Below are 182500 nucleotides of genomic sequence, written 5' to 3'. Positions count from 1 at the left end.
CAGTGGTAGAGCACCACCTTGCCAAGGTGGGGGTCGCGGGTTCGAACCCCGTTTTCCGCTTTGCCAAAGTAATAACGCCGGGGTGGCGGAACTGGCAGACGCACAGGACTTAAAATCCTGCGGTGAGTGATCACCGTACCGGTTCGATTCCGGTCCTCGGCATTACAAATATGCGCCCATAGCTCAACTGGATAGAGTGTTTGACTACGGATCAAAAGGTTAGGGGTTCGACTCCTCTTGGGCGCGTAGTCTTTTTTATATTTTCGGGAAGTAGCTCAGCTTGGTAGAGCACTTGGTTTGGGACCAAGGGGTCGCAGGTTCGAATCCTGTCTTCCCGATTTTTTATTTTTATTGATTTTTCTAGAAATGTATTTTATAATTTGAATGAACTGAATATGCGCCCATAGCTCAACTGGATAGAGTGTTTGACTACGGATCAAAAGGTTAGGGGTTCGACTCCTCTTGGGCGCGTTAATACGGAATCCTGCATTCCGTATTTTTTTATATTTTTAATGATTTCTAAGGGAAAAGTCTTTCTTCTTTCTTTCTGATATTAAATTCGCTATAATTAAGGTCAATATTAGTCAAAGGAATGAGTAAGATGGCGCATCAGAATACCTCGGATTTAATTGAATCATATATAAAAAAGTTTTTAGAAAAGAATGAAATGATTGAGATTCGCAGGATTGAACTGGCCGACCTCTTTAATTGTGTACCTTCTCAAATTAATTATGTGATTAATACTCGTTTTACGATTCAGCGAGGTTATTTAGTTGAGAGTAAACGTGGCGGTGGTGGCTACATACGGATTGCCAAAGTAAGAATTTCTGATAAAAGGCATATGTTGGAACAAGTGAATCAGCTATTCAATGAAACGATTAGTGAAAAAAATGCTTTTGCAATCATCCAAAAATTATATGAGGATCAAATTGTTACTAAAAAAGAAGGCAATTTAATGCTGAGCGCAATTGCCAAAAATACACTGAATGTAGATGGTGGGCTAGAAGATTATGTTCGTGCTCGAATTCTTCGAGCATTTCTTGAACGATTAAGCTATGAAGATGGGAAGTGAAGATGAATGGAAGAACTTTTTACGCAAAAAGCACAATTAGTATTAGAAATTGCACAAGATGAAGCAAAAAAGTTTAAGCATCAGTCTGTTAGTTCTGAGCATATTTTGTTGTCATTGGTTATTGAACCGAATGGAATTGCTGGGAAAGTACTACGTGAAGTTGGATTAACTGAAACAGACATCTACGAAGAGATTGAGCATTTGATTGGCTACGGTACAATGACTTCATATCCTCAAGGAACCTTTTTACCTTATTCGCCACGCATGAAACAAATTTTTGCATTGGCAAATAGTGAAGTAAGAAAAATGGGTGCTCAAAAAGTGGGAACGGAACATATCTTATTGAGTATGCTAAGAGATGAAAGTATCATGGCTACTCGGATGATGATCAATTTGGGAATCAGTTTAACGAAAGTCCGACAATCTTTGAAACAAAAAATGGGCATAAAAAATGATAGTCGTAATAATAGTATCCGTCGTAAAAACCCACAAGAAAAGCGTCAAATGGTAAAAGGTACTCCAACGTTAGATTCTTTAGCAAGAGATTTGACGAAGTTAGCGAGAGACGGAAAACTTGACCCAGTTGTTGGGCGTTCAAGAGAAGTAAAACGCTTGATTCAAATACTTAGTCGCCGAACTAAAAACAATCCTGTATTAGTAGGGGAACCTGGTGTTGGTAAGACAGCGATTGCTGAAGGTTTAGCCCAAAAAATCGTGATGGGTGAAGTTCCTGATGAGATGCAAGAAAAACGCTTGATGATGTTAGACATGGGGTCTTTAGTAGCGGGAACAAAATACCGTGGAGAATTTGAAGACCGTATGAAAAAGGTGATTGACGAAATCTATAACGACGGTCAAGTCATTTTATTTATTGATGAGTTGCATACCTTGATCGGTGCCGGTGGTGCAGAAGGGGCAATTGATGCATCTAATATTTTGAAACCTGCTTTAGCTCGTGGAGAATTACAGACAATTGGTGCTACAACGTTAGATGAATATCAAAAGTATATTGAAAAAGATTCTGCCCTTGAACGACGCTTTGCTCGAATTCAAGTAGATGAACCGACACCTGAAGAAGCAGAAGAGATTTTACGTGGTCTTCGTTCAAGATATGAAGAGCATCATGGTGTAGAAATCACTGATGATGCGATAAGAGCTGCGGTTCATCTTTCTGTACGCTATATCACTTCTCGTCAATTACCTGACAAAGCAATCGATTTGATTGATGAGTCAGCTGCTAAGGTACGCTTAGATCAAACAGATGATCTTTCGGAATCTACAGTAATTAAGTTGGAAATCGAACAATTAGTCAAAGAAAAAGAACGAGCAATCCAAAAACAAGACTTTGAAATAGCAGCACAATTGCGAAGACAAGAAAAAGCATTACACAAAAAATTAGTAAAACTATTGATACTAGAAGAAAAGCAGGAAAATGGTTATGCTGATCGTGTGACTGAAGAAGATGTAGCCACAGTCGTTTCTGAATGGACAGGTGTTCCATTACAACAACTGGAAAAGAAAGAAAGTCAGCGTTTATTGGAATTAGAAGCACTTTTACATGAACGTGTTGTTGGACAAGATGAAGCAGTCAAAGCAGTATCAAGAGCAATTCGTCGGGCTCGTAGTGGGTTAAAAGATCCAAATCGACCAATTGGCTCCTTTATGTTCTTAGGACCTACAGGAGTTGGTAAAACGGAACTTGCCAAAGCTTTATCGGAAGTGATGTTTAGGGACGAGAATTCCTTGATTCGGGTTGATATGTCTGAATTTATGGAAAAATACAGCACGAGTCGGTTGATTGGGTCACCTCCGGGCTATGTTGGGTATGATGAAGGTGGACAATTAACAGAAAAAATTCGACAAAAGCCCTACTCTGTCATCTTATTAGATGAAGTAGAAAAAGCCCATCCAGATGTATTTAATCTGTTATTACAAGTACTAGACGATGGCCATTTAACAGACTCTAAAGGTCGGAAAGTTGATTTTAGAAATACGATCATGATCATGACTTCCAATATTGGTGCAACCCAAATTCGAGAAGAAAAAAACGTTGGCTTCAATGTCCAAGACATTACCAAAGATCATAAAGCCATGCAAAAGCGTATTTTAGAAGAATTAAAGAAAACATTCCGTCCAGAGTTCTTGAACCGGATAGATGAAACAGTTGTCTTCCATTCATTAAGCAAGGATGAAATCCACTCCATTGTTCAAATTATGAGTCGAGCAATCGTCAAACGTTTGAAAGAACAGGATATCCAAGTGAAGATCACTCCGGCAGCAATAGATGTGATCGGAAAAGCTGGTTTTGATCCTGAATATGGCGCTCGTCCAATACGAAGGGCGTTGCAAAAAGAAATAGAAGATCGCTTAAGTGAAGCATTATTAGGTGGAGAAATCCATTTAGGCGATCAAGTGACAGTGGGAGCCTCCAAAGGAAAAATCACTTTGAATGTACGTCTTCCAAAAAAGTATGTAGTTGAATCATAGGAGTTAAAAAAGAAGTGAGAGAATTTTGTTCCACATAACGATTGAAGGTTATGGGCAAAAGGCTCTCACTTTTTTATTTTTTTTACTTTTTTTCTTGTGAATTTAAATTCAAAAATCCACCAATAAATGTAAGAAGTGTTGGCAACTTTTTTAAGCTATGCTACTATTATGGAGTTGTAGGAGGAGGAAATGATGATCGAAATCATAACTACGGTAGAAACTTTTGAACAAGCAAAAGAATTACTTGAAGCAGGAACAGATACTTTGTATTTTGGCGAGGAACTATTTGGTTTGCGATTACCTGCGTCGTTTACAAGAGAAGAACAACGTCAATTAGTTGAATTGGCGCACACATATGGTAAAAAAGTAAATATTGCGATGAATGGGATTATTCATCCTGAAAAAATGAAAAAAGTACCTGAATATCTACAATTCCTGAAAGAAATTGAGGTAGATCAACTGACAGTAGGTGATACAGGTATCATATACACCATGAAGAAACATCCAGAATGGCGTATTCCCTACATTTTTGATGCAGAAACGTTAGTTACTAGTGCTAGACAAATCAATTTTTGGGCGAAAAGAGGAGCTGTTGGAGCTGTTTTAGCTAGAGAAGTTCCTTTTGAAGAAATGAAAGCCATGGAAGAAAAACTAAATGTTCCGGTAGAAATTCTAGTGTATGGTGCTACTTGCATTCATCAATCAAAACGTCCTTTATTGCAAAATTATTATCATTTTACCAAACAAGAAGAGCGAGTAGATCGTGATCGGGGATTGTTTATTTCAGAACCTAAGAAAGACGACACACATTATTCCATCTATGAAGACACTCATGGGACCCATATTTTTGCCAGCAATGACATCAACCTGACAAAAGAATTAGGGTTATTGTATCAACATCAGTTCCGTACATGGAAACTTGATGGTTTATTTACCCCAGGAGAAAATTTTGTAAAAATTACCAAAGCATTTGTGGAAGCGAAAGAACAAATCCTTGCAGGTACTTGGAATGAGGAAAGTGCTGAAATATTAAGCAAAAAGATAAGTGAATTACATCCTCAAAATCGTGAATTAGATACTGGCTTCTTCTATATTGATCCTGAAGCCATCAAGTAAGGAGTATGACGAGAAAAAATGACAACAAAAAGAAAATTGAAACGACCCGAAGTCTTAGCTCCAGCTGGGACACTTGAAAAATTAAAGACAGCGATTCATTATGGCGCAGATGCAGTCTATATTGGCGGAAATGCTTATGGACTAAGAAGTCGCGCAGGTAACTTTACCTATGAAGAAATGGCTGAAGGCGTAGCTTTTGCAAAAGCACATAATGCAAAAGTATATGTTGCTGCAAATATGGTGACACATGAAGGAAATGAAGAAGGTGCTGGGGAATTTTTCCGTCAATTACGTGATGTCGGAATTTCTGCCGTAATTGTTTCAGATCCAGCGCTGATTGAAATATGTGCGACAGAAGCACCGGGCTTACCGATCCATTTATCGACACAAGCATCTGCCACTAACTTTGAAACTCTTGAATTTTGGAAAGAAGAAGGATTAGAGCGTGTCGTTTTAGCTCGTGAAGTTTCTATGGAAGAAGTGGCTGAGATTCGTAAAAATACGGATGTGGAAATTGAAGCCTTTATCCATGGTGCGATGTGTATTTCTTATTCTGGCCGTTGTACCTTATCTAATCACATGTCAATGCGTGATGCTAATCGTGGGGGCTGTTCACAATCTTGTCGTTGGAAATATGGATTATTTGATATGCCTTTTGGCCAAGAAAGAAATCATCTGACAGAAAACGGCGAAATAGAAGAAGAATTTTCAATGAGTGCAGTAGATATGTCGATGATCGAGCATATCCCGGAATTGATTGAAAATGGGGTAGATAGCTTTAAGATTGAAGGAAGAATGAAATCAATTCACTATGTATCTACAGTTTCTAATGTTTATAAAGCTGCGGTCGACAGTTATATGGAAGACCCTGAAAATTATGTCTGCAAGCAAGAGTGGATTGATGAGTTATGGAAAGTGGCACAACGGGAACTTGCTACAGGATTTTATTACAATACACCAACAGAAAATGAACAATTATTTGGGGAACGTCGTAAGATCCCTGTTTATAAATTTGTAGGTGAAGTAATGTCTTATGATGAAAAAACCAAAATTGCAACGATCCGTCAACGAAATCTATTCTCTGTGGGAGATGAGATCGAATTTTATGGTCCAGGATTCACTCATTTTAGCCAAACGGTTGAGGTAATGTACAATGAAGAAGATGAATCCATTGATCGGGCACCAAATCCGATGATGATTTTAACTATGCCAGTGACACAACCTGTAAAACCAGGAGATATGATTCGGAAAAGAAAATAAAAGCATACGCTAATCAATCGAATAAAAATAAAGCATCAAAGTTATATTATCTGTTTAAACGTGTTAAACTTATTTTTTGTAAGGACAAAAAGAGTAGAGAAGAAATTTTTCTTGAAAATTTATCCAAAGTAAGAAGAAAAGCAAGCATCTTCTTAAATTAGGAGGCATAGCATGAAAACGTATGATTATATAGTTGTCGGTGGTGGTTCTGGAGGGATCGCCTCTGCGAATCGTGCCGGAATGCACGGTGCAAAAGTTTTATTAATTGAAGGAAATGAACTTGGTGGGACTTGTGTGAATGTTGGTTGTGTACCCAAAAAGGTGATGTGGCAAGCCAGCACGATTTTAGAAACAATGGAACGAGATGCTTCAAGTTATGGGATTCAAGCAGATGTAAAAAAAGTAGATTTTAAAGAGTTAGTTGAAAAGCGTGAGAAATATATTGACTTTTTACATGGTGCGTATCAACGTGGCTTGGATAGTAATCAAGTGGATGCAATTAAAGGATATGCTACCTTTATAGACAGTCAAACCGTGGAAGTAAATGGGGAAACCTATCAAGCAACAAAAATTCTGATTGCAACTGGTGGTAAGCCTAGCAAAATGACGATCCCTGGTGGCGAATATGCAATTGATTCAAATGGCTTCTTTGAGATGACAGAATTGCCAAAACGGACAATTGTTTTAGGAGCAGGTTATATTGCCGCAGAACTTTCTGGTGTTTTACACGGGCTAGGTAGTGAGGTAATGTGGGCGTATCGAAAAGAACGTCCATTACGAACTTTTGATAAAATGCTATCTGATAACTTAGTTGAGATGTATCAAGAAGCTGGGATCAAAACTTACGCTGGACATATAGCTGAAGAAATCATCAAAAACGACAATGAGTATACAGTTGTATTTGAAAATGGTGAACGACTCTCTGGTGATTGTGTATTGTTTGCAGGTGGTCGAGTGCCTAATACCGATCAATTAGGATTAGAAAATACCCAAGTAAAATTAGATGAACGTGGTTTTATAAAAGTTGATAAATATCAAAATACCACAGATCCACATATTTTTGCGGTGGGAGATGTGATCGGTAAAATTGATTTGACACCAGTGGCAATTGCTGCAGGTCGACGTTTATCTGAACGGCTATTTAATGGGAAAGAAAATTCTTATCTAGACTATCACTTAGTACCAACAGTTGTATTTACCCATCCACCGATTGCAACGATCGGTGTAACAGAAGATGAAGCATTGGCTACCTATGGAAGTGATCAGATCAAAGTTTATCGTTCACGATTTACACCTATGTATTTTGCATTGAATGACTATCGACAAAAATGTGAGATGAAATTGATTTGCGTAGGAGAAGAAGAAAAAATCATTGGCTTACATGCAATTGGTATTGGTGTCGATGAAATGTTACAAGGCTTTGCTGTTGCAATTAAAATGGGCGCGACAAAAGCAGATTTTGATGATACGGTCGCTATCCATCCAACTGGTGCAGAAGAGTTTGTTACTATGCGATAGAAAGTATAACTATAGTGCGAGTCCAAAGTTAGTTTTTAGACTAACTTCAGGTCGCACTATAGTTTTATGCTGTGATACCGATAGACAGTTGAACGAGCAATGATGTAACTCCCTTATGCATAAAGAAGTTCTTTTAGGTTGCTCCAAAAAGCAGAAGTGGGAATTTTTGATATTTTTAACATATTAGTCGAGATCTTCGTTTGATTTAGCTCGATATCAGTTAAAATTAGGTCATATTGATTGATTTTCACATAATCAACAGAGAAAATATTTTCTTGATACATATCAATTTTATATAACGACGGAAATTTTTTTAACAGCAGTTGTTTATAGAAAGATAAAATCCGTTCTTCCTGATAAGAAACAATGACGATGGATAAATGTTTTTTATAAGGAAGGAGTGTTGATAATAATTGTGGAGATAATGTAATCAGTTCTAAAAATAATTCTTCATAAAGCAATTGGTTTTCTTTGATTTCAGTCAAACCGGCTTGTTCGATTGAATTTTCATAAGCTGATAATAGTTTTTCTGATTCTTTGATAAATGTTTGTGATAAAAGATCTATGTATGTCGTCTTAAAGGATTGCAATCGTTCATTAAAATGGATAAAGTCATTTAGTCTTTGTATGTCATTAGGAGATAAGGTAATATCTATGCCCATATAATGATAAAAACTATGAACTAAATTTTGTAATTTCTTTTGCTCCATTAATTCATCATTTTTTGAATTAAAAAAATATAAATGACTATATGAACTTAATAGGTTATGGACATTTGACTTTGTAATACTAAAATTATATTTCTTTTCAATGATCGAACAAAGAACGGTACTTTTTGTCAATAAGTCAAAAAATAATCGTTCACTTTCGGTTTCTTTTTTTAAAGGGTAATCAATTATGTGTCGTTGTCCGATACGAATAATGGACGTATAAAAATAATAACTATTTAAAATTAACTTATATGTACTTACTGAAGAAAACGTATGGTTTTTATTATGATAACGTTGTAACAAGTCAAATATATAGTCAAAATGTGGTAGTTGCTGCGGGGTATAAATTTCACGAAACATGCTACAAAAAAAATGCCGTATAAAACTTTCGTCACCTGTAATTTGTAACTGAGAAGCAACTTTGATCATGATTGGCCAGTTTCTTTCAGAAAAATATTCATTGATTTTAAAAATAATTCGCCGAATACTGGTTTCACTTAAAAATAATGTTTCAGCGAGTTTTGACAAAACAGGTTCATTGATAAAAATCGTTTTTAAGATTTGAACGTTCGTAGAATGATTTAGTATTTTTTTGATTAAGTCTTCCAGATTCATATCATTAGGCATTTTTAATGTTATGTTTTGATATTGATCAATTTTAACGACAACAGGTGAATAGGTGTGGTTAAAAAAAACAATGTCACTTAATAATGTTTTTTTTGTCACATTTAATTGCTTTGTTAGCGTGTTGCACTCAATTGATGACATACCCAGAAGTAATGCTAACTTGACTTGTCTTTCTGAAGTTTTTTCCAGTATATTAAGTTCTTTCATCATCATTTTGGATTTCAAAATCTTAGAAATCGCTTCCTCCCACCTTTCTCTTATGGTATATAAATTATTTTATCATATATTTTTGTTATGTTAGTGTTTTTTTTATAAATTTCTATACTTGTTTTTTATTAACTTTATAGTAAATCGTTCATGGTTATTTGTTACATTGGTTATTATTGTATTTAGTTATTGTTATTTAAAAATGGAATAGATATATTCTATATGAGTGGATTTTTAAATTTTATATTTTAACACAATTCAAATATTTTTGAGAACTTAAATTTCTAAAACTAGAAAAAAACATACGGGAAATTAAAGGAATTGACTGTACGATACTCTTACATGATGTTTAATAGAAGGGAGTTTTGTACTTATGGGGTTACTTGAAAAGCAATTAGAAAGGCAAGTTACCTTACTTTATTTGTTAAATACTAGGTCTTCCAATCTTAACAAACTAGCAAGGAAGCTGACAATTACCGATAAAACACTAATTGCTGATATTGAACACTTCAATGATTCCTACTTTCCTGTTCATATTGAGGTAAATAATCACAAAGAAGTGAGTTTGACGATACCGAACAATGTCAATTTAGATGATATTTTTGTAAAAATACTGAATAATTCAATTAATGTCAAAATACTAAAATACATAGTCATATACGAACCAACACTAACTGAAATTTCTCAATCTTTATTTTTGAGTAAAACAAGTATTCGCAGGATTGTGTCAAAAATAAACAATTATTTTTATACAGAGACCATAAATATTCAGATCGATTTACAAGCAAAATTAATGGTAGTTGGCAATGAAACGGAAATTAGACGTTTATTTGCATGTATGTTTAAAGAGATGTATCGAATACAAGAGTTTGCTTATTTTGATTCTATCTATCAATTAATACGTAGGTGTCTCAAAGCACAAAATAAAACGGCTAGTGCTCCTAAAATTATTTATTCGGTGTATTACATTTTTCTTTCGATCATTCGTATAGGTCACAAACACTTTGTACCGGAAGATGAGTTGGAGAATAAAGAAATGGTTGTCACTGAGCTTTTAACAGTAATTCAAAAAGATACAGTCTTTACAACGTTGATGAGTCAAAAATATAAGTTTAATGTAACTAGAAATAATGTAGCAAATGTCTTAAGTTCCTATTTCGGTTTGCTCTTTACAACAGATACTAATCGCCAGACAATCATGCCTAAGAAAATTGAAACTTTTCTTACTCATTTTTATTATTTACTTAATATTGAAGGATCGGTCAGTAAAAGGACAATCGACTACTTATCTGACTTTATCAATTTTTATAAAGAATTAATGATCTTTAAAGTCAGTTATGCGGATATATTTTATCAAAAAGTGATGCAAAACAATCCTAAGATTTGGCAAGCGTATCATCATTCGCTAGAAGTTGCAGAACTGAGCTTTATTGAAAAAAGTGAATTATTACATAAAGACTTATTTTTGGAATTACTTATTTCTTCCAATCAATTAGTACATATGATCGAACCACAAGTGAAAGAAAAGTCGATTCTGGTTTTAAGTACACAGGAAATTGGTGTCGCTTTACTTTATAAAAATATTATTTTAAACAAGTATCCTTTTTTTAAGCAGATTGATATTTATGAACAAGATGTCTTTTCAATTGATTACCAGGTGTTGAATCAATATGACTTGATACTAACAGATCTCTCCCTAAATTTTGAACGAATCAATGCGGATATTTTAAAAATTTCAAAAGTGCCAACGCCAATTTTTTGGTCGAATTTTGAGGCGTGTTTATATTCTTCCTAAGGACAACTTTTACGAGTGCCATCTTTTTTTATTTTTTGGAAAAAATAGGATGGAGCCAGCTAGAAAGTCAGGTATGATTAAAATAAACAAAAAAATAAAAAAATTTAAAGGAGGAAAAAGTGATGGATTCTGAAGATCGTAGTATGTTGTTTCTTTTATGCTGTCTATTTGGGGGCTTGGGATTTTTGACTGTGAAATTATTAAAATTGACTTGGGAAGTAGCGAAGTGGACTGGGGATAAGCTTTGGATAGCAGTAAAATGGACTGGGGTTAACCTTCGAAAAGGATATAAAGTTCTTAAGAAAAAATGGAATAAACGGCAAGAAAGAAAGGCATTGGCCAAAGAAAAACAAGACCTAAGCCAAGAAACAGATAAGGTCCCATTACTTAAAGATGAACAAGTTCCAGAATTACAACCAATTGATAAACAAGTTTCAAAATTACAACCAATTTGGACAGTGGCGCAACAACAAAATCCTGTGGGAGTATCAGATAAACAAGTAGATGACAAAAAGCGTATGAAAGATGCCACTACGGGAGCAGTAAAAACCAGTATAGATATTAAAAATAGTCTAACAAATGGTTTCCAAATAAACAACGGTCGTAGTGAAATTGCACATCAGATTTAATAAATTGCGCTATTATGCAATTAGAATAGATCTAGTAGAATGATCCAAGAAGGATGGAGGAGGAATGAACTACTTGGTAAGAAAGAATATATTGGAGAACGAAACCGGTGAATGGCAAAATAAATCTAATTTAAAGTCAGAGTTTATCAAAGAAGCATCGTCGTTTTCTGTCAAAAAAGAAAATGTCTTTACTCTTTGTGAAAAGCCAATCCAAGAGAATAATGGAGAAAAGACTGCACTTTTAAAAGTGCAAGATATGTTAGATGACTTTAAATTTGAAGTACTTCGACGGATGGCTGGGGATCGTAAAGTGTTTGAATTACAAAGTGAAAAAACTGAGTATGAAGCAAGAATCGAACACGCCGAGGGAAAAATCAGCGGGGAGCAACTTCAACAAAAAATTAATGTATTAGAAAAGGAACAAGAAACGAAGATCGTAAAGCATGAAAGGTATAAGGCCACAATAGAAAAATTAGAAACAAAGGACGTTTTTTTATCTAATAATAGTCATGAAAGTAATGATTATCTTGGAGCCATCGCAATAGATGAAAAAACGAAGTACTTTGAGAATAAAGATCTGGCCGAAATATTAGCTAGTCAGATCAGTCAATCGAAACAACAACTTACTGGGCTTAAGCAGCACAAACGAAACGAAGTAGCAGATTGTAACAAAAAATTAAATGAATTAAATAATGTTAGTCAGAAAAATCAAAAAATGATGCATGAGATGTCAAATACGCCAAATACGCTAGATCTGCCAAATGCGCCAGATAAGGTTAGAGGCCAAACAATAACAGACGCTAAGATTGTTGATAAAATTAAGAAGCTTGTTAAAGAATTCATGAGAACTGAGAATTTTGAAATAATAAAAACGGATACTTTGGAAGAGATGTATGCAAAAGCTACTGCAGTTGATATTACGAAAGAGGAAGTAGAAAACAGAAAGGACAAGGCGAAAAAAGTTCTCGTAGAGACAGCCACTATAAGGAGGAAAAAAAGACAGGATAGGGGGAGTGTATTAGAACAAAATCAAGACCAAATGAATGTATCAGAAAGGGTTGTAGCGTTTGAAAAGAATGGAGAGTCAAAACCCGACCAAACAGTATCAGTAAAAACACCTAATAAAAATGGAAGTAATCTACCACAAGGAAACAAGCAACAAACGAATCATTCTCTCGATGAACCAGAAGTTGGTTTGCGAAACCAAGCTAAACTTGAAACTCAAACTACTAATAGTCTTCCAAAAGGTGCATCAGAAAAGGATTCGGCAAATAATAGACCTGTCAGTGGCGATGTGCAAAGTATAATCAAACAATTTAATAGCAACAAAGAAACCTCTCACGAGCTCCAGCCAGGTCCTAGAATAAAATTCAATCAAGGACTTAGCCAACAAGACCAACAAGAAGTGTCTAAACCAAACAGAAACAAGCAACAAACGAATAATTCTTTCAATCGATCAGAAGACGATTTACGAGAACAAGTAAAACCTGAACCTGAACCTAAATCTATCAATCGCCTAAGTAATAGTAATCTATCAAAAGAGCACGAGCAGCAAACGAATCATTCTCTCGATGAATCAGAAGTTGGTTTGCGAAAGCAAGCTAAGCCTGAAATTCAAGCTACTAATAGTCTCCCAAATGGTGCATCAGAAAAGGATTCGGCAAATAATAGACCTGTCAGTGGCGATGTGCAAAGTATAATCAATCAATTTAATAGCAACAAAGAAACCTCTCCCGAGCTCCAGAAAGGTCCTAGAATAACATTCGCTCAAGGACATAGCCAACAAGAAGTGTCTAACCCAAACGGAAATAAGCAGCAAACGAATAATTCTTTTAATCGATCAGAAGACGATTTGCGAGATCAAGTAAAACCTGAACCTATCAATCGCCTAAGTAATAGTAATCTATCAAAAGAGCACGAGCAGCAAACGAATCATTCTCTCGATGAATCAGAAGACGTTTTGCGAAAACAAGCTAAGCCTGAAATTCAAGCTACTAATAGTCTCCCAAATGGTGCATCAGAAAAGGATTCGGCAAATGCTAGACCTTACAGTGGCGATGTGCGAGGGCTAATCGATAAATTTAATAGCGAAAAAAAAGACTCTCACGAGCTTCAGAAAGGTCCTAGAATAACATTCGCTCAAGGACATAGCCAACAAGAAGTGTCTAACCCAAACGGAAATAAGCAGCAAACGAATAATTCTTTCAATCGATCAGAAGACGATTTACGAGAACAAGCAAAACCTGAACCTGAACCTATCAATCGCCTAAGTAATAGTAATCTATCAAAAGAGCACGAGCAGCAAACGAATCATTCTCTCAATGAATCAGAAGTCGATTTGCGAGATCAAGCAAAACCTGAAACTAAATCTAAATCTATCAATCGCCTAAGTAATGTATCAGAAATAGTTTCGACGTTTGAAAAGAATGGAGAGTCAAAACCCGACCAAACAGTATCAGTAAAAACACCTAATAAAAATGGAAGTAATCTACCACAAGGAAACAAGCAGCAAACGAATAATTCTTTCAATCGATCAGAAGACGATTTGCGAAAGCAAGCTAAGCCTGAAATTCAAGCTACTAATAGCCTCGCAAATAGTGTATCAGAAAAGGATTCGGCAAATGATAGACCTGGCCCTGGCCCTGGCCATGTGAAAAATCTAATCCATAAATTTAATAATATAGAAGAAAAAGACTCCCTCGTGCTCCGGAAAGGTCCTAAAGCAAATTTTATTCATGGACTTAGCCAACAAGAGGAGCGTAGACCAAATAGAATAGCAAGATCTAGATCAGTTAGTCACACATTACATGAAGTACATAGAGAACAAACAGATAAAGGTCGCCGAAATAGTGCACCAGAACTCACTACGCCATCTGACAAACGAACAACAAGTATATCTCAAAAAATTCAAGAGTTTGAATATGCCACTTCATTGCGTGAACTTTGGAAGATACCTCCTTCAAACTTAAAACGAAGCAATTCAGAACGTGTACTATCATCATTATCTACAACTCAAGATTTAAAAACTCATGACAAGTTAGTTCGTAGAGATCCGGCTCCCGGAGTAATGACGGAACAGGCTATACCAAGTCACAGTTTTGACCAATTTGACCGAATTTTTATACCAAGAGTTAAATTGCGTTACGTTAATGGTCAAAGTTATGTTAATGGTCAAGTTAGTTTACCAAGGAAATTTACAAATCAAACTGCTGAACTCAATAAATTTCCAGAATTAAGCAGTTTTACAAAACGAGTTCTAACACCAGGAGATTCCTTAGATCAATCACCTGCTTCAAACTTAAAACGAAGCAATTCAGAACGTATACTATCATCATTATCTACAACTCAAGATTTAAAAAATCATGACAAGTTAGTTCGTAGAAATTCGGCTCCCGGAGTAATGACGGAACAGGCTATACCAAGTCACAGTTTTGACCAATTTGACCGAATTCTTATACCAAGAGTTAAATTGCGTTATGTTAATGGTAAAGTTAGTTTATCAAAGGAAATTACAAATCAAACTGCTGAACTCAATAAATTTCCAGAATTAAGCAGTTTTACAAACCAAGTTTTAACACCAGGAGATTCCTTAGACCAACCGTCTACACCCAATAGCGATTCAGAAATAAATAATTTTACAAATCAAGTTCCACTACCAAAGGATTCTTCAGATTTACGTTCAGTATCAGAAGGTGACATGAACCAAACTTCTATGCCGGAAAACGTCAACAGTACATTAGATGAAACAGATAGTGTGAAAAAATCAGTTTCGGTTGAAGATCTAAAGTTAGCATACGTAGAAAGATTACGATCTCAGGTCGCGTTTGTCGAACAAAAGATAAAGCACGATGAAGAATTAAAAAAATATGGACCGTACAATAATTTTTTCCTTGATCAATCGAAGAAGTCTAAAGCAGCAAGATCTAAGATAGAAATCGATCTTACTAAAAATAAAACACTATGTGAAGGTTTAAAGACAATTCTTGGCGATGAAAAAAAATTAGCTGAATTTTTAGAAGAGATACAGCCAAAGGATCCTCAGGTGCTAGCTAAGGAACTCGAAAATGTTAAGCAAGATACGGCAGAATTGAAAGGAAAAGCCGAAGAGTTAAAAGAAATTACTTATAAAGATCTTAAAAAGAAATGGTATCAGGTGCTGACCCGCCCTTCATTTTATTTGTTTTTAGCAAGACAAGTACTGTGGGTTGCACCGATGGCGTTTTTTAGTGCGATGGCTGGCGCTCTTCCGCTAATGCCTACTGGCACACAATTATTACATGGATCCGCTGTAGTCAACTGGTTAAGAGGCGTGATTATTGGTAGTTATGTCGGTCAACGCTTAGTAAATGCCGTACCTAAAATCATTCCACGTACTTCCAAGAGAGTCCAACGATTTGCTAAGGAGAGATTTCCTAAGACAGTGGCAGCGCTAGAAAAAGGTTCAAAAACAATTGCTAGACCTTTTAAATCCATCGGAAAATCTGTGCGCTCGACAGCTAGAACAATTGGTCGACCTTTAAAACCAGTCGGTAAAGTAGTGGCTAGACCATATAAATTTGGTAAGGAAAAATTAAGTAATCTTAACGCTAAAACCTTTGTTCCAATCGGAAAGAAAATAAAAGAAACATTCGATATTGCCCATTCTGAAAAGCGTTCATCAGAAGAAAACCAAAATCTGAAAAAAGGGTTGGATGCTAACGGACAGCGGTTGCCGTTTGCTACTCGAGTAAAAAATGCGGCATTGATGACGACAACCAATTTCGCCAAACGTTTATGGAGAAATAAAGTGAAAACGTTAATTGGAGTCGCCCTATTTGTTGGGTTAGCTACTTTCGGCTTACCTTTACTGTTAACCGCAGCACTTCCAGCGATTTCTGGTACACTTATTGCTTCAGTAGCAGCTATAGCAGTTCCTGCCCTTTTTACGTTGCTAGGTGTGTGGGTTGCTGATAAATACTTATTGAAACCCCTGCAAAATCGATTAGCTAATCGAGAAAATGCGAAGCGTGAACAGTTATTTACCGAACGCTCAGCTAAAGTGCAAGAACTAGGACAGCACCACTCTCTTACCCCTGACTTTAATACGCGAGTAGCACGAGTGGCTCAGATAGACAATGAAAAGCAAACAGCTGAAAAACAGAAAACGCAGACGAGCCAAAAAACGCAAGAACAAGAATCAGCTCGGACGAGTATATCTTCCATTTCTACTTTGAATAAACAGACAGAAACTGACAAAGTAAGATTAAGGGATTCTGTTAGTAGAGTGCTGAATAATCCAACTAATGCAAAACAATCTAGTGGACGAGCATCAGTGAGCAGTAAAAATGATCACCAGCGCTCGGAGGGCTACGGACGTTAGTGATAATATCACATAAACGCTATATTCAAATTAAGTAACGAAAGGGATGAACAACCACTTGAAAAAGTCTCAATATGTTTTATGGGTAGTCCACGTAGTTGTGGTGAGTACATTAATGTATATAGGGAATCGTACATTTTTTTTATTTACGATTGATCAAAATACAACCGTAACATTTGTGGAAAAAATAGCTAGATCTTTTCTTCACGCAGTTGATGAAATAGCTAGTTTTTCCTTCCAATTCTCATTTAACGTAAAGTCATTACTGGGAGGGCTCGCTTTTGTTCTTTCTTATGGATTACTAGTATTATACAAAACGTTTGATGAAAAAAAAGTACGCCCAAATGAAGAATATGGAAGTGCAAAATGGGGGAAATTTCGAGATATCAAACCATTTTTGGCGAAGAAAAAGAGTTTTAATATCATATTGACTAAAACAGAGAGTTTATCCTTGTCAGGACGAATGAAAATTACTGGTAAAGATAATTTTAACCGTAACAAAAATGTCGTTGTGGTTGGAGGAGCCGGTAGTGGTAAGACGCGATTTTATGTAAAACCGAATCTGATGCAAATGCATTCTTCCTATGTAGTCAGTGATTCCAAAGGATTGTTATTGATGGAAACAGGAAAAATGTTTGAGGAAGCGGGTTACAATATCAAAGTCTTTGATTTGATCAATCGGCGTGACACCCATCACTACAATCCATTTAAATACATAAGAACGGAAGACGATATTCTAAAAATCGTAAATAATTTGATTAAAAACACTTCAAATCCTGATAAAAAAGGTGGCGATGATTTCTGGGAAAAGGCAGAGACTGCTTTATTGATGGCGATTTTTAGCTATTTGATCCAAGAAGTCGTTGAAGAAGATCGCACATTAGGAAATGTGATTGAATTGGTACGTCTAGCAGATATTGACGAAAATGTTCCTGGATTCGTCAGTCCTTTAGACGTGCTGTTCAATGAGTTAGAAGAGAAAGATCCAACAAACTTCGCGGTTGCGCAATATAAAATTTTCAAACTATCAGGGGATAAGACGACCAAGAGTATTTTAGTTAGTTTAGGGGTAAGGTTGTCTCCGTTTGATATTCCTAGTATCAAAGACTTGGTCTCTAAAGATACATTAGAATTGGACACCATTGGGGATCGGAAAACGATTTTGTACATCTTACTGCCAGATACAGATACCAGTTTTAACTTCTTAGCCAGTATGATGTACCAACAGCTCTTTGATATGCTGGTCTACAAAGCAGATAATATTTATAAAGGACGCTTACCATGTCATGTTCGCTGTATTCTAGATGAATTTGCCAATATTGGTCAAATTCCGGATTTTGAGAAAGTTATTTCGGTTATTCGAAGTCGAGAAATCTCAACAAATGTGATCTTACAAAATATTAGTCAGTTAAAAACGTTGTATAAAGATACTTGGGAAACCATTATTGGTACGAGTGACGTCTTTTTATATTTAGGTGGGATGGAACAAAGTACGCATGAATATATTTCTAAACTTTTAGGTAAAGAAACGATCGAACAAAGAAATATCAGTGTCACTAAAGGCTCAAATGGATCATTCAATGAAAGTTTCCAAAAGCTGGGGCGTAATTTGATGGACCCCGATGAAGTAGCCAGTTTGAAAGGGCAACAATGTATTTTAAAAATACGTGGAGCAAATCCTTTCCTATCTGAAAAATATGACATTGTCAAACATAAAAACTATAAAAAATTAGGGGATGTGACAGACTCATATATGTATGAACGTAATCTCTCTACACCTTCCACTACGTAACATACATATGTAATAGGAATTTAATCCTTGTCAATGATGCTGAGTGAAACTAGTAGAAGATGATATAAGGACTGTCTGGCACTCGGAAATCATGGTGAATCCAAAAGTGGCTTCTTGTTATTTTGAGCATTTTTGATTTTTCGACTTATTTTCAGGAATCAATTCTTAAGCGCTGTGCATTTATTTGAAAAAAATGGATAGATGTTCCAAGTTTTGTAGATGAATCAATCTATTGTGTCCAAAATAACGAATTTTAAAATTTTTTAGAGTAACTATTCTTCTCAGCTAGTCTGCTTTTTGATAAGGACCTCTTACATATATTGACTAAATTAGTCAATTATAAAATTTGAGAGAGGGAGTTTCTAAAATTTCTCAACTTAGAAATAACTGGCAAACATCGGTTGAAAAATTACCATATACTAAAAGTAGTAACAAATAATAAATAACTCAAAAAAGGGGAAATGTTTAAATGAAAGATGCAGCTTTATTAGAAAAAGTTTTTAGTTTAGTATCAAACTTCACTTTAGTAGGTGGAGGTCTTTGGCTAATTTGGGGAACGGTCATTTTAGCTGGTGCATTAAAAGATAAAAATGGTCCGCAATTACAGCAAGGAATTTGGCAAATTGTCGGTGGTGGATTGATTTTAGTTGCTGCAGGCTGGTTCGCAACTCAATTTGATTTCTCTTCACTTTTACAATAATACACTGAAAGCAGGATTTAATTTATGACATCAGCGATAATGTGGCTCTTTAATCAAATCATGTTTTATTTGAATGGAGATGATTTAAAATACACTCTGAGTAAGAATCTATCAGGATACATGTATGATGCATATAAATTAGTAGTAGATTTACAGGAACTAGTTGTTATTCCGCTTTCATTGTCTATTTTAGCCATCTTTATTCTTTTGGAATTTCAAAAAATTTCACTTAAGGTTGAGGGAGCTGGAGGAGCACCAATGCTTGGGTTTGAAATGATCATCAAATCATTTATTAAATTTGCGATTTGTTATGTGGTTATTTTAAAAATTCAAGTTTTGTTAGACGGAATCATAGTGATTACTTCTAATTTAACGTATAAAATTTTACAAGTAGGTGACGAAAAAACTGTAGCGAATGTAGCAGCAAGAGTAGAACAGGCGGTAAATGATCTAGATTTCTGGTCACAAATCGCTGTGCTATTAATTATGTTCATTCTATTTTTAGTGTCACTTGTTGTACGGACGTTGATTCAGGTAACGATTTATTTACGATTTATGGAGCTTTATATTTTTAGCGCGATGGCACCAATTCCGATGGGGGCTCTACCAAGCCAAGAATTTTCTGCTATGACCAAAGGCTTCTTTAAAAATTTTGCCGCCACGGGGTTGCAGTCAACCTTTATCGCCCTGGTTTTAGTTACATATCCAATGCTATTCATGAGAATAATGGAAGACGTTGGCACCCATATGTTTGGGATTATTTTAGGATTAACGATCTATATGATTGGAATCTTACTAGCTATCAATAAAACTAAAGGATGGGCCAAAACACTAATATCTGCATCATAAGGAGGGGAGATATGGCAATAGAAGTAAAAGTTCCAAAAGATATCAAAGAATACAAAGAAAAAGTAATAGCAGGAATGAATCTAAAACAATTATTGTGTCTTTGTATTGCTGGCGGGGTAAATGTCGCGATCGCACTGATATTCATTGCATGGTTAAAAATGCCAATCGAAATCATCAGTTGGTTGATGATCATTGCCTCTATTCCAATCGTGTCTTTTGGATGGTTCAAACGAAATGGCTTATCATTTGAAGTTTATGTTAAGCAATTTTTTAAATACCATATTTCGACAGGAACTAGAAAAAAGAAACGAAAAAAGAATGATGGTCAGCAAGACATGTCAGAAAGTAAAGAATTAGGCGGACAAGAACGATGATGAAATTAAAGTCAAAAATAAAGAATAATCATAAAAATTTAAAGAAGACTTCTAAAAATATAAAGAAACAACAGAAAAAAATCCACAAGATGTGGATTTTTTGCGCGATACTTTTTACTTTAAATCAATTTTTCCCAGCGGTGTTTGTCAACTGGATGATAATACGTACTCCATCACAGTCGAATTAGAAGATATCAACTATCAGCTTTCATCAGAAGAGAATCAGATTGAGATTTTCTCGCAATATTGTGATTTCCTTAATTCTTTAAGTAGTAAAACCCAGCTACAGTTAACTGTCTACAAAAAGAAACGACCGTTGAGTGAATTGCAATCAATTCTCTACTACCAAGAAAAGAATGATTTTTTAGATCCTTATCGCGTAGAAATGAATGATGTTATTTCCAGAAAACTGGATGAAGAAAAAAATGGCTATAAGAAACGGATTTTGTTTACCTTCATCCAGCAACATCAAACAGAAAAACTTGCTCATAAAGAGCTGGAAATGGTTGTAGATCGCTTTGCAATGTTTGCGAGTCGATTAGGTAGTAGGATCAACCGTCTTGAGAAAAAACAGATGTTGACAATTTTGTCTGATATTTTATTAACAAAAAGCGATAAGGAAGAACCAGAAATTGAGGATATCCTACCAGAAGTGATTGAACTGAAACAAAACAAAAACTACTTGAAAATGGATGATCATTATGCCAAAACCGTTTATTTGCAAGAATATCCATCGGAACTAGCAGATACCTTTATTTTTGAACTGTTAGAAATCCCTCAAGAGTTGGTGATTACATTACATATCAAGCCACTTGAGCAAGATGAAGCATTTGACTTAGTGAAGACCAAATTAGCTTTTATGGAACAACAAAAAGTGGATGAACAGAAAAAAGCCCTACAAAACGGCTACGATTTTGAAATGCTTTCCTATGATTTGACTTATTCGCTAACAGAAGCGAAAAATTTAGTTGATGATTTACAGAACAAGGGTCAAAAGCTTTATTCGATGACTGGAAGTATCCATTTCCATGCCCCAACAGTTGAAAAATTAACAGAAGTACATGACGAGGTATCTTCTATTGGTCGACAATTTGGATTTAAGATCATCGAGTTAGAATTTATGCAAGAGGCTGGGCTGAACGCAACCTTACCTTTAGGAAATAATATATTGCCATTGGATCGAACACTAACGACTGCCAGCACTGCGATATTTGTGCCGTTTACTATTTCAGATCTAATTCAAGAAAATGGGAAATATTATGGCGTAAATGCTATTTCAAAGAATATTTTATCTCTTGACCGGAAATTATTAAAAGCACCCAATGGATTTGTTCTAGGAACTCCTGGTTCTGGTAAAAGTTTCTCGGTGAAGCGTGAGATCGTAAATGTACTATTGCGTGATGCCGAAGATGAAGTCATCATTATTGATCCTGAACGTGAGTATTCCGTTATCGGTAAAAATTTTAATGGTGAGATTATCAAGATCGCTAGTGATTCCGCTACCACGATCAATCCAATGGATATCAACGAAAACTATGGAGATGATAGTGACCCGGTTGTTTTAAAGTCGGAGTTTTTGATTTCATTGTTCGACTTGATCATTGGCGGTGCATTGGGGCTAACCTCTACCCAGAAAACGTTGATCGACCGTGTATGTCGTCGAACGTATGAAACGGTTAGCGATCGGATGCCAACTTTTGTAGATTTCTACCACATCTTACAAGAGCAAGAGGAAGAAGAAGCGCACCAATTGAGGACGGACTTGGAAATTTATATCGAAGGAAGTTTGTCAGTATTCTCCTCTGAAACAAATGTCGATATTACCAAACGGCTCGTTGTTTATGATATCAAAGATTTAGGGAAACAGCTCAAAACAATGGGGATGTTGATCGTGTTGGACCAAGTCTGGAATCGGATCACTACCAACCGGGAAAGAGGCGTTCGGACCTGGTTGTATATCGACGAAATGCAATTACTGTTTACAAATGAGTATTCTGAAAATTATTTCTTTGAATTATGGAGTCGTGCCAGAAAGTGGGGGGCAATTCCAACTGGGATTACACAGAATGTGGAGACACTTTTACTTTCGGACCTTGCGCGGCGGATGCTTTCAAATAGTGATTTCGTCATGATGCTCAATCAAGCAAAATCTGACCGTTCACAATTAGTCCGGTTATTTGATATCTCAGAAGAACAAGAAAAATTTGTTGTGAATTCACCAGAAGGTTATGGACTGATGGTATTTGGCGATACAACTTTACCTTTTTATGATCATTTTCCGAAAGATACGCAGTTGTATAAGATGATGTCAACCAAACCTGGTGAAGACTAAAACGAAAATGGAATCAGAAAGGATACGTCACAGTGCCCGATTTGAATGAACCCAATAACGAACAGCAGGAATCACAAAATAGTATTATCAGCACAGGATTAGAAAAAACCAAAGGTCTCATCAAAGACCAAAAAAAAAGTTCAGAACTAACAAAAGCGATCCTTAAAAACAATCAGACAATTAAAGTAACGATAATCGTCCATAGAAATGATAAACTACCAATCATTAAAAAAAAATCTCGTTTAAAAAGAGTCATTAAACAAGGGAAACAAAAGATTAAACTGACTAAGAAACAAATTTCAAAAATAAAACGAGACGTTGAAGAATTTGGAAATAAAACCGTCGTATTAGCTAAAAATAGGTTCCGTAAAGTTTTAGGCATAAAACGCAAAAATGATCAAAAAAAAGTGCGACAGGAATTACGTGCTGATTCAAAAAGTCAGAATAATATCCAGGGAACAAAACAGTCGACAGATCAACCAAAAGTGAATGTGCAAAAGAAACAGCTAAAAAAAGAACAGTTAAAAAAAGTAGCAGAAGAAACAAAAAAAGGCAATTTGGTTGCTCGTTCTTCTAAGGATAGTACCCCTTACAGCTACACTGCTTACAAAGATCAAAAAGGATTTGCACCTCAAGATTCAGTGAAATCCACCAAAAAAAAATGGTACAATATTTTTGGTAAGGGTAAAAACACGGAAGTTGTCTATGTAAATCCTACAAAAGGCGTTGGTAAAAAGGGTGGTTTCTTCAAGAATTTTCTAGGTAAAGCAAAATCAGCGCCAAAATTTTTAGATATGGCTCAAAAGCTGTCACCAAAAGGGCAAGCAAAAGAAGCGGCTATGAAAATGCTTGGTGGGCGAGATGAAAAGGGCGATCTAACGATTATCGGGATCCTCATTACGCTGATTTTTTTAGTGATTACAATCAAGGCGCTATTGATCATCGCGATAGTTATCGTTATACTAGCGATCATTCTCGTGGTAATCTCGGTTGTTTTAGCGATTTGGACTTTTATTGTCGCCTTGTTCACATTGAAAACAGAAGATATGGCGATTGCTGAAGCATTTGAGTATATTTCCTATTTGGATGCCTCTAAAAATAGAGATGTTTATAATCGTTACAATCAATTAGTTGAAGAACATGATGAAGTTTATTTTGAAGTGAATGGAATGGTTGCCGATCCGGAACAATTTTCGTTTGCTTCAAATGGGGATAACTATATCTATTACTTAAATGCCAAATATGAAAATTATAATATTAAAAATAGTGCGCTTCCTAATTATCTGAAACGACTAAAAGACCAAACCTCCATGAGTCCTCCATTATATATGTCTTTTTATGCCCAGTTTAAAGATAAGTATTCGCCAATGGAGGAAGAGCCAGTTAAGATTGCAAAAGTAGAAGATGAACTTCGCGCAATCCATGATGGCACTTTTACATACAAAGTCGAATTTGAAGAAGATAAAGATACAGAAGAAAAAGTTAAAGACAAAGAAGAAGAAGATAAAGAAGAAAAAGACAAAGACAGCGTCACGCTGAATGTCAAAGTACAAACGATTGCTGAATTTCTTGATTTAGATCTTCAAATCGAACTCTATTCAAACAATAAAGTGATAGGAACGATCTCAGCATTCTCACAAGATGAAATCGATAAATATTATCCTGTGTTAGAAATCGATCGTTTTCAGGATAAGATTTTTATGGATAATCCTTTAGGGAAAGTTTCGTATGCTTCTGTTATTGGTAATTATGGTTATCGCGGTCGGGACGATGCCAATATGAATGATGAAATAATCATTGATGCGAAACCACAAACGCCTGTCTATGCCACATCAAACGAGAAGGTAACAGAGATCAGTACACGTACGGCTCGAGATCTAAATGGGAAAAAGCAAACGACAACAAGTATCAAAACGGAAACAGGGAAATACCAAGCTTATTATATTAATGTGACGCCGATCATACGTGAAGGAGCTTCTTTAGAAAGCGGAGATTTGATTGGTTACACAAGTGACAAATTTGACGGTAATTTATTGATGATCATGAAAGAAAAACGAATCTTCCTCTACCGCAATCCAGAAATCAATCCGACAATTTTTATTGAAAATTTGGTTTATGGAAATCGTACGAAATTAAGTCAGTATGATCGAGAACAATCGCAAGGTGAGCTTATTTATCCACCTGAAAAAGTGGTTCAATGGCGAGAAAAAGTAGTAACAGAAGCAAAAAAACAGAACATTGAATCATTTACCAATGTCATACTATCCATAATCTGGGTAGAAAGTGGTGGGGATGGTGAAACCGTTCCGGATATTATGGGAATTGCGAAAGCACAAAATTTGAATCAAACGATCAACCCAGAAAAGTCAATTGAATTAGGTGTAGCTTATTTTGCAAATTTAATAAGAAAAGCACAAATGTATCAATTAGGTAACTTAGCAGCGATCCAAGCTTACAATTATGGGGAAGACTATTTGGACGAGTTGATCCGTACAGATAGTAAATATACATTTGAGCATAGCAAAGCTTATGCGCAAGAAAGAAGTAATGGGGAAGTTGTTTCTTATAATAAGGGCGTGGCTTTAGATCTTGGCTATAACTGGCGTTACGCATTTGGTGATATGTTCTATGCACGCTTAATTTCTTACAACCTCTCAAACTCTACTGGCAAGTTGGTAGAGGTGGCAACTAAAGAAATCGGTACGTTAAATGGCAATAAATATTGGGAGTGGGCTGGCTATGAGAGCCGAATGGAATGGTCTGCGATCTTTGTTACTTGGGTAGCAGAACAAGCAGGGTATCTCAGTCAAGGTCGTGTACCGAATACTGTAAGACCGTTAGATATGTTCAATTGGTACAAAAAGAATAATAAATTCAAAGCCACTGATATAGGCTACATCCCGCAACCAGGGGATTTGATTTTCTTTGATTGGAAAGGTAATAAAACGGGGAAAGACCAGGTGGGGATCGTTGAATTTACAGGTGGAAATACGATTCAAGTAATTGAAGGTAATTCAGAAAATATGGTTCGAAGAAGAACCTATACACTCGATCATTCAGCAATCTCTGGATATGGGGTGCCTTAATCTTTCGACTAGCTAGTTAATGATTCATTAGTCAATTCGTGAAAAGTAAAGGTGGTGAGTAATTCCTAAAAATAACGAAAATCTTTATTTTTAGGAAAAAATATGATCAAAAATTTTTTAGAAACCAAAACAGGTAGAAATTTTTTAATAGGGGTAACAGTTTTTTTCGTTGTGGTCTTGGGTTTGACAAGCTATTCATTGTTCTCAAACACAGCCAATCGGGAAGAGACGACTAAAAAAGGTCAGACAGAAGAAACAGCGGAAAGTAAGGAACGATTAGGAGAATACAGTGCCACTACTTATAGTGGTAAATGGTACTCCAATCGAAGTGACGAAATGGTACTAGAATTAAAAACCGACGGGACCTATCGTGCTTCTTCTTGGCTAGCAGCTGGTAAATATTACTTAGTCGATAACGGGTATTTAGTGCTAGAAGATAAAGAAGGAACCATGAAAAAACTCAAATTACAATCACGTATGGGAAGTACAATCTTTTATTTAAAAGAAGATAAAGAAGAAATCTACTTCTATCCAAATGAAGAAGTTAAAGTCAAAATGGAAGAAGAAATCACCGAACAAGCAGAAGCAGCACAACAAGTGATTTCACAAGCTTGGTTAGACGTCTTACAACAAGGCGCATGGGAAAATACGAATACCGATCGAACATTTACATTAGAATTTAAAGACGGTAAGTTAATCCAGAAAAAAATCGAAGAAGACAAAACGGTCAATGAGCTCACTTATGATTATCGTGTTGTCACCGTCAATCCAGATCAAGACGGTGCAGTATTTGTCATCACGAAAATCGACGATAACGGTAGAAAAGAAGAAGTTTCTTTCTCTATTGGAGAAAAAGGCTCGAAATATGCCCTAAGAGGCGACCCTGGTTCATTTAATTGGATTACGATATACGAGAAAGAATACGAAGCGGTATCTCCCACTCAAGATGGGACCACACGTGAAGAAGCAACGAAAAAGAATGTCTGATTCAGATGAAAAATAAGAAGGAGGTGAAAATATATGATGGAACCGGGAACGGAAAGAGAACTAGATTATACCGAAAGACTCTTTAAAAAGATGCCAGGATGGGCTGTTACTGCGACACTTTTTATTGGAAGAATGCTAATACGCGCAGGTCGAGCTGGGAAAAAATTATGGAATAAACGGAAAGAGAATCAACAACGAGCTTTTCTTACTCAACTATGTGAAGGAAAAAACGGTAGTGAAATAGAAAAAATAATAAAAGCAGATCCTAAACTAGCTAAATTAATCGAACCGAAAAAGAGAGGGTTGATTGGGCGAATAATTGATAAAGTGAGAGGTATTACGCCAGAAGCTAGGCAAAATAAATGGAAAGATAAACTACTTCAACAACCACTTCATAAATTTGATAAGAACCTATTAAAACCACTCATGAATGAGAATGAGGTCATTCGCGATAAAGTCCTAAGTGAGAACAGATTCTTGGGTTCGATTGATCCAAATGCAAGAAAAGTTTATCAAGCCACTCTAAAAGATACAACTAATCAGAGAGCTTTCGTTACGCAACTATGTGCAGGGAATCCAGAGGTAGTAAAGGCACTAGAAAAACAAAACTCTCCATTACTTAAATTAAACGGTCCGAAAAAAAGAGGCTGGCTTGGGCGAAAGATTGATGAAGTGAGAGGTATTACGCCAGAAGCTAGGCAAAGAGAATTGCTCCAACAACCACTAAAAAAATTTAATAAGTTAGCATTAGAAGACCTCATAACTAGAGATGATACTAAGGTAATTAAAGATCGAGTCAATAGTCATATCAAATTCAAGGGTTCGATTGATCCAGTTGCAAGAGCAGAGTATAAAACTCATTTAATAGATGCAAAGATACAGGCTCAAAATGCTAAAAAGGGAGTGAGCGCACTTGACGTCGGTAATACCATGTCTCGTAAAGGAGAACTAAGTAAGCTTACTGATCTTACGAAACATGCAATACCACAGGCTAAAAGACTAACTGCACAAAACCAACGAATAATCGGCGGCAATACACTAACGAAAGGTTTACAGGGACAGCTTTTGCAAGCACCTGTAAGGTAAAAGATTAGCATTCTAAGATAACTTAAAATTAACCCATGAAGTCACAGCTTTTCATTGACTTCATGGGTCTTATTTTTATTTGAAAAATCAATGGATCTCTAAACATAAGACAACAGAATACTGCAAAGTAAGCCCAATGCATAACTACTGTTGAACAAGATCATATTTTTGATGGCATAGCTAAAACTGATGGGGTGAGGCAAGGATTGTTTGAATTGTTGCAAGTTACGATAGATCGTTGGTAATGTGAGAAAAGTCAACAAGATTGGCCACTGGTAGACATGGCTCAATAGTCCAATCAAGACGACCAGATAACAAGCATACATCAATAACTGGAACAACAATTGTCCAATGGGACGCCCAATATAAAAAACTAAAGTATAGCGATGATTTTCGATATCTCTTTCTAAGTCCCGTAGGTTATTAGCTAACATGATATTGGCAATCGTAAAAACCAAGGGGAGTGAAGCTAGGATGATCGTTAGGATACTCCAAATGTTTCCTTCTAAACGGAAGGTTCCTGTCTGAAAAGAAAGAATCAGATCAAATACTTTCGTACTGTAAGTATTGATGTAAATGACCATGGCAAAAATTCCCAACCCCATTGTTACACCGCTGAAAATTTCCCCTAAAGGCATTCGTGATAAGGGAATGGGCCCAAAGGTATAAAAAATGCCAATGAAGCAACAAGTAGCGCCCATCAATAATAATAAAATCCCAGTTCTAGCGGTTAGGATTACACCAATCAGTAAGACAAATAAAATCATTCCTAGGATCATTTTTTGGATCAGTTTTGGTGAGATGCCAGTTCGTCCAATTACGTTTTCTTGGTATTTATAAGTTTTCGAATGGGCTTTTTGGTAGTCCATATAGTTGTTGATTGCTGTAGTTGCTAAATCAAAAACCAACATACCAATAAAAAACAACCCTGTATTAAGCCAATGTATTTCATGAAAAAAAGCGATAGAGAATAAAACCCCTATCGCAAAAGGAAATACACTAGCCACCTTTGTTCGTAGTTCTACTACTTCTAAAAAGATCTTTAGTGTCATAGTTCATACTCCTTATTTCAATTCAGAACGATTGCCCATCGTATATTTAGAATCTTTGTCCAAAACGAAAGTATCTTTGATCGGATCGGTCACGTATACTTTGTTTTCTTTGGTAACAAAAATGGCTTCCGTTCCATCATTCAGTTCACTTTCGACGTATTCCAATCCTTTTTTCACACCCATTGAGAAGACAGCTGTCGACAAGCCATCACCATCAATTGATTTATCTGTGATGATTGTTACACTAGCAATATCATTGTCAAAAGGATAACCAGTATCTGGATCAAATAGATGATGATATTTTTTACCATCTACTTCTAAATAACGCTCATAGATGCCAGAAGTCACTAATGTTTTGTTCCGTTCTTTGATCGTTCCTAAAACAGAACCACGTGCTAGATTCGGATCTTGGATACCAACTGTCCAGTCTTGATCTTCACCACGTGGGCTATGACCTAAAACATAGACATTTCCACCTAAGTCAACGATAGCTGTCGTTACACCTTGCTGTTTTAACACTTTGACAACTTCATCTGTGATATAGCCTTTAGCAATGGCTCCAAGATCGATGATCATGCCTTTTTCTTTCAGATAAACAGTTTTGTCTTTATCGTTCAGCTCAATTTTATGGTAATCAACCAGCTTTAATGCTTGATCGATTTCTTCTTGGGCCGGTTTTCTCGCATCGTCAAACCCAATACGCCATAATTGAGTAACAGCCCCGATTGCCATGTCAAAACCACCTTGTGAATCTTGACTATATTCATAAGCACGTTTTAGTAACGTGTAGATATCATCAGAAACCTTTACTGGCTTGATACCCGCTTGTTGGTTCACTGCGTCGATTTCGGAACCCTCCTGATTGATCGTGATTTTATCACCTAGTTCTTTGACCCGAGCAAAGGCAGGTTTTAATGCTGCTTCTTTGCCTTCATCATAGATTCGAATCCGAACATAAGTGCCTAATAAGAACTGTTCATCAGAATAAGGTTCTTGTAAAATTTTGGTGGTCGTTTTGCTCTCAGAGGTCGTTTGTTTCGTCGCTGTGCTGCAAGCTGCTAACGTGAACAAACTTAAAAAAGCTACGAAAGAGAGTAATCGTTTCTTTAACATGTGTTTCCTCATTTCATTAGTGGAAGGGACGGTTGCTGAGAAATCAAAAAGTGTACTTTGAGAAATAAGCCGAAACATCACAAAAATTTTTCAAAGAAAAATTTTGGACATCTCGGCTTGGATCTCAAAGAAACAACTTGTGCAATCGTCTCTTCCACGGATAATTATAGAAAATTTATTTTGTTACGATATTGTCAACTTGAATTGTTTGAGTGTCGCCTTTTTCAGCAGCATTCACTAATTGTTGTGCATACATTACAAATGAATGTGAGCTGTGAGTCGCACCAGTAACAACTTCAACATCTGCAGGTGAACCATCTTCTTCGCCCATTGCTTTGACAAGTTCATCGTTCAATTCAGGGATGTAAGTCTCTGGAGACGTACCACTTTTTGCTTTCATATTTTTGTTGTAGTCAGCATCGTCTTGTTTTGAGTTGCCGTCTTTGTCGACATAGTCAAATTTAGATTCAGATACTTTACCATCAGCGACTGTCATTTCAAATTGGACACGGTAACCATTAGAATAGTTTTTCTCTTCTAATTTGTATGTGCCATCTTGAAGATCTGCACCGTTATTGATTTCAATTGTATCAGTATTACCAGCTTGAGCAGCTTGGATCAATTGTTGTGCATAGTTTTGGAAGCTTTCTGAAGAATGAGTTGCACCAGTAACAACTTCAACTCCACTTGCGCTTTGTGCTTCGACTAATTGTTCATTCAATTGTGGAATGAATTTTTCTGGGCTAGTACCAGCTTTTGCTTCCATGTTTTTGTTGTATTCTGTATCTTTGGTTTTAGACTCGCCATTTTCGTTGATGTTGTCATATTTAGATTCAGTGATTTTGCCATCTTTGACAACCATTTCGAAGACTGCACGATAACCGTTAGAGTAATTTTTTTCTTCTAATTTATAAGTACCATCTTGTAACTCGCCGCCAGCAACGATTTGTGCTGAGCTTTCAGTTGTTTTTGTTTCTGATGTCTTAGCAGTTGAAGCTTCTGTTGAGCTGTTAGAGCTTCCGTTATCATCCGCACCACAAGCACCTAACATTAAAGCTGAAAAAGCTAATACAGCAAATCCAGTAATAAAACGTTTTTTCTTCATTTTACTCCCACCGTTTCCTTTTTTAGTACACAATATTCTTTGTGATTCATTATACATTCTAATGAAAATCAGCCATAAGTCAACCGTTTTCGTCAAATAACTAGTGTAATCTTTAAACCGTTTTCTTTCTGTAAATTTCGTGAAAAAGAGCTTAACCACAAATTTTTAAAAATAATGAAAATGAGTTAGACAAAAGGGAATAACATCTATATAATGTATAAAGATTGTGTAATAGGTAGCAAACTAATACAAATGTTAATCATTTCAAATAAAGGATTACCAATAAGGAGCGGATGAACAATGACAAAGCAAAATATTGTCGTTGTGGGTGCAGGTTATGCCGGGGTATCAGCAACAAAATACTTGGCAAAAAAACTTAAAAAAGAAGATGTGACAATCACTTTGATTGATCGTCATTCGTACCACACGATGATGACAGAATTACACGAAGTTGCAGGTGGACGGGTTGAACCAGAAGCAATCCAATATGATCTACAGCACTTGTTTGCTCGACAAAAAAATGTTCAATTAGTGACAGATACGGTCACTGGTATCGATAAAGAACAAAAAGTTGTGAAAACAAAATTAGGCACTTACCCATTCGATCAGTTGATCTTGGGAATGGGGGGAGAACCAAATGACTTTGGGACTCCTGGAGTAAAAGAAAACGGCTTTACCTTATGGTCATTTGAAGATTCAGTTAAAATACGTGAACACATTGAACGTACCGTGGCAAAAGCAGCTTTAGAACCTAACGATGCGTTACGTAAAGCAATGCTGACGTTTGTGGTGTGTGGTTCAGGGTTCACCGGAATCGAAATGATTGGTGAATTGATTGATTGGAAAAACCGTTTGGCAAAAGACTACAAATTAGACCCAAGTGAAATTACACTGATGGTTGTAGAAGCAATGCCGACGATTTTAAATATGCTGGATCGTAATGATGCAGCCAAAGCAGAGCGCTATTTAAAGAAACATCAAGTAGAACTACTATTGAATGCACCAATCGTGGAAGTAGCGAAAGACCATATCAAGTTAAAAGATGGTCGCCAGATTCCTACCCACACATTGATCTGGACAGCTGGTGTCAAAGGAACTTCTGATGCTGCTGATTTCGGCTTAGAGTCCGCTCGTGGTCAACGTTTGGTAGCGAATGAATATATGCAGGCAAAAGGATATGAAGATAAAAACATCTATATTATCGGAGACTTGGTTTTCTATGAAGAATTTCCTGGAACACCAACGCCACAAATCGTTCAAGCGGCTGAACAAACAGGTCATACAGCAGCAGCCAATATCGTGGCTGCCATCAAAGGCGGCGAAAAGCATAAGTTTAAAGGAAACTATCAAGGTTTCATGGTATCGATCGGTGCCAAATGGGGCGTTGCCAATTTATTTGATAAGATCCATTTAAGTGGTTTCTTAGCAATTGTGATGAAACACATCGTCAATTTGAAATATTTCTTTGATATTCGTTCTGGCTATTATATGTTCCAATACATGATGCACGAATTCTTCCATATCAAAGACGATCGTAATGTGACACGTGGCCATTCTTCCCGTTATGGAAATGTCTTATGGAGTGTGCCTTTACGAGTGTTCTATGGTCTGGTTTGGTTTATCGAAGCTTTCAAAAAAATTGTTGGTGATGGGCAAGTGTTGAAACCAGGTACTTGGTTTGGTGAAGGTTCATGGTTTACAGGTAACAGCGTGTTCCCTTGGACTTGGGAATACAATGTGACCGATGTAGCAAGTGGGGCTTCCGCTGCTGGCGATGCAACAACAGCAGCTACTGGTGCAGCAACCAGTGGTGCAGGAGAAGCAGCGACACAAGCTACTCACTTTGGTCTAAGTTATGCTTATGGTGAACAGCCTATGGCCGTGATTGAAAAATCACCAGACTGGTTCACAAAAATGATGCAAGTGATCATGCCAAACAATGATGTAGCAATGTTTTTCCAAAAATTCATGGTATTCTTTGAAATTGCTTTAGCACTCGCTTTGATTGCTGGTTTATTTACCTGGTTATGTAGTGCAACGACCATTGTTTTAGTGATTACTTTCTGTCTATCTGGAATGTTCTACTGGGTAAACATCTGGTTTATCTTTGTTGCTTTTGCATTGATGAACGGTTCAGGTCGTGCAATTGGTCTTGATCGCTGGGTGATTCCATGGTTACAAAAAACACTAGGCAATTGGTGGTATGGGAGACCTAAATCCCGATATGGATCAAAATAAAAAATTAGCCTAGAGCTTAAACTGAACAATTTGAGAATAATGGCTGATTGAAGAAAGTTCTGGGGAAACCTAGGACTTTCTTTTGTTTCATGCTAAAATTGGAGAACAGTTCAGCAAGAGGAGGCGTGCGAAAAGATGAAAGAATTTATCAAGAAAAGTTTGCTTAAACCTTGGGATATTTTCATTATCGTTCTTTTGATTGCTCTTTCTTTTTTACCCATCATCGTATTTAGTTATCAACAAGACAATGTAGCTCCTGATAAAGAAGCTGTACTCCGCGTTGATGGTGATGAAATCAAAACCTTCCCATTAGTAGCTGGGAGTAAAAAATATACGTATACTTATGAAGATCCACATGGTGATTATAATTTAATCGAAGTTGATGGCGACAAGATACGCATAAAAGAAGCAGATTGTGGCGATCAGATTTGTGTGAGACGAGGGTGGGCTTCTAAGAATGGCGAAACGATTGTTTGCTTGCCTCATAAATTAGTGATCGAGGTTCGGTCAACAGATGGGAGTGACAAAGATGGTCTGATCTATTAGGCTATCCACACCATGACAAAATTACAAAAAATGATTTATATATCTTTACTAGTGGCGCAAGGAGTCATCATTGGATTAATTGAGAACATGATCCCATATCCTTTTTCATTTGCTCCTGGAGCAAAGTTAGGACTTGCTAATTTGATTACCATTGTAGCGATTTTTACGATGAAAAAACGGGATAGTTTTTTATTGTTATGGCTTCGCCTATTTTTAACAACTTTGTTAGGTGGGACGATCTCTACCTTTCTTTATAGTATGAGCGGCGCGTTACTCAGCTATGTAGGAATGCTGTTAGTGAAACAGTTAGGTCCTAAGCGAGTCAGCATTATTGGAATCAGTGCAACAGGTGGCTTTATGCATAATGTCGGACAACTAGTGATGGCTTCGTTCATTGCTCAATCATGGACAGTCATGTTATATCTGCCGATTCTATCTTTCTTAGGTATTCTGTCTGGAATTGCGATCGGGATTGCAGCCAATTATTTGTTGCAACATGTACGTACATTACAACTTTTTCAAAGAGACTATGAGAAAGAACAAAAAGAGAAATGGCAACCGCTTTTTTTGAAAAAATAATGGTTATACAAGGAGTTTTTTTATGAAGCTACATCCAATGTGGAGTGAGTATCCAACTTTGAAAAACGAATTAAACGAGACGTTGAAAAAGATGGAAGATGTTGTCCGCTTAAAGAACAAGCCAGTCGAACAAGCAATCAAAGAGACGATTCATGCGGGAGGTAAACTGCTAAGACCTGCCTATCAATTGCTCTTTTCTCAATTTGGTCCAGAACAAGATCGTGAAAAGGCGATTGCGCTAGCTGCTTCGATCGAAATGCTTCATACCGCTACATTGATCCATGATGATATCGTTGATGAGGCAGATGTTCGACGTGGTCAGCCTAATTTACGTGGTCGATTTGGGAATACGGTAGCCGTTTATGCAGGAGACTATTTATTTGTTTGCTGTTTCAAATTACTTTCAAATTATTCTAATTCGCTAAAGAGCTTACAATCTAATTCTCGGAGTATGGAAAAAGTATTAGATGGTGAGCTTGGACAAATGGACGACCGTTACAATTATCATTTAACTGTGCCGGAGTATTTAGAAAACATCTCAGGGAAAACGGCCGAACTCTTTCAATTAAGTTGTTCAGTCGGAGCTTATGAAAGTGGAATGAATGAACGGTTTGCTCGAAAAGCAGGTTCAATCGGTTTAGCTGTCGGGATGGCGTTTCAGATCATTGACGATATCCTGGATTACACGAAAGATGCGGTCGATATCGGTAAACCAGTATTAGAAGATATGCGTCAAGGCGTGTATTCTCTACCATTGATTTACGCATTACAAACAGATAAAAAAGCAGAATTGATTGCATACTTGGATAAAAAAACTGAGTTGACACAAGAGGAAGCAGAAAGTGTTCGTCAGATTGTCAGGGAAGTCAATGGTGTGACAAAAGCCAAAAAATTAGCGGAAGATTACACAAAAAAAGCCTTAAAGGAAATTAGTAAGCTCCCTGATACAGCCTTTGATACACGTGAGATTCTTTTGTCAGTTACTGAGTTGATTTTAGATAGGGAAAATTAAAGAAAAATACCAGAAATCAGCCGCTACAATGGCATATTCTATTTCAAGAATCAAGAAGTAAAAAGAGTAGGCATGTGATGGTTGAACTTGAGAACCTTATTGTTGAGGAATTGCTTCTTGAACGCCGTTTATTCGTTTTTAGATATACCAGAAGAGATTGAGGAAAGTTTTGGCTCAGTCTCTTTTTTATTTTAGAAAAATATTGGATCTATTTCAATCACTTTACTTCTTTTGGCTTTTTTCCAACAATTTGTATTACTTCTTTATTTGGAAGATCGGTCTAAAGTTTATTCTTTAATTTTACCAATTTTTTTTATTTTTAGAAAAAATAGTTGTCAAAGAGTATTGAGAAGAAAGTATGCTAATAATAGATGCCAGTGAAATCTGAGGACTTTGCTGTTGCAGTCTGAAATTTACTTAACTTTAGGCATGTACTTATAAGTGAGACTTTGTATACACAGAAAGTCGCTATCTGTATAAAAGGAGGGATCAGACTATAGGTTACAATCTTTAACTGACTATTCGTAGTTTTGGGGGAAACGACGAATAAATTTTAAATAACATTCAGCCGGTTTTCTATTTAGGAAATCGGTTTTTTTATAACTGGATGACAAATCCAAAAGGTAAGAGTGAAAAAAAGAAATTTTAACGTGTATTATTCATTAAAACAACTATTTTGCGAAACAATCTTTCCTAATTTTGAAAATAATTGTTCTGGACCAAGACTAAAAATATGTTATATTCACTAGTGAAGAAATACAATTAGAAAGGAAGATGTTGAGTGAAAAAACGATTAACAACGGATTTAACCAGAGTAGATGTAAATAAGATTTTAACCCGAATGATCAGTAAAAAAAATCATTTCTCATTTGAAGATATTGAAAAAGAATGTCAAAAACCGTTAACCACGGCGGATAAATTTCTAATTAGGACACTTGTTGTCAAAAAATTTAAGCTGAATGTAGAATATCTTTCATCTAATCAGTTAAAATTTTATCGTGTAAACAAAGAAGCGTGTTTGTAAGTCCTTTTTGTACATAATAAAATTAAAAATGTTGCAATACCATACAAAATAACACAGACCTTAAAGAATAAGGTAAGATAGAACCAGAAAGAGAAAAGGAGGAGAGCTAGGAAAGAAAAAGTGTTGTTGTGTATGGATCAAGAAGCAGCATGTTTGATTGAACAAGATTTTGGGGAAATCCGTTTAATGAAACATTATATATTGGGGAAGCGACAAATAGTAAGTAGAAGTCATACTTATATGACAGAATAGCATCAGAAAAACAAACCTTTTATAGGTGGAAGTTTGTCTGTGGCTTTTGATTGAAACATTCGATACATCAGATCAATGATATTGCAGTTGTATAAAAAAGCACATAGAGGTTTAAAAATTGTGTAGCATTTTTGTTATGAACAGCAATAGCACATAGAATAACAACTTCATTTTACAACTCGCTAAATGAAGGGGCTATGAAGTATTCTGCGAGATCACATAAAAAAGGAACCACCATTGATGAAGAAAGGGATGGGCATTTTTGCCCATCCCTTTCTTTTTGACTTACTCAATGGAGGTTAAACTAATTTCGCCAGAAAAAAGAGTGAGAAATTGGTCTTCTATTTGTACGATCAACTCTCCATGTTCTCCGATTTCTTTAGCAATCCCAGTATAATGCTGCCCTTTTTGGGTAAATTGTACTTTTTTTCCAAGAACGAAAGACTTTTCACGATAAAGTGTTAAGTATTCGTCTGTGGGTTCTGAAAGATAGTGAAAGAAATTTTTCCAAATTTGACTAATCAATTGATTCCGTGTGATGGATTTCTGACCATCAGGGAAAAGAGACGTTGCTTTCTGTTGAATGGTTTCAGGAAACTGTTTTTGCGGGATGGAAAAATTTAGACCAATGCCAATAATGATCGAACTGATCCCGCCAGTTTCCATGTCACTGATTGCTTCAGATAAAATCCCGCTAATTTTTTTTCCATTTAAATAAAGATCATTGACCCATTTGATCGAAGGGTCTTTTTTAGTCAATTCTTGAATGGCTTTCACGCATGCACTTGCTGCAATAACTGTATACTGAGGCAATTCATCAAATCGTTGATTGGGATGGATCAATAAGCTCATATAAATACCTTGACCAGGGGCTGCAAAAAAAGGACGTCCAAATCGGCCGTGTGCCTGTTCTTGGGTATCGGCGATAAAAAGAGCGGGTCCGATTTCTTTGGTTGCCGCAAGTTTAGCATCTTTCATCGTAGATTCTGATCGTTCTTGTACCGACACCGTCAAATCTGGTATCCAAGGTTCTAATGCTTGGCGAATTTCTTGGGCATCTAACACATCAGAAGGAAGATAACGGTATCCCTTAGCTTGATGCTCAAAATGATAACCTGTTTTTTCTAATTCTTTGATTGCTTTCCAAATACTGGTACGTGACACTTGTAATTGCTGTGCCATTTTTTCACCTGATAAAAAATCAGGAGATTCTTTTAATAGTTGGAGTACTTTATCTTTTGTCGTCATCCATTGCAACTCCTTTCATGTAGTATTGTATCAATAAGAAAGCAGAAAACAAATGAGAAATTTGTCAGTTGTTATGGAAGTGACAACAGATGATTGCTAACTTAAAAGTACTTGGTCGTCTTTCAATGCAGCGCCACTATTTTGTTTGAACATTTCTAGTAGCTGAGGGACAGTCAAATGTTGTTTTTCTGCCTGTTGAATATCCACGACGATTTGCCCTTGGTGTAGCATGATCAATCGATTTCCGTAGCGGATGGCATCTTCCATATCATGGGTGACCATGAAAGCCGTCAAGTGCTGTTCGCTAATTAATTTGTCCGTGAGTTCCATCACCGTTTTTGAAGTTGCCGGGTCGAGGGCTGCAGTATGTTCGTCTAATAAAATCAATTCAGGACGTTGTAAAGTAGCCATTAATAAAGTGATCGCTTGACGCTGTCCTCCAGAAAGCAAGCCGATTTCAGTGGTCAAACGATTTTCTAACCCAAGATTCAAACGTGCGAGATGTTCCTTGAAAAAAGAACGATCTTGTGGCTTGACGCCACGGAAAAAGCCTCGTTTTTTACCACGTTTCATTGCTAGTGCTAAATTTTCTTCCACCGTCAATCGGACAGCAGTGCCTAATTTAGGATCTTGAAAGACACGACTGATTTCTTTGGAGCGAGCAACCACTGACTTTTTGGTGATATCTTTGCCATTCAATAAAATCTTCCCTTGATCCACTGGAAAAGAACCAGCAATACTGTTCAATAGTGTCGATTTACCTGCACCATTTCCGCCAATAATTGTTACGAAATCACCTTGTTTCAACGAGAGATTAACTCCTTTTAGCACATGGTTTTCATTGATGGTTCCTTTTTCAAACGTATGGTGGATAGATTGAAGTGTTAAAACATCAGTCATTGATAGATCCTCCTTTTGCTTTCGTACGCTTAGGTAACTTTAATTTTTGTTGGATTTGTGGAAAAGATAAACAGATAACCAGAACAAGTGCAGAAGCTAATTTTGAATCGCTTGGTTGAACGTTCAACTCAAAAACTAACGCTAAGATAAAACGATAGATCACGGCGCCTAAAATAATTGTCAATAATCGAAGAAGCAATGGTTGGTTTCGAAAGAGGACTTCAGCGATGATGATTGAAGCCAAGCCAATCACGATCGTACCGATCCCAGAGTTTAAATCAGCAAAGCCATTGTTTTGTGCAAGCAACGAACCAGATAAAGCAATACAGCCATTTGAGATCATATACCCAATGATTTTCATCGTATCGGTGTTGATGCCATTTGCTTCACTCATTGCTAAATTATCGCCAGTCGCTCGAATCGCCAACCCCGTTTCTGTCCGTAAAAATAAAACAAGCAACGTGACAACGATCAATGCGACAAGTAAGCCAGCGATCAATACAGCATTTTCCTTTGAAACACCGAGTGATTCTGCCCATGTAAAGACGGTTTTTTGTCCTAATAATGAAAGATTAGGTGCGCCCATGATTCGTGAGGTAACGGAATATAAACCAGTCATCGTGATGATTCCAGCTAGAAGTGCCGGAATTTTAAGTTTGGTATGGAGCAATCCTGAAACTAAGCCAGCTACTGCGCCTCCTAAAAATCCTAAGAGGCAAGCAACGATTGGGGAAAGTCCATTAGTGATACTGACGGCAGCAATCCCAGCACCTAAAGGGAAACTGCCTTCAGCTGTTAAATCAGCGATATCCAGGATACGAAAAGTAAGGAAGACACCGATTGCCAGTAGTGCCCAAAGCACGCCTTGTGAAGCAGAAGATAAAAAGATACTTATTAAATTAGTCATGATTGTCCTCCTGTAAAATTATTCAGTCTCTTTGATTGTTGTTGGATCGATCCCAAGGGCTTTTGCCATGTCTTTATTGACATATAAGGAAAGATCATCTGCTGATTCAACCGGTAATTCACTCGGTTTTTTGCCAGCTAAGATCTTAGCAGCCATTTCGCCTGTTTGTCGCCCTAACTCTTCATAATCAATCCCAACAGTTGCTAAGCCACCTTCTTTGACTTGATCCACGGAACCAGCAACGATCGGTGTTTTTGTTTCTTTGGCTACTTCACCGATAACGCTAGCAGCACTGGCGAATGTATTATCCGTTGGGATGTAGATACCGTCGACATCTTTGGCTAAACTTTTTGTCACTTGTTGAACATCATTGGTGGAGTTTGCCGTCAATACTTTGACTTTCACTCCGGCTTTTTTCAATGTTTTCTCGGCTAAGTCTCCTTGGATTTTAGAATTTGCTTCCCCGTTGTTGTACATGATCCCGATCGTTTTTGCTTTTGGCACGATCTGTAATAATAGCTCAATTTGTTTTTCGATCGGTACCATATCCGTTGTACCAGTCACGTTTCCACCAGGTTTGTCATTAGAAGAAACTAAGTGTGCTTTTTCTAAGTCGGTAACTGCTGTCACTGTAATAGGAATCGTAGTTGTTTCATTAAGGAGTGATTGCGCAGCTGGAGTTGCAATCCCTAATAATAAGTCGGGTTGGTCTTTCACTAATTTTTCACTCATACTTTTTAGATTGTCTTGATTGTTTTGCGCATTTTGATAGTTGATTGTTAAATTGTCGCCTTCTTTATAGCCATTTTCTGCTAGCCCTTCTTTGAACCCTTTATATGTAGCATCTAATGAATTGTGTTGAACCAGTTGTAAAACACCGATTGTTTTCGAGTCATCCGATTTTGCTGAGGAACTATTTGCAGTTCCACATCCACCAAGTGCTAGTAATAATGTTGCGCCTAATCCGATCAATAGATTTTTTTTCATTTCTTTTTCCTCCTTCAATTTTGAAAACAAAAAATCCATTTAGACAAAACGTCTAAATGGATTGAGTATCGAAAGAGTATGTAAGTAAGAAATCGTGATTACTTTGTACTTTTCGCTTAGCCACTTAACGTAATGTCTACGTGGCTTTTGCGTAATACAAAGTTCTTTAGCCATCATAGATACAAACCAGTTGTTTGGTGTTTGTATCCATAATTCATGAATACAAACCTATCTAAAGTAGCTAAAGTAAAAGTTATTCAATTGTGTCGGGATAAGTTGTATATTCGGTTTTTGCATAAATAAATCCTCCACAAATAATAAATTTTCCTAAGTATAGCGGAGATGTAAGGGGATTGTCAAGACGAACATTCAGAAAATTCTCAAAATCCGTGAATGTTTATTCGATATACTATAGTAAGAAAAGTTTAAGAAAAAATGATGAAAAGAGGAGGGAAACGCCAGGAAGTGTTGACTTTTATGAAAAAAGAGTGTAATATATGAAGTTGCAAAAACTATCTGATGAAGTAAAGGCAGAAACGAAATATTGTCCGTTTCGGCTTTATAATAAGGAAACAAAAATAGAAGCGCATGAAGAAATGGTTTCAAAAGAATGCTCTATTTTTGGTTTTTTTTTGCCTAAAAGCCGCAAAAAATGTCTATTGTTATCTAAATATAATATTTTTAATATTATTGTAACAATTGATCGGGTAGTCTTTTTGAATGACATTTTAGAGGGGTGAAGAGCTTGGCTGGACACGTAGTAAAGTACGGAAAACATCGCGAACGTAGAAGTTTCGCACGAATCAGTGAAGTGTTGGAATTACCAAATTTGATCGAAATTCAAACAGACTCTTACCAATGGTTCCTAGATGAAGGACTAAGAGAAATGTTTGAAGACATTTTGCCAATTGATGACTTCAATGGCAATCTATCTTTGGAATTTGTGGATTATGAATTGAAAGAACCTAAGTATACGGTAGCAGAAGCACGCGCACATGATGCAAATTACTCTGCACCATTACATGTAACGTTACGTCTAACAAACCGTGAGACAGGTGAAATCAAAGCGCAAGAAGTCTTCTTCGGTGATTTCCCATTAATGACTGAACAAGGAACATTCATTATCAACGGAGCAGAACGGGTAATCGTTTCTCAGTTAGTGCGTTCACCTGGTGTGTACTTCCATGGAAAAGTAGACAAAAACGGAAAAGAAGGTTTCGGTTCAACTGTGATCCCGAACCGTGGTGCATGGTTAGAAATGGAAACTGATGCAAAAGATATTTCTTACGTACGTATTGATCGTACCCGTAAGATTCCTTTGACTGTGTTAGTTCGTGCCCTAGGGTTTGGATCGGATGATACGATCTTTGAAATCTTTGGTGACAGTGAAACGTTACGTAATACAGTTGAAAAAGACTTGCACAAAAATGCAAGTGATTCAAGAACAGAAGAAGGATTAAAAGACGTTTACGAACGTCTACGTCCAGGCGAGCCTAAGACAGCCGATAGTTCTCGGAACTTATTGAATGCTCGTTTCTTCGATCCAAAGCGCTACGACTTAGCCAACGTTGGTCGTTATAAAGTAAATAAAAAATTAGACTTGAAAACACGTCTATTGAACTTAACATTAGCAGAAACATTGGTTGATCCAGAAACTGGTGAAATCATCGTTGAAAAAGGAACTGTGTTGACTCACCAAGTGATGGAAACATTAGCACCTTTCATTGATAATGGATTGAATTCAGTGACTTACTATCCATCAGAAGATGGTGTTGTGACTGATCCAATGACTGTTCAAGTAATCAAAGTCTTTTCACCAAAAGACCCAGAACGTGAAGTGAATGTGATCGGTAATGGTTATCCAGAATCAGCTGTGAAAACTGTTCGTCCGGCAGACATCATCGCATCAATGAGTTATTTCTTAAACTTGATGGAAGGGATCGGCAACGTGGACGATATCGACCACTTAGGAAACCGTCGTATCCGTTCAGTCGGTGAATTACTGCAAAACCAATTCCGTATCGGTTTAGCTCGGATGGAACGTGTTGTACGTGAAAGAATGTCGATCCAAGATACAGAAACATTGACGCCACAACAATTGATCAACATCCGTCCAGTGGTTGCAAGTATCAAAGAATTCTTCGGTTCTTCTCAGTTGTCTCAGTTCATGGATCAAACGAACCCACTTGGGGAATTGACACACAAACGTCGTCTTTCAGCCTTAGGACCTGGTGGTTTGACTCGTGACCGAGCTGGTTATGAAGTTCGTGACGTTCACTATTCTCACTATGGCCGTATGTGTCCGATTGAAACGCCTGAAGGACCAAATATCGGGTTGATCAATAGTTTATCTAGCTATGCGAAAGTTAATAAATTTGGATTTATCGAAACTCCTTACCGTCGTGTTGATCGTGAAACTGGTCGTGTAACGGATCAAATCGACTATCTAACAGCTGACATCGAAGACCACTACATCGTTGCCCAAGCAAATAGCCCATTAAATGAAGATGGTACTTTTGCACAAGACGTTGTTATGGCTCGTGCGCAAAGTGAAAACTTAGAAGTTTCAATCGATAAAGTCGATTATATGGACGTATCACCTAAACAAGTAGTTGCGGTAGCGACAGCATGTATTCCTTTCTTGGAAAACGATGACTCCAACCGTGCCTTGATGGGTGCCAACATGCAGCGTCAAGCAGTGCCATTGATCAATCCACAAGCACCATGGGTTGGTACTGGTATGGAATATAAATCAGCTCATGACTCAGGAGCTGCTTTGCTATGTAAACATGATGGTGTCGTTGAATTTGTGGATGCCTCTGAGATTCGTGTTCGTCGTGACAACGGTGCATTAGATAAATACGCTGTAACAAAATTCCGTCGTTCAAACTCAGGAACAAGCTACAACCAACGCCCAATCGTTCATTTAGGCGAAAAAGTTGAAAAAGGCGATACTTTAGCAGATGGACCTTCAATGGAACAAGGTGAAATGGCGCTAGGACAAAACGTTTTAGTTGGTTTCATGACTTGGGAAGGTTACAACTATGAAGATGCGATCATCATGAGCCGTCGTCTTGTGAAAGACGATGTCTATACTTCGATCCACATCGAAGAATATGAATCAGAAGCTCGTGATACAAAATTAGGACCTGAAGAAATCACTCGTGAAATCCCTAACGTTGGGGAAGATGCTTTGAAAGATCTAGACGAGATGGGTATTATCCGTATCGGTGCGGAAGTCCAAGATGGTGACTTGCTAGTTGGTAAAGTAACACCAAAAGGGGTAACCGAATTATCAGCTGAAGAACGTCTTTTACATGCGATCTTTGGTGAAAAAGCTCGTGAAGTCCGTGATACTTCATTACGTGTACCACACGGTGGTGGCGGGATCGTCCACGACGTAAAAATCTTTACTCGTGAAGCCGGCGATGAATTATCACCAGGCGTAAACATGCTTGTACGTGTGTATATCGTTCAAAAACGTAAAATCCATGAAGGAGATAAGATGGCCGGACGTCATGGTAATAAAGGGGTTGTATCCCGTATCATGCCGGAAGAAGATATGCCATTCTTACCAGATGGAACACCAATCGATATCATGTTGAATCCTTTAGGGGTGCCATCACGGATGAATATCGGACAAGTATTGGAATTGCATTTAGGGATGGCTGCTCGTCAGTTAGGTATCCATGTTGCAACACCAGTATTTGATGGTGCAAGTGATGAGGACGTTTGGGAAACAGTTCGTGAAGCTGGTATGGCCAGCGATGCGAAAACCATCCTTTATGACGGACGTACAGGTGAACCATTTGACGGCCGAGTGTCTGTCGGTGTCATGTACATGATCAAACTTGCTCACATGGTCGATGATAAATTGCATGCTCGTTCAATCGGACCTTACTCATTGGTTACACAACAACCATTGGGTGGTAAAGCACAATTTGGTGGACAACGTTTTGGTGAAATGGAAGTTTGGGCTTTGGAAGCTTACGGTGCCGCTTATACCTTACAAGAAATCTTGACATACAAATCAGATGATGTAGTTGGTCGTGTGAAAACTTATGAAGCGATCGTCAAAGGCGAACCAATTCCAAAACCAGGTGTACCAGAATCATTCCGAGTATTAGTAAAAGAATTACAATCACTAGGATTAGACATGCGTGTCTTGGATATCAAAGATTCTGAAATCGAACTCCGTGATATGGATGACGAAGATGATGATTTGATCACTGTAGATGCTTTGACAAAATTTGCTGAACAGCAAACAGCCAAAGAATTAGAAAAGAAAGCTGCTGAACAAGTGGAAGATGAAAGACAAGATATCATCCAAAACTTTGAAACCGCAGAAGATAACTTAGACTAATCCGGTCTATGAGCTGTAAGGCGGTCGATGATCAGCCGCCTTGCGGTTTTGCCATTAAACGAAATGGAGGGAACCCCTTTTGATCGATGTAAATAAATTCGAAAGTATGCAAATAGGTTTGGCTTCTCCCGAAAAAATCAGAAGCTGGTCTTATGGTGAAGTAAAAAAACCTGAGACGATTAACTATCGTACCTTAAAACCTGAACGCGAAGGGTTGTTCTGTGAGCGGATTTTTGGTCCTACGAAAGACTGGGAATGTGCCTGCGGAAAATATAAACGTATCCGTTATAAAGGAATCGTTTGTGACCGATGCGGTGTTGAAGTGACACGTTCAAAAGTTCGTCGTGAACGTATGGGTCACATTGAATTAGCAGCACCTGTTTCACATATCTGGTACTTTAAAGGAATTCCTTCTCGTATGGGACTTGTTTTAGACATGAGTCCTCGTGCCTTAGAAGAAATCATTTATTTTGCTTCATATGTGGTTATCGAACCAGGAAACACCAACTTAGAGAAAAAACAATTGTTGACAGAACGTGAATACCGCGAAAAACGTGAACAATATGGACAAGAATTCCAAGCAGCAATGGGTGCAGAAGCAATCAAACAATTACTAGACAGTGTTGATTTAGATGCTGAAGCAGCTGAATTGAAAGAAGAATTGAAATCTGCCCAAGGGCAAAAACGGACTCGTGCGATCCGCCGTTTGGACATTTTAGAAGCTTTCCGTGCTTCAGGAAATGAACCAAGTTGGATGGTTATGGACGTTATTCCAGTTATTCCACCAGATTTACGACCAATGGTGCAATTAGAAGGTGGACGTTTTGCAACAAGTGATTTGAATGATCTTTACCGTCGAGTAATCAACCGTAATAACCGTTTGAAACGCTTGTTAGATTTGAATGCTCCAGGAATCATCGTCCAAAACGAAAAACGGATGTTACAAGAAGCTGTTGATGCGTTGATCGATAATGGTCGTCGTGGCCGTCCAGTTACTGGACCAGGTAACCGTCCATTGAAATCTCTTTCTCACATGTTGAAAGGGAAACAAGGTCGTTTCCGTCAAAACTTACTTGGTAAACGTGTTGACTATTCAGGACGTTCCGTTATCGTTGTAGGACCTTTCTTGAAAATGTATCAATGTGGATTGCCAAAAGAAATGGCGATCGAACTATTTAAACCATTCGTGATGCGTGAATTGGTTCAACGTGAACTAGCTTCTAACATCAAAAATGCGAAACGTAAAATCGAACGTCAAGAAGACGAAGTTTGGGATGTCTTGGAAGACGTAATCAAAGAACACCCAGTATTACTTAACCGGGCACCTACGCTACACAGACTTGGTATCCAAGCATTTGAACCTGTTTTAGTGCAAGGCCGTGCGATTCGTTTGCACCCACTTGTATGTGAAGCTTATAATGCCGACTTTGATGGAGACCAAATGGCCGTTCACGTACCATTGAACGAAGAAGCACAAGCGGAAGCTCGTATGTTGATGCTAGCTGCTCAAAACATCTTGAATCCAAAAGACGGTAAACCAGTTGTAACACCTTCCCAAGATATGGTTTTAGGTAACTACTACCTAACAATGGAAGAAGAAGGACGTGAAGGCGAAGGAATGGTCTTCCGTGACCAAAACGAAGCTGTGATCGCATGGCGTAACGGCTACGTTCATTTACACTCACGTATCGGTGTGAACCCTAATTCATTAGGTGAAAAACCATTTACTGACTGGCAAAAAGAACGTACGATGATTACAACTGTTGGTAAGATCATCTTTAATGAGATCATGCCTCCAGAGTTCCCTTACTTGAATGAACCAACAGACTTCAACTTAACGGTACAAACACCGGATAAATATTTTGTTGAAGCAGGTACAGATATTCCTGCGCATATCAAAGAGCAAGAATTAGTCTTACCATTCAAGAAGAAAAATCTAGGAAATATCATTGCGGAAGTCTTCAAACGTTTCAAAGTAACTGAAACTTCTAAGATGCTTGACCGAATGAAAGACTTAGGGTATAAACATTCTACACATGCTGGTATCACAGTAGGTATCGCAGATATCAGTGTACTGAATGAAAAACAAGGAATCATCGAAAATGCCCATAAACAAGTTGAAACAATTACAAAACAATTCCGTCGTGGATTGATTACTGATGACGAACGTTATGAACGAGTAATCGCTGTTTGGAATGCTGCTAAAGATAGCATCCAACAAAAACTGATGGAAGGGTTAGAAGCGAAAAACCCAATCTTCATGATGTCTGACTCTGGAGCTCGTGGTAACATCTCCAACTTTACTCAGCTTGCTGGTATGCGTGGACTGATGGCTGCTCCGAATGGTCGAATCATGGAATTACCGATCATCTCAAACTTCCGTGAAGGACTTTCTGTCTTAGAAATGTTTATCTCTACTCACGGGGCTCGTAAAGGGATGACCGATACTGCCTTGAAGACAGCCGATTCAGGTTACTTGACTCGTCGTTTGGTTGACGTTGCCCAAGACGTTATTATTCGTGAAGAAGATTGTGGAACAGACCGCGGTCTTGAAATCCAAGCGATTCGTGAAGGAAACGAAATCATTGAATCATTAGAAGATCGTTTGATTGGTCGTTACACACGTAAAGAAGTACGTGATCCAGAAACGAACGAATTGATCATCGCTGGTAACCAATTGATTTCAGAAGATATTGCAAAACAAATCGTGGATGCAGGTGTGGAAACTGTAACGATCCGTTCTGTCTTCACATGTAACACAAAACATGGTGTCTGCAAACACTGTTATGGACGTAACTTGGCAACTGGATCTGACGTTGAAGTTGGTGAAGCAGTTGGTACGATCGCCGCTCAATCAATCGGAGAACCAGGTACTCAGTTGACAATGCGTACCTTCCATACCGGTGGGGTAGCCGGAGACGATATCACTCAAGGTCTTCCTCGTGTCCAAGAAATTTTTGAAGCACGTAATCCTAAAGGGCAAGCAGTGATCACCGAAGTAACTGGTGACGTCATCGATATCTCAGAAGATGCTTCAACTCGTACAAAAGAAGTAACAATCAAAGGGAAAACCGACACACGTACGTATACTGTTCCTTATACAGCACGTATGAAAGTCGCTGAAGGCGATATGATCCACCGTGGTGCACCATTAACGGAAGGTTCAATCGATCCTAAACAATTGTTACAAGTTCGTGATGTATTATCAGTTGAAAACTACTTGCTGCGCGAAGTACAACGTGTATACCGTATGCAAGGGGTAGAAATCGGCGATAAACATATCGAAGTAATGGTTCGACAAATGTTACGTAAAGTCCGTGTAATGGATCCAGGTGATACTGATATCTTACCAGGTACATTGATGGATATTGCTGACTTCAAAGACCAAAACTACAATACATTGGTAGCTGGAGGCGTACCTGCAACATCTCGCCCAGTCCTACTAGGTATTACAAAAGCATCATTAGAAACAAACAGCTTCTTATCTGCTGCATCCTTCCAAGAAACAACTCGTGTCTTGACTGATGCTGCGATCCGAGGTAAAAAAGATCCACTTCTTGGTTTGAAAGAAAATGTTATCATCGGTAAAATCATCCCAGCTGGTACTGGTATGGCTCGTTACCGTAACATGGAACCAAAAGAAGTCGGTGTTGCAAGTGAAAATGTTTATAGCATTTCAGACATCGAAGCACAAATGGCTGCAGAAGATGCAATGAATGAACAAACAAAATAATGTGATACCAAACAGAGCTAAGATGAACATCTTAGCTCTGTTTTTTTTGTCGTGCTAAAGTTGATAGAAACAAACGAAATTGAGAATTTGTTCATTACAGACGAGCATTTTTTCTTATTTTTGTACTTCTAGAAAAATAGGTTCATGAATCATTGAATTGCTTAGCAAAACTTGCTAAAGATTGCTATGCTAGATCAGGTTTGTTCATCGTTCAGGTGAAACTGCTATGTAGGAGCGGATGGGTTGAGATTTTTTCAGGTAATAAACGATACATAATCGAGTTTGAACCAAACGTTTCAGTAAGTGATGCGAGTGCTTGTTGAGCTTGAAGTATAAAAACTTCTTCTTGTAGTTGGGAATGTGAGGACGAAGGATGTGTGGTATTGAGAATCAATTTTTCAAGTAGATTTTTTGGGTTGTCTTGATCTACTAGCGTACCAGAATTCTTTACTGACTTGCTTGGTAAAATTTGTTGAATTTTATCAGTGAAATTAGTTTTTTTGACATAACGTGTCCCCCTGAAGTTAAAAATTTTAGCGGTTGTTAATTCAAAATCTGTGGAAAAGTATAATATAAAAGAACTATCCACAAGGAAAAAGAAAAACCGTTTATTCTCTCTTGTGGAAAAAACAGTTGAGAGGAAAAAGAAAGTTATCCACAAAAGAGAATGAAAATAGGGAAAATTGATAAAAATACCGGGTGGGGGTAAAATGAGTATTTCTTTCAATAAATGTAAAAAATGTGAGAACAATAAATGGCGTTTAGGTTTAAGTCCTAGGAGTATTGTATATACTTTTAAATAGATGGATAAAAAATCAAATCAATAAAAAGATTAGTAAAAAAGAAAATGCTGCAATATTCTATCTTAATAAAGCAAGCAGGTAAGTATAGGAGTATCGATTCTTTGTTTATTCGTTTCGAAGGTAAGCAAAACAGTATCACCCTTTTATAAATCAAGGTATGATGAAAGACAAAGGGGGATTTTATATGACGAAAAAAGCAGTTTTTGCAGGTGGTTGTTTTTGGTGCATGGTCAAACCTTTTGAAACACAGCCAGGAATCATAGCAGTAACCTCTGGCTATACGGGAGGACATGTCCCAAATCCTACCTATGAACAAGTAACCACAGGAACGACAGGTCATACGGAAGCAGTAGAAATCGAGTATGATCCGTCTCTGGTTTCTTATGAACAGTTAGTCGAAATCTACTGGCAACAAACAGACCCAACGGATGCTTTCGGTCAATTTGCTGATCGCGGAGACTCTTATCGACCGGTCATTTATTATAGCAATGAAGAAGAACGTGAAATCGCTGAAGCATCAAAGAAACAACTACAAGAAAGTGGTCGATTCGATCGTCCGATTGTCACAAAAATCGAACCCCGAAGTGAGTTTTATCCCGCTGAGGAGTATCATCAAGACTATTATAAGAAGAACAAAGTCCACTATAATCTTTACCGAGAAGGCTCTGGACGAGGGAGTTTTTTACGCAAACATTGGTCTGGAAAATAAGACACATTGCATTTTGAAGAATTTCAGTTAGGGATAAAAGCTGGCTATGCTTTGGCTTGCTGTGAATTTAGTGATTTTTATAATTTTTTAGGTAAAGTTATCTAAGTGTCAATGGATCGGCCATCTGGTTGATCCATTTTTTTATAAATCAAGGTTCATTATCGTTTGTTGAATGACAGCAAGCAGAAAAGATACTAAGCTATCAAAAGCGTACGTAATGAGGCAAATAAGCAAAGTCCGTCAAATCATTAATCATCATCAGTTAAAAGGCTCGCATCGTTGATAACCAATAAATAGACAACTAAATTACTACACATGAAGGAGAAAAAGTGCGACACTCAAAAAAGGCACAAAAGGTACTCTTTTAGATTTTTTATCGTGAGAGAGAAAAATAAAGAAAAAAAGTAATCCCAATAAACTAGCAAGAAAGAGGAGTTGCATCAGTTGATTGAGAGTTAGACCGCCACTCCAGCTTAAAAGCAATAAAACATCGCCTAACCCTAAAAATTCACTCCCGTAACGAGTAAGGAAAAAACTGATCAAGAATAAAACAGCAAAACTAAGCCATTGAAACTCTCCTTTGATCAACCAAGTCATCCATAAGATAAACCAGATAAAATAAAGTGTTCTTCCCTCGATCATCAAATAAAAACTATCCATTAACGATAGTAAAAAGGCTGACAAAAACCAAAAAACAAGTAACCCGTCTGGGCGCTGTGAAAAATAAAATAGCCAAACAGATAAACAACCACCGATACATTCTGCTATAAAATAAATCGGCGAAAGCTTGCAACGACAGTTTCGACAACGAAAACGTTGGTAACAGATGGAAAGCAATGGGACCAATTCATACCAAGCCAATACATGCTGACAGTTGACACAATGAGACCGTGGGTAAATAATAGAGTGTCCTTGTGGCAGGCGTTGTGCCACTAAGCATAAGAACGAACCAATGCAACAACCAATGATAAAATAGAGAAACATAGCGAGGGCCTCCTTTTAAAGAAAGATACGCCAATAACAACCATTTTATTTATTTTTAGTAGAGGTGACAAAATGAAGATTTCGATCGGAGTCGATATCGGTACGACACAAACAAAAGCAGTGGCATTCAACGAACAAGCTGAAGTCATCGCTTCAGCTTATTTCCTTAATCCGATGATCCAAGAAGCACCAGGAATGGCAGAACAAGACCCAGAATTGATCTTCCACGGTGTATGTACAGTAATCAAAGAAGTCGTCAAACAGTTACCTAAGTCGACAACTATAGAAGTGATTGCCTTTTCATCAGCGATGCACAGTTTGATTCTGTTAGATGACAATAAACACCCTTTGACCCGCATGATCACTTGGGCAGATAATCGTGCGAAAACACAAGCTGAAAAACTAAAAAACAGCCAACTAGGGTTTCACTTTTATCAACAAACAGGCACCCCAATCCATCCAATGACGCCACTAGTTAAAATCCATTGGTTGAACGAAACCCAACCAGAACTAACGAAGCAAGTGGCATATTATATTAGCATAAAAGAATATATCTTTTACCGTTTGTTTGGGAAACTAGTCTGTGATTACAGTACAGCCTCAGGCACAGGTTATTTTGATATCCATCAATTCAAATGGGCAGAAGAAGCGTTAAATTACTTATCAATCACTCAAGAACAACTACCTGCAGTGATGCCGTCAACCACGATACTCAATGGATTATCAAAAGAAAAACAAGAAATTTTAGGATTAGAAAATGATATATCATTTGTTTTGGGCGGTGCTGATGGTCCTTTATCTAATTTGGGGCTAGGAGCTTTTGGCGAAAAGGTAGCTGCGTTAACAGTCGGAACCAGTGGGGCATTAAGATTTATTACAGATAAACCACAACTACATCCAGAGATGGAAACCTTCTGTTATGTACTGGATCGTACACACTGGGTAGTCGGTGGCGCAACAAGTAATGGTGCGGGAATTTTTGATTGGGCAAGTCAAACTTTGATGCAAGAAGTAACTCAAGCGGCTATTGACCAAGGTGAAAATCCTTACGATGCTCTTTTCTCAGCAATTACGTTTGTCCCACCAGGAGCGAACGGATTACTCTTTCAGCCCTATTTATTAGGAGAACGAGCCCCTCTATGGGAGGCAGAAGCTTCTGGGAGTTTTTTAGGTTTGCAAAGAGACCACACGGAAAAAGAAATGATGCGAGCTATTCTAGAAGGAATTTGTTTCAATTTAAAAAGGATTTTGACAGGAGTTTGTTCAGAAGATCAATTAACAGAAATCAGAGCTACAGGCGGATTCTCACAATCGCCTGTCTTTCGCCAATTAATGGCTGACGTTTTGGGGTATCCGCTCATTTTCCCGGCGGTGTCTGAAGCCTCCGCTTTAGGAGCCGTTTTCTTAGGGTGGCAAAGTATCGGGAAGATCACTGACTTAAGCGAAGCTATAGAAAAAGTACAGCTTGCTTCACAAGTACCAGTTCAACAAACGGTCAAAGAGACATATCAAAAAATCTTTCCGATTTTTGTTGAAACACAAAAACAAGTAGCGGCGACTTATCAGCCTTTAGCGCATTTACGGCAAACTTTAAGTACTATGGATGAAAAATAGGATGAAAAAGTAGAATGACGGAATAAGAGAGGAATAGTGTAAGAACTAGAAAAAACGACTAAAGCAATAGAAAGTCTTTTCTAAGAAATGATAGGATGAAAATCGTTCTCAACTAATTGGTTTTATTGTACTTTTGTCTCAAAGTTTACTATGCTTTTATTGTAGACAAAAGTTAGGAGGAGAAAAGAAAATGAAATTTCCACAAACAAAAGAAGTATTAAATCAATTAGTTGCAGACTTGAGTCAAATGTCTGTTGTTGTTCACCAAACACATTGGTATATGCGTGGACCAGGTTTCTTGACATTGCACCCAATGATGGATGAATTTATGGATGACTTGAATGAACAATTAGATGAAATCTCAGAGCGTTTGATCACACTAGATGGTTCTCCTTATTCAACCTTACGTGAATTTGCAGACAACACCAATATTCCTGACGAAGTAGGCAATTGGGATCGGACTATTCCAGAACGCTTGGAAATTCTTGTGAAAGGCTACCGCTATTTGGCAGACCTTTACCAAAAAGGAATTGAAGTAGCTGGTGAGGAAGGCGACGACCCAACACAAGATATCTTTATCGAATTCAAAACAGCGACTGAAAAACGAATCTGGATGATTCAAGCACATTTAGGAAAAGCACCAGAAATCGATGTGTAAAATGATCATCAGCTGATGATATTATATAATAGTAGAAAAACTGCGAGGGAAGTTATTTTCCTTGCAGTTTTTATTTTAGAAAGAGAAAGAAACGTTCTTCGTTCTAAAAAAGAATGAGTGCATCACAAGGATACGGGCAATAAAAACGAAAGTTTTGGATTGCTAAGAAAAAACGTTGACATTAAGGGGATTAGCAGGTAATATGTTAAATGGTATTGTTTGCCCCACAAAGAGCCCCGGAAACTCGAAGTGTATGTCAAACATCAGAACTTAAATTGGAGGAAACTAACGTGCGTACAACATATATGGCCAAACCAGGCGAAGTAGAACGTAAATGGTATGTAGTAGACGCAACTGATGTTCCATTGGGACGTCTTTCAACAGTTGTTGCATCTGTACTACGTGGTAAAAATAAACCAACTTTCACACCTCATTTGGACACTGGCGATTTCGTCATCGTAATCAATGCAGATAAAGTGAAATTAACAGGTAAAAAAGCGACTGATAAAATTTATTACCGTCACAGCAACTACCCAGGAGGATTGAAATCAATCACTGCTGGTGAATTGCGTGCTAAAAATTCTCGTCGTTTGATCGAAACTTCTGTAAAAGGAATGCTTCCTAAAAATACTTTAGGCCGCAAACAATTTACAAAATTGAATGTATACGCTGGAGCTGAGCATCCACATGCAGCACAACAACCAGAAGTTTTAGACATTACAAACTTAATCTAATAGGAGGGAATTTCATTGGCACAAGTTCAATATATCGGCACAGGCCGTCGTAAAAATGCAGTTGCTCGTGTACGTTTAGTACCAGGAACTGGTAAAATTACTGTAAACAAAAAAGATGTTGAAGAATACATTCCACATGCTGACTTGCGTGAAGTAATCAATCAACCTTTCGCTGTTACTGAAACAAAAGGCGCTTATGACGTATTTGTTAACGTAAACGGTGGAGGCTACGCTGGACAATCAGGAGCTATCCGTCATGGTATCGCTCGTGCATTGCTAGAAGTTGATCCTGACTTCCGTCTAGCTCTTAAACGTGCTGGCTTACTTACTCGTGACGCACGTATGGTTGAACGTAAAAAACCAGGTCTTAAGAAAGCTCGTAAAGCTTCACAGTTCTCAAAACGTTAAGACTACTATTATATCAACGTTTCAGACACTTTCCATTTTTGGAAGGTGTCTTTTTTTGTACTTTTGGGTACGAAAATGGGTAGGAAGATTTTAAACCTGCCATTCATTTTCCATTTTTTACTTCTTCCAAGCGTTGTTCAAATTTTCGTAAGTGGATAGATGAACGATATTTGGTGTTTTCATATAAACTTCTGTTGTTTATGTATCAGAATTGATGACTGCTCTAGAAATTTGTTCAATTGTTGCGCCACCTCTACCTGCTAGCGTGCTAAAAGTATGTCTTAACTTTTGAGAAGAAGTATTTATCAAGTGTTTGTGTCGGCGTTTCACTGATTTGATGCGGTAGTTAAGGTAGTCTATGTGTACTGGGACATTCACATTTCACTTTCTATCAATATAAGTGAAAAGAAATTGCTCTGCGTTTTGTTTAATTCCAAGTTGTTTCTCTAAATTCACAGTTTTCTTTTAGTACTTCTTCTATTTTGCTGATAATCATGTCTATATGAACAACAATTTTAAATTTTTATACTATACCATGTTTATATAGACAACACAGGGGAGGAAACACAAATGAATGAAAATGAAGGTGGTAGAGAAGTGGAAGTGCTGATTAATGATTTGTTAGCAGAACGTCAAATGTCATTAAGAGAACTCGCAAGATTATCTGGAATTGAGCCATCAAATCTAAGTAATTTGGCAAATGGAAAAAGACAGAAAATTTATTTAGAACACATTGAAAGAATCGCGGATGCATTGGAGATTGATGATATCGATAAAATTATTAAACTGAAGAAAATGAAATAAGCTTTTATAATTTGTAATTACAGATTACCAGCTCACACTTAGATAGAAATGGAGAGATAAATTTGATTTACGATAGAATTTCTTTCTTTAAGGAAATGAACTTAACAAATGAGCAGATTAGTAAGTATAAGAATTTTAAATTTACGGAGGATGAAGTAACTCAATTAGAAGAACTGAATAAGGTATATAAGATTGAAAGACATTTTAACTTTTCTGATATAAAAAAAATTTGTAATTCAGAAATTTCCTTAGGAGATAATATTATGTTGTCTTTAATAATATATTTAATAGAGAAAGGAGACTATTCGTTTCTTGATTTATTTAATGAAAAGATATCCGAAGAATCTTTTGTAGATAATGAATTTAAAAGACAAATTTTTTTATCTATGGAGCAAGTTGAATCGCTGAATTTGACATTAGAAGATGTTTTAGAATATTGTCATACGATTTTTAAAAAGACTAATGATATTACTTTTTATCGAACACTCTCTCAATATGTAAGTGATGAATTATTAGAAGATATTAAAATTGAGTTTGTAACAAACCCTAATAGAGAACTGAACTATCTTATAATATTCAGTTTAGAAAAAAGAGATATGTTATACAAGTTTATTGAAGATTATCAAGTGAAGGGTTTTGAGGAGACTCTTTTTTTGATTCAATCGTGTTTTGAGATTTCTAAAACCGACAAAAAATTTGCTTATAGAATTGCTAGAGAGAAATTAATTACAAAAGTAGAATTAGATGTAATTGGCGAGGAAAACGCTTTATTAATTGGAAACTACTCACATCTTTTATTTATGTTATTACTTAATAATAACGATGAAGCTATAGTTGATGAAATAAGTAAAATAACTGAACAACTTGGAGAATCAAATATCGAAAGGATCATTTATCTTGTATACCAAGATAAAATAGCAATTAGTAAAGAGTGTGCTGAATGTTTATATTCACTTATTATTCAATTATCAGATGAAAAAATTGAACATTTAAAGTACCCGATAAGTCACATCTACTCTTTGCTAGAAGATTCTATTTTTGTGAAATTTTTTATACCAATATTATCAATTATTGGTATCGAAGAACATGATTCAATACTTTCTAGGATAGAAAATAATTCAGGGATTTTTTTGAAAAATTTATTGCAAATAGCACTTGATATGAACAAATATTTTAATGTAGCTATTAAAGTGATCAAGCATCTCTATAAAAAGAAAAAAATGTCTTTAGGAGATTTAAAAGAAGATTACTATTTGAGGTTATTAAGAATTTTTCATTGTTATGAGATAGATGCTGATTTCATTTGTGACATTTCTATAGATTTATTTCTGAATACAAGGAATGAAAATATTCAGAAAGAATTATATGATTATATTCTTACTTCAATATATGACAATTACTTCTATTTGTTGGAAAAAAAAGTAGAATATTTTGTTTTAGATGAGCCTAAACTAAAAAGAATTAATATAGAATTGATGCAAAGACGGGAATTACACGAAAAAAGTGTAGAGAATTTTGATTTCAAACCATCTGAAAAAAATATGAATATTTATTATGAAAAGGTAGCCGAAAGAACTAGAAAAATAAATGAAGATGCTGAAAAATTATCTGTTTTAGATGAGCTTTTTTCTAAGCAAACGATCTTGTACGGAAATAAAGTTCAGTATAAACATATAGATGATGACGGTAATTTACACATGCAAGTGAGTGAAATGAAGAAAATGAGTCATAGTATGCCTATACCAGTGAGATTTCTAAATGATCCATTATTTCATAAAACTGAGACTGCGATAATCTTGGAGGACAAATTACATGATTGAATTGATACTAGAAGATTATTTAGCTTCTTTAAAGGAAAAAGATGAATTGGATATTTTATTGTCTGATTTGTTAAAATTAGATGGGTATACTGTAAAAAATCTGCCCAAGACAGGGGAAAGACAATATGGTGTCGATTTACTCGCAGAAAAAGGTGAGGAAATCTATTTATATGTTATAAAACAAGGAGATTTAACTAGACAGACATGGGACGGAGATAAGAATTCTGTCCGACAAAGTTTCTCGGAAATTGTTGATGTTTATTTAAACACAATGTTGGATTCAATTTATCAAAACAGACAAAAAAACATTGTATTTGTAACAAATGGAATAATACAGGATGCTGTTAGACCTAACTGGGAGGGGTATAAAAAAAGTAATAGTACAGAGGATATTAATATTTCTTCAATCTTGCTGCCGGATTTAGTAAACTTAGTTCTTCAAGAAGGTTTTAATGAAACGTTATTTAGTAAAAGTAAACGTTCTGAGCTAAGAAAATGCCTTTACTACTTAGATGAATCAGATTATAAATTAGATTTTTTTGAATCTATCGTAAGTAAATATTTTAAAGAACTTGAAGAAGTAACAACTGAGAAAAAGAAGAATAAAATATTTACATCATTACAAATGGTATTGAGTTTGGTAACCCACACTGCAAATGAAAAGAAGCGATATCGGATCAGTATACAGTTTACAGAATATGTACTAATATCTATGTGGTCCTATATTCAAAAAAATAATCTCTTTGAAAAGACGAATGAAATCTTATGGTTGAATAAATTCATCAAGTTGTATATAAATTCAAACGAAAAATTCATGGATAATCTGAGCGGATTTTCAACAATTAGAAATGGCTTACCCTCCTATAATCCCGTTGAATATAGAATATTATGTTTTGAGATATTGGGCTATCTCTCTGTGTATGCAGCATTTTTATCAACTGAGAATAGTTCAAAAAATTTTGATTTAAAATATTCTGTTGAAGATACTATAAATTTGTTAGTTGATTTAATGAATAATAATTATGGTTTCTATTATCCAGTGTATGATAATGATGGGATAGAGATATCTATTCTGTTTTATGTAATGCTATTGAAAAGAAATCTTGCTGATATTGAGATCTTAGTGAAAAACTATACTAGCCATATTTTTTCTAATATCAGAAATGGAAAATATCCTATTTTGGAAAGACAATATAGTTTAGCCATGGAAATTGAGTTTCAAGAGATTGATTATGTAAACCGATATTCTGCTTCATTTCTCTGGGGTATTCTTTTTGAGTGGGCGTTGTTAACAGAACAAGAAGACTTGGCTAATCAAATATTAGAATTTGATTTTCTTAGTGAAGCAACAATTCAAAATTGGAATTGTTCAAGCGAAGAAGAGTTTAATTTATATATTAAAAATGAAATTCATATGCAAGGATACACTGATATACTGAATGAACTTGAATCAAAAGAAACAAAGAAAATGATTTTAGATACATCAAAAATTGATGATTTTAATCATTTTAGTTTTATTGAGTACTCATTTCCTACAATAGGTTTGATGATTAGTAGAAAGTATAGAATACCTGTTATTCCAAGTTATTGGAGAAAAGAATTTATAAATAGAGGGTGAGAAAAGTGTATGACAAAAGAATATAGTAATTTTTTAGATGAAATAAATGGTAAGAATATCAATTTTTTAATTGGATCAGGTGCATCAGCGGGGATAATTCCTACTTTATGGATAGATGCATTTTCAAAATCATTTGAAGAATTATTGACCTCAAAAGAATATAGTGAGAATCAGAAGATAGTTCTTTATTATTTATGGTTTAACCTTTGGGTGAAAAAGACACAAATTTTAGAGATAGAGGATCAATCAAAAGAAATTGTTGAAAACTATGAGAGATTTATCTCTAACCTTATTACTTTATCTAATCATGAAGGGTTTGATAAACCCAAAAGGGTTAATATTTTTACGACAAACTATGATACTCTCTTTGAATTATCTTTTGATAAATTAGCGTCACAAAATAGACTTACATTTTTCAATGATGGAAGTAGAGGTTTTTTAAAAAAATATGTTTCCTCAGAAAATTTTTATATTACAGCTGCACATTCTGGTATTAGTGATGGGTTTCAAAGAAGTATTCCAACTATCAATTTGATTAAATTGCATGGATCGGTAACGTGGAAAAAAGATAATGAAAAAATTGAGATGAGTTTAGAGAATAAAATTTTTGAAGACCTTGTGAAAGAAGCAGAAAAAGTTAATGAACTGATTTTGGATAGTAAAGAGGATATTGATCCTATTGGGGATAATTCTGATTTAAATAAAGCAATTGATTTTTTTTGCATTGAAAGTATTGAGCAGTCAATTTTTGATAATACTCTTACAGAAGATGTATTAAAAGAGCATATTAATCAGATTTATTCTATTGCAGATGATAAATTAAAATATTTTAAAGAAAGATATGATTTATTACCAATAGTAAGTCCAACTAAACAAAAGTTTTCTGAGACTGTTTTTGAACAACACTATTACCAAATGTTAAGAATGCTAAGTTTCGAATTAGAAAAGAAAGATAGTGTTTTGGTTGTATTCGGCTTCTCTTTTGCAGATGAACATATCTTGGAGATAGTCAGAAGATCAATGGTGAATCCATTCTTAAAAATATATGTCATTGCATACAATAAAAAATCTAAGGAAACGATAGAAAAAGCTTTAGGAAAAGGGGTTCAAATTGAATTTATACCTAACTTTGATGAAAAAGTAGATGGTAGTCTTATTAATGGTAATTTTACCTTTCTAAATAACCTATTAGGGGGCAAAGAATGAATGGGCGAGTCAACTAACACCTCTTCTTTAGATTTTATTGTTGGAGCAGTTCGTGAGATTAAAGGAACTGCTGTATTAATACGATTATTTGAAAATACAAGTCAATTAGTACATTTTTTTAAAGGAGAAAAATATTCAGGAGTAATCATTGGCTCTTATGTGGGGATTATTCGTGGACAATATACAATTGTGGGAAAAGTGGAAAAAGAGTATGCATATGATCAGTTAAGAGATTCTTCAATACAGGAGTTCAGAAAAGACAGATTTGTAAGGGAAATTGAAGTCAAAATCATTGGTAGTTTTAAAAGAAATGATTACAAATCAGGTATGGTGGCTTTTCCACAAATTTTTAACGATGTAGTTTTATTATCTGAAAGACAGAAAGAAGCAATATTATTAGGCAGTGAAGGTAATGAAGGTTTTGAGAGTAAAAAAATTCCACCAGTAACAATTGGTAAAGTATGGCCAGACGGAATTAATTTCAATTTAAAATGGTATAAATTATTTAATAGTCATATTGCTATTTTTGGAAATACTGGAAGTGGAAAATCTAATACTTTAGCAAAATTGTATCATGAATTGTTTGAGTTGAGTTTTAGATATAACGTTCTTGATTTCGGAGAATCTAAGTTTGTGTTGCTAGACTTTAATGGTGAGTATGTAGGAGAACAGTCAGTTACAGAAAATAAAAAGATATATAATTTGAGTACCAATAGAAAACAAGAGACAAAAGTAGACCAACAAGATACACGTCTTAATATACCTGAGACAAGATTTTGGGACAAAGACATGCTTTCTGTTCTTTTTGGTGCAACTGAGCAGACCCAACAGCCTTTTTTAAGTAGAGTTCTAAATTACTATTTTAAAGATGAAGGAGTTTTTAAAGATAATTTGCCTAGATATATCGCTGAAGCTTTTTCTAATGTTTATATTGTTTCGAATCATAATAGTTTAGACCTATTTAAACAAGTGTTAAAACTGTTGGATTTAAAAAATGAAGATGTTTCAGAGTGGATTGGAAATTCACTGTACAATAATACAAGAGAGTGTTTTTATTCTAAAGTTTTTTTAGAAGGATGGAATGAATCTAATAATGGTAGTTACTATTGGAATCCTGATGAAGATTTATTGAAAGAAGAGAAAAGAAAAGTTTCGTTAAAATTGAATACAAAGGATTTTGATCTCGATAATCCAATGAAAAACTTACAAATTGCTTCTTATTTGAAAATGATATATGAATTAAGGCAACACACAGTTCAGTATGATCATATTGCACCTTTACTCCATAGAATTGAATCTCGTGTAAATGATTTTTCAAAAGTATTTAAAATAGCATCTGGCGATGAAGAAATTTTTGATAGTACAGTCAATGTAGTATCTTTCAAAAACGTTAATCAAGATATGAAAATGATGATTCCAATGGTTATAGCAAAGCTAACATATGAAATGAATAGGGAACAAAATAGCGGTCGAAATAGAATTTTTAATTTAATTATCGACGAAGCACATAATATTTTATCAGACTCATCAAGTAGAGAGTCTGAGAAATGGAAAGATTATAGATTAGAGGTTTTTGAAGAGATAATCAAAGAAGGAAGAAAGTTTGGATATTATTTGACAATATCTAGTCAAAGACCAGCTGATATCTCTGCTACAATAGTTTCTCAAATTCATAATTATTTTATCCATCGATTAGTTAACGACAATGATTTGCGTTTACTGGATAAAACAATGTCTTCATTAGATAGTGTTTCCAAAGAGAGTATTCCTAATTTAGCGCCAGGACAAGTTATATTGACTGGTGTATTATTTGAGCTTCCAATAATTATACAAGTTGATCAGCTAAATAGTGCATTAGCGCCAAATAGTGAAAATATCCCATTATTAGATATTTGGAAATTGAAAGGAAATAGTAAGGGATAAAATTCAATGAAATTTAGTGAATCTACTCTGTTCGTGAGCTTAAAGGCTCTTTTCAATTTTTGGGTAGTGTTTTTCTTCCAACAAGTATGTAAGGAAAGAACGTAAAGATGAGTACTAGCAAAAGTTGCCCTCTATCTCGTACAAGTTGATCCCTGTAAAACAAATTATCTATCTTTTGAGGCGTTAATAGGCTACTACTTATGGGTACTGAATCCTTTAATATAGACAATTTGATTTTTTGGATTATTCTTGATATGATGATGGTGCGAAGTGATATTAATTTTTACCAATGGAACACAAAAACCACTCTACGGCGAATAGAGTGGTTTTCTTTTACAATCGTTGCGACTTCGAATGTGTGGGTTAGAAGCAACTTGCTATTAGTCATTGTCTTTCTCATCTAACCAGTGAGAAATTAGTTGAATAACTAAACCTACAAAGATAGGTGCAATAACTAGCGATATTAATTTTTCCAATGGAATCACCCCCTTGGGGGCAAGTTGCCAAAGTGAGTATAGCATATTGTGCATTAGGAAGTGAACTTAAATTTTATGGGTGAGAAATTGTTATAAAATAGTCTTTTTGATTCACGTATATTTTTTAGGTACGTCTTTAGGTACGAAGGCTTTAAAATGTGGTGAAATCCATTAAAACCGTACTTGTTGAAGAGTTGCTCAATCTATTGCTATCCATTCCCTTCAAAATCTCTGCCACAGAACTAGCTCTTAAGAAAGCTCGTAAAGCTTCATAGTTTTCAAAATGTTAAGAATACTATTATATCAATGTTTTAGACACTTTTTATTTTTGGAGAGTGTCTTTTTTTTGTACTTTTGGGTATGGAAATGGGTACTAGCTTTTTAAGCATGCTATTCATTTAGCATTTTTTACTTCTGCTAATCGTTGTTCAAATTTTTCATAAGTGGATAGATCGATAATTTAGTAGTTATCTTAGGAATGTTTGGGGTATATAAATAATGATATTGGATATTTCTTGACTTTTCTTGCCTAAAAAATGTTGTTTTTTTTACAGTGTAGAGAAAATATAATAAATGAAATACTTTCTCCGCCAAATAGTATAAAATGGCGGAGAAAAGAGGTGGATGGCGGTGAAAGAATTTAATTATTCTACACACCTTTTGTTCGTTATCTTGTCGGAATCATTTTGCGAGCTTACGGAAACTTCTCAGATAGATTGGGCGAGTTACGATAATCACACTGGGCGAAGCTATGCTGAGCGCAGTTACCTTGAGCATGTCTTTCAAGGCACTTTCCAAATTTTGGAGAGTGTCTTTTTTCATTTTAAATCATAAAAAAGTTGTCGTGAGTCTCACCAACATCAAAAAGTATAGGGTCATAATAATCTCTTCCACTTTAATGTGGAACAGATTACGTATTTATCTTTAGGGAGAAAAACTCTATGATATAAACAAGGAAAACGTTTTCTGAGGTGATGATGGATGTTATTAAAGCGCGAGAGTCAGTTAATTGAATTACTTTTAGAGGAGGAGAATTTTCAACCAGCAAGTTTCTTTAGTGAAAAACTCAATGTTTCGAATAAAACAATTTATCAAGATATTCAGAAGCTGGGACAGTTCTTGAATCGTTTTGAGTTAAAAATTGAAAAAAAACCTCGCATTGGGATTTACCTAATTGGAACATCAACTAAAAAAAATGATGCCAAAATATTTATCACTAGTAAAGAAGCTATGTCAACAGAGGTAAAGTATAGTTCAAATTATCGGAGAGTGTACTTATTCGCCAATCTAATTTTTAAAACGGATAAAAAAAGATATGAGTATTTTGAAAAAAAGTTTTTTGTCAGTATTGCAACTTTGCGTAAGGATTATGAGGAAATCATCAAATATTGTCGGTTAGCTGGGATTAGGATTACTTCAAATCATGTAATAGACACACAAAAAACACCTGAAGAGTTGATCCAGCGGACATTTGTCAATTATTTTGAAAAAAACATCGGTGTAGGGAATGAAAAATGTCAATATCACTTTGTTTTTGATCAAGCGATGGTTCAGTTTGTGGATGATTTTGTAAAGAATTTTTACCAACAGTCTAAACAGCAACCAACAAATTATATTGTCCATTCACTCAAACTTTCGTTGTTAACTTTGATTGGTCGAGTAAAGCATGGCTACCATTCACAAACAAATAAAAATCCTTTGTTTGTCGAAATAAAGAAAATGGAATTATATATGGTGGCACTAGATTTTTCAAATGGGGTCAAAGATGAATTGAATTGTTCCTTTACGATAAATGATCTTTACTTTATTTGTTCGTTGTTTATGGGACATGGAGTGAGACCGTTTGTGAATCTGGCAACCCATAGTCAACAAATCATGGAGACCACCAAACAATTTATTCAAGATATGTCGACACTGGTTGAGAAGGATTTGGAGCAAGATAGTCAGCTGCTTCAATCTCTATTTGCCCATATTGAGCCAATGGTTTATCGGTTGCAAATGGAGATTACCATTAAAAATCCTTTAAAAGAGGATATCATTCGGCAATACAGCACAATGTATACGCTAACAACTTACTGTATTCCAAAATTGGAAAAAGCAATGGGGATCAGAGTAACGGATGATGAAATTACTTTTTTGACTATTCATTTTCAGTTAGCTTTTGAAAAAATTGTGAATACGAAGCATGTTTTTCTTATTTGTCCAACGGGGTTGGGAACTTCGCAATTATTATTTCAACGTATTCGTCATAGTTCTCCTAGCACCGTAGTCTATGAAGTGATTGATGTTCAAAAGTTGCAGGATTACAACTTAGATAGTGTCGATTTGATTATTTCAACAGTCAAATTAGAAAATGAGTATCAAACGCCGATTATTTATGTTCGACCATTACCAACGAAAGAAGAAATTGCATTGATTAATCGTCATCTTCTTACCTTGAATCAACAAGACAATACATTTTTACCATCTATTGCACCGGATAAAACGATTTTAAAGAAATATTTGAAGGATGGTTGGATGTTCTTGAATCAAGATTTTGATAGTAGAGAATCTGTACTTTCTTTCATCACTGAGAAATATAAAGAAGAACAATTAGTAAAGGATAATTTTCTTGAGGTTGTACTTCAAAGAGAAAAACTAGGAGCTACCGGACTTTCATCAGGCGTAGCCATCCCACATGCAAATCCTAAATATGTAGTCAAAACAAAAATTTCTATTATCACCCTAAAAAACAAAATTACTTGGGGAGATGTGGATATAAGGGTTGTTTTATTCTTAGCGATTGCAGAAGAAGATATGATTCAAGTGAAAAATATGATTGCACTACTTTATGATGTCTTTGTCTCACCTGAGAGAATAAAAAGTATTGCAAGTAAAGAAACAAGGAATGAGATTATTAACGAAATTATAGGAAAGAGGAAGTAAGATGACGAGTTATTTTGGAAAGAAAATTGCATTATTTCAATCTGAGGTAAAGAGTCAGAAGGAAGCTTTATCAATTATTGCAACTTATCTATATCAAACAGGTTTAGTGAAGGATTCGTTTGCAGAGAATGTACTGAAAAGAGAAGAAGTGTTTCCTACTGGCTTATTAATCAATGATGTTGGGATTGCTATACCACATACGGATGCAGAACACGTGAATGATTCTCAAATTGCATTTATGTCATTGAAAACACCAGTAACTTTTTATGAAATGGGAACTGCAGATAAGGAAATTTCAGTCAGCTTGATCTTCATGTTAGCGTTGAAAGAACCACATGCACAGTTAGAAATGTTACAGAAGTTAATTACGATGTTTCAAAAAAAAGAGGTGGTTCAAAAGCTTCGAGCTGTAAATAATACTGAGGAGTATTATCAAATTATTGAAAAAGAAGGATTCGTTTAATAACCATTTTGAGGGGGAGCATTATGTTAGATTTATTACAAAAATTTGTTGATCTCGGATCAATCGTTGTATTGCCAATCTTAATTTTTGTTTTTGGTTTGATTTTAGGAACGAAACCGAGTAAGGCTTTTATTTCAGCATTAACGGTTGGTGTTGGATTTGTCGGGTTGAATTTAGTTATCGATTTATTGACCAATAGCTTAGGACCAGCAGCACAAGCGATGGTTGAACGTTTTGGACTAAACTTAACAACCATTGATGTTGGTTGGCCGGCAGCAGCTGCGATTTCTTATGGAACCGTTTTAGGTAGTTTGGCGATTCCAGTAGCTATCGTAGTCAATGTGTTATTAATTATTGTTGGCTTAACAAAAACACTGAATGTTGATATTTGGAATATCTGGCATGCAGCATTTGTTGCTTCACTTGTCTATGCGGTAACGAATGACTTTGCAATGGGCATGTTGGCAACGGTTATTTATACAATGATGATTTTATTGTTTGGCGATATTTTAGGACCAATCATCAATAAATTCTATGGATTTCCAAATATTACCTTCCCACACGGAACAGCAGCACCTGGGTTTGTTTTTGCCTTACCTTTAAATTGGTTATTCGATAGGATTCCAGGATTGAAAGATTGGCATGCAGATCCAGAAACGATTCAAAAACGGTTTGGCATCTTTGGTGATTCAACAGTCATGGGCTTTTTAATTGGTTTGGTTATGGGGATTTTAGCTGGATATGATGTTGCGGGAATCGGTCAATTAGCGGTGAAAACTGGTGCTGTAATGGTCTTAATGCCTAAAATGGTGGCACTTTTAATGGAAGGCTTAACACCTATTTCAGAATCAGCAAATTCATTTGTTCAAAAACGTTTCCCAGGAAGAGAATTATATATCGGGATGGATGCCGCATTGTCAGTAGGACACCCAGCTGTATTGTCTTCTTCGTTAATCTTAGTCCCAATCACGATTTTATTAGCAGTGATTTTACCAGGTAACACAACCTTGCCTTTCGGTGATTTGGCAACTATTCCATTCTTAGTTTGTTTGATGGCAGCTGTCTTTGGTGGAAACATTATTCGAACAATCTTAGGTGGGACGATCTACATGGTCACCATTTTATACATCACTTCATGGGTGGCACCATTTTTAACAAAAGCAGCACAAGCGGCAAACTTTGATTTACAAGGACATTCATCAGTAACTGCGATGGCAGAAGGTGGACTGTGGACAACACTTCTATACGTGGGTGGTGCAAAACTATTTGGTTACTTTGCCCTAGTCGGAATTGGTCTGATTATTACAGGTTTACTATTCTACGTGAATCGCATTTTACCTAAAAGAGCAGCTAAACAAACTGAAGCTTAATACAAAATAGGAGAGATGACAGATGAAAAAATTATTAATTATGTGCGGAACAGGTGTGGCTACTTCAACAGTGGTAACAGGAAAAGTAAAAGAATGGTTGAAATCAAAAGGATTCGAAAATGAAGTGAAACTATATCAATCAAAAGTTGCGGATGAAATTGGCAAAATTGATGACTACGATATTGTGGTCAGTACGACCGTGGTTCCTGACAACATTAAAGATAAAGTAATTATGGGGCTTCCTTTATTAACCGGAATTGGCATTGATGGGTTGTTTGACGAAATTGAAGCGAAGATTAAAGCCTAAAAAATACTTGAAAAGAAGGTAATCAAATGTTAGTTACAACGAAAGAGATGTTTGAAAAAGCGCAAAAAGAAAACTATGCGATTCCGGCAGCAAACTTTTTTGATTTAGATTCTGCAAGAACCTTTGTAGAGGTTGCAGAAAAAATGCAAAAGCCATTAATTTTAGCCTTTGCACAAGCGCATATTGAAGAATGTCCTCTTGAAGAGGCAGCGTTAATTGCAACATATTTAGCCAAAAAAGCAAGTGTACCAGTAGCACTTCATTTGGATCATGGACAAGATGAGGAAATCATCAAGCAAGCAATCGAGCTTGGGTTCACTTCTGTGATGATAGATGCTTCGCAGGATGAGATTGAAACAAATATTCGTCGTTCAAAAGCAATTACGGAATATGCTCATGAAAGAGGCGTTGTGGTAGAGGCTGAGATTGGACACGTGGGAACGGGAAATAGTTATGAATTTAAGGAAACCACGGACACCATTTATACCGAAGTGGAGGAAGCAGCACGTTTTGCGAAAGAAACCGGCGTCGATTCATTGGCAGTTTCGATAGGTACAGCTCATGGGCAATACAAAGGAACACCGAAAATCAGCTTTGAGCGGTTGGAAGAAATTAAAAATGAAGTTTCAATTCCATTAGTGTTGCATGGGGGCTCATCATCTGGTGATGAAAATCTCCACAAATGTGCTGTTTCAGGGATCAATAAAATTAATATCTTTACTGATTTTATCACAGCAGCAATGGATGTAATTAACGAAGAAAAACCAGAGGATTATTTTACACTTAAACGATTAGCGAACCAAGCGATTGCGGATACGTTAGCGCATTATTACAAAGTATTTGCAACAAAATAGAGGAGGGTTCTCATGAGAACAGTAAGAAAACCATTTTTTGTGGTTAATCCTAAATCTTATTTGTATGGTGAACAGGCATTGGAACTAGCAAAAACAGCGGATCAATTAGCTGCAGCATACGATATTGATATCATTTTTACTTGTCAACATGTTGATGTTCGGCTAATTAAAGAACAGACAACGCAGTTGATTGTGAGTGTTCAACATATCGATGGGATAGTCCCTGGTAGAGGGATGGGACACGTTTTACCTGAAGGCGTTGTAGCGGCTGGAGCAGAAGCGACCTTCCTTAATCATGCAGAACGTCCTTTATCGGTTAGTGAGCTGTGTGATGCCGTCAAGCGAGCAAAGGAACTTGGTCTATTGACTATTGTCTGTGCGAATTCTTTAGAAGAGGCGAAGCTCGTAGCTTCATTGAAGCCGGATGTAATGGTTTGTGAGCCTACGGAATTAATAGGCACAGGTCAAGCAAGTGACATTTCTTATATGATTCAAACCAATGAAGCTGTACGTAAGATGGATCCTGAAATTTTTGTTCTGCAGGCAGCAGGGATTTCAACGGTAGCAGATGTTCGCAAAGCACTTGATTCGGGGGCTGATGCAACGGGTGGAACCAGCGGGATTGTTTGTGCCAAAGATCCTGTGGACACATTGAAAGCGATGATTGAAGAAGTAAGTAAATGGAAAAAGGAGCAATCGACAAAATGATAACTTATACTGAGCAACTTGTTTTGACTTCAAATGGACAGCGAGTGACGTATCATAATATTACCGAACAAGTAAAAGAAATTGTGGCAAAAAGTGGGATAAAAAATGGCATTTGTCTTGTTCAGTCGCCACATACTACTTGTTCAGTTATTTTTGAGGAATTCATGCACGATTTAGATTTTAATGGGGATGAATTTTTACAGGTTGATTTAAATCGGATTCTTGATCGGATCATTCCTCGAGAATTAACGGAAAATACCGATTATCGTTATCCTGGTCCGAAGCATCTTGATTTCTTGCTGTCCTTAGATGATCCAGACTATGCTGGTGATGCTGGAACGATTTTAAATGGAGATGCACATATCCGAGCATCATTCTTCGGAGCAAGTGAAAATTTCATTGTCAAAGAGGAAACACTAATGACAGGAGCTGTCGGCTCCATTTATTTCATTGATTTTGATCAAAATCGTGTTAGAAATCGGAAATGCCATATTTTAGTAATGGGCGAATAGAAAAGTAATAAGAAACAAACATTTGGGAAACTAATTGAATGATCACACCTATAAAAATTAATACGAAAGATAATAGTTAGTTCATTCCGTTTTTTTGGTTAAACTACTAAAATTCATCATAGAGAAAACTATAGGGAAACAAAAACTATTTAGTTTAGAAAAAGTATAGCCAGTTATCTGATCGGTAAATAAGATCATTGGGAAGACCTTGCTTAAGGCGTTCTTCTCAGTGATCTTAATTTGTTGTTATTTAAATCCATCCTTGCTTTATTGCAAAATTTATCGCTTCAATTCGTGAACGTGATGCTGTTTTGCTTAGAATAGCAGAGATGTAATTACGTACAGTTCCCTCACTCAAAAATAGAGTTTGGGCAATTTGTTGGGTGCTGATGCCGGTTTTTAACAACGTTAAAATTTCAAGCTCTCTTGGGGTTAAAGGGTTTTTTTGAGTAATGAATGATTGAATAACCAATTCAGGTGAAAAAATCGTATCACCCGCCATGATTGAGCGGATCGAACGAATAAGTTCTTCACTGGGACTATCTTTTAGCATATAACCGTTGACATTGTTCTGTAAAGCTTGCTGAAAATAGTGTTCTTGCGCAAAGGTAGTCAGAACCATAATTCTCACATCCTGTTTTAATAAACGAAGCTGCTTAGCAATTTCCAAGCCAGTCAACTTAGGCATTTCAATGTCTAATAAAACGATATTTGGTTTCAATTTGATGATGTCAGATAATGCCGTATCACCATCTGTTGCAGAACCAATAACTTCAAAATCTGTTTCAAGATTCAAAATCATCGTTAATGCAGTGTTCAATAATTGTTGATCCTCTGCCAAATACAATTTAATCATGCTCATTCTCCTTAGGCAACGAGATGACAATCTTTACTCCTTGTGTTCCAGTGATCGTCAACTGTCCTTTTTCAGTTTGAATCCGTTCTTTCATTCCGCTGATTCCATAGCCGGTTGATTTTAGTTGAGTGAATCCTTGTCCATTATCTTGAATGGTAATAAAATAGGTGTCTATATTCTCGGTAAAATCAATCATCGCAATACTAGCTTTGCTGTGACGAATCATATTTGTGATGGCTTCTTTAATAACTGCGGATACTGTATGTTGAATGTTCGTCGGCCATTTTTCGGCTAGTTCCTCTCCTACAGAATGAAGCTGAATATTGGTAAGGACTAAATTTTTTTCTTCTTCTAGCATCGTTTGGGCAATTGTTCGCTCTTGTAAATTTGAAACGATCCCACGAACTAATGATAAGTTTTTTCGGGAAGTCTCAGCAATATCATGTAATTCATTGGTTGCTTGGCGTGAATCAATTGCTATTAATTTCTCCGCTAATTCAGCCTTTAATGAAATGATGGAAAACGCTTGGCCTAAATGATCATGGAGATCACGAGCAATACGATCTCGTTCATTTTGGCGCACAACTGCTTCTAAACGTTTATTTTGTTGGTTGAGGCGATAGATCCGCCGATAAGATTCCCCTACCGACTTAGCTGCTAGTGGTGTAATAATAGCAGCTATGATAGTGATACCTACATTAATGTAACTGGATGAATGGGTGAAACGAGTGGTCCACAACATAGCGCCAAGACTAATCATGACGCTTACATAATAACCAGTCAAATAATGATAGAATAAACGTTTGGTTACTGGCAGGGAGCCAATCTCCCAGGCAACGAAAATAAAGAGATATCCATTTTTTTGAAAGATACCAAATAAGCAGGCAATCAATAATTGAAGGAAAACGTCCCATGTTAAAAATTTATGAACTTCATAGCCATCTCGGTAAGCTTTTAAAAAAATAACTAAAAGTAATATAAATAACCAGTCAAACCAAGAATTAAGGGGGAACAATGAATAGATCGTCGGTATTAAAAATACTAACCAGAAATAAGGTGCAATGCCGAATCGTTTTGGGAAAAATATGTGCTTTTCGAAAAAACTCATATGGTAGAAACCTCACTTTTACTTTGAAAAAAGACGACTACTTTGAACAGTACGAATAAAATAATCGTCCAAACTAAGAGTACCCCAAAACTAACAAAATTAAAACGTTGATAATTGATAAATCTTCTTAAAATTACAGCTGTTTGATAAGTTGGTAGCCAGTGTCCAACCTTTTGTACCCATGGGGGCATTATGCTAAGTGGCCACCATAGTCCGCTTAAAATTGCCATGGGAAAAACGATGAGATTACTAAGCAAATTTACTACGTTATCTGAACCTAATAGAGAGATGATCATTCCAATCAATATAAGTGGGAATGATAACAATGGAATGAGGAATAAAAGACCTATTAAATGAAACCAATTAATTGTTAGCTGATTTACTAAAAGTCCAGTCATTATTAGTGCCAAAACCGAAAGTATATTTAACGATAGAAAGACGATTAACATCGATAGATAATATTGTGATTTTGAACCTGGACGTAGTGCTACAAATAAATCGAACTTTCTAGTATGATCTTCTAACAGAGTATGTGCGACTGTCATAACAGAACTAATCAATGAGCTATACACAATCATACTAATCATATAAGCGATATTCCATGTTTTCGAAGCTACTGGTTGTGTTATTACCTGAGTAAATATAAGGTAAAAGCCTGTTGGCATGGCGATACTGAATAAGAGGAAGCGCAAGTTACGGAATACGATGCGTTTATAGTTGATTTGAACTTGAAACAAGAATTTTTTCATTTACTGCTACCTCCAATTACTTTTTGAAATAAAGAAGCCAACGAATTTTGCTGAATGGCTAATTCGTCTAATTGATTAAGATAAGGAATTAAAGCTTCCATCACTACGTTTGGCTCATCAGTTATTAATTGAATATGCTGATTAGTTTTGGAACATTCTTTAACAGCTGAAATGGATGTGAATGTTTCTTTTGGTAATGGAGTGGTAAATTGGATGGTTATATGACCACTTTTTTTCCGCAATGATTTCAAGGTACCATCGTATACTAACCTAGTATCTTTTAAAATAAGGATTCGATCTGCAATCTGATCTAGTTCCTCCAGATAATGGTTAGTGATAAAAAAAGTCTTTCCATTTTGCTTCAAACGGTCAATACTTTCCCAGAATGATTGTCGACTATTACTATCCATTCCAGCAGTCGGCTCATCTAAAAAAATTAGTTGAGGGTTTCCTGCCATAGTTGTTGCAAAAGTCAACCGACGTTTTTGTCCGCCAGACAATTGATCTAAGTAACACTTCTCCTTTTCTTTTAAGTTGGCTAAGCGAATCAAGGCTTCATAAGATAATGGGTTGTGATAGTAACTACGAGCAAGATTTAAACACTCTTTGACGGTGACTCGTTCGAGTGATAAGTTTTGTTGCAACATTACACCGACTTTGTCACGGACTTTCCTGATATCTTGGGTTCCCATCACATAAGTAGTTCCTGAATTTGGTTGAATCAATTGGTTAAGTAGATTGATCAGAGTGGATTTTCCTGCACCATTTTCTCCTAATAGTGCGACAGTCTCTCCGGGTGCAATCTGAAATGAGATATTATCTAAAACGGTTGTCCTGTTATACACCTTCGATAAGTTTTGTACATCGATTATTGGATTCATATTCTTTCCTCCTGCTGATGTTATCTTAGCTATTTTTTGAGTTGTAAAACAGTCATGGATGTCATCAGTTGGACATGACAATTGTCATGTCTAAAGAACACAGAAATGTAGACTGCTGACTGAATAGTCAAAAAGTTGTTATTATTAATTAAAGAAGTGGAGAAAAGCTAAACTACCTTGTTGATTGTTCATTATGGAAACTCTTTTCACTTATATCTACTATTAAATTTCGCTAATTTTGATGTGGGGGAGGACTTTTGTTACTTGGCAACCAACTGATTTTTTTTGGAAGTTTGTGATTCATGGGGCACGTAAATTACTTTTATCAGACGTTCTACGGTATAATAAATGACGAACATGTTTCATTCATTTTCCTCTTACAACCAATTGAAAGCGTTTGTATTTTTGATTCAAGAAAGATACTTAGATGCTTGGAGTATACTTTCGTTGATATCATTGATTGGAAAACGATACCTGATGCGCTTGTCACTAAAGTTTTTCCTGACAAGTGTGCATTTGGTGGTGTTCTAACTTCGTTTACTAAAGCAATTGAAATAAATTTGAGATGAAAAAGGAGCGGATAGGATGGCTTTTCCAGAGAATTTTTTATGGGGCGGTGCATTAGCAGCCCATCAATTTGAAGGTGGTGTAATTGGAATATCAAAAGGGCTTTCGGTGGCTGACGTGATGACGGCTGGCTCACATGGTGTACCTCGAGTGATCACGGATGGAGTTGTGGAAGGTAATTATTATCCCAACCATGTAGGGATTGATTTTTATCATCGCTATAAAGAAGATATTGCACTGTTTGCTGATCTTGGGTTCAAATGTTTTCGTACATCGATTGCTTGGTCACGTATTTTTCCAAATGGAGATGAGCTGGAACCTAATGAAGAAGGGCTTCAATTTTATGACGATGTCTTTGACGAGCTGTTGAAATATGGAATCGAACCGGTTATTACATTGTCCCATTTTGAAATGCCCTATCATATTGCCAAAGAATATGGTGGATTTATGAATCGTCAAACGATCGATTTCTTTCTTAAGTTTGCAGAAGTGGTATTTAAGCGCTATCAAAATAAGGTGAAATACTGGATGACATTCAACGAGATCAACAACCAAATGAACTATTCAAATGATATTTTTGGTTGGACCAACTCAGGTGTTCATTTTGGCGATTATGAAAATCCAGAGGAGGCGATGTACATTTGTGGCCATCATACGTTAGTTGCTTCTGCTAAGGCGGTTAAACTAGGAAAATCAATTAATCCAGATTTCGAGATTGGGAATATGATTGCGATGGTGCCTATTTATCCGTTTTCTTCTCGACCAGCGGATCAAATCTTAGCGCAACAGATGATGCATGATCGTTGGTTTTTCTGTGATGTACAAGTTCGTGGACACTATCCAAATTATGCCCTTAAAATGTTTGAGCGTAAAGGGTACCAGATCGATATAACAGAAGCAGATCGACAAGCACTCGCTGAAGGTACAGTGGATTATATCGGTTTTTCATACTACATGAGTAATACGGTCGATTCGCAAGTCCATCAAGATGTTTCAACGAATGTTAGTGGTGGAAGTACGTACTCCGTAACGAATCCATTTATTAAGGAATCTGACTGGGGGTGGGCGATCGATCCAGAAGGTCTCCGCTATTCATTGAATGCTTTTTATGAGCGTTATGAACTCCCATTATTTATTGTTGAAAATGGGTTTGGTGCCATTGATGTTCTGGAGGCGGATCACACGATTCATGATCCTTACCGTATCGAATATTTACGTAGTCATATCCAAGAGATGGAAAAGGCGATCAATGAAGATGGTGTCGTGCTTTTGGGTTACACGCCGTGGGGTTGTATTGATTGCGTGTCATTTACAACAGGGGAGATGAAAAAGCGTTACGGTTTTATCTATGTTGATCGGAACAATGATGGTTCTGGTACGCTAGAAAGGTATGAAAAAGACTCCTATGATTGGTATAAGCGGGTAACAACCTCTAATGGAACAGAGCTTTAGACGAGCAAACATGTAAATAGACCACAAAAAATCAGCTGGTTGTTTTCAAATCAGCTGATTTACTATTTATTTGTATTAAATTGAGAGAGAGTAAAAAGTTTATGAAAGTTGACCAACCTTATTTATAGAACCGTTTTTATTTTTTCCCATAAGTGATCCAGATCCATTGTTCCGTACTCTGCTTTAGAAATAGCTATCACTGGTATCTGAGGGAATTTCTTCTCAATTTCTTCTTTGGCATAGGCAAACGTTGGGGTTAGTAAAATAATATCTGCTTCCGAGGCGTGTTCGTCTATCTGACTTGCTTCATATATTTTAAGAGCCCAAGATTGATTTTTTTCTCTTAAAAACTTCGCTAATTTCATTTCTAAGAACTGGGTTTGCAAACTACCATTGGTAGAAATAAAATTAAAAGACAGATCAAAAATGACAATAGTTTTCATTTTTTGTTCCGCATGTTTTTGAGGATTGTTCATCGAAGTAGTAGCCATTTGTTTTCTTCCTTTCGTTTCACCTATTCGTTATCTCTAGTATACGACAATTATTTTGTAAGCGCTATTTTAAGTTGGTGGAAATAAGTGTGCTTTTTCTTTTAATTTCATTTCACATAGCTACATAGTGAATAAATTGAATAAATATGAATAAACAGCTATTTTATGTTGAACTTTCATTATTCAGCTCATAAAAGGGGTCAAACAATGCTATACTTTATCCAATGGAAAACAGAATAGGAGAAAAATGTATGGATCAAAAAACATTTATTGTGCTATTGATTTGTGGCGTGATCGTTTTGCTCATTGCTCTAGATTTCAATGCGCGTCGAAAATTAAAAGAAAGTGTCCATCAGAAGTGGGGAAGAGTGCCTTATCAACCTCGATTTGATAAAGAAAAAAGTTTAAAGGAAGCGTGGCTCACAGAAAAAGAATTTCGTTCATGGTCAAGTGAAGTGGATGACTTGACGTGGTACGATTTGGATATGTTTGAAGTTTTTGAAGGCATCAACCTGACATACTCTAGTATTGGTTCGGAAGCTTTATATCAACGGCTGAGGAGCTTTAACTTTGGGGAAGATCAACGATTAGAAAAGTTAATTGCTTTTTACCAAGAAAACCCTCAAACAAGAGAAAAAATCCAATATCAATTTGCACGACTAGGGAAAAAAGATGGTAATTTTACGAAGCAATATTTAGCGGATGGCCAAAGTAAACAGATCGGACATGTCGGCTTTTATACTTTTTTAGGTCTCTTACCGATCATTGGTTTAATTTTATTATTATTTGGACAAGTCTTAGGTATCTATCTAGCGATTGGTAGTTTAATTTTTAACACACTTTATTATCAAGTCAAGAAACAGACATTAGAAACTGAGATCAATAGTATGGGTTACCTAGTCTCAACGATCTCAACAGCGAATCAAGTAGCAAAGATTGCTACACCGGTTCAAGATGAATTACGGCAAAATGTTAAACCGTTAAAAGATATTCCTAAATTTGGTTTTTCTTTTCGAGTTAAGAGTGGGTCGGAAGCAGAAATTTTATTTGATTATGTCAATATGATGTTCATGTTGCCGTTTATTTCTTATCACTTTGTTATTAGCAGGTTAGAGAAAAAAACGAAAGAAGCAATGAAGGTTTGGGAATTATTGGGAGAAATGGAAGTAGCGGCTGCGGTTCTCAACTATCGTACTTACATGCCCATTACCTGTCAGCCAGAATTTACGGACAATGGCGTAGAGGCAGAAGATCTCTATCATCCTCTCTTGAAGGAAGCGGTAGTGAACCCAGTAGATTGGCACCAGAACATTTTAGTGACGGGCTCGAATGCTTCAGGTAAATCTACTTATGTGAAAAGTATTGCGATCAATTGTATCTTAGCACAGACGATCCAAACAGCCCTCGCAGAAAAATTCACCTTGCAGCATGGTCACGTACTGACTTCTATGGCGATCGAAGATGACTTGTTTGCAGGAGATAGTTACTTTGTTTCAGAAATCAAATCGATTAAAAGACTACTAGATCAAGTAGAAAAAGGGGAAAGATGTTATTGTTTTGTGGATGAGATTTTAAAGGGAACCAATACGATCGAACGGATTGCTTCTTCTGCAGCAGTAGTAAGATGGTTGTCAGACTATCCATCACTAGCTTTTGTGGCGACTCACGATATTGAATTGACTGAGATCTTGAAAAATGAATGTGAGAATGTCCATTTTGAGGAACAGGTCACAGCAGAAAAAGGAATCAGTTTTGATTTTAAATTAAAGCAAGGTCCAGCAAAAACCAGAAATGCGATTGCATTATTGAAAGTCTTAAATTATCCGGAAAAACTAGTTGCGGATGCAAAAGAAGCAGCAACATTTTTTGATCAACATCGAAAATGGGAGATTTTTGACTAAAACGTACGGACTTAATATGTCAGGCTTGAATGGTTTGTCGCAAACTCATTTATATTAAAAAAGGAAGAAAGCGTGCCTTTTCCTGATGGAGAAATCATGCTTTCTTCCTTTTTGGACATGGATAAAAGAATTCATTTATTTTAGTAGAACAACTGATCGAAAGAAGATGAAATGATTGATTTTATATTGGATGCTCGAATACATAAAATTCTATTTTTATTTTGAAAACTTTATTCATTTTCTTTCAATCATTCCATGTTACAATAGAGAATCAGATGGAAAAAAGGAGATCGTTAAAAAAATGACACAGGCTCTTGAAATAAAGAATTTAAAAAAAGTATACGCAACGGGAGTTGAAGCGTTGCGAGGGATTGATTTAACGGTGGAAGAGGGCGATTTTTATGCCTTGCTTGGTCCTAATGGTGCGGGGAAATCTACGACAATTGGGATCATCACTTCACTTGTGAATAAAACTTCTGGTGAAGTAAAAGTGTTTGGTTATGACTTGGATACTGATTTGGTTCGTGCCAAACAACAAATCGGATTAGTACCGCAAGAATTCAATTTTAATCCTTTTGAAACAGTTCAACAGATCGTAGTGAATCAAGCAGGATATTATGGTGTTTCACGACAAGAAGCAATCAAGCGTAGTGAAAAATACCTTAAGCAATCCAATCTATGGGAAAAAAGAAATGTTCGTGCACGCATGCTTTCTGGTGGGATGAAACGGCGACTGATGATTGCTAGAGCATTGATGCATGAACCGAAACTATTGATTTTAGATGAACCTACTGCAGGTGTAGATATTGAACTAAGACGTGAAATGTGGGAATTCTTGCGAGAATTAAATGAACAAGGTACCACGATTATTCTAACGACTCATTATTTGGAAGAAGCCGAAATGTTGTGTCGGAATATCGGGATTATCCAATCAGGTGAATTGATTGAAAATACAAGTATGAAATCATTACTTTCTAAATTACAATTTGAAACGTTTATTTTTGACTTAGCACCGTATGAACAAGCGCCAGTTCTACAAGGGTACACTAGTACGTTTGAAGATGAGCGGACCCTTGCTGTTGAAGTAGAACGGGATCAAGGGGTCAACGGAATCTTTGATCAATTAAGTGAACAAGGGATAAAAGTGCTTTCGATGAGAAATAAATCGAATCGCTTAGAAGAATTATTCTTGAAAATCACGGAAGAAAATGGTCATGTGGAGGAAAAAAATGTTTAGTCTTTATTTTACAGCTTTAAAAAGTTTAGCCATCAAGGAAACCAATCGCTACTTGCGGATTTGGGTCCAAACACTGGTTCCACCAGTGATTACCACCTCACTTTATTTTGTGATCTTTGGGAAAATGATTGGCGGACGTATTGGTGATATGGGTGGATTTTCCTACATGGAATTTATCGTTCCAGGGTTGATCATGATGTCCGTTATCACTAGTTCTTATTCCAATGTTTCGTCCTCATTTTTTTCTCAAAAATTCCAGAAAAATATTGAAGAAATTTTAGTTGCGCCCGTTCCCACACATGTGATTATTTGGGGATTTGTGATTGGCGGACTGGGACGTAGTATCTTGGTCGGGGCGTTGGTAACGATGATTTCGCTATTCTTCGTTCCGCTAAATGTCTTCTCTTGGGGCATCGTGATTGTTACTTTGCTGATGACATCGATTTTATTTTCACTAGCGGGTTTGATCAATGGGATTTTCGCACAGTCGTATGATGATGTGTCGATCGTGCCGACCTTTGTCCTTCAGCCATTGACATACCTCGGTGGTGTCTTTTATTCGATCTCTATGTTGCCACCGATCTGGCAGGCAATTTCTAAAGTTAATCCGATCGTTTACATGATTTCAGGATTTCGTTATGGGTTCCTTGGAACGACAGATGTACCCATCATGGTTTCGATCACGATTCTTGTGTTATTTAGTTTAGTGCTTTATTCACTATGCTGGTATTTAATCAATAAAGGTAGAGGGTTAAGAAGCTAGAGTTTGTGGAATGATCAAAAAAACTTATTCGGTTTTCTACAGAAACGGATTGATTTGATCAAATTTTTGGTAATAGACAAGAAATAGTTGAGTCTAGGATAGATGCTTATCCTAGACTTTTTTTGTTCGATTAAAGGACTTCCTCATACAAATTTAGACGATCTACTCTTAAATTAACTAAATATAATATGTTAAAATGATAACTAAACTTTAGTTTTTAGTGTTTTATCTAGTATAGAAAAATAAAAAGGGGATATGGAATGACAATTGAATTTCGCGAAACGACGTTAACTGATGTGCCAGCCGTCATGAAAATCATTAATGAAGCAAAACGGTTATTAGCTTCCGCTGATAGTCCGCAATGGCAAAATGGTTATCCAAATGAAGAAACGATCAGGCAAGATATCGATAAAACATGGTCTTATGTTTTGGTAGTCGATGGAATCATTGCTGGAACATTAGCCTTACAAAAAACACCTGATAAAAATTATCAAGAAATCTTTGAAGGAAGTTGGGAAAAAGCTGATGCGCCCTATACAACAATCCATCGCATTGCACTAGCTGATGCATTTCGCGGACAAAAGCTGGCTTACCGACTCGTTGAGTATGCAGAAGCAGAAACAAAGGCCTTAGGAATGGCACAAGTAAGAGTTGATACGCACAAAAAGAATACTAGTATGCAACGTATCATGGCTCATTGTGGGTTTGAGTTACGTGGTATCGTCTATGTCGACGATGAGATAGACAATGAACGATTGGCGTATCAAAAATTGCTTTAGTAAAGGAAGCAGTGGTTTTGCTTCTTTTGTTGATTCCTAGTATAATGACTCTGTTTTTTAGAATAGTGAACGAAGAGTATTACATGGCGAAACTACAATGAAATGGAGAGTTATCAGTGAAAGAAAATTTTTGGGCAGAATTACCGAAGCCCTTTTTTATATTAGCACCAATGGAGGATGTCACAGATGTGGTGTTTCGACATGTTGTGCAGGCGGCAGGAGCGCCCGATGTGTTTTTTACAGAATTTACAAATTCCGATAGTTTCTGCCATCCTGATGGTAAAGAAAGTGTCAGAGGTCGCTTGACATTTACCGAAGATGAACAGCCGATGGTTGCTCATATCTGGGGTGATAAACCAGAATTTTTTAGACAAATGAGTATCGAACTAGCAGAAATGGGTTTTAAAGGGATCGATTTGAATATGGGATGTCCGGTTCCTAACGTTGCTGAACGTGGGAAAGGGAGTGGCTTGATTCTTCGTCCGGAAGTTGCAGCGGAACTTATCGAAGCAGCGAAAGCAGGAGGATTACCTGTAAGCGTCAAGACAAGAATCGGCTATACAGAACAAGAAGAGTTGGAAGGTTGGTTGAGTCATTTATTGAAACAAGATATCGCCAATCTTTCTGTTCATTTACGTACGAGAAAAGAAATGAGTAAAGTAGATGCGCATTGGGAGTTGATCCCTCAAATCGTAGCATTAAGAGATCAACTTGCGCCACAAACGTTGCTTACGATCAATGGCGACATTCCTGATCGGCAAACGGGCTTGGAATTAGTTGAAAAATATGGCGTAGACGGGATTATGATCGGTCGTGGGATCTTTAAAAATCCTTTTGCTTTTGAAAAAGAACCAAGGGAACATTCAGCAACTGAATTGATTGATCTTTTACGTCTGCAATTAGATCTCCAAGACCAATATGCCAAAGAAATCCCCCGTTCAATGACTGGGCTACATCGTTTCTTTAAAATCTATGTCAAAGGATTTCCGGGCGCAAGTGACTTACGTGTTCAATTAATGAATACTAAATCGACCGACGAAGTCAGAGCGCTTTTAAATGCTTTTTCTAATCAAGAGTAACCGATGAAAATTTCAAGAATACTGTATTCTGTTTGTATTTTTGAATCTTATAAAAGAAATCAGAGGTAGATAAAACGCCGAATGATCCGAATGAATTTTCGTGATCATTGGGCTTTTTTTGTAAAAGTAGTTATTTAATGAGAAAATTGAATGGCAAATGAGACAAAACTTGTCACAGTCTCTTCTAGTATCTCTAAAAACGAATAAACGAAGTTCAAACATCAGCTCCTTGAAATAAGCCTGAATTTTTCAAAACATGAGAAGCTGTTTCAAAAAATTCTTTCTTATTGTCATCAGAGCTACCCGATGTTTTCACGACCTCTGATTCACGGTGTTCAAAGAGCTGACCTTCGGCGATAAGTCAAAAAATCTCAAAACATGGGAAGCTGTTTCGAGATTTCCATCCTTAATGCTCCTGCGATTACTCGTCGCAGTTTTTACTCGGTGAGCGCTCAGGTCAAAACACTCTTTTCACGACCTCTTGTTCACGGTGAGACAAAAGTAGCATCTTCGGAAAATTTGCTGAAATTTACCAAAAATTTGAGAAGCACCAAGTAGGTAACAATCAACATCAAAAACGAGTTTTTGTGTTTCTTGTCAATTTTCGGAAATTCCTTCTTATTTCTTGAGGCTAAACACTTTTGTCTCAACCTCTTTGAGCATATTAGTTTATCACTTGATAAATTTTGCGTTATCATTAAATTTATCAAGTGATAAAAAAGGTAAGTAGGTGATCCCATGAAAAAAATTATTGTCATTGGGGCGGGAGTAGCTGGATTAAGTGCCGCAGTTCGGTTGCAAAAGCTAGGATATGAAGTCACACTGTACGAAAAAGATCGTCAAGTTGGCGGGAAAATGAATCAAATCAAAACGGCAGGATTTACCTTTGATTTAGGACCAACGATTGTGATGATGCCAGAAATTTATCGGGAAGTATTTGAATTTTGTGGGAAAGACCCCGATGACTACATTCCAATGAAAAAAGTTGATCCAATGTTAAAACTGTATTTCAACAAAGAGGAACCAATCGAGTTTTCCAATGATTTAATTGAATTGACAAAGACGTTGGAAAACATTTCGCCAGAAGATACACAAGGTTATTTCGCATTTTTAGCAGATATCTATCAGCGATATACGATCGCAAAAGAAGCCTTTATCACGAAATCATTTCGTGGTTTTTGGGATTTTTATAATCCTAAATCATTATGGGCAGGGATCCGCTTGCGGACATTCAGCGATGCGTATACGTCTATTTCTAAATTTGTGAAGGATGACCGTTTGCGTAAATCATTGGCTTTTCAAACACTTTATATCGGGGTATCGCCTTATCAAGGACCCTCTTTATATACGATTATTCCAATGATCGAATTATTTTATGGCGTTTATTTTATTGAAGGTGGAATGTATACGTTAGCGACTTCATTGGCTCGATTGTTTGAAGAATTAGGTGGAAAGATCGTTTACGAAACATCAGTAGATGAAATCCTAATTGACAATAAGATTGCTAAAGGGATCCGAATCGGGAAAGAACAAGTGATGGCTGATGCTATTGTATGTGGCGCTGATTTTCCTTATGCGATGAAGGAATTAATTCCTGATGAAAGAAAACGGGGAAAGTATACAAATAAAAAAATCGCTAAATTTGAATATTCATGTTCTTGTTTTTTGATGTATCTTGGCTTAGACAAGAAATACCCAGAGGAACACTTGCATAGTATTTATTTTGCAGAAGACTTTAAACAAAATGTTGATGATCTCTTTGAACGAGGAAATTTACCAGATGATCCATCTTTTTATTTGTACCGACCGTCATTGATGGATGATTCGCTTGCACCTGAGGGTCAGGAAGGCTTATATGTCTTAGTACCAGTGCCAGAATTGTCAAAATATGAGAAGTGGACGGAACAAACGATGCAAGCCTATCGCCAAAAAATCATCCGATTGCTCAAAGAAAAGACGATTTTTAAGGATATCGATGAGCATATCGTATCCGAAACATTGATCACGCCCAAAGATTTTTCTGAACGTTTCAATGCTTATAATGGAGCGACTTTTGGCTTAAAACCGACATTGAAACAAAGTAATTATTACCGCCCGCATAACAAATTTTCTGCAGCAGAAAATTTATATTTTTGTGGGAGTAGTACCCATCCTGGCGCAGGGGTACCAATTGTTATGCAAAGCGCAAAATTAGCGGTAGAGGAGCTGTTGAGAGATGATAACCATTAACAATGATCCTTTTCAAGAATACCAAAAAGATTTTGCCTATTGTGAATCAATCATCAAGAAAAATTCAAAATCGTTTTACCTGGCTTTCTCACAGTTGCCTAAACGAAAAGCTCAAAGTGTCTATGCCGTGTATGCGTTTTGCCGACGTGCAGATGATTTGATTGATCGCGACAACAATCAAGCGGGATTGAGACAGTTAGAACGGCAATTGCTAGATTTTAATGAGGGAAAGGTTCCCAACGATCCAGTCTGGCGTGCGCTATCAGTGGTCTTTGACAATTTCCCCATGGTAACCGCTCCTTTTTTTGATATGCTGACTGGTCAACGAAAAGATGCTGATTTTAAGCAACCAGAAACAAGAAAAGATCTTGAAGAATATTGTTATTACGTTGCAGGTAGTGTAGGTTTGATGTTGCTTCCGCTTTTAACTGAGCGCCCAGCTGACATCGTTGTACCAGCTAAAAAATTAGGAGAAGCGATGCAGTTAACGAATATTTTACGAGATGTTGGAGAAGATTATCAAATGGGGCGAATCTACCTGACAAAAGAAGACATGACTAGATTTGGGGTAGCAACTACCATGTTAAAAGAAAAGCAAGCCCAAACACAATTAGTCGCTTTATGGGAGTCACTGGCTCAGCAGGCTGAAACCTTATATGAAGAATCTTTTGAAATGTTTCCTCTTATTACAGAAGATTGTCGTCAAGCACTTGCCAGTGCTGCGTTTATTTATCGTGAGCAATTAAATATCGTGAGAAAACAGCATTATTCTTTATTTGATAATAAGAATAAAGTTAGTCATTATCGAAAAGTACAGCTTTTAAAAGAGGTCAAAAGTTATCTCAAAAGCTATTGAACCGTCTGATTATTAAAGAACCGAATATAAATTCAATATTGTTGTTTTCAAACGATCATTAGTTGAAAAAATTGAAAGCAATGAGCCCGAGACCAAAAAGGTTGTCGGGCTTTTTATCACTGTTTTGTTACATAGGTCTTTCTATGCGAGAAAAATTTTCAGATAAAAATAAAGATTTAGCGGAATATTTTAGAACTTGTCGTATATTATTCATGACCAAGGTAATAGTTTTACCAACTAAATGCTAGGAGGATGGAAGAATGGGACCAATTGCAGTTACGCCTGATCAATTAAAATCACAAGCGAAGATCTATCAGCAATCAGCGCTCCAAATACAAGAGGCTATCCGAAAAGTAAATACGATGAACCAGCAAATTGCTCATAATTGGAAAGGACAAGCTTTTCAAGCATATCTTGATCAGTATCACCAGTTAGAAGGTAGCGTTAAACAAATGACACAATTATTTGAAAGTATTTATGAGCAACTCAACAACTATGCGAATACCGTTTCAGAACGGGATCGTCAAGATGCTCGGAATTTTGGGTTGCTATAGCGTTTATCAGTAAAAACCAATCTTCGTTTGACTTGTACCCATTAAAGCAGCAAATGTCAGTTGTTTTTTAGCTATTTTCATTTGGTTTTTGTTTTGATTCCTTGACTTTAAATGTAAAAAATAAGCCATACATGAAAAAAGGGGTAACTCAATGAAACAGGGAATAGTCATTGATATTTGTTTGCAAATCGAACAGCAAACGATCGACTTGCAAATACCTAGGGAAATAACCATTAGGCGCTTAAAGGAATTATTTGTGAACGCACTTCAGGTTTCTTCGATCGTGCTACCGGCTGCGTTCGATTTAGAAGTGACAAATAAATCAATACGATTGAATGAAGAATTTCTTTTATCAGATTATCCAATTAGTCATGGTGACCAACTGTTAATCAAGCCACGTATCCTTAATGGTGGTGACAACAAGTAATTGAAGAGCGAAAAGGATGTATTTAAAAAAGAAGGTATTAAAATAACCGATGAACGAGTGGAAATTCAGCTACAAGCGAATCAATATGCGCTGGATCAGATCGAACAATATACATTTTTTTTAAAACCTAAAAGAAATTTACTGGCAGGTGACGTTAGCCATTTATCTACAGAAAAATTAATCATTCAATACAAAAAAACAAATCAAATGAAGTGTTTCTCACAGGTTTTGATTAAATTAGATTTTTACCAACGATTATTGCTTGCCCAAAAAGTCAATCAATTGTGTGATTTTATGAATGGACCGATCCAACCATTGTTTCATCCCGATAATTTGTTTCTGTTTGGAGAAGAGATTTTTCTTGCACATCGAGGGTTTATGCAAGTTATCGCTCCATATACGGTCACTGAAAATGATTTTCTGAAGCAATATCGGGCACTGGTGTTGGCTATCTTATATCCTAATTTGAGTTATGAGAGTTTAAATGGAGGAAGTGAAGGATTAACAGATGACTTGTCGAAATTGCTCCATGGAGCAAAAAATGTAACAGAAATCAATCAGATTATTAGCGACCAAATCGAAACACAAAAGGAGATTCGAGCGACAGAATTACGTGTGGTCAGTAGGAAAAATTACTTTATTTTTAAATGGGGTAGCCTTTTATTCAGCTTGTTAACCATCCTTTTTGCTTTATTAACAGGAAATTATGCGTTTTATCAATTACCACAGATAGAACGGAGCGTGGATGCACAAGCAAAATATATAGCCAAGGATTATGCAGGTGTTTTAACGGCTTTAGCAGATGTAACCCCCAGTTTGTTTTCTCAAAGTATCAAATATATAGTGGCTGTTAGTGTCATTCAATTAGATCATTTAACTTCATTAGAAAAAACAGCTATTTTAAATCAATTATCTCAAGAGTCAAGTGAGAATCGTTTGCTTTATTGGATTTACATTGACAGAAATAATCTCCAACAGGCATTGGATATCGCTCAAAATATAGGAGATGAGCAGTATCTTTTGCATGTCTATACTAAGTTATATCTGACAGTGAAAATGAACGATCAAATGAGTGGTGAAAAAAAGCAAAAATTACTAAAAAACTATCAAGAAAAAATTAGTCAATATAGCAAAAAGCCAGGAGAGAATAAATCTGAAAATCCCACAAAATAAGACACTATGCACCGAAAATCAGATGAATATCAGTCTTTCCATCCTTTTTGATCTCTTTTATTTTGGGGAGATGTTTATTCATGAAGTATTTACTCAAAATGATAAAGAGCTGGTGATCGCCGGCAAAAAAATCTGTTATATCAAACAGCATATAAATTTTTCAGACTCTTCGATCAAAGATGATCCGAGGTTTCTGATATTAAAGCATGAAACATTGCAGAGAAAGTGGATCGATCCACCGAATCAATTGATTGATATTTCATGTGCAACGACCTCTGCTTTGATGATTGAATCAGATGCAATGATTGCGATAGATTATCAGGATAATAACTATCAATTGAGTATATATCCTAGTAAAGCACCCGTTTATTATAACCAGCAACTTGTAACAAAAGGTGTATTTACTTTCCAAGTAGGTGATCAGATCGTAGTGGATCAGTGGATTATCGAAAGGCGGGAAAAGCAGTGGCAGATCATCGGTTTAGGTCAAGCGATCCAATTAAATCCATGGGTACTTTCTGAAGTCCCTTATATACCTGAATATCCTAAGCACTTCCCCTTTTTTAGAAGAAGCCCTAGAATCTATCTGGAAGAGCCAAAAGTACAAGTGGAGGTTCGATTACCGAGACACGAAGCAGCTCAGGAGAAACAATCCTTTTTTAAATTGGTTCTCCCGTCTTTAGGTATATTTATCTTAAGCGGAATGTTTCTATTTTTTAGCAATCGAAACCTGCTTCTGATACTAGGTATGTATGGACTTAATTTATTGACGTCCAGTATCTCTACTATCAATTATTTATTAAATAAAAAGAAAATAAAACGAAAAAAAAAGTGAACAAAAAATAACTATCCAACAATATAGAATCAAAAAAGCTTTTGAATTAAACAGGTTACAGCAAAGACAAAAAGAAGTTTTACAGTACATGTATCCTTCTAATGATCAATTAGCACGAATGACAAAGGAATGTCATCCAAGAATCTATGAACGTCGACCAAAGGATAAAGATTTTTTAACTGTTTGCTTAGGAATAGGCGAACGTCCATCCAGTTTTAAAATTGTTAGTTCTCATTTGGATGAGGATCAATGGAACGATGAAGTTCTATCCGATTTTATTCGTCCTTATCAGAAATTAAAGAACGCACCTATTGCGATTTCGTTTGCAACTCAGTCAGTGGGGCTTGTCGGTCCATCGAATGTTTTGCAGGAAGCTCTTCAATCTTTACTATTTCAAATTTCTGTCTTGCACTCTTACCAAGAGGTTGAGTTTATCACTCTTCTTCAAGAAAAAGAATATGAAAAAACATGGAAAAATTGGCGTTGGTTACCACATCATACGTTGCGATCCTTTCCACTTAAACAAAGAGGGCTCCTATTCAATTTAAAAAATCGAGAGTTGGTTTTAAGTGCATTTTATAAGATCCTTTCTAAAAGGAAGCAAAAACTACAACATGCTGATTATCAGAAGATAGCTTTTAAACCAACTTATGTTTTTTCAATTATCACAGAAGAAGGCTTGTGGGAGCATGAAATCAGTGAGTTTTTAACGGAAGAATTAAATCGGTATGGTGTCGTAGTTATTTGGGCGAAGGAATCTATCGATCAGTTGCCTGAAACTGTAACGACGTTAATAGCGTATCAAAGTCAAGATATTGCTATGTTGATCAATCATAAAGAACAACACATTAATCAACCATTTACACCTAATCGTTTACCAACTAGTTATCCACTTGAACAAGCAATTTTTCGCTTAGCTAACTTATTCCATGAAGAAATTGAAAATCAAAATCTGCCAGAAAAAATCAATTTATTAGAGCAATATCAAGTTCAGACTGTTGAGGAGTTAATGATTTCTAAGCGCTGGTTGAACGCAGAGCCAAGTAAGACATTACGTTCATTGATCGGCTGGCAGAGAAAAAATCAGGGAATCTACTGGGATCTCCATGAACAGGCACATGGACCTCATGCTTTAATTGGTGGCACGACTGGTTCAGGGAAGTCAGAATTTCTGATTACTTATTTAGTGGGATTAGCCATCAATTTTTCTCCTGAAGATGTAGGGATTCTAGTGATTGATTGGAAAGGTGGCGGCCTCGCACAAACAGTAAGTAAGTTGCCACATTTTATGGGTGCGATCACTAATTTAGACCGAGTTGGTACGTCCCGTGCATTGATCAGTATCAAAGCGGAGCTGGAAAAGCGACAAAGGTTACTTGCGACCTATGAAGTAAACAACATCAATGAGTATATGCAGTTATACAAACAACGAAAACAAAGGAACGTTTCTGCGTACCCTGATCAGCCGCTGCCTCATCTTTTTCTAGTATCCGATGAGTTTGCCGAATTAAAAGTCAATGTGCCAGAATTTTTGGAGGAGCTGACTTCAGTAGCGCGGATTGGTCGTTCACTTGGCGTCCATTTAATTTTAGCTACCCAAAAACCAGCTGGAGTAGTCAACGACCAAATCGAGGCGAATAGTAAAAGTAAAGTGGCATTGAAAATGGCAAGTGTTCAAGACTCAAATGAACTTTTACAAACAACAGATGCAGCTTATGTATCAAGTCCAGGGTGGGGTTATCTTAAGGTAGGAGAAAATGACGTCTATGAATTGTTCCAAAGTGGTTATACAAAAGCACCTTACGCACCAAACCAATCTCTTGAAGATGAACGGATCGTTGTTGTGAATGAATTTGGTCAAAAGGAAGCCCTCTTTGCTCCTACAGAAAAAGATTCGAGGAAAGCAGCGGGCAGTATAGTTACGCAATATGAGGCAGTCAGAAGGTTGATTGTACAAACTTTTCAACAATCAACATTTAGCCAACCATCACAACCTTGGTTACCAGAATTACCAACGTGGTTAGTAATGCCTGTCTTTAAAGGAAATGAGCGGAATACATTAAAGGTTCCCATAGGCTTGTTAGATGTACCTCATGAGCAAAAGCAAAGTCATTATTACTATGATTGCGAGAAAAGTAGTCATACCGTTGTATTCGCTAGTTCTGGATATGGAAAATCTACGTTATTACAAACAATTGTTTTAAGTCTTGCAAGACAAAATACTCCGAATCAAGTATGGTTTCATCTAGTTGATTTTGGTACTAATGGCCTTTTACCGTTGAAGAAGTTGCCACATGTCGTTGACATCGTCACTTTAGAAGAAGAAGAAAAAAGACAAAAAATGTTTGTGAGAATCAATCGATCATTGGCGGAGAGAAAACAACTGTTTAAAGAAAAGGGTGCCACAAATCTCTACCAATACCAAGAAAAAACGAGCATCCAACTACCGATCATTTTTATTATATTAGATAGCTACGAGAGTTTGGGGATAGAGGATAAACGAAAAGATTCCATCGATGAAACAATCGTGCATTTACTAAGAGATGGTGCAAGTTTAGGGATTTATCTTATTCTATCTGCCAATCGTGTCGGGAGTATTCGCCTAAATATGATGAGTCAATTTGCAACAAAGCTATTTATGTATTTACATGATGAAAGTGAAATCAAACAAGTGCTGGGAAGAGAAGCGATTGTTGCGTTACCTATTAAAGGAAGAGGTCAAGTGATGCTTGATCGACCAACGATATTACAATTTTATTTACCCACTAATGGTCGAAATGAATCAGAAATATTCGAAAAAATGGCAGAAGAAATAACAAATATAGATCAAGACTGGGTAGGAAAACGTCCTGAAAAAATCCTGATGGTGCCCGAACGGTTAACGCCAAAAATTTTCAGTCAGTTTGTGCGCAATAAAGAAAAAGACTTGGTGTATCTAGGTTTGAATAAGCAAACAGTTGAGGTGGAATCATTTGCATTTTTTCTTGGAAAGCAGCTAGGTTTATTTTTTACTTCCAATGTACAATTGCAGAGGATGTTTTCATGGTGGCTGTCACAAATGATGGATGTGGAAGAAAATGTTATTTTAATCGATGTTTCTGGAACATTGGAGCAAATAAAAAACGAAGTGACTTCGTATTTTAGCTTGCATGATGTCGCAAAACGAAGTGAGAAATTTACTCATTTCTGGGATGAACTGTGGTTCACGCCAAAAACGAGAAAAATCGTAGTTCTTAATGGACTGGCTGATTTCGTGGAAGAAATGGAGTTACTCTCGGGAGAAGTGGGCAAGTTATTAAATAGAGGAAATTCGTGTTTTCAATTCATTTTTATTGATCTGTTAGCGAAAACTGGCAATTTTTATGGTGGAATGACTCAAATAGTAAAAGAAAATGTTTCTCAGATCCTTTTTGATGGGAGTCTCCAAACTCAAGGATTTGTTGATGATTTTACATTTACAAGAGAAAATAACCCAAATAATAAAAATAGTTTTTACAGTTTAAAGGATGGAAAGTTGGAAATCATAGTAGTTCCTGTCGAAGAAGAGTGAGGGTAAAAATGATACCGCACTAAAAATAATGTACCCGAACAAGAGGGCACGGGTGCAAGGGTTAGCTCCAACAACAGAAGGAAGAATTTTTTGTAATAGCTTCTCAAGTGTTCGAAAATTCATGCGATTTCGAGGAATTAATTCTGGAATGTCTATTTGGCAAGAAGGTATGCTCACCATTTATTCATTTTTACACCTAAAAGAGTCTGGGAAGTCCTTTTTTGTCCCAGACTCTTAACGGTAATTTTTTTGAAAACTTCTTCTTATTATTGAAGTTTAAAGCATTTTTTTCTGTCTTTGGCAAAAAACTCAGGATCACTCGTAAATAACGTTGGCATAATAAATAGTTACATTTTTTTTTCGAGTAATTTTAATTCTTGGATCATTGCTTTTTTTCGCGGGTATTTTTCTTTTAATTCTTTGATCAACAATTGAACCGAGATCATGCTGTTTGGTAAAGTAGCCATTTCTTCAATATATCTCACCAGTTTATGATAATGATTCCGAGTAGTCATAGTGTGGGCTATTTTCCGCAATTCATATTCATATTTCTGTAATAGTGCTTCGGGAGTCTGTTTTTTTAAAATATTGAAATAACGATTAGCTTCTTTGATTCCAGAGGTCTCTAACACACGATTCAATAATAGATCATAGCATTTTTCCTGTGAATAAAGTAAGCCAATGTCTTGATGATTATGTAATTCTTGGAACAAACGGTTTCGCAACGATATCCATTCGTCTTTTGAACAAGTTTTTTTCAATTGGTGAACTAGATTCATATCTAATGCATCATTCTCAATCAATAACTTAAAAACTTGATTTATGTATGCTTCTTTTTTTCCTAATTTATAATAGAGTTTTTTTAGAGAATAACGATGAAGTTGAACGAGATCAGGAGATTGACGATCCAAAAGCAGACTCTCCTGTAATACTTTTTCTGCTTCTTTGTATATTCTGTTTTTAAGTAAGTAATTAACATATTGTGTCCTGATAGTAGGGGAGTGCCAGTTTTCTTGGATAGTATGTTGAATTTTTTGCTTGGAATAGTTTAAGTACTCCATTTGTTTAACAGATAAAATTTGTTTCTTTTTTTTCAATCCTCTTTTTTTGTCTGCGGGTTCTTTCTTCAACGAGGAAGCAGATTGTTTCTCATAGTATGCTTGATATTTATTGATATCAAAAGAAGCATCTGAATAAATATATTGTTGAAAACGTTTTGCTAAGTGGTCATTTTCCTTTAAAATCATCTTTAAAAAAGGACGGATTTGTGAATCTTCCGCGTAGGAAACCAAATATGCGCTGTTATTTGCATCTTTCTTTTGTAAGTATTTATTGTATTCGAATAAAACGGCTACTAAATGGGGACAATGATCGTTCGATAAGCAGGGGCAGCTACAAACCATTTTTTCTAAATAAAAGTGGTCAACGAGGTCAATGATTGCATGATAGTTTTCATTACTAGTAATGTTGGCAGTAATCTGTTTTTGCTTAACCTTAAAGTTTTTTACCTGTTACCCAATAAAATAGGAGTATCCTAAATCTATTGTAGTTTCTAAAAAATATTCTTTCCAGTTGTTCACCTAATCTCCTCCTTTATATTAATTCTTACTTAATAAGTTTAACGGATAAATGAATGAAAAACAGTATTTTTTTGTTGATACGTAAGTTATTTAATTTTAATATAAATGGCTATTTTTAGGTATATTTTTTATAGTAAAATAATTACCAATTGTTGTTTAAAGAAATTTTTTTATTCTTTCGTGATTGTGAGGGCGTTTTTCAATTTCTAATACAGCAATTTTGTGTAGCAAAGAGTCTAACGTGATATGTGACATTTCTTCCTCTACTTTTGCTTGGAGTTGGGTATAGCTTGCCGTCAATGTTTCTTGAATATTCGCACCAACGATACAATTTGGGTTTGTTTTCGGATCCACTTGAATGAGATTAGTATTTCCTTCAATACTTTTATAAATATCTAAAAGTGAAATTTTTTCAGGAGAACGAGCTAAAGAAGGTGCAGCTTTTCCGACTTGCGTAATAATCAAATTCGCTTTTTTTAGTCGGCTCATGATTTTACGGACATTAGCTGCACTGGTTTCAATACTTTTCGCAATCATCTCACTAGATAACATATCGCTATCTTGAAAAATTGCTATGTAGGCTAAGATGTGGATCGCATCGCTCAATTGTAAAGAATATTTCATACTATCCCATTCCTTTCGACGTTTATTCTTGACTTATTTTAACATACTCTTTAAGATAATGGTGTAACTTAAAAATGTACAGGTTTTATTTAAAAAATTTATCAATGTGAAAAAAGGAGTGGTTAGAATGAATTATCTCATTACTGGAGCAACTGGTGGTTTTGGTAACTATGCTATGGAGTACTTAAAACAGCTCGTTCCTCAGGAAAATATCTATGTGTTGGCGCGGAATGAAGAAAAGGGAAAAACACTTGAAGAAAAGGGTTGGAATGTCCGTTTCGGAGATTATGCTGATTATTCTTCTATGAAAAATGCCTTACAGGGAATTGATCGCTTGTTGTTTGTGTCTGGTGCACCTGGTAATCGGCAAGCTGAGCATGAAAATGTTGTGAAGGCCGCAAAAGCAACTGGTGTTTCTTACATTGCTTATACTAGTTTTGCTGATGCCGATCACTCGACCAGTATTCTAGCGCCAGATCATCAGTTTACAGAGAAAGTAATTGCTGATTCTGGAATCGCACATACTTTTTTACGTAATAATTGGTACTTAGAAAATGAATGGCCACTCATTGAACTTGCCTTAAAGAATGGGCGCTTTATTTATTCAGCAGGTGAAGGTAAAACTGGCTGGGCATTAAAACGAGAATATGCCGAAGTTGCAGCAAAAGCACTAGCGAACTTGAACTTTCCAGAAGTTCTTGAAATATCGGGTAAACCGATTACGTATGAAGAACTAGCTAAAGAATTAAAAAAAGTGACAGGCAAACCTATTGATATTGTAGCTACCAATGACCATGAGTTCATCAAAAATTTAGAGGAGGCTGGTTATCCTGAATCTGCTGCACAAATGTTTGCAGCTATTCAAAAAGATATCAAGAATAATCAACTCGATGTTTCCTCAAAAGATTTTGAACAAGCTTTGGGACATCCACTTGTCTCTTTAAAAGATGGACTAGAAGAACTGTTGAATCAATAGTTGTAAAAAGCGGTTGAGACAACGTTATTAATTTTATGAAACAAGGGTAAATTCTCGCAAGTGACAAGAAGTATAAAAATAAGGTTTTTACGGTTGACACTTACCTGCTTACTGTTTCTTATTGAGTTTATTGCTGAAAGTTTAGTCAGTGAAAACCGTGAACAAAAGGTCGTGAAGCATCGTTTAGCTCTGATAACCATAAGAAAGATTTTTTGGAACCAGTTTTTTGGTTTTGAAAAATTCGGACTTATTTCAAAGAGTAGCTGGTTGAACACTGTTTATTCGTTTTCACACCTATTTAAAGAGTCTGGAATCAGGCTCTTTTTTTGCATTTAAGTGATAAGTAGAAGATTGACTTTTTTGAATGTAATAAAAAAAACACTTACGAGAAAATGAGAAATATGCTACGATACTTTTCGTGACAAATTTAAAGGAGTGGTATAGTTGCCTACAAACAAAAAAGAAGGAATTATTTTTACATCACTAATGTGTTTTCTCATGGTCTTAGGAATGAGTGTGTATAATCTCTGGCTTCATGGGGATTTATATTTTTCAAATCTATTGATTGGTTTAGTTCCAGGATTCATCGTGGCTTTTATTCTAGATGTCTTTATTGTTGGTGTGATTGCGAAAAAAATAGCTTTCAAGTTGCCAGTAAATTCAGAAAGTAAATTTCAAATGATCGTAACGATTTCTTGTCTGATGGTCTTAGGAATGGTTACCTGTATGTCGTTGTTTGGTGTTGTGATTGAGCAGGGAATACCTGACCAATTACTTTCAGCGTACCTTACCGCATGGAAAATGAATGTGATTGTTGCATTGCCTTTGCAATTACTAATCGTAGGTCCTATCTCTCGATTGGTATTAAGCACGATCCAAAACTAAAAAGATCTTTTAGATTATAAAAAAAGAGGATGCGACTTGTATAGCATCAAGAGATAAAAGAACTTGCCTAAAATTGCGTATACGCTTATTAGGAAGTTTCGTTTATTTTTTGAATGAGCTACTTCAGTCACATGCTCTTTTTTTTAAGAACAATTAATCAAAAAATGTTTGCATCATTTCACGAACCTGTGTACACCATTGTAGTTCTTGCTGGCAAAGTAAAATTCTTCGTTGAATAACGACATAGCGTCCAAATTCTTCTTTTTTATTTACTGAAAGATCTGCTAGTTTTGCTTGGTTTTTTTGCATGATTTTGTTTAATTGTTGTTCTCTTGTAAATAAAAGACCCGTCGCTGTTGTTTTATCTAAGGTAGAAAAAGCGTACAGTTTGGCTAAAAATTCATCTTTTTGAGTAGGAGCAGGGGTCTCTTCTTTGATCCATTCTTCTACGATCGCTTTTCCTTCATTGGTGAGGGTATAAATTTTTTTCTGCGAATGTTCTTCGATTTCCAGGACAGAAATATAACCTTTCTGGTCTAATTTAGCCAGTGTCGTGTAAATCTGACTGTGGTGAGCTTCCCAGAAAATGGTGATTAATTGTTTTAGTTCATAACCGGAACGAGGTTTAGACAAAAGAACGCATAATAAGATATAGGCTAAAGTATTCATACGATACCTCCTGACTGATTTTCTCTTATTATAGCATATTTTTTATTTTTGTTTTTACATGTGCATATTGACATGTAAAATAAATCATGTATGATGCTAGATAGAGAAAGGAATGGGGAATTTGGAGAATCAAATAGAAATCAAAGAAGAACTAACAGAGAAAGGACAGGAACAAAGTAAAGGAAAGAATTCAGCGTTAGTAGTCGCTGCGACTTGTATGTTTGCATTTATGGGAGTCGGCTTAGTAGATCCTATTTTAAAAACGATTGCTGCTCAATTAGATGCAACACCTGCCCAAACGACATTATTATTTACGAGCTACATGTTGGTAACGGGAGTAGTGATGTTGTTTACAGGTTTTTTATCGAGTCGAATTGGTTTGAAAAAAACATTGATGGCAGGTTTGGTCATTATTGTTGTATTTGCTGGCTTAGGTGGATTGTCCAATGATATTGGTACATTGATCGGATTGCGTGCTGGTTGGGGTGTAGGGAATGCTTTATTTGTTTCAACAGCACTTGCGACTATTGTAAGTATTTTAGTGGGGAACACTGAAAAAGCTATTATGATGTATGAAGCAGCACTAGGCTGTGGGATGGCTGTTGGACCATTAGTTGGCGGCATACTAGGAAGTGGCTCGTGGCGGTATCCTTTTTATGGGGTAGCTACGTTGATGTTTATTGGCTTTTTAGCATTGGCGATCCTTCTTCCAGAGGCAGGAAAACCACAAAGAAAGGTTGGTTTTTGGGAAGGGGTCAAGGCATTAAGTAATCACAAATTGCGTTCCGTTGGTCTGATTGCCTTATTATATAATTTTGGTTTCTTTACGTTACTTGCCTATGCACCATTCTTATTAGTGGGGTATAGTGAGTTAGAGGTCGGTTTTGTTTTCTTTGGTTGGGGCGTTTTATTAGCAATTGCTTCGATTTTTGTCGCACCAGTACTAGAACAAAAATTCACTACTTACCGAACGATTTTAGCAGCGTTTGTTTTCTTTATTATTTGTTTGGCGTTACTAGGTGCCGGTTCAACTATCCAAATTTTAGTGCCAATCAGCATTGTACTTTCAGGTTTTTTCCAAGGGATCATCAATACATTATTGACAACGATTGCTATGGAGATACCAGGTTTACCAAGAAATGTGGCTTCTTCAAGTTATAGCTTTGTTCGTTTCTTTGGTGGGGCATTAGCGCCATTTATTGCAGGGATCATTGGCGAAAAACTAGGTGAAAGTTATGCTTTTTATTTTGCTGCGATCATTGTCGTAATTAGTGTCTTTTGTATTATTCATCATCAAAATTATTTTGTAACAGATGAAGATCAATAAAAATGAGGTTTTGAAAGAAAGAATAAAAACCGAAAAAATAGTTAATGATGAATCAATAAAACCTTGAATTTCACATACTGTGTTTCAAGGTTTTTTTTCTGTTATTTGTGACGTTCGATCTACAGTTCTGGTAACTGGTATCGTGAGAGGATTTATTTTTAACATGTGTTTCAACGAAAAAGGTCAATGAATACACTGTTTTTGTCATAAATCATGTTATGATGAGAATAAGACACAGCCAGTAAAAAGTGAGGAAAAGCGATGATTGAAGAATATTTCAAAGAAGTAGGTATCACGTTGGTTGAACTTCCCATCGAGTTGGTGGATGATCGACCCGTTTATGGTGGTTATCTAAAAGAGCTGCCTGTAATCAATGCGACAGGAGAATCTCGAAAAATCATGCACCAGAAACTAGCGAGTATGTATCAAGCCTATCGTGAACAACTACTTACAGATATGGAAATAGAAAAAGAAAAAACAATGAATCTGTCGACAGAAGAATTGTTAAGATATTATGATGGTGAGACATTCGATGGGTTTGCTATTTTTTCTAACGATAATGAAGATCATCTTGGCTAAAATAAGCTATTATCGACTTAAAGTTACGCTAAATGCGTTTCTTTTAGTCGATAATAGCTTATTTCAATCATTGTAGTTATGAGGCATTCTAGTTAAAGCGCTTGGGTAAGTTATTTTTGTTTAATTGATATTTGAAAGACAAATGGAAAATCCCGGCAATCAATAAAGTGATCGTATAAGCAATCGAATGGTGGAACGCTAGATTGTAATTGATCACAGCTAAAATGCCTAAAGCGAGCATATAACTAACATGTAGCCTTTGAACAATGCCTTTAGGACCAATTTTTTGAAGATAAACTTGCCATTTTTCCTGAGTGGGATTAAAATTTCTTTTTTTTATTTGGAAAAAAGTGGCTAAAATCATCACTCCTATAAAGGCAGCGATGTTTAAAGAAATCAAGTATACTAAAAATATCGTGAAAATTTCGAACATAAAAGTAACCTTTCTAACTAAAAAACTTTTCAAGAATCAAAAAATAAAGAAAAATTTTGTCATATTTTTATTGTGAAGACTAAAATGTTTCGTGTGAAACATTTTAGCGGATTTGACCTTCGCCGTAAATGATATATTTCGTAGAGGTCAGTTCATTCAATCCCATCGGACCTCGAGCATGTAATTTCTGAGTAGAAATACCGATTTCAGCACCAAAACCAAAAACAGCTCCGTCAGTAAAACGAGTTGAGGCATTCACATAAACCGCAGCGGCGTCCACTTCGTTCAAGAAACGTTGGCTTGCTTGGTAACTATCCGTAACGATGGCTTCAGAATGTTTTGTATTATGGCGATTGATATGGTCGATCGCTTCATCTAAAGAATCAACGACTTTCACAGCCAGAATATAGTCTAGATATTCCGTATCCCAATCAGCTTTTTCTGCAAGGGTTGCAGTTTCTAAATATTCCATGGCACGCGTATCTGCACGTAGAGAAACCCCATGTTCTACTAATGCTTTTTCAATAACAGGTAAAAAGAAAGGGGCGATCTCTGAATGGATCAACAATGTTTCTGCAGCATTACAAACAGATGGACGAGAAGCTTTTGCATTGACGATGATATTCGTTGCCATGGTCAACTGAGCATCTTTATCGATATAAATATGATTGTTACCAGTGCCAGTCTCAATGATTGGGACTGTGGCTTGTTCCTTCACTCTTCTGATCAAATTTGCGCCGCCTCGAGGAATCAACACATCTAAGTACTCTGTTAATTTCATTAATTCAGCAGCCGTTTCATGAGATGTATCGTCCACAAATTGAACAGCGTAAGGAGACAGGCCAGCATCAGTTAACGTTTGTTGCAGAAGCTTCACTAATAATTGATTGGAAAAGAAAGCTTCCTTTCCGCCTCTAAGAATAACGGCATTTCCTGATTTAAAAGCCAAGCTGGCTGCATCAGTCGTCACATTCGGTCTAGATTCATAAATGATTCCGATGACACCAAGTGGGACACGTTTTTTTCCAATCAGTAACCCATCAGCATTCTTCCACATTTGTTCTACTTTTCCAATTGGATCCTCTAATGAAGCGATTTTACTGATTTCTTCAGCCATATCATGGATACGCTCAGGCGTTAATCGTAAGCGGTCAAGCATCGTTTCGCTCATCTGATTTTCGGTTGCTTGCTCTAAATCTTTCTGATTGGCTTCAAGTATCGCTCCTTGATTTTTTTTGAGCATCAATGCCATCTGTTTGAGAAGGTCATTTTTCTGTTCTGTGCTCATCAAGGCAAGAGTTTGGGCGCTTTGTTTTGCATTTTTTCCAAGTTGATTTAAATCAGTCATACGTGTTCCTCCTTAAATAAGGTTCCAAGTTCTTTACCGGCTAAAAGATCGAAAATAATGGTAGGATTTTTTCCGTTTGCCAGGATCATTGTACTGTTGGCTTCAAAAATACGTAATGCTGCTTGTAACTTACTAGACATTCCTCCTGTTCCAAAGGTGCTGCCAGCACCACCCGCTTGTGCCATTAAACACTCGTCAATGACCGAAACGGTTTGATACATCTTTGCATCTGGATTTTTTGAAGGATCGGCGGAATAAAATCCGTCAATATCAGATAAAACAATTAATAAATCTGCTGTGATCAATTTTGTAACGATCGCAGATAGTTGATCATTATCACCAAATTTCGTTGTATGTTCAAGTTCATCGACTGCTACAGTATCATTTTCATTAACGATCGGGATGGTTCCCATTGCTAATAACTGTTCAAGTGTGTTGATTACATTGACTCGACTTTGAGGAAAATCGATCACATCCCGAGTAACGAGGATCTGAGCTGTTTGCTGATTGTAAACACTGAAACGTTGATTATAAATGTTCATCAATTCTGCCTGCCCGATCGCAGCGATTGCTTGTTGTTCCGGGATCGTTGTGGGGCGTGTAGCTTGATTCATTTTGTGCATCCCGACACCAACAGCGCCGGATGAAACTAATACGACTTCTTTCCCTTGATTCCGAAGATCAGACAAGACAAAGGCAAGCTGATCAATCGCAGCGAGGTTGATGTTTCCATTGGGATAGATTAAAGTACTCGTTCCCACTTTAATAACAATTCGTTTGGCTTTTGTAACTTCTTTTCGCATGTGACACCTCTAACTAAATACACGTTTTGATTTCGTTCTATTCTACTTGTTTTACACCATAAAGTCATGTATAAAATTTATTTTTTTATGACAGCAGTATTTTATTCATCTTAACATAAATTAATGAAGAATTTTTTAAGTCGTCCTTTTGGTATCATGAATATGGTAAAATAAATATAGTCTATTTTGGGAGGAAATTCGGTGAGAAAAAGAGGATTTGAAGTTATTTCAACATATGCACAACAAAAGATACAATTACCTCAACGAGCAACTCATCATGCTGCTGGATATGATTTTGAGGCGGCAGAAGATATTGTTATTCCAAGTATTTGGAAAGCTGGATTAAAACAAGGGATAACAGCTCTTTCAGAGGTATTGAAAAATGAAGAAACAACAGTCGACGAGAAAAAATTAAAACCAGTTCTTGTTCCTACTGGGATCAAAGCCTATATGGGAGAAGATGAATTTTTACAATTAGCCAATCGTTCAAGTAATCCGTTGAAGCGTTTTTTAGTTTTAAGTAACGGAGTAGGTGTCATTGATAGTGATTACTATAATAATGATGCAAATGAAGGGCATATCATGTTCCAATTTACTAATTTTGGTTTGAAGGATGTTGTCATCAAAAAAGGTGAGCGAATTGGACAAGGAATTTTCTTACCATTCTTAAAAGCAGATCAAGACCAAACAGAACAGGCCCGTAAAGGTGGCTTTGGTTCATCAGATGTATAACTACTCAAGGTTTATTTAATTCAAAAATAATTATTTAAAGGAGGCGGGACAATGGCAAAAAAAGCGAAAGTCCAGTTTGTTTGCCAAAATTGTGGCTATGTTTCGCCTAAATTCTTAGGGCGTTGCCCAAATTGCGGGAAATGGAACACGATGGTCGAGGAAATCGAGCAAGATACGACTGACCGTAGAACACGAACAAGTTTGACTGGAGAAAAAGCCAAACCAACGAAAATTGCAGAAGTGATTCCTAAAAAGGAACCACGAGTCAAAACAAAATTAGATGAATTGAATCGAGTTTTGGGTGGGGGCGTAGTTCCGGGGTCAATGATTTTGATTGGTGGCGATCCAGGCATCGGCAAATCCACATTACTTTTACAAGTATCCCAACAATTAGCTGATATCGGCGGGAAAGTATTATATGTTTCTGGAGAAGAAAGTGCAGAACAAATTAAATTACGTGCCGAGCGTTTGGGCTCAATCAATACAGAATTTTACTTGTATGCTGAAACTGATATGAATGAAATTAGCCGTGCCATCGAACAGATTTCACCAGATTATGTGATCATTGATTCGATTCAAACGATGACACAACCTGATATTACGAGTGTAGCAGGGAGTGTCAGTCAAGTGAGAGAAACGACTGCTGAGTTGTTGAAAATAGCGAAAACAAATGGGATTGCGATTTTTATCGTAGGACATGTAACGAAAGAAGGATCGATTGCGGGTCCACGTATGCTTGAACATATGGTTGATACTGTTTTGTATTTTGAAGGAGAACAGCATCATAGTTTTCGTATTTTGAGAGCAGTAAAGAATCGATTTGGTTCAACAAATGAAATTGGTATATTTGAAATGCATGAACATGGATTAGAAGAAGTTGCGAATCCTTCCCAAATCTTTTTGGAAGAACGATTAGAAGGAGCAACAGGCTCAGCGATTGTTGTGGCGATGGAAGGTACCCGCCCAATTTTAGTGGAAATCCAAGCACTGGTAACACCAACAATGTATGGAAATGCTAAACGAACCACTACTGGCTTAGATTTTAACCGAGTATCATTGATCATGGCAGTTCTCGAAAAACGAGCAGGCTTACTGTTGCAGAATCAAGATGCTTACTTAAAAGCAGCAGGTGGGGTAAAATTAAATGAACCAGCCATTGATTTAGCGATTGCTGTGAGTATTGCTTCCAGTTACAAAGAAAAAGGGACACAACCGACAGAATGTTTTATTGGCGAAATCGGGTTGACGGGCGAAATTCGCCGTGTCAGTCATATTGAACAGCGTGTCAAAGAAGTACAAAAGCTGGGTTTCACAAAAGTTTATTTGCCAAAGAACAATCTAGGAGGGTGGAATCCTCCGACTGGCATTGAAGTCGTAGGTGTCGCTACCTTGGCGGAAACGTTAAAACGTGTCTTTCGTTAAAAATAGTAAAATTAAAGAAATGGAGGAAAGAGTATGCAAAAACGTGTCATCACCTTGCTGATGATTATTGTCGGTGCCAGCTTAGGTATTTCTTTTTTACCAATGGCTTGGCAGACAATTGGTCAGCAAACAAATGGATGGCTGAATAATACATTTACCAATAGCCTGTTAGGTGCACTTATTTTCTTTTTATTGTCTTTGCTATTGGCAAAACATATCTCAGCTGTTATCAAGCAAATTGAGGAAAAATTAAGTGAGGTTAGTTTAACTTACCTATTGTTTGGTGCAATTGGTGGGATTATCGGGCTAACTTTAGGTGTAATTATTTCAACGCCACTATATAATTTGAAAATTCCGTTTGTAAATAGTGTTCTTCCCATCTTATTAATGGTTATTTTAGGCTATTTAGGATTCAGGATGGGAACCACTCGAATCGATGAATGGAAAAAAATCTTTGGTTCAAGAAACAAGAAAGTGGAACAAGAAACACCTAGTCAAGTGGAGAGCCAAATACTGGAACGGAAATTAGGCGAGAACTTTCATAAATACAAGATCTTAGATACTAGCGTGATCATTGACGGACGAATCTATGACATCACCAAAACTGGTTTTTTAGAAGGCACACTGATGATTCCGAATTTTGTGCTTTATGAATTACAGTATATTGCTGATTCTGGCGATAGCCTAAAACGTGTTCGCGGACGCCGCGGGCTGGATATCCTCAATGCTTTGCAAAAAGAAGAAGGAATCTCTGTTGAAATGTATGACGGTGATTTTGAAGATATCACTGAAGTGGACAGCAAATTGATCAAATTAGCGAAACTTTTAGATGGTGTCATCGTGACAAATGATTATAACTTAAATAAAGTCTCAGAGTTTCAAAATGTACCAGTGTTGAATATCAATGCTTTAGCGAATGCAGTAAAACCGGTAGTTATTCCAGGTGAAAACATGAATGTTTTAGTCGTAAAAGCAGGAACAGAACGTCAACAAGGGGTTGCTTATCTCGATGATGGCACCATGGTGGTCGTGGAAGATGGACAGCATTATATGAACGAACATATCGAAGTGGTTGTTACAAGTGCCTTACAAACAGCTGCCGGGCGGATGATTTTTGCAAAACCAGCCCATGCAGGTCGTGGGATCGATAATAAAGACAATAAAAAAGAAACTGAAAAAAGTAAACATGCTTAACGAAAGAAAAATCGGAATATGAGTATAAAAAGTAGCCAACTGGTAAGGAAATTCAACCAGTTGGCTTTACTATTTCCCATATTAAAGGTAAAATTTGTGCTGAGTGGCTTTCATTTTAATGAAAAAGCCTTTAAGAAATATGAGGATGTAAAACAGAACATGTTTTTCGTGTTTTGTCTCATATTTTAAAGTCTAGTTTGAAAGAAGAGGAAGAAAATGACGAAAGTACGCGTACGCTATGCACCAAGTCCAACTGGGCACTTACATATTGGGAATGCTCGAACAGCATTGTTCAATTATCTATTTGCTCGCCACAACGATGGAGACTTTATTATTCGTATTGAGGACACAGACCAAAAACGAAACATTGAAGATGGTGAAAAGAGCCAATTGGAAAATTTGGCTTGGTTAGGTATCGATTGGGATGAATCTCCTGAAAATCCTGGAGAATATGGTCCTTATCGTCAATCTGAAAGAAAAGAAATTTATCAGCCTTTGATTGATCAACTTCTTGCAAGTAATCGGGCATACAAATGTTACTGTACAGAAGAAGAGTTAGAAGCAACTCGTGAAGAACAACGTGCACGTGGAGAAATGCCTCATTATGCGGGTACTTGTGCAAATCTAACACCAGAAGAACAAGCAGAAAAAGAAGCGCAAGGGATTGAACCAGTGATCCGATTCCGTGTACCACGTAATACGGAATATGCGTTCAAAGATATGGTCAAAGGGGATATCACCTTTGAATCAGATAATATCGGTGGCGACTATGTCATTCAAAAACGTGATAGTATGCCAACATATAACTTTGCTGTAGCTGTAGATGATCATATGATGAAGATTACTCATGTCTTACGTGGGGATGACCATATTGCAAATACACCTAAACAATTGATGATCTATGAAGCTTTTGGTTGGACACCACCAACATTCGGTCACATGACATTGATCATCAATACAGAAACTGGGAAAAAACTAAGTAAACGTGATGAATCGATTTTACAATTTATCGAACAGTATCGTGAATTAGGTTACTTACCAGAAGCAATGTTCAACTTTATTGCATTATTAGGTTGGTCACCAGTAGGCGAAGACGAAATTTTCAACCAAGAAGAATTGATCAACATGTTTGATCCAAATCGTTTGAGTAAATCACCTGCAGCCTTCGATGCGAAGAAATTACAATGGGTGAATAACCATTACATGAAAGAAATGGATTTAGATAAGTTAACAGACATGTGCTTGCCTTACTTGATCGCTGACGGTCGAGTACAAGAAAATCCTGATGAAAAAACGATCGAATGGGTCAAAAGAATCGTTAGTCTGTATCAACCACAAATGAGTTACGCAGCTGAAATCGTAGAAGCTTCTTCCTTATTCTTCAATGAACATCCTGTATTGAACGATGCGGCTAAAGAAGTATTAGCAGGCGAAACTGTTCCACTTGTTCTTAATGCGTTTAAAGCACAACTAGAACAAATGGAAGTCGTGGATGCCCCAACCGTAAAAGCAGCAATCAAAGCTGTCCAAAAAGAAACTGGCGTTAAAGGTAAAAATCTTTTCATGCCAATCCGAGTAGCTGTTTCAGGACAAATGCACGGACCAGAATTACCAGATACGATCGAATTGCTTGGTCGTGAAAAATCATTAGCACATTTAAATCAAGTCATCAACTAAACACGATGAACAGAAAGAAGTAAGTAATCATTGATCTCAAGAGAGGTGACGGGCGGTGGAAGTCACTGATCGATGTTTACTGAAATGCCTCTGGGAGTGGTTTCGGCGAGTGAAATAGACACATCTCTTTGTGACGAATTTCAGGTAGTCGAGAACGTATAAGCTTACGTTAACAGCTAGAGGTAATCATATCTGATTATAAATAAAAGTGGAACCACGCCAATTAGCGTCTTTTAATAAGGAAACTTGTTAAAGGCGCTTCTTTATTTGTCAGAGAACTACATAAATTATTGAGAGGAAGGAGCGATGACGATGGGGTGGTTTGCCCGAGCGGTAGAGGCAGCTAAAAAAAATGACCCGGCTGCTCGTTCAACATTAGAAATCGTTTTGACATATCCAGGGTTTCATGCCTTATTTTGGCATCGGGTGTCACATTACTTATATCAGCATAAACTTTACTTGCTGGCAAAAATCAATGCACAATTTTGGCGATTTATAACAGGAATCGAGATACATCCTGGAGCCCAGATCGGACAAGGTGTTTTTATCGATCATGGGATGGGGATCGTGATTGGAGAAACCGCAGAGGTCGCTGATGATGTAGTTCTTTTTCATGGAGTTACGTTAGGTGGTACAGGTAAAGAAACGGGCAAAAGGCATCCCACAGTGAAACAAGGGGCAATGCTTTCTGCCAATGCTCAAATATTAGGACCGGTCACGATTGGGAAACATACGAAGATTGGTGCCGGTGCAGTCGTTTTAAAAGACATTCCAGATTATGCTACAGCCGTGGGGGTTCCTGCAAAAGTAGTACGGATTAATGGAGAAAAAGTGAGGAGATCAGAATGATAAAAATTTACAATACATTGACTAGACAAAAAGAGGAATTTGTACCGATTCAAGCAGGAAAAGTCGGTATGTACGTGTGTGGTCCGACTGTTTATAACTATATTCATATTGGAAATGCCCGCAGCACGATTGCTTTTGACACGATTCGACGCTACTTTGAATATCGGGGATATCAAGTCGATTATGTTTCCAATTTCACTGATGTAGATGATAAAATCATTCGTGCTGCTAATGAATTAGGGATCACGGCGCCAGAAGTAGCCAACCGTTTTATCCAAGCATTTGAAGAAGATACCAAGGCGTTGAATGTGGAGCCAGCTACAGCGCATCCTCGTGTGATGGATCATATGTCAGATATTATTTCTTTCATCCAAGTATTGATCGAAAAAGGTTATGGATATGAATCAAATGGCGATGTCTACTACCGTACAAGAAAATTTTCAACCTATGGACAACTTAGTGATCAATCGATTGATGAGTTAGAAGTGGGCGCGAGTCAACGGACGGGAGCAGAACAAAGTCAGAAAGAAGATCCGCTTGATTTTGCACTATGGAAAAAAGCAAAACCTAATGAGATCTCTTGGGATTCTCCATGGGGACCCGGACGTCCAGGATGGCACATCGAATGTTCCGTTATGGCAACGAAACATTTAGGGGAAACAATTGATATCCATGGTGGTGGGCAAGATTTAGAGTTTCCACATCATGAAAATGAGATTGCCCAAAGCGAAGCAAAAACGGGAAAGAAATTTGCCAATTATTGGATGCACAATGGTTACGTCACGATTGGCGATGATGATCAGAAAATGAGTAAATCATTAGGTAACTTTATTACTGTCCATGAAATGATCCAAACGGTAGATCCACAAGTGTTACGCTTCTTCATGGCAACAACTCAATATCGCCGACCGATTCGTTATAGTGAGGCAACGATGAAGGAAGCAGCGACAAACTTGCAACGCTTAAGAAATACATTTGATAATCTTAAATTCCGCCTAGCAACAGCAGAAAAATCTCTGGCGGATGACACAAAGTATTTAGCTGAGCTTGAACAAATCGAACAACGTTTTATTGAAGAAATGGACGACGATTTTAATGCTGCGAATGGAATTACCGTCGTTTATGAATTGGCAAAATGGTTAAACACATATTTGGAGAAAACAACTGTTTCAGCGGATGTTCTAGCAAAAGGGGAAGCATTATTTACCCAATGGTTGGCTATTTTTGGTATTTTATTTACATCTGAGGAATTACTTGATGAAGAGATCGAGCAGTTGATCGAAGAACGTACGCAAGCAAGAAAAAATCGTGATTTTGCCCGTAGTGACGAAATCCGTGACCAATTAAAAGAAAAAGGGATCTTGCTTGATGACACACCGCAAGGAACTCGTTGGAGAAGAGAAGCATGAAAGACTATACACAATTAAACGGACTAGCTTTAGCTTATGTAGGGGATGCCATCTATGAGATCTATATCCGTGACTATTTGATCGAACAAGGGGCGACTAAACCGAATAAACTTCATAAAGCAGCCACGAATTATGTTTCAGCAAAAGCACAAGCTTATCTGATTAAAGAGATGCTAGAAGAAAAATTGATGACACCAGAAGAAGAAACTTTTTATCGTCGTGGTAGAAATGCCAAAAGTCATACAAGTGCAAAAAATGCAGATGTCACAACTTATCGAATTGCCACAGGTTTTGAAGCTTTGATGGGGTATCTGCATTTGACGAAACAAACAGAACGGTTAGAAGAATTAATTGAATGGTGTATCCAGAAAGTCGGTGAAAAAAATGGGTAGAGAACAAAAGGAACGTCATTATAACAAACGTAAAAAAGCAACGAAACAGCCAATGAACGCTTCATCACAGAAAAAATCGCAAAAAAAGCGAAACCATTATGACACTTCCTATGAACCTGTAGTTGGGGAGAAAAAAGAGGAAGCAATCGAAGATAATTTTGTCTTTGGTCATCATGCAGCAGTAGAAGCCTTACAACAAGGTAGAGGGAATAAGTTATTTTTACAAGAGGACTCACGGGGAGAAAAAACCGAAGAGTTAAAGAACATTGCTAGAGATCAAGCTGTACCAGTTAAATGGGTTCCAAAACAAAAATTAGATACCTTAAGTGATCATGGTGTACATCAAGGAGTAGTTTTAGCGATTACCCCGTATGAATATTTATCTTTAGACCAGCTTCTTCAGCAAACCAAAGAAAAAACAGAAACACCTTTCTTTGTCATTTTAGATAGTATTGAAGATCCTCACAATTTTGGTTCGATCCTACGAACAGCGGATGCAAGTGGGGTAGATGGCGTAATCATTCCTAAGCATCGGGCGGTAGGCATTACGCCAATCGTTACAAAAACCTCTACTGGAGCAGTCGAACATGTACCTGTAGCACGAGTGACCAATCTTGTTCAAGCAGTCCAACAACTAAAAGAAGCCGGTTTTTGGGTTTTTGGGACAGATATGGATGGTACAAATTTCCAAAAATGGAATACAAAAGGCGCTATTGCTTTAGTGATTGGTAACGAAGGACGAGGAATGAGTCCTGGATTGAAAAAAGAAATGGACGAACTTTTGACCATTCCAATGGTCGGTCACGTTCAAAGTTTGAATGCGAGTGTTGCTGCTGGATTGTTGATGTATCAAGCTTTTTCTCAACGTCAAGGAGAGTGATCAGATGAAAAAGCAGCTCCTAATTGTTGATGGTTATAACATGATCGGTTCTTGGCCAGAACTCGTTTTGTTGAAAAAACAAGAAAAGATGGCGGATGCTAGAGAAGCTTTGTTGCATCGTTTGTCAAATTATGCCAAATACGAAGGAATTGAAGTGATAGTTGTTTTTGATGCACAATTGGTTCCAGGTATTCAGCAAAACTACAAGAAATACCAATTAGAAGTCGTCTTTACAAAAGAAGATGAAACGGCAGATAGTTATATTGAACGTATTGCTGGCCAATTGAATGATCGTTTAACGCAAGTAACTGTTGCCACGAGTGACTTAGCCGAGCAATGGATGATCTTTTCACAAGGGGCTTTGCGGACTTCTGCCTATGAATTATATAAAACGATCCAGAAAACAGAGAAAAACATTGCACAAGATAATATAAATATGCAATTTGATAATTTTCGTCGTAATTCGCCTTGGAGTAAAGAACAATTAGAAAAATTGTCCCAAAAGTTAGACGATTTAATGCGAAAAGATAGATAACACAGTTATATGATTAGTCAATCGGATGATTGATGGTAAGATTCCTCCATAATCGAAAGAGATGGAGGAATTATTTTATGTCTGAGGAGTTATTGCGCGCCGCACGTGACGGTGATGAAGAAGCATTCGCTATCCTATATCAAAAATATTTTCCACTTTTGTTACATTTAAAAAATATGTACTACCTAAGAAATTATGTGTATGAAGATTGGGAACAAGAAGCAAGGATCGCCTTATACCAAGCTTTAAAGACTTATGAAAATAACAAAGGCGTTAGCTTTGGCAGCTATTATAAAAGCATTATCAGTAATCAAATTTATTCATTATTAAGAAAACAAAATGCCTTGAAACGCAGAGACCAAAAAGATGAATTATCGATTGATCAGAAGGTTGAAACAGAAGGTCCGGACTTTTTAGCAGAAATCACTACTCAAGAACCACTTGCGATGCAACGATTACTGTTAAATGAAGCCATTGAAGATTGTGAAATCAAATTTTCAAAAAAGGAAGCAAAAATATTTTATTATTATATGCAAGGAACCGATTTCAAGAGGATGGCAGAGGAACTTTCAATGGATGTCAAACAAGTCAAGAGTGCGTATAGCCGTGTGAAATTTAAAATAAAACAACATCTCAAAAATTATCATGAGGAATAATTTATAAAATTATTAATGTTTTTCTTATTTGTTTTTATTGCATTTCTTTTTTTTATATGGTAAACTTGAAAATTTTTAGAAAGTGTGGTATATTGGGTAATGAGGTGAACTGTATGCCAACAACTTTAGCTACAATCAAAAAAGATTTAGAAGGTCGTATCGGCAGCCCAATCATGCTGGTTGCTCAGACAGGAAGAAAGCGTCAAACAGAACGCCGAGGCGTTTTAACAGAAACCTATCCTTCAGTATTCGTTGTTGATTTGGATCCTGAAGAAAATTCTTTTGAACGAGTATCGTATAGCTATTCAGATGTACTTACTCGAACAGTCGAGATTGAATTTTTAACTGAAGCAGTTTAAAAAGCAAGCGAGCCTAGTTTTTTATAAGGTTCGTTTGCTTTTTTGTTTGGAAATAGGTATGCTGAAAAAAAGAGAATTGGAGGCACTTTCAAATGGAACATTATGTAAAAAAATTTGCGGATTTGACCACTCAAGAATTTTATGAGATTGTCAAAGAACGCATTGCTGTTTTTATCGTAGAACAAAATTGTCCCTACCAAGAAGTGGATGAAATTGATAGCCAAGCTTGGCATACGTATTTCAAAGATGAAGCAGGGAAAATTTCTGCTTATACACGTATTTTTGAAGAAGATGGAACCATTCATTTTGGTCGAGTGTTGGTCAATAGTGAACATCGTAAAGAAGGGTTGGGACGTAAGATCGTGCAACGTACGATGGAAGTAATTGAAGCCAATTACCCGCAACGACCGATCGTCATTGGGGCGCAAGTCTATCTTCAATCTTTTTATGAGTCATTTGGATTCGAGGCCATTTCAGATGTTTATTTAGAAGATGACATTCCCCATATCGATATGAAAAAATCGAGCTAAAGTGATCATGACGATAGGTAGCGCAATACAAAAAGAGGTTGAGACAAAAGTGTTCAGCATCAAGAAATAAGAAGGAATTTCCGAAAATTGCTTCTCAAATTTTTGGTAAATTTCGGCTTATTTCCGAAGATGCTACTTTTGTCTCACCGTTTATTCGTTTTTAGAGATACTAGAAGAGACTGAGACAACTTTTGATATGCTCCCCCTATATAGGACACTGAAATATAAAAGTCCTGTATAGGGGGGATTTTGTATGCCGAAAAGAAAGATGAAACTCACTCCAGAAAAACGAGTAGAACTAGTAGAAAGCTATTTGAATGGTGAAGACAGTATGACCAGCCTAGCTCGCACTGCAGGCATTAGTTGGGCTGCTTTAAGTAACTGGGTTATGCTTTATGAGAATGAGGGGCCTACTGGCTTATTAGCAAGACGAAAGAATACACACTATACGATTGAAACAAAGATTCAGGCTGTAAATGATTACCTAAATGGTTTAGGGAGTCTGTCGGAAATTACTAAGAAATACGGACTAAGACAGTCTAAACAACTACGAAATTGGATAAAGATATATAATACTCATGGAAACTTCAAAACAGAAAGCGGTGGAAGTCAAATGAGTCAATCAAGAAAAACAACCTTCAAAGAACGGGTGGAAATTGTCCACTATTGTATTGTGCATGATCATAACTATGGCAAAACGGCTATCAAGTATCAGGTATCGTACCAACAAGTACGTAATTGGGTACTAAAATATAAGGAAATGGGCGAAGCCGGCTTAAAAGATCGTCGAGGACATCGAGCTGGAACAGAACCCAGTCGGACACCAGAAGAAGAAATGCGTGATCGACTGGCTGAACAAGAACGCAAAATTAAACTGTTAGAAATGGAAAATGACCTCTTAAAAAAAGTCAGGGAGTTAGAAAGGAAGTGGGACTAGACCTCATCCGTCATATCTTTGAATACCAAGCAATTAAGGAACTCCATGATCTCAAAAATTATTCGATAAAATTAATGTGTGATTTTTTACACGTCTCCAGATCAGCGTATTACCGTTGGTTAAAGCAACCAAAATCAGCTCAAACTATCTTTAACGAGCACCTGGCAGACCTAATAAGATACATCTATGAAGCAGATAACGACAAGGGGTATCGGAGAATCCGTGACGATTTGGTTCAAAACTTTGGTTTGCACGTCAATGACAAAAGAGTCTTGCGGATTTGTCGTAGTCTTCAAATTAAATCTACCGTCAAACACCAGCCAAGCGGAATTACTAAAGCGTCCAATAATCCTTATCATATTGCCAAGAACTATCTAAATAGAAATTTCCATGCAGATAAACCAAATGAAAAATGGCTAACTGATATCAGTGAATTCAAGTACACTCTAGGAAACCAAGTAAAAAAAATTTATCTTAGTGCCATTCTAGACTTAGCAGATCGGCGTATTGTTTCTTTCGTCATTAGCGATAGAAATGATAATAAGTTGGTTTTTGATACCTTTGACGAAGCAATTCGACTTGAACCTGTGGCTCATCCGCTATTCCATAGCGATCGAGGGTTTCAGTACACCAGTAAAAACATGAGAAATAAAATCAAAAATCAAGGGATGAAACAAAGCATGTCTCGTGTAGCCCATTGTATTGATAATGGGCCAATGGAAGGGTTCTGGGGAACATTGAAACGTGAAAAATACTATCGTCGTAAATTTACAAGACGCGAAGATCTCGTATCGATGATCGAAGATTACATCAACTACTATAACAATGGCCGTTATCAACGATGCTTGAAATCCAAAACGCCATTACAAGTTCACCAACAGCTTTTAATGGCAGCGTAATAATCGTATCTCTTAGATGGGTGAAATGTCCTTTGTTTCGCACATCTGAGGGATACGCCAACCAAGCGCAGCCGAGGTTTAAACAATGAAAAACAAAAGAACTGTTTGCCACAAAATTAGCAAACAGCTCTCTAAAAATTTTATTATATTTCCGTGTCCACTTGACGGGGAGCCAACCATTTTGTCCCAGTCCCTTTTTGTATCATTTAGTTTTCTTTATTTTTCAGTTGTCTGATCAACGGTTGCTTGTGTAGTTGGTCGTCCGTTGTTTTCTGCTGTTTGTTGTGCAAGTAGATCACGAATGTCGCTCAAATAATCTTCAGCAGTTGGTTTGGCAGGTGCTTCTTCTGTTTCTTTTTCAGGACGTAATCTTTTAGCGTGGTTGGCTGCTTTCACAACTAAGAATAAGACAAACCCTGTAATAATAAATGTTATGATTGCACTAATAACATTGCCGAAAGCAAACGTAACTCCTTTAGTAGGTGACCAGTCCAAGATAGAAAGGGCGCCTTCCAAATCAGACGTGCCAGTAATCATCGCTACAACCCAGCCTACAAGAGGTGTGATCAAACCTTGAACGATCTGATTGACAATGCTAGTAAATGCACTCCCGATAACAACCCCAACGGCTAAATCTAATACGTCGCCACGCATAATAAACTCTTTAAATTCTTTAATCATTTTTCTCCTCCTTTCACTTATCCTTAGTATAACGAAGAATAAAAAAATATAAAAACGACATGCATTTATGGCTAAGGTCTGTCGTTCAAGTACTTATATGCTATACTAGAAGGTGACTCTTAAGTGATGCAAGAGAGAATTAAAGCAGTAAAAAATAGTAGCCACATATTCTTTTATCCTCCAAGATAAAATCAACCATGTCGGAGAACGAACTGCTAATAAAGGAGCATGTACTATGACATATCAACTGGCAGAAGGTGTAAACCTCCACGTCTTGCAAACAAAACAATATAAAACGGTTCGTATCTTTGTTCGCTTTACTACGCGTTTAAAAAAAGAAGTCATCACGAAACGTTCCCTTTTAAGTAGCTTGTTAGAAACGAACAGTTTAAATTATCCTGACCAGACTCAGTTAAGTGCAAAATTGGCGGATCTTTATGGTGCTAGTTTTGGAACGTCCGTGAGAAAAAAAGGCAATCTTCACTGGTTGGATGCTAGCATCAACTTTGTCAATGGCAAGTATATCAACGATACCAGCATTTTAAACCAAGCTGTTGCTTTTTTGAAAGAAGTTCTCTTTTATCCAAACATTACGGGGAAAAAATTTGATCCAGCCACTTTTGCTTTAGAAAAAAACAATTTGAAACTTTATTTAGAGAGCTTAAATGAAGACAAGCAAACGATGGCTTCACTGGCGCTTCAAGAGTTGTATTTTGATCTGTCGGAGGCGCAGAAAATACCAAGTTTTGGAACAATCGAAGATCTAGATGAACTCACAGCTGAAGTGTTAGCTGACTATTATCATCAGATGATCACAGAAGATCAGATCGATATCTTCGTAGTGGGAGATGTCTCTCCTGCAGAAGTCCAAGCAGCTTTTAGTGAATGGGCATTTCCAGAGCGAGAAAGATTACACCCGGAAATTTTTTATAGCCAACCGCAAGAAAATATCATCAAAGAGCGACAGATCGAAGAACCAGTGACTCAGGCGAAATTAAATTTGGCTTATCAAACCAATGTCTATTATGACCAACCGGATCGTTTTTCATTGATGGTCTTCAATGGATTATTTGGCGGTTTCCCACACTCTAAATTATTTATGAATGTTCGTGAAAAAGAGAGCCTAGCTTACTATGCTTCCAGCAGCATTGATACTTTTCGTGGGTTCCTAAGTGTACAAACAGGAATTGATGGACGTAAACGTAACCAAGTATTGCATCTGATCCATGAACAATTAGAAAGTCTACGAAATGGGGAAGTCACAGAACTTGAATTGACACAAACTAAGGCTATGTTACGAAACCAATATCTATTATCATTAGATGCCCCGCAAGTAGCTGTCGAGACTGCCTATTTAGAGAATTGGTTGCCAGAAACGAAATTAACAGCTGACGAATGGTTAAAACGGATGGAAAAAGTAACGGTCGAAGACATCCAAAAAATAGCTCGACAAATCGAGTTGCAGGCAATTTTCTTTTTAGACGGAGGTACAACAAATGAATAAAACAGAATATGATCAAATCAACGAAACACTGTACCATGAAGTATTACCAAATGGTTTGACTGTTTATTTATTACCTAAAAATGATTACCATAAGACATATGGTTTATTTAGTACAAATTACGGTTCGATCGATAATGAATTTATTCCATATGGTTCAGATAAAAAGATAAAAGTTCCAGATGGTATTGCCCATTTCTTGGAACATAAATTGTTTGAAAAAGAGGATGGCGATGTCTTTCAATTATTTGGACAACAAGGGGCCTCAGCTAACGCGTTTACCAGTTTTACCAAAACAAGTTATTTATTTTCAACGACAGATCAAGTTGAAAAAAATTTGACGACTTTACTTGATTTTGTCCAAGCACCTTATTTTACGGAAGAAACTGTTAATAAAGAAAAAGGGATCATTGGACAAGAAATACAAATGTATGAAGATGATCCAAATTGGCGGATGTTTTTTGGCATTTTGAATAATTTATACCCTGAACATCCTTTGCATATCGATATAGCTGGCACAGTTGAAAGTATTGAAGCAATCACTGCTGATGATTTATACACCTGCTATCGGACATTTTATCAGCCAAGTAATATGGTCTTGTTCGTAGTAGGAAAATTAGAGCCGGAAAAGTTGATGGAATTGATTCGAACCAATCAAAATGCTAAGGATTTTCCACCAGCTCAAAAAATCAAACGTTATTTCCCTGACAATAATGGTGATATTATTGCGAAAAGCTCAATGCGCTCAGCAATCACTAGAGATAAGTTTGTCTTGGGAATCAAAGGGCTAGATGTTTTACCAGCAGAAGGGAAGGAATTATTGAGATACAAGACCGCTCTCAATCTTTTATTCCAATTGTTATTAGGGAATACTTCTCAAAATTATTTGAAAATGTACAATGATGGTTTAATTGATGACAGCTTCGGTTTTGAATTTAGTTTAGATCGAGAATTTCATTTTGCTGACTTTAGCGGAGACACGGATCAGCCAGAAAAAGCAGCTGAAAAAGTGAAAGAAATTCTTCTGCATTTTGAAGAGGATCAAGAACTGTCTGAAGAAAATCTAACATTGTTGAAGAAAAAGATGTTAGGACAATATTTCCAAACATTAAATTCACTGGAATACATTGCAAACCAATTCACGCAAAGCCTATTTGGGGATCAAACATTATTTGATTTACCAGAAATTATTGAATCCATTCAATTAGCAGATGTATTAAAAGTAGGTCGTTCTTTTATCAAAGAAGAAGCGTTCAGTGAGTTTTATATGCAGCCAAATGTCTGATATAGAAGTAGAGATGACGAATGGGAAAGTAGTTAAACTCTTAAATTTCGTTATAGAGTGCATTCAATGTTACCCTAAGATAACTTCGTTTATGGTATTCTTAAGAAGATAAAGAATAAAAAATGGGCGTTGGTGTATGGCGTGTTACATTCTTAACGAAAAGGAACAATTAGACGACTAGCGTTTATACAATTGCTGGTTAGAATAAAAAGACTGGAGAAGATGAACGAGTGGCTTTTGAAACCATCGGAGAAACATTAAGGCAAGCTCGCCTAAATAAGAAAATATCTTTAGATGAATTACAGCAGATTACGAAAATTCAAAAACGTTATCTAGAAGCAATCGATAATGATGATTTTGATCAACTACCTGGAAAATTTTATGTTCGGGCATTTATTCGTCAATATGCAGAAGCTGTCGGTGAAGATGGCGATCATTTAGTTGATGTATTTGATGGGAAAAGCAAATTATCAGCTGGAGAAGTTGTCGCACGTCCTGAACCAGAAACAGTGAGTGGTTCGAGAAAAGCGATGCATCAGGAAGAAGCCAATCCAAGTAAGTTTTGGACAAGTCTACCGGTTATTTTACTTGGTTTAGTCGCTTTAGCAATTATTACTGTTGTGGGTTATATGACTTGGCAGGATCGAAAATCTGACCCGATTATTGATACAACGGCAACTTCAGTTTCGGTTGACGGTGCAATTACACAAACGACATCTAGCACTAAGAAAGAGCGTGAATCCTCTTCTTCAACAAGTACGACAACCACTTCAACAACACAAGAAGAGAAAAAGATGGCGATTACGGCTGGTGAAGACACAGGTAGTACGATCGCAGTGAATGTTACGGATGCGAAAAAACCTGTTACACTTGAATTTGCAGCGACTAACCGAATTTGGATCGGTGTATTAGTGGATAATGCCTATGTTTATCAAGGGACATTAGCAGCAAATGAAACACAAAGCACGCAATTACCGGAAACGGCAACCAATGCAACGATTCGATTAGGAGCTGCAAGTAATGCAACGGTTAAGATAAACGGGGAAGAAATCCCTGTTAATCCAGGAGCGAATAATCAAAATCCTAAAAATGTCACATTGACACTACAGTATGCAGAGTAAATCGCTTAAAATCGCTTATAAGTAGAATGATGTGAAAAAAGAAAACAAGATAAGTACCTGGGAAGGCAGATTCATCTTAGGTGCTTATCTTTTTTCACGACTGCTGATAAAAACTGATCATTATCGGTGGAAAGTTTAGAACGAGTCACGTAGAATAGGGAAGAAAGGAGTCGATAGTGTGAATTTACCAAATAAATTAACTGTACTTAGAATTTGTATGATCCCGATTTTTATTTTAGTTGTCGGATTACCCTTAGATTGGGGACAAGTAACCGTAGGAACAACATCACTTGCTGTAACACAATTAGTAGGAGCGATTATTTTTGCTTTAGCAAGTATTACCGATTGGCTCGATGGAAAAATTGCTCGTGCCAGAGGATTAGTTACCAATTTTGGAAAGTTTGCTGATCCATTAGCAGATAAAATGTTAGTGATGACCGCTTTTATCATGTTGGTGGGGCAAGGTAAGGCACCAGGATGGGTAGTTGCGATTATCGTTTGTCGAGAACTAGCTGTTACCGGTCTGCGACTATTGTTAGTCGAAGATGGGGAAGTCATGGCAGCAGCGTGGCCAGGAAAAGTAAAAACGGCTACGCAAATGGTGGCTATTATTTTATTATTCATCAATAATATTCCATTTAATCTGATCAATTTACCGATGGATCAAATCATGTTGTATGCTTGTTTGATCTTCACGATTTATTCAGGTGTTGATTATTTTATGAAAAATAGTGGTGTGTTCAAAGGTTCGATGTAAGATTCCTTACAAAGATGTACCATTTCGATAATTCGTCTTACCCCAAAATAACATTTTATATTTTGGGATAAGACGAATTTATTTATGCTGATTCACGTTTCAATCATTTATTTGATCGCCATTTTTCTAAACTAGCTAGATGCCTAGCTATCTTATGATGAAGATGAAAATGAAAATGATGAAACTCTTTATCAGAAAATGAGCAAATGATAAATGAAACGTTTAGCAAATGGCGTATACTATTAGTAGATAAAAAGAGATTGAGAAGAGACCAAAACAGGCCAACGAGAATTCGTCTGTTGTAATGAAGGAAGCGAAAAAATGAAATCAGAAATCATAGCAGTAGGGACAGAGCTTTTACTAGGACAAGTAGTCAACACGAATGCCACGTTTTTATCCGAACAGTTAGCAGACCTCGGGATTGATGTGTATTATCAAACGGTGGTTGGTGATAATCCCGACCGTTTAGAATCATTACTCCAATTAGCAGAAACTAGAAGTGACTTGATCATTTTATGTGGAGGGTTGGGACCGACAGAAGACGACCTGACGAAAGAAGTTACTGCGAAACATCTAGGGAAAGAATTGATCCAAAACACCGAAGGCTATAAAAAATTGTTAGCATTTTTTGAAACGACCAAGCGTAAAATGACTGAAAATAATTTACAACAATCACAAATCATCGATGGGGGGATTGCTTTACCTAATCGCACAGGCTTAGCATTAGGTACGTTCTATCAAACAGCGGACCATGTCTATCTCTTGTTACCTGGACCACCGAGCGAATTAAAGCCAATGTTCATTGAACAAGCTCGCCCATTATTGGAGCAAAACTTTCCATCTGAAGAAATGCTGATCTCAAAAGTTTTACGTTTTTACGGTATCGGGGAATCCCAACTAGTCACAGAATTAAAAGACTTGATTGAAACACAGATCAACCCAACGATTGCCCCTTACGCAAAAACTAACGAAGTCACTTTACGATTAACTGTGAAGACCAAAGACAAACATGCAGGAAACCAAGCTTTACTTGCTTTGGAAGAAAAAGTATTGGCGAGAGTAGGTGAGTACTTCTATGGATATGGTGATGATAATTCATTGCCTAAAGTGGTCGTAGAATTATTAAAGGAAAGAAACCAAACAATTACTGCAGCAGAAAGTTTGACTGCTGGAGCCTTTCAATCAGCTTTGGGAGAGATCTCTGGTGTTTCTCAAGTCTTCCCAGGAGGCTTCATTACCTATTCTTTAGAAACTAAAGCAGAATTTTTACACATCGATGATGCACTATTGAAGCAGCATGGAACCGTCAGCCAAGAATGTGCAGAACAAATGGCTATCCAAGCACGTAATTTAGCAAAAACAGATTATGCGATTTCGTTTACTGGAGTGGCTGGACCAGATACCTTAGAAGGACAGCCAGCTGGAACAGTTTGGATCGCGGTTGCAACAAGTGAAGGGGAGGTCATTTCGCAGAAATACCAATTTACCAGAGACCGTTCTCATATAAGGAATAGCGCAGTAATGCAAGGATTTGATCTCATTAGAAGACAACTATTAAGAAAAAAATAAATGCGAATATTTGTTCGGTTTTTTCTTGCTTTTTGTCATTAAAAACGATATGATTAGTACAATGAAATGTCGCACTGATTTGTGAATATAAGGAGGATTATCGTATTGGCAGATGATCGTAAAGCAGCCTTAGATGCTGCGTTGAAAAAAATTGAAAAGAACTATGGGAAAGGCTCGATCATGAAACTTGGCGAAAAAATCGACCAACAAGTTTCGACTATCCCAAGTGGTTCTCTTGCATTAGATGTTGCTTTAGGTGTTGGTGGTTACCCACGAGGACGTATCATTGAAGTATATGGTCCTGAAAGTTCAGGTAAGACAACCGTTGCCTTACATGCAATCGCTGAAGTACAAAAAAATGGCGGAACAGCCGCTTTTATCGATGCTGAGCACGCTTTAGACCCACAATATGCTCAAAAATTAGGGGTAAACATTGACGAATTACTTCTTTCACAACCAGATACTGGGGAACAAGGACTAGAAATCGCTGATGCGCTTGTATCAAGTGGTGCAGTAGATATCGTAGTAGTCGATTCGGTTGCCGCTTTAGTTCCACGTGCTGAAATCGATGGAGAAATGGGTGACTCTCACGTAGGGTTACAAGCTCGATTAATGTCACAAGCATTGCGTAAACTATCTGGGTCGATCAATAAAACCAAAACGATTGCTATTTTCATTAACCAAATTCGTGAAAAAGTTGGAGTGATGTTCGGTAATCCTGAAATCACACCTGGTGGACGTGCATTAAAATTCTATGCAACGATTCGTTTAGAAGTGCGCCGTGCGGAACAATTGAAACAAGGAACAGACATTGTTGGTAACCGTACGAAGATCAAAGTAGTTAAAAATAAAGTAGCGCCACCATTCAAAATTGCTGAAGTCGATGTGATGTATGGGCAAGGAATTTCTCAAGAAGGAGAATTGCTTGATATGGCGGTTGAAAAAGATATCGTTGATAAAAGTGGTGCTTGGTATTCTTACAAAGAAGATCGTATTGGACAAGGTCGTGAGAATGCAAAAAATTACATGTCCACTCATCCTGAAATGATGGCAGAAGTTTCTGCTTTAGTCCGGGCGGCTTATGGGATCGGTGAAGATGTAGAAATACCCGAAGAAACGCAAGCAGAACTTCCTTTAGAGGAATAAGACGAAGTAAGAATAGAAATAATCGAATAACTATTCAAAGGATGTTTGAGCCTCGAGAGAACTCGCATCGTTCAGAGAAAGTGTTTTCCTTTGATATGTTGTCGATTGAATCTAATAAGCCGAAATTTTTTAAAATTTCGGCTTATTTTTTGTTCTTAATTTTCATTAATGCAAAATTATTTGTTCTTAATATGTTTTGGTTATTATTTAATATTATCTTTTATTCATAAAATGACCTTTAAATGAAAATCGAGAAAGCCGTTTCTTATGTATTTAAAGTTGACACTACGGGGTACAAACATTAGAATAAACTTGTGCATGTTTTTGTACACCTATGCATAAAGCATATTAACAAGTTTAGAGTACTTTATCATAAAAGTTATATAGATGATAAAAATGAAAAAGATAGTATGGAGGTGGATTTTATGGTATTCAATATTCTCCTCGCTATCATCGGTTTAATTGTCGGTCTTGGTTTAGGGTTTATGGTTGCAAAGTCACGTCATGAAAAAGAAATTGCAGGTGCTCAATCATCAGCAGCTGGAATTATTGATAGTGCAAAGAAAGAAGCAGAAACTCTAAAAAAAGAAGCATTGTTAGAAGCTAAGGAGGAAAACCAGAAATATCGTTCTGAAGTGGAGAGTGAGTTGAGAGAAAGCAAGTTAGAATTAAAATCTCAAGAAAATCGTTTAATTCAGCGTGAACAAACGTTGAATCGTAAGGATGACTCATTGGAAAAACGTGAGACCTCACTTGAAAGCAAAGAAGAAGCACTTAGTTCAAAACAGCAATTGATTGAAGAGCGAGAAAAAGACGTTGAAAAGTTGATTGAAGAACAACAAAGAGAATTAGAAAAAATTGCTGGTTTATCTAAAGAAGATGCAAAAGATGTCATCATGAAATCAACTGAAGAAGAATTGAATCATGAATTGACGTTAATGGTCAAAGAATCGGAACAACGTGCAAAAGAAGAAGCAGATCGTAAAGCCAAAAATCTTTTATCGTTAGCGATTCAGCGCTGTGCGGCAGACCAAGTATCTGAAACAACTGTATCTGTAGTAACTTTACCAAATGATGAAATGAAAGGACGCATCATTGGTCGAGAAGGACGAAATATCCGTACACTAGAAACATTGACTGGAATTGACTTGATCATTGATGATACACCAGAAGCAGTGGTCCTTTCAGGTTTTGATCCAATTCGTAGAGAAATCGCTCGGATGACTTTAGAAAAACTGATCCAAGATGGACGGATCCATCCTGCACGAATCGAAGAAATGGTCGAAAAATCGCGTAAAGAAATGGATGAACGAATCCGTGAGTATGGGGAAGAAGCGGCGTTTGAAGTTGGTGCGCATACCCTTCATCCAGATTTGATCAAAATCATGGGTCGTCTTCATTTTAGAACTAGCTATGGACAAAATGTTTTGAAACATTCAGTAGAGGTTGCTAAATTGTCAGGTATACTAGCCGCTGAGTTAGGCGAAGATATCCAATTAGCTAAACGAGCTGGTTTGCTTCATGATATCGGGAAAGCATTAGATCATGAAATCGAAGGTTCTCACGTAGAGATCGGCGCAGAGTTAGCTGCTAAATACAAAGAAAATCCTGTAGTGATCAATGCGATTGCATCTCATCATGGAGATGTTGAAGCAACGTCAGTTATTTCTGTCTTGGTAGCTGCTGCAGATGCCTTATCCGCTGCACGACCAGGAGCTAGAAGTGAATCCTTGGAAAATTATATCCGTCGCTTAAGAAGCTTAGAAAACATTTCAAATAGCTTTGCCGGAGTAGAATCTAGTTTTGCTGTTCAAGCTGGACGAGAAGTTCGGGTTATGGTAAAACCAGAAGAGATCTCTGATTTAGATGCAGTTCGTTTAGTACGAGATATCCGTAAACGAATTGAAGAAGAATTAGATTATCCAGGGCATATCAAAGTCATCGTTATTCGTGAAACGCGTGCGACAGACTACGCTAAGTAAAAAATAAAAGAACGTTACGATTAGTTAGGATAATCGTAGCGTCTTTTTTTTTTAAACCACTATTTAATCAAGCTTGATCGTTTTAACATTATTTTGATAAGAGGTTGAGCAGCTATAAACATGGTGTGTTAACTTTGAGTTCTAAATTAGCTTCTTAATAAGAAGTAGGCATAATCTAACTAGAGACGATTATTCTATCATTAAAGTAGATCAAAATTATTCTTAATGACTACTAGAAAATCAAACTAGGATGAAGAATAGTTAGGAAATAAAATTTGTTGCATTAGTGTACATTTTGTTAACGAGAAATAAAAGTTGTATAAACTAGTAATATATTGATCTATGAGTTTGAAATCAATTTTATGTACAATTTTTTACTAGGATTTATTGGGTAGAAAGATATAGTTTTTGTTCTTGAAAACACAAGTAATTGATTCTATATGATCTAAATATAGATGAGGTGGGGTAAGCAGATGGATAATTATGAGTTGTTGGAATACAATTTAGCAGAATTTATGACTTCAGATATGCAAGAGGAATTTTTACAATTTTTTCATTTTCAGAATATTAATGAATTTAAGGAACAGTATGTTCATTCAAAAAAACTGCTAAAAGATCAGAACGAAGAGATGTTGAATGAACTAAAAGAATGGAGACAAGTTGATTCAATTGAAAAATTCTCGCAACAAGTAACAATAAAGCTAACTGAGCAATATTTTATGAAGTACCCAAATCTAATAAAATACAAAAATGTTAGCAATAACATTAATGAAAACCTTTGCAAAGATATTCATGAGATTCTTTTGCGAACGATTGTTTATGACTTTAATCTATTAAAGTCACAGTTACAAAAACTCTCTGTGAAAAGTTATATTAGAAATTATTTATCTAATGAGAAATACGTCACAGGTTTGTTTCAAAGATTTCCTGTTTTATTCAATTTAATAGATAAAAAAATCAAAGAAACAATCTGTTACATTTCTGAAGTTATCCAACATGTAGAGTATGATTCAAAGGAAATTAACGAATTGTTTGGTATTCAACTTGATCAAGAAATAGGAGTTGAATTTTCTTCGGGTGATCCGCATCTGTCAGGAAAATTTCCACTCGTGATAACAGGTAAAAAGAATAAAATTATTTATAAACCACGAAGTAATTACAATGATTTATTATTTGGAGAATGCGTTGCTTTATTTAATAAAATTAATTTTAACAAACAACTAGCACAAATAAAATTATTGAATCGTAAAACGTATTCTTGGTCAGAATTTATTGTAAGTGATCCTTGTCAATCAGAAGAAGAAGTTCAAGATTTCTATTATAAAATGGGGGCAATTATTGCAATTCTTTTCTATTTAAATGCTTCGGATATTCATCTTGAAAATCTAATTGCAAGTGGTGGTTCACCCATGCTCATTGATTTAGAATGCTTGTTTAACAATTTAGATCGTATGGAAGCATTATCTGTAAATGATAAGATACATGAAATTTTGACTAATTCTGTTCTTAATTCTGGAATTGTACCTATGTACAACGAATTTTTTAAAGATGATATTTCGGCTTTAGGAAGCCATGAAAACTTATTCCAACGTTTTTCAGTACCACAATTGATTGTTTCAGAAGATGATTTAGAAATTAAATTCACTGAAAATTCTGATGAATTTAAATATTCATATTCTAATGTTCCGATGTATCATGGACAAAATTATCGTTTTTTAGACTATAAGCAACAGATCTATCAAGGATTTACAGAAACATTTCACCTATTTTTGGATAAAAAATCAGAGCTGATTGATATTGTTGAGCGCTATAAAAATGATATTACTATCCGACATTTAATAAAACCAACAGCAACTTACAGTAAAATAGCGACTTTAAGTTATCATCCTAGGTTCTTGACAGCACCGTTTGATCGCTTGTTATTTGTCTATTCTCAAATGGCAAGATTTGGTTCTACACCATTTCTTACCTATGAAATTGAGGACATACTAGAGGGGGATATCCCTTATGTTTTTTCAAAACTTAACTCAAATACACTTAACATTTCAAAAAAAATGACATTTACGAATAACAGTCGTATAGATTTCTTAACACTATGGAAAAAAAAGATCCATTCTCTTAGTGAGAAAGATTTAAACTACCAATTAAATATTTTGCAAAAAAGCTTTGGAGATAAAAATATTACGTTAGAAGATCTTTTTATAATTGGAGAAAAAAATGATGAGATCAAGACTTTAGAATCTTACATCCATAGTAAAAGGATAGTACACAATAAGCAGGTGACGTGGCTTCATACCGGTTATGAAGATTTAACAAAAGACAAAGATTTTAAAATTCGTTTAAAACTGCAGCCAATGAATAACAGTTTGTATAATGGGAAAATTGGTGTAGCAATCACTTACTATTATTTATGGAAAACAAAAAATGATTTTGATTACAAAAACAGATTTCTATTAATATTGAATGATTTACTTGATCATTTTGATTTATCTAATCAAAAAAATTATGATATAGGGGTTTTTTCTGGATTAGGTGGTTATATCTATTTATTTAATTTGATTGCTCCATCCTTGCGAACATCAAAACTGATCGCAATTGAGCAAGATATCCTTCAATATCTGGGACAAAAAATAAAAAAAGACAAAATTCTGGATATTATGAGTGGTACGGCGGGGTTATTACTACTTTTTTGTAATATTTATAAAAAGAGCCCTAATAAAGAATTAAAAAAATTAATTGGACTTTGTGTGGAGAATTTATTAAATAATTTAATAGAATCAGAGGGAAAAGGAAGTTATTGGGAATCCTCTGTAGAAAAGAAACTTATTTTAGGTTTTTCTCACGGAACATCAGGTATTCTTTATGCTTTAGCGATTTATGAAGAGTTATTTTCGGTAACCAAAATAAAAGAAACGATTGGCGCAGTTACCTTATTTGAAAACCAACATCGTAAAAACGGTGTGTGGTTTGATACAAGAGGAGAAAAATGGATTGAGCAAAATACTTTTTATTGTAATGGTCTTGTAGGAATGCTTACTCATCGATATCTTATGGAAGGAGAAAGCCCAGAGGAGCTATTATATTTTGCTCGATTAAAAGAAGAATTAAACAAAGAACGTGTAGATAGTTGCTTATGTCATGGCTTTTTAGGAAATATGTGGCTTTACCGTCATTTCTTCATTCATCATAATATAAAGTCATATGCGTTCTTACTCGATGATTGGAATGCATACTTAGACAAACGAACAATTAATGAAAGTTGTTTAGAAGACGAGTTTCTAGATGTTGGTTTGATGACCGGTCTTTCCGGGGTGATTTTGGGATTGTTAGCGTTGGAGAACCCTAACATACCAAACATACTTTTATTCGATTTATAGATAAATCCTTCAATCGAAAATACGAATGAAGAGATAGGATCTGATTGAATAATAGATTGATAAGTGTAACAAACAGTTGATGACAATAAAAAATGATTGATCAACTTGAAAGGAGGTGAAGAAAATGGCAGTAGGACTATTAATGAAAGCAGGCAATGTTTCTGAAGAATTAGCAGTATTAAACAACGAACATAGTTTGAATGCTTCGCTAGATACCATCTGCGGAACAATGGGTAGCCTTGGTTGTGGTAGTTTTGGTTGTGGCTCTTTATCTAGCTGTTGCTAAAATATATACGGATGAAAGGTTTCAGAGGTTTTATTGTGAATATTGAAAAATAATAATTCAGAATGAAGAGTCTGAATCTGGGACATTAATCAGAAAAAATCTGATTAATGTCCTACTTTTTTTAGTAAAAAGATTCCTTCAGACTCATTCGTTTTATTTCTTATCCAGCATTTCTCGATCTTTTTCGATCGTTGTATTGATCCCTTTGATAATAGCAGGAATGAAGCCAGCTTCTTCTAAAGCCACAACACCTGCAACGGTTGTTCCGCCAGGGGAAGAAACCTGGTCAACTAGCTCCCAAGGGTTTTCATCACTTGTTAGGAATTTTTGACAAGATCCCATAATAGCTTTGGCAGCGATCTCGGTTGCCATTTTTTTAGGTAAGCCATTAAAGACACCCGCACGACCCATGGCATCGATCAACATATAAATAAATGCTGGTGAACTACCGGCTAACCCAATAAACGTACTGAAATCACCTTCTGCCAGTGGATAGACACTGCCGATCGCTTCAAAGATTTGCGTTGCTTCTTTGAATTCCTCATATGTGACATGATGATTTTTACAGATAGCAGAGACACCTGCACCCACACTAACGTTTACGTTTGGCATGACACGAATGATTTTCGCTTCGGGGTCATTTAGGGCTTTTTCCAGATCATGTAATGATTTTCCTGAAGCAATTGAAATAAAGAGACATTTCTGACTATATTTTCTTAAATCCTTCAGTACTTGGTCAATGATTTTAGGTTTGACTGCCAGTAAAATGACATCTACTTGTTTTGCGACTTCTTGATTTGTTTGACAGGCGGTTACACCAGTTGCTTCTGCAAAACGTTGTGCATTTTCGAAATGACCACTTGAGACAAAAATATCTTCTTTAGCCACTGTTTCGTGTTCAATCAAGCCGTTAATGATTGCTTGCGCCATATTACCTGTTCCAATGAATCCAATTTTCATGTTATCCTCTCCTTTTGTTTTAGCATAGCTTTCTTTTCAATGAAGGGCAAGCAAAGAATAAAGCGTGTGGATAGATACATAAACAGGTGAAACTAGTGCATAAGTGGTAAAAATAAGGTAAATAAGCTAACATTGATTTATAAATTGAAAGTTTTCAAGTAAGGATGGTAAAGTGTGAAAAATAAAAGTCATACGGCATTTCAGTGGTTGAAAAATCATAGCTTGATTTTAAAAATGATTTTTTTTGGATCTATTATAGTTTTCGTTGCCAATCAAGTCGTAAATATTGCAAATGGAATGAGTTGGCAAGATATTTGGCAAACTATGCGACAACAAAGTTATGTTACGCTGTGTTTAATGGTTTTAGTGGGGTTGATCGGTGTTTTGCCAATGTTGTTGTATGACTGGGTGACGATTCGCGTGTTGGAAAAACAAGGGAAACCTAAAATGAAGCGTCACGATTTTTTCTTAGCTGCTTTTATTACGAATACAATTAATAATTTAGCGGGCTTTGGAGGAATTGTTGGAGCTAGTCTTAGAGCAAATTTTTATGGAAAAGAAACAAATCGGAAAATGGTACTTGCTACTGTTTCTAAAGTTGCATTATTTATGTTGACTGGTTTATCATTATGGTCATTTCTAACGTTCATTGATGTTTTTTTTCTACAAACTACTAGTATTTTTAGAAGTTATTGGATTTGGTTACTTGGCGGTAGTGTGATAGCACCGGCTATTTTTTTCTTTGCTTATTTAAAAAGAAGAACATTATTTGCGGAATTCTATCCTAAGGGTCTAGTCGGGTTACTGTTAGCTTCTGTGGGGCAATGGACTGGAGCATTGGTCGTTTTTTTAGCGATTGGTTATTTGATGGATGTAGATATTTCCTTATTTTCGATTTATCCAATGTTTATTATCGCTACGTTAATCGGTATGTTGACAATGGTTCCTGGGGGTGTCGGGACATTTGATGTGTTGATGATCTTAGGTATGAGTCAGTTAGCTGTTCGACAAGATATTGCAGTGGTTTGGTTACTTTATTACCGTTTGTTTTATTATGTGGTTCCTTTTGCGGTTGGCTTATTTTTATTTCTGTCACATACTGGAGTAAAAGTGAATCGTTTTTTAGACAATATACCACGACTGCTCTTTCAAAAAATCGCGCATTTTATTTTGGTCACAGCCGTTTATTTTGCAGGGATCATGATGGTGTTACTATCTACGATTACGAATCTTTCTGCGATCAGTCGATTGTTTCAGATTTTATTACCTTTCTCGTTTAATTTTTTAGACCAAACGTTGAATCTATTGATTGGATTCTTATTGCTTGGGTTGGGAAGAGCGTTAGCAATGAAAGTGAAGAAGGCTTTTTTACCAACTATTGCTTTATTAGCTTTTGGAATCATTAACACAGTTACTCGAACATTATCTTGGCAATTGATTTTAGTGTATATCTTGATTCTTCTGGCTGTCTGGCTAGCTCGGAAAGAATTTTACCGTAAGAAATTTGTTTATTCATGGGGTGCCATTCTTTTTGATCTATGTTTGTTTGGGTTTCTATTTATCGTCTATGCAATTGCAGGGTATCATAGTGGACGTTTTTGGGTAAATCGATTGACAGCTGATCGCTTTCTCCTGTTCCCATCCGATGAAGTTTGGTTTTCAGGCTTGATTGGTCTAGGGATCTCGCTGTTGGCATTAGTAGCATTGTATCAGTACCTTGCTTCTGAAACGAATGAGTTAGGGTCAGATTTACAAATCGAAAGATTCAAACAGATGTTGACCGTCTATCAGGGGACATCTGCTAGTCATTATCTTCGTTTACCAGGATATAAATATTATTACTATCAACAAAATGGAGAGGATCAAGTCGTCTTTGGTTACCAGATCAAAGGAAATAAATGCTTTGTTTTGGGAGACCCGATTGGCAACCCACAAATGATTCGTCCTGCTATTACAGAATTTATGCAAAAAGCTGATTGCTTAGGGTATCAAATTGCTTTTTACAAGATCTCAGAAAAATATGTGGTAATGTTGCATGAATTAGGTTTTCATTTTACAAAAGTCGGCGAGGTAGGAATGGCAGATTTGACTACAGAAGAAATGCCTTGGGTCAATCAACAGCTAGAGTACCAGCGTCTAACTAATGAAGGCTATCATTTCACTTGGTACGAACAATTACCTGAGGAACTATTAGCTGCGGTGAGTGAGGTTTCGGATCAGTGGTTACATGGTGCGAGAGAAAAGCATTTTTCTGTTGGCCGTTTTGACGAATCTTATCTGTTAGCCAGTGGTGTTGGAGTGGTACGCAAAGAACAAAAAGTGGTCGGATTTATTACAGAGCAACCAATATCTGAGAGCCAAGCAGGCTATGATCTATTACGTGTATTGCCAGATGAACCTGCTGAACTATCCGATTATTTATTAGTCAATCTATTTGTTGTCTACCAAGAAAAGGGCTATCTTGAGGCAAATCTTGGTTTAGCTCCGTTAGCAAATGTAGGGGAAACAGACTTTGCATTCTTTCAAGAGCGCATCATGCATATTGTTTATAATTATGGTAGTTTCTTTTACTCCTTTCAATCGACCTATGAAGAAAAACTGCGCTATGTCACTCGCTGGGAAGGTCGCTATTTTGCTTACATGAAGGGAAGCAGTTTTACATTTGCCACATTACAGTTGTTTATACTAATTGGGAAGGGAAAAGAAAAAAGTATCAGTTTTGCAGAAGAAGTATTAACGGAATTGTAAATTGCGTAAATAGAGGAATAACTGGTGACGTGTTTTAGCTACCTATAGTTTAAAACGTGAAAAAGCGATTGACGGTAGCTAGAGAAAATGAATGTGGTCGAAGGATGGTTTGTTTTATCTGTAGACAGAAAAGGTCTGAGAAAACCGCTAAGATCGTAAACACGTCACTCGTATGAGCTATACTTTTATTTTTCTCTGTGATAGAATACTTGCGACTTAGACTTTTTGAATGGGTGAGAGGATGGAACTGATAGAAAAAGCACCAGCTAAGATCAATTTGGGATTAGATGTCTTGTACAAGCGTCCCGATGAGTATCACGAGCTGGAAATGGTAATGTCGAGTGTAGATTTAGCAGATCACTTATTCTTTGAAGAGATACCTGAGGATCGAATCATCGTAGAAACGAATAAGGCATTTTTGCCAGTAGATCAACGAAATAACGTTTATCAAGCAGCAACATTGCTTAAGAATAAGTATCATATCAAAAAAGGCGTAAAAATATTTGTGAAAAAAAATATTCCAGTTGCAGCTGGACTGGGTGGGGGCAGCACAGATTGTGCAGCTGCACTGAGAGGGATCAATCAACTATGGAATCTCGGTTGTTCTCTGGAAGAATTAGCTGAGATTGGTTTGGAAGTTGGTACGGATGTGCCTTATTGTGTTTATGGTAATACTGCGTTTGTTGGCGGCAAAGGAGAAGTGGTCCAAGTTCTCCCTTCAATGCCTCAGTGTTGGGTAATCTTGGTGAAACCTAAAATGAGTGTTTCGACTAGGACCGTCTTCAAAGAAGTAGATGCGCAAAAAATCCAGCATCAGAACATTCCTAGACTAGTGGAGGCAATCCAGCAACAAGATTACCATACGATGATTCAATACATGGGAAATAGTTTAGAAGATGTTACCGGCAAACGTCATCCAATTATCCATCAAATCAAAGAACGCATGTTAAAGTATGGGGCAGATGCCGCTTTGATGAGCGGAAGCGGACCGACAGTCTTTGCCTTATGTCAACATTATTCAAGAGCACAAAGAGTCTATAACGGGCTGAAAGGTTTCTGTGATGAAGTATATTTAGTACGCACGTTGTAAAATAGGCCAGAACTAGTTGTTGCTAAGAGATGAAGAATAAAAAATCTCAAAACAGAAGAAGCTGTTTTGAGATTTTTTTGAGTTGGTTGCAGCTTAGCTACTCTAAACGTTATTTATTCTATTTAGAAATTGGAAAAAATGGACTAGAAAGCTTGTTTTGCTCTCAGTAACATGAACAAACTATCATTCATTTTACGGTTTACATTGAATTTGTTCGTATAAATCAGAAATTGAAGGATTTCTATTGACTCTATTTTTTTATTCTGATACATTAAGTTCCGTTGATAAATCGTAATTTTACGATTTGTTCGAAAGGAGAGTCTTATGAAAAAATATATGATTGGTATAACACTAGCTGTAGGGATGTTTTTATTAGCGGCTTGTGGTGGTACGAACCAAAAGGATTCAAAGAAAAATGAGTTAACGATTGTTACGACCTTTTATCCGATGTATGAATTTACGAAAGAAGTAGTTGGAAATGAAGGAAACGTCAAGTTGTTGATCCCGTCTGGGACTGAACCGCATGATTTTGAACCTAGTGCAAAACAACAAGCAGAAATCGCTGATGCGGATGTGTTTGTTTATAATAGTCCAGATATGGAATTTTTTGTTGACTCATTGAAAGATTCTGTCGATACGAATAAAACATTGATGATTGAAGCAGCTAAAGGAATTGATCGTCTGAAATCAGCAGAAGAAGACCATGACCATGATCATGAACATGAAGAAGCTTCTTCTGAAAGTCATTCGCATGAGTATGATCCACATATTTGGTTAGATCCTGTGTTAGCAATCAAAGAGGTCAAAACAATTGCTTCAGAGCTTGGGAAAAAGTATCCTGATAAAAAGGCAACTTTTGATAAAAATGCGGATGCTTATATCAAAAAATTAGAAAACCTGAACCAAAAATATACGGATGCACTCAAAGATGCCAAAAACCGCACGTTTGTGACGCAACATGCCGCATTTGCGTATTTAGCGAATCAATATGATTTACACCAACAAGCGATTGCAGGGGTAACGCCTGATCAAGAACCCACACCAAGCCGCTTAGCTGAACTAAAAGATTTTGTGAACAAAAATAAGATTAAAGTGATTTATTTTGAAGAAAATGCGTCATCCAAAGTGGCGGAAACATTGTCGAAAGAAACGGGTGTTAAATTAGAAGTATTGAATCCATTAGAGAGTTTGACAAGTGAACAAATCAAAGCCGGCGAAAATTATATTTCGGTAATGGAAGAGAACTTAAAAGCGTTAAAAGAAAGTATTAATTAAGAACGGAGGCATTTCGCGTGCATTATATCGAAATATCCGATTTGACTTTTTATTATGATGAAGAACCTGTATTAGAAGATGTGTCTTATCACGTTGATGCAGGAGAGTTCGTTATTCTAACAGGAGAAAACGGTGCAGCAAAATCAACATTGATCAAAGCTTCCTTAGGCTTGTTAAAACCTTCTAAGGGAACAGTGAAAATCGCCCCCAAAAATCAAGAAGGACAAAAATTAAGTATTGGTTACATTCCCCAACAAGTGGCATCTTTTAATGCTGGCTTTCCAAGTACAGTCTTAGAATTGGTTCGTTCGGGTCGCTATCCGAGAGGACGTTGGTTCAAACGACTTTCTGAAAAAGATCATCAGCATGTTAAACGAGCTTTAGAATCTGTTGGAATGTGGGAGATGCGTCATCGACGGATCGGAGAATTATCCGGTGGACAGAAACAACGGATTAGCTTAGCCCGTATTTTTGCGACTGACCCAGATTTATTTATATTGGATGAACCGACAACGGGAATGGATGAAGAATCTCGTAATGAATTTTATCGACTATTGCGTCATAGTGCCCATGAACATGGCAAGGCAATTTTGATGATTACTCATGATCATGAGGATATCAAGCAATATGCAGATCGACAAATTCGTTTGGTAAGAAAGGAGGATTCTCCATGGCGTTGCTTTCATATGAATTCATGAGACGAGCTTTTTTAGCAGCCATTTTTATTGCGGGGATTGCTCCAATGTTAGGTGTCTTTTTAGTGATCCGAAGACAATCATTGATGGCAGATACACTGTCACACGTTTCACTGGCAGGGGTGGCATTGGGTTTCTTTTTGAATATCAATCCAACGTTGACTACGATGTTCGTAGTAATATTAGCTGCGGTGATTTTAGAATATTTACGTACGATTTATCGTACTTACTCAGAAATTTCAATTGCGATCTTAATGGCTGGCGGACTGGCGCTGGCATTAGTTTTGATGAATCTTAGTGGTGGAAACTCAGCCACAAGTATCCAATCGTACCTCTTTGGCTCGATTGTGACGATTACTTGGGATCAAGTTATCTTTTTGGGTGTATTATTTGTTATTATTGGTTTCTTATTCTTTTTGTTCAAGCGACCAATGTACGTGCTGACTTTTGATGAAGATACCGCCCATGTTGATGGTCTGCCTGTTCACCGTATGTCAATGCTGTTCAACGTGATCACGGGTGTTGCGATTGCTGTCATGATCCCAATTGCCGGGGCATTATTGATTTCAGCAATTATGGTCCTGCCTGCAGCGATCGGTATGCGCTTAGGCAAAAGTTTCAATGTGGTGATTGCCATTAGTATCGGTGTTGGCTTTATCGGCATGTTATCGGGACTAACAAGTTCCTTTTATCTAGATACGCCACCGGGTGCGACGATCACACTAGTCTTTATCGTGTTGTTTCTTGTGGTCAATTTGTTCAAGCGGGTGCTTGTTTCCATTAAGCGAAAAAATAAATAAAAAATCAAAAAGAAAAGCGATGAAAACGAAAAATTTTCATTGCTTTTTCTTATATTTAGATAAATACCGAACTATTTAACTTATTTTCTTACAAAATGCTCGAATTTTTAAATGAAAACTTATATAATGTAAAACGATATAATTTCTTAAAAGGAGCTGAAATATGTGAAAGTACGTCGCAGTGAACGTCTTGTTGATATGACTCAGTATTTATTAGATCATCCTCACGAATTAATTTCATTGACAAGTTTTGCCGAACGTTATGAATCTGCTAAATCTTCGATCAGTGAAGACTTGGCAATTATCAAAAAAACATTTAAGGAACGAGGGTATGGTACCCTAGAAACAATTCCAGGTGCCGCTGGTGGGGTTTTATTTATACCAGAGATTTCTTACGAAGAAGCCAAAAAATACATTGAGTCGTTAGCTGAACGATTGTCTGAACAAGATCGTTTGTTGCCTGGAGGTTATGTTTATCTATCCGATTTACTAGGTGAGCCCGAATTATTGCGCCAAGTTGGAAAAATCATTGCTTCTAAGTATTTAGGTGAAAAAATCGATGCAGTGATGACAGTTGCTACGAAAGGCGTACCGATCGCGCAAGCTGTGTCCTATTATTTAAATGCACCGTTTGTTATCGTACGCCGTGATTCAAAGATCACAGAAGGATCGACAGTTAGTGTGAATTATGTTTCTGGTTCTTCTGAACGAATCGAAAAGATGGAATTATCAAAAAGAAGTCTTAAACGTGGTTCTCGTGTCCTAGTCGTTGATGATTTTATGAAAGGCGGCGGCACGGTCAATGGAATGAAGAGCTTGATCGAAGAGTTTGAATCTGAACTTGTAGGAATCACCGTTTTTGCAGAATCCAAATTTAATGGTCATCGTGCAATTGACGATTATACTTCATTACTATACGTGAAAGATGTCGACACGAAGACCAAAAACATTACAGTTGTACCAGGAAATTATTTCAAAGATTAGAGATTGAAAATTTATCTATTTGCCGATCAATAATAGCTGGAAGAGATTGTGACAGAAGTGTCCAGCTCTGAGAAATAAGCCGGAGAATCCGAAAATAGTTTCACCTATTTTGGGAATTCTTTGGCTTATTTTCGATAGAAACACTACAGCAACCAGCAACAACAAATCAGATATCCAGCTGTTATCTGTCAGATGAGAGAAATTCGTTCTCCTTTTTCATACAACCCTATTTTTCTCTCACTATTGTTGATTGACTAATTGATTTTTGAACCCCCAAGATAAAAATGGTCTAGTTACAAATATAGTCTGCTTGGTTGAAAAATTGAGTAGAGTGGGCTAAACTTAAAACCATCAAATACAATTAGGAGTGACGCAGTTGGACGCACGTTATGCAATCATTTTGGCAGCGGGAAAAGGAACTCGCATGAAGTCAAAATTATATAAAGTTTTACATCCAGTTTCAGGACAGCCGATGGTGGAACATATTATCAATCGAGTAAGTGAAACCAACCCAGATCAAATCATCACGATCGTCGGGCATGGCGCTGAGCAAGTAAAGGCACAGTTGGGTGAACGTAGTGAATACGCTCTGCAAGCAGAACAACTTGGTACAGGTCATGCAGTATTACAAGCCGCATCTTTTTTACAAGGGAAAGAAGGCACGACACTGGTGATCAGTGGCGACACACCACTTTTAACCACTGAAACATTGAACAATTTATTTGAGTATCACCAAGGAAAAAATGCGAGTGCCACGATTCTAACCGCACAAGCCGAAGATCCAACTGGATATGGCCGTATCATTCGTGACCATATTGGGATCGTTGAAAAAATCGTTGAGCAAAAAGATACTACACCAGAAGAAGCATTGGTCCAAGAAATCAATACAGGAACTTATTGTTTTGACAATCAAGCTCTGTTTGAAGCATTGAACAAAGTAGGAACAGACAATGCACAAGGGGAGTACTACTTGACCGATATCATTGAAATCCTCAAAGATGCTGGAAAAACAGTAGCAGCTTATCAGACAGAAGACTTTGATGAATCAATGGGAGTCAATGATCGTATTGCATTAGCTAAAGCTAATGAATTGATGCGCCAAAGAATCAACAAAATGCATATGGTCAATGGTGTAAGTTTTGTTGATCCAGCAACGACTTATATTGATGCCGGGGTAGAGATTGGTTCTGATACAGTGATCGAAGCAGGCGTCCAACTTCAAGGTAAAACCGTCATTGGATCAGATTGCGTGATCGGTGCCCATTCTCGAATCGTAGATAGTGTGATTGAAGATCATGTGGTAGTTGAACATTCTGTGATCGAAAAAAGTCTTGTGAAAAGTCATGCGGACGTGGGACCATTTGCTCATTTACGACCAAAAGCAGAAATTGGTGAAGGTGTCCATATTGGTAATTTTGTGGAAGTCAAAAATGCTGAAATTGGTAAAAATACCAAAGTTGGTCATTTGACTTATGTCGGTGATGCCACATTAGGCGAAGAAATCAATGTTGGTTGTGGCGTGGTCTTTGTGAATTACGATGGGAAAAACAAGCACCGCACGACAATTGGTGATCATAGTTTTATCGGTTCTAATGCAAATATCATTGCCCCAGTGGAAATTGCTAAAAATACATCAGTAGCTGCAGGGTCAACAATCACAGAGGATATCCCTGAATATGCTATGGCAATTGCCCGTGCAAGACAGGTCAATAAAGAAGATTATGCTAAAAAACTCCCTTATTTAAACTAAGACTTTTGTAAAACCCCTTGATTTATTCAGAAAATATGACTAGTATTTAATAGGTAGAATTCTAGAGTTGTGAAAAAGAAAGTGGAGGTCCCCATGTCAAAACATTACTTTGACCCAAGATTAAAAATTTTTGCGTTAAATTCAAATCGCCCGTTAGCAGAAAAAATTGCTGCAGCTGTCGGTGTCGAATTGGGTAAATCATCGGTTACTCAATTTAGTGATGGAGAAATCCAAGTGAATATTGAAGAAAGTATTCGCGGATCACATGTTTATGTTATTCAGTCAACGAGTAGTCCTGTAAATGATAATTTAATGGAATTGCTGATCATGATTGATGCCTTGAAACGTGCCAGTGCAAAAACGATTAACGTAGTAATGCCTTACTATGGATATGCACGTCAAGATCGTAAAGCTCGTGCCAGAGAACCAATCACTGCAAAACTTGTGGCGAACATGATTCAAAAAGCTGGAGCAACTAGAATGTTGACGCTAGATTTGCATGCTGTCCAAATCCAAGGATTCTTTGATATTCCTGTTGATCACTTGATGGGTGCACCATTGATTGCAAATTATTTCTTAGAAAAAGGGATTAAAGGGGACGATGTAGTAGTTGTATCACCTGACCATGGTGGTGTAACTCGTGCGCGTAAATTGGCTGAATTTTTAAAAGCACCAATTGCGATCATTGATAAACGCCGTCCAAAAGCAAACGTAGCAGAAGTAATGAATATTATTGGGCAAGTAGAAGGAAAAACTTGTGTATTGATTGATGATATGATCGATACAGCAGGGACGATTACCTTAGCGGCTAATGCACTAAAAGAAGCAGGCGCAGTAAGTGTCTACGCATCATGTACACATCCAGTATTATCTGGACCAGCTTTACAGCGTATTGAAGATTCTGCGATTGAACGCTTAGTTGTAACAGATTCGATCTATCTGCCAGATGACCGTAAGATCGAAAAAATCGATGAAGTAAGTGTCGGTGGTTTGATGGGTGATGCAATTAAACGTATCCACGAAAACAAACCTGTTAGTCCATTGTTTGAAACAAAAAAATAAGAATTAAAAAATTGAATAGTATCACAAAGGGGAGCCTTATGAGGCTGAGATTGAAGTTTTTCTAAACCCTTCGTACCTGTATCGGTTATGCGAGCGTAGGAATTGTGACGATCAATTGACGTTAGTCATGTAACGTTAGTTGTAGAAGTATGTTGTATTTACTTCCTCCTTTGTGATTTCAAATGAACGGAGGAAGTTTTTTTATGGAGAAAAAATATAAAGTATGGATTGAGGGGACACTTGTAGCTGCACTAGCGATGGTGTTATCCTTTATTCCTCTTCAAATAGGTAGTAGCTTTGAGATTTCATTAGGACAGATTCCACTGACATTGTTTGCGTTAAGAAGAGGCTGGAAGGCAGGGATTTTATCAGGATTTATTTGGGGGATTTTACATTTTCCAACAGGACAAGTGTATTATCTCAGTGTCATTCAAGTATTGATCGAGTATCCGATTGCTTTTACCTTTGCAGGATTTACAGGAGTGTTCGCTAAAAGGCTGCAAAACAGTCTAACGATGGGCAATAAAAAAGGGATGACAACCACTATTATATTAGGAACTTTAGTTGGTGTTGGTGCTAGATATTTCTGGCATTTTGTCGCAGGCGTCGTTTTTTGGGGAAGTTATGCTTTGTGGGGAATGAATCCATGGCTCTTTTCTTTAGTCATGAATGGTGCAAGTGCCTTGGCTACAGGAATTGTTACAATGGTTGTTTTGCTTGGGATCGGTCGGACAGTTCCAGCTTTGTTCATCGGGAAAAAATAAACGAAAAGAGCCTCAGTCACTATAAAAGTGTCTAGGCTCTTTTTTTATAAGTATAAAATGATGGAACATCCAAGCATCAGCTTAAAGGAGTATAGTTGAGTTCCGCAGCTTCTCCTACAAGCTCCCAGCGTTTTTCTTCTGCATGATAAACTAAGGTGCCAATTGCTTCTTCATCAAGGTATCTTGTTCCTTTTAGCTTCCAAATATAATCTTCAATGACATAGATCGGGATATGATAATCGTTATCGATCAATCCACCTTGTTCAAAAGAAAAAATGATTCCTTCTTGCATCAAATTACGCATATTCTTCAGTAATTCCACACTAATTTTTTCGACCGGAATATCTCGTTTGAAAAACGATTTTTTCTCATTGATTTTTTTTGACAAGATGATACTTAGTTTATTGGCAAAGATCCGATAAAATTCATCTAAATAGCGATAATAGATTCGTTCTAGTTGATCGTTAAGATCGAAGTAGACGAAATTATTTTGTAATTTATAAAAAAATGGGGAGTGAAGATGGGTCTTCATGTGTCCAAAATATAACAATTCTGAAATTTCTAATGGCGTTAATTCTTTCAGCATCGTTAAGTCGTTAAAATCGATCCATTTTAAATCACTCGAATGATTACGATTACGTGCAGAAGAGAAAAAGCGTTGGATATTTTCTGTTCCACGAATCACTTTCAACCCAGTATGGGATTCGTATTCACCAGCATTTTCTGAAGGATCTAATAACAATAAATTTTGTGGGAAATGCACGATGTTGTTTGAAAAATCACTAATAGTCAGCCCCTTAGTCACAACCGCATTGCTAGTAGTATCAATATGTACATAAACTGACTCAGACATCATGCTCCTCCTCTCACTCATTATCACTTTCATTTTACAACATTTATTAAAAAAAAGCTTGTTTCTTTTATTTTAAAATTCCATTACAAAATCACTTTTTTTGTGATAAACATGGACATTTTCATTGTTTTTGTATAAATGGATGGAATGGATTTTGTTATAGCTTTTACAAGAACAATGTATTCATTTTAGTATTTCTCAAAAAAATAGTATACTTTAAAAGAATATATTTGTCTTGTTATAATAAAAAAGGAGAAGATTATGCTGATTCAACAAGTGTACGGTTCAGAAAAAACAGTCCTCTACTCTACACTTCAACGAGCCAAACAATTGCTACCCTTTTATGCTACCCATCAGGAAAGCCGTGATGCCTTTTGGTTGGCAACAAAGAAAAGGCAAGCTTGGCGGATGATCGGTAACAAACATACCCTTTATTTTATTGCCGAACGAACCAGTGAACAATGGCTGATTAAAAATGTGCTAGTGGTGGGTGACATGCCTGGTTGGACGCTCTTTTTTAAAGAGATAGAGTGGTGTTCCTGCTTTTATTTCAAAAAATATTGTTCTTTTCAATGGATTGAACCACTGTCGACATATTGGCAGACACTCCTATCTCATCATGGTTATACGCAAGACAATCAGTTGGCTCAGACAATTTGGCAAAAAAAACTGACCTATCATATTGGTTTAGTATTAGGTGGCGGTGGCGCTCATGGTGCCTATCAAATCGGTGTTTGGCAAACGTTAAAAGAACATCAGATTCATTTTGAAGTAATTACGGGAACTTCAGTTGGTGCGTTAAACGGTGTATTGATCTTGCAAGATGATTTATCGCAAGCTCTTTCTTTATGGCAATCCCTCGCAACGAATCAAGTATTACAGCTACCAGAAACTGCATTATCAGAAGATCTACGGAAAAGGTTTATCCAAGAAACACGGCAAATGACGAGAGCAGCAATTATCAAGGGGGGAGCCTCAATCACCCCTTTGGAAAAGTTACTCAAAAGTAAATTAGATGCTGAGAAGATTTTAAAAATGAAAAGTCCTCGTTTATTTACCGTTTCGACTCGACTTCCTGATTTTAAAGAAGTGGTGACACCGATCCAGCAATTGGCAAGCAATGAAATTGCTGATTGGATCCTAGCTTCGGCTTCGTTTTATCCCGCTATGAGTTATCGAAACATTGCTGGACAAAAATATATTGATGGTGGTTATCGAAATAATTTGCCTGTGGATGTAGCAATTAAAGAAGGGGCAACGGAGTGCTTAATAGTAGATGTGGATGGTCCCGGAGTGACTAAGAAGATTACGATACCAGAAGAGACTGTTCCATGGCTCTGCCGCTCTAATTGGTCATTGGGAACCTTCTTGATTTTTGATCGGCAGAGAAACCAATTCAATCTCCAATTAGGCTATCTGGAAATGAAAAAAAAGTTAGGTGATTTTGAGGGGAATTGGTATACGTTCTATTCAACGAAACTTGCAGAACAATATTGGCGTAAATTTTTAAGCTATCTAGTGAATGATCTTCAGCTAGAAACAACTTTTGTTCAACAACCAAAATTTTGGCAAACTCTGCGTAATATATATAAAGACAGGGTAGTAATTGAAACATGCGGGGTGGCGATGCTTGAACTATTAGCCAAAAAAAAGCTCGTTTTACCGAATAAAGTTTATGATGTAGATGAATTGATCGAACAGATCATTCAAAAAGAATCAAGTTCATTTTTCGATCAAATGATTCGAGAGGTCGGACAATTAAATAGTAATGAGTGGCGCAGAGTCCAAAAATACCAAAAAAAGCAAAAGAGTGAACAGGAACAAATCAATGAAATTGCTCATTTAGTTAAACAAAAAAAGAACGAGCAACTTCAATCTAAGCTTCATACGCAGTTATTTGACACCCTATTGAATTTATATTTACTTTATCTAAAGGAGGAACAACCATGGCACAAGAATTTTCCTACGAAATCATAGAAGAGATCGCTGTTTTATCCGAAAATAATAAAGGATGGCGAAAAGAGCTGAACCTAGTCAGCTGGAATGGCCGCCCACCTAAATTCGATCTTCGTGACTGGGCGCCCGAACATGAGAAAATGGGTAAAGGGCTTACTCTAACCAATGAAGAATTTGAGGCATTACAAAAAGCTATCGAAAATATGTAACAGAAAGGACCCTGTTGAATGAAAAGTATGACTGGTTTTGGTAAAGCCACCCATGAAACCGCAGAGTATCAAATAGAAGTTGAGATCAAAAGTGTCAATCAACGCTTTTTAGATATGCAAATACGTAGTCCTAAATTGTTAAATTATCTCGAAAATGATATTCGCCAATTGATGAAACAACATTTAAGTCGAGGTCGAGTCGAAGTTTTTATCAATCTGACGTATTTGGGACAAAATCAAAAACAAGTTTTTGTTGATTGGAATTTGATTGACGAGCTGATGACGAACTTAACTGAAGGAATAACCCAACGTTATGGAGAGAAACAGCAATTACAGATTGGACGTCTATTAGAGACTTTGACAACGAATGAATCTTTTGTCGTGATTGAAGAAAAAAATGAAAACAATATGGATGAACTGACAGCTTTGGTTTTAGAAACGGTCCATGAAGCACTAGCTGAAATTGAACAAAGTCGCCAAAAAGAAGGGACAGCCTTAGAGGCGATCATTCAGAAAAACAGTGATGAACTGAAACAAGTATTAAATGACTTACAACAATTTGTTGAGTTATACGAACAAGAGTATCAGGAAAAATATCAAAAGAAACTAGAAGATTACTTGGGAGCAACGGTCGATCAACAAAGATTGCTGACTGAACTCGCTATTTTATTAGAGCGAGGAGATATTCATGAAGAATTGGATCGCTTAGTGATCCATATCGGCAAATTGGATGAATTACTTCAAGTAAAACAGCCAGTTGGCAGAGAACTCGACTTTTTGATCCAAGAAATGAATCGAGAAATCAATACGATTGGTTCAAAATCAAGTGCGATTGAAATCAAAAACCAAGTGATCCAGTTAAAAACGATTTTAGAAAAAATCCGAGAACAGATCCAAAATATTGAATAGCAAGGAGACGAAAAAAATGAACTATTATGATATCACGTTTCATGAATTAAGTGGGAAAACGGTCATCAAAAGAAATGTTCCTTCTGAAAAAGCAGGATTTGAAGCTTGGCAAGATGCCTGTGCGCAAGTGACGGAGAAAGAAATCCAATTGTTAGTTAACGATGGGACTTATGTGACGATGAATCGTCAATTTATTGTGAGAATCGATGCAGAAGAAGTGAAAGACCCAACTGAAAAAGCACTCTCTCGAAAAGATGAGATCATGGGTGTTGTCAATACCTTGTCAAACATGGGTTTTTAAAAACGACGGTAATCGGCATGTTAGTGAGAAGAGCTGCAACCATATGTTGCGCTTCTCACTATTTTTTTGAAAAAGAATGCTGCTCAGTTAGAACCTGTAAAGTGAGAGGGACCTTTTTTTGAACTTTTGAATGAAGGATGAACTTGATAGTTAATCACTATCATCAAAAGCCCGAGTGAAAAGCAAAGGTTTTGCCAGTCAAAGGCGCTTTTTTTTGCTATAATCAAAGATGCCCTTGAAAGTTGTCGAAAAAAAGTGCAAAATAAACGTTAGTATAAAAAGACTAGTTGAAAGGACGTCGTCATGTCAGAGCGTGGATTATTAATCGTGTTGTCTGGACCATCAGGTGTAGGAAAAGGCACAGTGCGAAAAGCAATTTTTGAGAGTGAGGATAATGATTTCCAATATTCGATTTCAATGACTACTCGTAAGATGCGTGAAGGAGAAGTCGAAGGAGTCGATTACTACTTTAGAAGCAAAGAAGAATTCGAAGCAATGATCGAAGCCGGAGAAATGCTGGAATATGCTGAATATGTAGGGAATTATTATGGAACACCTTTGTCTTATGTCAATAAAACATTGGACGAAGGAAAAGATGTATTTTTAGAAATCGAAGTCCAAGGTGCTCAACAAGTCAAAGAAAAAGTACCAGATGGCGTATTTATCTTCCTAACTCCTCCCGATTTAGCCGAATTAAAATCAAGAATCGTTGGCCGTGGGACAGATGCAGATGAAGTAATCGAAGAACGAATGAAAGTTGCCAAAGAAGAAATTGAAATGATGGCACTATATGATTATGCCGTAGTCAATGACCAGGTACCCCTGGCGGTAGAACGAATCAAAAATATCATTGCCAGTGAACACTTTCGTGTCGACCGTGTGATCGGCAAATATATCAAAATGTTAAAGGAGATGTAGTCTTATGATGTTAAAACCTTCAATCGACTCATTGTTAGATCGCGTAAATTCAAAATATTCTCTAGTTATCTTAGCAAGCAAACGTGCACACGAGCTAGATGCAAAAGCACAACCTACGATGGATTCATTTGAATCAGTAAAAAGTGTTGGACAGGCATTAGAAGAAATCGAAGCAGGAAATGTGATCAATGATCCTCATCCTGAATTAAAACGGGAACGCTTGAGAATGGAAGATGAAGAGCGTAAAGCCAAAAAAGATCGTGAACAACAAGAGTTAGAGTCACGTATCCGTGAAGAGCAAAACCAATAAAAAGTGCTAGATTCTTTGGATAAGCCGAAATTTCCGAAATTTGTATTCTCAAATTTTTGTGGAATTTCGGCTTCTTTTTAGGATCACGTTTTAGCATATAAGAATGACTTTTCTGCGGAATGCTGCTGCGCCGTTAATTTTTTGTAAGGATTCATCAGAAAATAAGACAAACCAAGCAATCTCTAGTAAAATAGGCAAGAACGATTTTGTCTATTTGATAGAGTAACTAAAGGAGGAAGGAAACCATGCCAATCACAGCTGATGTTATCGTCGATGTACCCACTATGCAAACCGATCAGCCTTTCACCTATCTGGTTCCTTCTGAAGTAGAAACGGCGATTCAAGTCGGGATGCGAGTAGAAGTTCCTTTTGGTAACGGCAACCGTCATGTTCAAGGGTTCGTTGTAGGTTTGCGAGTACAAGATAGCATCGAACAAAAAAATTTAAAAGCGATTGTTCAAGTATTAGATTTAGCACCTGTGGTTAATCAAGAACTACTTCAATTGGCTGATTATATGAAGACGATCACTTATGCGTTTAAGATCACTTGCTTACAAACGATGCTTCCTGCTGTCATGAAAGCATCCTATGACAAACAAATCTATCCTGTAAATGAAGCGGCGGACGTCCAGGCATTCTTTAAAGGACGAACAGAAATCTCCTGGAAAGAAGCGCAAGAAGAGGGCATTTTATCCCAATTGATCCGTTGGCGTCAGGACAAGTTAGTAGATATCAGATATGAAGTACACACTAAGAACAAAGTCAAAACGATTCGTTTGATCCGCTCAAATTTGAATAGTGTCCAGCTTGAGAAAGAGTGGGGAAAGTTAAGAGCGAATGCGAAGAAACAAAAAGAACTTCTGCTTTGCTTATCTGAGCAAAAAAAGGCTGAACCAATTAGCTATTACAAAGAAAAAGGTATCAGCACGGCAACTTTGAATCAAGGAAAAGACAAAGGCTGGTTAACTTTTGAAGAAGTAGAAAGTTATCGTGATCCTTATAAAAATCGCACGTTTGAACAAACACAAGCATTCCAGCTAAATAAAGAACAACAACATGCAGTAGAACGTATCATTGAAGCAGGGCAACAAGAGAAGAGTCACACTTTTTTATTAGAAGGAATTACTGGAAGTGGAAAAACAGAAGTTTATCTACAGGCCATTGCTGAGGTATTAGCTCAAAATAAAACAGCGATTATGCTTGTTCCTGAAATTGCTTTGACACCACAAATGGTAGAGCGTTTTAAAGGGCGTTTTGGAGAGGCGGTCGCTGTCTTACATAGCGGGCTATCTCAGGGAGAAAAATACGATGAGTGGCGTAAAATCGAAAGAAATGAAGCCCAGGTTGTTGTTGGCGCCCGCTCGGCAATTTTTGCCCCTTTAGAAAATATCGGATTGATCATCATTGATGAAGAACATGAATCAAGCTATAAACAAGATGAAACGCCACGTTATCATGCCAGAGATCTAGCGATTTGGCGTGGAAATTATCATCATTGTCCAGTAGTACTAGGAAGTGCGACACCATCTCTTGAATCACGTGCTCGAGCACAAAAAGGGCTGTATGAATTACTCCATTTGAGTCAAAGAGCCAACTTGTCTGCTCAACTTCCAACAATTGAAGTTGTTGACATGCGACAAGAATTGCAACAACATAATACGTCCACATTTTCCAAACAGTTACAAGCAAAAATCCAAGACCGTTTGGCGAAAAAAGAACAGATTGTGCTGTTACTAAATCGGCGAGGATATTCTTCCTTTGTGATGTGTCGGGATTGTGGTTTTGTTTTACCTTGTCCCAATTGTGATATTTCTCTGACCCTTCATATGGACACCCACTCCATGCGTTGTCATTACTGTGGACATGAAGAACCAATCCCACACCGTTGTCCTAACTGTGGAGGGAATAAAATTCGTTACTATGGAACAGGGACCCAAAAAGTCGAAGAAGAATTAAAGACCCTTTTCCCAGAAGCTGGTGTTTTACGTATGGATGTTGATACGACCAGAAAGAAAGGTGCGCATGAACGTATCTTGCAACAATTCGGTCAAAAAAAGGCGAATATCTTACTGGGGACGCAAATGATTGCCAAAGGGTTGGATTTTCCTGATGTGACGTTGGTCGGCGTTTTGAATGCTGATACTTCCCTTAACTTGCCTGATTTTCGTTCAAGCGAGCATACGTTCCAATTGCTTACGCAAGTTTCGGGAAGGGCAGGCCGAGCCGAAAAAGCAGGCGAAGTGATTATCCAAACCTTTAATCCGCAACATTATGCAATTGAATTAGCAAAAGAACAAAATTATGAGCGATTCTATCAACAAGAAATGGCCGTCCGACATCGTAGTGGATACCCACCTTATTATTTTACTGTCAAAATCACGACCAGCCATGAGGAAGAACAAGTTGCTGCTAAGAAGATTTTTGAGGTTGCGAATCAGTTACGGCAAGTGTTAGGAAATCAAAGCTTGTTATTAGGACCGACCCCTAGTACAGTGAATCGGGTAAAAAATCGGTACTATTACCAGTTGATCATTAAATATAAACAGGAGCCTAATTTAGCGAATATCTTAAAAAATATTTTAGACCAGAGCCAAAAAGAACAACGACAAGGATTATTTGTCGCGATTGATAATGAACCATTACACTTTATTTAAGAAGGGAATTTACATGCGCTATCCTATATTGATCCACCCCAATGATAAATTGAAACGTGTCGCACAACCAATCGATGTGATCACAGATGAAACAATTACTTTACTAGATAACCTATATGAAACGATGGTTGCTAACGATGGTATTGGCATTGCCGCTCCACAAGTTGGTCAAAACAAGCGAGTTGCAATCGTAGAAGTAGATGAAGGTGAAAAGTTTGAATTAATCAATCCAGAAATTATTGATGCAAAGGGAGAAAGCATTGATGTAGAAGGTTGCTTAAGCATCCCTCATGTTTATGGGACCGTCAAACGGTTTGACGAAGTAACGGTTCGCTATTATGATCGTGAAGGCGAAGAAATCGAAGTAGTAGCCTTTGGTTACTTAGCTCGTGCCTTTCAGCATGAGATCGACCATTTAGACGGTATATTATTCGTTGAAAAAATGATTGAGCAAATTCCAGAAGCCGAATTAGAAGAGTATATGGAGGAACATCTTGATGACTAAATTAGTATTTATGGGAACGCCAGCTTTTTCAGTACCGATCCTTGAAGGCTTATTAGAAGAAGGGTATGAAGTAGTCGCAGTCGTGACACAACCTGATCGCCCTGTGGGACGTAAAAAAATCATCACCCCTACCCCAGTAAAAGAAGCAGCCGTGAAACACGGTTTATTGGTTTTACAACCTGAAAAAATCTCTGGTTCAGAAGAAATGGAAAAAATCATTGCCCTCCAACCAGATGTGATTATCACAGCTGCATTTGGTCAATTTTTACCAGAAAAATTATTACAGGCACCTGTTCACGGAGCTATAAATGTACATGCATCTTTATTGCCAAAATATCGAGGAGGGGCGCCAGTTCATTACTCGATTATCAACGGGGAAAAAGAAACCGGTGTAACGATCATGGAAATGATCAAAAAGATGGATGCAGGGGGTATTTATGCTCAAGAAAGTTTACCAATCACTAAACAAGACGATGTGGGAACCATGTTTGAAAAGTTAAGTGCATTAGGGAAACAACTATTACTTAAAACATTACCTGATATTTTGAATGGAAATTTGAGTCCACGTCCACAAGATGAATCAAAGGTAACTTTTTCGCCAAATATCACACGGGAGCAAGAAGCAATTGATTGGAACAAGACAGCAGAAGAGATCGACAACCAAGTCCGTGGGATGCGACCATGGCCGATTGCATTTACGACATACGAACAAACTCGTTGGAAACTTTTAAATGTAGAAGCGTTAGCTGAGAAAACTACGGCGGAGCCAGGGACCATCATCAAAAAAGATAAGAAAAATCTGTGGATTGCTTGTGGTAAACAAACGGTGTTGGCAATCAAAGAATTACAGCCAGCAGGTAAAGGAAAACAAGCAGTCAATGAGTTTTTGAATGGTAGTGGACAACAGGTAATGATTGGGCAGCAGGTGAAATAATGGCAAAAATACCAAAAAAAATGAAAAAATCTGTTCGTTATATGGCACTGATCACCCTTGAAAGAGTAAACAAGGGCGGTGCTTATTCTAATTTATTATTGAACGAAATGATCAATCAAGGGGATTTAAATCAAAAAGATGTTGGCTTGTTTACTGAATTAGTTTATGGAACGATCAGTCGTCAACTTTTACTGGAATTTTATGTCGCTCCATTGATAGCAAAAGCAAAAAAAGTGGATGATTGGGTTAAAACATTACTTTATTTGTCAGTTTATCAGTTGGAATTTCTAGATAAAGTTCCAGCTCATGCGATTTTAAATGAAGCGGTCGAAATTGCTAAGATCAAGGGAAATCCTGGTACTGGGAAATTTGTAAATGGTGTTTTAAGAAATTATCAACGACAAGGTAAACCAGATGTTGAACAAATCAGTGATCCGATTGAACGCTTATCCGTAAAAATCAGTTTACCGATCTGGTTAACCAAGCGATTGACTGATCAAATCGGTTATGAAGAAACGGAAAAATTAGGACTTTCACTCTACCAGCCAAGTCACGTCAGTGGTCGAGTAGATATCAGAAAATACCCTAGAGAACAAGCAATCGAGACACTCCAAGCAGAAGAAATTTCAGCGACAGCAAGTAAACTTAGTCCTTATGGGGTAATTGCTGAAAAAGGACATTTAGCATCTAGTTCCTTATTCCATGACGGGGTCATGACGATCCAAGATGAAAGTTCGATGCTGGTCGCACCCGCTATGCAAATCGAGCCAGAACATCATGTTTTAGATGCTTGTGCGGCACCAGGAGGAAAAACAACGCATATTGCCACGTTTTTAGATCCAACATGTGGTGGTGAAGTTACAGCACTGGATGTTCATGAACATAAAGTAAAACTCATCGAAGAAAATGCGGAACGCTTAGGTGTTTTTACAACTGTTTATGCACAAAAAATGGATGCACGTGAAGTGAAAGAGGAATTTTCAGCTGAAACATTTGATCGTATCTTAGTTGATGCCCCATGCTCAGGATTAGGACTATTGAGAAGAAAACCGGATATTCGTTATAAGAAAAATGCCAGCGAGTTAGCTAATTTACCAGCGATCCAATTGGCGATTTTGGAAAGTTGTGCATCTGTGTTAAAATCTTCTGGAATATTAACTTATAGTACTTGTACGATTCTTAAAGAGGAAAACCAAGAAGTCATTGAAACATTTTTACAGCGACATACTGATTTTGAAAGGATTGATGTTTTAGTTGATCCTGTGCTACAATCATCAATCGAAGATAAAATGTTGACTTTATACCCACATCAGTTCTATACAGATGGGTTTTTCATTTGTTGTTTGCGTAAAAAGTAATGAGGTGAAAGAATGCAGATTGAATATCAATCAGATGTAGGAAGACGACGTAATACAAATCAAGACTATGCGAGTGTTTTTACGAATCAAGCTGGGATTAAACTAGCAGTATTGGCAGATGGAATGGGCGGTCATCGTGCAGGTGATATCGCGAGCCAGATGGCAGTGACAAACTTAGGAACTGCTTGGGAAAATCTAAGTTTAAGTGATGACGAAAAAGTAGCGCAATGGTTCATCCAAACGATCCAAGAAGAAAATACTCGTATTTATCAACGTGGCCAAGAGCAACCAGAATACAATGGGATGGGAACGACGATCGTAGCAGCAGCTTTATCAGAAGATCAGTTTACTATTGCTCATGTGGGGGATAGCCGTGCCTACTTGATCCGTGAAGATAAAATCATTCAACTGACAGAAGATCATTCTTTAGTGAATGAACTAGTAAAATCTGGAGAAATCAGTGAAGAAATGGCAGCGAACCACCCACGAAAAAATATTTTAACTCGTTCTGTAGGAATGCCAGGATCTGTAGAAGTCGATGTATCGACTTATATTTGGCAATTAAAAGATCGTTTGTTGTTGTGTTCGGATGGGTTAACGAACATGTTATCTGAAGAAACGATTGGAACGATTATCAATCAAGAAGGGGCTTTGTTCGACAAGGTAACAGAATTAATCGAACGTGCAAATGAAGCAGGCGGAGCAGATAATATTACCGTTCTTCTGATCGAATACAAGGAGGACGTAGCATGATTGAGTTAGGCAAAAAGTTGAATGGTCGTTATCAAATCACTGGAAATATTGGTAGTGGGGGCATGGCAAATGTTTTTCTAGCCCATGACCTTATTTTAGATCGTGATGTCGCAGTCAAAGTGTTACGATTCGATTTCCAAAATGATCAAACGGCAATTAGACGATTCCAACGAGAAGCACTAGCTGCGACTGAACTAGTTCATCCTAATATTGTTAGTGTGTATGATGTTGGAGAAGAAGACAACATGCAGTATCTCGTGATGGAATATGTAAAAGGAATGGACCTGAAACGCTATATTCAAACCCATTATCCTGTTCCTTATGATACAGCAGTCAATATTATGCAACAAATTTTATCAGCTATTTCTTTAGCACATACGCACCAAATCATTCATCGTGATTTGAAACCACAAAATGTCTTGATCGATAATGAGGGCGTGGTCAAAATCACTGATTTTGGTATAGCGATCGCATTATCTGAAACATCGATCACACAAACGAATACGATGTTAGGCTCTGTCCATTACTTATCTCCTGAACAAGCTAGAGGAAGTATGGCTACGAAACAATCAGATATCTATGCCTTAGGGATCATTCTTTACGAATTATTAACTGGCAGTGTTCCTTTTGATGGTGAGTCTGCAGTGACGATTGCCTTGAAGCATTTCCAAGATGAGTTACCTTCAATCAAGGATCTAGACCCAACAACGCCGCAAGCTTTAGAAAATGTGGTATTGAAAGCTACTGCAAAAGAACCGGCAGATCGATATAAAACAGCAGAAGAAATGTCAGAAGACTTAGCAACAGCGCTGTCTCCTGCTCGGGCAAATGAAGCCAAATGGGTGCCACAAGCAATGACCAAAGAAACTCAAGTGATCACACCATTAGAAGAAGATACACCAATGCCAGAGTCATTTAAATCCATGCCATTACCTAAAGAAAAATCAGAAGAAACTCCTGTGATGGCAGAAGAGACAGTTCCTGATCCAAAGAGTAAAAAGCATAAAAAATGGTGGATTATTTTATTGGTGATCTTAGCCTTATTAGGAATCGGAACAGCCGTCTTTTTTGCTTCTGGAGGTCGTGGAGAAGTCGAAATTCCTGACGTTTCGGGATTATCAGAAGCGTCTGCCAGAGATACTTTAGCAAAAGCTAAATTAGAAGCAGCAACAAAAACCGAAGAGATCCCTGATGAACAAATCGAAGAAGGAGACGTTGTCAAAACGGACCCGGCAGCGGGAACTACAGTGAAACAAAACCGTGAAGTTACCCTTTACGTCAGCACAGGTAAGAAAAAAATCAAGTTAGATGATTATACTGGGATGAATTTTGACGAAGTAAGTAGCCGATTGAAGAAGCTTGGTTTTCCAGCTGATAGTATCGAGAAAAAAGACGAGTTCAGTGATGAAGTAGAAAATGGACGAATCATTTCCCAGTCGGATGAAGAAGGAACGGAAGTCGATCCAACGACAGATAAGATCACATTTGTTGTAAGCCAAGGCGCGCAACCAACGATGGGGGATTATACTGGTCAAAATTATGACACCGTTCGTGGGATATTGAGCTCAAATGGTTATAAAAGGATCAGTGAGACGTATGATTACAGCGATACGGTTCCAGCTGGTTCAATCATTAGCCAATTACCTAGTTACGGTGAACCATTGACTGAAAATAGCTATATCAGTTTTGTCGTTAGTCAAGGACCAAATGCGAAAACATTAAATGATATTTCAGGCTATACGAAAAGTGATGCACAAAGTTATTTATCAAGTATTGGCGCAGAATACATCGGACATGAGTCTTATGAATATTCTGATACCGTAGAAAAAGATAAAGTAATCCGAACAGCTCCTGGCGTGGGGGCATCGATCACTCCAGGAACGATCGTCAATGTCATTTATTCAAAAGGACCAGAACCAACCAAAGAATCAAAAGAATCATCAAGTTCAACCAAAGAATCGTCAAGCAGCAAAGAAAGTTCAAGTACTGCTACGTCTAAAGAAGAAAGCACGTCGTCTTCATCCAAATAGTAATAACAATAAAAAATAGCAGAGCGTTTCTAAACGTGCTCTGCTATTTTTTATTGAGTTTCGCTAAGTTTCTTGTCAGGAACGCCACATGATTTTTCTTTCCTGTGGTAAAATAAGGAAAACTGGAGGTGGCATACATCAAAGGACAAATCAGAAAAGCAATTAGTGGGTTTTATTATGTACACGCAGACGGTGAGACCTATCAAACGAGAGGACGAGGAAACTTTCGTAATCGAAAAATCACTCCGTTAGTGGGTGACCAAGTACTATTTGAAAGCGAAAACAAGACGGACGGTTATTTGTTAGAAGTGATGCCTCGTAAAAATCAACTGGTGCGTCCACCGGTAGCAAATGTCGATTTAGGTGTCGTAGTTACAAGCTTGGTAGAACCAAATTTTTCTTATAATTTATTGGATCGCTTTCTAGTGACTTTAGAATATGAATCCATTGAACCTGTCATATTTTTGACAAAAACAGATCTTGCGTCAAACGAACAGCAAATCGATGAGATCAAGCAAACGTATGAAACGATCGGTTATCCAGTGATTGTTCCGAAATATCCTGGAGATACTGCAGAATTAATTCGTTACTTCCCAGAACGATTGACCGTTTTTATGGGCCAATCTGGTGCTGGAAAATCTACACTCTTAAACCAAATTTCGCCAGATCTAAACTTAGAAACGGGGGAAATCTCTGATTCTTTAGGACGTGGGAGACATACAACGAGACATGTGGAATTACTCCCATTGTATGATGGTTTAGTAGCAGATACACCAGGATTCAGCTCGATCGATTTTTTGACGATCGAAACGACTGAATTACCAAAACAGTTTCCTGAATTTGTCAGTGCATCGAACCATTGCCGTTTTAGAGAATGCATGCATGCTAAAGAGCCTGGGTGCGAGGTGAAACGCCAGGTCGAAACAGGTGAGATTGCCCAAACACGTTATGAGAACTATTTGCAATTTTTACAGGAAGTCGAAAATCGAAAACCAATCTATTCTAAAAAAGAAGGTAAACGAAAATAGGAGGAAGCATTGATGAAAATAGCACCATCTATCTTAAGCGCAGATTTTTCTAATTTACAAAGAGACATCGAACTAGTAGAAAAAGGAGGGGCAGATTACATCCATGTAGATGTAATGGATGGACAATTTGTTCCAAATATTACATTTGGTCCCAATATCGTACAAGCCATTCGACCAATTACTAAGTTGCCACTAGACGTACATTTGATGATTGTTGACCCGGAAAAATATATTCCGGCGTTTGCGAAGGCTGGAGCAGATATCATCACGGTGCATGTGGAAGCCACTCCACACATTCATCGGGCATTGCAAATGATGAAAGATCTAGGCGTGAAATCAGGAGTCGTGATTAATCCAGGCACACCTATAACGATGATCAAACATGTTTTACCGATAGCAGATCAGGTCTTAGTGATGACTGTTAACCCAGGATTTGGCGGACAAAGTTTCATTGAAGAAACGGTAGAGAAAATTGCTGAATTATCAGAATTACGCGAGCAAAATAATTGGCATTATTCCATTGAAGTAGATGGCGGTATCGTTCCTGAAACCGCACAAATTTGTCAAAAAGCTGGAGCAGATGTTTTCGTTGCCGGTTCTTATATCTATAACTCAGAAGATCCAGTGGGACAAATCAATCAGTTAAAAGAGGCATTGAAATAAATGCAGGTTTTATTAGTGGCAGGAGGTTCTCCTGGAAATTGGCCAGAACTACAAAACAGTTATGACTGTTATATAGGCATTGATCGTGGTGCATGGTATCTTCTTCAAAACAATTTTCCCTTGGATTTAGCAATCGGTGACTTTGATTCGTTATCGGTAGATGAAAAAAAACAAGTTGAACAAGCAGCGAATGAACTGATCCAAGCACCAGCAGAAAAAGATGATACAGATACGCAGTTGGGGTTGTGTCAAGCCATTGAACGATATCCAGAAGCAACAATCACGATCATTGGCGCAACTGGTGGGCGATTGGATCACCTGCTTGCTAACCTTTGGCTACCGTTAGAACCAAGATTTAAACCACATGCTCAAAAGATCATTATTTGGGATCGTCAAAATCATGTCACCTACTATTTACCTGGCAAACATGTGATTACCAAAATGGATAAAATGCGTTATTTGGCCTATTGTTGTTTGACGCCTGTAACAGAGCTGTCCATCCAAAAGAGCAAGTATGAACTGGAAACAACTGATGTGAGCCAAGCAACTTCTTATGCAAGCAATGAATTTGTTTCAGATACGGCTGATTTTTCCTTTTCAACTGGGATGGTCGCAGTGATTCAAAGTAAAGATTAAGTTTGCTCTAACCGAGTAAATACAACAGAAATAGTTAAAAATGACAAGTCAAATTATTTACTAAAAAAAAGCTTAAGAGAGGTGTCATACCTTTTGTTTCGCCTCAATTAGTGATAAAATTGACCATAAGAGTCTAATTAATTCGAGGTGTCTTTGTGAAGAAGTTCAATCCTAATAAAAATATTATTATTACCTTAATCATTGTTATCATTGTGGTGACAATCTTAAGTGTGACTGCCGCGCAACGAGCGAATGAAGGAAAACCTAATTTCTTCCAGTCTTTTGTCAATGACAGTGTTTCATTTGTTGACCGTGCAATCTCTGCGCCCGTAAGATGGGTCGAAAATGGAGTGGATTCAGTCCATAATCTTTTCACGACTTATTCTGAAAATGAGCGATTAAAAGAGAAAATCGATAGTTATGATGAATTAGCATTAAAAAATAAAAATGACCAAAAAGAAATCGAAGCATTAAAGAAAGAACTTAACTTAAATCAAACATTGACTAACTATGAAAAAGTAACGGCGAATGTGATTACACGCTCACCAGATACTTGGCAAGATATGTTGATCGTTGATAAAGGATCAAAAGATGGCATTGAAGTGAACATGGCGGTAATGGCACAAAAAGGATTAATTGGTCGAGTAGTTGAAGTCAATCGTACTTCTTCTAAGATCGAGCTGCTGACTTCGTCAAATGAAAGTTCGAATCATTTCCCAGTTCGGGTATCTTCTTCTAGTGGAGAAGCGTTTGGATTATTGAAAAACTATGACGAAAAACTGCAAGCGTTAGTCGTGACACAATTAACTGGAGATACGAATATCAAAGAAGGCGACGTCGTTCAAACTTCTGGCTTAGGTGGGAACTCACCAGCAGATCTGCCGATCGGAACAGTCATCAAGACCAAACCAGATAGTTATGGCTTGGATCGTGAAGTATATGTGAAGCCTTACGCTGGAATGTATGATCTGCCAGTTGTGACGATCGTGCAACGACTGGTGGAGGATTAACCTATGCTGAAAAAAGATACAATGAAATATTACTTGCCAGTTGTATTGTTCTTATTGATGTTGATTGATGGGCATTTGACTAGAATGTTTGTCGAGTGGTCAAATGGGCAATACATGGCTAGTGCCCATTTTCTCATTTTGGCTTTGCTGTTTTGCAGTATGAAATTTCCTAAAAGGTATTTATTGATTACAACGGTCGTCCTTGGAGCAATCTTTGATACCTACTATATCGGTGTAATCGGGATCTATGCGGTGGCATTACCACTGATGGTCTTTATTATGTATTCGATGAGTTCTTATATCCACTTTAATATCTTTACAGAATTTTTTAGTATGATTATTTTTGTTACGGGGTATGAGTTGTTCACTTTAGCTGTACAATTGATTTTCAAATTAGTATCTGTAAATAACACTTACTTTATTACTAGATATCTTGGGCCAACTTTATTATTAACGATGATTCTATTCGCAGTTTTTGTTTTTCCATTCAAGAAATTATTCAGTGATGAATAATTTCTTTTTTTTGTACTGATTTCTGAAATAAATGTCATATTTTGTGAATAATCATTGAAACTTACATGTTTGTCATTTTAAGATTTTATTTTGAAATGTTTTTGTAACATAACTATTATATCGTTGACATACTGCTATGGTACAATTTTTATATCGTTAAGAAAGACTTAAATATATTTAGATATTTATTAAATTAAGCCAGTCGGAGGAATGAAGAGTGAAAAAGAGTTTATTATCAGCGGTAATGCTAAGTTCAATCGCTTTAACTGCCGTAGGATCACCGATCGCTGCCGCGGCGGACGATTTTGATTCTCAGATACAACAACAAGACAAAAAAATTGCAGACTTACAAAACCAACAAGCAAGTGCACAATCACAAATTGAAGCATTAGAAGGTCAAGTTTCTGCTATTAACACAAAAGCGCAAGATTTATTAACTAAACAAGATACATTGCGTAAAGAATCTGCTCAATTAAAACAAGAAATCAAAGATTTACAAGAACGTATTGAAAAACGTGAAGCAACAATCCAAAAACAAGCACGTGAAACACAAGTAAAAAATACTAGTTCAAACTATATTGACGCTGTGTTAAATGCAGATTCATTAGCAGATGCTGTTGGTCGTATCCAAGCAATGTCTACAATCGTTAAAGCAAACCAAGACTTAGTACAACAACAAAAAGAAGACAAACAAGCAGTAGAAGCGAAAAAAGCTGAAAATGAAGCAAAACAAAAAGAACTTGCTGACAACCAAGCTGCTTTAGAGTCACAAAAAGGCGATTTATTAGCAAAACAAGCTGACTTAAATGTCTTGAAAACTTCATTGGCTGCTGAACAAGCAACAGCAGAAGATAAGAAAGCTGACTTGAACCGTAAGAAAGCTGAAGCTGAAGCAGAGCAAGCACGTATCCGTGAACAAGCTCGCTTAGCAGAACAAGCTCGTCAACAAGCAGCTCAAGAAAAAGCTGAAAAAGAAGCACGTGAACAAGCTGCTGCACAAGCTGCACAAACACAAGCTTCATCATCAGCATCAACTACAACAGAAAGCTCATCAGCTGCACAATCTTCAAGTGAAGAATCAAAAGCTCCTGAGTCTTCAACAACAGAAGAATCAACATCTACTGAATCTTCTACAACAACAGAAAATTCATCAACTGGCTCTTCTTCTACTGAATCATCTTCAACAGAAGAATCAACAGTTCCTGAATCTTCTACACAAGAGTCAACACCTGCGAATACAGAAAGCAGTTCAAGCAGCTCTAATACAAATGTAAATAATAATACAAACAATAGTACTAATAACAGCACTAATAATAGCACTAATAACAGTACAACAAATAACAACAATAACAATAATACTGTAACACCAGCTCCAACACCTACACCAACGCCTGCTCCAGCACCAGCACCAAATCCTTCTGGTAGTGTGAACGGCGCTGCGATTGTAGCAGAAGCTTACAAATATATTGGTACTCCATATGTATGGGGTGGTAAAGATCCAAGTGGCTTTGACTGTTCTGGATTTACACGCTATGTATATTTACAAGTAACTGGCCGTGACATCGGTGGTTGGACAGTACCTCAAGAATCAGCTGGAACAAAAATTTCAGTTTCTCAAGCAAAAGCTGGAGACTTATTATTCTGGGGTTCTGCTGGCGGAACTTATCACGTAGCTATTTCATTAGGTGGCGGACAATATATCCATGCACCACAACCAGGTGAAAATGTTAAAGTTGGTTCAGTTCAATGGTACACACCTGATTTTGCAGTAAGTATGTAATAATAAATAGAATGAACAGGAGGAGAAATCTTCCTGTTCATTTTTTTTTGTGGCTCTATTCTTTTTGATGTTGGTGAAATTCACCAACATCTTTTTTATAGTTTAAAAAGTATAAAAATGATACCCTATGATTCTAAGGTTTCTTTTTACCAATATCCTTTGACAACGTGTCTTTTTTAGTCTGTAATGCAATCAGTGAGTAAAGAATGAAGTTTATATGTAGCTATAAAATAGTAGGGGACATTGGTGATTTTCACAAAAAATGATCATGGATGTTTGGAATGAGAGACGAAGCAACCAAAATAAATGAGCTAGAGTGAAGAAGGTTGGTGTAAACCAATCACTATTCTCTCTAGCTCATTTGGACTTATTAGTCAAAATAGGATTTCCAATGAATGAAAAAACTGCTATTTTTACTGTTTATGAATCGATCATTTTATCTAGTAATGATTTAGCTTGATCAATTAATGTACATATTCTTCAGAAAGTGTCATGAAACTATTGATATCCTCTAAAACCATATCGATGCCAGCTTGCCAGAAATCTGGTTTCGTTAAGTCAACACCTAAATGTTTTTGAGCAAGTTCTTCGGTTGTCATTGAAGCTGTATCTCTTAATAACTCAATGTATTCTTGCTCAAAACTTGTTCCTTTTTTGTTTGCATAAGCATAAATACCTAAACTAAATAAATAGCCAAACGTGTAAGGGAAGTTATAAAAAGGAACATCATCAATAAAGAAATGCAATTTAGCTGCCCAGAAGTGTGGGTGGTAAGTAGCTAAGGCATCATGATAACCTTCTTTTTGAGCTTCAACCATCATTTGAGTGATTTCTTCTTCTGAAACAAGTCCTTCTTGTCGCGCAGAATAGAAACGATTTTCGAAAATGAAACGAGAATGGATATTCATAAACATGGCCAAAGCATTTTGTAATTTAGTATCTAATAAATTGATTTTTTCTTCTTTCGTTTTGGCTGCTTTTAAGGTAGCATCAGCGACAATCAATTCAGCAAACGTGCTAGCAGTTTCTGCAACATTCATTGCGTAATCACGGTTCAATGCTGGCAGATCCCACATGACACTACTATGAAAGGCATGACCTAATTCGTGGGCTAGCGTAGCTACTTCATTGACTGAGTTACTATAGGTCATAAAAATTCTGGATTCTTGGGTTTCTGGCAGCTCAGTACAATACCCGCCAGGTCGTTTTCCCGGACGATCCTCTGCTTCAATCCAACTTTTTTCAAATGCAGATTGTGCAAAGGTTGCCATTTTGGGACTGAATTTTTGGAAATTCTCAATGATAAAAGAGGCAGCTTCGTCAAAGGTAAACGTCTTTTCCTTTAGATCTCCTAAAATAATTGGTGCATCTTGATCTTGCCACTCCATTTTTTCTTTACCGAAAAGATTGGCTTTTCTTGTTAAGTAATCAACTAACGGTTGTTTATTTTTTTGGATAGTTGCCCACATCACATCAAGTGTTTCTTTTTTCAAACGATTGTATTCTAATGGTTTTTGTAAATAGTCGTTCATACCATGTAGTTTATAGGTTGATAAACGGAAACCATCTAAGTGATTTAATGTGTCCGATAGTAAAGACGTTTTTTCTTGCCAAGCTTTTTCCCAGGCAATAAATAACTTTTCACGTACGAGTGGATCTGGATCACCCATCATTTTATTGAAGGCTTGACCTGCTGACAAGTCAGTTACCTTGCCATTTTCTTCAAATGGAATCACGATTGTTCCCACAATTGTGTCGTAATGACTGCTCCACGCGTTCAGCCCGTCTAATGAGAGTGTATTGATGATGTTTTCTTCTGCTTCGGACAATAAACGATGACCGTCTCTGCGAATCTCATTCATACGAAAAGCAATCAAAGAAAATTCATCTGTTTGGAGCAATGTTTGCCAATTATTGTCAGATATTTCTGCAAATTTTTTCGATAAAATCGTATCGGCTGATTGCCAACGTGGTAATAGTGCATATAATTTTCCTGATAAAAGCTTTGCTTGGGTATCTTTGACATTCGCAGATAACAAAGCCGTAATATAACTATTACATTGAGAAAAACCTTCTGTAATTGTTTCTTGTTGTTTGATCAGTGTCGTAAGTTCATCATTTGTACTGACTGAATGATCCCATTGATTAACGCATTGATAATAGGTATTGATTTGTTTTTCTAATTGTTCTAAGCGTTCATTTAAGGCTGGGGAATCACTTCCACCTGAAAAAATTGAATCAAGATCCCAATTTAGTGAATATGTCATGAAAAAGCTCCCTTCAATTTATAATACAATTAGTATAGCATTATTTTCTTATTTAAGTCTCTAAGAAAAGTTTGTTGTTTCGTAAAAAAAGAGCTATTATAAATGGCAGAGGTGACTTATGAATTCAATAAAAAAACAAATGAAAAATGGCAACTTTTATTTAGTTATTGCAGTACTCATCATGGCTCTCTTATTTTACAGTTCATCGCAAACTTACGGACAACAATCCCAAGTCTCCAGGATCGAAGAGTGGTTTCCCAATCATCCGTTTAAACAAGTATTTGATAATATTCGTTTTACTTATGGCGATGGTGTAGTGAGTGTAGATCATTTAGGTTATGGTAAATTCGTTGAATTTTTCTTACGAAAAGGTGCTCATTTTGGGGCTTATTTTATTTTAGGTGGTAGTTTGTTTTTAGGGGTCTTTCCTAAAATGAAAATCTGGTGGTTAACAAGTGTCTTAGCTTGGTTATCGGCGACCGGTTATGCTGGGTTAGATGAATTTCATCAGATGCTTACAGGGGATCGAACACCGTCTTTCCAAGATGTCATGCTCGATTCAATGGGGACATTGACAGCGATTGTCTTATGCTTGATCGTTGGTTTTGTGAGAAAAAAATTTTAGGTAGAAGGATCAATTAGTGTACATGAAAAAATGAGTTATAGAAGTAATTAAAATTGAGTATGAAGCCGAAAAATCCTAAAATAGTTTTCTATTTTAGGATTTTTCGGCTTCATTTCGTAGTATACTTGTGATTCATTTTTATAAAATAGAACTTGTGGATCAAAGCCAGCTGTTGTTTATTTATGGATAGATTGGATTGGAATTTATTTTAGGAGTGGTTGATTTTATCCTTGAATCATTATCTGTACCTCTCTTTGGGCACTAGTTTTTTATACGGTGACGCCTTTTGTGTATCGCTGTATAATCCTTTCATTATTTCTTCAAACAGAAGTTCATATGTATGTAATAATTTCTGGTGATTAGCCAACTCATTGGATGATGAGCGAAAAAACCTATTCCATAGCGAATTATTTTGATCTTGATTCGCGATCGTAGTATGAATATTATCCAGTTGCTGAAGGATTGAACAGAGGAGGCCCTTACCATTTAAAAATGATTGCATTTTTCTCTTGTCACTAGCTAGTTTTTTGACTAAAATCTTCTGTTCAAATTCATTATTCTCTGGTTTGACGAGTAGTTTTTGCTGGTCTGCGATACTGGCGGTTAATTCTAAGATCTGTTGCTCAGTGTAACCAAGAAACTGTTGATAATAAGTTTTTTTAGCTTGTAACTTATCGTCCATGTTATTCCCCCTTTGATAGTGATAGACGTAAAAAAACTGGTCTCTCTAAAGTTTAAGATAAACTTTGTTGAGAAACCAGTTTTTTTATGAATTCATTTTTTATTGAAGCTATCAGAAAATGATTACTGGTGTACCTTTTTCTACCATGCCAAACAATTCTTTCATGACACTTGGTGGCGTATTGACACATCCATGAGATCCACGAGTTTTCCAAAGATCGCCACCATATTCAGGTTGCCAGTCGGAATCATGGATACCAACGCCTGTCCAGTCAACTGGCATCCAGTAGTTTACAGGACTTGCATAAGGGGTTCCATCATCATTCGTTCCTTTTAATGTGGCATTTTCCTCTTTGTTCCAAACATAGAAAACACCAGCTGGAGTAGGGGTCTTAGGTTTTCCAGACACGATGTCAGTTTCTAGCGCAACTTTACCATCCTTGTAATACCACATATGCTGGTTTTTTAAATCAACTTCGATATAGGTATCTTCTATTAAAGGATGATCAGCTGTTGTGGCACCTTGAACAATTGGTGAACGGGTAAAGTCTTTACCTGCCAAAATGGCTGACTTCAAAGCTTCTGTTTCTGCATCAGTTTTGATTGACCAACTATAGGTACCAACAGGAACCGTTACTTCACCACGTTTTGTACTTTTAAATTTCGTGTCATTCGTACTCGTGTTATATTTTTCTCCTAAACCTGTTACATAGTTTTTAACTTGTGTTGTATCTAAATCAACTTTACCATCTGTATAAGTTAGCCAGTTAGCAATTTCAGAACGAGGTATCTGGAAAGTATTGCCGTTGATACTATAGGTTCCTTTGATATTAGCAATGGCATTCATTTCATCGACTTGTTTTGTTAAATTTTTATCGGTCGCTGTCACTTTTGGTTTTGTTTGAAATTTAGTTAAATCAATTTTGTTTTTGCCATCCTTCACACTGGTTTTCAGCGCGTTGATAGCTGCTGTCACATCAATCGTATCGCCAGTTACTTCTGGTTTTATTTTGAAAGAGTCACCAGATTTTTCAATCGTCGCATCTTGTGTCTGTGTCCGATCTTTATTTAATTCGGTTAGCTTATTCGTCGTGGAAGCCAGCGTTTCATCTAGTTTTTGATGATCAGTATCTTGCGGATCAATTTCTTGTTTTTCACTAGCGGAAACATAGTTCATGCCCCATGACCAAGCATTTTGTTGGTTTAACAATCGAGATAAATCTGCTGAAAAGTCATCTTTATAACCAAGCTCAGATTTTGCGATCTCTTCCCAAACTTTCCCATTTTCTTCAATCGTCAGCTTTTTATTGGAAAAGGTGTCTTTTAATTTGTCATTTGCCTGTTGCACGGTCAGGTTACTTACATTGATGGAATTAATTTCCGTGTTAGGTAAAAAATGATTGGTGTAATATGTACTGCGGTAAGCGTAAAAGCCGATTAATGCAAGGAATACGCCTAGCGTAGTTAATAGACCAATGTGTAGCGATTTCGATTTTTTATGATGAGAAGATCTTGTCATGCGGGCAGCTCCTTATTTGATAGTTTAGCGTATAACGAACTAATCATAGCATATTTTGAGAAAAAAGACGAAGGGGACAAATGATTTAGCAAAAATTTAACGATCGTTAAGTAAAAAAATCAAGCAGAATGCTGACATTCTGCTTGATTAAGTGGTTAAATTTATTCTAATTATTCAGCGTCTAATTTAGAAAAAGCTTCATCTAAGATTTCTTTTAATTGTTTAGCTGAAGCAGCCATACGATCTTGTTCGCTGTCACTTAGAGGGATTTCGATAACTTTTTGGATACCTTGACGGTTGATTACTGCAGGGGCACCAATGTAGATATCGTTCAAGCCGTATTCACCATTCATAAATACAGATAGTGGAAGTACAGCATTTTCATCATCTAAGATGGCACGAGTGATACGTGCTAAGGCTACAGCGATACCATAGAAAGTAGCGCCTTTCTTTTCAATGATTGTGTAAGCAGCATCACGTACACCAAAGAATAAGTTAACCATTGCTTCTTCATCAACGTCTGGATTGTTTTTAACCCATTCATAAATTTGTAAACCAGCAACGTTAGCATGTGACCAAACAGGAAATTCTGAGTCACCGTGTTCACCTAAGATATAAGCATGGACGTTACGTGCATCAACATCAACTAATTCTGCAAGTGCTTGACGGAAGCGAGCTGAGTCAAGTGAAGTACCTGAACCGATTACGCGTTCTTTAGGGAAGCCTGAGAATTTCCAAGTTGAGTAAGTTAAAATATCTACTGGGTTAGCAGCAACTAAGAAAATACCATTGAATCCTGATTCAACAATTTGTGTTACTACATCGCGGTTGATTTTTAAGTTTTTATTTACTAAGTCTAAGCGAGTTTCACCTGGTTTTTGTGGTGCACCAGCAGTGATAACTACTAAGTCAGCATCATGTGCATCTGCATAAGTAGCAGAGTAGATTTTTTTAGGTGAAGTAAATGCTAGAGCATGTGATAAATCAATAGCATCTCCTTCAGTTTTTGCTGTGTTGATATCTACGATACCTACTTCTTGTGCAATGTTTTGAGTAACTAGAGCAAAGGCATAGCTAGAACCTACGGCGCCATCTCCAACAAGAATTACTTTTTGATGATCTTTTTTTTCTGCAGCTGCAGTCATTATATATCAATCCTTCCATTGATTTTGTTTTTTCCCATGCCTATGCTAACATTTATCAAGCCCGCTGTCACGCTATTTGGCTATAAAATATAACAGATAACAAGGTTGTATTATATGTAAAAGCTTACATGTGCGTGATTTCACTATTTTTAAAAGGTTATTAATTTATTAGACTTTGAAGAAAATTTTAATTTCTTTATCATTTGTTAAACATTCTCTTTTTGTTGAAACAGGTACTTGTGTGTTATACTTAATAGTAGAAAGTAAAAAAATGAAAAAATGAGTCAAAGACTGGATTGCTTTAGGGCGCTCCAGCCTTTTGTGCTGCTTTTTTCAATTAGGTGGTAGAACAAATGAAAATGATCGTAGGGCTTGGAAACCCAGGAACCAAATATGCACAAACCAAACATAATATCGGCTTTATGGTCGTTGATCGCATGGCTGAAAAGCAACAAGCTGTGTTTAAAAAAAATACATTTGAAGCGGAAGTTGCAGAGTTTTTCTATCAAGGAGAAAAAATCTTATTAGTGAAGCCGCAAACTTTTATGAACGAATCTGGTCGTGCTGTAGGACCATTAATGACTTATTTCGGTATTTATCCGGAAGAATTAGTTGTTGTTTATGATGATTTAGATCTTGTAACTGGCAAGATCCGCTTGCGCCAAAAAGGGAGTGCTGGAGGGCATAATGGAATAAAAAGTATCATTTCTCACTTGAATACAAATGTATTTGACCGTATCAAAGTAGGCATTGGTCGACCAGAAGGAAACAAAACTGTTGTTCAACACGTGCTAAGCCCATTTAGTAAAGAAGTTCAACCATTGATTGAAGCAAGTATCGATCAGTCAGTGGCAGCACTCGAGTTTATGCTGGATGGTCATTCGTTTATCGATACGATGAACAAATTCAATTAGCGAAGGAGGAAAAAAATGGATATCGTTCAATTAATTGGTAAAGATCCACAGGTAAAGGAATGGCTCAACCAGATAGAAGAAAAATCACCAAGACAATTGATCACTGGTTTAGCTGGTTCAGCCAAAACTCTTCTCTTTGCTCGAGCGTTCAAAAAAACAAAGAAAAACTTAGTCGTATTAATGCCTAATCTGTATTATGCGAATCAACTAGCAGAAGATTTGCAACATGTTTTGCCAGCAGAACAAATACATTCTTTTCCAGTAGATGAAGTTCTTTCTGCGGAAATGGCTTTTTCTTCCCCAGAAGCAAGAAGAGAAAGAGTTGCTACACTAAATGCCCTGCAACAAAAACAACCAGGGGTCTATTTATTACCAGTAGCAGCATTGCATAAACGATTACCCAGTCCAAAAGTTTGGAAACAAGCCCAATTGACTTGGCGAACGGGAGAGGAAATAGCCGTTGACGATCTGCCTCGTCTATTGACTTTATTAGGCTACGAACGAGTTGAGATGGTGGCAAAAACAGGAGAGTATAGTATTCGTGGCAGCATCATTGATATCTATCCGATCAATCTCGAACATCCCGTACGTATCGAATTATTTGATGTAGAGATTGACTCCATGCGATATTTTGAAGTAGAAACTCAACGCTCGATCGAAAAAGTAACAGAAATTTGGATCGCACCGACAAGTGAACAGGTCTACGACCAAGCTGATTTACTTCATGGGATCGACCGACTGGAAAAGTTGTTAGAAAAGAAACTAGCGACGATTTCAGAAGAAACAGACCGCCAATTCGTGCAGGATTATTTTGGACAAGTGATCGCGCAATGGCAAGCAGGAAATCCGACAGAAGACGCGAAACTTTATGCTGATCTTCTTTATCAAGAAGAAACGACGATCCTTGATTATTTTCCAACAAGTAGTTTATTCATTGTGGATGATTATCAACGAATCATGGAAACAAATCGGGAGATCGAAAGAGAAGCAGCTGAATGGCAAACACAAAAAATTAGTGAATTACGTGTCTTCTCAGAGCAAGTCTTTGTCAATGATGTGCATAAATTAGTTCAAAAAGAAAAATTTGTGACGACTTTTTTTGCGCTTTTTCAAAAGGGTATGGGGAATTTACGTTTTCAAGCGATTCACAATTTTCAATATCGTACGATGCAACAATTTTTCGGTCAAATGCCATTATTGAAAACAGAAATGGACCGATGGCGTAAGCAAGAACAAACAGTAGTCATCTTTATTCCTACGAAAGAACGGATTAGAAAAGCGGAGCAGATGTTACGTGATGAAGAGATCCTAGTCGTGGAAACCGAAAAAGAAAAACTGATCAGAGGACAAGTGCAACTAGTGGAAGGGGCGCTGCAAACAGGGTTCGAACTTCCTCAAGAGAAAATAGTCGCGATTACGGAAAAAGAAATTTTCCAAAAAACGACGAAGAAACAAACACGGCGACAAACCGTAACGAATGCGGAACGTTTAAAAAGCTATAATGAACTAAAAGCAGGCGACTATGTCGTTCACGCAAATCACGGGATCGGTAAATATATTGGGATGGAAACGTTAGAAGTGGATGGTGTCCATCAAGACTACATGACGATCCTTTATCAAAATGACGATAAATTATTTATTCCGGTTACCCAGCTGAATTTGATCCAAAAATATGTTGCTTCTGAATCAAAAGCACCTCGTATCAATAAATTAGGCAGTAGTGAATGGACGAAAACCAAAAGAAAGGTTTCGTCTAAAATTGAAGATATCGCAGATGATCTGATCAAACTATATGCTGCCAGAGAATCAGAAAAAGGGTATGCGTTTGGACCGGATGATGGGTATCAAAAAGAATTTGAAAATGCCTTCCCATACTCTGAAACGGATGACCAATTACGGAGTGCCGCAGAGATCAAACGAGATATGGAAAAAGAAAAACCGATGGATCGTTTGCTCGTTGGTGATGTTGGCTACGGTAAAACGGAAGTGGCTTTACGAGCTGCTTTTAAAGCCGTCAAGGAAAGTAAACAAGTTGCCTTTTTAGTTCCTACGACCATTCTCGCCCAACAACACTATGAAACGATGTTGGAACGTTTTGAAGGATTTCCAGTAAATGTAGGTCTATTGAGTCGTTTCCGAACGAAAAAACAACAAAAAGAAACGATTGAACAATTACGTACTGGACAAATCGATATCGTAGTCGGAACGCATCGTATCTTATCTAAAGACATTGAATTTAGTGACTTAGGGTTATTGATCGTTGACGAAGAACAGCGTTTTGGTGTAAAACATAAAGAACGTTTGAAACAACTACGTGCCCAAGTGGATGTCTTGACGTTGACAGCGACACCGATCCCACGGACACTCCACATGTCAATGCTCGGGGTTCGTGATTTATCAGTGATCGAAACACCGCCTGCCAATCGTTATCCGATTCAAACTTACGTGATGGAAAAAAATCCTGGAGCGATTCGTGAAGCTATCCATCGAGAAATGGGGCGTGGCGGTCAAGTGTTCTATCTCTATAATCGAGTAGAGACGATCGAACAAAAAGTGGAAGAAATCCAAGAACTTGTACCAGAAGCACGGATCGGTTATGCGCATGGTCAAATGACTGAAGCACAATTAGAAAATACATTGTTTGATTTTATTGAAGGACAATATGATGTGTTAGTCACAACGACGATCATTGAAACGGGTGTCGATATTCCAAATGCGAATACGCTCTTCGTTGAAAATGCTGATTACATGGGGCTATCGACTCTTTATCAATTACGAGGTCGTGTGGGACGAAGCAACCGAGTGGCGTACGCCTACTTCATGTATGAACAACAAAAAATCTTGAATGAAGTCAGCGAAAAACGTCTTCAAGCCATTAAAGATTTCACCGAACTAGGCTCTGGTTTTAAAATCGCTATGCGGGATTTATCGATCCGAGGAGCAGGAAATCTGCTAGGTGCGCAGCAGCACGGCTTTATTGATGCTGTCGGATTCGACATGTATTCGCAAATGTTAAGTGATGCTGTTTTACGTAAACAAGGAAAGAACAACCAAGTGGAAAAAACAGCAGTTGAAATCGATCTTGGGGTCGATGCTTACTTGACAGAAGAATATGTTTCGGACCAAAGACAGAAAATTGAAATTTATAAACGGATCAGGGAACTTGATTCACAAGAAATGCTTGATGAATTAGAAGATGATCTTTTAGACCGTTTTGGGGAATACCCTGAAGAGGTGGCACATCTCTTAACGATTGGCCAAATCAAAATGGATGGCGATCGCGCCTTGATTGAAACAATTCGCAAGCAACAGCAGACTATCGTCTTTAACCTAAGTAAAGCAGGAACAAAACGCTATACTGTAGAACAGTTATTTGAAGCTTTGACTGCAACAAAACTAAAAGCAAGTTTAGGTGTAGAAAAAGAAAAAATGGTGATTCGACTAACGGTTCCTAACAAGACCGATGAAGCAGTTTGGTTGCAAGAAATCCAACGTTTTGTCAAAGCTTTACGTGAACAAAAATATCTGTCTGCTTAGGAAGGAGCGAATACTTTGGACCATAAAGAGATGCGTCGCGTGATGCATGGCGCATTTATATTGACGATTGCTTCTTTCATAGCAAAAGTCCTAAGTGCGCTGTACCGCATTCCGCTCCAAAACTTAGTTGGTGATGAAGGATTTTATGTATACCAACAAGTATACCCAATCTATGGGATTGCCATGACTTTAGCGTTGTCTGGTTTACCGCAATTCATTTCAAAATATGTCGCTGAACGAAAAGATCCAATTCAGCGAAAAGAAGCACTGCAACGGCTTTATCCATTAGTTTTTTGGACAGGGATTGTTCTGTGGCTGTTTACTTTTCTCTTTAGCCGTTGGATTGCTTGGATGATGGGGGATCAGCAATTACGACCGCTGATCCAAATCGTTTCATTTACTTTCTTACTGATGCCAGGACTATCTTTTTATCGAGGAAATTTCCAAGGCAGATTTTTGATGGAACCGACAGCTGTTTCACAAGTCGTTGAACAATTTGTGAGAGTGGCGATCATCGTTTTCAGTGCCTTTGCTTTTCGACTATTTGGCTGGTCAGTTTACCAAACAGGAACTGCGGCTATGAGTGGTGCAGTCATCGGGGGACTTTGTGCCTATGGTGTGTTGCGCTATTATGAACAAAAGATCCATGGTGGGGCGTTAAGTTTTCGACATTTTTCGGTCACGAAACGACCTGACAAACGATTGATCCGGCGTTTTTTAGTTGAAGGGGGCTTAGTGTCAATCTATAGTGGTCTGCTGATTTTCTTTCAGCTGATCGACTCATTTTTTGTAAAAAATGCGCTTCAAGTTTATGGATTATCTGAACAAAGTGCAAAAATTGCAAAAGGAGTCTATGATCGTGGGCAACCGTTAGTTCAATTAGGACTAGTGATTGCGACTGCATTAAGTGCGACTTTCTTACCTGCATTGACGAAGTACTTGATGACGGCTGTGCATAGTCAATTTCTAAAGACTGCCAAAATCTATTTACGGTTAACAACGACTTTAGCATTAGCTGCTTCTGTAGGACTAGCTATGCTTTTACCGTATATCAACTATGCGCTATTTAAAGATTACGCTGGGAATGCAGCGTTGGTGCTATTCGTCTTTGCAATTGCTTTAACAGCAATCATCCAAACCTATCAAAGTATTGCCCAAAGTAAAAATTCTTTTCGTCCCTCTTTGAAAGGTGCAGGCTGGGGGCTGTTAGCCAAAGCTTTGGCAACCCCGTTTCTAACTGGTTATCTAGGGACAGTAGGAGCTAGTTTGTCGACCTTGCTAGGATTGGCTGTCACTCTATGGTATTTTGTCCACACGGAGACTAGTGAAATCAATCAGTTCTGGAAAGAACGTCGCTTTGGAAGTAAATTGCTTCAATGTTTGGGATGGATGATCTTAGCCTTACTGATTTATTATGGCGGACTGACGATGATTTTTGGCCCGGTTGCTCATCGGTCTTCTGCATTCTTTGCCAGTTTAGCAGGTGTAGGAATCGGAGCGTTCGTCTTTGTGAATGCTGTGATCTGGACAAAATTATTTACGGTTAGAGAATGGTTGATGTTACCGTTTGGAAAAAAGATTTTACGATTTAATAAACTTATAAAAAATAAAAGTGAGGAATCCTAATGCGATTAGATAAATTTCTTAAAATTTCCCGAATTATCAAACGCCGCTCTGTAGCAAAAGAAGTGGCAGATAAAGGAAGAATTCAAATCAACGGAAAATTGGCTAAATCTTCTAGTGATGTCAAGGTAGGCGATCAATTGAAGATCCAATTTGGAAACAAAACAATGGAAGTAAAAGTCAATGAATTACATGAGTCGACGAAAAAAGAAGATGCTCAAAAAATGTATGAGATCATTTCGGAGATTCGCAAGCAAAACACTGACGAAATAGATTAGACAACCCTCAATGATATTGGTATAATGAAAACGACAATCAAAAAAGATTGGAGCGAAGAGAAGTGACAAAAAAAAGCAACAAAATTGCTGCTTTAGATACAGAGTATGCAAAGAAAAAATATGTCGAATTTCAAGAACAACAACGCCAGTTGATTTTTCGTAGACGTCGATTAGCAGTTATTTTTATAGGTGCTTTGGTCATTTTCGCAATTTTAGGTTTTCAAATTTTTCGTGATATGCAAAGAATGAATCAATTAAACGAATTGAAAGTTGAAGCAAATACGGAATTAAGCCAAGTCAATGCTGATGTGGATCAGCTAACACAGGATGTCTCATTATTGAAAGATGATGACTATGTGGCGAAACTTGCGAGAAGCAAATACTTTTATTCAAAAGAAGGCGAGCAGGTTTATCCAGTATTAGAATCAAATACGGATGACACAGACCAAACAACTAGTTCAACAACTGCAAAATAAGCAGTATTATAAATAGGTTAATAATTAGGAGGAACATTTTTTTTATGTCAATCGAGGTAGGAGCAAAACTGCAAGGGAAAGTATCAGGAATTACAAATTTTGGCGCGTTTATTGATTTAGGAGCTGGAAAAACTGGTCTAGTTCATATCAGTGAAGTCTCAAATGGCTATATCAAAGATATTCATGATGTTTTAAGTGTCAGTGATGAAGTAACTGTTAAAGTTATCTCAGTTAATGATGATGGTAAAATTGGATTATCAATCCGTCAAACACAACCAAAACCAGCGGAATCAACAGAATCAGATGATGATAAGCGTCCAAAAAAATACCAACAAAGAGATCCTCGCGATAATCGAGGTCGTTCAACACAGAAAAAACCTTTTTCTCGCAGTCAATCTTCTAATAACCATAAAGAAGACTTCGATTCATTAATGAGTTCATTTTTAAAGGATAGTGATGATCGATTGACTTCCTTGAAGCGCAATACAGAAGGTAAACGTGGCGGACGCGGCGGACGTCGCAGCTAACCAAAAACTTAAGAGCAGGCAATTGTCGCAGACTTTTGTCCGCTCTTTTTTTCATTGGAATCTTTGATGGTAGGTTGATCGAAGCCGAGAAGGAACAAGGAAGTGATTCGATGGAAGAAGAACAAGACGCAAGGAAGATCAGACAACGTTTTTTGACAAATTGTGAAATCAATGGTTATTTGAATGAAAAAACAAGAGCGCTACTGGCGGTTTCTGGGGGAGTAGATTCTATGGTTCTTCTGGATTTAATGATGGAAGCGCAAAAAAAATGGGGTTTCTTTTTGGCAGTGACCCATATCAATCATCAATTAAGAGAAGAATCTGTTCATGAAGTTGCGTATTTAAAGAAGTATTGTCAACAACATCAACTCCCGTTACAAGTGGAAGTTTGGGAAAAGCCAACAAAAAAGGGCATTGAAACAGCGGCTCGAGAGTTTCGTTATCAAGTGTTTGCGAAGCAGATGCAAAGCGGCAGCTATGACTGCCTAATGACGGCACATCATGGGGATGACCAAATGGAAACGGTTTTAATGAAGTTGTTGCGTGGGGGGCAACTTAGTACCTATGCTGGGATCAAAGAAGCCCAACCCTTCTCCAATGGTCGATTGATTCGTCCGTTACTAGGATTTAGTAAGGCGCAATTATATCAATATGCTTCAGAGCGAGAGCTGGTTTATTTTGAAGACCATACGAATCAAGAGTTGGATGTTCAACGTAATCGCCTTCGTCATTTGGTTCTGCCTCAACTAAAACAAGAAAATCCACAAGCAATGGTTCATTTTCAACGTTTTTCGCAGCAGATCCAATGGGCAGATCGATTGATTCAAACACACATGAAGAAAGTCTTGATGGAAAATGTCGTAGAAGAAAACGAACGGGTGCATTTTCCTTGGAAACTATTAGCGGAGATGCCAGAAGAAGAAAGCTATTATTTCTTATACGCATTCTTTGATCATTTTTTTGAAAAAACAGCGATCGTGATCAAAGAAAAACAAATCCAACTGATTTTACAACAGTGTCAACAGAAAAAAGGCCAATGGAAAATTACTCTTGAACGAGGGTGGGTTCTGCAACGTAGCTATGAAAAAATCTATCTTATCCAAGAGAAAGCTGATCCCTCAAAAACAATACAAGAACGAACAGAGGCGTATAAGTTGGAGTTGAATCAACGCATCAGGTTAGATGAAAGCTGCTGGATCGGCTTGTTTACACCTGAAGCAGCCGAAGAAGCTAGAAAAGCAGATGATTGGGACGAGTTTTCTCATGATCTTTGGCTATCTTCACATCAAGAACTGTTTGTAGGAAAGAGACAAGCAGGAGAGCGTATCCAGCTAAATAGCAAACTAAAAAAGAAAATATCCAGATATTTGATTGATAACAAAGTACCTGATTCACAAAGAAAAGAGGCATGGGTCGTGAGGGATCAAAATGAAAATATTTATAGTTTGGTCCCATTTACCTATTCCTATTTGAGTATTGGTGTAGAAACTGATAAAATACACTACATACTTCTTTACAAATATCACAAAGAAGCAATTGGAAGGAGAACCTGATGTTAGAAAAGGATATTGAAAAAGTTTTGATTACAAGAGAAGAAATACAAGTTCGTTGTGAAGAACTAGGCAAAGAATTGGCAGAAACTTATAAGCATAATAATCCACTCGTTGTTGGTGTTCTAAAAGGCGCTGTTCCATTCATGGCAGATATCATACGTTCGATTGATGCTCACTTGGAAATAGACTTTATGGATGTTTCAAGTTATGGAAATGCAACGGTTTCATCAGGAGAAGTCAAAATCGTCAAAGATTTAGATACCAATGTTGAAGGCCGTGACTTACTGATCGTTGAAGATATCATCGATAGTGGAAGAACACTCGCTTATTTGGTTGATCTATTTAAATACCGTAAAGCAAAATCAGTGAAAATTGTCACATTGCTTGATAAACCAGAAGGTAGAGTAGTTGATATTGAAGCAGACTATGTTGGATTCAATGTTCCTAATGAATTTGTAGTGGGTTACGGATTAGATTATGCAGAAGCTTACCGTAATTTACCATACATCGGTGTATTGAAGCCTAGCGTTTATCAATCAAATTAGTGCTGTATCTACTATAAATTGTGTTACAATAGAATGGTCAGGATTGATAAAAAAAATGCTAAATTAAAATAACGCATAGGGAGGGCAACTATGAACAAAAAAAACAATGGCATGATGAAAAATGCCTTGTATTATGTCCTCGTAATCTTAGCGATGGTTATGGTCGTATATTTTATCTTTGGTAATAACGGCCAACGATCGTCAGATATCGAGTACACAAAATTTACAGAACAATTACAAGCAGGTAAAATCAAAGAATTTGAAGTACAACCTGCAAATGGTGTATATAAAATTTCTGGAGAGTATAAAGAACAGCAAACCGTCTCTAACAGTGGTGGACTTGCTATCTTAGGATCGACAGATACAAAAACGACACACTTTACAACGATTATTTTGCCAAACGATACCACACTTAGCCAAGTGACTGATTTAGCGAAAGAACATAACGTAGCTACAACAGTCAAAGAAGAATCAAGCAGTGGCGTATGGGTATCCTTATTGCTAAGCTTCTTACCAATTATCATCCTTGTGTTCTTCTTCTATATGATGATGGGGCAACAAGGTGGTGGCGGAGGCGGCGGTGGCCGTGTCATGAACTTTGGTAAATCAAAAGCCAAAGAAGCCGACAAAAAAGCTAACCGTGTACGCTTCTCAGATGTCGCTGGTGCAGAAGAAGAGAAACAAGAGTTGGTTGAAGTTGTTGAATTCTTAAGAGATCCGCGACGTTTTGTTGAGTTAGGCGCACGTATCCCAGCTGGTGTTCTTTTAGAAGGACCTCCAGGAACTGGTAAAACATTGTTAGCAAAAGCTGTAGCTGGAGAAGCGGGTGTACCGTTTTACTCTATTTCAGGTTCTGACTTTGTAGAAATGTTTGTGGGTGTTGGGGCAAGTCGTGTTCGTGACTTATTTGAAACAGCGAAGAAAAATGCTCCAGCAATCATCTTCATCGATGAAATTGATGCTGTTGGTCGTCAACGTGGCGCAGGCATGGGCGGTGGACATGATGAACGTGAACAAACACTGAACCAATTGCTAGTTGAAATGGACGGATTTGATGGGAATGAAGGTGTTATCGTCATTGCTGCAACAAACCGTTCAGATGTACTTGACCCTGCACTTTTACGTCCAGGACGTTTTGACCGTCAAATTTTAGTTGGTCGTCCAGATGTAAAAGGCCGTGAAGCAATCTTACGTGTTCACGCACGAAACAAACCGATGGCAGATGACGTTGATTTGAAAGTCGTGGCACAACAAACACCAGGTTTTGCTGGTGCAGATTTAGAAAATGTCTTAAACGAAGCAGCTTTAGTTGCGGCTCGTCGTAACAAGAAGAAAATCGATGCTTCAGATATTGATGAAGCAGAAGATCGCGTGATTGCAGGTCCAGCTAAGAAAGATCGCGTAATCAGCAAAAAAGAACGAGAAATGGTGGCTTATCACGAAGCAGGTCATACGATCGTTGGTTTAGTCTTGAGTCGGGCACGTGTGGTTCATAAAGTAACCATTATTCCACGTGGACGTGCAGGTGGTTATATGATCGCCTTACCAAAAGAAGATCAATTCTTAATGACAAAAGAAGATATGTTTGAACAAATCGTTGGTTTGCTTGGTGGTCGAACAGCAGAAGAAATCATCTTCAACGTTCAATCAACTGGGGCTTCTAATGACTTTGAACAAGCAACAGCTTTAGCACGAAGCATGGTAACTGAATATGGAATGAGTGATCGTTTAGGTCCAGTTCAATATGAAGGAAATCATCAAGTATTCGTTGGTCGTGACTATGGTCAAACGAAAGCTTACTCTGAACAAGTGGCCTTTGAAATTGACCAAGAAGTGCGTAAGATTTTGATGGAAGCTCATCAAAAAGCGCATGAGATCATCGAAGCACATCGAGCACAACATAAATTGATCGCTGAAAAACTGTTAGAATTTGAAACACTCGATGCGAAAGCAATCAAATCTTTATTTGAAAAAGGTGTTATGCCTGAAGGTTCAGAATCTGCTAACTATCCTAGTGAAAAAGAAGCGCAAACTTTTGAAGAAGCAAAACGTGCTTTGGAAGAAAAAGACGCAGAAAAACAAGCGGAAGAAAAACAAGATTTTGAGCACGATAAGAAAGAATTTGAAGAAGAGAAAAAAGAATTAAATGAAGAAGAACATCAAACTTCTTCAACAGATGATTCGGATGATCAACCGAAATAATCGCTAAAAAATGAGAGCTACGACAAAAGTCGTGGCTCTTTTTTAGTAGTTGTTTTATTTTTTATTATAGAATAGGCAAATAAAAGAAAAGATAACATTCATAAGTTGAAAATTATCAGCGTAACTAGTATGATTCACTATGAATTTAAAAATCGGAAAAGAGGTACATAAATAAATGGAAGATTATTTGATCAAGGCACTGGCCTATGATGGCTATGTACGTGCTTATGCAGTTCAAGCAACAAACACTGTTGCAGAAGCCCAAAAGCGACACGACACTTGGCATACATCATCGGCTGCATTAGGTCGTACGCTTGTTGGCGGACTTTTACTAGGTTCGACGCTAAAAGGCGAAGACAAGTTAACTGTGCGGATTCAAGGGAATGGTCCGGCTAATGGGATTGTGGTAGATGCGAATGGCAAAGGAGAAGTCAAAGGCTATATCCAAAACCCTCATTTGAGCCTACCTTTGAATGAAGCAGGAAAAATTGATGTGCGTGGTGCTGTGGGAACGCAAGGGATGTTCAGTGTTACTAAAGACCTCGGTTTGAAAGAACCATTTTCGGGACAAACACCTATTGTTTCTGGAGAAATTGCGGAAGACTTTACCTATTATCTTGCAATCTCAGAACAGATTCCTTCAGCAGTTGGATTGAGCGTTTTAGTTAACACGGATGACAGTATCAAAACAGCTGGTGGATTTATGATCCAAATCATGCCTGGTGCAGATGAAGAAACTATCAGTAAAATCGAAGAACAATTAAAAACGACACCACGTATTTCTACTTTATTAGACGAAGGATTAACACCTGAAAAAATTCTTGAAGGTTTACTAGGAACTAGTGAGTTGAATATTTTAGAGAAAATGCCGGTACAATTCAAATGTGATTGCTCAAAAGAAAAATTTGGGGAAGCAATTATTGCTTTAGGGGCAGAAGAAATCCAAGCGATGATTGATGAAGATCACGGAGCAGAAGCCGTTTGTTCATTCTGCAACAACAAGTATGAATACAGTGAAGCAGAATTATCCGAGCTAAAAGCAGAAGCGCTGGGAGGAAAATAAGTGGAACATACATGGAAAATCGGACATGTTGAAATTCCCAATCGAGTAGTTGTCGCACCGATGGCTGGAATCACTAATTCAGCTTTTCGTGTGACCGTCAAAGAGTTCGGTGCTGGATTAGTCGTCTGTGAGATGATCAGTGACCAAGGAATCCATTTTAGAAACAAGAAAACATTAGAGATGCTGCATATCGAAGAAACAGAACATCCACTAAGCTTGCAAATTTTTGGTGGAAACAAAGATACTTTGGTCGAGGCTGCCCAATTCGTTCAAGAAAATACAGCGGCTGACATCATTGATATCAATATGGGTTGCCCAGTGAACAAAATCATCAAAGCAGAAGCAGGTGCTAAATGGTTATTGGATCCAGATAAAGTTTATGAGATGGTACAAGCTGTCTCTTCTGCTGTTGATGTACCAGTTACTGTGAAAATGAGAATCGGTTGGGATGAACAACATGTTTTTGCTGTGCAAAATGCTTTAGCGGCTGAAGCAGCTGGCGCCAGTGCAATCGCCATGCACGGACGTACGAGAGTACAAATGTATGAAGGTAAAGCAAACTGGGAAGTATTGAAAGAAGTTAAAAGTCAGCTCAAGATCCCATTTATGGGCAATGGAGATGTCAAAACTCCGGAAGATGCTAAAAGAATGTTAGAATACGTAGGAGCGGATGGTGTGATGATTGGGCGTGCAGCGTTAGGCAATCCTTGGATGATCCATCGCACCCAGCATTACTTAGAAACCGGCGAGTTAATCCCTGAACCAACACCAAGAGAAAAAATCGAGACCGCTAAATTACATTTGAAACGTTTAGTCGATTTAAAAGGGGAGGTTGTTGCGTGCCGAGAATTTCGGACACATGCTTCCTATTATTTAAAAGGAATCTCTCGAGCAGCAAAAGTAAAAGTTGCAATCAATCAAGCAGAAAAACAAGTAGAAATCAATGAATTGCTTGACCGCTTTTTAGAGAAAACAGAAAAAGTATCTGTGAAATAATCTAGTGATTTTCTAAGTTTTTCGTGAATTTTCAAGTCGAACTTTAAGTTCGGCTTGCTTTTTTTGTGTTTCATTGGCATTATAGGAAAGAGAATAACATGAGAATGGAGGAACTTTTGTGACACAGGAACAACAACATCAAGTAGAAGATTTAAACGATCAAATGCTTGTTCGCCGTCAAAAAATGGAGCAATTAAGAGAAAATGGGATTGATCCTTTTGGTAAACGATTTGAACGTACGCACAATTCAGAAGAATTACATGAATTGTTTGATCCAAGAACAAAAGAAGAATTAGCAGAGATGGGGCTAACTGCAAGTGTAGCCGGTCGAATGATCACTCGTCGTGGTAAAGGAAAAGCTGGATTTGCTCACTTACAAGATCGTGAAGGCCAAATCCAAATTTATGTACGTAAAGATCAAGTAGGTGATGAAGCCTATGATGTATTCAAACATGCTGATTTAGGAGACTTCTTTGGCGTAACAGGTGAAATCATGAAGACTGATACGGGCGAAGTTTCAATCAAGGCATCAGAAATCACTATTTTATCAAAAGCTTTACGTCCGCTACCAGATAAATACCATGGATTGACTAATATCGAACAACGTTATCGTCAACGTTATCTTGATTTGATCAGTAACCGTGAAAGTTTTGATCGCTTCATGAAACGTAGCCAAATTATTAGCGAAATCCGTCGTTACTTAGATGGTAATGGCTATATTGAAGTAGAAACACCAGTCTTACACAATGAAGCCGGTGGTGCTGCAGCTCGTCCATTTATTACACACCATAACGCACTAGATATTGATTTATACTTACGTATTGCGTTAGAACTTCATTTAAAACGCCTAATTGTGGGTGGAATGGAAAAAGTTTACGAAATCGGTCGCGTTTTCCGTAATGAAGGGATCGATACAACTCATAATCCAGAATTTACGATGTTAGAAGCTTACACCGCTTATACAGATTTCCAGGATGTCATGAACTTGACTGAAGGAATCATTCGTAATGCAGCCCAAAAAGTTCTTGGTACAGCAGAAATCACTTATGATGGCCAAGCAGTTGATTTGGAAAGTGACTTTAAACGTATCCATATGGTAGATGCGATCAAAGAGCAAACAGGTGTCGATTTCTGGAAAGAAATGACATTAGAAGAAGCATTAGCACTTGCTGAAGAGCATCACGTAGAAGTGACCGAAGCAATGGGCGTAGGTCATGTCATCAATGAGTTCTTTGAAACTTTTGTGGAAGAAACATTGACACAACCAACTTTTGTTTACGGACATCCAGTAGAAGTATCTCCATTGGCGAAAAAGAATCCAGAAGATCCACGCTTTACCGATCGTTTTGAATTGTTTATCGTTGGTCGGGAATTTGCGAATGCCTTTACCGAATTAAATGATCCGATTGATCAAAGAGAACGTTTTGAAGCCCAAGAAAAAGAACGTGAGCTAGGAAACGATGAAGCACACGGTGTCGATGAAGACTTCTTGGAAGCTTTAGAATATGGTATGCCACCAACTGGCGGTCTAGGTATCGGAATTGACCGTTTAGTTATGTTATTGACGGATGCACAGTCGATCCGTGATGTTTTACTATTCCCAACGATGCGTTAGATATGGTGAATATGAATAAAAAAGAAGCCAAGAACTGTTGGCTTCTTTTTTTATAATCTAGTAAAAGAGAGAAGTTAAAGGATCACTCTATTTTTAATAGATAGCGTAAAACTTACACCACTTTTTGTCAGTTTCTTTTTTGAAATAATGAGGTACGGTAAAAAAATGCAAGGCGAGGATAATCGAGAAATTTATTATGTGGAGGCATAGATAAAGGAATTGCTTGCTTGTATTTGAGTGGATTGATTAAACGATCTTCTTATTTATAACGAATATTAAAGAATAAGGGAGGAGTAATATCGCAGGAAAACTATTAAAATGCGAATGATTATTTTTAAAATTACAGAAATGATCGTCCAATGAAAAAAACTTGAAAAAATACAAAAAATTCGTTGACCGTTAAAGGTTTAGTTGGTATATTATTATTTGTTCAAAAGTTATCACTAAATAACTTCTGACAAAAATAAAAAATAACTTCAAAAAGTTCTTGACGTGTGAGAGATCACATGATAAGATAACTGAGTCGTTAAAAAACAACAGCTTACGAAGCTTGATTCTATCGAAAAAAACTTCAAAAAAGTTGTTGACAAATAACAAACGATGAGTTATGATAAATGAGTTGCTGAAACACTTCTGAAAAATGAAGTTAAAAAACTTTTAAAAAAAGAGTTGACAAACAAACGACGCTCTGATATGATATAAAAGTTGCTACGGCAATCTCAAATGATTAGCTTTTAATCAAGTAGACCTTTGAAAACTGAACAAAGCAAAGACAAACCAAATGTGTAGGGCGTCTTGATTGATTCAAGACAACAAACATTTTTAACAAGCAAGCAATATGCTAGCAAACAATTGAGCTTAACAATCGTAAGATTGTTCGAACTTTTTATGAGAGTTTGATCCTGGCTCAGGACGAACGCTGGCGGCGTGCCTAATACATGCAAGTCGAACGCTTCTTTTTCCACCGGAGCTTGCTCCACCGGAAAAAGAGGAGTGGCGAACGGGTGAGTAACACGTGGGTAACCTGCCCATCAGAAGGGGATAACACTTGGAAACAGGTGCTAATACCGTATAACAATCGAAACCGCATGGTTTTGATTTGAAAGGCGCTTTCGGGTGTCGCTGATGGATGGACCCGCGGTGCATTAGCTAGTTGGTGAGGTAACGGCTCACCAAGGCGACGATGCATAGCCGACCTGAGAGGGTGATCGGCCACATTGGGACTGAGACACGGCCCAAACTCCTACGGGAGGCAGCAGTAGGGAATCTTCGGCAATGGACGAAAGTCTGACCGAGCAACGCCGCGTGAGTGAAGAAGGTTTTCGGATCGTAAAACTCTGTTGTTAGAGAAGAACAAGGATGAGAGTAACTGTTCATCCCTTGACGGTATCTAACCAGAAAGCCACGGCTAACTACGTGCCAGCAGCCGCGGTAATACGTAGGTGGCAAGCGTTGTCCGGATTTATTGGGCGTAAAGCGAGCGCAGGCGGTTTCTTAAGTCTGATGTGAAAGCCCCCGGCTCAACCGGGGAGGGTCATTGGAAACTGGGAGACTTGAGTGCAGAAGAGGAGAGTGGAATTCCATGTGTAGCGGTGAAATGCGTAGATATATGGAGGAACACCAGTGGCGAAGGCGGCTCTCTGGTCTGTAACTGACGCTGAGGCTCGAAAGCGTGGGGAGCAAACAGGATTAGATACCCTGGTAGTCCACGCCGTAAACGATGAGTGCTAAGTGTTGGAGGGTTTCCGCCCTTCAGTGCTGCAGCTAACGCATTAAGCACTCCGCCTGGGGAGTACGACCGCAAGGTTGAAACTCAAAGGAATTGACGGGGGCCCGCACAAGCGGTGGAGCATGTGGTTTAATTCGAAGCAACGCGAAGAACCTTACCAGGTCTTGACATCCTTTGACCACTCTAGAGATAGAGCTTCCCCTTCGGGGGCAAAGTGACAGGTGGTGCATGGTTGTCGTCAGCTCGTGTCGTGAGATGTTGGGTTAAGTCCCGCAACGAGCGCAACCCTTATTGTTAGTTGCCATCATTTAGTTGGGCACTCTAGCAAGACTGCCGGTGACAAACCGGAGGAAGGTGGGGATGACGTCAAATCATCATGCCCCTTATGACCTGGGCTACACACGTGCTACAATGGGAAGTACAACGAGTCGCAAAGTCGCGAGGCTAAGCTAATCTCTTAAAGCTTCTCTCAGTTCGGATTGTAGGCTGCAACTCGCCTACATGAAGCCGGAATCGCTAGTAATCGCGGATCAGCACGCCGCGGTGAATACGTTCCCGGGCCTTGTACACACCGCCCGTCACACCACGAGAGTTTGTAACACCCGAAGTCGGTGAGGTAACCTTTTGGAGCCAGCCGCCTAAGGTGGGATAGATGATTGGGGTGAAGTCGTAACAAGGTAGCCGTATCGGAAGGTGCGGCTGGATCACCTCCTTTCTAAGGAATATTACGGAGACTACACTGTTTGTTTTATACTTTGTTCAGTTTTGAGAGGTCTACTCTCAAAAATAAATCGGGGCCTTAGCTCAGCTGGGAGAGCGCCTGCTTTGCACGCAGGAGGTCAGCGGTTCGATCCCGCTAGGCTCCATTAACAACATTAGTTGTTAAAACATTTTGTTCATTGAAAACTGGATATTTGAAGTAAATTAGT

148 protein-coding genes, 6 tRNA genes, 1 rRNA gene, 1 pseudogene, 1 riboswitch and 1 other annotated feature (1 of these 158 running past the window's edge) are annotated in these 182500 nt (G+C 37.1%); of the genes and pseudogenes, 128 read left to right on the top strand and 28 right to left on the bottom strand.

Features of this window, described 5'->3' with window-relative positions; genetic code table 11:
• The 10 genes from IGK81_RS13030 to gor form a co-directional block, all read left to right on the top strand.
• A tRNA-Gly gene (locus tag IGK81_RS13030) sits at positions 1 to 60 on the top strand (it extends 12 nt beyond the left edge of the window).
• Between the two features lie 16 nt (positions 61 to 76).
• A tRNA-Leu gene (locus IGK81_RS13025) sits at positions 77 to 162 on the top strand.
• Between the two features lie 10 nt (positions 163 to 172).
• Positions 173 to 246: transfer RNA gene (locus IGK81_RS13020), tRNA-Arg, on the top strand.
• Positions 247 to 264: 18 nt separating this feature from the next.
• A tRNA-Pro gene (locus tag IGK81_RS13015) sits at positions 265 to 338 on the top strand.
• Between the two features lie 59 nt (positions 339 to 397).
• Positions 398 to 471: transfer RNA gene (locus IGK81_RS13010), tRNA-Arg, on the top strand.
• Between the two features lie 130 nt (positions 472 to 601).
• On the top strand, positions 602 to 1072 hold the full coding sequence (locus IGK81_RS13005) for a CtsR family transcriptional regulator (protein WP_034700167.1): 471 nt from the start codon (positions 602 to 604) through the stop codon (positions 1070 to 1072).
• A 6-nt stretch (positions 1073 to 1078) separates the two neighbouring features.
• Positions 1079 to 3559, top strand: coding sequence for an ATP-dependent Clp protease ATP-binding subunit (locus IGK81_RS13000; protein ID WP_034700164.1), 2481 nt, complete (start codon positions 1079 to 1081; stop codon positions 3557 to 3559).
• Between the two features lie 192 nt (positions 3560 to 3751).
• A complete protein-coding gene (locus IGK81_RS12995) occupies positions 3752 to 4675 on the top strand; it encodes a peptidase U32 family protein (RefSeq protein ID WP_034700180.1) in 924 nt (307 codons plus the stop codon).
• 18 nt (positions 4676 to 4693) lie between these two features.
• Complete coding sequence (locus IGK81_RS12990; RefSeq protein ID WP_010720714.1) at positions 4694 to 5935, top strand: peptidase U32 family protein; 1242 nt, start codon at positions 4694 to 4696, stop codon at positions 5933 to 5935.
• 171 nt (positions 5936 to 6106) lie between these two features.
• Entirely contained in the window at positions 6107 to 7453 is a 1347-nt protein-coding gene (gene gor, locus IGK81_RS12985; RefSeq protein ID WP_034700160.1) for a glutathione-disulfide reductase, read from the top strand.
• Positions 7454 to 7566: 113 nt separating this feature from the next.
• On the opposite strand, the gene IGK81_RS12980 is transcribed toward gor, so the two are convergent.
• Complete coding sequence (locus tag IGK81_RS12980; protein WP_232622387.1) at positions 7567 to 9015, bottom strand: helix-turn-helix domain-containing protein; 1449 nt, start codon at positions 9013 to 9015, stop codon at positions 7567 to 7569.
• A 355-nt stretch (positions 9016 to 9370) separates the two neighbouring features.
• On the opposite strand from IGK81_RS12980, the gene IGK81_RS12975 reads away from it, so the two are divergent.
• The 11 genes and pseudogenes from IGK81_RS12975 (at position 9371) to IGK81_RS12925 (ending at position 27986) form a co-directional block, all read left to right on the top strand.
• Positions 9371 to 10792: a helix-turn-helix domain-containing protein gene (locus IGK81_RS12975; RefSeq protein WP_010737210.1), complete on the top strand. Its 1422-nt coding sequence runs from the start codon at positions 9371 to 9373 to the stop codon at positions 10790 to 10792.
• A 122-nt stretch (positions 10793 to 10914) separates the two neighbouring features.
• Entirely contained in the window at positions 10915 to 11421 is a 507-nt protein-coding gene (locus tag IGK81_RS12970; protein ID WP_034700156.1) for a hypothetical protein, read from the top strand.
• Positions 11422 to 11485: 64 nt separating this feature from the next.
• Entirely contained in the window at positions 11486 to 16780 is a 5295-nt protein-coding gene (locus tag IGK81_RS12965; RefSeq protein WP_412003937.1) for a hypothetical protein, read from the top strand.
• 46 nt (positions 16781 to 16826) lie between these two features.
• Complete coding sequence (locus IGK81_RS12960; RefSeq protein ID WP_370566299.1) at positions 16827 to 18572, top strand: VirD4-like conjugal transfer protein, CD1115 family; 1746 nt, start codon at positions 16827 to 16829, stop codon at positions 18570 to 18572.
• 469 nt (positions 18573 to 19041) lie between these two features.
• Entirely contained in the window at positions 19042 to 19272 is a 231-nt protein-coding gene (locus tag IGK81_RS12955; RefSeq protein ID WP_010720705.1) for a hypothetical protein, read from the top strand.
• Between the two features lie 24 nt (positions 19273 to 19296).
• Positions 19297 to 20121 carry a hypothetical protein gene (locus IGK81_RS12950; protein ID WP_010737215.1) on the top strand — a complete coding sequence of 275 codons (825 nt, stop codon included), beginning with the start codon at positions 19297 to 19299 and terminating at the stop codon, positions 20119 to 20121.
• An 11-nt stretch (positions 20122 to 20132) separates the two neighbouring features.
• Entirely contained in the window at positions 20133 to 20495 is a 363-nt protein-coding gene (locus tag IGK81_RS12945) for a PrgI family protein (RefSeq protein WP_010737216.1), read from the top strand.
• Positions 20492 to 22827, top strand: a pseudogene (locus IGK81_RS12940) (VirB4-like conjugal transfer ATPase, CD1110 family). The gene IGK81_RS12945 and the pseudogene IGK81_RS12940 overlap by 4 nt, the downstream one beginning before the upstream one ends.
• 32 nt (positions 22828 to 22859) lie before the next feature.
• Entirely contained in the window at positions 22860 to 25913 is a 3054-nt protein-coding gene (locus IGK81_RS12935; protein WP_431393488.1) for a lysozyme family protein, read from the top strand.
• Positions 25914 to 26015: 102 nt separating this feature from the next.
• Complete coding sequence (locus IGK81_RS12930) at positions 26016 to 26900, top strand: hypothetical protein (protein WP_010737219.1); 885 nt, start codon at positions 26016 to 26018, stop codon at positions 26898 to 26900.
• 33 nt (positions 26901 to 26933) lie between these two features.
• On the top strand, positions 26934 to 27986 hold the full coding sequence (locus IGK81_RS12925; protein WP_225792567.1) for a hypothetical protein: 1053 nt from the start codon (positions 26934 to 26936) through the stop codon (positions 27984 to 27986).
• A gap of 98 nt (positions 27987 to 28084) precedes the next feature.
• Here IGK81_RS12925 and menA read toward each other — a convergent pair whose 3' ends face one another.
• From menA to pplA, 3 genes are all read right to left on the bottom strand, one after another.
• Positions 28085 to 29038: a 1,4-dihydroxy-2-naphthoate polyprenyltransferase gene (gene menA / locus IGK81_RS12920; RefSeq protein WP_034700148.1), complete on the bottom strand. Its 954-nt coding sequence runs from the start codon at positions 29036 to 29038 to the stop codon at positions 28085 to 28087.
• A gap of 12 nt (positions 29039 to 29050) precedes the next feature.
• Positions 29051 to 30151: an FAD:protein FMN transferase gene (locus IGK81_RS12915; protein ID WP_010737222.1), complete on the bottom strand. Its 1101-nt coding sequence runs from the start codon at positions 30149 to 30151 to the stop codon at positions 29051 to 29053.
• A gap of 175 nt (positions 30152 to 30326) precedes the next feature.
• Entirely contained in the window at positions 30327 to 31256 is a 930-nt protein-coding gene (gene pplA, locus IGK81_RS12910; RefSeq protein WP_010720695.1) for an extracellular electron transfer flavoprotein PplA, read from the bottom strand.
• Positions 31257 to 31556: 300 nt separating this feature from the next.
• Here pplA and IGK81_RS12905 point away from each other — a divergent pair, with 300 nt between their 5' ends.
• From IGK81_RS12905 to IGK81_RS12885, 5 genes are all read left to right on the top strand, one after another.
• A complete protein-coding gene (locus tag IGK81_RS12905; protein WP_034700146.1) occupies positions 31557 to 33494 on the top strand; it encodes an NAD(P)/FAD-dependent oxidoreductase in 1938 nt (645 codons plus the stop codon).
• 135 nt (positions 33495 to 33629) lie between these two features.
• On the top strand, positions 33630 to 34040 hold the full coding sequence (locus tag IGK81_RS12900) for a NusG domain II-containing protein (RefSeq protein WP_010737224.1): 411 nt from the start codon (positions 33630 to 33632) through the stop codon (positions 34038 to 34040).
• Between the two features lie 12 nt (positions 34041 to 34052).
• On the top strand, positions 34053 to 34619 hold the full coding sequence (locus tag IGK81_RS12895) for a Gx transporter family protein (protein ID WP_010720692.1): 567 nt from the start codon (positions 34053 to 34055) through the stop codon (positions 34617 to 34619).
• 22 nt (positions 34620 to 34641) lie between these two features.
• On the top strand, positions 34642 to 35631 hold the full coding sequence (locus tag IGK81_RS12890) for a polyprenyl synthetase family protein (RefSeq protein WP_010737225.1): 990 nt from the start codon (positions 34642 to 34644) through the stop codon (positions 35629 to 35631).
• A gap of 781 nt (positions 35632 to 36412) precedes the next feature.
• Positions 36413 to 36655 carry a hypothetical protein gene (locus IGK81_RS12885; RefSeq protein ID WP_010737226.1) on the top strand — a complete coding sequence of 81 codons (243 nt, stop codon included), beginning with the start codon at positions 36413 to 36415 and terminating at the stop codon, positions 36653 to 36655.
• Positions 36656 to 37192: 537 nt separating this feature from the next.
• On the opposite strand, the gene birA is transcribed toward IGK81_RS12885, so the two are convergent.
• The 4 genes from birA to IGK81_RS12865 all read right to left on the bottom strand — a co-directional run bounded on the left by birA (position 37193) and on the right by IGK81_RS12865 (position 40949).
• Positions 37193 to 38155 carry a bifunctional biotin--[acetyl-CoA-carboxylase] ligase/biotin operon repressor BirA gene (gene birA / locus IGK81_RS12880; RefSeq protein WP_034700144.1) on the bottom strand — a complete coding sequence of 321 codons (963 nt, stop codon included), beginning with the start codon at positions 38153 to 38155 and terminating at the stop codon, positions 37193 to 37195.
• Positions 38156 to 38251: 96 nt separating this feature from the next.
• Positions 38252 to 39055 (bottom strand): ABC transporter ATP-binding protein, encoded by an 804-nt coding sequence (locus IGK81_RS12875; protein ID WP_010720688.1) that lies wholly within the window; start codon positions 39053 to 39055, stop codon positions 38252 to 38254.
• On the bottom strand, positions 39048 to 39962 hold the full coding sequence (locus tag IGK81_RS12870) for an ABC transporter permease (RefSeq protein WP_034700142.1): 915 nt from the start codon (positions 39960 to 39962) through the stop codon (positions 39048 to 39050). Before IGK81_RS12870 ends, IGK81_RS12875 begins: the two co-directional genes overlap by 8 nt.
• Before the next feature lie 18 nt (positions 39963 to 39980).
• The gene (locus IGK81_RS12865; protein ID WP_010737230.1) at positions 39981 to 40949 is read right to left on the bottom strand and encodes an ABC transporter substrate-binding protein; all 969 of its coding nucleotides are present in this window, start codon (positions 40947 to 40949) and stop codon (positions 39981 to 39983) included.
• 497 nt (positions 40950 to 41446) lie between these two features.
• Between IGK81_RS12865 and IGK81_RS12860 the strand changes: the two genes are divergently transcribed.
• The 4 genes from IGK81_RS12860 (at position 41447) to msrA (ending at position 50557) form a co-directional block, all read left to right on the top strand.
• A complete protein-coding gene (locus tag IGK81_RS12860) occupies positions 41447 to 41689 on the top strand; it encodes a hypothetical protein (protein ID WP_010720685.1) in 243 nt (80 codons plus the stop codon).
• A 5-nt stretch (positions 41690 to 41694) separates the two neighbouring features.
• Entirely contained in the window at positions 41695 to 45312 is a 3618-nt protein-coding gene (gene rpoB / locus IGK81_RS12855; protein WP_010720684.1) for a DNA-directed RNA polymerase subunit beta, read from the top strand.
• Between the two features lie 79 nt (positions 45313 to 45391).
• Positions 45392 to 49045, top strand: coding sequence for a DNA-directed RNA polymerase subunit beta' (rpoC, locus tag IGK81_RS12850; RefSeq protein WP_010720683.1), 3654 nt, complete (start codon positions 45392 to 45394; stop codon positions 49043 to 49045).
• 987 nt (positions 49046 to 50032) lie between these two features.
• The gene (msrA, locus tag IGK81_RS12845) at positions 50033 to 50557 is read left to right on the top strand and encodes a peptide-methionine (S)-S-oxide reductase MsrA (protein WP_080704615.1); all 525 of its coding nucleotides are present in this window, start codon (positions 50033 to 50035) and stop codon (positions 50555 to 50557) included.
• A 309-nt stretch (positions 50558 to 50866) separates the two neighbouring features.
• Here the strand turns inward: msrA and IGK81_RS12840 are convergent, their stop codons facing one another.
• A complete protein-coding gene (locus tag IGK81_RS12840) occupies positions 50867 to 51541 on the bottom strand; it encodes a prepilin peptidase (RefSeq protein WP_034700138.1) in 675 nt (224 codons plus the stop codon).
• Positions 51542 to 51613: 72 nt separating this feature from the next.
• Between IGK81_RS12840 and IGK81_RS12835 the strand changes: the two genes are divergently transcribed.
• From IGK81_RS12835 to IGK81_RS12795, 9 genes are all read left to right on the top strand, one after another.
• On the top strand, positions 51614 to 53155 hold the full coding sequence (locus IGK81_RS12835) for a gluconokinase (RefSeq protein WP_034700136.1): 1542 nt from the start codon (positions 51614 to 51616) through the stop codon (positions 53153 to 53155).
• Between the two features lie 190 nt (positions 53156 to 53345).
• Positions 53346 to 53813, top strand: coding sequence for a Dps family protein (locus tag IGK81_RS12830; protein WP_034700133.1), 468 nt, complete (start codon positions 53346 to 53348; stop codon positions 53811 to 53813).
• A gap of 305 nt (positions 53814 to 54118) precedes the next feature.
• Complete coding sequence (gene rplM, locus IGK81_RS12825; protein WP_034686358.1) at positions 54119 to 54547, top strand: 50S ribosomal protein L13; 429 nt, start codon at positions 54119 to 54121, stop codon at positions 54545 to 54547.
• A 15-nt stretch (positions 54548 to 54562) separates the two neighbouring features.
• Positions 54563 to 54955 (top strand): 30S ribosomal protein S9, encoded by a 393-nt coding sequence (gene rpsI / locus IGK81_RS12820; protein WP_002287505.1) that lies wholly within the window; start codon positions 54563 to 54565, stop codon positions 54953 to 54955.
• A gap of 570 nt (positions 54956 to 55525) precedes the next feature.
• A complete protein-coding gene (locus IGK81_RS12815) occupies positions 55526 to 55759 on the top strand; it encodes a helix-turn-helix domain-containing protein (RefSeq protein WP_034700131.1) in 234 nt (77 codons plus the stop codon).
• A gap of 62 nt (positions 55760 to 55821) precedes the next feature.
• Positions 55822 to 57579: a hypothetical protein gene (locus IGK81_RS12810; RefSeq protein WP_034700128.1), complete on the top strand. Its 1758-nt coding sequence runs from the start codon at positions 55822 to 55824 to the stop codon at positions 57577 to 57579.
• Positions 57572 to 59197, top strand: a complete 1626-nt coding sequence (locus IGK81_RS12805; protein ID WP_034700126.1) for a hypothetical protein — start codon at positions 57572 to 57574, stop codon at positions 59195 to 59197. Before IGK81_RS12810 ends, IGK81_RS12805 begins: the two co-directional genes overlap by 8 nt.
• A gap of 9 nt (positions 59198 to 59206) precedes the next feature.
• The gene (locus IGK81_RS12800) at positions 59207 to 60403 is read left to right on the top strand and encodes an SIR2 family protein (RefSeq protein ID WP_034700123.1); all 1197 of its coding nucleotides are present in this window, start codon (positions 59207 to 59209) and stop codon (positions 60401 to 60403) included.
• Positions 60404 to 62326, top strand: coding sequence for an ATP-binding protein (locus tag IGK81_RS12795; RefSeq protein WP_034700121.1), 1923 nt, complete (start codon positions 60404 to 60406; stop codon positions 62324 to 62326).
• A 380-nt stretch (positions 62327 to 62706) separates the two neighbouring features.
• Here the strand turns inward: IGK81_RS12795 and IGK81_RS12790 are convergent, their stop codons facing one another.
• Complete coding sequence (locus tag IGK81_RS12790; RefSeq protein WP_369904312.1) at positions 62707 to 62811, bottom strand: type I toxin-antitoxin system Fst family toxin; 105 nt, start codon at positions 62809 to 62811, stop codon at positions 62707 to 62709.
• A 972-nt stretch (positions 62812 to 63783) separates the two neighbouring features.
• Here IGK81_RS12790 and IGK81_RS12785 point away from each other — a divergent pair.
• The 7 genes from IGK81_RS12785 to IGK81_RS12755 are packed head-to-tail and all read left to right on the top strand — an operon-like array spanning position 63784 to position 69941.
• Positions 63784 to 65727, top strand: a complete 1944-nt coding sequence (locus IGK81_RS12785; protein ID WP_431393486.1) for a BglG family transcription antiterminator — start codon at positions 63784 to 63786, stop codon at positions 65725 to 65727.
• Between the two features lies 1 nt (position 65728).
• Positions 65729 to 66190, top strand: a complete 462-nt coding sequence (locus IGK81_RS12780) for a PTS sugar transporter subunit IIA (protein ID WP_431393484.1) — start codon at positions 65729 to 65731, stop codon at positions 66188 to 66190.
• A 23-nt stretch (positions 66191 to 66213) separates the two neighbouring features.
• Entirely contained in the window at positions 66214 to 67560 is a 1347-nt protein-coding gene (locus IGK81_RS12775; RefSeq protein ID WP_034700117.1) for a PTS galactitol transporter subunit IIC, read from the top strand.
• 22 nt (positions 67561 to 67582) lie between these two features.
• Positions 67583 to 67867 (top strand): PTS sugar transporter subunit IIB, encoded by a 285-nt coding sequence (locus IGK81_RS12770; protein WP_034700115.1) that lies wholly within the window; start codon positions 67583 to 67585, stop codon positions 67865 to 67867.
• Positions 67868 to 67893: 26 nt separating this feature from the next.
• Positions 67894 to 68721 carry a class II fructose-bisphosphate aldolase gene (locus IGK81_RS12765; protein WP_094940711.1) on the top strand — a complete coding sequence of 276 codons (828 nt, stop codon included), beginning with the start codon at positions 67894 to 67896 and terminating at the stop codon, positions 68719 to 68721.
• 12 nt (positions 68722 to 68733) lie between these two features.
• On the top strand, positions 68734 to 69429 hold the full coding sequence (locus IGK81_RS12760) for a triose-phosphate isomerase (RefSeq protein WP_034700111.1): 696 nt from the start codon (positions 68734 to 68736) through the stop codon (positions 69427 to 69429).
• Positions 69426 to 69941 (top strand): YjbQ family protein, encoded by a 516-nt coding sequence (locus tag IGK81_RS12755; RefSeq protein ID WP_034700170.1) that lies wholly within the window; start codon positions 69426 to 69428, stop codon positions 69939 to 69941. Before IGK81_RS12760 ends, IGK81_RS12755 begins: the two co-directional genes overlap by 4 nt.
• Before the next feature lie 250 nt (positions 69942 to 70191).
• On the opposite strand, the gene IGK81_RS12750 is transcribed toward IGK81_RS12755, so the two are convergent.
• Genes IGK81_RS12750 through IGK81_RS12735 form a run of 4 tightly spaced genes read right to left on the bottom strand, consistent with a single transcriptional unit; the run spans position 70192 to position 73535 of the window.
• A complete protein-coding gene (locus tag IGK81_RS12750) occupies positions 70192 to 70797 on the bottom strand; it encodes a response regulator transcription factor (protein WP_034700108.1) in 606 nt (201 codons plus the stop codon).
• Positions 70790 to 71905 (bottom strand): sensor histidine kinase, encoded by a 1116-nt coding sequence (locus tag IGK81_RS12745; RefSeq protein ID WP_034700105.1) that lies wholly within the window; start codon positions 71903 to 71905, stop codon positions 70790 to 70792. The genes IGK81_RS12750 and IGK81_RS12745 overlap by 8 nt, the downstream gene beginning before the upstream one ends.
• Complete coding sequence (locus IGK81_RS12740; RefSeq protein WP_034700102.1) at positions 71902 to 72654, bottom strand: ABC transporter permease; 753 nt, start codon at positions 72652 to 72654, stop codon at positions 71902 to 71904. The genes IGK81_RS12745 and IGK81_RS12740 overlap by 4 nt, the downstream gene beginning before the upstream one ends.
• Positions 72651 to 73535 (bottom strand): ABC transporter ATP-binding protein, encoded by an 885-nt coding sequence (locus tag IGK81_RS12735; protein ID WP_034700100.1) that lies wholly within the window; start codon positions 73533 to 73535, stop codon positions 72651 to 72653. Before IGK81_RS12735 ends, IGK81_RS12740 begins: the two co-directional genes overlap by 4 nt.
• Positions 73536 to 74120: 585 nt before the next feature.
• Between IGK81_RS12735 and IGK81_RS12730 the strand changes: the two genes are divergently transcribed.
• On the top strand, positions 74121 to 75554 hold the full coding sequence (locus IGK81_RS12730; RefSeq protein WP_034700094.1) for a 6-phospho-beta-glucosidase: 1434 nt from the start codon (positions 74121 to 74123) through the stop codon (positions 75552 to 75554).
• A gap of 122 nt (positions 75555 to 75676) precedes the next feature.
• Here IGK81_RS12730 and IGK81_RS12725 read toward each other — a convergent pair whose 3' ends face one another.
• Complete coding sequence (locus tag IGK81_RS12725; RefSeq protein ID WP_010737245.1) at positions 75677 to 76045, bottom strand: hypothetical protein; 369 nt, start codon at positions 76043 to 76045, stop codon at positions 75677 to 75679.
• Positions 76046 to 76296: 251 nt separating this feature from the next.
• On the opposite strand from IGK81_RS12725, the gene IGK81_RS12720 reads away from it, so the two are divergent.
• The 12 genes from IGK81_RS12720 to essC all read left to right on the top strand — a co-directional run bounded on the left by IGK81_RS12720 (position 76297) and on the right by essC (position 91428).
• Positions 76297 to 77946: a MutS-related protein gene (locus IGK81_RS12720; RefSeq protein WP_034700091.1), complete on the top strand. Its 1650-nt coding sequence runs from the start codon at positions 76297 to 76299 to the stop codon at positions 77944 to 77946.
• A gap of 301 nt (positions 77947 to 78247) precedes the next feature.
• Positions 78248 to 79183, top strand: a complete 936-nt coding sequence (locus IGK81_RS12715) for an ABC transporter ATP-binding protein (RefSeq protein ID WP_010720660.1) — start codon at positions 78248 to 78250, stop codon at positions 79181 to 79183.
• Positions 79176 to 79946: an ABC transporter permease gene (locus IGK81_RS12710; RefSeq protein WP_010720659.1), complete on the top strand. Its 771-nt coding sequence runs from the start codon at positions 79176 to 79178 to the stop codon at positions 79944 to 79946. The genes IGK81_RS12715 and IGK81_RS12710 overlap by 8 nt, the downstream gene beginning before the upstream one ends.
• Before the next feature lie 260 nt (positions 79947 to 80206).
• On the top strand, positions 80207 to 80725 hold the full coding sequence (locus tag IGK81_RS12705) for a GNAT family N-acetyltransferase (RefSeq protein WP_034700089.1): 519 nt from the start codon (positions 80207 to 80209) through the stop codon (positions 80723 to 80725).
• Positions 80726 to 80841: 116 nt separating this feature from the next.
• On the top strand, positions 80842 to 81804 hold the full coding sequence (locus IGK81_RS12700) for a tRNA dihydrouridine synthase (protein WP_010720657.1): 963 nt from the start codon (positions 80842 to 80844) through the stop codon (positions 81802 to 81804).
• A 738-nt stretch (positions 81805 to 82542) separates the two neighbouring features.
• Positions 82543 to 84033: a phytoene desaturase family protein gene (locus IGK81_RS12695; RefSeq protein WP_034700086.1), complete on the top strand. Its 1491-nt coding sequence runs from the start codon at positions 82543 to 82545 to the stop codon at positions 84031 to 84033.
• On the top strand, positions 84020 to 84889 hold the full coding sequence (locus IGK81_RS12690; protein ID WP_034700083.1) for a phytoene/squalene synthase family protein: 870 nt from the start codon (positions 84020 to 84022) through the stop codon (positions 84887 to 84889). Before IGK81_RS12695 ends, IGK81_RS12690 begins: the two co-directional genes overlap by 14 nt.
• A 260-nt stretch (positions 84890 to 85149) precedes the next feature.
• Complete coding sequence (locus tag IGK81_RS12685; RefSeq protein WP_010720654.1) at positions 85150 to 85443, top strand: WXG100 family type VII secretion target; 294 nt, start codon at positions 85150 to 85152, stop codon at positions 85441 to 85443.
• A 151-nt stretch (positions 85444 to 85594) separates the two neighbouring features.
• Positions 85595 to 85870, top strand: a complete 276-nt coding sequence (locus IGK81_RS12680; RefSeq protein ID WP_010720653.1) for an EsaB/YukD family protein — start codon at positions 85595 to 85597, stop codon at positions 85868 to 85870.
• On the top strand, positions 85871 to 87043 hold the full coding sequence (gene essB / locus IGK81_RS12675) for a type VII secretion protein EssB (protein ID WP_034700076.1): 1173 nt from the start codon (positions 85871 to 85873) through the stop codon (positions 87041 to 87043).
• A 70-nt stretch (positions 87044 to 87113) separates the two neighbouring features.
• Entirely contained in the window at positions 87114 to 87878 is a 765-nt protein-coding gene (locus tag IGK81_RS12670) for a hypothetical protein (protein ID WP_431393588.1), read from the top strand.
• A gap of 7 nt (positions 87879 to 87885) precedes the next feature.
• Entirely contained in the window at positions 87886 to 91428 is a 3543-nt protein-coding gene (gene essC, locus IGK81_RS12665; protein WP_431393590.1) for a type VII secretion protein EssC, read from the top strand.
• Between the two features lie 347 nt (positions 91429 to 91775).
• On the opposite strand, the gene IGK81_RS12660 is transcribed toward essC, so the two are convergent.
• Together IGK81_RS12660 and IGK81_RS12655 are read right to left on the bottom strand one after the other, a co-directional pair.
• Positions 91776 to 92720 (bottom strand): hypothetical protein, encoded by a 945-nt coding sequence (locus IGK81_RS12660; protein ID WP_373109825.1) that lies wholly within the window; start codon positions 92718 to 92720, stop codon positions 91776 to 91778.
• A gap of 444 nt (positions 92721 to 93164) precedes the next feature.
• Positions 93165 to 93632 (bottom strand): Rrf2 family transcriptional regulator, encoded by a 468-nt coding sequence (locus IGK81_RS12655; RefSeq protein ID WP_010737255.1) that lies wholly within the window; start codon positions 93630 to 93632, stop codon positions 93165 to 93167.
• A gap of 127 nt (positions 93633 to 93759) precedes the next feature.
• On the opposite strand from IGK81_RS12655, the gene IGK81_RS12650 reads away from it, so the two are divergent.
• Both IGK81_RS12650 and IGK81_RS12645 read left to right on the top strand, forming a co-directional pair.
• Positions 93760 to 94608, top strand: coding sequence for an SDR family oxidoreductase (locus IGK81_RS12650; protein WP_431393587.1), 849 nt, complete (start codon positions 93760 to 93762; stop codon positions 94606 to 94608).
• 444 nt (positions 94609 to 95052) lie between these two features.
• Entirely contained in the window at positions 95053 to 95493 is a 441-nt protein-coding gene (locus tag IGK81_RS12645) for a DUF2798 domain-containing protein (protein WP_010720646.1), read from the top strand.
• A gap of 153 nt (positions 95494 to 95646) precedes the next feature.
• On the opposite strand, the gene IGK81_RS12640 is transcribed toward IGK81_RS12645, so the two are convergent.
• Positions 95647 to 96162, bottom strand: a complete 516-nt coding sequence (locus tag IGK81_RS12640; RefSeq protein ID WP_010720645.1) for a PadR family transcriptional regulator — start codon at positions 96160 to 96162, stop codon at positions 95647 to 95649.
• A 112-nt stretch (positions 96163 to 96274) separates the two neighbouring features.
• Between IGK81_RS12640 and IGK81_RS12635 the strand changes: the two genes are divergently transcribed.
• Together IGK81_RS12635 and IGK81_RS12630 are read left to right on the top strand one after the other, a co-directional pair.
• Complete coding sequence (locus IGK81_RS12635; protein ID WP_034700062.1) at positions 96275 to 97489, top strand: MFS transporter; 1215 nt, start codon at positions 96275 to 96277, stop codon at positions 97487 to 97489.
• A gap of 261 nt (positions 97490 to 97750) precedes the next feature.
• Entirely contained in the window at positions 97751 to 98068 is a 318-nt protein-coding gene (locus IGK81_RS12630) for a hypothetical protein (protein WP_010737260.1), read from the top strand.
• Between the two features lie 88 nt (positions 98069 to 98156).
• Here IGK81_RS12630 and IGK81_RS12625 read toward each other — a convergent pair whose 3' ends face one another.
• From IGK81_RS12625 to proB, 3 genes are all read right to left on the bottom strand, one after another.
• A complete protein-coding gene (locus IGK81_RS12625; RefSeq protein WP_010720642.1) occupies positions 98157 to 98501 on the bottom strand; it encodes a hypothetical protein in 345 nt (114 codons plus the stop codon).
• A 103-nt stretch (positions 98502 to 98604) separates the two neighbouring features.
• A complete protein-coding gene (locus IGK81_RS12620; protein WP_034700060.1) occupies positions 98605 to 99849 on the bottom strand; it encodes a glutamate-5-semialdehyde dehydrogenase in 1245 nt (414 codons plus the stop codon).
• On the bottom strand, positions 99846 to 100652 hold the full coding sequence (proB, locus tag IGK81_RS12615; RefSeq protein WP_010720640.1) for a glutamate 5-kinase: 807 nt from the start codon (positions 100650 to 100652) through the stop codon (positions 99846 to 99848). Before proB ends, IGK81_RS12620 begins: the two co-directional genes overlap by 4 nt.
• A 201-nt stretch (positions 100653 to 100853) precedes the next feature.
• On the opposite strand from proB, the gene IGK81_RS12610 reads away from it, so the two are divergent.
• From IGK81_RS12610 to IGK81_RS12545, 14 genes are all read left to right on the top strand, one after another.
• On the top strand, positions 100854 to 101384 hold the full coding sequence (locus IGK81_RS12610) for a dUTP diphosphatase (RefSeq protein WP_010720639.1): 531 nt from the start codon (positions 100854 to 100856) through the stop codon (positions 101382 to 101384).
• 51 nt (positions 101385 to 101435) lie between these two features.
• Positions 101436 to 102806, top strand: coding sequence for a DNA repair protein RadA (gene radA, locus IGK81_RS12605; protein ID WP_010720638.1), 1371 nt, complete (start codon positions 101436 to 101438; stop codon positions 102804 to 102806).
• Between the two features lie 33 nt (positions 102807 to 102839).
• Complete coding sequence (locus tag IGK81_RS12600) at positions 102840 to 104000, top strand: PIN/TRAM domain-containing protein (RefSeq protein WP_010720637.1); 1161 nt, start codon at positions 102840 to 102842, stop codon at positions 103998 to 104000.
• Positions 104001 to 104216: 216 nt separating this feature from the next.
• On the top strand, positions 104217 to 105677 hold the full coding sequence (gene gltX, locus IGK81_RS12595; protein WP_438758128.1) for a glutamate--tRNA ligase: 1461 nt from the start codon (positions 104217 to 104219) through the stop codon (positions 105675 to 105677).
• Positions 105674 to 105914: a binding site (T-box leader), on the top strand. It overlaps the preceding gene by 4 nt.
• A gap of 75 nt (positions 105915 to 105989) precedes the next feature.
• Positions 105990 to 106526 (top strand): serine O-acetyltransferase EpsC, encoded by a 537-nt coding sequence (gene epsC, locus IGK81_RS12590; protein ID WP_010720635.1) that lies wholly within the window; start codon positions 105990 to 105992, stop codon positions 106524 to 106526.
• Positions 106523 to 107935, top strand: coding sequence for a cysteine--tRNA ligase (cysS, locus tag IGK81_RS12585; RefSeq protein WP_034700057.1), 1413 nt, complete (start codon positions 106523 to 106525; stop codon positions 107933 to 107935). The genes epsC and cysS overlap by 4 nt, the downstream gene beginning before the upstream one ends.
• Entirely contained in the window at positions 107932 to 108327 is a 396-nt protein-coding gene (locus tag IGK81_RS12580) for a Mini-ribonuclease 3 (protein WP_010720633.1), read from the top strand. The genes cysS and IGK81_RS12580 overlap by 4 nt, the downstream gene beginning before the upstream one ends.
• Positions 108320 to 109207, top strand: a complete 888-nt coding sequence (rlmB, locus tag IGK81_RS12575; protein WP_431393585.1) for a 23S rRNA (guanosine(2251)-2'-O)-methyltransferase RlmB — start codon at positions 108320 to 108322, stop codon at positions 109205 to 109207. Before IGK81_RS12580 ends, rlmB begins: the two co-directional genes overlap by 8 nt.
• 4 nt (positions 109208 to 109211) lie before the next feature.
• Complete coding sequence (locus tag IGK81_RS12570) at positions 109212 to 109742, top strand: NYN domain-containing protein (protein WP_034700055.1); 531 nt, start codon at positions 109212 to 109214, stop codon at positions 109740 to 109742.
• Positions 109743 to 109819: 77 nt separating this feature from the next.
• Positions 109820 to 110398, top strand: coding sequence for a sigma-70 family RNA polymerase sigma factor (locus IGK81_RS12565; RefSeq protein ID WP_431393583.1), 579 nt, complete (start codon positions 109820 to 109822; stop codon positions 110396 to 110398).
• A gap of 113 nt (positions 110399 to 110511) precedes the next feature.
• The gene (locus tag IGK81_RS12560) at positions 110512 to 110757 is read left to right on the top strand and encodes a Veg family protein (RefSeq protein ID WP_005875105.1); all 246 of its coding nucleotides are present in this window, start codon (positions 110512 to 110514) and stop codon (positions 110755 to 110757) included.
• Positions 110758 to 110849: 92 nt separating this feature from the next.
• On the top strand, positions 110850 to 111287 hold the full coding sequence (locus IGK81_RS12555; RefSeq protein ID WP_412003940.1) for a GNAT family N-acetyltransferase: 438 nt from the start codon (positions 110850 to 110852) through the stop codon (positions 111285 to 111287).
• A 253-nt stretch (positions 111288 to 111540) separates the two neighbouring features.
• Positions 111541 to 112224: a helix-turn-helix domain-containing protein gene (locus IGK81_RS12550; RefSeq protein WP_034700759.1), complete on the top strand. Its 684-nt coding sequence runs from the start codon at positions 111541 to 111543 to the stop codon at positions 112222 to 112224.
• A complete protein-coding gene (locus tag IGK81_RS12545; protein ID WP_197538272.1) occupies positions 112215 to 113123 on the top strand; it encodes an IS3 family transposase in 909 nt (302 codons plus the stop codon). Before IGK81_RS12550 ends, IGK81_RS12545 begins: the two co-directional genes overlap by 10 nt.
• Positions 113124 to 113339: 216 nt before the next feature.
• Here IGK81_RS12545 and mscL read toward each other — a convergent pair whose 3' ends face one another.
• A complete protein-coding gene (mscL, locus tag IGK81_RS12540; protein ID WP_010720627.1) occupies positions 113340 to 113804 on the bottom strand; it encodes a large conductance mechanosensitive channel protein MscL in 465 nt (154 codons plus the stop codon).
• A 235-nt stretch (positions 113805 to 114039) separates the two neighbouring features.
• On the opposite strand from mscL, the gene yfmF reads away from it, so the two are divergent.
• From yfmF to IGK81_RS12495, 9 genes are all read left to right on the top strand, one after another.
• Positions 114040 to 115308 (top strand): EF-P 5-aminopentanol modification-associated protein YfmF, encoded by a 1269-nt coding sequence (yfmF, locus tag IGK81_RS12535; protein ID WP_034700051.1) that lies wholly within the window; start codon positions 114040 to 114042, stop codon positions 115306 to 115308.
• A complete protein-coding gene (gene yfmH, locus IGK81_RS12530; RefSeq protein WP_010720625.1) occupies positions 115301 to 116590 on the top strand; it encodes an EF-P 5-aminopentanol modification-associated protein YfmH in 1290 nt (429 codons plus the stop codon). The genes yfmF and yfmH overlap by 8 nt, the downstream gene beginning before the upstream one ends.
• Positions 116591 to 116820: 230 nt before the next feature.
• Positions 116821 to 117711, top strand: a complete 891-nt coding sequence (locus IGK81_RS12525) for a RodZ domain-containing protein (RefSeq protein ID WP_010720624.1) — start codon at positions 116821 to 116823, stop codon at positions 117709 to 117711.
• Positions 117712 to 117889: 178 nt separating this feature from the next.
• Positions 117890 to 118468: a CDP-diacylglycerol--glycerol-3-phosphate 3-phosphatidyltransferase gene (gene pgsA / locus IGK81_RS12520; protein ID WP_010720623.1), complete on the top strand. Its 579-nt coding sequence runs from the start codon at positions 117890 to 117892 to the stop codon at positions 118466 to 118468.
• A gap of 321 nt (positions 118469 to 118789) precedes the next feature.
• The gene (locus tag IGK81_RS12515) at positions 118790 to 120037 is read left to right on the top strand and encodes a competence/damage-inducible protein A (protein ID WP_034700048.1); all 1248 of its coding nucleotides are present in this window, start codon (positions 118790 to 118792) and stop codon (positions 120035 to 120037) included.
• Positions 120038 to 120142: 105 nt separating this feature from the next.
• Positions 120143 to 121183 (top strand): recombinase RecA, encoded by a 1041-nt coding sequence (gene recA, locus IGK81_RS12510; RefSeq protein WP_010720621.1) that lies wholly within the window; start codon positions 120143 to 120145, stop codon positions 121181 to 121183.
• 425 nt (positions 121184 to 121608) lie between these two features.
• A complete protein-coding gene (gene rny / locus IGK81_RS12505) occupies positions 121609 to 123165 on the top strand; it encodes a ribonuclease Y (protein WP_010720620.1) in 1557 nt (518 codons plus the stop codon).
• A 473-nt stretch (positions 123166 to 123638) separates the two neighbouring features.
• Positions 123639 to 126542 (top strand): type 2 lanthipeptide synthetase LanM, encoded by a 2904-nt coding sequence (gene lanM / locus IGK81_RS12500; protein ID WP_034700046.1) that lies wholly within the window; start codon positions 123639 to 123641, stop codon positions 126540 to 126542.
• A gap of 124 nt (positions 126543 to 126666) precedes the next feature.
• Positions 126667 to 126828, top strand: coding sequence for a hypothetical protein (locus tag IGK81_RS12495; protein ID WP_010720618.1), 162 nt, complete (start codon positions 126667 to 126669; stop codon positions 126826 to 126828).
• 153 nt (positions 126829 to 126981) lie between these two features.
• Here the strand turns inward: IGK81_RS12495 and proC are convergent, their stop codons facing one another.
• Positions 126982 to 127788 (bottom strand): pyrroline-5-carboxylate reductase, encoded by an 807-nt coding sequence (gene proC, locus IGK81_RS12490; protein ID WP_431393507.1) that lies wholly within the window; start codon positions 127786 to 127788, stop codon positions 126982 to 126984.
• A 234-nt stretch (positions 127789 to 128022) separates the two neighbouring features.
• On the opposite strand from proC, the gene mprF reads away from it, so the two are divergent.
• The 9 genes from mprF to thiT all read left to right on the top strand — a co-directional run bounded on the left by mprF (position 128023) and on the right by thiT (position 138956).
• A complete protein-coding gene (gene mprF / locus IGK81_RS12485; RefSeq protein WP_220381049.1) occupies positions 128023 to 130536 on the top strand; it encodes a bifunctional lysylphosphatidylglycerol flippase/synthetase MprF in 2514 nt (837 codons plus the stop codon).
• A gap of 241 nt (positions 130537 to 130777) precedes the next feature.
• Positions 130778 to 131626 carry a 4-(cytidine 5'-diphospho)-2-C-methyl-D-erythritol kinase gene (ispE, locus tag IGK81_RS12480; RefSeq protein WP_014834412.1) on the top strand — a complete coding sequence of 283 codons (849 nt, stop codon included), beginning with the start codon at positions 130778 to 130780 and terminating at the stop codon, positions 131624 to 131626.
• Positions 131627 to 131950: 324 nt separating this feature from the next.
• Entirely contained in the window at positions 131951 to 132901 is a 951-nt protein-coding gene (locus tag IGK81_RS12475) for a metal ABC transporter substrate-binding protein (protein WP_034700042.1), read from the top strand.
• A gap of 17 nt (positions 132902 to 132918) precedes the next feature.
• A complete protein-coding gene (locus IGK81_RS12470; protein WP_010737272.1) occupies positions 132919 to 133599 on the top strand; it encodes a metal ABC transporter ATP-binding protein in 681 nt (226 codons plus the stop codon).
• Positions 133572 to 134396 carry a metal ABC transporter permease gene (locus IGK81_RS12465; protein WP_010720612.1) on the top strand — a complete coding sequence of 275 codons (825 nt, stop codon included), beginning with the start codon at positions 133572 to 133574 and terminating at the stop codon, positions 134394 to 134396. Before IGK81_RS12470 ends, IGK81_RS12465 begins: the two co-directional genes overlap by 28 nt.
• A gap of 165 nt (positions 134397 to 134561) precedes the next feature.
• On the top strand, positions 134562 to 135380 hold the full coding sequence (gene purR, locus IGK81_RS12460; protein ID WP_010720611.1) for a pur operon repressor: 819 nt from the start codon (positions 134562 to 134564) through the stop codon (positions 135378 to 135380).
• A 376-nt stretch (positions 135381 to 135756) separates the two neighbouring features.
• Positions 135757 to 137130 carry a bifunctional UDP-N-acetylglucosamine diphosphorylase/glucosamine-1-phosphate N-acetyltransferase GlmU gene (glmU, locus tag IGK81_RS12455; RefSeq protein ID WP_034700040.1) on the top strand — a complete coding sequence of 458 codons (1374 nt, stop codon included), beginning with the start codon at positions 135757 to 135759 and terminating at the stop codon, positions 137128 to 137130.
• A 93-nt stretch (positions 137131 to 137223) separates the two neighbouring features.
• Positions 137224 to 138192, top strand: coding sequence for a ribose-phosphate diphosphokinase (locus IGK81_RS12450; RefSeq protein ID WP_010737274.1), 969 nt, complete (start codon positions 137224 to 137226; stop codon positions 138190 to 138192).
• Between the two features lie 17 nt (positions 138193 to 138209).
• Positions 138210 to 138311: riboswitch (TPP riboswitch) on the top strand.
• An 84-nt stretch (positions 138312 to 138395) separates the two neighbouring features.
• On the top strand, positions 138396 to 138956 hold the full coding sequence (gene thiT, locus IGK81_RS12445) for an energy-coupled thiamine transporter ThiT (protein ID WP_034700038.1): 561 nt from the start codon (positions 138396 to 138398) through the stop codon (positions 138954 to 138956).
• 76 nt (positions 138957 to 139032) lie between these two features.
• Here thiT and IGK81_RS12440 read toward each other — a convergent pair whose 3' ends face one another.
• Positions 139033 to 139809 carry a hypothetical protein gene (locus tag IGK81_RS12440; protein ID WP_010720607.1) on the bottom strand — a complete coding sequence of 259 codons (777 nt, stop codon included), beginning with the start codon at positions 139807 to 139809 and terminating at the stop codon, positions 139033 to 139035.
• Between the two features lie 261 nt (positions 139810 to 140070).
• Here IGK81_RS12440 and IGK81_RS12435 point away from each other — a divergent pair, with 261 nt between their 5' ends.
• From IGK81_RS12435 to IGK81_RS12350, 18 genes are all read left to right on the top strand, one after another.
• On the top strand, positions 140071 to 141786 hold the full coding sequence (locus IGK81_RS12435) for a patatin-like phospholipase family protein (protein WP_438758117.1): 1716 nt from the start codon (positions 140071 to 140073) through the stop codon (positions 141784 to 141786).
• The gene (locus IGK81_RS12430; RefSeq protein ID WP_010720605.1) at positions 141756 to 141974 is read left to right on the top strand and encodes a YdbC family protein; all 219 of its coding nucleotides are present in this window, start codon (positions 141756 to 141758) and stop codon (positions 141972 to 141974) included. The genes IGK81_RS12435 and IGK81_RS12430 overlap by 31 nt, the downstream gene beginning before the upstream one ends.
• An 18-nt stretch (positions 141975 to 141992) precedes the next feature.
• A complete protein-coding gene (locus IGK81_RS12425; RefSeq protein ID WP_034700034.1) occupies positions 141993 to 142883 on the top strand; it encodes a YicC/YloC family endoribonuclease in 891 nt (296 codons plus the stop codon).
• 16 nt (positions 142884 to 142899) lie between these two features.
• A complete protein-coding gene (locus IGK81_RS12420) occupies positions 142900 to 143184 on the top strand; it encodes a hypothetical protein (protein ID WP_010720603.1) in 285 nt (94 codons plus the stop codon).
• 303 nt (positions 143185 to 143487) lie between these two features.
• Entirely contained in the window at positions 143488 to 144102 is a 615-nt protein-coding gene (gene gmk, locus IGK81_RS12415) for a guanylate kinase (RefSeq protein ID WP_010720602.1), read from the top strand.
• Positions 144103 to 144106: 4 nt separating this feature from the next.
• Positions 144107 to 144412: a DNA-directed RNA polymerase subunit omega gene (rpoZ, locus tag IGK81_RS12410; protein ID WP_010720601.1), complete on the top strand. Its 306-nt coding sequence runs from the start codon at positions 144107 to 144109 to the stop codon at positions 144410 to 144412.
• A gap of 245 nt (positions 144413 to 144657) precedes the next feature.
• Positions 144658 to 147066, top strand: coding sequence for a primosomal protein N' (priA, locus tag IGK81_RS12405; RefSeq protein WP_034700032.1), 2409 nt, complete (start codon positions 144658 to 144660; stop codon positions 147064 to 147066).
• Positions 147067 to 147079: 13 nt separating this feature from the next.
• On the top strand, positions 147080 to 147571 hold the full coding sequence (gene def, locus IGK81_RS12400) for a peptide deformylase (protein WP_010720599.1): 492 nt from the start codon (positions 147080 to 147082) through the stop codon (positions 147569 to 147571).
• On the top strand, positions 147564 to 148505 hold the full coding sequence (gene fmt, locus IGK81_RS12395; protein WP_034700030.1) for a methionyl-tRNA formyltransferase: 942 nt from the start codon (positions 147564 to 147566) through the stop codon (positions 148503 to 148505). Before def ends, fmt begins: the two co-directional genes overlap by 8 nt.
• Positions 148505 to 149863, top strand: coding sequence for a 16S rRNA (cytosine(967)-C(5))-methyltransferase RsmB (rsmB, locus tag IGK81_RS12390; protein WP_010720597.1), 1359 nt, complete (start codon positions 148505 to 148507; stop codon positions 149861 to 149863). Before fmt ends, rsmB begins: the two co-directional genes overlap by 1 nt.
• Positions 149864 to 149875: 12 nt before the next feature.
• Positions 149876 to 150616, top strand: coding sequence for a Stp1/IreP family PP2C-type Ser/Thr phosphatase (locus IGK81_RS12385; RefSeq protein ID WP_010720596.1), 741 nt, complete (start codon positions 149876 to 149878; stop codon positions 150614 to 150616).
• Positions 150613 to 152646 carry a Stk1 family PASTA domain-containing Ser/Thr kinase gene (gene pknB / locus IGK81_RS12380; protein WP_034700028.1) on the top strand — a complete coding sequence of 678 codons (2034 nt, stop codon included), beginning with the start codon at positions 150613 to 150615 and terminating at the stop codon, positions 152644 to 152646. The genes IGK81_RS12385 and pknB overlap by 4 nt, the downstream gene beginning before the upstream one ends.
• 128 nt (positions 152647 to 152774) lie before the next feature.
• Positions 152775 to 153674 (top strand): ribosome small subunit-dependent GTPase A, encoded by a 900-nt coding sequence (rsgA, locus tag IGK81_RS12375; protein WP_010737282.1) that lies wholly within the window; start codon positions 152775 to 152777, stop codon positions 153672 to 153674.
• A gap of 12 nt (positions 153675 to 153686) precedes the next feature.
• The gene (rpe, locus tag IGK81_RS12370; protein WP_010720593.1) at positions 153687 to 154337 is read left to right on the top strand and encodes a ribulose-phosphate 3-epimerase; all 651 of its coding nucleotides are present in this window, start codon (positions 153687 to 153689) and stop codon (positions 154335 to 154337) included.
• Positions 154338 to 154973 carry a thiamine diphosphokinase gene (locus IGK81_RS12365; protein ID WP_034700026.1) on the top strand — a complete coding sequence of 212 codons (636 nt, stop codon included), beginning with the start codon at positions 154338 to 154340 and terminating at the stop codon, positions 154971 to 154973.
• Between the two features lie 155 nt (positions 154974 to 155128).
• Positions 155129 to 155983, top strand: coding sequence for a rod shape-determining protein MreC (gene mreC, locus IGK81_RS12360; protein ID WP_010720591.1), 855 nt, complete (start codon positions 155129 to 155131; stop codon positions 155981 to 155983).
• A gap of 3 nt (positions 155984 to 155986) precedes the next feature.
• The gene (gene mreD / locus IGK81_RS12355) at positions 155987 to 156496 is read left to right on the top strand and encodes a rod shape-determining protein MreD (RefSeq protein ID WP_010737284.1); all 510 of its coding nucleotides are present in this window, start codon (positions 155987 to 155989) and stop codon (positions 156494 to 156496) included.
• 217 nt (positions 156497 to 156713) lie between these two features.
• Positions 156714 to 158276: a C40 family peptidase gene (locus IGK81_RS12350; RefSeq protein ID WP_034700024.1), complete on the top strand. Its 1563-nt coding sequence runs from the start codon at positions 156714 to 156716 to the stop codon at positions 158274 to 158276.
• A gap of 464 nt (positions 158277 to 158740) precedes the next feature.
• On the opposite strand, the gene IGK81_RS12345 is transcribed toward IGK81_RS12350, so the two are convergent.
• Positions 158741 to 160543 carry a M3 family oligoendopeptidase gene (locus IGK81_RS12345; RefSeq protein WP_034700022.1) on the bottom strand — a complete coding sequence of 601 codons (1803 nt, stop codon included), beginning with the start codon at positions 160541 to 160543 and terminating at the stop codon, positions 158741 to 158743.
• A 118-nt stretch (positions 160544 to 160661) separates the two neighbouring features.
• Here IGK81_RS12345 and IGK81_RS12340 point away from each other — a divergent pair, with 118 nt between their 5' ends.
• On the top strand, positions 160662 to 161168 hold the full coding sequence (locus IGK81_RS12340) for a VanZ family protein (protein ID WP_034700020.1): 507 nt from the start codon (positions 160662 to 160664) through the stop codon (positions 161166 to 161168).
• Positions 161169 to 161406: 238 nt separating this feature from the next.
• On the opposite strand, the gene IGK81_RS12335 is transcribed toward IGK81_RS12340, so the two are convergent.
• The 3 genes from IGK81_RS12335 to IGK81_RS12325 form a co-directional block, all read right to left on the bottom strand.
• Positions 161407 to 161850, bottom strand: coding sequence for a hypothetical protein (locus IGK81_RS12335; protein WP_034700018.1), 444 nt, complete (start codon positions 161848 to 161850; stop codon positions 161407 to 161409).
• A 111-nt stretch (positions 161851 to 161961) separates the two neighbouring features.
• Positions 161962 to 163368, bottom strand: a complete 1407-nt coding sequence (locus IGK81_RS12330; RefSeq protein WP_010720585.1) for a L,D-transpeptidase family protein — start codon at positions 163366 to 163368, stop codon at positions 161962 to 161964.
• Positions 163369 to 163538: 170 nt separating this feature from the next.
• On the bottom strand, positions 163539 to 164513 hold the full coding sequence (locus tag IGK81_RS12325; protein ID WP_005875171.1) for an L-lactate dehydrogenase: 975 nt from the start codon (positions 164511 to 164513) through the stop codon (positions 163539 to 163541).
• Positions 164514 to 164866: 353 nt separating this feature from the next.
• On the opposite strand from IGK81_RS12325, the gene pth reads away from it, so the two are divergent.
• The 14 genes from pth to IGK81_RS12255 all read left to right on the top strand — a co-directional run bounded on the left by pth (position 164867) and on the right by IGK81_RS12255 (position 182437).
• Positions 164867 to 165427: an aminoacyl-tRNA hydrolase gene (gene pth, locus IGK81_RS12320; RefSeq protein WP_010720584.1), complete on the top strand. Its 561-nt coding sequence runs from the start codon at positions 164867 to 164869 to the stop codon at positions 165425 to 165427.
• Positions 165428 to 165442: 15 nt separating this feature from the next.
• Positions 165443 to 168964: a transcription-repair coupling factor gene (gene mfd, locus IGK81_RS12315; protein WP_034700017.1), complete on the top strand. Its 3522-nt coding sequence runs from the start codon at positions 165443 to 165445 to the stop codon at positions 168962 to 168964.
• Between the two features lie 15 nt (positions 168965 to 168979).
• The gene (locus IGK81_RS12310; RefSeq protein WP_010720582.1) at positions 168980 to 170590 is read left to right on the top strand and encodes a putative polysaccharide biosynthesis protein; all 1611 of its coding nucleotides are present in this window, start codon (positions 168980 to 168982) and stop codon (positions 170588 to 170590) included.
• Positions 170590 to 170865 carry an RNA-binding S4 domain-containing protein gene (locus IGK81_RS12305; protein ID WP_010720581.1) on the top strand — a complete coding sequence of 92 codons (276 nt, stop codon included), beginning with the start codon at positions 170590 to 170592 and terminating at the stop codon, positions 170863 to 170865. The genes IGK81_RS12310 and IGK81_RS12305 overlap by 1 nt, the downstream gene beginning before the upstream one ends.
• Before the next feature lie 62 nt (positions 170866 to 170927).
• Positions 170928 to 171341 carry an FtsB family cell division protein gene (locus IGK81_RS12300; RefSeq protein ID WP_010737290.1) on the top strand — a complete coding sequence of 138 codons (414 nt, stop codon included), beginning with the start codon at positions 170928 to 170930 and terminating at the stop codon, positions 171339 to 171341.
• A 44-nt stretch (positions 171342 to 171385) separates the two neighbouring features.
• On the top strand, positions 171386 to 171868 hold the full coding sequence (locus IGK81_RS12295) for a S1 domain-containing RNA-binding protein (RefSeq protein WP_010720579.1): 483 nt from the start codon (positions 171386 to 171388) through the stop codon (positions 171866 to 171868).
• 110 nt (positions 171869 to 171978) lie between these two features.
• On the top strand, positions 171979 to 173421 hold the full coding sequence (tilS, locus tag IGK81_RS12290) for a tRNA lysidine(34) synthetase TilS (RefSeq protein WP_034700014.1): 1443 nt from the start codon (positions 171979 to 171981) through the stop codon (positions 173419 to 173421).
• Complete coding sequence (gene hpt / locus IGK81_RS12285; RefSeq protein ID WP_010737292.1) at positions 173421 to 173966, top strand: hypoxanthine phosphoribosyltransferase; 546 nt, start codon at positions 173421 to 173423, stop codon at positions 173964 to 173966. Before tilS ends, hpt begins: the two co-directional genes overlap by 1 nt.
• A 90-nt stretch (positions 173967 to 174056) precedes the next feature.
• Entirely contained in the window at positions 174057 to 176168 is a 2112-nt protein-coding gene (gene ftsH, locus IGK81_RS12280) for an ATP-dependent zinc metalloprotease FtsH (protein WP_010720576.1), read from the top strand.
• 175 nt (positions 176169 to 176343) lie between these two features.
• A complete protein-coding gene (hslO, locus tag IGK81_RS12275) occupies positions 176344 to 177231 on the top strand; it encodes an Hsp33 family molecular chaperone HslO (RefSeq protein ID WP_010720575.1) in 888 nt (295 codons plus the stop codon).
• Positions 177232 to 178227 carry a tRNA dihydrouridine synthase DusB gene (gene dusB, locus IGK81_RS12270; protein WP_034700012.1) on the top strand — a complete coding sequence of 332 codons (996 nt, stop codon included), beginning with the start codon at positions 177232 to 177234 and terminating at the stop codon, positions 178225 to 178227.
• A gap of 118 nt (positions 178228 to 178345) precedes the next feature.
• Entirely contained in the window at positions 178346 to 179842 is a 1497-nt protein-coding gene (lysS, locus tag IGK81_RS12265) for a lysine--tRNA ligase (RefSeq protein WP_010720573.1), read from the top strand.
• A gap of 884 nt (positions 179843 to 180726) precedes the next feature.
• Positions 180727 to 182286: ribosomal RNA gene (locus IGK81_RS12260) — 16S ribosomal RNA — on the top strand.
• A 78-nt stretch (positions 182287 to 182364) separates the two neighbouring features.
• Positions 182365 to 182437: transfer RNA gene (locus IGK81_RS12255), tRNA-Ala, on the top strand.
• Positions 182438 to 182500: the final 63 nt, after the last annotated feature.

It is taken from the genome of Enterococcus sp. DIV0703 (genome assembly GCF_051711065.1).
In the GTDB taxonomy this organism is placed as follows: Bacteria; Bacillota; Bacilli; order Lactobacillales; family Enterococcaceae; genus Enterococcus_B; species Enterococcus_B hirae.
This window is presented reverse-complemented; position numbering and strand designations above follow the sequence as displayed.

What these genes read in the sequence shown, in the direction of transcription:
- fmt (WP_034700030.1), top strand. Translation starts at nt 147,564, where the DNA reads ATGACTAAATTAGTATTTATGGGAACGCCAGCTTTTTCAGTACCGATC.
- gor (WP_034700160.1), top strand. Translation starts at nt 6,107, where the DNA reads ATGAAAACGTATGATTATATAGTTGTCGGTGGTGGTTCTGGAGGGATC.
- IGK81_RS12930 (WP_010737219.1), top strand. Translation starts at nt 26,016, where the DNA reads ATGATCAAAAATTTTTTAGAAACCAAAACAGGTAGAAATTTTTTAATA.
- IGK81_RS12680 (WP_010720653.1), top strand. Translation starts at nt 85,595, where the DNA reads ATGAAACAGGGAATAGTCATTGATATTTGTTTGCAAATCGAACAGCAA.
- IGK81_RS12570 (WP_034700055.1), top strand. Translation starts at nt 109,212, where the DNA reads ATGAAAAAGCAGCTCCTAATTGTTGATGGTTATAACATGATCGGTTCT.
- IGK81_RS13005 (WP_034700167.1), top strand. Translation starts at nt 602, where the DNA reads ATGGCGCATCAGAATACCTCGGATTTAATTGAATCATATATAAAAAAG.
- IGK81_RS12655 (WP_010737255.1), bottom strand. Translation starts at nt 93,632, where the DNA reads ATGAAATATTCTTTACAATTGAGCGATGCGATCCACATCTTAGCCTAC.
- IGK81_RS12895 (WP_010720692.1), top strand. Translation starts at nt 34,053, where the DNA reads ATGACAAAATTACAAAAAATGATTTATATATCTTTACTAGTGGCGCAA.
- IGK81_RS12970 (WP_034700156.1), top strand. Translation starts at nt 10,915, where the DNA reads ATGGATTCTGAAGATCGTAGTATGTTGTTTCTTTTATGCTGTCTATTT.
- IGK81_RS12925 (WP_225792567.1), top strand. Translation starts at nt 26,934, where the DNA reads ATGATGGAACCGGGAACGGAAAGAGAACTAGATTATACCGAAAGACTC.
- def (WP_010720599.1), top strand. Translation starts at nt 147,080, where the DNA reads ATGCGCTATCCTATATTGATCCACCCCAATGATAAATTGAAACGTGTC.
- IGK81_RS12430 (WP_010720605.1), top strand. Translation starts at nt 141,756, where the DNA reads ATGGCACAAGAATTTTCCTACGAAATCATAGAAGAGATCGCTGTTTTA.
- IGK81_RS12555 (WP_412003940.1), top strand. Translation starts at nt 110,850, where the DNA reads ATGGAACATTATGTAAAAAAATTTGCGGATTTGACCACTCAAGAATTT.
- IGK81_RS12750 (WP_034700108.1), bottom strand. Translation starts at nt 70,797, where the DNA reads ATGATTAAATTGTATTTGGCAGAGGATCAACAATTATTGAACACTGCA.
- rny (WP_010720620.1), top strand. Translation starts at nt 121,609, where the DNA reads ATGGTATTCAATATTCTCCTCGCTATCATCGGTTTAATTGTCGGTCTT.
- tilS (WP_034700014.1), top strand. Translation starts at nt 171,979, where the DNA reads ATGGAAGAAGAACAAGACGCAAGGAAGATCAGACAACGTTTTTTGACA.
- menA (WP_034700148.1), bottom strand. Translation starts at nt 29,038, where the DNA reads ATGACACTAAAGATCTTTTTAGAAGTAGTAGAACTACGAACAAAGGTG.
- IGK81_RS12705 (WP_034700089.1), top strand. Translation starts at nt 80,207, where the DNA reads ATGACAATTGAATTTCGCGAAACGACGTTAACTGATGTGCCAGCCGTC.
- IGK81_RS12385 (WP_010720596.1), top strand. Translation starts at nt 149,876, where the DNA reads ATGCAGATTGAATATCAATCAGATGTAGGAAGACGACGTAATACAAAT.
- pth (WP_010720584.1), top strand. Translation starts at nt 164,867, where the DNA reads ATGAAAATGATCGTAGGGCTTGGAAACCCAGGAACCAAATATGCACAA.
- IGK81_RS12620 (WP_034700060.1), bottom strand. Translation starts at nt 99,849, where the DNA reads ATGACTGATTTAAATCAACTTGGAAAAAATGCAAAACAAAGCGCCCAA.
- IGK81_RS12420 (WP_010720603.1), top strand. Translation starts at nt 142,900, where the DNA reads ATGAACTATTATGATATCACGTTTCATGAATTAAGTGGGAAAACGGTC.
- IGK81_RS12730 (WP_034700094.1), top strand. Translation starts at nt 74,121, where the DNA reads ATGGCTTTTCCAGAGAATTTTTTATGGGGCGGTGCATTAGCAGCCCAT.
- IGK81_RS12870 (WP_034700142.1), bottom strand. Translation starts at nt 39,962, where the DNA reads ATGACTAATTTAATAAGTATCTTTTTATCTTCTGCTTCACAAGGCGTG.
- IGK81_RS12975 (WP_010737210.1), top strand. Translation starts at nt 9,371, where the DNA reads ATGGGGTTACTTGAAAAGCAATTAGAAAGGCAAGTTACCTTACTTTAT.
- IGK81_RS12725 (WP_010737245.1), bottom strand. Translation starts at nt 76,045, where the DNA reads ATGGCTACTACTTCGATGAACAATCCTCAAAAACATGCGGAACAAAAA.
- ftsH (WP_010720576.1), top strand. Translation starts at nt 174,057, where the DNA reads ATGAACAAAAAAAACAATGGCATGATGAAAAATGCCTTGTATTATGTC.
- IGK81_RS12720 (WP_034700091.1), top strand. Translation starts at nt 76,297, where the DNA reads ATGGATCAAAAAACATTTATTGTGCTATTGATTTGTGGCGTGATCGTT.
- IGK81_RS12840 (WP_034700138.1), bottom strand. Translation starts at nt 51,541, where the DNA reads ATGTTTCTCTATTTTATCATTGGTTGTTGCATTGGTTCGTTCTTATGC.
- IGK81_RS12710 (WP_010720659.1), top strand. Translation starts at nt 79,176, where the DNA reads ATGTTTAGTCTTTATTTTACAGCTTTAAAAAGTTTAGCCATCAAGGAA.
- yfmF (WP_034700051.1), top strand. Translation starts at nt 114,040, where the DNA reads ATGACATATCAACTGGCAGAAGGTGTAAACCTCCACGTCTTGCAAACA.
- thiT (WP_034700038.1), top strand. Translation starts at nt 138,396, where the DNA reads ATGGAGAAAAAATATAAAGTATGGATTGAGGGGACACTTGTAGCTGCA.
- mfd (WP_034700017.1), top strand. Translation starts at nt 165,443, where the DNA reads ATGGATATCGTTCAATTAATTGGTAAAGATCCACAGGTAAAGGAATGG.
- gmk (WP_010720602.1), top strand. Translation starts at nt 143,488, where the DNA reads ATGTCAGAGCGTGGATTATTAATCGTGTTGTCTGGACCATCAGGTGTA.
- IGK81_RS12745 (WP_034700105.1), bottom strand. Translation starts at nt 71,905, where the DNA reads ATGAGTTTTTTCGAAAAGCACATATTTTTCCCAAAACGATTCGGCATT.
- IGK81_RS12805 (WP_034700126.1), top strand. Translation starts at nt 57,572, where the DNA reads ATGATTGAATTGATACTAGAAGATTATTTAGCTTCTTTAAAGGAAAAA.
- IGK81_RS12305 (WP_010720581.1), top strand. Translation starts at nt 170,590, where the DNA reads ATGCGATTAGATAAATTTCTTAAAATTTCCCGAATTATCAAACGCCGC.
- IGK81_RS12735 (WP_034700100.1), bottom strand. Translation starts at nt 73,535, where the DNA reads ATGAATCCAATAATCGATGTACAAAACTTATCGAAGGTGTATAACAGG.
- cysS (WP_034700057.1), top strand. Translation starts at nt 106,523, where the DNA reads ATGATAAAAATTTACAATACATTGACTAGACAAAAAGAGGAATTTGTA.
- proC (WP_431393507.1), bottom strand. Translation starts at nt 127,788, where the DNA reads ATGAAAATTGGATTCATTGGAACAGGTAATATGGCGCAAGCAATCATT.
- IGK81_RS12800 (WP_034700123.1), top strand. Translation starts at nt 59,207, where the DNA reads ATGACAAAAGAATATAGTAATTTTTTAGATGAAATAAATGGTAAGAAT.
- IGK81_RS12515 (WP_034700048.1), top strand. Translation starts at nt 118,790, where the DNA reads ATGAAATCAGAAATCATAGCAGTAGGGACAGAGCTTTTACTAGGACAA.
- IGK81_RS12865 (WP_010737230.1), bottom strand. Translation starts at nt 40,949, where the DNA reads ATGAAAAAAAATCTATTGATCGGATTAGGCGCAACATTATTACTAGCA.
- yfmH (WP_010720625.1), top strand. Translation starts at nt 115,301, where the DNA reads ATGAATAAAACAGAATATGATCAAATCAACGAAACACTGTACCATGAA.
- IGK81_RS12625 (WP_010720642.1), bottom strand. Translation starts at nt 98,501, where the DNA reads ATGTTCGAAATTTTCACGATATTTTTAGTATACTTGATTTCTTTAAAC.
- IGK81_RS12335 (WP_034700018.1), bottom strand. Translation starts at nt 161,850, where the DNA reads ATGGACGATAAGTTACAAGCTAAAAAAACTTATTATCAACAGTTTCTT.
- epsC (WP_010720635.1), top strand. Translation starts at nt 105,990, where the DNA reads ATGGGGTGGTTTGCCCGAGCGGTAGAGGCAGCTAAAAAAAATGACCCG.
- IGK81_RS12785 (WP_431393486.1), top strand. Translation starts at nt 63,784, where the DNA reads ATGTTATTAAAGCGCGAGAGTCAGTTAATTGAATTACTTTTAGAGGAG.
- IGK81_RS12295 (WP_010720579.1), top strand. Translation starts at nt 171,386, where the DNA reads ATGTCAATCGAGGTAGGAGCAAAACTGCAAGGGAAAGTATCAGGAATT.
- IGK81_RS12775 (WP_034700117.1), top strand. Translation starts at nt 66,214, where the DNA reads ATGTTAGATTTATTACAAAAATTTGTTGATCTCGGATCAATCGTTGTA.
- IGK81_RS12640 (WP_010720645.1), bottom strand. Translation starts at nt 96,162, where the DNA reads ATGAATACTTTAGCCTATATCTTATTATGCGTTCTTTTGTCTAAACCT.
- IGK81_RS12830 (WP_034700133.1), top strand. Translation starts at nt 53,346, where the DNA reads ATGAAATTTCCACAAACAAAAGAAGTATTAAATCAATTAGTTGCAGAC.
- IGK81_RS12690 (WP_034700083.1), top strand. Translation starts at nt 84,020, where the DNA reads ATGATAACCATTAACAATGATCCTTTTCAAGAATACCAAAAAGATTTT.
- IGK81_RS12560 (WP_005875105.1), top strand. Translation starts at nt 110,512, where the DNA reads ATGCCAACAACTTTAGCTACAATCAAAAAAGATTTAGAAGGTCGTATC.
- IGK81_RS12550 (WP_034700759.1), top strand. Translation starts at nt 111,541, where the DNA reads ATGCCGAAAAGAAAGATGAAACTCACTCCAGAAAAACGAGTAGAACTA.
- IGK81_RS12345 (WP_034700022.1), bottom strand. Translation starts at nt 160,543, where the DNA reads ATGACATATTCACTAAATTGGGATCTTGATTCAATTTTTTCAGGTGGA.
- IGK81_RS12905 (WP_034700146.1), top strand. Translation starts at nt 31,557, where the DNA reads ATGACAAAGCAAAATATTGTCGTTGTGGGTGCAGGTTATGCCGGGGTA.
- IGK81_RS12955 (WP_010720705.1), top strand. Translation starts at nt 19,042, where the DNA reads ATGAAAGATGCAGCTTTATTAGAAAAAGTTTTTAGTTTAGTATCAAAC.
- IGK81_RS12325 (WP_005875171.1), bottom strand. Translation starts at nt 164,513, where the DNA reads ATGACTGCAGCTGCAGAAAAAAAAGATCATCAAAAAGTAATTCTTGTT.
- lanM (WP_034700046.1), top strand. Translation starts at nt 123,639, where the DNA reads ATGGATAATTATGAGTTGTTGGAATACAATTTAGCAGAATTTATGACT.
- IGK81_RS12630 (WP_010737260.1), top strand. Translation starts at nt 97,751, where the DNA reads ATGATTGAAGAATATTTCAAAGAAGTAGGTATCACGTTGGTTGAACTT.
- hslO (WP_010720575.1), top strand. Translation starts at nt 176,344, where the DNA reads ATGGAAGATTATTTGATCAAGGCACTGGCCTATGATGGCTATGTACGT.
- IGK81_RS12950 (WP_010737215.1), top strand. Translation starts at nt 19,297, where the DNA reads ATGACATCAGCGATAATGTGGCTCTTTAATCAAATCATGTTTTATTTG.
- birA (WP_034700144.1), bottom strand. Translation starts at nt 38,155, where the DNA reads ATGACGACAAAAGATAAAGTACTCCAACTATTAAAAGAATCTCCTGAT.
- IGK81_RS12760 (WP_034700111.1), top strand. Translation starts at nt 68,734, where the DNA reads ATGAGAACAGTAAGAAAACCATTTTTTGTGGTTAATCCTAAATCTTAT.
- priA (WP_034700032.1), top strand. Translation starts at nt 144,658, where the DNA reads ATGCCAATCACAGCTGATGTTATCGTCGATGTACCCACTATGCAAACC.
- gltX (WP_438758128.1), top strand. Translation starts at nt 104,217, where the DNA reads ATGACGAAAGTACGCGTACGCTATGCACCAAGTCCAACTGGGCACTTA.
- IGK81_RS12835 (WP_034700136.1), top strand. Translation starts at nt 51,614, where the DNA reads ATGAAGATTTCGATCGGAGTCGATATCGGTACGACACAAACAAAAGCA.
- IGK81_RS12685 (WP_010720654.1), top strand. Translation starts at nt 85,150, where the DNA reads ATGGGACCAATTGCAGTTACGCCTGATCAATTAAAATCACAAGCGAAG.
- pplA (WP_010720695.1), bottom strand. Translation starts at nt 31,256, where the DNA reads ATGAAGAAAAAACGTTTTATTACTGGATTTGCTGTATTAGCTTTTTCA.
- IGK81_RS12960 (WP_370566299.1), top strand. Translation starts at nt 16,827, where the DNA reads ATGAACAACCACTTGAAAAAGTCTCAATATGTTTTATGGGTAGTCCAC.
- IGK81_RS12440 (WP_010720607.1), bottom strand. Translation starts at nt 139,809, where the DNA reads ATGTCTGAGTCAGTTTATGTACATATTGATACTACTAGCAATGCGGTT.
- IGK81_RS12740 (WP_034700102.1), bottom strand. Translation starts at nt 72,654, where the DNA reads ATGAAAAAATTCTTGTTTCAAGTTCAAATCAACTATAAACGCATCGTA.
- mreD (WP_010737284.1), top strand. Translation starts at nt 155,987, where the DNA reads ATGCTGAAAAAAGATACAATGAAATATTACTTGCCAGTTGTATTGTTC.
- IGK81_RS12875 (WP_010720688.1), bottom strand. Translation starts at nt 39,055, where the DNA reads ATGACTGATGTTTTAACACTTCAATCTATCCACCATACGTTTGAAAAA.
- ispE (WP_014834412.1), top strand. Translation starts at nt 130,778, where the DNA reads ATGGAACTGATAGAAAAAGCACCAGCTAAGATCAATTTGGGATTAGAT.
- rpoZ (WP_010720601.1), top strand. Translation starts at nt 144,107, where the DNA reads ATGATGTTAAAACCTTCAATCGACTCATTGTTAGATCGCGTAAATTCA.
- IGK81_RS12650 (WP_431393587.1), top strand. Translation starts at nt 93,760, where the DNA reads ATGAATTATCTCATTACTGGAGCAACTGGTGGTTTTGGTAACTATGCT.
- rplM (WP_034686358.1), top strand. Translation starts at nt 54,119, where the DNA reads ATGGCCAAACCAGGCGAAGTAGAACGTAAATGGTATGTAGTAGACGCA.
- IGK81_RS12425 (WP_034700034.1), top strand. Translation starts at nt 141,993, where the DNA reads ATGAAAAGTATGACTGGTTTTGGTAAAGCCACCCATGAAACCGCAGAG.
- pknB (WP_034700028.1), top strand. Translation starts at nt 150,613, where the DNA reads ATGATTGAGTTAGGCAAAAAGTTGAATGGTCGTTATCAAATCACTGGA.
- IGK81_RS12450 (WP_010737274.1), top strand. Translation starts at nt 137,224, where the DNA reads ATGTCAAAACATTACTTTGACCCAAGATTAAAAATTTTTGCGTTAAAT.
- mscL (WP_010720627.1), bottom strand. Translation starts at nt 113,804, where the DNA reads ATGATTAAAGAATTTAAAGAGTTTATTATGCGTGGCGACGTATTAGAT.
- IGK81_RS12755 (WP_034700170.1), top strand. Translation starts at nt 69,426, where the DNA reads ATGATAACTTATACTGAGCAACTTGTTTTGACTTCAAATGGACAGCGA.
- IGK81_RS12815 (WP_034700131.1), top strand. Translation starts at nt 55,526, where the DNA reads ATGAATGAAAATGAAGGTGGTAGAGAAGTGGAAGTGCTGATTAATGAT.
- proB (WP_010720640.1), bottom strand. Translation starts at nt 100,652, where the DNA reads ATGCGAAAAGAAGTTACAAAAGCCAAACGAATTGTTATTAAAGTGGGA.
- IGK81_RS12780 (WP_431393484.1), top strand. Translation starts at nt 65,729, where the DNA reads ATGACGAGTTATTTTGGAAAGAAAATTGCATTATTTCAATCTGAGGTA.
- IGK81_RS12795 (WP_034700121.1), top strand. Translation starts at nt 60,404, where the DNA reads ATGGGCGAGTCAACTAACACCTCTTCTTTAGATTTTATTGTTGGAGCA.
- IGK81_RS12770 (WP_034700115.1), top strand. Translation starts at nt 67,583, where the DNA reads ATGAAAAAATTATTAATTATGTGCGGAACAGGTGTGGCTACTTCAACA.
- IGK81_RS12600 (WP_010720637.1), top strand. Translation starts at nt 102,840, where the DNA reads ATGCAAAAACGTGTCATCACCTTGCTGATGATTATTGTCGGTGCCAGC.
- IGK81_RS12580 (WP_010720633.1), top strand. Translation starts at nt 107,932, where the DNA reads ATGAAAGACTATACACAATTAAACGGACTAGCTTTAGCTTATGTAGGG.
- rsmB (WP_010720597.1), top strand. Translation starts at nt 148,505, where the DNA reads ATGGCAAAAATACCAAAAAAAATGAAAAAATCTGTTCGTTATATGGCA.
- IGK81_RS12860 (WP_010720685.1), top strand. Translation starts at nt 41,447, where the DNA reads ATGAAGTTGCAAAAACTATCTGATGAAGTAAAGGCAGAAACGAAATAT.
- IGK81_RS12465 (WP_010720612.1), top strand. Translation starts at nt 133,572, where the DNA reads ATGGCGTTGCTTTCATATGAATTCATGAGACGAGCTTTTTTAGCAGCC.
- IGK81_RS12330 (WP_010720585.1), bottom strand. Translation starts at nt 163,368, where the DNA reads ATGACAAGATCTTCTCATCATAAAAAATCGAAATCGCTACACATTGGT.
- IGK81_RS12900 (WP_010737224.1), top strand. Translation starts at nt 33,630, where the DNA reads ATGAAAGAATTTATCAAGAAAAGTTTGCTTAAACCTTGGGATATTTTC.
- IGK81_RS12340 (WP_034700020.1), top strand. Translation starts at nt 160,662, where the DNA reads ATGAATTCAATAAAAAAACAAATGAAAAATGGCAACTTTTATTTAGTT.
- IGK81_RS12695 (WP_034700086.1), top strand. Translation starts at nt 82,543, where the DNA reads ATGAAAAAAATTATTGTCATTGGGGCGGGAGTAGCTGGATTAAGTGCC.
- rlmB (WP_431393585.1), top strand. Translation starts at nt 108,320, where the DNA reads ATGGGTAGAGAACAAAAGGAACGTCATTATAACAAACGTAAAAAAGCA.
- IGK81_RS12990 (WP_010720714.1), top strand. Translation starts at nt 4,694, where the DNA reads ATGACAACAAAAAGAAAATTGAAACGACCCGAAGTCTTAGCTCCAGCT.
- IGK81_RS12495 (WP_010720618.1), top strand. Translation starts at nt 126,667, where the DNA reads ATGGCAGTAGGACTATTAATGAAAGCAGGCAATGTTTCTGAAGAATTA.
- IGK81_RS12670 (WP_431393588.1), top strand. Translation starts at nt 87,114, where the DNA reads ATGTTTATTCATGAAGTATTTACTCAAAATGATAAAGAGCTGGTGATC.
- IGK81_RS12475 (WP_034700042.1), top strand. Translation starts at nt 131,951, where the DNA reads ATGAAAAAATATATGATTGGTATAACACTAGCTGTAGGGATGTTTTTA.
- IGK81_RS12565 (WP_431393583.1), top strand. Translation starts at nt 109,820, where the DNA reads ATGTCTGAGGAGTTATTGCGCGCCGCACGTGACGGTGATGAAGAAGCA.
- msrA (WP_080704615.1), top strand. Translation starts at nt 50,033, where the DNA reads ATGACGAAAAAAGCAGTTTTTGCAGGTGGTTGTTTTTGGTGCATGGTC.
- IGK81_RS12965 (WP_412003937.1), top strand. Translation starts at nt 11,486, where the DNA reads ATGAACTACTTGGTAAGAAAGAATATATTGGAGAACGAAACCGGTGAA.
- mprF (WP_220381049.1), top strand. Translation starts at nt 128,023, where the DNA reads ATGATTTTTTTTGGATCTATTATAGTTTTCGTTGCCAATCAAGTCGTA.
- IGK81_RS12915 (WP_010737222.1), bottom strand. Translation starts at nt 30,151, where the DNA reads ATGTTAAAGAAACGATTACTCTCTTTCGTAGCTTTTTTAAGTTTGTTC.
- IGK81_RS12715 (WP_010720660.1), top strand. Translation starts at nt 78,248, where the DNA reads ATGACACAGGCTCTTGAAATAAAGAATTTAAAAAAAGTATACGCAACG.
- hpt (WP_010737292.1), top strand. Translation starts at nt 173,421, where the DNA reads ATGTTAGAAAAGGATATTGAAAAAGTTTTGATTACAAGAGAAGAAATA.
- IGK81_RS12890 (WP_010737225.1), top strand. Translation starts at nt 34,642, where the DNA reads ATGAAGCTACATCCAATGTGGAGTGAGTATCCAACTTTGAAAAACGAA.
- IGK81_RS12435 (WP_438758117.1), top strand. Translation starts at nt 140,071, where the DNA reads ATGCTGATTCAACAAGTGTACGGTTCAGAAAAAACAGTCCTCTACTCT.
- radA (WP_010720638.1), top strand. Translation starts at nt 101,436, where the DNA reads ATGGCAAAAAAAGCGAAAGTCCAGTTTGTTTGCCAAAATTGTGGCTAT.
- IGK81_RS12765 (WP_094940711.1), top strand. Translation starts at nt 67,894, where the DNA reads ATGTTAGTTACAACGAAAGAGATGTTTGAAAAAGCGCAAAAAGAAAAC.
- IGK81_RS12365 (WP_034700026.1), top strand. Translation starts at nt 154,338, where the DNA reads ATGCAGGTTTTATTAGTGGCAGGAGGTTCTCCTGGAAATTGGCCAGAA.
- IGK81_RS12635 (WP_034700062.1), top strand. Translation starts at nt 96,275, where the DNA reads ATGGGGAATTTGGAGAATCAAATAGAAATCAAAGAAGAACTAACAGAG.
- rpe (WP_010720593.1), top strand. Translation starts at nt 153,687, where the DNA reads ATGAAAATAGCACCATCTATCTTAAGCGCAGATTTTTCTAATTTACAA.
- IGK81_RS13000 (WP_034700164.1), top strand. Translation starts at nt 1,079, where the DNA reads ATGGAAGAACTTTTTACGCAAAAAGCACAATTAGTATTAGAAATTGCA.
- IGK81_RS12995 (WP_034700180.1), top strand. Translation starts at nt 3,752, where the DNA reads ATGATCGAAATCATAACTACGGTAGAAACTTTTGAACAAGCAAAAGAA.
- IGK81_RS12945 (WP_010737216.1), top strand. Translation starts at nt 20,133, where the DNA reads ATGGCAATAGAAGTAAAAGTTCCAAAAGATATCAAAGAATACAAAGAA.